Below are 194,687 nucleotides of genomic sequence, written 5' to 3'. Positions count from 1 at the left end.
AAAGGCGTAGTCGATGGAAAACCGGTTAATATTCCGGTACCGGCTGCAACTGCGATGGGGTGACGGAGAAGGCTAGGTCAGCCGGGTGTTGGACGTCCCGGTTTAAGCGTGTAGGAAGGTCCCTTAGGCAAATCCGGGGGATCAATTCTGAGGCGTGATGACGGTGCTGAAGGCGACTTCAGCCGAAGTGATTGATGCCAAGCTTCCAAGAAAAACCTCTAAGCTTCAGGTTGCAGGCGGCCGTACCAAAACCGACACAGGTGGGCAGGATGAAAATTCTCAGGCGCTTGAGAGAACTCGGGTGAAGGAACTAGGCAAAATGGTACCGTAACTTCGGGAGAAGGTACGCCCCTGGTAGGTGAAGTGACTTGCTCACGGAGCCGAAGGGGGTTGCAGTGAAACGGTGGCTGCGACTGTTTATTAAAAACACAGCACTCTGCAAAGACGAAAGTCGACGTATAGGGTGTGACGCCTGCCCGGTGCCGGAAGGTTAATTGATGGGGTCAGCGCAAGCGAAGCTCTTGATCGAAGCCCCGGTAAACGGCGGCCGTAACTATAACGGTCCTAAGGTAGCGAAATTCCTTGTCGGGTAAGTTCCGACCTGCACGAATGGCGTAACGATGGCCACACTGTCTCCACCCGAGACTCAGTGAAATTGAACTTGCTGTGAAGATGCAGTGTACCCGCGGCTAGACGGAAAGACCCCGTGAACCTTTACTATAGCTTTGCACTGGACTTTGAATTGACTTGTGTAGGATAGGTGGGAGGCTGAGAAACTCGGACGCCAGTTCGGGTGGAGCCGACCTTGAAATACCACCCTGGTGAATTTGGAGTTCTAACCCAGGTCCGTAATCCGGATCGGGGACCGTGCATGGTGGGTAGTTTGACTGGGGCGGTCTCCTCCCAAAGCGTAACGGAGGAGCACGAAGGTGCGCTCAGCGTGGTCGGAAATCACGCACAGAGTGTAAGGGCAAAAGCGCGCTTGACTGCGAGACGAACAAGTCGAGCAGGTACGAAAGTAGGTCCTAGTGATCCGGTGGTTCTGTATGGAAGGGCCATCGCTCAACGGATAAAAGGTACTCCGGGGATAACAGGCTGATACCGCCCAAGAGTTCATATCGACGGCGGTGTTTGGCACCTCGATGTCGGCTCATCACATCCTGGGGCTGTAGCCGGTCCCAAGGGTATGGCTGTTCGCCATTTAAAGTGGTACGCGAGCTGGGTTTAGAACGTCGTGAGACAGTTCGGTCCCTATCTGCCGTGGGCGTTGGAGATTTGAGGGAAGTTGCTCCTAGTACGAGAGGACCGGAGTGAACGAACCGCTGGTGTTCCGGTTGTTTCGCCAGAAGCATTGCCGGGTAGCTATGTTCGGACAGGATAACCGCTGAAAGCATCTAAGCGGGAAGCCCCTCCCAAGATGAGATCTCCCTGGGACCGCGAGTCCCCTGAAGGGCCCTGGAAGACCACCAGGTTGATAGGTCGGGTGTGGAAGTGCAGTAATGCATGAAGCTAACCGATACTAATTGCCCGTGAGGCTTGACCATATAACACCCAAGACGTTTGGGTGTGTGCCAGACAGACCGCGAACACCGTGTACGTTGACCAAATTCCTCAAGAGCTCGAGCTCGATCACCAGTTTTGCCTGGCGGCCAGAGCGAGCGGGAACCACCCGATCCCATCCCGACCTCGGAAGTGAAACCGCTTAGCGCCGATGATAGTGCAGATACCTGTGCGAAAGTAGGGAACTGCCAGGCTCTTAATTCAACAACAGCAATCAACCCCGATCTCCTCGACCGAGACTCGGGGTTTTTTGTTGCCTGAGATAACTCGGTCTCATCGAAGCCGGATCATCTTTACAAGCCGCCAGTATCCAGCACCGGTACCACCCAGTAATGGATGCCGCTGCCCCGAAAGTCCGCGCGCAAGGCCTTCAGGGTTTCCCCCAACCCGTCCCCGGAAAGTTGAGCTTCGAAACGGACGCGCCGGGTACGTCCGGCGACCTGCTCGTTCAGGCTCATTTCTTCCGTACGGCTCGAGTGGCCGGATGCGGCTTGGCTGCTGAACCCCCGTATGGCGGGAGCGCTCAGCAGCCAGTCAACCAGAGTGTCCTCAAGCTGCGGGGGCACCAGGAGGGTCAACAACACGAGATCGGACATGCGTCATTTTCCCTCGCCGTAGCGGCGGTAGAGGATGGGCAGGAGTATGAGCGTCAGAAGGGTCGAGGTGACCAGCCCACCGACGCCGACGATGGCCAGCGGTCGCTGGATTTCGGAGCCGGGACCGGTGGCGAACAGGAGGGGAATGAGCCCGAACGCAGCGATGCTTGCGGTCATGAGCACCGGACGCAGCCGCCGCGATGCCCCCAAACGGACGACTTCATCCAGGGGAAGGCCGATGGCCCGAAGCTGATTGAAATAAGTCACCATCACCACACCGTTGAGCACGGCGATACCCAGCAGGGAAATGAACCCCACGGAGGCGGAGACGGACAGGTATTCGCCGGAAAGCCAGAGGCTGGTGACTCCGCCGACCAGCGAAAAGGGGACGTTCGTAAGTACCAGTATCGCCTGCCGCACCGACCCAAAAGTGGTGAACAGCAATAGAAAGATCAAACCGATCGATATCGGGATGACGATGGACAGGCGTTGCGCCGCGCGCTGCTGGTTTTCGAACTGCCCCCCCCATGTCAGGTAATAGCCGCTGGGGAGCGCGACGCGCTCGCCGACCGCTTTGCGCGCTTCTTCCACGAAACCGACCAGATCACGGCCCTGGACGTTGGTTCGGACGACCGCGAACCGCTGACCGCGCTCCCGATTGATGGCCACCAGGCCTTCGGTGCGCTCGACGTGGGCGACGGCGGAGAGCGGCACGCGGCGGCCGTCGGGCAGGGTCACCTGCAGCAACGCAAGCCGTCCGGGGTCGGCAGCCGCCCGGAGCAGCAAGGGCGTCCGCTTGACGCCTTCCTGCACGATGCCCAGCTTGAGTCCCTCGATCTGTGCGCGCAGCATCCGTTCCAGCGTGTCGCCGTCGAGTCCCAGGCGTCCCGTCGCGAGCCGGTCGATTCGGACCTGGAGATATTGCATGCCGGCGTTGCGCATCGTGAACACGTCGGAAGCGCCGTTCACCGAGCGGATCACCCCGGCGATGGCTTCCGCCTTTTCATTGAGCACGGCGATATCCGGACCGTAGAGCTTGACGGCCACGTCGCCGCGCACCCCGGTGAGCATCTCCGTGACCCGCATCTGGATCGGCTGGGTGAAGCCGAAGGCGATGCCCGGCATGGTTTCCAGGACTCTGCGGATGTCTTCGATCAGCTCGTCGCGGGTCTTGCCGTTCCACTGATCGGCTGGTTTCAGAACGACGAAGTTGTCCGTTTCATTCAGTCCCATCGGGTCGAGCCCGATTTCGTCCGAGCCCACGCGCGACACCACCCGCTCTACTTCGGGAACGTGGTCGAGCAGCGCTTTCTGGAGCTGTTCGTCGAGCCGAACCGACTGTTCCAGATTGATCGAAGGCAGTTTTTCCACCTGAACGATGATGCTGCCCTCATCCAGCGTGGGCATGAAGGTCTTGCCGATCTGGGCGTAGATCACGGCCGTCAGGGCGAGCAGGATTCCGGCGGCGGCGACTACCCAGCGGCCGTGGCCGAGTGCCCACCGTAACACCGGTTCATAGCATTCATGGAGCTTCCGGGCGAGCCACGGCTCCTCGTGCTTGACCTTGCGCATCAGCCAGGAGGCCAGGACCGGGATGACCAGCAGCGACATGAACAGAGAGCCGGCCATGGCGAACACGTTGGTGAAGGCGACCGGCCGGAACAGCTTCCCTTCGAGCCCCTGCAGCGACAAGAGCGGCACGAAGACGATGGCGATGATGAGGGCGCCCGACACCACCGGCGCCGTGACTTCGCGCATGGCCCGGTAGATGAGGTGCAGGCGCGGCAGTTTGCCTTGCATTCTGGGATCGGCCAGATGCGTCGTGATGTTTTCCACGACCACGACGGCCGGATCGACCAACTTGCCGATGGCGATAGCCAGGCCGCCGAGGCTCATGAGGTTGGCCGAAAGTCCGAACTGGTGCATCAGAAGGAAGGTGAAAAGCGCTGAAAGCGGCAGGATGCAGGCCACGGTCACCGCGGCGCGCAGGTCGCCCAGGAACAGCAGGAGCAGGATGACGACGAGGACGATGGCTTCCAGCAGGGCGCGGACGACGGTATGGGTGGCCCGGTTCACCAACTCGCTGCGGTCGTAGAACACGTCGAGCGTGATGCCTTCCGGGAGGGCGGGCTGGATTTCCTCGATTTTCCGTTTGACGCCTTCGACCACCTCCCGCGCATTGGCACCGCGAAGGCCCAGGACCAGGCCCTCCACGGCCTCGTCCCGGCCATCCCGGCTGACCGCGCCATAGCGCGTCAGGGCGCCGATGCGTACCTCGGCCACGTCCCCGATCGTGATGGCGACGCCGTTCTGGTTGGCAATGACGATGGCGCGGACATCGTCCAGGTCGCGGATCTGGCCTTCGGCGCGGACGAGCAACGCTTCTTCGCCTTCGGACAGGCGTCCGGCGCCGTCGTTGCGGTTGTTGGACTTGAGCGCTTGGATCAAGGCCTCCATGGTGATGCCGCGCGAGGACATGCCCGCGTTGTTCGGGATCACCTCGAAGCTTCGCACCGTACCGCCCAAGGTGTTGACGTCGGCCACGCCGGGCACCGTGCGGAGGGCGGGACGAATGACCCAGTCCAGCAGGTTCCGCCGCTCCATGAGGGTGAGGTCGCCGCCTTCGATGGTGAACATGAACATTTCGCCCAGCGGCGTCGTCATCGGCGCCATCCCGCCCTCGATCCCCTCCGGCAGGTTGCCCCAAACGCCGTTCAGCCTTTCCGCGATCTGCTGCCGTGCCCAGTAGATGTCGGTGCCTTCCTCGAAATCGATGGTGATGTCGGTCAGCGCGTACTTGGCGATGGAGCGCAGCATGGTCTGCTTCGGGATGCCGAGCAGCTCCAGTTCGATGGGCGCGGTGATGCGGGTTTCGACCTCCTCCGGGGTCATGCCGGGGGCTTTGACGATGACCTTGACCTGGGTGGGGGAGACATCGGGAAAAGCGTCGATGGGGATCTGCATGGTGGCGACATAACCGGCGCCCGCCAGCAGCGCGGTGAGAAGGACGATCAGCAGGCGCTGGGTCAGTGCGAACTGGATCAGCCGGCTCATTCGCCGCCCCCGCCGAGACCGGTCCAGGCGGCCTTCAGGGCTGCGACGCCCTGGACGGCGACCCGGTCGTCGGCGGTCAAGCCTTCATGAATGATGGCCTTGCGCCCGTCCACGGCGGCGATCTTCACCGCCCGCACCGCGAAGCCATCGGAGGTCCGTACGAAGACGTATTGCTGTCCTCCCTCGCTGAAGACCGCGGCGAGCGGCACCCGGCAGATGAAGTCGGTGCTGGCGTGCATGACCTGGACGTTGACGTTCTGTCCGGCGCGGACGCTGTCGTCGTGCTCGTCGATGACTGCGCGCACCAGCGCGGTCTGGCTGTCCGGCCGCACATTCTGGCTGACCTCGATGATCGTCGCCCGGATCCGCGGGGAATCCAGTTCGACCCGGTCTTTCAGCCGGATTTCGCTGAGGCGCTCCTGCGGCATGTCGATTTCCAGCCACAACCGGTCGACATTGCCGATGCGGAACAGCGGCGCCAGCATGCTGACCCGCTGGCCCACGGTGGCCAGGCGGTCCAGCAGTATGCCCTGGATCGGCGTGCGCAAGGAGAGGGTATTGCTTATTCTGCGGGACCGCTTGAGTTCCCCGATGTCCTTCGCGGACATGCCGCTGGCCTCGAGCACCTGCTCCGCCTGGCGAAGGTTGGCCTGGGCCTTGTCGAAGGCGGCGCGGGTCTCCTGCCAGCGCAGCCTCGAGATGACGCCTTCGTCGAGCAGCTTCTGGTCCCGACTCAGCTTGGAGCCGGCGAGTTCGTATTCGGTGGAGGCGTTGAGGAGGTCGCGCTGCAGGGTGAGCAGGTCGGGGCTTTGCATTTCCGCGACGACTTGGCCCGGTGTCACCGACGATCCCAGCGCCACGTCGATCCGGGTGATCACGCCGGCCTGCGGCGCGCTGACGATGAACTCCCGGTCCGGCGGAATGACGACGCGCGCCGGCGCCCAGGCCAGGGGCAAGGCATCGACGATTTCGGGTTTGGCGACGCGGATGTCGAGGTGCTCGATCTGCTGCGCATCCAGTTTGATGATCGGGTCCGCGCCGGCCGGCGTTCCCAGCAACAGGGGGGCCAGAACGGCCAGGACCCGCGGCTTCATGGCGTCACCCCCACGACCTGGTTGTAAGCGGCGATGTCCCGTTTCAACTGGATTTCCTTCTGCATGGCGTCCCAGATCGCCGCCTGCGCGGTGGTCTGCACCTTTAGAAAGTCGATCAGCTGGATTTCGCCGGTTTCAAGCGCGATCCGGTTCATCCGGATCAGGGTCTCGGCCATGTCGCGCCGGTTCCTGGCTATGTCGAGGGCCTTGCGGTCCGCCTCCAGAGTCTGCTGGGCCTGCTTGAGCGCCCGCTGGAGCATGCGGATCAGGTTGTCGCGTTCGGTGATTTTCTGGGTCAGCGCCAGATTCGCCTGGGCGACGAAGGGCTCGTTGTAGGCGTCGCCTCCGATCGGCACCTGCAGGACTACGTTGGTGTCGTTCTGTAAGTTTTTGTCGTTGAAGGCGCGATGCTGGGCGCCGATCAGCACGGTGGGCTGGGTACCCTGCTTCCACTGCCGGACGAATTCCACGTCGGCCTGGGCACGCTCGATCATGGCACTCAGGGCGGCCAGCTGGGGGTGCTCCTCGTTGATGGCCGTCAGCCCGGACAGGTCCTCGTCGAACTTTTCCGGTGCCGCCTGCATTCGGCTCAGGTTCGCGAAAGCCTGGTGGGCATGCTGCAGGTCGACGGCGGCCTGGGTGAGGGCGGTCTTCTTTTCCAGGGAATCGCTCTGTGCCAGAAGCAGGTCGGCCTGGGCGAGATCGCCGAGCTCGACGCGCCTGTTGACCGTCTCGACCAGCTTCAGCGACACTTCGTACACCGTCCTGGCGAACTCATGGCGGTTCTGCGTCATCTTGAGATTCCACAGGCTCTCCCGGACCAGGCCGGCGACCTCGTGCTTGAGGCCCCGGCCGAATTGTTCGGTGCTTTCGGCCGCCCTGTCGGTGACCGCTCGGCTCGCGTCCCGCTGCCCCCAGCGCCAGATGGGGAACTGGTAGCCCCATTGCGTCATGCCTTCGCCGTCGCCCGCGACGTTCTGGTTGTTCTGGACGTAGACCATGGGGTAGCCCGGAATCCAACTGTCGCTGCGCTGCTGCAGGGCGCTGGTTTCCTGGCGCATGGCGTCGACCATCGCCGTTTGCGGATAGTTCTCGAAAGTGGTTTGCACCACGTTGTGGAGACTGAGCCGTGCATCGAAAGGCAGCAGGCCGGCCGGTTCGGCCATGGCATCCTCCTCGCCGCGAGCCGAAGCGGAGGCGATTGCGAGGAGAACTCCGAGGAGTCCCTGTAGGAAGATCATCGGTAATACCAGCATCGTAGGGGTCAGCATACCAAACGCCGCAGCGGGGTTGGGGGCCTTGGCGGGCGCCGTTGCGCGTGCGGTCGAGCCGCAGCACGGGAAAATGAGGATCAGCGGGGCGGGCCGCGGGCGGAGGACGTTTGGCAGGCCGGCGTCCTATAGGCTGGGGAAGTGAACGGATGGGCTGGAGCTGCCTTCGCCAGCTCCAATGGGTGCCATTCGGCTTCGATCCGGCCTGCGACGGTGGCCGCTGCGGGGGTATCTGGACGGCACGGCGGCGAGACGCGCGACTGCTCCAAAATCCCGTTCTCGACGGCGATGACGATCGAGGATTCCTCTTCGGTAGCCGGCGCGTGCCATCTTTCCTCCCCTCGCTGGCGTTCGAGATATTCGAGGCCGGGAATGTGGAACTGGCCTCCGGGCTCGCCGGCGACCGTATGCGCGTGGACCAGCGGCGCCCAGAGCTGGATCGCCACGGACAGGCACAGCGTGAGAAGGCGGGCGTATCGAATCAAAGGGGGACCGTATTCCGTACGCGTTTTGCTGGCGATGAGGATATCCGAAAAAGCGGGTTTGCGCGTCGCCCGGGTAGTGTATCCGAATTGCCCAGCCGGCGCATGCCAGCCCCGATGCCATCCCGGAGCCAGCCGGCGTCGCCTCGCCTACCGGATTGCAGGGCAGTCGGGTATCATCTAGCGGCTTGGCACGCCATCGCGAACAAAGCCGATCGCGCCGGAGCATGCGCCTGCCGCCTGCGTTCCATCCCCCTGCAAGCCCATCCACACGAGTAACAAGACGCCGAACGAGGACGATATGGGAAACTGGAAACGACTGCTGATGTCCGCAGCCGTGGTCATAGCGGTTTTGGCGGGACTGTTACTGGCGCTCATACTCGCGGCGACGCATTTCCTGGTCGACTGGTGGTGGTTCCGGTCGCTGGACCTCGGCGCCTACTTCTGGCTGCGCTTCCTCTACCGCTACATCCTGTCCGGCGGTGTGACCCTTTTCTTCTTCCTGATCTTTTTCCTGAATTTCTGGGCCGCTTCGCAGTATCTGGGGGTCGATCAGGCGATTTATGCCGCAGGCTCGGAGGAATCGCGCTACCGGCGCTGGCTGCGGATGTTCCAGACCGGCGCATTGCCGGTCTATCTGCCCCTGTCGGTGTTTCTGGCGGTGCTGGTCGCACTGCCGTTCTACCACGAGTGGGAAGCCGGGCTCCTGTTCTTTTTCGCCCCCGATGCCGGCGTCACCGAGCCGGTGTTCGGGAAAGACGCCGGTTTTCACATGTTCCGGATTCCGATCCTGGTCCTGATCCAGTCGGAATTGCTGGTGTGCGTCGGCGTTCTGGCCGTCATGGTGGCGGCGCTCTACTGGGTGGAGCACAAATTCTCGCCGGCCCACCGCCGGCCATGGCCGCGGGGCGCCCGCATCCATTTGAATCTGCTGGTCGTGCTGGTCGCCGTGGTCGCGGCCTGGGGATACGTGCTGCAGCGGGAGGAGCTGCTTTATGTGGATGTTCACGAGCCCGTGTTTTTTGGTCCCGGCCTGATCGAGCTCCGCTACCATCTGCCCCTGATCTGGGTCCAGATCGTCTCTTTGCTCGTCGGCGTGGCTGCCGCGCTGTGGTTCGCGCAGCGCCACCGCGGTCTCAAGCTGGCGCTGGCCTGCGCGCTGGTCTGGGTCTCCGCCGCGGGGCTGCGCAAGATCGACGTGGTTCCGGGGCTGATCGACCGTTTCGTGGTCAAGCCGAATCCGGTGAAGATGGAGCGCGAGTTCATCAAGTACAACATCGAGGCGACGCTGGCGGCTTTCGATCTCGACGAAATCCAGACCATCGACATCACCGCGGTGCCAGAGGGTTCCGAAACCATCGATCCGCACGTCCGCGAGCATCTGCACAATATCCCGGTGTGGGATCCGGAATACCTGGACGACGTGTACCAGCAGCTTCAGGGCATCCGGCCGTACTACAGCTTCACCGAGGTGGACATCGCGCGCTATTTCGTCAACGGCCAGATCGAACAGGTGAACTTGGCGGCCCGCGAAATCAATCTCGCCAAGCTGCCCGAAGAAGCCCGGAATTGGGAGAACATCCACCTGCGCTACACCCATGGTTACGGCGCCGTGATCACACCGGCGGCGCAGTCGGGCGACCAGCCGATGCAATGGTGGCTCAGGGACCTGAGCATGCATTCGGACGTCGGGTTGACCACCGAGAAGCCCGATATCTATTTCGGGCTGGAAAACCTGGATTACGCGATCGTGCCCAACCGGCTCAACATCGTCGACATCGCCAGTTTCGATCAGGGGTCCAGCCAGAACTATTCGGGCAGCGGCGGCGTTCCGATCTCCTCCCTGCTCAGGCGCCTTCTTCTCTCCATCTATTTCCGCGACGAGCGGCTGTTTTTCTCGGTCAACATCACCAAAAGCAGCCAAGCGCTGTTCCGCCGCAACATCATCGAGCGGATCAACACGGTCACGCCGTTCCTGGCGCTGGACCGCGATCCGTACATCGTGGTGACCCCGCAGCGGATTTTCTGGGTCGTCGACGCCTATACGACGCTGAATTCCTATCCGGTTTCCAAGCGCACGCGCTACAAATTCCGCGGCGACGAGAAGGAGCGCGAGTTCAATTACATCCGCAACTCGGTCAAGATCGTGGTCGACGCGTTCGACGGTTCGCTGGACTATTACGTCGTGGATCACGACGACCCGGTCCTTAAAGGCTACATCAAGGCCTATCCCGGTCTTTTCCAGGACGCCAGCGCCATGTCGCCGTTGATTCGGGAGCAGCTACGCTTTCCCCAAGACTTTTTCGTGATCCAGATGCGGATGTACGCGAAATACCACCAGACTCAGCCGGAGCTGTTCTACCAGCAGGCGGAAACCTGGGATTTCGCGAAGGTTGGAGTGCGGCTGCGCGATGGCCGGACCGTGACGCGGACGGTGGCGCCTTACTATTTCACGACGCAGCTCGACGGCTGCGAAAACATGCAGAACTTCGTGCTGATCAATCCGATGACGCCGATCGGGCGCAACAACATAAGCGTGCTCGGGATCGGCGGGGCATTGCGGCCCGAGGCTTGCGGCATGCCGTACTCCAAGTCGATCGTTCTCTACAAGTACAGCAAGGATGTCCAGGTCGACGGCCCGGCGCAGGTGAGCGCGATGATCGACCAGGACGCCGAAATCGCCAAGGAATTCGCCCTGTGGGACCAGAAGGGCTCCCATCTCACCCGCGGCCGCATCATCATCCTGCCCATCGGGCGCTCCCTGCTGTACGTGCAGCCGGTCTATATCGAGTCCACCAGCAGCGTCAAGATTCCGGAACTCGCCCGGGTGATCCTGTCGATGGGGGACATCGTGGTGATGGAGACCTCGCTGGAGGCGGCGCTGAACAAGCTGGAGCAGCGGCTCATCGCCTTGCAGAAGGCGCGTGGAATCGCGCCGGTGCCGTCCAGGCGGGAGGAGCCCGGCATGCATCCCATGTGAGCGGGATGGCTTCGTCATTCGTTTCTCGATGGGAAGGGTTGGGGACGTGACCGATGTAATCGTCGTCGGAGGCGGAATCAGCGGCCTGCTGGCGGCGCGCGAACTGGCCGGGGCCGGCTTGTCGGTCACGATTCTGGACCAGGGGCCTGCCGGACGGGAGTCCTCCTGGGCGGGGGGCGGCATTCTGTCGCCGCTGTATCCCTGGCGTGCGCCGGAAGCGGTCACCGCGCTCTGCGCCTGGAGCCAAAGGCGGTATCCCGGCCTGGCCGAGGAGTTGCTGGATTCAACCGGTCTGGATCCCGAATGGCGGCAAAGCGGGCTGCTGGTGCTGGACCCGGAAGAGCCCGCGGTTGCCGATGCGTGGTGCGCGGCGCACGGGGTTCGCCGCGAGTGGATCGAACCCGGTGCCCTGGCCTTGACGGAGCCCCGCCTTGCGCCGTCCCCGCTGCCGGCGATATGCCTGCCCGAGGTGGCGCAGGTGCGCAATCCCCGTCTATTGCGCGCCGTGCTGGCCGATGTCCGCCGGCTCGGCATCGCCATCGAGGAGGGCGTTGCCGTGACCGCCCTGGAAGCCCGGCACGGAAAGATCGTGCGGGCGCTGACCGGGAAGGGGGCGTTCGAGGCGGAAACCTATCTCGTCACGGCCGGCGCCTGGTCCGCGGAAGTGCTGGGGGCATTGATTCCGGATCTGCCCGTCGCGCCGGTCAAGGGGCAGATGCTGGCGTTCCAGGCGCCCGTTGGGGTTGTCGACCATATCGTGCTGGCGGAAGATCGTTACCTCATTCCGAGGCGGGACGGCGTATTGCTGTGCGGCAGCACCGTGGAACACCGCCGGTTCGACAAGGTTCCGGACGCCGAGGGAAGGCGGAGCCTGCTGGAATTCGCCCGCCGGCGGGTGCCGGCGCTGGCGGATGCGGAGATCGTCGGCCATTGGGCCGGGTTGCGGCCGGGATCGCCGGAAGGCATACCGTTCATCGGCGCAGTGCCTTCGTTCGGAAATCTGTATTTGAGCTGCGGCCATTTCCGCAACGGCCTGACCATGGCTCCCGCATCGGCCCGGCTCGTGGCCGACCTGATTCTCGGCCGCCCGCCGATCGTGCCGGCCCAGCCTTATGGCGTGCCGCACGGCGGATAAACCCGCATAACGACAAGGCATCAGGAGAGAGGTAGAGCGTATGAGCAGAATATTCGAGTTCGATGGCGCCGACTGGGATGCATCTTTTTCCGCGAAGGAGCGTGCCGACGCATTGAACGAAATCGAGCAGGGCAAGGTTCTGTACTTCCCCAAACTCGGGTTCGGGATCGAGGCGAATGAAAAGGCCTTCCTGTCGCCGCAGGCGGTGGGCAAGAGCAAGAACGTCAGCTTCGACGCCGCGAGCGGCGACCTGCACGGGACCGGCCCGGCGGTGGCCGACGTGGAAGCGCTGCGGGCCATGATGGCGCGGTTCGCCGGCCGGGCGGCCGGCCTGGTGGCGAGGCTGCTGCCGGAATACAGTCATGCCCTGGTGCAAGGCCGTACCAGCTTCCGGCCGGTGGAGGCCGCCGGACGCGCGAGTTCCTGGCGCAAGGACGACACCCGGCTGCATGTCGATGCTTTTCCTTCATCCCCCGTGCAAGGGCGGAGGCTGCTGCGGGTATTCGCCAACGTGAATCCGGAAGGCCGTCCCCGCCGCTGGCGTCTCGGCGAGGCGTTCGAGCCCATGGCCAAGCGCTTCCTGCCTTCCATCCCGGCGCCGTTTCCGGGCAGTGCTCCCCTCCTGCAGTGGCTGGGGCTGACCAAGAGCCGGCGCAGCGCCTACGATCATTACATGCTGCAATTGCACGACAAGATGAAAGCCGACATGGCTTATCAGGCCGAAGTGGATCAGGCGCCTTTCGACTTCCCCCCATCCACCACCTGGATGGTGTTCACCGATCAGGCCTCGCATGCGGTCATGGCCGGCCAGTACCTGCTGGAGCAGACCTTCTATCTCCCGGTCGAGGCCATGCGCGATCCCGCCACGTCGCCGCTCAAGATCCTCGAGCGGCTGACGGGACGGGTGCTGGTTTGAGGGCCTAGGCCCGGTTCAGGATGCCGTCGATTGCGGCGAGGGTCTTCTCGACCGTGAGCCGCGCCATGCAGGTGAAGGCGCCGTCGCAGGTGGGGCGGCGCTCGCAGGGCGAGCACGGCAGGGCCTCGTAGAGCACGACGGCGTCGCTGCGGCCGGTTTCCAGATACGGGGCGGTGGAGCCGAACAGGGCGAGGGTGGGGCGCCCGAGGGCGATGCTCATGTGGGTCAGTCCGGTATCCACGCCGATGCCGAGGGCCGAGCGCCGGATCAATGCGCCGCTGACGGCCAAGCCGGTTTTTCCGGCGAGGTTCTTCAGGTCCGATCGGCAGCGGTTTCGTATTCCTTCGGCCCGTTCGGTATCGCCCGGCCCGCCCAGCATGACGACGGGCCACCCGTAACGGGCGCTGATCTCATCGGCCAAAGCCGACCAGTTCCCGTCGATCCAGTGCTTCTGTGGGCGGGTGGTGAAGGGGAAGATCGCCGCGTAAGGTCGGCGGATGCCGAGCGCCTCCAGGATCGTTCCGGCTTCCGTTTCGGCCTCGTCCCCCGGCACGAAATCCATGGCGAAAGCCTCGGTGTCGAGTCCGAGTTCGACGGCCAGCTTGAGGTATTCACTGCCGATGGTGTTCGACTCGGTGCGGCGGTCGATGCGCTTCGTCATCAGGAATTGGCTGCCTTCGCGCGAGCCGAGGCCGATGCGGGTCTTGCCGCCGGCCAGCGCCGCCCACACGCCGCTTTTCATGAGTCCCTGCAGGTCCAGCACCCAATCGAAGCGCTCTTCCCTGAGGCTCCGTACCAGTGCGCGGAGCTCCTTCAGCAGGATGCCGTAATGTCCCTCCTTCCGCAGCCTGGCCCAGCGTGCGCGCGGCCAGGTCGCGACCCGGTCCAGCCGTGGATTGTGGATCAGCAGATCCTTGTTGGCTTCATCGGCCAGCCAGACCAGCCGTGCATCGGGAAAGGCCTGCCGCAGCACCGGGATCAGCGCGGAGGCGAACACGATGTCGCCGATGGCGCCGAGCCGGACGATCAGGATGGAGCCGGGGAGGTCCATCACAGGAAAGGCTTGCCCTGAGCGGAGTCGAAGGGGTCGTCGAAGCGGTAGCCGAAGCGTTCGACGTCCGGGCGGTAGTGCGCTTCGATCAGTTCGGCGGTGGTGTCGTTGTAGTAGCGCCGGTAGTCCTTGCTGCGGTCGGTGGCCTTGCGGCTGTGCAGCAGCTTGGGGCAGGCGATGCCGATGCGGCGGCAGGCTTCCTCGAAGTCCTCGGCGAGCCGTTCGTAGCGGCCGACGAAGTCGACGATCAGATTGCCGCGCAGGTCGATGAGGTAGTCGGTCTGGAGTTCGATCGACATGTCGGCGTGGTACTGTGGCGGGCGCTCGGGGTCGAGCTTCCAGCGCAGGAAGTCCTCGAAGCCGTCGATGCCCTCCAGCAGGTCCGGGCGCTCGCGCCGGATGTGGTGGTAGGAACTGACCTGCAGATCCCAGGGATTGCGCACGAAGGCGAACTTGAACAGCTTCTGGTACAGCTCGCGCGGCAGCATCTCCATGGCGGCGATGGCCTTGGCGTGGCGGGGAAACTTGGCGCCGATCTCGTGGCCGGTGAGCCCGCTGAGCTTGCTGCACAGGAATTGCGGAATCCGCGCCGGATCGGTCCATTTGTAGCGCCACAGCGAGTCGCGCACGCTGGTGCCGCCGGTCTTGGCGATATGGACGAACAGGAAGTTGTAGCGGAGCGAGAGCAGCATCTTGCTAGCGATTAAGACTGGAAGAAAACTTTTTTGACACCCTCACCCTAACCCTCTCCCAAAGGCGAGAGGGAGCAATCCCGCGTAGCGGGATCGCGCTGAGGCAGGATCTTGATCGCCCGGGTCGGGCAGAATTTTTCCGCGGCCTGGGCTTTCCCGGCCAGGGCGGGATCGGGCGTTTCGCTGAGCAGGGTCAGCCGTCCGTCTTCGTCGACCCGGAAAATCTCCGGCGCTTCCGCCATGCAATTGCCGTGACCCTTGCACAGATCCCAGTCGACGGCCACCCGGAAAGCGCCGCGGATGATTTCGGCAGGAGCCTCACCGGCACCAGCCTTCGCAGCCACGGCAGCCGGCGCGTTGCGCCTGCGGTAGCGGATCATGCAGGGCGAGGCGGGTTCGACGACCATTTTCTTGTAGTCGTCCTGGTAGGATTCGGGCGCCGCGGCCAGCTCGAACTCGTAGTTCCGCAACAGGACGCAGACGATGGCCTTGATCTGGAACATCGCGAAGGCGTTGCCCGAACATTTGTGGCGGCCGCCGCCGAAGGCCTGCCAGCCGTACAGGTCCTTGTCCTCGGCCCGTTCCGGGGTGTAGCGGTCGGGATCGAACAGTTCCGGGTTGGGGAACAGCTCCGGAATCCGGTGGGTGACGGAGGGCGCGGCGCAGACGAATTTACCCGCCTCGATGAGCTTACCTTGGACCTCGAAATCCTTCATCACCTTGCGCATCAGCAGGATCAGCGGCGGGTGCAGCCGCAGCACTTCCTTGATGACGTTCTCCAGCTGCGGCATCTGCCGGAGCGATTCGAAAGTCACCCGGCCGTGGGCCTCGAACAGGGCGTCGATCTCCGCCCGCACCCGCCGCAGGTATTCCGGGCGCCGCAGCAGCTCGATCAGCACCCAGGCGGTGGTGCCCGAACTGGTGTGATGGCCGGCGAAGATGGTGGCGATCAGCATCCCCGTGATTTCGTGGGGCGTCAGCTTGCTGCCGTCGTCGTAGCTGGCGTCGATCAGCATCTGGAACACGTTGGTGCTGCGTTCCTGCGATTGGGCGCGGCGCTCCATGATCTGGGTCACCAGTTCCTGCAGCCGTACCCGCGCCTTGTCGCGCCGCTTGAACACCGGCAGCGGCAGGTTGGGGAAGACGTAGGCGATCGGCTGGATGCCCATTTCCAGGTCGCGGTAGATCTCGGCGAATTCGGCATTCAACTCGTGGCGGAACTCCGAGCCCAGAAGGCAATGGCTGGAGGTGTAGATCGTGAGTTCCTTGGTGAGCTCCAGCAGGTCGATGGTGCCGGCCTCGCTCCAGTCCCGGATCATGGCCTCGACTTCGGCGACGATGATCTCGGAGTAGGTACGCATCGGCTTGTCGCGCAGCGCCGGCATCAGCATCTGCAACTGCTGGTTCTTGCGCTCGATGCGGGCGTCGAACACCACGCCGCGGCCGAAGATCGGGGTCATGATCTTGTAGGCCGGGCCCTGGTCGAGCACCTCGTCCGGCGCCCGGTAGAAGGCCTCGCTAGCCCCGCTGCCGGTGAGCAGCACCATGCGCTGGTGGAACATCCGGAACTCGGCCACGTCCCCGAACTCGCGCCGCAAGGCCATCATGAAGGCATGGGGGTTTCGGCCGAACTTCAGGATGTGGCCGAGGACGGGCAGGCCGCCGGGCTTGACCGGCGGTGTGTTCGAATGGGGAGAGTTCATCGTCGCGATCAGGTGCGGTGGTAGACCTCGGCCCCGGTCTTGACGAATTCGTCCGACTTTTCTTCCATGCCCTTGGCCAAAGCTTCGGTTTCGTCCAGGCCGTGCTCGCGGGCGTAGTCACGGACGTCCTGGGTGATCTTCATCGAGCAGAAGTGCGGGCCGCACATGGAGCAGAAATGCGCCTGCTTGGCGCCTTCCTGCGGCAGGGTCTCGTCGTGGAATTCCAGCGCTTTCTCCGGGTCCAGCGACAGGTTGAACTGGTCCTGCCAGCGGAACTCGAAGCGGGCCTTGGACAAGGCATTGTCGCGCGCCTGGGCGCCGGGGTGGCCTTTCCCCAAGTCCGCGGCGTGGGCAGCGATCTTGTAGGCGATGATGCCGTCGCGCACGTCCTGCTTGTTGGGTAGCCCCAGGTGTTCCTTGGGTGTCACGTAGCACAGCATCGCCGTGCCGTACCAGCCGATCATGGCGGCGCCGATGGCGGAGGTGATGTGGTCGTAGCCGGGGGCGATGTCGGTGGTCAAGGGCCCCAGGGTGTAGAAGGGCGCCTCGTGGCAGTGCTTCAACTGCTCCTCCATGTTGGCCTTGATCATGTGCATGGGCACGTGGCCGGGGCCTTCGATCATCACCTGCACGTCGTGCTTCCAGGCGATCTGCGTCAGCTCGCCCAGGGTGCGAAGCTCGGCGAACTGGGCCTCGTCGTTGGCATCGGCGATGGAGCCGGGTCTGAGGCCGTCGCCCAGGGAGAAGGCCACGTCATACGCCTTCATGATTTCGCAGATGTCCTCGAAATGGGTGTAAAGGAAGCTTTCCTTGTGGTGGGCCAGGCACCATTTCGCCATGATCGAGCCGCCGCGCGAGACGATGCCGGTGGTGCGCCTGGCGGTCAGGGGGATGAAGGCTAAGCGGATGCCGGCATGGATGGTGAAGTAGTCCACGCCCTGCTCGGCCTGTTCTACAAGCGTGTCGCGGAAGATTTCCCAGGTCAGCTCCTCGGCCCTGCCGTCGACTTTTTCCAGCGCCTGGTAGATCGGCACGGTGCCGATGGGTACGGGCGAATTACGGATGATCCACTCGCGGGTCTCGTGGATGTTCTTGCCGGTGGAGAGGTCCATCACCGTGTCGCCGCCCCAGCGGATCGCCCACAGCATCTTTTCCACTTCTTCTTCTATCGAGGAGCTGACGGCGGAATTGCCCAGGTTGCAGTTGATCTTCACCAGGAAATTGCGGCCGATGATCATCGGCTCCGATTCCGGATGGTTGATGTTGTTGGGGATGATGGCGCGGCCGCGGGCGACCTCGTCGCGCACGAATTCGGGCGTGATGACCTGGGGGATGGCCGCGCCGAAGGCTTCGCCCGGATGCTGGAACTGGTACATCTCCGCCAGGGCGTCCAGTTTCTGGTTCTCGCGGATGGCGATGAATTCCATCTCCGGCGTGATGATACCCCGCCTGGCGTAATGCATCTGGGTGACGTTGGCGCCGGCCTTGGCCCGGCGGGGGCTGCGGATGTGCTCGAAGCGCAGGGAAGCCAAGGCCGGATCGTGCTGGCGCTGCTGGCCGTAAAAGGAGCTCGGACCCGCCAGTTGCTCGGTGTCGCCGCGCTCCTCGATCCAGCGCTTGCGCAAGGGCGGCAGGCCCTGCCGCAGGTCGACCGAAACGGCGGGGTCGGTATAGGAGCCGGAGGTATCGTAGACGTAGACCGGCGGGTTCTTTTCCCGCCCCGAGCTGGTGGGCGTGTCCGACTGGCTGATCTTGCGCAGGGGGACGCGCAGGTCCGGGCGGCTGCCCTGGACGTAGACCTTTTCCGAGGCCGCGAACGGCCGGATCGAAGCTTTCTTGGCGGTGACCGCCTCGTGCAGGAATTCTTGGGGGATCGCGCTCATCGCTTGCTCCTGGTTGGACACGGATAAGGCGCGCGGGGGAGGATGTCGATCGGGTTCTTCGAACAGCTCGAAAGCTCAGCTTCCCTACGCCGGTATCAGCCGGATCAGGTTCGAAGGGTATGTCTCAGCCCGGCCATCGCCAGGCACCCCCAGCCTTACGGACCGCTCACGGTAATGCATCGAAGGGGGGATTTCAAGCTTTCCGTCATGGCCAAATTTGCAGATGTCGAGCCGCAACGGAGATACGGATAGTTGGTTGATAGCACGAATGAGATCGATTATCATTAGCCAAATTGTTATATGTACTTTGATTGGGAAAGGGGGGTAAAGATCATGAGCTTTCCGTGGCAACCGGCAATTTCCTGCTTCGCTTTGGTAGTCCTGGTGTTGCCAGGTCCAGTAACGGCCTTTTCAAAAGGTGACACGGTCCCTGGTTACGTCATGCAAGTTCCTTACGGTTCACGTGCAGACGTTCGGACCACAGCGCGCTACGAGGAGGGGAGGGGCTGGAGCGTCACCTTTCGACGCAAGCTCGATACGGGCGATCCCGCCCACGACGTCGTATTCGCCAAAGGCGGGACCTATGCATTTCAAGTGACGACGTTCGACAATGGGGGAGGCAAGGAGGACTTGTCGCACACGACGCAGGACAGCGGCAAGGTGTTCACGATGGGTATCCCCATGGAGGCCGGCGATCTGGTTTTCAGCGAGAAACCCGCACGTCTGTCGGAGTTGAGGGGAAAGCTATTGGCGAGTGATGAAATCGAGATCACCGCGAGTTGGACCGATCCGACCCGCAACGATAGGCGGGGCGAGTGGACCTATGGAAGCGGCGGCTGGGTCAAGAGCACGGAGAACGAGGACAGGATCGCCTTTCTCTGGGACATGCAGAACGACGATTTCGTTTCGGCAGGTACCTGCGCCAGCATGTGCCACGGAAACCTGCACGCAACCGCTCCCGGTACCAAGGTAGACAACTGGCACTGGAAGGCGTCCCGTTCCCACCCCATCGGTTACGCCGACGAGCAGTGGTGGTACGACGGCGTCGCGCACAACGGCAACGGGCGCCGCGATGATCCGGGAGTCGGAACCGCCGTTGAAAACGTCCTCGAAAACGGCCATCCCAAATATATGGCGGTCGGGGGCCAGAACAGTTCGGCCCGGTTCCTGTATCTGGATGCGCCGCAAGCGAATGGTTGGAGCCGTGCGGTGGCGTTCGGCACCGGTTCGCCGGGCATTCTCATTCGGTCGATCACGAAATCGAAACTGAAAGTGAAGAAGCCAGGCAAGGGCGCACTGGATGTCTCCGGCACGTACAACGATGGCGGTAATGGACTCGATCTGCAGAATGTCGAACTCCGGATCGAGCTTGGTGGTAAGAACCTCGTACTGGTACCGGCTGGGAGCTTTAAATCGGTCGCCAAGGGCAAGCGATTCACTTATACGAGTCAGGCGTCAAGAGTCAAGGTGGTCTTCAATACCGTAACAAAGTCATTCGTCATTTCTGCTCGGAAACAGGATTTCATCGGCTGGCTTACGCCGGTGGATTTGAGAATGGAGCTAGGCAGCCTCTGGGGAACGGCATCTATCAACTGACCGAGCGGGAAGGTTTCGATCCGCAAAAAGGCGTGACGCCCCCTTTCCTCGTCCGTATCCACTCACTATGACACGTCCAGGGCAAGGGGAAAAAGCATAGAGGCGCTATCTGTTGCCATGCCGTGAGCGAACCGCCTCACTGCGCCAGTTCCGCCACCACGCGGGCGAGCCCCGCCGTCACCCGGGCCAGGCTGTCGTAGTCGAGCCGGTCGGGTGTGTCGTCGGCCGTATGGTAGTGCGGGTAACGATAAAGAGCCGTGTCCGTGACCATCAGGGCGGGGTAGCCTTCGCGCCAGAAGGACCAGTGATCCGACCAGTGAACCCCGCCCCACCAGCCCGGGGCGGCGATGCCCTCCGAAGGGAAGGCCGTGTGGCGGCGGAACGAGGCGACCGCAGTCCGCACCAGGGAGCGCGAGGCGAGGTTGCCGACGAAGGCGAGGAAATCGCCGCGGTCGGGATAGAAGAGGCCATACAGCGGGTTGGGATAGCGCTGACTGCCGGGAGCGGAAGTGTAAAAACCGAGGGTCTCCAGGGACAGCATGGCGACGATGCGCTCGCCCCGTTCGAAGGACCTGCGGGCATAAACCCGGCTGCCCATGTCGGGGCCATAGAACAGCGGCGGTTCCTCATTGACGAAGGCCACGAAACGCACGGCGCGGCGTGCCTCGGACCCGGCCAGAAGCCGCGCGATCTCGATCATCGCCGCCACGCCGGAGGCGTTGTCGTTGGCCCCGGGGGAACCGGCGACGGTGTCGTAGTGGGCACCGACCAGGACGATCTCGGGCGGCTCCCCGCTCCCCGGCAACTCCGCCTCCAGGTTGCGCACCGGCTTGCCATGCGCCACATAAAGCTGGGAGGCAACCGCATAACCCAGGCCGGCCAAGGACGCCTCGATGTCACGGGCGGCGGACTCCAGGGCGCCGTGGCGCCACAGATGGCGCTCACCGATGTTTCCCGCCAGCGCCTTGACGTGCAGTTTGAGCCTCTCCCGCAATGCCGTTTCCTCCGGGGTCAGGGGAGGCAGCGGCCCGCTATGGGAGCCGCCGGGCATGCCGGTCATGAAGGGAATGCCGACGCCCGCCAGTACCGCCGCCAGCAGCCCGAGCAGGGTCCGCCGTATCATGAGCGCATGGGGTTTTCGGCCGGGTCGGCCCGTCAATACACCGGGTTTCTGCCGCGTATCCGATGGCGGAGTCATCGGTCTCGCCGGGCCGGCGCCGTCCTCGATAGCGGCCATCCTCATCCTGGTCGTCCTGTACGGCTTGGCCCTGGGGAGCGCCATGCTTTAAGGCGCGGCCGGCTGACGGGCGAACCGCCCGCGAGATCGTTTCTTGGATGGAACGGAGTGGCGTACCCGAGCACCCTGCCGGGTCGCTTGCCGCAATAACTCGATGCGATTGCGCACGGGGCGGGCTCATTGGGCCAGGTGGTAGTACCTGCGGTTCAGGTAATAGACGACATCGTCGACTTCGCTCTCTCCCCAGTCGTCCCCGGCGTGCGCGGCCCAACCCTCGACCCGCTTTCGGAGTTCGCTCAAAGTCTTTACCTTTCGCTTCTTGTTGAGGTGAACCCTCTTGGTATGACAAGCCTGACAGTGGTTGCCATAAAGCTCATGGCCGCGTTGGTAGTTTTCCGCCAGCGCGGGTGCCGACGCCAGCGCCAGCACAGCCATGGACAAGCAGCCACCCAGCAGTCCCGTGGAATAATTGACCGACATATTACCTCGAAAAAGCAGCCGGATTGGCCAGAGCCCGCGGTTGTTCCCGCGCGATGATACCATCACGCCGATCGGCGGCGAACCGTACCGTGGGTAGAAACGCGCATTGCCGCGTTGACGATCTTCCAGCGCTGCATCTGACCGGGCTTCATGGTCGCCGCGGGATTGAGCTTGCCGTTCATGAAATCCGAGGAAAGGTGCTCGAACCTTTCTTTCTCGCCGTGGTGTGGGCGAATACCCTGAGGATGGAAAGCCCAACCCGCCTTGGTATTGAAAACACGTCGACGCAGAGGCGCAACATGAGCACCCCAGGAGAATGCCCACACTTCGATTACTGCCAGCTCAAGCGGGAAGCGAACCCACGCTTCGTCAGCACCCTGACCCGTAACACCTACGCCGTGGTGCTCGCCGGCGGGCGCGGCAGCCGCCTCAAACAGCTCACGGACTGGCGCGCCAAACCCGCGGTGCCGTTCGGCGGGAAACTCAGGATCATCGATTTTCCGCTTTCCAACTGCGTCAATTCAGGCGTCCGGCGCATCGGCGTCGTCACCCAATACAAGGCGCACAGCCTGATTCGCCATGTCCAGCACGGATGGAGTTTTCTGTCCGCCAATCTGAATGAATTCATCGACGTGATCCCCGCGCAACAGCGGCTCACCGAGGATTGGTATCAAGGCACCGCCGATGCCGTCTACCAGAACTTGGACATCCTGCGTGCCAACCATCCCGATCACGTGCTGATCCTGGGCGGCGATCACGTCTACAAGATGGACTACGGCAGGCTTTTGGCGGACCACGTGGCCAAGGCCGCGGACCTGACCGTCGCCTGCATCGAGGTGCCGCTCGCCGAGGCCAGGACGTTCGGCGTGATGAGCGTGAACGACGAGGGGCGGATCGTCGACTTTCAGGAAAAGTTCGACCAGCCCGCACCCATGCCAGGGCACCCCGAAAAAGCGCTGGCGAGCATGGGCATCTATGTTTTCGACGCACGGTTTCTGTATCAGGAGTTGCGACGGGACGCACAAGACCCTGCGTCCAGCCACGATTTCGGTAAGGACCTGATTCCCTATCTGGTGCCGCGCGCCCGCGTTTTCGCCCATCGTTTCGCCGACAGCTGCGTGAACATGGTGGGCGATGTGCCGTACTGGCGAGATGTCGGCACCGTGGATGCCTATTGGGAAGCGAACCTGAATCTTACCCAAGTGGTTCCCGACCTCGATCTGTACGACGACGACTGGCCGATCTGGAGTGCCATTCAGCATTTTCCACCGGCCAAGTTCGTCTTCGACGACGACGGCCACCGCGGCCAAGCGTCGGATTCACTGGTTTCGGGCGGCTGTATCATCAGCGGCGCCACGGTGCGGCGTTCGCTGCTGTTCACCAAAGTGCGGGTCGAGAGTTGGAGCCACATCGAAGACTCGGTTCTTCTGCCCGAGGTGGTCGTCGGCCGCCGGGTTACGCTGAAACGCGTCGTGGTGGACAAGTACTGCCGGATTCCGGACGGGATGACGGTGGGCGTGGACCCGATCGAGGACGGTAAACGATTTCATGTGACAGAAAAGGGCGTTACCCTGATCACACCGGAAATGCTGGGCCAGCAGAGGCCATGAATTTGAGGAATGCGCGTGGGTCTTGACACTGCGCATTGATGGCGACGCTGCCGGCGGCTCCGCCGTGCACAAACCCGTCGGGAGAGACCGCCCGGTCCCCAAGGCCCGCGAATTGTGCCCTGGAACCGGGCGTTCGCGGGGATCGACAGCCATTCAGGGCGGTCGATCCGACCCCGCTCACCTCTCCCTCGTCCGGTCCTTCGGGCCACCTTTGTTTTCGGGCAGCCCTGCCCGAAACCCTTCGGGCGTGCGTATTCCGGCCCAACGTGACCGCCGATTCCGTTTGATCGTGACCGCCCATGCCGGGTGAACGTGACCGGCGATTCCGTTTGATCGTGACCGATTTTGGCCTTCCGGCCGGAATCGGTGGTCACGATGCCGGAAATCGCGGTCACGTTCCCGGAATCACCTCAGCCGCGCTGGAATTTCTCAACCCCAACAGGCATAGAGCCGCCCTTTTACTTTCGAAGGGGGCGACATGCCGGCAAAGAGGAGTTCCATGCGACACATCACCGAGATTCTGCGCCTCAAGCACGAGGCGAAGCTCAGCCACGAGAAGATCGCCCGGGCGCTGGGCGTCTCCAAGGGCGTGGTCAGCAAGTACGTGAGCCTCGCCCAGGCGAAGGGCGTTGCTTGGCCGCTGCCCGGGGCGATGGACGAGGCGGCCCTGGAGCGGTTGCTGTTCCCCGCCCCCACGGCCCCGGCGCGCTTCGTGGAGCCGGACCTGCCGCGCCTTCACCACGAGCTCAAGCGCAAGGGGGTGACCCTGCAGCTGCTGTGGGCCGAGTACGTGGCGACCCACGGCGAGGCCGCTTACCGTTACAGCCAGTTCTGCCACCGTTACCGGCTCTGGCAGGGCCAGCAGCGGCGCAGCATGCGCCAGGTTCACCACGCCGGCGAGAAGCTCTTTCTCGACTACTGCGGCCCCACCGTTCCGGTGATCGACCCCGCCACCGGCGAGCTGCGCCAGGCGCAGGTGTTCGTCGCCGTGCTCGGCGCCTCCAGCTACACCTACGCCGAGGCCACCTGGACCCAGGCGCTGCCGGACTGGATCGCCTCCCATCAGCGCGCCCTGCGCTACTTCGGCGGCACCCCCGCGCTGTGGGTGCCGGACAACCTGCGCGCGGCGGTGAGCCAGCCCTGCCGCTACGCCCCCGAGCCCAACGCCACCTACGCCGAGCTGGCCCGCCACTACGGCGCCGCCATCCTGCCGGCGCGCCCTTACCAGCCGAAGGACAAGGCCAAGGTGGAGGTGGCCGTGCAAGTCGTGGAACGGTGGATTCTGGCCCGGCTGCGCCATCGCACCTTCCACTCCCTGGCGGCCCTCAACCAGGCCATACACGAGCTGCTGGAGTCACTCAACGGCCGCCCCTTCCAGCGCCAGCCCGACAGCCGCCGCGACCTGTTCGAGTCCCTCGACCGGCCGGCCCTCAAACCCCTGCCGCTGGTGCCTTACGAGTACGCCGAGTGGAAACAGGTCAAGCCCGGCATCGACTACCACGTCGAGTTCGGCGGTCGCCTCTACAGCGTGCCCCATGCGCTGGTCGGCCAGGTGCTGGAGCTGCGCGCCACCGCCACCAGCATCGAGGTGCTGCACCGGGGACACCGCGTCGCCGCGCACCCGCGCCAGGGCGCCGGCCGCTTCTCCACCCTCCCCGAGCACATGCCCAAGTCCCACCGCGAGCACCGCCAGTGGTCACCGGGGCGCTTCATGAACTGGGCCAAAGACATCGGCGTAGCGACGCTGCACGTGGTCGAACACCAGCTCAACAACCGGCCCCATCCCGAGCACGGCTACCGCGCCTGCCTGGGCCTGCTCAATCTCGCTCGGCGCTACAGCCGAGCGCGGCTGGAGGCGGCCTGTGCGCGGGCCTTGGCCATCCAATCACCGTCCTATCGCTCCGTCAGCTCCATCCTCGACAAGGGGCTCGACCGCCAGCCGCATGAGGCCCATGACGAGACCGCCGCGGCGCTGCCGGCCCACGGCAACGTGCGCGGTCCCGACTACTACAACTGAAACCCGTTACAACAGGAGACAAAACCATGCTCACCCAGCAAACCCTGGACAAGCTCCACACCCTGCGCCTCACCGGCATGCGCGAGGCCTTCGAACAACAGCTCGAACAGCCCGCCACCCACGATCTCTCCTTCGACGAGCGCTTCGCGCTGCTCGTCGACCGGGAGCTGCTCTACCGCGACAACCGCCGCCTCAGCCGTTTGCTCAAGGACGCCAAGCTGCGCCTTGCCGCCTGCATCGAGGATATCGACTATCGCCACCCCCGCGGCCTGCATCGTCCCCCAATGGCCGCGCTCGCCGAAGGCTCTTGGCTGCGCGCCCATCACAATCTCTGCCTCACCGGCCCCACCGGCACCGGCAAGACCTATCTCGCCTGCGCCCTCGGCAATCAGGCCTGCCGCCAGGGACTAGCCGTCCGTTACCTGCGCCTGCCTCGGCTGCTCGAACAGCTCGCCGTCGCCCGCGGCGACGGCTCCTATTCCCGGCTCATGAACCAGCTCGCCCGCACCGACCTGCTCATCCTCGACGACTGGGGCATCCAGCCGCTCACCGCCTCTCAGCGCAACGACCTCATGGAGTTGATCGAAGACCGCCACGGCCTGCGCTCCACCCTCATCGCCAGCCAGCTGCCGGTCGAGCACTGGCACGACTACCTCGGCGAGCCCACCCTCGCCGATGCCATCCTCGACCGCCTCCTGCACAACGCCCACCGGCTACCCCTGACCGGCGAGTCGATGCGCAAAACCACCGCCGGCTTGACCCAACGTGACCGGTCCAAGTAAAAAACCAACCTCCAGCGCGGCATGAGATCCCCGGCGGTCACGATCACCGGAATCAACGGTCACGTTCGCCGGAATGCGCAGATGCGGGGCTGGTGAGGTTTTGCTTGTGCGCCGTGCCCTCGGTTTCCCTTCCCTCATGGGGGTGTGCTCTGAAAAAATGGCTGAACGAGGCGCTGTGGCATCGTGTATTCCCGCCCGAACTATGGGGGCCATACGGGCCGTGGGGAAAACTCCGGGCAGTGGCAGGCGCCTTCTTGGTTCCGATCGTTGCGCCCATCGTACGGGCCTTCCGCAATCGCTGAGGGGGCGCCGCGACCCAAAGCTAGACGGCTCTCCGGATGGCTGCGGGGTCGCCTCGCATAACTCATTGACGGCAGGTCGGTGGAACTGAGTGGACGTGTCTGCGGTCCAATTTCAATGTAAGTGCCTCACCTGCGTATGTCGCGGTCAGGGGTTTCGTCCTTTCCCGCATCGCATTACCAAGGGCCCCTGACTTCGAATTAGGCGAGCGGGGGCGGAAGCCGGGCAACTGGCTGGCAGATCTGAGAGGTCATCCGCTGTGTTCGAAAATTTCTTCGCTGAATTCAACGCTTATCTCCTCGGCCATCCCGCATTCCTGGCCAAACTGAAGTTCCTGTTTTGGTTGAAGTATTGGATTCTGATTGGGCTGATGGCGGTTTTCATCTATCTCCTTTACAAGGAGCGGGGTGCCGACGCCGGCTCGCCGAGCCGGAAGCCCGGTGCTTTGCATGGCTACGGTTCCTTCGAAGCCTGACAGCAAAGTCGGCCGGAATCGGGGGCAGCGGCCCGACCCTGGCGGCGCCCAATCCGCTGCTGGGCAAGTTCGTGAGGATTGACGTAATATCCAGCTTGCAAGGCGAGCCTCCGCTTCGTCCGGCAAACGCTCCCGAAGCGGGTTCCGTTTTTGGTGTAGAAAACGAGGAGGACCGACCATGTTTGCAAAATTTTCTCTGATGCTGATTGCCCTGCTGGGCGTATCTCAAGCTGCACTGGCCACCCCTAACATGTACTGGGATCATATGCAGTCGGCTCTGAGCGAAGCCGACTGCGTGAGCCGGGGCGAGTCGCTCATGTCCGCGCAGACGACGGGTAGGATCAGTAAGGATGCCGACTCCGTCCGTTCCTGGACCGACAAGACCCTGGCAGTGATCGAATGCATTCGGATGGGCGATCACATGATGGTGATGGTGCTGGTGGGCAGCGACGATGCGGCCGCCGGCAGCAAATTGCTCGATGCGTTGAAGAAAGGCATGCAATAGCCCGTCTCATTGCCGGGGTGGTAACTTCCGCCCCGGCCTGCAATGGAATTGGGGGCGGGTGCCGGAAGGAGGTTCCGCCCCCTTCAGCGCAAGAACTTGCCAGCCGGTCGTCGGCACCAGTGCGATCACTGCGCTACCCCTCCCGGCTGTATGCCACGGATCATTCCCGCTCCGTCCCCGCGGCTCGAGCCGTTTCGGCGGGATGCCGCCGCTTGACGCGGCGCTTTCGACCTCATAGCTTCTCTGCCGCGATGCCGGCAAAGGTCCTTGCCGGGATCGAAAACAGAGGATATGGGGCGGCGTCTCAGGCATATCTGAGCCGCATTCATAAGAACGAGAACGCTTTGGCTGAGGCTCAAAATGAAAAAGTGCGAAACTTGTGGTCCGTCGGGGGTGGACGGGAGCCGTGTCGTAATCGGGAAAAATCATAATGATATCTCGTATGCGACGCGCATTTTGGGAGTGTTTCTGATTTATTTGCCCATCCTGACGCTGCCTTTTGTGATAATCAGCGCCTATATCAGTTATTTCCATCTGAAGCTGATGGGCGCTGAAAATGTAAAGTCTTTGAAAGAGTTTCTCCCGGATCGGGCCAGCTTCCGATATAAGCTGTCAAACCAGATCGTCATGCAGCCTGGCTACAGGCTTAGCCCAACCCAGTCCAAGTTATTTTGGATACTTAATTGTACCTGGTATTGTCCTTTCAGCGTGGGGTTGTTCGAATGGCACGCCTATCTCGTCAAGCTGGTGGAGAACTGGTGGTGCCCCTTCCACCACGGACGGAAAGATGCCCATTATCAGGAGGGTGCGATCGACCGTTCGTTCTGGCATATTTTCCCTGAGGACGTGGTCAAACTCGATCCGCAGGACCGGGATAATCCGATCTGGAACGAAGACGCAAGGGACGTGCGGGAGCATTGACGGCCGGTGGCGGAAGCGCCGGGCGGGAGGAACTAAGCGGCGGCGGCCCGCGGTGGAAGGGGACCGCCGGTCGCCGCCAACTGGTTTCCATGACATGAAACTTGGGATTTCATATGGCCGGGGAACCACCGTCGGTCACGGTAAGAAACATAGCGCGTTTTGTTTGTCAGGCATGTCCATTACGTAAGTGGCTTGGCACATGGCTGGCGTCTAGCGACCAGCTGCATGGTATTAGATGGAGTTTACATTATGCGTCGATTGGGGGCGGTTCCTTGGTTGCCCGGTTCCGGCGCTAATCCGTTGGCTGTGGTGCCGAGGGGTTTGTAATCGGGGGATGTCGCGGAAGGGCGGTCGGCCCCGCCGCGGCCGGCCCGCCGTCGGGCTGCATCGTCCAGTCGCAGGCACAGCAGGATCGCCAGGATCACGGCGTAGAGCGCCGGCCCCGATGTGTCCCGTTTTACCAGCCAAAAATAATGGAATACGCCCGCGGCAGCGGCGACATATACCCACCGGTGCAGCAGTCGCCAGTTTCTGCGGCCGAGACGGCGGGCCATGGCCTGGCTGGATGTGACGGCCAACGGAACCATTATCAGAAAGCTCGTCATGCCGGCAACGATAGAGGGTCGCCTGGCAATGTCCCGCCAGATTTCGCGGGCGTCGAAAAACTGATCGAATATCAGGTAGCTCGAGACATGAAGGCAGGCGTAGAAGAAAGCCAGCAGGGCGGCTGTGCGGCGCAGGCTAACGAGCCAGTGTCCGCCGGGAAATTTGGCCAAGGGCGTGATGGCCAGGGCGCCCAGCAACAGCCTCAATGTCCAAAGGCCGCTGCTGTGGGAAATGGTCTCCACGGGATTGGCGCCCAGGCCGTGGGTGAAGCTGCCCAGCGCAAGCGAGAGAAAAGGAGATATCCCGGCGACGAAGAGTCCTCGGTTCAGCAACCGGATAGCGGATTCGGACGGGTTCTTCATGTGGGCGAAAATGTACGGGGAGGGGGCACCTTGTGCGTTTGGCAAGTCGCGGCGGCAGCGGAAGATGGCTTCGCATGGTTGAGTGTGCCGCTCGGTTATTTTCCGTCCACCTCCTCCATTTTGCAAAACGGCGGTCTCTTACCGTTCGGACGATGGTCGTGCCTCAAGCCGGATAGGTTTTCCCGGGGCGTCTGGCTACAATGCCGGGCGCGCGCCGCCAACGGAAGGGCCGGCTCGGGTCGGAACTTGCGGGCAAGAGGGTGCGCGATTCCTCACATCACCCATCAATAATAAGGAACATCTCATGTACAGTGCACGATATCTGTTCGCCGGCCTGCTGCTGGCGGCGTTCATGACGCAGCCCGCTTGTGCGGCGAAGAAGGCCCAGACCAAGGCTCCAGCGCCCGCCGAGCAGGCCCAGGCCGACGACCCGGTCTCGACGTTCAAGACCGGCTGCAAGGCCGAACTGGACAAGTTCTGCAAGGACGTGATGCCGGGCGACGGACGCCAACTGGCTTGCCTCTACGCTTACCAGGACAAGCTTTCCACGCGTTGCGAATACGCCATTTACGATGCGGCGGCCCAGCTTCAGCGTGAAGTCAATGCCTTGAGCTATGTGGCCGCGGAATGCGACGACGATCTGGACAAGTACTGCGCCAACGTCGAACCCGGCGAAGGGCGGCTGTTGGCCTGCCTGGAAAAGAACGAAGCCAAGGTCAGTTCGCGTTGCGAGCAGGCGATCGAGGATACTGGCTTGAACAAAATCAAATAACGGTTCGATTCCGCCCGTATCGGCGCCGCAGTGTCCGCCTCGCCGATACGGGCTCACCCGGAAGCCCGCGCAGGCGGTGTCTCGATTTTGTCAGGTTCGGCGGGGCCTTTTCGAATCAACGTGTTGCGCGGACAGTCTGCAGGGGGCTCACAGAATTATCCACAGAATCTGTGGATAAGCCGGCGGGGGCGTTTCTGGTACGATAGCGCGCCTCGAACCAGGCCCGGAACATGAGGATCGCCTTAGGCATAGAATATGACGGCAGCCGCTTCGCCGGTTGGCAACGGCAGAACGGCAAGCGCACCATTCAGGCCGTGGTCGAGCAGGCCCTGAGCCGGATCGCAAACGCTCCGGTCCGGGTCGTGTGCGCGGGGCGCACCGATGCGGGGGTGCATGCCATCGAGCAGGTAGTGCATTTCGATACCGAAAGCCGGCGCAGCGAGCGCTCCTGGCTGCTGGGTGCCAATACCGCGCTGCCGGAGGATGTGCGGATTTTATGGGTGCGGGAGACCGAACCCCATTTCCATGCCCGGTTGAGCGCGATCGCCCGCTATTACCGCTATGAGATACTGAACCGCCCCATGCGTTCCGCTTTGCGGCCCCGCCAGCTCACCTGGTGCCACGCCCCGCTGGACGTCGAGCGGATGCGGGAAGGTGCGGCCCATCTGATCGGCGAACATGATTTCTCATCCTTTCGAGCCCAGCAGTGCCAGTCCCTCAGCCCTTTCCGCCGCGTTCATTTCCTGCGCGTGCGCCGGGAAGGTGAAAGGGTGGTCATGGAAATCGCCGCCAACGCCTTCGTGCACCACATGGTGCGCAACATCGCCGGGGTGCTGATGGCGGTGGGTGCGGGCAAGCACGATCCGGCCTGGGTCGGCGAACTGCTGGCCATGCGTGACCGCGCCCAGGGTGGCGTCACGGCGCCGCCGGACGGGCTTTACCTGGGAGGCGTGTGCTATCCAGAAGAATTCGGGCTGGCGCGGGACCCCGTTTTCGGAAATCTGCCGGCGGACGCCCGCCGCTACCAACCGGCCGACGAATCATGATGCCGGCATATCCCTCAGGGCGAACTCGGGTTAAAATTTGCGGTTTCACGCAGGCCGAGGACGCGGCTCGCGCGGTGGCTCTCGGCGCCGATGCGCTGGGCCTGGTGTTCCACGGTCCCAGCCCGCGCAACGTGAGCGTCGGCCAGGCGCGGGCCATCGCCTCGGCCGTCCCGGCATTCGTCACGGTGGTGGGCCTGTTCGTGGATGCCGGGCCGGAGCGGGTTCGGGAGATCTGCGGTGCCGTGCGGATCGACCTGCTGCAATTCCATGGCGAAGAATCCCCGGAGTATTGCGCGGCTTTCGGCCGGCCCTATCTCAAGGCCCTCCGGATGAAGCCCGGCATCGACGTCGGGGCCGAGGCTCGCCGGTATGCCGGTGCTTCTGGCCTGCTGCTCGACGCCTACCACCCGGGAGAGCAGGGCGGAACCGGCATGACGTTCGACTGGCGCAGGGCCGAAGCCGGGTGCGCGCTGCCGCTGATCCTGGCGGGCGGGCTCACCCCGGCCAATGTGAAAGAGGCCCTGGCAACGGCGAGGCCCTATGCCGTCGACGTTTCGAGCGGCGTGGAAGGTGAGCGGAAGGGAATCAAGGACCACGACAAGATGGCGGCGTTTTTACGCGAGGTATACGACTTTGACTATGCGAGACGAGATTCAGCCCTATAACCTGCCGGATGACCGCGGTCATTTCGGACCCTACGGCGGCATTTTCGTCGCCGAGACCCTGATGGAGCCGCTGGAAGAGCTGAGAGCCGCCTACCATCGCTACCTGAAGGACCCGGAATTTCTCGCCGAGCTGGATCACGATCTGAACCATTACGTCGGCCGTCCCTCGCCGATCTACCACGCCGAACGCTTGAGCCGGGAGCTCGGCGGTGCGCAGATCTACTTCAAGCGCGAAGACCTCAATCATACCGGCGCGCACAAGGTCAACAACACCGTCGGCCAGGCCCTCTTGGCCAAGCGCATGGGCAAGCGGCGGGTGATCGCCGAGACCGGCGCCGGCCAGCACGGCGTGGCCACCGCCACCGTGGCCGCCCGGCTGGGGATGGAATGCGTGGTCTACATGGGCGCGGTCGACGTCCAGCGCCAGGCCCTCAACGTGTTCCGCATGAAGCTGCTCGGCGCCACCGTGGTGGCGGTCGAGTCGGGCTCCAGGACGCTCAAGGACGCCCTGAACGAGGCCATGCGCGACTGGGTCACCAACGTCGACGATACCTTCTACATCATCGGCACGGTGGCGGGCCCCCATCCCTATCCCGCCATGGTGCGCGACTTCCAGGCCGTGATCGGACGCGAGGCACGCAGCCAGATGCTGGACCTGGCCGGGCGCCTTCCCGACGCTTTGGTCGCCTGCGTGGGTGGAGGGTCCAACGCGATCGGCCTGTTCTACCCCTTGGTCGACGACCGCGAGGTTGCCATGTACGGGGTGGAGGCCGCCGGCGACGGCATCGAAACCGGCCGCCATTCGGCGCCGCTGAGCGCTGGCCGTCCCGGCGTATTGCACGGCAACCGGACCTATCTGATGGAAGACGACGACGGCGAGATCATCGAGACCCACTCCATCTCCGCCGGCCTGGACTATCCCGGCGTCGGCCCGGAACACGCCTGGCTCAAGGATTCCGGCCGCGCGACCTATGTCAGCGCCACCGACGACGAGGCGCTGGAAGCCTTCCACACCCTGACCCGGCTGGAGGGCATCATCCCGGCGCTGGAGTCCAGCCATGCCGTCGCCTATGCCCTCAAGCTGGCGCCGACCCTGAGTCCCGACAAGATCGTCCTGGTCAACCTGTCCGGCCGTGGCGACAAGGACATCAACACCATCGCCACCCGGGAGGGCATCGTCCTGTGAGCCGTCTGACCTCGACTTTCCAAGCGCTGCGCCAGGACGGGCGCAAGGCCCTGATCCCCTTCATCACCGCCGGCGACCCGGAGCCCGGATTCACCTTGCCGGCGATGCACGCCATGGTCGAAGCCGGGGCCGACATCATCGAGCTGGGCGTGCCGTTTTCCGATCCCATGGCCGACGGCCCGGTGATCCAGAAAGCCAGCGAGCGGGCTCTTGTCCATCACATGAGCCTGCGCAAGACGCTGGACATGGTGGCCGAGTTCCGCCGCACCGACCAGACGACGCCCATCGTACTGATGGGCTACCTCAATCCCATCGAATGCATGGGTTACCAGACCTTCGCCGACCGTGCCAAGGACGCTGGCGTCGATGGCGTGCTGACCGTCGACATGCCGCCGGAAGAGGCGGGTGAATTCGTGCCGATGCTGCACCAGGCGGGAATCGACCCGATCTTCCTGCTGGCGCCCAACAGTTCCGACGCGCGGGTTCAGCGGATGGCCTCGCTGGGCCGCGGCTATCTGTACTACGTATCCCTCAAGGGGGTGACCGGGGCATCGCACCTCGACCTCGGCGAAGTCGAAAGCAGGATCGCCCACATCAAGTCGCTGACCGATCTGCCCGTCGGGGTCGGTTTCGGCGTGAAGAACGCCGAAACCGCGGCGGCCATAGGGCGGTTCGCCGACGCCGTGGTGGTGGGCAGCGCCCTGGTGGAAAAGATCGCGGCGGCGCAGGACCGGCCCGACCAGGCGCGCAAGGACATCGTCGACCTGCTCGCCGCCATGCGGCGGGCGCTGGATGCCTGAATCCGGGAGAGATCATGACCTTGAGCTGGTTCCATAAACTCATTCCTTCCACGATCCGCACCGAGGCCTCGACCAAGAGCACCGTGCCCGAAGGGCTGTGGTGCAAGTGCCCGAGCTGTAATGCGATCCTGTACAGGTCGGAAGTCGAGCGCAATCTCGAGGTGTGCCCGAAGTGCTCGCATCACATGCGCATTTCGGCCCGGAAGCGCCTGCACCTGTTTCTCGATCCGGGCAACCGGCTGGAAATCGGCGAGGGTCTGGCGCCGCAGGACCCGCTGAAATTCAAGGACAACAAGAAGTACAAGGACCGTCTGCTGCAAGCGCAGAAAGCCACCGGCGAAAAGGATGCGCTGATCGTGGTGGCCGGCCAGTTGCTGGGTCTGCCGATCGTGGCGGGAGCCTTCAATTTCGAGTTCATGGGCGGCTCCATGGGCTCGGTGGTCGGCGAGCGCTTCGTGCGCGGCGTCAACCACAGCCTGGAGCATGGCGCGCCGTTCGTGGTTTTCAGCGCCAGCGGCGGTGCCCGCATGCAGGAATCGCTGTTGTCGCTGTTCCAGATGGCCAAGACCAGCGCCGCCCTGGGGCGTCTGTCCAAGGCGAGGATTCCCTTCGTTTCCGTCCTGACCGATCCGACCATGGGCGGGGTCTCGGCCAGCTTCGCCATGCTCGGCGACATCAACATCGCCGAACCGGGCGCCCTGATCGGTTTCGCCGGCCCCCGCGTGATCGAGCAGACGGTGCGGGAGAAGCTTCCGGAAGGGTTCCAGCGCAGCGAATTCCTGCTCGAACACGGCGCCATCGACATGATCGTCGACCGCCGCGACCTGCGCGAGCGCATCGCCGCGCTGCTGGGTCTCATGACCCGCGACGGCCGGGCAATCGTTCCCGCCGTGCCGAAGGCGCCGCCGCCGGCGATCGGGGAGGCCGGCGGCGAGGCCGATCTGGCCCGTTATCTTTCCGCGTTGCCGGTGGACGATCCGGAAGCCGAATAGCCGATGCGCTTCTCGACTCTCGGGGAGTGGCTGTCTTGGCAGGAGACCCTACACCCCCAGGCCATCGATCTCGGCCTGGAGCGGGTGCGCAGGGTCTACCGCGCACTCAATCCGGCCCAGGACCGGCCTTTCACCATCACGGTCGGAGGCACCAACGGCAAGGGTTCCTGCGTCGCGGCGTTGGACACCATCCTGCGCCGGGCCGGCTACCGCGTCGGCGCCTACACCTCGCCCCACATCCTGCGCTACAACGAACGCATCTGCATCGGCGGGATGCCGGTCGACGACGCGGCCATCTGTGCCTCGTTCGAACGGATCGAAGCGGTGCGCGGCGATACCACGCTGAGTTTCTTCGAGTTCGGCACGCTGGCGGCACTGGACATCTTCCGCCGCGCCGGACTCGACGTGCAGATCCTCGAGGTCGGCCTCGGGGGGCGGCTCGATGCCGTGAACATCGTCGACGCCGATGCCGCGCTGGTCGCCAGCATCGGCATCGACCACGAGGAATGGCTGGGGCTGACCCGCGAGGCCATCGGCCAGGAGAAGGCCGGCATCTTCCGACCGGGGCGGCCATGCGTCCTGGGCGATCCCGATGCCCCGGCCACGGTATTGCGGCATGCGGAGGAGATCGGTGCGGATTTGCTGATGCAGGGGCGCGATTTTTCCTTCCGGCGTGAAGACGGTGGCTGGATCTGGTACGGACGCGGTGAAACCCACACGGCGCTGCCCAAGCCCTGTCTGCTGGGCGACCATCAGTATTTCAACATGTCCGCGGTGTTGCAGGTGATCGAAGCGGTCAGGCCCCATCTCCCGGTGCCGGAAGCGGCTGTCCGGGCGGGGCTGGCGAGCGTCCATCTGCCGGGCCGGTTCCAGATACAGGAGGGCGAGCCCACGGTGCTGCTCGACGTCGCGCACAATCCCCATGCGGTGCGCGTGCTCGCCGAGTTCCTGCGGCAGTTCAAGCGGGGGCGTCCGGTGCACGCGGTATTCGCCATGATGCGCGACAAGGACATCCGCGGCGTGGTCGAATGCATCCGTGATCTGGTGGACGACTGGTATCTCGCGCCGTTGCAACTGCCGCGGGCCGCGACGCCGGATATCCTGATGCCGGTGTTCGCGGGGCTCGGCGTAAGCAGTGTGCAGCAGGGTTTTGCGGATGCCGCCGAGGCGTTTGCAAGGGTCCGTCGAAATGCCGAGAATGAATCCATCATTCTGGTGTTCGGTTCATTTTTTCTGGTCGCCGAGTATCTGGCCCGAATCGAAGCCAATCCATCCAAAGCTTGAGGAAACGTATGGATGAACAGTTGAAACAGCGGCTGATCGGCGCAACGGTCATCGTCGCCTTCGCCGTGATTTTCGTGCCCATGCTGTTCGACGAGAAGCCGGACGAGCCGTCCCGTGCGGAAGTGGCCGAAATTCCGCCGATGCCCAAGGACATGGAGGAACAGCCGATCGAGCTGCCCCGCTCGGTGGACGAGGTCGCGACGGCCGAGCCGGTGGAGGCCGAAGGAGCGGACCGCATCATTCCGATTACGGGCGGCGAAAACGGCGCCGCGGGAGAGGGCGCGGTCCCGTCTGCGCCGGCAGCGAAACGCGGAGCGGCCCCGCAGAAGGAGAGACCCGGCCAGCCGGCCGAACCGGAGGAGGTGCCGGCCGAGGGGTTCGTCGAGGAAGACGTGCCGCCCGCAGAGGCGGCGCCGCGGGTGAAACCCACGGCGAAACCGTCCGCACCGAAGAAAATCCCCGCCGCGCCTGCCGAGGTGAGGCCGCCGGCAGACAAGGCGAGCAAGTCCCAGGCGAAGGTGGTGCCGGCCGAGCCGCCGGTCCGCAAGCCGGAAAACACACCGCCCGCGACGCCGGCCGCCGGTTCTTCGGTCTGGCTGGTTCAGGCCGGAAGCTTCGTCGAGGAGGCCAATGCGAAGGCGTTGGTCGAGAAGCTGCGCCAGAACAAGCTGTCCGCCTACGCCGAAACCGTCCACGGCAGCACCGGCAAGGTGACCTACCGTGTCCGGATCGGGCCCGAACCCGACAAGGCCAAGGCCGAGCAGGCACTCCGCCAGCTCGAGGCGGTCGCCGGCATCCGCGGCTATCTGGTGCCGTCCCGCGCCCGCTAGGCGATGTTGCCGCAGGTCGTGCCGGCCACGGCGGTCGCGGGTGGTTTGACCTGGGCCGACTATCTCATCCTATCGTTGATGGGCTTGTCCGCCCTGGTCGGGTTGATCCGCGGCCTGGTGCGCGAAGTGTTCTCGCTGGCGGCCTGGGCCGCGTCGATCTGGTTGGGGCTACGGTTCAGCCAGGATCTGGCGGTCCATCTCGAAACCCTGATTTCGGTGCCGTCGCTGCGGCTCGGCGTCGCTTTCGTCGCGATCTTCCTGGTCAGCCTGGTGGCGGGCGGTCTCACGGGTTTCCTGCTCGGGCGGCTGGTGACGGGCACCGGCCTGGGGGGTACCGACCGGCTGGCCGGGCTGGTGTTCGGGCTGGCGCGCGGCGTGCTGCTCGTGTCGGTGCTGGTGCTCCTGGCCGGGTTCACCCCGCTGCCCCGGGACCCGTGGTGGCGGGAGTCGCGCCTCATTCCACCGTTTCAGTCCATGGCGCTATGGATCAAGGCCCTGCTGCCGGCTGAAATCGCAGGTCAGGTCGCCTATCCTTAACACCCCCTTCGTTCAATCGCTTTACAGGTTCAGGCTATGTGCGGAATTGCCGGTATCGTTTCCAATGATGAGGTCAACCAGGAGCTGTACGAGGCGCTTACCGTGCTTCAGCATCGCGGCCAGGATGCCGCCGGCATCGTGACCTGCGAGAGGGAGCGGCTGCATCTGCGCAAGGAAAGCGGCCTGGTGCGGGACGTGTTCCACACCCGCCACATGGTGGAGCTGAAGGGCTCGATGGGCATCGGCCACGTGCGCTATCCCACCGCCGGCTGTTCCAGTACCGCCGAAGCCCAGCCGTTCTACGTCAATTCCCCTTACGGCATCTCGCTCGCCCACAACGGCAATCTGACCAATGCGGCCATGCTCAAGCGCGAGCTGTTCCGGCAGGACCAGCGCCACATCAACACCGATTCGGATTCGGAAGTCCTGCTCAACGTCTTCGCCCATGAAATGCAGGGCATCGGCAAGCTGCGGGTGTCGCCGGACGACGTGTTCCGCGCTGTCTCGGCGGTGCACCGGCGCTGCCGCGGCGCTTACGCCGTGGTGGCGATGGTCACGGGTTTCGGCGTCGTCGGCTTCCGCGATCCGCACGGCATCCGCCCCCTGGTTTTCGGCGAGCGCGAGGGGCGGCTCGGCAAGGAATACATGATCGCTTCCGAGAGCGTGGCCCTGGACGTGCTCGGCTTCGAGCTGATCCGTGACGTGGCACCCGGCGAGGCGGTCCTGATCGAGAAGGACGGCACCCTGCATACCCGGCAGTGCGCCGAACACGTCGTATATTCCCCCTGCATCTTCGAATTCGTCTATTTCGCCCGGCCGGACTCCATCATCGACGACATCTCCGTCTACAAGGCCCGGCTGCGCATGGGCGACAAGCTGGCCGACAAGATTCTGAGGGAGCGCCCCGGGCACGACATCGACGTGGTCATCCCCATCCCGGACACCAGCCGCACCTCGGCGCTGCAGCTCGCCAACCGGCTGGGAGTGAAATACAGCGAGGGCTTCATCAAGAACCGCTATATCGGGCGCACCTTCATCATGCCGGGGCAGACTCTGCGCAAGAAGTCGGTGCGGCAGAAGCTCAACGCCATCGACCTGGAGTTCAAGGGCAAGAACGTGCTGCTGGTGGACGATTCCATCGTGCGCGGCACCACCTCGACCCAGATCATCCAGATGGCCCGCGACGCCGGCGCCCGCAAGGTCTATTTCGCCTCGGCCTCGCCGCCGGTCCGCTACCCCAACGTCTACGGCATCGACATGCCGGCGGTCGAGGAGCTGATCGCCCACGGCCGGACCGACGAGGAGGTGCGGGAAGAGCTGGGCGCGGACTGGCTGGTCTACCAGGACTTGGCCGACTTGGTCGAGTCGGTGCAGAAGGGCAATCCGTCGATTCCCCGTTTCGACACTTCGTGCTTCGACAAGGACTATGTCACCGGCGACATCGACCAGGCCTACCTGGACAGCCTGGGAGAGCACCGTTCGGACGACGCCAAAGCCAAACGTGACGCGGTTGCGACCGCCATCGATCTTTACAACACCGTCTAAGGGAGCAGGAGCCGTGGACGATCTGGACTGGAACGAATTCGCCATGGAAACCCGGGCCGTGCGCGCCGGGCAGCGCAGGACGATGGAGCAGGAGCACGCGGAGCCGATCTTCGCCACTTCCAGCTACGTATTCCGGAGTGCCGCCGAGGCGGCCGAACGCTTCGCCGGCAAGACGCCGGGCAACATCTACTCGCGTTTCACCAACCCCACGGTGCGCACCTTCGAGGAGCGGCTGGCGGCGCTCGAGGGCGGGGAGCGCTGCGTCGCCGTCGGCTCCGGCATGGCGGCCATCGCCAGCACCGCGTTCGGGTTGCTGAAGGCCGGCGATCACGTGGTGTGCTCGCGCAGCGTGTTCGGCAACACCACCCTGCTGTTCCAGAACTACCTGGCCAAGTTCGGGGTGCCGACGACTTTCATCGGTCTCACCGACTACGCGGGCTGGGAAGCGGCCATCCGGCCCGAGACCCGTTTCCTGTTTCTGGAGACGCCCTCCAATCCGCTGACCGAAATCGCCGACATCCCCCGTCTCGCGGACATCGCCCACGCCCGCGGCTGCCTGCTGGTGGTGGATAACTGCTTCTGCACCCCGGCTCTGCAGCGGCCGCTGGCTTTGGGCGCGGACATCGTGATCCACTCGGCCACCAAGTACCTCGATGGCCAGGGCCGCTGCGTGGGCGGCGCGATCGTCGGCGCGCGCGACTTGCTCGACGCGGAGATCTTCCCCTTCCTGCGCACCGGCGGCCCCAGCATGAGTCCGTTCAACGCCTGGGTGTTCCTCAAAGGCCTGGAAACGCTGAATCTCAGGATGAAAGCCCATTGCGAGAACGCGCTCGGCCTGACCCGCTGGCTGGAGGCGCAGCCCTGGGTCGAGCGGGTGCATTACCCGGGGCTCGCCAGCCATCCCCAGCACGAACTCGCCGCCCGCCAGCAGTCCGGCTTCGGCGGCATCGTCAGTTTCGAGGTCAAGGGCGGACAGGAAGCCGCCTGGCGTCTGATCGACAGCACCCGGCTGCTGTCGATCACCGGCAACCTGGGCGATGCCAAGACCACCATCACCCATCCGGCGACCACCACCCACGGCCGTTTGAGCCCGGAAGCCAGGGCCGCGGCGGGCATCGCCGACGGGTTGGTCCGCATCGCCGTCGGCCTCGAGAACCTCGCCGACATTCAGGCCGATCTGGCCCGCTTCGCCTAAAGTCCTTTTTTTCTTATTTCCAAGGAAACCGCATGAAAGTCACAATCTTTGGTTCCGGCTATGTCGGCCTGGTCACCGGCGCCTGTCTGGCCGAGGTCGGCAACGACGTGGTCTGCATCGACATCGACGCGGGCAAGATCGAGCGCCTCAACCGGGGCGAAGTGCCGATCTACGAGCCCGGCCTCGATACCATCATCAAGCGCAACATGGCCGCCGGCCGCCTGCAGTTCACCACCGACATCGACCTCGGCGTGAGCCATGGCCTGTTCCAGTTCGTCGCCGTCGGCACGCCGCCCGACGAGGACGGCTCGGCCGACCTGCAATACGTGCTGGCCGTGGCGCGCAGCATCGGCGAGCGGATGCGGGACTACCGGATCATCGTCAACAAGTCCACCGTCCCGGTCGGTACGGCGGACAAGGTGCGCGGCGCCGTGAACGAAGTGCTGGCCCGTCGCGGTGCCGCCATGGAGTTCGACGTGGTGTCGAACCCGGAATTCCTCAAGGAGGGCGCGGCCATCGAGGACTTCATGAAGCCGGACCGGATCGTGGTCGGCACCGACAACCCGCGCACCACCGAGCTGCTGCGCGCCCTTTACGCGCCTTTCAACCGCAGCCACGACCGCATGGTGTGCATGGACATCCGCTCGGCGGAGCTGACCAAGTACGCCGCCAACGCCATGCTGGCCACCAAGATCAGCTTCATGAACGAACTGGCCAACCTCGCCGAGCGGCTCGGCGCCGACATCGAGAAGGTCCGCGTCGGCATCGGCTCGGACCCGCGCATCGGCTACCACTTCATCTATCCCGGCTGCGGCTACGGCGGCTCCTGCTTCCCCAAGGACGTCAAAGCCTTAGAGCGTACCGCCCGCGACGCCGGCTATCCCGCCCAGTTGCTGCAGGCGGTGGAAGCCGTGAACGACCGCCAGAAGGAAAAGCTGTTCGAGAAGATCAACGCCTATTTCCACGGCGATCTGGCCGGCAAGACCGTCGCTGTCTGGGGCTTGGCCTTCAAGCCGAACACGGACGACATGCGCGAAGCGCCCAGCCGCACCCTGATGGATGCGCTGTGGCAGGCGGGGGCGAAAGTGCGCGCGTTCGATCCCGTGGCGCAGGAGGAGGCCCATCGCATCTACGGCGACCGGGCGGACCTGATCCTGTGCGATTCGCCGGAATCGGCCCTGCAGGGCGCCGATGCGCTGGCGGTGGTCACCGAATGGAACGTGTTCCGCAGCCCCGACTTCGACGAAATCAAGCAGACCCTCACACGCCCCGCGGTCTTCGACGGCCGCAACATCTACGATCCCGCGCATATGAAGGCGCAGGGCTTCGATTATTTCGCCATCGGGCGAGGCACGGCCTAGGCTGCCGCCGCGGGGAGGGCGCCAGGGTTGGGGAGGAGTAGCGCCCGAACATGGGCCGCCACGCTGCGGCCCAGCGCCTGCAGGGCGTAACCGCCTTCGAGTGCCGACACGACGCGCCCGCACGCATGGCGGTCCGCCAGCGTCACGAGTTCCGCCGTGATCCAGCCGTAGTCGTCCTCGGTGAGCGCGAGGTCGGCCAGCGGGTCGTCGCGGTGGGCGTCGAAGCCGGCCGACACCAGGATCAATTCGGGCCGGAAGCGGTCGATGGCGGGCAGCGCGGTGTCCGTGACGGCCTTGCGGTAGGCCGCGGAGCCCGTGCCCGCGGGCAGGGGGATGTTGACCAGGTTGCCGACGCCGGTTTCCTTCGCGCTGCCCGTGCCCGGATACCAGGGATACTGGTGGGTCGAGGCGTACAGGACCGCCGGGTTGCGCCTGAACGCGGCCTGGGTGCCGTTGCCGTGATGCACGTCGAAATCCACGATGGCGACGCGCTGCAGCCCGCGGTTGGCGAGGGCATGGGCGGCGGCGATGGCGACGTTGTTGAACAGGCAGAAGCCCATGGCCGCGTCCGGTTCCGCGTGATGTCCGGGCGGGCGTACCGCGCAGAAGGCGTTGCGCGCGGTGCCGGCCACCACCTCGTCCACCGCCAGGCAAACCGCGCCGACCGCGTGCAGGGCGGCTTCACCGGATTCGGGCGAGACTACGGTGTCGGCATCGACGAAGTGATGGCCGGTCTGCGGAATCGCGGCGAACACCCGTTCGATGTGCCCCTTGGAATGGACCAGTTCGAGCCGGGAGATTTCGGCGCGCGGGGCTTGCAGACGCCGCAGATCCTGGAATTCCGGTGCGGCCAGGGCGCTTTCGATGGCGGCAAGGCGCACCGAACCTTCCGGATGGCCGGGGCCGGTGTCATGGCGGAGAAAGACCGGGTGGGTGATGTAGAGCGTCGTCATGGTTTGAGCATGCCGTTTCGGGGCGGGTTATTCCATATAATAGCCCTAATATTTCCCGCCCAGCTCCGGTCGCGTAGTTTGGCGGAACCATCTTTTCGGGTTCCGCCAAACGGGGTTTCCTGGCGTCGGAACCCGATGAAGCCGGTTCCGACCTACGTGACTACACAGGGAACGCCAAGCTCGTGTCGTCCATGACTTCTGGGCTCCGGCATTCCCTGTCGGAGCGACGTCGCTTTACCGCAGTTGGTTGTCTTAAGAGGGCGGGGCGGGTTTCTTTACTTATCTGGGGTTGAACATGTTGACCGAATACCGAGAGCACGTGGCCGAACGTGCCGCACAGGGCGTCGTACCCAAGCCGCTGACCGCCGAACAGACCGCGGCGCTGGTGGAACTGCTGAAGGCGCCGCCCGCCGGCGAAGAGGCGTTTCTGCTCGATCTCCTGAGCAACCGCGTCCCGGCCGGGGTGGACGAGGCGGCCTACGTGAAGGCGGGTTTCCTGGCCGCGGTCGCCAAGGGGGGGGCGGTTTCGCCGATCGTGTCTCCCAGGCAGGCCGCCGAGCTGCTCGGCACCATGCTGGGCGGCTACAACGTCGCGCCGCTGATCGAGTTGCTGGACCATCCGTCGCTGGCCCCGGTTGCGGCTCACGGCCTGTCCCGCACCCTGCTCGTGTTCGACGCCTTCCACGATGTCGAGGCCAAGGCGCAGGGCGGCAATGTCCACGCTCAGGCCGTGCTGCGCTCCTGGGCGGAGGCCGAATGGTTCACCTCCCGCCCGGAAGTGCCCGGGAAGTTGACCGTGACCGTGTTCAAGGTGGCCGGCGAGACCAATACCGACGACCTGTCGCCGGCCCAGGATGCCTGGTCGCGCCCGGACATCCCGCTGCACGCCAAGGCCATCCTGAAGGTGCCGCGCGAGGGTATCCACGACGCCGAAGCGCAGATCGCCGAACTCAAGACCAAGGGTTTCCCGGTGGCCTACGTGGGTGACGTGGTCGGCACCGGCTCGTCGCGCAAGTCCGCCACCAACTCCGTGCTGTGGTTCACCGGCGAGGACATCCCCCACGTCCCCAACAAGCGCCAGGGCGGGGTCTGCATCGGCGGCAAGATCGCGCCGATTTTCCTCAACACCATGGAAGACTCGGGCGCCTTGCCGATCGAATGCGACGTCACCGCCATGCGGATGGGCGATGTGATCGACATCTACCCCTACCAAGGCATGATCCGCCGCCACGAAACGGGCGAGGAAATCTGCCGGTTCGCGCTCAAGACCGACATCCTGCTGGACGAGGTGCGGGCCGGCGGGCGCATCAACCTGATCATCGGCCGCGGCCTCACCGACCGGGCGCGCAAGGCCTTGGGTCTGCCGCCTTCCGAAGTCTTCCGCCGCCCCAAGGCGCCGGCCGAGAGTGGAAAAGGCTACACCCTGGCGCAGAAGATCGTGGGCAAGGCCTGTGGGGTGGCGGGCATCCGTCCCGGCACCTACTGCGAGCCGGCGATGACCACGGTGGGTTCGCAGGACACGACCGGCCCGATGACGCGGGACGAGCTGAAGGATCTGGCCTGCTTGGGCTTCTCGGCCGACCTGGTGATGCAGTCGTTCTGCCATACCGCGGCCTATCCCAAGCCGGTCGACGTCGAGACCCACCACACCCTGCCGGACTTCATCATGAACCGGGGCGGCGTGTCGCTGCGGCCGGGCGATGGCATCATCCATTCCTGGCTCAACCGCATGCTGCTGCCGGATACGGTCGGTACCGGCGGCGATTCGCACACCCGCTTCCCGATCGGCATTTCCTTTCCGGCGGGTTCGGGCCTGGTGGCCTTCGCCGCCGCCACCGGCGTGATGCCGCTGGACATGCCGGAATCGGTGCTGGTGCGCTTCAAGGGCGAGATGCAGCCGGGGATCACCCTGCGCGACCTGGTCCACGCGATTCCCTACGCGGCGCTGCAGCGGGGCCTGTTGACGGTCGAGAAGCAAGGCAAGAAGAACGTCTTCTCCGGCCGCATCCTGGAGATCGAGGGCTTGCCGGACCTCAAGGTCGAGCAGGCCTTCGAGCTGGCCGACGCCTCCGCCGAGCGTTCGGCGGCGGCCTGCACCATCAAGCTGAACCAAGCGCCGATCGAGGAATACCTGCATTCCAACATCACCCTGCTGCGCTGGATGATCGCCGAGGGCTACGGCGACGCGCGCACCCTGCGGCGGCGCATCGCGGCGATGGAGACCTGGCTGGCCGATCCGCAGTTGCTGGAGGCGGACCCGGACGCCGAATACGCCGAAGTCATCGAGATCGACCTGAACCAGATCACCGAGCCTTTGCTTTGTTGTCCCAACGATCCGGACGACGTCGAACCGCTGTCCCAGGTCGCCGGCACCCATATCGACGAGGTATTCCTCGGCTCCTGCATGACCAACATCGGCCATTTCCGTGCCGCCGGCAGGCTGCTGGAAGCCTTCGGCAAGCCCACGCCGACCCGGCTGTGGATCGCCCCGCCGACCCGCATGGACCAGGCCCAGCTCAGCGAGGAAGGCTATTACGCCACCTACGGCAAGGCCGGCGCCCGCACCGAGATGCCCGGCTGCTCCTTGTGCATGGGCAACCAGGCGCGGGTGGCCGACAACGCCACGGTGGTGTCGACCTCCACCCGCAACTTCCCCAACCGCCTCGGCGCCGGTGCCCAGGTGTTTCTGGCTTCGGCCGAGCTGGCGGCGGTCTGCTCCATCCTGGGCCGGATTCCCAGCCTGGAGGAATACATGGCTTATGCCGGCAAGATCGAGGAGAAGGCGGCCGACACCTACCGCTATCTGAATTTCGACCAGACGCCGGCTTATGCCGAGCGGGCGGCGGACGTGAAGGCCGTGGAAGCGGCTTGAGGGCGGTCGGCGGGGATTCGTTGCGACCTTGGGGATGACCGGGAACGTATACACGTACGCCGAGCGCTGTCTCGGCTCGCCCGACGTCGAAACCAAGCTGGCATTGTCCCACGAGGCCTGGCAGGCCTGTCTGGCCGACGAACTCGATTTCGGCGCGGAAGGCGAGCCGCTGCCGACCGGCTTCGCCCGTTTCCCCGAGCGCCCGCCGCGGGTCGATCCGCGCGATCTGCCGCGTCGCGGCATCAACACCCTCGAGGGGCGGGTGGCGCTCTTGCACGCAGTGGCCCACATCGAGTTCAGCGCGATCCAATTGGCGTGGGATCATCTCTACCGCTTCCGCGGCCTGCCGGAAGGCTACTACCGCGACTGGCTGAGGGTGGCGGCCGAGGAGGCGGAGCACTTCGCGCTGGTGCGGCAGCGGCTGCGCGAACTCGGCGCCGATTACGGGGAGCTCCCGGCCCATGGCGGGTTGTGGAGCATCGCGGAGGAAACGGCTTACGACGTCGCCGCCCGCATGGCGTTGGTGCCGCGCTTCATGGAGGCGCGCGGGCTGGACGTGACGCCGGGCATGATCGAGCGGCTGCGACAGGCGGGGGATGCGCGCAGCGTCGAAGCGCTCGAACGCATCCTGCATGACGAGGTCGGGCACGTGGCCTTGGGCTCCCGCTGGTTCCAGTGGGTCTGCGATCAGCGCGGGATCGATCCGGAAACCGAGTATTTCGCTCTCGTGGAGCGCCATCTGCGCGGCCAGGCGCGCGGGCCGTTCAATCTCGAACTGCGCCGGCGCGCGGGATTCAGCGACAGGGAACTCGAACGTCTGGCGGCGGCCGGTTCCCCGCAATGAGGCGCGGCGCCTAGGCTTCGGCCCGGGTGCCGTAATGGGTCTCGATGTAGCGCTCGACCAGTTCCTGGAATTCCTCGGCGATGCGGTCGCCCTTCAGGGTCACCGTCTTGACGCCGTCCTCGAACACCGGGGCGACCGGCTGTTCTCCCGTGCCCGGCAGGCTGATGCCGATGTTGGCGTTCTTGCTCTCGCCCGGGCCGTTCACCACGCAGCCCATGACGGCCACGTGCATGTCTTCCACGCCATGGTAGCGCTTGCGCCATTCCGGCATCTTGTGCCGCAGGTGCGACTGGATCTGCTGGGCCAGCTTCTGGAAATAGTCGCTGGTGGTGCGGCCGCAGCCGGGGCAGGAGATGACCATCGGGGTGAACGAGCGCAGGCCCATGGTCTGCAGGATTTCCTGGGCGACGATGACCTCCAGGCTGCGGTCGGCGCCGGGCTCGGGGGTCAGCGATATCCGGATGGTGTCGCCGATGCCCTGCTGCAGCAGCACCGACAGCGCGGCGGTGGAGGCGACGATGCCCTTGGAACCCATGCCGGCCTCGGTCAGCCCCAGGTGCAGGGCATAGTCGCAGCGGCTCGACAAGGATTCGTAGACCGAAATCAGCTCCTGCACCCCGCTCATCTTGCACGACAGCACGATGCGGTCCTTCGGCAGCCCTAAGCCCTGTGCCTTTTCCGCGCTTTCCAGCGCCGAGGTGATGACGGCTTCGCGCATGACTTCCGGCAGGGGCCGGGGCTCGGCGAGCTGCGCGTTCTCATCGAGCAAACGGGCCAGCACCGACTGGTCCAGGCTGCCCCAGTTGACGCCGATGCGGACCGGTTTGCCGTAGCGGCAGGCGAACTCGATCATCTGGGCGAACTGCGGGTCGCGCTTGGAGCCGCGGCCGACGTTGCCCGGATTGATGCGGAACTTGCCCAGGGCCTCGGCACAGGCGGGGTATTTTTCCAGCAGCTTGTGGCCGTTGAAGTGGAAGTCGCCCACCAGCGGCACGTTGCAGCCCTGCCGGTCCAATTCTTCCCGGATGCGGGGCACGGCTTCGGCGGCTTCTTCGTTGTTGACGGTGACGCGCACCAGTTCCGAACCGGCGCGGGCGAGGTCGACGACCTGGCGGACGGTTCCCGCCACGTCGGCGGTGTCGGTGTTGGTCATGGACTGGACCACGATGGGCGCGCCGCCCCCGATCTGTACCGAACCGACGCGCACGCCGACAGTCTGTTTGCGATTCATCATGCGTTACCTGAAAAGATTGGGAGTCAACCGGCCGATTTTACCAGCTGACGCGCTCCCGGCTAATTTCCTAGTTCCTTACTCGGGTGTCAATCCCCGATTCCCGTTGCCTCGGAGCGTCGAAAATTCCGTTCCCCTGGCCCGTTGAGCCGCTGCAGCGCCCGGATTGCAAGGGCTCCGGCGGCTTGGCACCGGCTTTGTCCTGTCGGCATCGTCAGCCGGTGGGGGCCGGATGACATCTCGTTCCTACGCAGGTCATACGGATGAATCGGATAAGAGGGCTTTCCGTCCGCAGCCTGGACGAGCGGAGCGGCCCGTTTCGAATTCTGCGCCGAGCGTTGAACCCCGGCGTCACGGGCGGCGAGTGGCGCGGATTCATCGAATCCGGTTTAATCGCGCTTTTCCCCGTTTACTCGTTTCGAGGACGAGCGCATGGATCTGGCTACCAAAGTGATGATTTTAAGAATTCTGGTGGCGTTCGCCGCCGCCTTTTTCGTGATCGGCATAATCATCAGCCTGATCAAGCCCAAGTGGGTGCTGTTCTGGGCCAAAAGTCCGGATCGGCTGATGGCGGCGGTGACGGTGTCGACGATCGCGATGCTGATGTTCATGGCCAGTTGGACCGGCATCGCGAAGCTGACGCTCAAGCCGAAGGAGCCGCAGCAGCGTCACGAGGAACAGCGCGGTTCGAGGGACGACCAGAACATGCTTCAACTCAACCGTTAGCGCGAAAAACTCCTTCCGCCAATCCCGAATGTGCGCCGTGGGGGAGGGGCCGCCGCGCCGCGGTTCGACTTTCCCGCCGGAGCGCTTTATCATTCCGGCGTTTTGTCGCTAACCTGAAATTTCCCGCATGGAATCGTCGATCCCAGAGCTCTTGCTGGCCGGGAGCAGGCTCATGCTCATCGGCATGACCATCGTGTTCCTGTTTCTGGCTCTGCTGGTGGGGGTCATCCACACGTCTTCGCGGCTGATCGGCCGTTATTCGCCGGAGGAGCCGGTCACCCTGAAGCCCGTGAGCGCCGTGCCCGTCAGGAGCGCCGGGGGTGAGGACGAGGCGGAGATCGTCGCCGCCATCACGGCTGCGATCCACCGCTACCAGAACAAGTAAGGCACATTCTAAGGAGTTTTTGCATGGCAACCCCCTTGGGCATCACTGACGTCGTCCTGCGCGATGCACATCAGTCCCTCCTGGCCACCCGCGTTCGTCTTGAGGACATGCTGCCGATCTGTCCCAAGCTGGACAAGGTCGGATTCTGGTCCCTGGAGGCTTGGGGCGGTGCGACCTTCGATGCCTGCATCCGCTATCTGGGCGAAGACCCTTGGGTGCGCCTGCGGACGCTGAAGAAGGCTTTGCCGAACACCCGTCTGCAGATGTTGCTGCGGGGCCAGAACCTGCTGGGCTATCGCCACTATGCGGACGACGTGGTGGAGAAATTCGTGGAGCGCTCGGCCGAAAACGGCGTCGACGTGTTCCGCATCTTCGATGCGCTCAACGACCTCCGCAACTTCGAAAAGGCTATCCGCGCGACCATCGCCGTGGGCAAGCACGCCCAGGGCACGATTTCGTATACCGTGAGCCCCGTGCACACGGTCGACATGTGGGTCGATCTGTCCAAGCGCCTGGAGGACATGGGCGCCCATTCGATCTGCATCAAGGACATGGCGGGCCTCCTCAAGCCTTATGTCGCCGAGGAACTGGTCGGACGCCTCAAGCAGGAGGTCGGCGTGCCGATCCACATGCAATGTCATGCGACCACGGGCTTGAGCACGGCCGCCATCGTGAAGGCGGTCGAGGCCGGCATCGACAACGTCGACACGGCGATTTCGTCCATGAGCATGACCTACGGCCACAGCCCCACCGAGGCGGTCGTGGCGATCTTCCAGGGACGCGAGCGCGATACCGGCCTCGACATCCATCTGCTGGAGGAGATCGCGGCCTATTTCCGCGAGGTCCGGAAAAAGTACGCCAAGTTCGAGGGCAGCCTGAAAGGTGTCGACAGCCGCATTCTGGTGGCCCAGGTGCCGGGGGGGATGCTCACCAACATGGAAAGCCAGCTCAAGGAGCAGGGGGCGCTGGAGCGCTTCGACGAGGTGATGCGGGAGATTCCCAAGGTCCGCGAGGATCTGGGCTTCATCCCGCTGGTCACGCCGACCTCGCAGATCGTCGGCACCCAGGCCGTCCTCAACGTGCTCGCCGGCGAGCGCTACAAGACCGTCACCAAGGAGACCGCGGGCGTCCTGCGGGGCGAATACGGCGCCACCCCGGCGCCCGTCAACGCCGAATTGCAGGCCCGGGTGCTGAAGGGTGACGAGCCCATCACCTGCCGTCCCGCCGATCTGCTCGAGCCTGAACTGAAGAGGCTGACCGACGAATTGAAGCGCCTGGCCAAGGAGCACGGGGTGAAGCTGTCCTCCCCGCAGGTCGAGGATGTGCTGACCTACGCCCTGTTCCCCCAGGTCGGCTGGCGTTTCCTGCAGAACCGGGGCAATCCGGCGGCCTTCGAGCCTGCCCCCGGCGCAGAGCCCGCAGCACCCGTGGCCGAGGTCACCGGCGAGGCGGTGGCGCCCGATGGCGCCAGGCTCTACACCGTCACGGTCAATGGCCGCAGTTATCAGGTCGAGGTGGCGCCGGGCGGCGCCATCGGGGCGATCAATCCGGCGGCCGGCGCCGCTTCGCCGTCCGCGGCGGCGCAGATCCTCGCCGCGCGGGCCGTCAGCGAGTCGGTCAGCGCGCCGATGGCGGGACACGTGCTGCGGATCAACGTCACGGAAGGGCAGAAAGTGGCCGAGGGCCAGGTCGTCGTCGTCATGGAGGCCATGAAAATGGAGACCGAAGTGAGGGCGCGCAGCGGCGGCGTCGTGGTTGGTATCGCCGTCAAGCCGGGCGATACCGTCAATACCGGCGACGTGCTGGTCACGCTGGGCTGAGGCAGGCCGATCCATGAACGGATTCGTCGAATTGTGGGGCAGCACCGGCCTGTCCAACTTCCAGTGGGGACAAGTCGTCATGATGACGGTGGGGTTCCTGCTCATCTACCTCGCCATCCGCAAAGGCTTCGAGCCTTTGCTGCTGCTTCCCATCGGCTTCGGCGCGGTGCTCAGCAACATTCCGGTGGCCGGTATCGCTGAAGAGGGCGGGCTGCTCTCGTATCTGTATTTCGGCATCAAGTCCGGGATATTCCCGCTGCTGATCTTCATGGGTGTGGGGGCCATGACCGATTTCGGTCCCATGCTGGCCAACCCTAAGACCCTGCTGCTGGGGGCGGCCGCACAGTTCGGCATCTTCGGCACCCTGTTCGGCGCGCTGGCGCTGAACCTGGTGCCCGGCCTGCAGTTCAGCTTCAGGGATGCGGCCGCCATCGCCATCATCGGCGGCGCCGACGGCCCGACCGCCATCTACGTGGCCTCCAGGCTCGCACCGGACCTGCTCGGCGCCATCGCCGTCGCGGCCTATTCCTATATGGCCCTCGTGCCGTTGATCCAGCCCCCCATCATGCGCGCCCTGACCACGCCGGAGGAGCGCCTGATCGAAATGTCGCAACTGCGCGTGGTCGGCAAGACGGAGAAAATCATTTTCCCGGTGGTGCTGCTGATCCTGACCGCTTTGCTGCTGCCATCGGCAGCGCCTTTGATCGGCATGTTCTGCCTGGGCAACCTGATGCGCGAATGCGGTGTGGTCGAACGGCTGAGCAAAACGTCCCAGAATGAACTGATCAACATCGTTACCATCTTCCTGGGGCTATCGGTCGGTTCCAAGCTGAGCGCCAATGCCTTCCTCCGCCCGGAGACCTTGGGAATCCTCGTGCTCGGCGCGATCGCCTTCGGTTTCGGCACGGCCTCCGGGGTGCTGATGGCGAAGCTCATGAACCGCTTTACTCACCACAAGATCAATCCCCTGATCGGCGCGGCCGGCGTTTCCGCCGTCCCGATGTCGGCGCGGGTGGCCAACAAGGTGGGCCAGGAGGGCAATCCCCACAACTTCCTCCTGATGCACGCCATGGGCCCGAACGTGGCCGGCGTCATCGGCTCCGCCGTGGCGGCGGGCGTGTTGCTGGCGCTGGTGCAATAATCCCAAGTCGGACTAGCCGGCTTAGGATAATCCGTCCGAACCGTTCTCTGCTGGAAACCCCCAAAATCGCGCGCCGCTCCGGGGCTGTGATGGCGATCGCCTTTGCCGGCACCTTTCGGCGCCAAGGCTTTGCAGGAGATCGTCCGGTTCGATCTGCCGCGCCTCGCCGAGGGTCGGAAACAGACCTTTGAATCCCAGCGGGATACTCGGAAATGCGGGGGAACTGGTACACTGGGCCGTATCCCCCTTCCGAGAAGCCGCCCGAGCATGCTCGACCCACAGCGTTCCAACCGCCTGGCAGGCGAGACCAGTCCCTACCTGCTGCAGCATGCGCACAATCCGGTGGACTGGTATCCCTGGGGGCCGGAGGCGTTGGAAGAAGCCCGCCGTTCCGACCGGCCGATCCTGCTTTCCATCGGCTATTCCGCCTGCCACTGGTGCCACGTCATGGCGCATGAATCGTTCGAGGACGAGGCGACGGCGGAAGTCATGAACCGGCTGTTCGTCAACGTCAAGGTGGACCGGGAGGAGCGGCCCGATCTCGACCGCATCTACCAGACCGTCCACCAGATGCTCTCGCGCCGCGGCGGGGGCTGGCCGCTCACGGTGTGCCTGAACCCGCACGATCTGGTGCCTTTCTTCACCGGCACCTATTTTCCCAAGGAACCGCGCTACGACATGCCGGCTTTCGTGTCCGTGCTGCACCAGTTGGCCGCCTTCTATGCGGAGCACCGGGGTGACCTGGCCCGGAACGGCCAGGTGTTGCGCGAGGCCCTGGAGGCCATGGGTCGCGAAGACCGCGGCACCATGCCGCCGGATGCCGAACTGTTGGCGCGTGCGAAGCAGGCGCTTCGGACCAATTTCGATCCCGTTCACGGCGGGTTCGGCGGCGCGCCCAAGTTTCCCCACACGGGCGACCTCGAATTCCTGCTGTGCTCGGACGGCGAGGGTTTCGAGATGCTTCGCACGACGCTCGACGGCATGGCCCGGGGCGGCATCTACGATCATCTCGGCGGCGGCTTCGCCCGCTATTCGGTGGACGAACGCTGGGAGATTCCCCATTTCGAGAAGATGCTCTACGACAACGGACCGTTGCTCGAGCTGTATGCCAGGATGGCGGCGCACACCGGCGATCCGGCCTATGCCGCCGCCGTCGCGATCGGAACCGCCGAGTGGGTGATCCGCGAGATGCAGTCCCCGGAGGGCGGCTATTACGCGGCTCTCGACGCGGATTCGGAGGGCGGGGAGGGCAGGTTCTACGTCTGGGATCGCCGGGAGGTTCAGGCGCTGCTCACCGCGGACGAGTACGCGGTGTTTTCCCGCCGTTATGGCCTGGACGAGCCCCCGAACTTCGAAAGCCGTTGGCATTTGCGCATTGTCCGGTCCCTGGAAGCCGTTGCGGCGGATTCCGGGAAGACCGGCGACGAGGTGGCCGGGCTCCTCGAATCGGCCAGGGCTTGCCTGCGTCAGGCGAGGGGGCTGCGGGTCCGGCCGGCCAGGGACGACAAGGTCATCGCTGCATGGAACGGCCTCATGATCCGGGGCATGACCGTGGCCGGGCGTTTGCTGGGACGGGAGGATTTCAAGGACTCCGCGGACCGGGCCTTCGGGTTCCTGCGCCGGACCATGGACGTCGATGGCCGGCTGATGTCGGTCTACAAGGACGGACGGGCGCGGTTCGACGCCTATCTCGACGATCACGCCTTCCTGCTGGACGCCACGCTGGAGCTCCTGCAGACGCGCTGGTGCACGGATGACCTGGCCTGGGCGGCCGACCTGGCGGACCGGCTGCTGGAGCGTTTCGAGGATGCCGAACACGGCGGGTTCTTCTTCACCTCTGCCGACCACGAAGCGCTCATCCAGCGCCCCAAGCCCTGGATGGACGAGTCCATGCCGTCCGGCAACGGCGTCGCGATCCGCGCGCTGATCCGGCTCGCCGGCCTGATCGGGGACCTGCGCTATGCCGATGCGGCCGAACGGGGCTTGCGGGCGGCGCGCGGCGCGATGGCGAGGTACCCCAATGCCCACGGCGCTTTGATGAACGCGGCGCGGGAATGGCTCACCCCGCCGCCGCTGATCATCCTGCGGGGCGAAGGCGAGGCGCTGGAGCAATGGCGCGCAAGGGCTCGCGAAGCCGCCCCCGAAGCCCTGGTCTATGCCATTCCCGCCGACGCGGCCGGGCTGCCGCCGGCGCTGGCGGCACGGGTTCCGGGTCCGCGCGGGCCGCTGGCCTATGTCTGCCGCGGGCGGGTCTGCGCAGCGCCGGCAGATTCCCTCGCCACCCTGAATGAAATCCTCTCGGCACGCTGACCCCGTGCTCCGCCCTTGGCATGCATTGCCAAACTTGTGTATAAGCGTAGATTTTCACCTTGAGCGAGCTTCCCCGAGCTTCGGTTCCGGGGCCGTTCAGCCGCACTCTCTCGGAATTCACCGCCTGCATGAAAACCCGGACTTCCCCCGTCGTTCACGAGCTCGTCAGCACCCGCCTTCCCAACCGCTTCGGCGATTTCGTCATCCATTGCTACGGCGGGGCCCAGGACGATAAGCAGCATCTGGCTTTGGTGAAGGGCGAGGTCCGGGGGCGGGAGGGAGTGCTGGCCCGTGTCCATTCCGAATGCCTGACCGGCGACGTGTTCGGTTCGCGCCGCTGCGACTGCGGCGAGCAGCTCGAGCTGGCGCTCAGCGCGATCGGCGAGGCGGAATGCGGGGTGCTGCTGTATCTGCGCCAGGAAGGCCGCGGCATCGGCCTGGTGCAGAAGCTACGGGCCTACAATCTGCAGGATGAGGGGCTGGACACCGTGGAGGCCAATCTGCGCCTGGGCCATCAGGCCGATGAGCGCGACTATTACGTCGCGGCCCGCATGCTGGAAGACCTCGGCGTGAAGAGCGTGCGGCTGATGACTAACAATCCCAAGAAGCTCGACGAACTGCGCCGTTACGGTATCCCCATCGGCGCGCGGGTGCCGATCGAGGCGCCCAGCCATCCGGAGAACGTCCGTTATCTCCGGGCCAAGGTCGAAAAAATGTCGCATATGCTGTCGTTCGAGCGGAAACGTCCGCGTTTTGCGTTTCTCGATGCCCTGTTCGAACGACTGGTCGAAGGCCCGGTTTCGCCAGGCCGGCCGTTCGTGACGCTGAGCCGCGTCCAGAGTCTGGATGGGGGGGAAGCGCAGGCGGCAGGGCCTGAGGCGTGCGAGCTGTCCGGCGCCCTGCGGGCCGCTCACGAGGGGGTGCTGACGGCGGCCGGTCCGGAGCTGCGGCTCGCTTTGCGCGGCGCTTCGAAAGCCCCCGTCAGGTTCACCGTGGCCGGCACGCCGACGGCTGCCGGCGATGCCGTCACGGTACCCGCCGATGCCCGGGGCGAAGCCGACCTTGCTGCAGTGCTGGCGGCCGTCCTTGGCCTCGGGGTGCGTTCTCTCCTGGTCGAGGGGGATGCCGGCTTGACCGGCCGTTTCCTCGATGGGGCGCTGGCGGACTACTGTGTGATCACCGTGGTGCCGCGGTTCCGGGGCGGCAGCGGGAATGGCGGCACCGGACCGGAATCCGCCAGGATCGCCGATTGCGGCTGCCAGCCGCTGGGGCGCGATCTGGTCGTGTACGGCCCCTTGCGCGCCGAGGCATCAGAAGCGCTGGCAGTAACCCCCGCGGGCTGACTCCGGCCGGTCATAGGGTGCCAGGGCCTGGACCTTCAGCAGGCGCAGGGCGGCCCGGTCGCCGTACCAGGCGCCGGATGCGGGATCCTGCCATTCGATGCGGTACGAGGTCGCTGAGGGGAGTTTGCGGCGTTTCCAGCCGCTGCCCCATAGCATCAGGAAGGTCTTGGCCTTGTGCAGGCGGCTCGCGATGGGCGTGGTCATCGGCATGTCCTCCGGTCGTCGGTGAGGTCGAAGCCGTTCCGTAGCGCGGTGGTCCTTGTCCTGTGTCCAGCATATCCCGTGCCGTCGCGGCCGGGCCTTGAAAATCAAAGATAGCAAGCACCAGGGCTGGCCCCCGCATGTCCTGCGCACCCGAATCGTGCGGCCATTTGTCGGGAATCCGACAAGGCCGCGGGCGGATCAGGCGGTTTCCTTGAGACCGTACTTGCGGATGCGGTAGCGCAGCGTCTCGCGGGTGGCACCCAACGCCCGGGCCGCGGCGGTGACGTTGCCGCCATAGCGTTCGAGCGTGGTGCGGATGATGTAGCAGTCCATGTCGTCCAGCGCCATGCTGCCGTCCAGGGGCAGCACGATGCACTCGGTTCCCGGCGGCACCGCTGAAGGAGGCGGCGGAGCGTTGACGTGTCCCGGCAGTTGCAGCCACTGCGCCGGGAATACGGGGCCGTCGGCGAACAGCACGCAGCGTTCGATGACGTTGCGCAGTTCACGGACGTTGCCGGGCCAGTCGTAGGCCCGGAGCAGGCTCCAGGCGTCGTCGGGAACGACTTTCACCTGCTTTCCGGCCTTGGCGTTGAATTCCGCGATCAGCAACGGCACCAGTTCGTCCAGGTCCTGCTTGACCTGGCGCAGCGGCGGCAGTTGCAGCCGGAAGACGCTCAGCCGGTGAAAAAGGTCGCCGCGGAAGCTGCCGTTGCGCACCATGTCTTCCAGGTCGCGGTTGCTGGCCGCCAGGATCTGGACGTCGACGCTGATTTCCTTTTCCGAGCCCAACCGGCGGATCTTGCGGTCTTCGATGGCCTTGAGCAGTTTGGCCTGCAGGTCGAGGTGCATTTCCCCGATCTCGTCCAGGAACAGGGTGCCGCCGTCGGCCTGCTCGATGAGACCCCGGTGGCGGCCGATGGCGCCGGTGAAGGCGCCGGCCTCGTGGCCGAAAAGCTCGGATTCGAGCAGGTCGTGGGGCAGGGCGGCGCAGTTGAGTTCGATCAGCGGGTGTTGGGCGCGCTTGCCCGAATAGTGCAGGATGCGGGCGACCAGTCCCTTCCCGGTGCCGCTCTCGCCGCCGATGATCAGGGCGCTGAAGGGCACCCGGGTGAGGCGCTCCAGCATGTCGCGCACCCGCTGCGCGGCTTCGCTGCGGCCGACGTAGGCCTCGGGCGAATAGCGGCGGTGCCGTTCCTGCGCCTGTTCGAGCAGGCGGCGCTGCGCCTGGGCGGAACGCGTGGCGCTGGCGACCACCAGGTCGAGGCGCTCGAGTTCACAGGGCTTCTCCAGGAAATCGTAAGCGCCCAGACGCAGCGCTCGGACCGAATCCGGCACGCTGCCGTAGCCGGTCAGCAGCAGCCATTCCGAAGTGTTGCCCTGGCCGCGCATCTCTTCCATCAGGTCCAGCGCATTGCCGTCCGGGAGGCTGCGGTCGGACAGCACCAGCAGGGGATCCACCGCCTTCCTGGTGAACAGGTCGCGCGCCTCGGCCAGCGTCTTGGCCCAATAGACGTCCCAGCCGGCCCGTTCGTAGTGCCGGACCAGTTCCGAGCCGAGCAGTTTCTCGTCTTCGATGATCAACAAGCTATAGGCCATGGGCGGGCTTTTCTCCGGCGGAAACGATGTGGCGCGGGATGATGAGCGTGCAGCAGGCGCCTCCCTGGGATCGGTTGGCCAGACGTATCCGGCCGTTCACCTCGCGGATGAAGCGCTGCACCATGGCGAGGCCCAGGCCGGTGCCGCCGGGGCGGCCGGTCCCGAATGGCCGCACGCCGTGTTTCAGGATTTCGTCCGAAAACCCGGGGCCATTGTCGCAGACCTGGATGATCAATTGCTCCCCCTCGGTATGCACTTCGATGCCGATCTCGCCGGGCGCCGGGCCGATGGCCGCGGCGGCGTTCAGGATCAGATTCAGCAAAGCCTGCCGCAAGCTGCTGTCCGGCAGATGGCAGGCGAGCCCCTCGGGCACTTCGTATTTCAGTGCGATGTGGGGGGGAACCTGGTAGCGCGTCAACGCCGCCAGGTCGTGAAGCATCGAGGCCAGGTTGAAATCCCGCGCCGGAGCCGGCGTGTGCTTGCCCTGAGCGAGCAGGTCGTTGAGCAGCCGGCCCATCCGCTTGAGTTCGTCGATGATGAGCTCCAGCCGTTCGACGTGTTCCGGGTTGCCCACCTCATTCTTGAGGTTGCTGCAGCTCATCTGGATGCCCGCCAGCGGATTGCGCAGTTCGTGCGCGATGCCGGCGGCGAGTTCGCCCAGCGCGGCGAAGCGTTCCGCCCTCGCGAGGCTGTATTGCTGTTCGAGCAGGGCCTGGGTGGCTGCGCGCACGTCCGCTTCCAGAGATTCCGCATAGCGCCGCTTGGTTTCCTGAAGTTCGGCGAGCTGGCTCACCATTTCGTTGTAGCTGGTGAAAACCGGCAGCAGCACCGGGTCCAGGTTGCGGGTGGCGATCGGCGAGAAGTCCTCGAGGGCGATCCGCGACAGCAGTTCCCGCAAGTTCCGCAAGGGGGTCAGGATGCGCTGGGTGAGGAACAGCATGGTCACCAGCAGGATGGCGGCCAGCGTCAGGCTGGCCAGGGTGATCTCGCGGCGGGTATTCGCGCTGATGTCCTCCAGCAGCTCCTCCCGGCGGGCGGTTTCCGCATCCAGCATCTCGCTCATCACATGCAGCGCGAGCAGCAGGCGGGTCCGCCGGGGGCGAGGGCCCAACTGGCCGAGCAGGGGATCGGTGAGATAGGTTTCGACGGTTTGAAGTTTGCGCGGCGTGTCGGGATCGAAATGCTGATCGGACTGGCGGAGCTGGTTGAGGTCGCGGGCGAGGGTGTCGAAGCGTCCGGGCCGGATCGCCTTTTCGTTGTCCTGCAGGGAATCCGTCAGCGCCTTTTGGAGGTCCAGGCCGGTCTGCATGATGCGGTGGGCGTAACTGACGTGGGCGCGGATGGTCTCGAACCGGTCGAGGTTGCGCCAGATCATGCCCACTAGCACGGCAAGGATCAGCACGAGCAGGCCGAGGAGAGCCCAGCCGCGAAGCTGGGCCGCACGGTAGACCAGAGGTTTCACGACGGACATGGGGAATGGGGGCTGCGGGCATTATAGCCCAGTCCATTCATCGCTCCAGCGCCCGTGGCCGATACCCGCCGGCGGCTTCGGGAAGCGGCGTCAGCCGGCCTGCCTGCCCAATCTGACCTTGCCGGGGCCGTTCGCTTGCGATCTGCGTTTTCTCGCCGCCAGGGGATGGTTCGAATACGGCACGTGGGATTCGAGGCCCCGTATCTCGCAGCGGCCGCCCCGCTGTGCATAGTCGTGGCGGAAATGGTCGATGAATTCCATGACGGTGTGATCGATGAAGTCGGCATCTGACAGGTCGAAGATCACCGTCTTGCCGACGGGCAAATCCGCAACCTCGCTTTTCAGCGCGATGAAATTGGAGAAGATCGCAGAGCCGTCGATGTGGATCACGAAGGTGCCGGCCGGGCGCTCTTCGACGCGGTAGGAAATCTTGAGGAGATGCTTCGGGTGAACGCCGCGCAGCATGTGGATGACCAGCTTGGCGAGAATGCCGATGGCGACGCCGATCAGGAGGTCCGTGGCAAGCACGCCGAAGATGGTGATCACGAACAGCGTCAACTGCTCCCAGCCGATGTCCATGGTCTTCGCGAATTCCTTGGGGGAGGCCAGGCGGAAGCCGGTGTACACCAACAGCGCCGCCAGTGAAGCCAGCGGTATCTCGTGGATGACATGCGGGAACAGCGCGACGAACAGTAGCAGGAAGGTGCCGTGGAAGAAGTTGGACCAGCCGGTCTTGGCCTCGTTGGTGATGTTGGCCGAACTGCGGACGATTTCCGCGATCATCGGCAGCCCGCCGATCATGCCGCAGACCAGATTGCCGGCGCCGACGGCGGTGAGATCGCGATTCAGGTCGGAATAGCGCTTATAGGGGTCGAGTTTGTCCACCGCCACCGCGCTGAGCAGCGTTTCCAGGCTGCCGACCAGGCAGATGCTGATCACGGCGCCCCAGAATTCCGCCGTCCGGACCTTGGAAAAATCCGGGAAATAGAACCCCGCAGTGAAGTCTTCCGGAATGGTCACCAGGAACTTGGGGCCGATGGTGTATTCGTGGTGGGGCAGGATCGGATTGTCGGGATGGAACATATAAATATGTTCATGATCCAGGTCGAAATACTTGCCGAGGGCCATCCCGGCGATCACGACCAGCAGCGGCGCCGGGACCATCTTGAGATGGCGGCTTCGCATCAGCGACCAGGCGATGAGGATCAAAAGGCCCACGGCGCCGATCAGTGCGATTTCCGGGTTGGGGTCGAGCAGGCTGCGGGGAATCTCGGCAATCGTCGCAAGGAGGTCGTCGCTGGCGGCTTCCGGCTTGACGCCAACCATGACGTGGATCTGCTTGGCCAGGATGATGATGCCGATCGCGGCGAGCATGCCGTGGACCACCGAGGCGGGGAAATAGGCGTTGAGGCGTCCCGCCTTGAACAGTCCCAGCGCTATCTGCAGCACCGAAGCCACCACGATGGCGGCCAGCGTGCAGCGATAGCCCTGCATCGCGTCGCCCTGGCCCAGCGTCTGCGTCGCGGCGAGGATCACCACGATGAGCCCGGCGGCGGGGCCGTTGATGGTCACATGAGAGCCGTTGATCCGGGATACCAGCAGGCCGCCGACGACTGCGGTAATGATCCCGGCCATCGGGGGGAAGCCCGAAGCCATGGCGATGCCGAGGCAAAGGGGCAAAGCGATCAGGAAGACCAGGAAGCCCGAGACCAGGTCGTTCTTCCAGTGTGCTCTCAGGCCGGCAATACCGCCCGGCGGCGTGCTGTCGGCAATCGTCGATGTGTTCATGGCGGTCTCGCGTCGGATACGGGGTTCGTGATCTTCCGACAAGCGAAGACCGTGCCATTCTCCGGCCGATTGAAAATGGCCTGATGGCGGCCGGTTGCGGGCGCCGACCGATAACGGTGGTTTGCACCACCCACAATGAGGGGTGGTTATCCACCAGCGGCCGCCGTATCCGCCGATTTTTCGCGTAAACTTGCCTGAACGTTAGAGAGGCCTGACCGGAAAATGTTTCCCGAAATCGCAGCCCTGGAGGCATTGCTGAAAGATATCGCGCGCGACGAACTGCTCCCCCGTTTCGCCCGGTCCCAGCGGTCGGTCAAGCCCGACGGCAGCATCGTGACGGAGGCCGATCTGGCCGTGCAGGAGCGGTTGGTCGGAGAGCTCCGCAGGCTGACACCCGGCATCGACGTGCTCGGAGAAGAAATGAGCCGGGGCGAGCAAGAGAGACTCATGGCGCGTGCCGGAGCCAGCCTGTGGTGCCTGGATCCCCTGGACGGGACCAGCAATTTCGCCGCCGGGATTCCTTTCTTTTCGATATCGCTGGCCTTGATCCGGGAGGGGCGTTCGGTGCTCGGCCTGGTATACGATCCGGTGCGCGGCGAATGCTTCTCCGCCAGGGCCGGCGAGGGGGCATGGGTGAACGGCGAGCGCCTGCTGCCGCGGCGTGTCGGCCTGCCCCTGCCGCGCTGCATCGCCGTGGTCGATTTCAAGCGTCTCGATCGAGCCTTGAGGCGCCGGCTGGTGGACGAGCCGCCGTTCAGCTCGCAACGCAACTTCGGTTCCACGGCCCTCGAGTGGTGCTGGCTGGCGGCGGGCCGTTACCATCTTTACCTGCACGGCGGCCAGAAGCTGTGGGACTATGCCGCTGGAATGCTGATCCTGGACGAGGCCGGCGGCCGGGCGACCCGCCTTGCCCGGGAAGTGGCTGTCGCGGGGGACATGGGCGTGCGTTCCGCCGTGGCCGCGCTGGATCCCGATCTGTTCGCCCAATGGGTGTCGTGGCTGGGCGCAATGCCATTGGAGGGATGAGCCCCGGTTTTGGGAAAAGGGGGCGCGCATGTAAAATGCGTGCCCACGATGCGGGACCGGACTTGGCCGCTCCCGAGATGACAACGCTTCACTCAAGCGAATGACCTTCGACCTTTAGGATTGCTCAGATGACCTTTGTTGTGACTGAAAACTGCATCAAATGCAAATACACCGATTGCGTTGATGTCTGCCCGGTGGATTGTTTTCACGAGGGCCCCAATTTTCTCGTCATCGATCCCGACGAATGCATCGATTGCACGCTGTGCGAACCCGAATGTCCCGCTCATGCGATCTATTCCGAGGACGAGCTGCCGGAAGGGCAGGAGCAGTTCATCCAGTTGAACGCCGAGCTTTCCAAGACCTGGCCCAGCATTTCCGAGGTGAAGGACGCCCTGCCGGACGCCGACGAGTGGAATGGCAAGCCGGACAAGCTGCAGTATCTTGAGCGCTGACCGGGGGAGCGGCTCCGCCGCGATCAAGGGTGCGTCGGCTTCCCGTTACCGGCGCGCGTCTACGCTCAATCGGTGCGAGGCGCCTGCCGGCTCGATTCCCGGAGTTCAGCGGTGAAGCTGCAGCAGTTGCGTTACGTCTGGGAGGTCTCCCAGCACGATCTCAACGTCTCCACCACCGCGGACGCCTTGTTTACCTCCCAGCCCGGCATCAGCAAGCAGATCAAGCTGCTGGAAGAGGAGCTGGGAATCCCCATCTTCGCCCGTAACGGCAAGCATCTGACCGAAATCACGCCGGCCGGCAAGCATGTCGTGGAACTTGCCGGGCAGATTCTCAGCAAGGTTCAGGACATCCGCAGCGTCGCCCAGGAATTCCGCGACAACCGCGTCGGTTCGCTGTCCATCGCCACCACCCATACCCAGGCCCGCTATGCCTTGCCGCCGGTGGTGCGCGAATTCATGCGGCGCTATCCCGGCATCAAGCTCAACATGCATCAGGGTACGCCGGTCCAGATAGCCGAGGAGGCCTCGCGCGGTTTGGTGGACATCGCCATCGCGACCGAGGCGATCGAGCTTTTCGGCAACTTGGTGATGCTGCCCTGCTACAAATGGAACCGGATCGCTCTGGTGCCAAAGGGCCATCCCCTGACTGAAAAGCCCGGCCTCACCCTGCAGGATCTCGGCGAATACCCCTTGGTCACTTATGTCTTCGGGTTCACCGGCCGGTCGCACCTGGATCAGGCCTTCAACAGGGCGGGCATCAAGCCGCGGCTGGCCCTGACCGCCGTCGATGCCGACGTCATCAAGACTTATGTGCGGCTGGGTTTGGGCGTCGGCATCATCGCCAAGATGGCCTACAACCCCGAAACCGATGCGGATCTGGTCGCGCTCGACGCCTCCCATTTGTTCGAAAGCAGCGTGACCAACATCGGCCTGCGGCGCGACATCTTCGTCCGCGGCTTCCTCTACGATTTCATCGAGCTGTTCGCGCCGCACCTGACCCGCGCGGTGGTGGATCGGGCGCTGGCCTTGCGCGAACCCAAGGAACTCGAAGCCCTGTTTGCGGGGTTGACGCTGCCTGTCCGGTAGTTTCGGATCGTCAGGCCGTGGAGGCGTCGCCGATGTGCAGGCCGCATTCCTTCTTGAGCGCGTCCTCCCACCACCAGCGGCCCTCGCGTTCGTGCTGGCCCGGGCGGATCGGGCGGGTGCAGGGTTCGCAGCCGATGCTGACGTACCCCTTGAGGTGCAGAGCGTTGAACGGGAGCTCGCAAGCCGCGATGTAATCCCACACCTGGGCGGAAGTCCAGCCGGCCAGCGGATTGAACTTCACGAGGGGGCGGCTTTCGCTCGTAAAGGCCGGATCGGCCTCCACTTCAGGTACCGCCAGCCGGGTCGGGTTCTGGTCCCGGCGCTGGCCGGTGATCCACGCGTCGAGCGTCGCCAGCTTGCGGCGCAGCGGTCCGACCTTGCGGATTCCGCAGCATTCTTGATGGCCGTCCCGGTAGAAGCTGAACAGCCCTTTTTCCCGCACCATCGCTTCCAGTGCCGTGGCGTCCGGCGACAGCACCTCGAGGCTGACGGGAAAGCGTTCGCGCACTTCCTCGATGAAGCGGTAGGTTTCCGGGTGCAGGCGTCCCGTGTCCAGGGTGAACACTTCGATGCCCGGACGGAGGCGTGAGGCCATTTCGACCAGCACGACGTCTTCCGCCCCGCTGAAAGATACCGCGATCCGCTGGAAGCGGCTCAACGCCGCTTCCAGAACGGCGCGGGGGGAACGGCCGGCCAGTTCGGCCCGGAGTGTGTCGATGTCGGTGTGCGTCATGGGGATCGCGGAATCGGTTGCATGCTTTCAGGTTTGGGCGAAGTAGTGCTCCAGATAGTCGGCGAAGGCTAGCGAATCGCTCGCCTCGACGGCTTCCTGTTCCGTCAGGGACGCTTCGGCCATGCGCCGCATGGCCTCGGCCTTGACGGGTTCGAGAGGATGGCTGCGCAAGGTCTCGGCGTGCTGCAGCGACAGCCGCTGCGCGAATTCGGCGAAGGATTCGCGGTTGCCGCGCATTTCCTGCAGCATGCGGGCCGAAGGCAGATGCTGTTCGGGATCGGCGATCGCCACATACTGCTGCTCCAGGGCGGCGGAAAACGCCCGGCCATTCGAGTCGCCGTCCAGCGCGGCGGCGATCGGCGCCATGGATTCGCACAGCTCCTTGGCCCAGGCTCGAAGATCCGCGGCGGCATCACTCCGGATCAGCGCCATGCCCGGCGTGCGTCCGCAACAGGCGGTAGCCAGCATGTTGTTGGCCGCGGCTTTCTTCTCCTCGATACTCATCGGCGGGCTGTCGGCGAGCAAAGACAGCAGCATGAAGGTCTCCAGGAACCTCAACTGCTCGAGACCGATTCCGGCCGGGTGATAGCAGTTCAGGTCCACCGAGCGCAGTTCGAGGTAACTGACGCCGCGCTTTTTCAGCGCCAAGGTGGGCATTTCGCCGGAGCGGGTGACCTGCTTCGGGCGCACCGTGCTGTAGTACTCGTTTTCGATCTGCAGGATGTTGGCGTTGAGCTGGCGGTATTCGCCCTCCACTTCCACGCCGATGGCCTGGTAGGGCGCATAGGGCGTCGATATGGCATGGCTCAGATCGCGGACGTAGTCGTCGAGCCGGTTGAAGGAGATGTCCAGGCTGGCCTGGTTGTCGTTACGGTAGCCGATATCGCTCATGCGCAGCGAAGTGGCATAGGGACGGTGCCAGGTGGCGGGGTCGAATTCGGTGAAACTCGAAGCCAGCGGCGTCTCCCGCCCCGTGAGGAAGGATTTGGACATCGCGGGCGATGAGCCGAACAGGTACAGGATCAGCCAGCCGAAGCGCTGGATGTTGCGCACCATGCCGAAATAGCGGTCGGCGATGAATTCGGCCAGGGGGCGGCGGTCGCCGGCCAGCGTCTGCAGGGCCGGCCAGAGTTCCTCACTCACCGAGTAATTGAAGTGGACGCCGGCGATGGCCTGCATGGCCCGGCCATAGCGGTAGCCCAGGCCGCGCCGGTAGATGTGCTTCATCCGGCCGATGTTGGAGCTGCCGTACACCGCGATGGGGATGCTCTCGTCGCCCTCGATCCGGCAGGGCATCGAGGTCGCCAGCAGCAGTTCGCCGTCGATGTTGGCGTGAACGAAGCGATGGATGTCCTCCATCGCCGCCAGGGTGTCGGCGCTGTCCTCGAAAGGCGGGGTGATCAGCTCGATCAGCGCCTCGGAATAGTCGGTGGTGATGGCGGGATGGGTCAGCGCCGAGCCCAGGGCCTTCGGATGCGGCGTGCGTGCGATTTCTCCGGCGGCGGTGATCCGCAGGCTCTCCTTTTCCAGCCCCTTCAATCCTTTTCGCAGCAAATGCGCCTGCCCGGCGCGGGCGAGCTGCTCGAGCCGCGAGTCGATGAGTTTTCTCAAGCGCGGAAATCCTAAAAAAGACGCGTTGCCGTGATCGCTAGGGGCGGCTTACCAGCTGAACAGGACCCATTGCGGGATGTCCATGCTGCGGGCCATGTCGGTCGTCCGGACATCCATGTTACCGTCGCCGTCCTTGTCCATCATGATATAGGGCAGGCCGATCTTGGGTTTGACCTTGATCATGTAGAGCCTGCCGTTGATCCGGTACTCTTCGTAGATGTCCTCGCCCTTGCGCATGATGGTCACGTCCGGCTCCAGTTCCTCCCCGCTCTGGACCGGCCCCGGGATGTCGGGCGGATCGGGTACCGGCTGGAGCTTCCCTTCCTCGGGCGAATCGATGCCCCAGGCAAGCGGCGCGAGCAGCAGGAGCAGTAAGGGCAGTCGTCGGGTCGGGAATGGCATGGATGATTGAGAGGTCTGAGGTCTACAGGGTGTTAATCATATTATCCTAAAAACGGCGGTTGGACGTGCCCGAGTGTGCGGCTGGCGGGCCGGCTGGCAAGGCGCGACGACGCCGTGGGGCCGTCCCCCACAAGAAGGAGCAACGCAGCCAGGCGGTCTGCCCGCCGTGCAATCGGGTACGTAGCGGCCTCACCCAAAAGGTGAACACACGGTTGGCGAAAACATCGTTTTCTCATAACCGCTTGTCAATTCATCGAAGCGGTCAACCGCCGTTTTTAGGATTATAGATTCGGTCCCGCCGCCGCTTTGCCATGGGGTCGTCAGCCGTCCGCCGCCTTTGGGGGGAGCCGGACGGCTATCCTGATGATGCAGCCGAGTACGATGGCGCCCATGGCCAGCAGCACCATGACGGGGTCTGCGCCTTGCGCGGCAGCGGCGGTGTAAAGGCCGACGGCGACGAGCATGGCGGCGTTCAGGAAGAAGTTCTGGATGGCGACGGCGATGCCGGCGCCGACGCTGCGGTGGCCGATGTCCTGGATGGCGGCGTTGAGCGGCACTACGAAGAAGCCGCCGGCGATGCCGATGCCGAGCAAGGCGCCGCGGGCCGGCCAGAATTCGGACGAGGCCGCGAGCAGGCCGAGCATGAGCGCCATGGCGTAGCCTGCATAGCGGGTGCGGCGGATTTCCGCCAATGGAATCCAGCGCGGCGCGAGGGCGGCGCCAATGATGATGCCGATGGCCGTGAACAGGGTCAGTTCGGCGATGTCGGTGGCGGTCCGGGTGTGCAGCACGGCGGGCGCCCAGGCGACCAGTACGACACGCAAAGTCGCGGCGGCGGCCCAGAACATGGCCAGCCCCAACAGCACCAGCCGTGCGCGCTGGGATTTCAGCAAAGCCCTGCTCTGGACGACCAGTTGGCGGACGGCGGAGACTTCGGCGGTGTGGCGCGCCGGCAGCCTGGGCAGCAGCAGACCTACCAGGACCGAGAGCAGGAAGCAGCCGCAAATGACCGCCAGGGCCGCCGGGATCGACTGGTCGGCGATCTTGGCGCCGCCGACGGTTCCGAGCAGGATGGCGGCGATGGTGGCCCCCTCCACCCAGCCGTTGGCCTTGACCAGATGATCCTTGTCGGCGATTTCCGGCAGGATGCCGTACTTGGCGGGGCTGTACAGGGCCGCGCCGGCGCCGACCAGCGAGTAGGCGATCAGAGGCTCGACGCCGACCAGCAGCAGAAATCCCCCCCCTGTCTTGATCAGATTGGCGATGATCAGGACCTGCGGTTTAGGCAGCCGATCGGCCCAGATGCCGACCCAGGGCGCGAGCGTCACGTAGGCGACCAGGAAGACGCTTTGCAGGGCCGGGACGTACCAGTCTCCGCGTCCGCCGCCCTGCAGCACGATGGCGATGACGGTGAACAGGATGGCGTTGTCGGCGAAGGCGGAGAGAAACTGGGCGACGACCAGCGGAGCGAGACCCTTGATCATTCCCCGGTCTCCGCCGCCAGCAGGGCCGTGAGCGCCGGGTAATCGATCTTGCCGGAGCCGAGCAGAGGCAGGGCCGGCAGAATCCGGATCCGCTTGGGCAGGTAGAGTTCGCTCAGTCCTTCGGCGCGCGCCCGTTCGAAAAGCGGGGTCCGGTCGGCCCGCGGCTGGCTGGTTGCCAGCACGATCTGTTCGCCCTTGCGCGGGTCCGGGAGGTTCACCACGGCATGCCGGGCGTCCGGCCACACCCGCCCGGCCAGTTCCTCGATGACCGCCAGCGAGATCATTTCCCCGCCGATCTTGGCGAAGCGCTTGGCCCGGCCCTTGATGGTGACATAGCCGTGCCCATCCACGCTGACGATGTCGCCGGTGTCGTACCAGCCGGGGCCGAAGCACGAAGCCGGCGGTTCGATCCGGCCCGGCGCATGGGCATGGAGATAGCCGAGCATGACGTTCGGGCCTTTCACGTGCAGCCGCCCGCCGTCGGCGATGCCTTCCACCGGTTCCAGCGCATAGTCGATGCCCGGCATGAGGCGGCCGACCGTGCCTTCCCGGTAATGCATCGCCGTGTTGGCCGCCAGCACCGGACTGGTTTCGGTGACGCCGTAGCCTTCCATGATGCGGATGCCGAATTTGTCGGCCCAGAGCCTGCGGGTTTCGGGCTGCACCTTTTCGGCGCCGGCGAACACGTAGCGGATGCTGTAGAAATCGTAGGGGTGCGCGTGCTTGCCGTAGCCGTTCAGGAAGGTATTGGTCCCGAACAGGATGGTGGCGTTGATGTCGTAGGCCACCTCGGGAATGATCCGGTAATGCAGCGGTGAGGGGTAGAGGAATACCCGCGTGCCCGACAGCAGCGGCAGCAGGGTGCCGGTGGTGAGGCCGAAGGAGTGGAAAAGGGGCAGGGCGTTGAGGATCACGTCCTGCGGACCGAAGTCCACGCGGGCGGCGAACTGCTCGCGGTTGGACAGCAGGTTGGCGTGCGAGAGCGCGACGCCCTTGGGCACGCCTTCCGAACCCGAGGTGAACAGGATCACCGCCGGCGAGTCCGCCGATACGCGGCCGCGACAGCCGTAATCGGCCACGCGTCCTTTCAGCAGCGCCCCCAGCCTGTCCAGCGCCGAAACGTTCCGGAAGAGTTCGTCCAGATAGATCACCTTGACCTTGGTCTCGAGCCGGGCGAGGGTGTCTTCCAGTTTGGCCGCCTCGACGAAGCGCCGGGAGGTCAGGACCGTCCGGATGGCGGCCGTCTCGCAGGCCGCCAGCAGGATGGAGACGCCGGTGCTGAAGTTGAGCATGGCGGGTACGCGGCCGGCATGCTGCAGCCCCAGGAGCGTGGCCACCGTGCCGATGGCGGTGGGCAGCAGGATGCCGACCGTTTCGCCCGCTTCGGTCAGGCCTTCGAGTTTTTCGCCGGCGAACAATGCGCGGGCGATCAGATGGTCGTAGCTGACGGGCTTCCGCTCGGTGTCTTCGAGCACGGGGGTCTTGCCGCCGTGCACCTTGCGGGCATCGAGCAGGGCCGAGAACAGGGTGCCGTGGTGATTGCCGGTGGCGAAAATCATCTCGCTCATGATGTCCGACAGTGCGAGGCCGGCATGGCGTCGGCGCTCCTCGCCCTGAGCGTCCGGCGGCGGGGTGATCTTCCGCGGCGGCAGGATGTTGATGCTGATCCGGGGCAGCCAGCGCAGCCGGACCACGCCTTTGAGGCGGGAGAACGGCGTGTACTGGGCGCCGTCGATACGTATGGGCAGCACCGTGGCGTCGGCCTTGTCCGCCACCATGCCGGAGCCGTCGTAGATCTTCATCAGCGAGCCGGTCACGGTGATACGGCCTTCGGGGAACACCACCGCTTTCCGGTCGCGGCGCAGGTGATGGGTCAGGGCCTTGACCGACATGGGATTGATGGGGTCCATCGGGAAGGTCCGGACCCAGCGCAGGGCCGGTTTGACCCACCAGGTCTCGGCGATGTGGGTATTGATCGCGAAGGTGATTTCATCCGGCAGAAAGGCCCAGAGCAGGATGGGGTCGAGGAACGATGTGTGGTTCGAGACGATGAGCACCCGCTTCCCGGCGCTGTGGAAATGCTCGATGCCCTTGACCTGGACCTGGTAAAGGGTTTTGAGTATGAATCGGATTATCGGCTTGATCATTGTGGGCTGGGTTTTCGCCGGCTGGGATTGGACTTGCTCGGATTCGGGAAATAATGGAAGTTTCGCTGTTCGCCTATGGCACCCTGCAGTTGCCGGAAGTGATGGCCGCCGTGGCGGGACGGGCTTTCGACGCCGTGTCGGCGTGGCTCCCGGGCCATGCGCGCTATCGCCTGCGCCGCCGCGTCTATCCGGGCTTGCGGCGCGAAGCCGGGGCGATCACCCCGGGTACCCTGTTTCTCGGGCTCGGCCCCCGCGATCTCGCTCGCCTGGACCGTTTCGAGGATGCCTTCTATACAAGGACCGAGGTTACGGTTTCAACCGCCGCGCTGGGTTGTCAAGCGGCCCAAGTCTATCTGATCCCGCCTCGCAGCGAACATCTGCTGGTTTACCGCGGCTGGAGCCTGGACGATTTCATCAGGGCGCACGGTCCGGCCTATGTCCGGCGCTGCCGGCGGCAGTTCCGGTAAATGCGGTTCACAGCTTCGAGTAGGGCGAGGCTGCCGGAGCCGGCTTCGGGTCCTTGAAGGTTCCGGAGGTGAACGCCGGGCCATAGCTGGTCTCGTCGGAAAACTTCTGCCAGACGAATTCCGGGTGGGCGATCGGCTCGGTCGGCACCGGGAAGGTGAGGAAGTCCACGGCGCCGGTGAGCGTACGTCCGACCGTGTGCAGCAGTCCCTTGAACAGTCCTCCGGAGATGCCGAACAGGACGTTGGTCTGGTTGCTGGTGTTGATCATGTTCTTGGGGATTTCCAGCCAGCCCAGGGTCAGGTTCGACAGACCGCTGCCCAGCTTGAGCGTCGTGGTGGTGCCATAGTCGTCGGCTTGCGCCGCCGGCATGGCGGCGCCGATGCCCGCCAGCAGGAGCAGGGCCGGGACGGAAAGCGGTTTGTTCGGCATGATGGCGTCCTTGAGGTCGAAGACCGGTTACCACGGCAATTCTCTGCCGTCGAAATTCATGAAGCGGCCGGACAGTGCCGGCGTGTACTCGTCGATGATCCGCCGCATGCCGCCGATGCTCTTGTCCGCGGTCGTCGTCGCCCTCGGGCCGCCCATGTCGGTCAGCACCCAGCCGGGGTTGAGGATCAGCACGCCTACACCGAGCGGCTCGAGGTCCAGGGACAGGCTTTTGAACGCGGCGTTCAGCGCCGCCTTGCTGGAGCGGTAACAGATCGCGTTGCCGCTGGTGTTGTCGCCCATGCTGCCCATCAGGCTGGTGATGCCCACGATCAGCTTGCGGTTCCCGAGTTTCAGATGCGGAAGGAAGCTTTCAGCCATTTTCACGGGCGCCATGGCGTTGGTCTTGAAGACGTCCTGCCACAGGTCGTAATCGATGGTCCCGAAACCGTTGCCGGGCCCGTCGCCATAGATGCCGGCGTTGTTGATGAGGACGTCGATCGGTTGACCGGCAAGGGCCGAGGCCAGTTGATCGATCGCAACGAAGTTCCGCACGTCGACCGCATGGATGGCCAGATGCTCGTAGCGCTTGGCCAGTTCGCGCAGTTCGGTGGCGTCATGGGGATGGCGGCAGGTGGCGATCACCCGCCAGCCGGCGCCGAGGTACTGGCGGGTGAATTCGAGACCGAGTCCGCGGTTGGCGCCGGTCACCAGGACGGAAAGCACGGTTGAACCCTCGAGCGGTGGATGTCGTGGATGCGAATTCTATTACACCGGCGAGCACAAAAAAGCCCTCGTCCGTCAGGACAAGGGCTCTCTTTCGCGCAAAGGAAGGCTTCAGCCGGCGAAATTGGCCGCGGCGAATTCCCAGTTCACCAGGTTCCAGAAGGCTTCCACGTATTTCGGGCGGGCGTTCCGGTAATCGATGTAATAGGCGTGTTCCCACACGTCGCAGGTCAGCAGAGGGGTCTGGCCCGACGTCAGCGGGCAGCCGGCGTTTCCGGTGCTGACCAGCGCCAGGCTGCCGTCGGCGTTCTTCACCAGCCAGGCCCAGCCCGAGCCGAAGGTGGTTACCGCGCATTTGGTGAATTCTTCCTTGAACTTCTCGAACGAGCCGAAGCTCTTGACGATGGCTTCGGCCAGCGCGCCGGTGGGCTCGCCGCCGCCGTTCGGGGAAAGGCTGTTCCAATAGAAGGTGTGGTTCCAGATCTGGGCCGCGTTGTTGAAGACGCCGCCGGCCGGCGCCTTGCGGACGATCTCTTCCAGGGACAGGTTTTCGTATTCCGTGCCCGGGATCAGGTTGTTCAGGTTGGTGACGTAGGTCTGGTGATGCTTGCCGTAGTGGAACTCCAGAGTTTCGGCCGAAATATGCGGTTCCAGGGCGTTTTTTGCATAGGGCAGAGCGGGCAGTTCATGGGTCATGGCGTGTCTCCTTGTTGGTTGGGTGGTGGTAAATCGCCCGAACGGCGGGGCGCCTTCGGGGAGATAAATCCCAGGTATTTTACTAGGAAAAGCCGGCCTTGGGAGCGGCCCTCAGGGATCGGAATCGGGGAGGCGGACCGCCTGGCCCGGGGGAAGCAAGAACGAGCTTCAGCGGAAGCTCGTTCTTGGGAAGAGAGGAGAGCCCGGGCATGTGCCGGGAGCGGCAGCCGGCGTTCCCGGTTTCAGCCACGGGATCGTTCCGACCACTGCTGGACCTGGGCTTTCCAACTGCCGTCGCTCTGGCGTTTGAGTACGCTGTACAGCACGCCGTCGTAGTGGTACCGGAGCGTCTGGTGCGAATCCTGCAACGTCTTTAGGTCGGACAAGGTGGTGGTCGTGACGATGGTGTCGTCTTTTTCGCCTTTAACATCTACGATATCGATTTTGAACGCGCCCTGGTCGATCAAGGTCCGCCAGAAGTTGCGGATTTCGCCCGGATCGCGGGAGACTTTTCCGTTCGGCTGCACCAAAATGGCATCCGCCGTGTACAGCGAAACGATTTCATCGACCTTGCCGTCCGCGAACGCCTGGTTCCATTCGGCAGCGTTGTTCGCAGCGATGGTCCGGATGTCGTCCTGTGCCCATCCAGGGGTGGTCAAGAGGCCGAAGGCGGCCGTCAGCAAGAGGATTTGAGTACGCACGGGGGTTCTCCATTGTCGGTAGGGTTTGAACTGACTATAGGAAACCACGCCATGGTTTACAATATCCAATAAAATTTACGAATTGTTTCAATAAATAGCACTTTAGTCGGGACAGGACATGGACAAACTCACGAGCATGGTCGTATTCACCAAGGTCGCGAAAGCGGGAAGCTTCGCGTCTGCCGCCAAGGAAATGGGGCTGTCGCGGGCCATGGCGACCAAGCACGTGATGCAGCTCGAAAACAGTTTGGGGGTCCGGCTCTTGAACCGGACCACGCGCCATTTGAGCCTGACCGAGGTCGGCATGGTCTACCTGGAGCGCTGCCTGCAGATCCTGGACGACCTGGAAGAGACCGAACTGGCCGTGACGCGTTTGCAGACGGAACCCCGAGGGACGCTCAAGCTCAACGCCGCGCCCTTTTTCGGCGCCTACCATCTGGCCCCGGCGATCGCGGCTTACCTGGAAATCTATCCAGACGTCAACGTGGAGCTGGTGCTGCAGGCGGGCTACGTCGACCTGGTGGAAGAAGGTTTCGATCTCGCCATTCACCTCGACGAGCTGCGCGACTCCAGCCTGATCGCGCGCAAACTCGGCACATCCCAGCGCATCGTCTGCGGCGCGCCGGGCTATTTCGAGAAACGCGGCGTGCCCAAGACGCCGGAAGACCTCAAGAAGCACAACTGCCTGAGCAATTCGAGCCTGCCGCCGCGCGACCAGTGGCAGTTCGTGTCGCAGGACGGCAAGTCGACGGTCATCAAGGTCTCCGGCACCCTGGAGGCGAACTCGGCGGATGCCCTGCGCATGGCGGCCATCAGCGGCCTGGGCCTGGTCCTGCTGCCGACTTACATGGTCGGCCAGGACATCCGCAAAGGCAGGCTCCAGGCGGTATTGACCGATTACGTGCCGGCGGCGGCGGACATCCACGCCGTTTACCCGCACCGCAAGCATTTGTCGGCCAAGGTGCGCACCTTCGTGGACTTCCTCCACGAGCGGTTTCATCCCACGCCCTACTGGGAGGATTGGATGCATCCCGAGGGCGGGGAGTGGGCGGCGCGTGAATCCTGAAGGCGGCAGCGGGCCGGATGTCTTTGCCCGGCAGGGGCCGAAGGGGGTGGGTTATGGACGAGCATGACCGTCTGGTGGCGGCACTGAAAGACATCATCGTCCTGTTTTCCCTCATGGCGGCGGTGGGCTCCTTCTACCACGGCGCGTGGCTTGCGGGTTGCGGCTATTCAGGGCTGGCGCTGCTGTTCTTCAACGAGAAACAACTGCGCCGGTGGTGGCGCGGCAGGCGTGGACGGCGGTGAAGCATGGGGCTTGAAATCGAAAGGAAGTTCCTGGTGCGCGGCGAGGGCTGGCGCAAGGCGGTGAGCGATTCCATGCGCATCTGCCAGGGCTATCTGAACGACGAGCAGCGCTGTTCGGTGCGGGTCCGGATCAGTGGCGAGCGGGCCTGGCTCAACATCAAGAGTGCAACGATCGGAGCCCAGCGCCATGAATACGAATACGAGATACCGGTCGCCGACGGCGAATCCATGCTCAAGGAACTGAGCTGCAAACCGTTGATCGAGAAGGTGCGCTATTTCGTCCCGGTGGCGGGCAGGCTGTGGGAGGTCGATGTGTTCGAAGGAGAGAACGCCGGCCTGGTGGTGGCCGAACTCGAACTCGATCATCCCGAGGAACCCTTCGAGCTGCCGGAATGGGCGGGCGAGGAAGTCACCCACGACGCGCGCTACTACAACACCTGCTTGTCGACGATGCCCTTCGGCCGCTGGTCTCAACGGGACCGGAACCCGGCTGCCGGCGAATGACCGCGCTCCTGTTCCTCGTCGGTTTCCTGCTGCTGGCGGTGGGTCTCCTGGTCCTGCTCGGCACGCGTTTGCCGAAAACCCATCAAGCCGCGAGCCGGATCAGGCTACCGGCGACTCCAGAGCGGGTCTGGGAGATCATCACCGATTTCGGGAGCTTCCCGCTGTGGCGGCCGGGTCTCGCCGCCGTGGAGCGGGCCCCGGACGTCGACGGGCTTCCCAGTTGGGACGAAGTGTGCGCGGCGGGGGCGAAGGTGCGGTTCCGGGTGCTGGAGGCCGTGCCGCCGAGGCGTCTGGTCACTTGTCTGGCAGGCGAACATCTGCCGCTGCGGGGTGTCTGGGTGTACGAACTCGAGGCGGACGGCGATGAAGGGACGGTGCTGACGATCACCGAACGCGACAGCATTTTTCATCCGGCGTTCCGGTTCTTCGTGCGTTACGTGCTGTCCTACCACGGTGTCATGGACGTATTCCTGCTCGCGCTGGCGCGGGGCCTGGACAGTCCGGCAAAGCCCGAGCATCTGAGCCTTCGGGTGGAAGACGGCGACGCCGGCGGGGAGGATGTGTGAGGACGCGTCGCGGCGGCTTTCTCAAGTTCGCGGCCGTGTTCGAAGGCGGCTTGCTGCTGCTGGCGTTCGGCTTCGGCGGTCTGGCGGGAATAGACCCGATCGCCGCGCTGCGTTTCGACCTGGAGGGTCTGGCCTACGGGCTGGTTGGAACCTTGCCGCTGTGCCTGGCGTTCCAGTGGTCCTACAGCACCCGCGCCGCCGGCCTGAGAGAAATCAGACGGGTATTGGTGGACCGCCTGGGGCCTTTTCTCGCGGCCTGCGGAATGGCCGACCTGCTTTTCCTCGGATTCCTCGCCGGCATCACCGAAGAAATCCTGTTCCGCGGATTTTTCCAGCCCTGGTTCGAAGCCAACTGGGGCTGGCTGGGAGGATTGGTCTTCAGCAACCTGGTGTTCGCCCTGGTGCATTGGGTTTCTCCCTTGTACGCCCTGCTGGCCGGCCTGACCGGTGTCTATCTGGGGCTGGCCCTGGATGTCGGGGGCGAGCGCAATCTGCTGGTTCCCATCCTGATCCACTCGCTTTACGACGTCGTCGCGTTCCTGGCGGTGGCCGCGAGCTACCGTGCCGGCGTTTCCCGCTGACTGAGTTTCAGGCGCCGCTCCGGGCGGCCAGCTTGCGCTCCCAGTCGAGCGAGGTCCGCACGATCAGTTCGATGTCGTCGTAGCGCGGCGTCCATCCCAGGGTTTCGCGGATGCGCCCCACGCCGGCGATCAGGCGCGGAGGGTCTCCGGCCCGGCGTGGTTGCTCCTCGACCGCGATGGGGGTGCCGTTGACGCGGTTCATGGTGTCGACGATCTCCCGCACGCTGTATCCGTGGCCGTAGCCGCAGTTCAACGTCCTGGATTCGCCGCCGGCGCGCAGGTAGGCGAGGGCGGCGACATGGGCTTCGGCCAGGTCCGACACGTGGATGTAGTCGCGGATGCCGGTGCCGTCCGGTGTCGGATAATCGGTGCCGAAGATGCACAAGCGGTCGCGCCTGCCGGTGGCGACTTCGGCCGCGACCTTGATCAGCAGCGTGGCTTTGTGGGTGCTTTGGCCGATCCGCCCTTCCGGGTCGGAGCCCGCGACGTTGAAATAGCGCAGCACCACGTGGCGCAAGGGGCTGGCGGCCGACAGGTCGCGCAGCATCATCTCGCTCATCAGCTTCGAGCTGCCGTAAGGATTGATCGGCGCGAGCGGCGAGGTTTCCAGCGCGTATTCGCCCTCCGGGATGCCGTACACAGCGGCGGTCGAGGAGAAGATGAAATGGCTGACCCCGGCCCTCTGACAGGCCTCCAGCAGGGTGCGGGTCTTGCAGGTGTTGTTGCCGTAATACTTCAGCGGGTTTTCGACCGATTCGGGCACGATGGTGTGGGCGGCGAAGTGCATGACCGCCTCGACTTCGTAGTCCCGCAGGAGCCTGTCCAGCAGGGCGCCGTCGCCGGTGTCGCCCTCGACGAAGTCGCCGTACAGGACGGCATCGCGGAAGCCGGTCGACAGGTTGTCCAGCACGACCAGGCGTTCGCCCGCCTCGCCCAGGGTTTTGACGACATGGCTGCCGATGTAGCCGGCGCCGCCGGTGACGAGTATGCCTTTGCGTTTCATGGGATACAGGGTCTCAGGGGTTGATTCGAACCGCCGCGCGTGGGCAGCCAGTCCAGGATGAAATCGGCGATCTGGCGGGGATCGTTGAGATCGAGCCGCGGAATGGGAAGGGGATCGCAGGTCTCCGGACCGTCCGTCGCGAGGGCGATGATGGAGTCGTCTTCCGGAAACAGCAGCGGTTTGCCCAAGGCCGGACGATGCAGCTCGATCTTGGGGTAGCGTTCGTGTTTGAAGCCCTCCACCAGGATGAGGTCCAGCCCGGAGCCATCGAGATGCGCGAGCTCCTCGGCGAGGCTGGGTTCCCGTGGAGTCTCGTGTTCTGTGATGACGGCCCGGCGCTTCGACGAGGTGACCATCACCGGCGTGGCGCCGGCGGCGCGCAGTTCGAAACTGTCCTTGCCGGGGTGGTCCACGTCGAAGCTGTGGTGGCTGTGTTTGATCGCAGCGACCTTCAGGCCTGCCCGCTTCAGCAGCGGAATCAGGATTTTCAGCAAAGTGGTTTTCCCGGTACCGCTGGAGGCGGCGAAACCCAGAACCGGCGTATCCATCGGGTTCAGCGGACGCCGTAATAATCCCGGTACCACTCGACGAAGCGCGCGATCCCGGTCTCGATCGGGGTTCCCGGCCGGTAGCCGGTATCGCGCATCAGGTCGTCGACGTCGGCATAGGTATCGGGCACGTCGCCGTCCTGCATCGGCAGCAGGTTCATTTCGGCCTTGCGTCCCAGGCATTGCTCGAGCACCTCGATGAAGCGCAGCAGCTCGACCGGTTCGTTGTTGCCGATGTTGTAGAGCCGGTAGGGTGCCCGGCTGGTGCCGGGGTCGGGCCGGTCGCCGCACCACTCCGGGTCGGGCGCGGCGACTTTGTCCAAGGTCTGCACCACGCCTTCCACGATGTCGTCGATATAGGTGAAATCCCGCCGGTGGTGGCCGTAGTTGTAGACGTCGATCGGCTGCCCCGCCAGGATGCTGCGGGTGAACTTGAACAGCGCCATGTCCGGCCGCCCCCACGGGCCGTAGACCGTGAAGAACCGCAAGCCGGTGGTGGGAAGCCCGAACAAATGGCTGTAGGTATGGGCCATCAGTTCGTTGGCTTTCTTGGTCGCGGCGTAGAGGCTGACCGGATGGTCGACGTTGTGGTGCACGGAGAACGGCATCGCGGTGTTCGCGCCGTAAACCGAACTGGACGAGGCGTAGACCAGGTGCTCCACCTCATGGTGGCGGCAGGCTTCCAGGACGTTGCAGAAGCCGACCAGATTGGCGTCGACGTAGGCGTGCGGGTTTTCCAGCGAATACCGCACGCCGGCCTGGGCCGCCAGGTTCACCACCCGCTCGGGACGGTGCCGGGCAACTACGGCGAACAGTTTCTCGCGCTCCTCCAAGGCGATCCGTACCTCGGTGAAGCCGGGGCGGGCGCGAAGCCGGGCGAGGCGCGCTTCTTTGAGGCCGACGTCGTAGTAATCGTTGACGTTGTCGATGCCGATGATTTCATCGCCCCGGTCCAGCAGCTTGTGGGCCAGGTGCGATCCGATGAAGCCGGCGGTGCCGGTGACCAGTATTTTCATATATTCCGCCAGGAGCGGCCCAGTCGGCGCCGCTTTAATGAAAACGTCATCTTTCCGAAGTCTCCAGGTTTTGCAGATATTGTGGACGGGCGATGCCGGGTTGAAGGTGGGAATGGGGCATGGATTTTATTGGATGGGCTGGATTCTATAGGATAGCCGTGAATTTCCGGAAGATTGGGAAACGCTCCACGCCTCGTCGTCTTTTACCGCGCCAGCCGAGTTGGTAGAATCGTTGCCCATTCGTCCGCAGCTTCGCCATCCGAGACAGCCGCCAGCCAAGCCATGCCGTCCTTCCTCGACCCCGAGCACCAGCATCAGCATACGTCCAAGCAGTTCGACCACGAGTTGCTGGATATTCGCAGCCGGGTTCTGACCTTGGGGGGACTGGTGGAGGAGCAGGTGGCTTCGGCGGTGAAGTCGCTGCTGGAAGGCAACGCCGAACTTGCCGAACGCGTCATCGCGGACGATTATAAAGTCAATACGATGGAAGTCTCCATCGACGACGAATGCACCCAGATCCTGGCCCGGCGCCAGCCGACCGCTCGGGACCTGAGGCTCGTCGTGGTCGTCATCAAGACCATCACCGATCTGGAGCGGATCGGCGACGAGGCGAAACGGATCGCGCGCCATACCCTGGACATGGTTGGCCATTTTCCCCGCAGGAACCAGCTTTCGGAGATCGAGGAATTGGCCAGGTACGTGCGCAACCTTCTGCGCGGCGCCCTGGACTCCTTTGCGCGCATCGACGTGGACGCCGCCCTCCGCGTGGTGCAGGACGACCGTCTCGCGGACCGCGAGTACGAGACCATCCTGCGCCAGCAGATTACCTACATGATGGAAGATCCCCGCACCATTCCCGTGTCCCTCAACATCATGTGGTCCGCGCGGGCGCTCGAGCGCGTCGGCGACCGTGCCTGCAACATCGGCGAATACGTCATCTACTACGCCAAGGGGAAGATAATTCGGCATATCAGCCTCGAACAGCTCGAGGAAGATCTGCGAAGCGAATGACCGACCGGTTCCGAAGTTCCGCATGCCGTATCCCACCGCTTCCGGCCAAGCCCTTGAACGATAGTTTTGCTGCATTTTCCGGCGCGGCGAAATCCGTGCGCACCCTGTGCGCATGGCTGCTGATCCTGACCTGGCCATCCCTGCTGCTCGCCTTCGAGCCGTTCGTCATCCGGGATATCCGGATCGAAGGGCTGCAGCGGATTTCCGAGGGCACGGTGTTCAACTACCTCCCGGTTCGGGAAGGCGACACCCTCGACGAAAAACAGTCGGCGGAGGTGATCAAGGCGCTGTTCAAGACGGGTTTTTTCAAGGATGTCCGGCTGGACGAGGATGACGGCAGGTTGATCATCTACGTCGAAGAGCGTCCTTCCATTTCCAGCGTGAAGATCGACGGCAACCACGACATCGGGAGCGAGGATCTGCTGAAGGCGCTCAAGGGAATCGGTCTGGCGGAGGGCAAGGTGTTCGACCGGCAGATTCTCGACAAGGTCGAACAGGAACTGCGGCGTCAGTATTACAGCCGGGGCAAATACAGTCTGAAAATCGATTCCCAGGTGACCGAGCTTCCCCGGAACCGCGTGGCGGTCAATATCAATATCGCCGAGGGCCGCGTCGCCCGCATAAAACAGATCAATATCATCGGCAATAACGCCTTCAGCGACGAAGAGCTGACCCAGGATTTCGAGCTGAGCACGTCCAATCTCCTGTCTTTCTATACCAAGGACGACCAGTATTCCAAGCAGAAGCTGTCGGCGGACCTGGAGCGGCTGCGCTCCTACTATCTCGATCGCGGCTACATCAATTTCGAAATCGAGTCCACCCAGGTTTCGATCACGCCCAACAAGAAGGAAATATATATCACCATCAACGTCAAGGAGGGCGAGGTTTTCCAGGTGGAGCAGGTCAGGCTGACCGGCAAAACCATCGTGCCGCCGGAACAGCTGGTCCCCTTGGTGCGTATCGGACCGGAGGACACTTTTTCCAGGAAACTGGCTACGGAAACCCAGAAGGGCATTTCCGACCGGCTGGGCGAGGAGGGCTACATCTTCGCCAACGTCAACATGGTGCCGGACATCAATCAGGAGAAGAAAACCGTAAACATCACCTTCTTCGTCGATCCAGGCAAGCAGGTTTACGTCAGGCGGATCAATTTCCAGGGCAATACCAAGACGCGGGACGAGGTGCTGCGCAGGGAAATGCGGCAGATGGAGGCGGCCTGGGCGTCGACCACGAAGATCGAGCGGTCCAAGACGAGGCTAGAGCGTCTCGGCTATTTTCAGGACGTCAACGTGGAAACGCCCGCCGTCCCAGGGACTACGGACCAGATCGACGTCAACTACAGTGTGACCGAAAAGTCCTCCGGCAACCTGACGGCGGGCGTGGGATATTCCCAGTTCCAGGGTATCATCTTCAATGCCGCCGTAACCCAGGACAATATTTTCGGCAGCGGCAAGCGCGTCAGTTTCAATTTCAACAACAGCCAGATCAACACGATCTACGCTTTGGGGTATTTCAACCCTTACGCCACGCTGGATGGTATCAGCAGCGGGTTCGACATCAGCTATCGCGATACCAATACGAGCTCTTCGAATTTTGTGGCCAACTACATCACCAACGTGTTCCAGGTGGGCGGCAACTGGGGCCTGCCCATCGGCGAGTTCGACAGCATTCGGACCAACCTCGATTACAGCAATACCAAACTCAAGACTACTTCTCAGTCTTCGGCACAGATCAGGGAGTTCATCGTCGAACACGGCAGCGAATATTCGACCTATTCGTCCTCCCTCGGCTGGACTCACGACACCCTGAATCGCGCGATATTCGCTACCAGCGGTGGCGCGCAGCGGCTGACGGGACTGTTCGCGCTGCCATTCAGTACCCTGCAATATTACAAGGCCAACGTGCGGCTGGAGCAGTATTTTCCTCTGACCCAGGATCTGACGCTGTGGCTGAACGGCGATATCGGCTACGGCGGCGGCTATGGCGGCGGCGGCAACAGCGTCCTTCCTTTCTGGGAGCATTTTTACGCCGGCGGCCCGAATTCCGTGCGCGGGTACCAGCCGAACTCGCTGGGCCCCAGGGACAGCCGGGGCTTTGCTTTTGGCGGCAACAGCAAACTGACCGGCTCGGTGGAGTTGCTGTTCCCGGTGCCGTTCGCCGGTGAGAAACTGAAGAGCGTCCGTTTGGGAACCTTTGTCGACGGAGGGAATGTGTTCACCAATTCGCCCGAGCTTTCGGACCTGCGTTTCTCGACGGGAATTTCGGCCAAATGGCTGTCCCCCTTCGGCGCCCTGATGTTCTCGATCGCCCAGCCGCTAAACTCCCAGAGCGGGGATCGGATTCAGCATTTTCAGTTCAATTTCGGCTCCGGATTCCAGGGCATGTGACCCCGCGTGTCGGGCAGGGGCGAGTATTTTTGTATAATGCGGCGGGTTTCCCGGCGTCTGTGAAAGCCCGGCCGAGCCCCTCGCGGCTTAGGGGTAAGGACAGGTTCCCGAATCAGCGGCATTTCTGCCGCGGTCAACATTCATCATCGGAGAGGAATATGGTACGGAAAGTTCTATTGCCTTTGCTCATGTCGGCGGCGGTCTTTGCCGAACCCTGCGCGGCTGACATCAAGATCGGCTTCGTCAACGTGGGGCGGTTGTTGGAAAAAGCGCCGCAGGCTGAAGCCGCCAAGAAGGAACTGGAGAAGGAATTCTCCGGCAGGGACAAGAAACTGGTCGCGGAACAGAAGGAGATCAAGTCCCTGGAAGAGCGTCTGGCGAAAGGCGGGGAGATCACCAAGGAGCAGGAGCGCGATCTCATGAACCGCAAGCGCGAAGCCAAGAGGGCGCAGGATGAATTCCGCGAGGACTTCAACTTGCGGAGAAACGAGGAGCTGGCCCAGCTTCAGAAGGAAATCTTCGAGGCGATCCAGTCGCTCGCAAAGGAGGAAAGCTTCGATCTGCTGCTGACCGACGGCGTGGTCTATGCGGCGGAAAGCATCGACGTGACCGATAAAGTCGAGAAGAGGCTGGTTGCGAGCTACCGTCCCTCGGGCAAGAAGAAATAGACCGGATTCGGGTTGATGGCCTGACGACGAAACCCGAGAAGGAAAAAGTATTGGATATTCAAGCGATCAAGGACTTTTTGCCTCATCGTTACCCGTTTCTTCTGGTAGATAGAGTGCTGGAGTGCGAGCCCGGAAACCGGCTGCTCGCCATTAAAAACGTCACTTATAACGAACCTTTCTTTCAGGGGCATTTCCCGCATGTGCCGATCATGCCGGGGGTGCTGATCATCGAGGCGCTGGCGCAGACGACCGGCCTGCTCGCCTCGGAGACGGCGCCCGACGTGCTCGGCAAGGGGGCGACCTACTACCTGGTCGGGCTCGACAAGGTGCGTTTCAAGCGCCCCGTCGTGCCGGGCGACCAGCTTCGGCTCGAGGCGACGTATTTGCGCCACAAGCGGAACATCTGGGCGTTCGCCTGCCGTGCCGACGTCGAAGGCGAGTTCGTGGCCAGCGCCGAGATCATGTGTGCAGCTGCGGAGCAGGGCTCTTGATCCACCCGACGGCGATCGTCGATCCGGCGGCGGATATCGGAGAAGGCGTCGAGATCGGTGCCTATTCCATCGTCGGTAGCGGCGTCAGTATCGGAGCGGGAACGGTCATCGGCCCTCACGTCGTTATCCGGGGCGCTACCCGGATCGGCGGCGACAACCGCATTTTCCAGTTCGCCTCGGTCGGCGAGGACCCGCAGGACAAGAAGTACCGCGGTGAACCGACCGTGCTGGAAATCGGCGACCGGAACGTGGTACGCGAGTTCGTCACTCTCCATCGCGGCACGGTTCAGGACAAGGGGGTTACCCGCATCGGCGACGACAACCTCTTCATGGCCTATACCCACGTGGCCCACGACTGTGTGATCGGAAACCGGGTCATCATGGCCAACGCGGCCTCCCTGGCGGGCCATGTGAGGGTCGATGATGACGCCATCCTCGGCGGCTTCTCCCTGGTCCATCAATTCTGCCGGATAGGGCAGCACAGCTTCTCCGCCATGGGCAGCGTGATTTCCCGCGACGTGCCGCCCTATGTGATGGTGGGGGGGCGGCCGACCAAGCCGCATGGAATCAATGCCGTTGGACTGGAGCGGAACGGATTCGATTCGGTGGCGATCAGGCAGATCAAGAAAGCCTACAAAATCGTCTACAAGACCGGTTTCAAGCTCGAGGAAGCGATCCGCCTGCTGGAGGAAATGAGCGAGGACGGACCGGAGGTCGCCTGCATGGTGGATTTTCTGAGGGCGAAGGGCCGCAGCATCATCCGCTGAACGTTGTAAGAGGGGGCTTTGGGTGGCGCGTCTGGTTGCAGGCATCGACGAGGTGGGGCGCGGTTGCATCGCCGGTCCGGTGATCGCCGCGGCGGTCATTTTCGCTCCCGGCCAGGATACCGGCGGCTTCGACGATTCGAAACGGCTGAGTCCGGAGCGCAGATTGGCGCTGGCCGGCCGCATCAGGTCGGAGTCCCTGGCCTGGGCGGTGGGGCGGGCGGAAGTGGCTGAAATTGACCGGCTCAATATCCTGCAAGCCACTCATTTGGCCATGTGCCGGGCGGTCGCCGCGCTGCCCGTTCCGCCGGACTGGATCAAGGTGGACGGCAACCGTTACCCCCCCTTGGATTGCCCCGGCGAGGCCATCGTCGGCGGGGACGCTTCGGTGGCCGAGATCGCGGCCGCATCGATTCTCGCCAAGGTCTTCAGGGATCGGGAGATGCAGGTGCTGGATCGGCTTTGTCCAGGCTACGCGCTGGGGGTGCACAAGGGTTACCCGACGCGAATGCACGTCGATCGCTTATCCAGCCTGGGCGTGAGTGTTTGCCACCGGCGCAGCTTTGCGCCGGTGCGGGACGCCATCGACCGGGGTTCGGCTTCATGAAAATCGTAGGGATCAGCATCGGCAGCGAACGCCTGATCGAACATGCCGGCCGCCGCATCGGCACGGGCATCTACAAGACGCCGGTCGATCACCCCGTCAGAGTCGGAGCGGCCGGCATCGAGGGTGACGTTCAAGTCGACCGGGAAAACCACGGCGGACCCGACAAGGCGGTTTATGCCTACAGCGCCGACAACTACGGCTACTGGCGGGAGGACCTCGGTATCGAAACCCTGCCCTGCGGTTATTTCGGGGAGAATTTGACCCTCGCCGGCGGTGGCGATGACGAGGTGCACATAGGCGACAAGTTCCGGGCGGGGCCGGTACTGTTCCAGGTGACGCAGCCCAGGGTTCCCTGCTTCAAGCTCGGCGTCAAGGTGGGCGACAACACCTTTCCCAAACGCTTTCTCGTCTCCGGCCGCGTGGGGTTCTACCTGAGGGTGCTGGAAGAAGGAGAGCTCCGGGTCGGCGACAGGCTGGAGCGCATTGCGGAGGACCCGGGACGCGTCAGCGTGCGCGAGGCCATGCTGGCCCTGGTCAAAGGACCCAGGCAGCAAGAGGTCATTGCCAGGCTGCTGAATCTGGATGCGCTGTCCGGGGCCTGGCGCGAGAGCCTGCTCGAAAAACGGAAATGACGCCCTAGGGCAGGGCGACCGGGGCCGCCGGTTCCCAGCCCTGCGCGCGCCGTTCCGCCACCACGGTCGTGTAAATACCGCCGCGTACGTTGAATCTCGCGGTCACACGCATGAATCGAGGAGATGAGGCGCGGGCCAGGTCGTCCAGAATGGCGTTGGTCACGGCTTCGTGAAAGGCCCCTTCGTTCCGGAAGGACCAGACGTACATTTTCAGCGATTTGAGTTCGATGCACTGCCGGTCGGGGACGTATTCCAGCAGGATCGTCGCGAAGTCGGGCTGCCCGGTCTTGGGGCACAGGCAGGTGAATTCGGGAATTTCGATGCGGATCGTGTAGTCGTGTTCCGGACGGGGATTGTCGAAGGTTTCCAGGGTCTTGCTAGGTTGGGAAGGCATCAGGCGTCGTTCGTGTATTGCTGTGGTGCATCCGGCGCCCGACATTCGGGCAGGTGCCGGCTTTGACCTGTATAATAGCGTGTTACGCCAGCCCCGAACAATCGCCGTCCCGACGCCCCTTCCGGTGTCATCGTCCTGAATCCCCATGCGACTGGAAAAGCTCAAGATCGCCGGTTTCAAGTCCTTCGTGGATCCGACGACCATACCCTTGCCGGGCAACCTGGTGGGGGTGGTGGGGCCGAACGGCTGCGGCAAGTCGAATGTCATAGACGCGGTGCGCTGGGTCATGGGGGAAAGCTCGGCGCGCCATTTGCGCGGCGAAACCATGGCGGACGTCATCTTCAACGGCTCCAGCACCCGGAAGCCGGCGAGCCTGGCTTCCGTCGAGCTGGTTTTCGACAACTCTTCCGGACGGGCCGGGGGCGAATACGGGAAGTATCAGCAGATCGCCATCCGGCGCCAGGTTGCCCGCGACGGCCAGTCGAGCTATTTCCTGAACGGCACGCGCTGCCGCCGCAAGGACATCACCGATCTGTTCCTGGGTACGGGGCTGGGCGCGCGCAGCTATGCGATCATCGAGCAGGGCACGATTTCCCGGTTGATCGAGGCGAAGCCGGACGAAATGCGCGAAGTCATCGAAGAGGCGGCCGGCATTTCCAAGTACAAGGAGCGCCGGCACGAGACCGAGCAACGGATGCGCCATACCCGCGAGAACCTCGAGCGCCTGGCCGATTTGCGCGAGGAAGTCGGACGGCAGCTGGGGCATCTGCAGCGCCAGGCCAGGAAGGCCGAGAAATTCATAGCCTTGCGCGACGAAGAGCGCCGGCTCAAGCTCGAACTGCTCGGGCTGCGCTGGCGTACGCTGGAGCGGCAACTCGATCGGCTCCGAGGCGAACTGAAGGACTCGGAGGAGCGGTTCCGGCGACTCACCGGCGAGGAGCATGCCTGCGAGGGGCGGCTGGAGGAGCTGGCCCGGCTCCGCGGCGGCGCCCAGGAAAAACTCGATGCCCAGCAGGGACGGTTCTACGAACTGGGCGCGGAAATCAGCCGCCTGGATCAGTTCATACGCCACACCCGGAAGTCGAGGGAGGAACTGGTTCAGGAGCGGGAGCGGGTCGAGGCCGAATTGCGGAAAGCCGAATCCGACCGCGACGAAGACCGGTTTCGGCTCGAGGAGGTACGTGCGGAGGCGGCCGAACTCGTCGGAACGCTGGCCTCTCTGGAGCGGGAGGAGGCGGAAGCGGTTTCGGTTCGGCAAACCGCGGAAGCGAAGCTGAAGGAGTGCCGCGAAGGCTTGGAAGCGCTGACTGGCGATCGGCACAAGCTCGAAGGGCAGGCGGCTCTGCAGCGTTCGCGGCTGCAGCAGCTGCGGGAGCAGGAGCAGCAGCTCGGCGGGCGGCGCCAGCGCCTGTCGCAACAGCAGTCGGAACTGGAGCGCGTGCTTGCCGGCCTGGACGTGGAAGCGCTCCGCGCGGACGCGGCCGGCCTCGAGGCGGAGCGGGAAGAGATGCTCGGCGCGGCCGAAGCATTGGCAGGGGAAGCGGAGCGGCAGCGTGAACGGCTGCGCTCCGCGCGTGAACGCCTGAACCGGATTCGGGCCGGCCTGCACGCCTTGCAGGGGAAGGTCGCTTCGCTCGAGACCCTGCAACGCCATGCGATGGGGCGCGACCGCGGTGCCCTGGAGACGTTGCTCGACGCATGGCAACTCTCGGGCGCCGACCGTTTGGGCGAGAAGATCGAGGTGTCGCCCGGTTGGGAGAATGCCGTGGAGACGGTCCTGGGGATGCACCTCGAAGCGGTATGCGTCGACAGTCTGGCGCCTTACGCCGCGAACCTCCAGACCCAGGAGCCGGCGGAGTCTTTGGCACTTTGCGAGTATCGGCAAGGGGAGGCCCCCGAATGGTCCGCCGGGCAGCGTCTGCTGGACCGTGTCCGCGCTCCCCTGGCCATCGAAGGCTTGCTGGGAGGGATTTACTGCGCGTCCGATCCGGCGGAGGCGGCGGACCGGGCGCGATCGCTGCAGCCGCACGAGTCCGTGGTGACGCCCGGCGGAATCCGTATCGGGAAGGGCTGGATGCTGGTGCAGAAGCCGGATGCAGGACATGCCGGCGCGCTTGCCCGCGAGCGGGAGCTGCGCGAATGCCGGCGGCAGGCCGACGAGCTGAGGGAGCAGTCCGAAGTTCTGGAAGCGGAGGCAGCGGAAGCCGAGACGGAACTGGAGCGCCTGGAGGCGACGTGGCGCGAGGCAAGGAAGAAGGGTGACGACCTTTCCGCGCAGCTTTCCCGCGCGCGGTCGGAGTTGGCCGCGGCCGAAGCCAGGAGCGAACAATTGGGGCATCGCCTGACCCAGCTCGGCCATGAGCTCGACGAGCTGGTCGACCAGGGCGTGGAACTCGCCGAGAAGCGTGCCGAAGCCGAGGAGGCCTTGCGGGCGGCCGAGAGCGATTCGCTCCGGCTGCAGGATGCGGCGGCGCAGCGGATGGCGGAGCGGCGGGTGCTGGAGGATGCGTTCGCCGGTGCCGAGGCCGCGGAGAAGTCGCTGCATGAGGAAGTTCGCGCGCTCCGCAGCCGGGCAGCCACGCTCGAATCGAACGAATCGCTGACCCGCTCCCATCTGCGGCGGTTGGAGCAGCAGCACGGCCAGACTTCCGACCGGCTCGCCGCCATCGTCCGGAAGCTGGAGGAGTCGGAGACGCCTCTGGAGGACGAACGGCTGCGCCTCGAGGCGCTGACGGAGGAACGCGGCGTCCTGGAGGCCGAAATGACGCGCCAGCGCCGCCGGCTCAGCGAACTCGAATCGGACATCCGGCGCGTTTCGGGAGATCGCCAGCGCGCGGAGCACGAGCTGGCGGTCTTGCGGGAAAATATCGGCCAGATCAAGCTGGCCTGGCAGACCGCCGAAGTCCGCCGCCAAGGCATCGAGGAGCAGTTTGCGGAACTCGGGGCGGCGCCCGCGGCGATCGTGGCGGAGTTGCCGGAAGAAGCCGAGGAAAGCGCCTGGCAGGCGTCGGTCACCCGCCTGGGGGAGGAGATCGACCGGCTCGGGCCGGTCAATCTGACGGCGATGCAGGAATATCAGGAGCAGGAGGCGCGTCAGCGCTATCTGGAGGAACAGGACCGGGATCTCACCGAGTCCCTGGCGACGCTCGAGCAGGCCATCGAAAAGATCGACCGGGAGTGCCGGGCGCGGTTCAAGGAGACCTTCGAAAAGATCGATGCCGGCTTTCAGCGCATGTTCCCCAAGCTTTTCGGCGGCGGGAGAGCCGCCCTGGAGCTCACGGAAAACAACCCGCTGAGCGCCGGGGTGAGCGTCATGGCCCAGCCGCCCGGCAAGCGCAACAGCTCGATCCACCTTCTCTCCGGCGGCGAAAAGGCGCTGACGGCGGCGGCCCTGGTATTCTCCATCTTCGAGCTGAACCCCGCGCCCTTCTGCCTGCTGGACGAGGTGGACGCGCCGCTGGACGACGCCAACGTCGGGCGGTTCAGCCAATTGGTAAAAGAAATGTCCGAGAAAGTACAATTTCTCTTCATTACCCATAACAAGGCCACGATGGAAATTGCTCAATACCTGGCGGGAGTCACCATGCGGGAGCCCGGGGTGTCGCGCATCGTGGCGGTGGACATCGACGCGGCGGTCGATCTGGCTTCGGTTTGAGGGGCGAAATGGATAGAGACACAGTCCGGATCATCATCCTGGTCGTAGGCGCGCTGGTGATTGCCGGCATCTATGTCTGGGGACGTTACAAACAAAAGATCCTCGATACGCTGGAGCGGTCCAGCGAATTCGACGTCTTCGAGAAGGAGGACGAAATCGGGGAGCCACGCTGGCCGGCCAGGGAGGCGGACATGGGTTTCGCCGACGAGGACGGGGAGCCGGCGCCGGCCGAGGGGGATGCAGCCGCGAGTGGGGAGGTGGACGCGCCCTCGCGGGAGGCGGTTGAGGAGCCGCCGGCGAGCACTTCGGGAGCGTTGGGCGCCCCGTTTCTCATCCAGTTCAGCGTCGTCAAGGGCGGCGGTGGCCGGTTTCCGGGCGAGCGCTTGCGTGACGCCCTGATCGACCTGGATCTGGTATACGGCGAAATGGGGATTTTCCACCGCTACGACAGCGCATATCGCGAGCCTCTGTTCAGCGTGGCCAGTCTGGTCGAGCCCGGCACTTTCCCCGTGAACGACATGGAGAATTTCCGCACCCCCGGCGTCGTCTTCTTTTTCCAGCCAGCCAAGGTACCGGACCCCTTGGAGGTTTTCGATGACCTCGTGGATACCTGTCGCGGACTGGCGGGCGCGCTGGAGGGCAGGGTGTTGGACGAACACCGGGCAGAGCTCACCGAGGCACGGGTGATCGAAATGCGCGAAATTCTGGCGGAGGCGTGCGAACAGCCGTGAGCGCTCCTGCCGAGGTGATCGAAAAAGTACGCAAGCTGCGCGAAGAAATCGAGTTTCATAACGTCCGCTACTACCGGCTCGACGATCCCCTGATCACCGACGCGGAATACGACCGCCTGATGGCTGAACTGCTCGCCATCGAGGCTCGGTATCCCGAGCTCGTCACTCCCGATTCGCCGACCCAGCGGGTAGGCGCTCCCCCGGTCGAAGCCTTCGCCGAGGTCCGCCACGAAGTGCCCATGCTGTCGCTGGAGAACGCTTTCAGCGAGGAGGATCTCGCCGCGTTCGACCGGCGGGTGCGCAAGGAGCTGTCCCGGGACGAGGTCGAATATCTCGCGGAGCCGAAGCTCGACGGCCTCGCAGTCAATCTGCTCTACCAGGACGGCGTTCTGGTCAGGGCCGCCACCCGCGGCGACGGGGAAGTCGGAGAGGATGTGACGCACAACGTCCGGGCGATCCGGGCGATTCCTTTGCGGCTGAAGGGCGGGGACTTTCCGGCCCGTTTCGAGGCGCGGGGCGAAGTCTTCATGCCCAAACGGGGATTTCTCGCCTTCAACGAGCGCGCCCGCCGCAGCGGCGAGAAGGTGTTCGTGAACCCGCGCAACGCCGCGGCGGGCAGCCTGCGCCAGCTCGATGCCCGGGTCACGGCTTCGCGTCCCCTGTCCTTTTATGCCTATGGGATCGGTGCGTTTCCCGACGACAGGCTGCCCGCCACCCAGCACGAACTCCTCGAATCGTTGCAACGTTGGGGCCTGCCGGTTTCTCCGGAACTTCGCGTCGTCCAGGGAGCGGCCGGCTGCCTCGAATACTACCGGTCACTGGGAGAGCGCCGCCATGGCCTGCCGTACGATATCGACGGCGTCGTGTACAAGGTCGACGGCTTGCAGCTTCAGGCCGCGCTGGGGTTCGTTTCGCGCGCCCCGAGGTGGGCCATCGCCCACAAATTTCCCGCGGAGGAGGCGAGGACGCGGGTCTTGGGGATCGACGTGCAGGTGGGGCGTACCGGCGTGCTGACCCCGGTGGCGAGGCTGGAGCCGGTGTTCGTCGGCGGGGTCACGATCACCAACGCGACTCTGCACAACGCCGACGAGATCCGCAGGAAAGACGTCAGGCCGGGAGACTCGGTGATCGTGAGGCGGGCCGGCGACGTCATTCCGGAAGTCGTCCGGGTCATTCCCGAACTGCGGGAGCCGGGGACCGAGCCGTTTCATATGCCGGAAGTCTGTCCCGAATGCGGTTCCGCCGTGGAAACGGAGCCGGGCGAGGCGCTGGCCCGCTGCAGCGGCGGTCTGTACTGTCCCGCCCAGCACAAGGAGTCGATCAAGCATTTCGCTTCCCGGCGGGCGATGGATATCGAAGGGCTGGGCGACAAACTGGTGGACCAGCTGGTGGACAGAAAGCTGATCGCAACGGTGGCGGACCTTTACCGCCTCAACCTGGACCAGCTTGCGGGGCTGGACCGGATGGGAGCGAAATCCGCGGCCAATCTGCTGGAGGCGCTGGAGCGCAGCAAGCACACCACCCTGGCGCGTTTCCTCTACGCGCTCGGCATCCGCGATGTCGGCGAGGTGACGGCCAAGGCGCTTTCGGACCATTTCGGTTCCCTCGAAGCGTTGATGGATGCCTCGGAAGAGGAGCTTCTGGCCGTCGCCGATGTCGGCCCGGTGGTGAGCGGCCATGTCCGGCTGTTTTTCGCACAGCCTCACAACCGGGAAGTGATCGCGCAACTGATGGCGTGCGGCGTGGGCTGGGAAAAGCCGACGCAGCCCCCGGGAGAGAAGGGGCTGCCGCTGCAAGGCCTGGTTTTCGTGCTCACGGGGACGTTGGCCTCGATGAGCCGGGACGAAGCGCGTGCCCGGCTCGAAGCGCTCGGGGCGAAATGCACCGGCAGCGTCTCCAGGAATACGAGCTTCGTCGTTGCCGGATCGGAACCGGGCTCGAAGCTGGACAAGGCGTCCGAACTCGGCGTTCCGGTGCTCGACGAGGACGGCTTTCTGGCAATGCTCGAGCGCGGACGGGGGTAGCTTCCCCCGGTTTTGGCGTGCCAGCGTCCCCCGGCCGAAAGCGGTCTTCCCTGTCATTGCCCTTCGTTCTTCATCGCCGGCTCGTTCCGCCGTCAGCCTGAAAACTTCCCGTGCCTTCGATAGCGATCCGTTCCAGGTTTTCCGACGGACTTGCCCTGCCGTTTTTTTCAAACCGGGCCGTGGCTGCAGAAGGCGTTGCCGGAACCTCTCCCGGCCCGGTCAAACGAGCAAAAAATCTCCGCCAAACAAGGCGGTGAGTTTTTTTTGCAACTCATCTTGACTTGCCTTCGGCGCGTTTCTATAGTGGTCCGCAGGTGGTGGAAAGTGGTGTTTTCTGGGGGAATGTGGAGCTTGGGGGCGGCTTGTTCAGAGGCGTTAATTCCATCAGCCTGGACGAAAAGGGGCGCATGGCGGTGCCTACCCGTTACAGGTCCGAACTCCGGGAGTCCTGCGAGGGACAACTGGTGGTCACCGTTGGAACCGATACCTGTCTGCTGCTTTTCCCTTTGCCTGAGTTCGAGGAGCTGGAGCGAAAGCTGGTGAAACTTCCGGCCTTGAACAAACAGGTGAAGCGGCTTCAACGTCTGCTGATCGGCCATGCCACCGAATGTGAGCTGGACGGCCAGGGACGCTTCCTCATACCCGAGCCGTTACGCCGGTTCGCCAGCCTGGACAAGCAGGTCGTCCTGATCGGCCAGGGCAACAAGTTCGAAATCTGGGATGAAGGCCTTTGGGAACGCTGCCGCCAGGAATGGCTGGAAGAGGCGAGCCTCGAAGGCCTCGAGGACATGGGGCCGGAGCTCGGGGCGCTGGCGTTTTGATGGCGGCGGCGGAAGGCGGACACCTCCCCGTCATGCTGTCCGAGGTGCTGGATGCGCTGGCAATTCGGCCGGAGGGTATTTACGTCGATTGCACCTTCGGGCGCGGCGGGCACAGCCGGGCGATCCTGGAGCGCCTGGGCGCGGAGGGTCGCCTTCTGGCGATCGACCGGGACTTGGAGGCAGTGGCGGCGGCCGGCGCTTCCGGATTGCCCGGCGATGCCCGGTTTGCCATCGAGCACGGCCGTTTTTCGGAGATCGGCCGGATCGTCGGCGAAAGAGGATGGACGGGCCGGGTCGACGGCATCCTGATGGATCTGGGCGTGTCATCGCCGCAGCTCGACGACGCCCGGCGCGGATTCAGTTTTCTGCGGGCCGGACCGCTCGACATGCGGATGGACCCGAGCCAGAAGACCAGCGCCGCGGAGTGGCTCGCCGAGGTTTCCGAACGGGAGCTGACCCGGGTGTTGCGGGAGTATGGCGAGGAGCGTTTTGCCGGACGCATCGCCCGCGCCGTGGCCGAAGAGCGGCAGCGGCGTCCGATCGCCACGACGACCGACCTGGTTCGGCTGATAGAGGCCGCGATCCCGTTTGCGGATAAGTTCAAGCATCCGGCGACGCGCACCTTTCAGGCGATCCGGATCGCCGTCAATGACGAGTTGGGCGAGTTGCAACAGGGATTGAACGAGGCGGTGGAGGCGCTTGCCGCCGGAGGACGCTTGGTGGTGATCTCATTTCATTCGCTCGAAGACCGGATCGTCAAGCGGTTCATGCGGGACGAGGCCCGCGGCAAGGAAATGTCGGGCGGGATCTTCGCATCCCGTTCGACACCGCGCCTTGCCGTTCGGGGAAAACCGCTGAAGGCGAATGAGGACGAAGTCCGGGGCAATCCCCGGGCGCGGAGCGCCATGTTGCGCGTCGCCGAAAAGCGGGCGCCATGACGCGGATACTCCTGCTGTCGCTCGTGGCCGTTTGTTCGGCGCTCGGCGTCGTTTACGCGAAGTACCGCACGCGCATGCTGTTCGCCGAGGTTCAGCGTCTGGAACTGGCCCTGAATCAATACGACGTGGAGCTGGGCCAGCTTCAGCTGGAGCAGAACACCTGGGCCGAGCATGGCCGTGTCGAACGTCTGGCTCGCAGCAGGCTGGGGATGACCCTGCCGGCGCGCGAGTCGATCATTTACATCAAACCCTGAGCTCATGTGGGGATGAGGGGGTGTCTGCGATGATGTACATAACGAATCCGCGAAGAGAAAGCGATTTCGGAGCGCGCTGGTCGCTGCTGCTGATCGGTATGATGGCGGCCATGCTCGTCCTGGTCGGGCGGGCCGTCAATCTGCAAGTGGTGGACCGGCAGTTTCTCAAGCACCAGGGCGATTTGCGGCACATGGGCGTAGTGCCTTTGCCGGCGCATCGCGGCCGTATCCTGGACCGGAACGGCGATTTGCTCGCGACCAGTTGCCCGGTGAAATCGATCTGGGTCAATCCAAAGGAGTTCGAGGCGAGCGAAGCGCAATACCAGGCTTTGGCCGGCCTGATCGGGGATGCGCCGGAGAACCTGAAGCGCCGTCTCGGCGATGCCGGCACCAATCGAGCCTTCGTGTACCTCAAGCGTCGTGTCAGTCCGGAGCTTGCCGATCAGGTGACGGCGCTCGGTTTGCCCGGTGTCTATGCCGAAGAGGAGTATCGGCGCTACTACCCGACCGGCGAGGTTGCCGCCCATGTCCTCGGTTTCACCGACATCGACGACAAGGGTCAGGAAGGGATGGAGTTGGCCTTCGACGGGCACTTGAAGGGCATCGAGGGTGCCAGGCGCATCATCCGCGATGGAAAGCGTCGGGTCATCGAGGATGTCGACAGCGTCCGCCAGCCGGTGGCGGGCAAGGATCTGAGCATCAGCATCGACCAGCGGCTGCAGTACCTGGCCTACCGGGAACTGAAGAAGACGGTGCAGCAGCATCGGGCCAAGGCGGGCGCACTGGTCATGCTCGACGCCAAGACCGGCGAAGTGCTGGCGATGGTCAATCAGCCGACTTTCAATCCCAACGGCCGCAATGGCACCGTGCCCGGGTCCACCCGCAACCGCGCGGTCACCGATCTGTTCGAGCCGGGTTCGACGATGAAACCCTTCGCGGTCGCCTGCGCCCTGGAAATGGGGGCGTTCCGCGCCAATGCGGTGATCAATACTTCGCCGGGCGTCATGCGCGTCGGCTCCAACGTGGTCAAGGACGTGCACAACTACGGCGTGCTCGACGTCGCCGGGGTGCTGCGCAAGTCGAGCAACGTGGGCGTCACCAAGATGGCCCTGGCATTGCCGCCGGACAAGTTCTGGAGCTTCTACCGCGACCTCGGCTTCGGCCAGGTACTGGGTACCGGTTTTCCCGGCGAGGCCCAAGGGCGCATGCCGGACCGCAAGGGGCTGCGGCCGTTCGCGCAGGCTACGCTGTCCTTCGGCTATGGCGTGTCGGCCTCGCCGTTGCATCTGGCGCGGGCTTATCTGGCCTTGGCCAGCGATGGTGCGATGCCGCCGGTCAGCCTGCTGAAGCTGGACCGCCCGCCGGAACCGGTCCCGGTGATGTCGAAAAAGACCGCCACGGCGGTGCGCAACATGCTGGAAGGCGTGGTTTCGGCCGATGGCACGGCGATCAAGGCCAGCATTCCCGGCTTCCGGGTCGCCGGAAAAACCGGGACGGTCAAGAAAAGCGCCGGACGCGGCGGTTATCAGTCCTCGCGCTACATCGCCGTGTTTGCAGGCATGGCGCCGGCGAGCGACCCGCGGCTGGTCACCGTCGTGATGATCGATGAGCCTTCGGCCGGGGAGTATTACGGCGGCGCGGTGGCGGCGCCGGCATTTGCCGCCGTCATGGAGCCGGGATTGAGGTTGCTCAACGTCCTGCCGGACCAGGACATGGGCCAGTCGATTCTTTCGGCCCAGAAGGAAGAAGTCTTTTGAGCCGCGAAGGTGGGGGGGCTTCCCTGCGGAGACTGCTGGATGGCTGGACCGATGCGCGGGCCGTGCCGGACATTCCGGTCTACGGTCTGAGTCTCGACAGCCGGTCGGTGCGCACCGGCGATGCCTTTTTCGCATTGTGGGGGGGCCGGGAACACGGGCTCCGGTATGCGGAAGATGCGGCCAGGCGGGGGGCGGTCGCTGTCGTCTATGACTCTTCGGGGGGTGGCGGCGCCTGTCTGCCGGAACCTGAACTCGGCTTCGCCGTACCGGTTCCCGATCTGGGGCGCCATTTGGGCAGCATAGCTGCCCGTTTTTTCGACCATCCTTCGGAGACCCTGGGCGTCATCGCGGTCACGGGGACCAACGGCAAGACCTCCTGCACCCATTTCATCGCCGAAGCATTGCAGCCAGACCATGCGGCGGCGGTCATCGGTACCCTGGGCTGGGGAAAGCCCGAAAAGCTGCGGTGGATCGCTCATACGACGCCCGATGCGATCGAGATTCATGCCATACTTGCAACCCTCAAGGCCCAGGGGTTCGAACTGGCGGCCTTGGAGGCTTCCTCGCACGGGCAGGCGCAGGGCCGTATCAACGGTGTACGCTGCCGCGGTGCGCTATACACCCGCGTTACCCGCGATCATCTCGATTATCACGGAACTTTCGAATCCTACCTGTCAGCCAAGCTGGGGCTTCTGGCCAATCCCGCATTGGAGTTCGTCGCGGTCACGCTCGACGATCCGTCCGTGGATACCATCCTGGCGAGCGTTCCCGCGGGGGTGAAGGTGATCGGCTACGGTCTGGAAGGCGGGAGATCGGCGGATTTTCCGGTGATTCGCGCCGAGACGCTGGAGCAGACGCCGGAGGGGCTGCATCTGAAGGTCGATTGCGGGGGCCGGGCCGTCGCGGTCGATGCGCCGGTGTATGGCGATTTCAATGCCGAGAACCTCCTTGGGACCATGGCGGTCCTGGTCGGCCTCGGCTATCCGGCCGAAGCCGCCGCTTCGCGGGTCGGCCGGGTCCGCCCGGTCGCCGGGCGCATGGAGCGGTTTCACGAAAATGGACTGACCGCGATCGTCGATTACGCGCATACCCCGGACGCGTTGCGAAACGTGCTGACGAGCCTGCGCCGCCATTGCCGTGGCCGGTTGTGGGTGGTCTTCGGCTGCGGCGGCGACCGGGACAAGGGCAAGCGCCCGGAAATGGGAGCCATCGCCGCGCGCCTCGCGGACCGCATCATCGTCACCGACGACAATCCGCGCTTCGAGTCGGGGGATGCCATCGTCCAGGACATTCTCAAGGGTTGCGAGGGTGCCGCCGTCACGGTCGTGCGCGACCGCCGTACGGCCATCGGCCAGGCGATCGCCCAGGCTGGCGACGGCGACATCGTGCTGGTGGCCGGAAAGGGGCATGAAGCTTTTCAGGACGTCGGCGGCGTGTCCTACGAATTCTCCGACCGGGACGAGGTCGGGAGAGCGCTGTCGGCCCGGCACCGCAGCGCCGGATAAGGTTGCAGAGGCGATATGCCCTGCGTTGAAGCAGTTTAAGGAAATGCGATGCTACTGATTCTAACGAACTGGCTCGAGCACTATTTCGACGTCTTCAGAGTCTTTCACTATCTCACTCTCCGCGGGATCCTGGGTATCCTCACCGCGCTCGTGATTTCTTTCATCGTCGGTCCGGCGATGATCCGGCGCCTGGGAAGCTACAAGATCGGGCAGACGATCCGCGACGACGGCCCGCAAAGCCATTTGTCGAAGGCCGGCACGCCCACGATGGGCGGTGCGCTGATCCTGGTGACGATCACCGTCAGCACCTTGCTGTGGGCGGACCTCGGCAACCGCTACGTCTGGGCGGTGCTGCTGGTGACGCTGGCTTACGGCCTCATCGGCTTCATCGACGACTACAAGAAGCTGGTTCTGAAAAACAGCAAGGGGCTGGCGGCGCGCCACAAGTACCTGTGGCAATCGGTATTCGGCCTCGGGGTGGCCCTGTTTCTCTACCACACCGCGAGTTCGCCGCAGGAAACCCAGTTCATCGTGCCGTTCTTCAAGAACGTGGTATTGAACCTGGGATGGCTCTACGTCCCCATGGTCTACTTCGTGGTGGTGGGGTCGAGCAATGCGGTGAACCTGACCGACGGCCTGGACGGGCTGGCGATTCTCCCTACGGTGCTGGTCGCGGGGGGGCTGGCGATTTTCGCCTATGCTTCCGGCCACAGCGAGTTTTCGGAGTACCTGGGAATTCCCTATCTGCCGAAGGCGGGGGAACTGGTGGTGTTTTGCGGCGCCCTGGTCGGGGCCGGTCTGGGGTTCCTCTGGTTCAACACCTACCCGGCGCAGGTTTTCATGGGCGACATCGGGGCCCTGGCGCTCGGGGCCGCCCTGGGGATGGTGGCCGTGCTGGTCCGGCAGGAAATCGTGCTCATGATCATGGGCGGGATTTTCGTCGTGGAGACGGTCTCGGTGATGCTGCAGGTGCTGTCTTTCAAATTGACCGGCCGGCGCATCTTCCGGATGGCACCGATCCACCATCATTTCGAATTGAAAGGATGGCCGGAGCCCCGGGTGATCGTGAGATTCTGGATCATCTCCGTCATTCTGGTGCTCATCGGCCTTGCGACCTTGAAGCTGCGCTGATGAACATGCACGACCGCGCCATCGCCGAAAAGCCGCCCTGCGGGTTCGCCCGCCTTGGGCTCGACGCCCGTTCGCGGGTGCTCGTGCTGGGCCTGGGCGCGACCGGCTTGTCGACCGTCCGTTTCCTGCGCCGGCACGGATTCGAATGCGCGGTCATGGACAGCCGGATCGCCCCGCCGGGCCTGCCGGACCTGCGCGAGGCATTTCCCGACGTTCCGCTGTTTCTCGGCGACTCCAGCGGAAATGCCCTGGCCGCCGCGACGCACCTCGTCGTCAGCCCGGGACTTTCCCTGGAGCTGGACGAAATCCGCGAAAGCCGCCGCCGCGGGGTGCGTGTGTTCGGCGATCTGGACCTGTTCGCCTGCTGCGCACGGGCGCCGGTGGCGGCCATCACCGGCGCGAACGGCAAGAGTACGGTCACGACCCTGGTGGGCCTGATGGCGAAAGCATCCGGCCTCCGTGCGGCGGTGGGCGGCAACCTGGGCACGCCGATGCTGGACCTCCTGGATGAGGGCGCGGAGCGGTACGTCCTCGAATTGTCGAGCTTCCAGCTCGAACGCTCGGAGTTGTTCGAAGCGGACGTCGCGACCGTCCTCAACATCAGTCCGGATCACATGGACCGCTATCCCGACCTGGCGGCCTATGCCGAGGCGAAGCGGCGGGTGTTTCGCGGCGACGGCCTGATGGTGCTCAACGAGGACGATCCGCTCGTCGCCGCCATGTACCGGCCCGGCAGGCGGGCCGTGCGGTTCGGATTGGGTATCGGCGCCGGCCTGGACTACTCGCTCGCCCTGCGCGAGGGCAGGGTGTGGATTCTGGCGGAAGGGGTTCCGCTGCTCCCCGCCGACGAGGTGCGCGTCAAGGGCCGGCACAATCTGGCCAACGCCCTCGCCGCCGTGGCGATCGCCGACGCCTGCAAGTTCGACCGCGAGTCCGTCGCACAGGTGCTGCGCACGTTTCCGGGGCTGGATCACCGCATGCAATGGGTGGCCGATGTCGACGGTGTCGCCTACGTCAACGATTCCAAGGCGACCAACGTCGGCGCCTGCATCGCGGCCCTTTCCGGGCTGGAAGGCAAGGCCGTGCTCATCGCCGGGGGGGACGGAAAGGGCGCGGATTTTTCGTCCCTGGCCCCGGTCGCGGCGGACAAGCTGCGGGCCGCCGTCCTCATGGGGCGCGACGGGCCTCTGATCGAGCAGGTGCTCAAGGATGTCGTACCCACGATCCGGGTCAAGACGATGTTCGAGGCGGTCCGAGCGGCGCGCGGGGTGGCGCAGGGCGGGGACACCGTGCTGCTGGCGCCGGCCTGCGCCAGCCTCGACCAGTACAAGGACTATCAAGAGCGCGGAAGGGATTTCGCCGCAACGGTGAGGAGCATGTCATGACTACGCAAGCGATTCGCGGCAGCCGGGGGCTGGTGTTGAAATGGGGGGCCGGCCGTTTTTACCTGGACACCATCCTGCTTTCGGTATCCCTGGCACTGATGCTGTTCGGTTTCGTCATGGTTTCCTCGGCCTCGTTGCATCTCGGCGAAAAGATGGCGAGTGACAGCTTCTATTTTCCCAAACATCAGCTCGCGCACATCGTGTTGGGGTTGGCGGCCGGGTGGGCGGCGGCGAAAGTGCGCCTGGACACCCTGGAGCGGCATTCCAGGTCGCTGTTCTGGGTGGGGATCGCCCTGCTGGTCCTGGTTCTGATTCCGGGTGTCGGCAAGTCGGTGAACGGCAGCGTGCGCTGGATCAACCTGTTCGGGCTCCGTGTCCAGGTGTCCGAGGTTTTCAAGCTGGTGGCGGCGATCTACGTGGCCGGCTATATCAGCCGGCACCTGGAAACCGTCAGGACCTCGGTAAAGGGGATGCTTTTTCCCTTGAGTCTGCTCTCCATCGGCGCGGTCCTCCTGCTGAAGGAGCCCGACTTCGGCGCCACCGCGGTGGTCATGGCGACGGCCTTGGGGATGCTGTTTCTCGCGGGCGCCCGCCTGTGGGTGTTCGCCTCTCTGTTGGGCCTGGTCGCCGTCGCCGGGACCTTATTGATCTTCACCGCCGAGTACCGCCTGAAACGGGTGCTCAGCTTTCTCGATCCCTGGGCCGATCCGCTCAACTCGGGGTTCCAGTTGACCCAGGCCCTGATCGCCTTCGGACGGGGCGAGTGGCAAGGGGTCGGGTTGGGTTCCAGCGTCCAGAAGCTGTTCTATCTGCCCGAAGCCCATACCGACTTCTTGTTTTCGGTGATCGGCGAAGAGCTGGGGCTGTGGGGGGCGACTACGGTCATCCTGCTGTTCGCCGTCGTGGTCTGGCGGGCGCTGGCGATCGGCCGGCTCGCCGAGCGCAGCGGCAAGCTGTTCGCCGCTTTCCTCGCCTACGGCATCGGCCTCTGGCTGGGCCTGCAGTCCTTCATCAACATGGGGGTGAATATGGGCATGCTGCCGACGAAGGGCCTGACCCTGCCGCTGATGAGCTACGGCGGCGGCAGCATGATGGTGGTCTGCGCCGCGATCGGACTGCTGTTCCGCATCCGCAGCGAGGTGGTGGCCAGCTTTCTGGGCAACGGCCGGAAGGGCGTATGGCCAAGCGCGTAGTGATTCTTGCCGGGGGGACCGGAGGCCACGTGTTCCCGGCACTCGCGGTGGCGGACAAACTGCGCCGGGCGGGAGCCGAAGTTTCCTGGATGGGGACCCGGGCCGGACTGGAAGCCAGAGTAGTGCCGGCAGCCGGCTATCCGATCGACTGGCTCAGCGTCAGCGGCATACGCGGCAAGGGCCTGGCCTCCAAGGTGAAGGCCCCGGCCATGTTGGGCTTGGCCTGTCTGCAGGCACTGCGTATACTTCGCCGCAGAAGGCCGGACGCCGTGCTGGGCATGGGCGGCTTCGTCGCCGGTCCCGGCGGACTCATGGCCCGGGTGCTCGGCATTCCGCTGGTGATCCACGAACAGAACCGGATTCCCGGCACCACCAATCGATTTTTGTCCCGTATTGCCAACCAGGTGCTGGAAGCCTTTCCCGGCGCCTTCCAACCATCTTCCGGCGCGGTCTGCACCGGCAATCCCTTGCGGCAGAACATAGAATCCTTTCAAAACCATCATACGGCCCGTGAAGGCCGGCGCGTGCTCGTCCTGGGCGGGAGTCTGGGGGCGCAGGCCTTGAACCGCGTCGTCCCGCGGGCCCTGGCTGCCCTGGGCGGGGAGCCGGTCGAGATTCGCCATCAAACCGGGCAGGCGATGCTCCAGGAAACCGAAGACTTGTACCGGCAGTTCGGACTGCCGGCGAAGGTGGACGCATTCATCGAGGACATGGAGGAGGCCTACGGCTGGGCCGACCTCGCGGTATGCCGCGCCGGTGCCATGACCGTGAGCGAACTGGCCGCGGCGGGGTTGCCCGCCATACTCGTGCCTTTCCCCTATGCCATCGACGATCACCAGACCGCGAACGGCGGCTATCTGGCGGAGGCGGGCGCGGCGGTGCTGATGCCCCAGTCCACGCTCGACGAGGAATCGCTGGCGGCCGAGATCCGCGCCCTGCTGGACGAGCGCGGACGGCTCAAGGCGATGAGCGCGGCGGCCCGGAACCTGGCCCGCTACGATGCGGCCGACCGCGTCGCGAAGGTCTGTCTGGAGGAGGCCGGCGCATGACGCCTCGAACCGAAGGCATGAAGAAAATCACCCGCATCCATTTCGTCGGTGTAGGCGGCGCGGGCATGAGCGGCATCGCGGAGGTCCTGCTGAATCTCGGTTACCGGGTATCGGGCTCCGATCTGCAGCGGAACGCCAATACCCGCCGCCTCGAGGAGCGGGGCGCCGTGATCTCGATCGGGCACGAGGCCCGGCACGTCGAGGCGGTGGACGTGGTAGTGGTTTCCAGCGCGGTGGAGCAGTCCAACGTGGAGATCGATGCCGCCCGGTCCGCCCGGATTCCGGTCATCTCGCGGGCCGAAATGCTGGCGGAGCTGATGCGCTTCCGTTACGGCGTTGCGGTGGCAGGCACCCACGGCAAGACCACGACCACCAGCCTGACCGCCAGCATCCTGGCCGAAGGGGGCCTGGATCCGACCTTCGTGATCGGCGGCCGGCTGAACAGCGTGGGCGCCAACGCCCAGTTGGGGCAAGGCGAGTATCTGGTCGCCGAAGCCGATGAGAGCGACGCCTCGTTCCTGCACCTCCAGCCCATGATCGCCGTGGTGACCAACATCGACCAGGATCACATGGGCACCTACGGCAACGATTTCGGCCGGCTCAAGGACGCGTTCGTCGAATTCCTCCACCACGTGCCGTTCTACGGGGCGGCGGTGCTGTGCGCCGAAGACCCCGGCGTCCGCGACGTCCTCCCGCGGCTGAGCAAGCCATACCGCACCTACGGGGAGCGGGAGGGCGTCGACATCCGCGCGGTCGGCATCCAGCGCCTGGGCCTGCAGAGCCGGTTCAGCGTGCTGCGGCAGGGGGTGGAGCCGCTGGAGATCACGCTCAACCTGCCGGGCTACCACAATATTCTCAATGCGCTGGCGGCGATCGGCGTGGCCACCGAGCTGGGCGTCGCCGACACCGTGATCCAGCGGGCGCTGGCGGGATTCCGCGGCATCGGCCGGCGGTTCCAGATCAACGCCAGCCTGAGCTTCGGCGGCGGCGAAATCACGTTCGTCGACGACTACGGCCATCACCCGAGCGAATTGGCGGCGACCCTGGATTCCGCCCGCAACGCCTGGCCCGACCGGCGCCTGGTCGTGGTGTTCCAGCCCCACCGCTATACCCGCACCCGCGACTTGTTCGAGGATTTCGTGCAGGTCCTGTCCCGGGTCGACGTGCTGGTGCTGCTGGACGTTTACTCCGCCGGCGAAGCGCCCATTGCCAGCGCCGACGGGCGCGCCTTGAGCCGGGCCATCCGCGTGCGGGGGCAGATCGATCCGATCTTCGCGGAAACCCCGGAGGAAGTGTTCGACATCCTGCCGAACGTATTGAAGCCGGGGGACGTCGTGATGACGCTGGGCGCAGGCAGCGTCGGCGCGCTCGCCCAGCAGTTGCCCGAGCGCCTGGGCTCGGAGGCGGTTCCGTGACCGCCCGCGGGTTTGCTGCCGGCACCCCAACGGTGCCTCTGCGCGGGACCTGGCTCGAACACGAGCCGCTGGCCGAGCATACCAGCTGGCGGGTGGGCGGTCCGGCGGAACGCCTCTATCAGCCCGCCGACCTCGACGACCTGGTCGAATTCCTGCGCGCTCTGCCGGTTCAGGAACCGCTGTTCTGGCTGGGCCTGGGCAGTAACGTGCTGGTCAGGGACGGCGGTATCCGCGGCACGGTGGTCTGCACCAAGAACCGCCTGCGCGTCATCGAGGCCCGTGGTCCCACCTGCGTCTACGCCGAAGCCGGCATTCCCTGCTCCCATGTCGCCCGCTTCTGCACCGACCGGGACTGGGTCGGCGCCGAATTCCTGGCCGGTATCCCCGGCACCTTGGGCGGCGCCCTGGCCATGAATGCGGGCGCCTTCGGCGGCGAGATCTGGAGCCTGGTGCGGCGCGCGCTCACGGTGAACCGCAGCGGACGGAGGATCTGGCGGGCACCCGAGGAATTCGAGGTGGGCTACCGCCACGTGCACGGGCCGGAAGGCGAGTGGTTCCTGGCGGCCGAACTCGAACTTTCGCCCGGTGACGGGCGGGCCGGACGGGAGCGCATCAAAGCCCTGCTGGCGCGGCGCTCGGCGACCCAGCCGACTCATCAGCCGAGCTGCGGGTCGGTGTTCCGGAATCCGCCCGGCGATTTCGCGGCGCGGCTGATAGAAGCCTGCGGGCTCAAGGGACACGCCGTCGGCGGTGCTCAAGTGTCCGCCAAGCATGCCAATTTCATCGTCAACTCCGGGAACGCGACGGCGGCCGACATCGAGACGTTGATCTCGGAGGTGCGGAACCGGGTGGCCCTGCTCTGCGGCATATGGCTCGAACCCGAAGTCCGGATCGTGGGCGAACCCCTGGTGTAGAAACTTTTCAAAGAGGAACCGAGTGGAAAAACGGATTCAGCAGGCATCGGAGTTCGGCAAGGTCGCAGTCCTGATGGGTGGGGCCGCGGCCGAACGGGAGATTTCGCTGAAGAGCGGCAAGGCCGTCCTGGAAGCGTTGCAGGGCTGCGGGATCGACGCCGAAGGTTTCGACGTCGGGCACGACATGATCGCCCCGCTGCTGGAGCGCCGCTTCGATCGCGTGTTCAACGTCATTCACGGACGCGGCGGCGAGGACGGCGTGTTGCAGGGCGCGCTGGCCTGCCTGGGCGTCCCCTGCACGGGCAGCGGCGTGCTGGCCTCCGCGCTGAGCATGGACAAGCTGCGCACCAAGCTGTGCTGGACGGGAGCCGGTCTGCCGACCCCCCCGTGGCTGCGGCTGGATTCGCCCGCCGATCTCGATCGCTGCCGGCAAGCCCTGGGCTTTCCGGTGATCGTCAAGCCTGCGGAGGAGGGGTCGAGCATAGGCATGAGCCGTGCGGCCGATGCCCAAGAACTGGCACAGGCCTGGGAGCGCGCCTCCGGTTACGGCTGTGCCGTTTTCGCCGAGCGCTGGATCGACGGTGTCGAATACACCGGCGGCATGCTCAAGGGCGTGCCGCTGCCGCTGATCCGGCTGGAAACCCCGCGCGCCTTCTACGATTTCGACGCCAAATACCGGGCGGAAACCACCCGTTACCTCTGCCCCTGCGGGCTGGACGCCGAGCGTGAGGCCGAACTTCAGGCGCTGGTGCTGCGGGCCTGCCAGATCGTCGGCGTCGGCGGCTGGGGCCGGGTCGACCTGCTGGTGGATCGCAGCGGCCAGCCCTGGCTGATCGAGGTCAACACCGTGCCCGGTATGACGGATCACAGTCTCGTTCCGATGGCCGCGAAGGCCGCGGGCATCGATTTTCAGGAACTGGTGTGGCACATCCTGGAAACCAGCGCCGCCTGAAACCGGAAGGGCGGAATCGCGCCGGGAACGCGGCCGTCCCAAGCGGCCGCCGCTTGCGCGCCTCTTTCACGGCGCTGTTCGCTCTTTGCCTGATATGGGGAGGAATAGGCTGGGGGGTGTCGTGGATCGCCGAACGGCGGGTGCAGACCGTCCGAGTGAAGGGCGCTTTCCGCTATATCGATCCGGCGGTGGTGGAAGACCTCGTCAGGGACAGACTGGCCAGCGGCAACACTTATTTCGGAATCCCCATGGCCGAAATCCGGCAAGCGGTGGCCTCCATCCCCTGGGTGGCGGAGGCTTCGGTGGAACGCCGGTGGCCGGACCGCATCGAGGTGGAGGTGCGGGAGCATCGCCCCGTGGCACGCTGGGGGGATGCGGAATTCATCGACGACCGCATGAACCGTTTTCATGTCGGGAGTACCCAAGGGTTCGAGCATCTGCCGTTGCTGACGGGGCCGGATGGCCAGGAACGCCGGCTGGTCAAGGTGCTGATCGATCTCGACGAACGGTTCGGAACCTGGGGAACGCGGGTCGCCGAACTCCGATTGACCGACCGCTGGTCATGGTCGCTGCGGCTGGAATCGGACGTCCGGATCGAGTTCGGGCGCCAGGAGCCGGCCGAGGCCATCCCCAGTCTGCTGAGCCTTCTGCCGCTGTTGGGAAAAGAACGCATGACCCTGCTCCAAAGTATCGATTTGAGGTATCCTTATGGCTTTGCGGTGGTTTGGAAAATATACCCGCCCGACGCGGAGGTTCCCCCGGAGCAGCCTGGGGCGGTTCCTCCCGCATGAGGAGGCGCACGCATCGACGATAGGGAATCTTTTTCCGCTCAACACGCCCGGTCGGGCGGGGAACGGCAGGGTCGGCTATTGAACGCAATAGGCTGGGCACGCGTCTGACACATCCTTCGAATATCACTTCATGGGCAAAAAGTCTGACAAGAACGTAATCGTAGGGCTGGACATCGGCACTTCCAAAGTGGCCTGTCTCGTGGGTGAGGTCAACGAGGATGGCCAGATCGAGGTGGTCGGACTGGGCACCCACCCATCGCGAGGGCTCAAGAAAGGCGTCGTCGTCAATCTCGAAACCACCGTTAATTCCATTCAGCGCGCGGTCGAGGAAGCCGAGCTGATGGCCGGTTTCCGGATCCACTCGGTCTACGCGGGCATCGCCGGCAGCCACATCAGCAGCATGAATTCGCACGGCATCGTCGCGATCCGGGACAAGGAGGTCACCCAGGGGGATGTCGACCGTGTCATCGACTCCGCAAGGGCGGTCGCCATTCCCGCCGATCAGAAAATCCTGCACATCCTGCCCCAGGAATTCGTCATCGACCGGCAGGAGGGCGTCAAGGAACCCATCGGCATGTCGGGCATCCGCCTCGAAGCCCGGGTGCACATCGTCACCGGCGCGGTGAGCGCGGCCCAGAACATCCAGAAATGCATCCAGCGCTGCGGCCTGGAGGTCGACGACATCGTGCTCGAACAGCTTGCATCGAGCCAGGCCGTCCTGACGGATGACGAGAAGGAGCTCGGCGTGTGCCTGGTGGACATCGGCGGCGGCACGACGGACATCGCGGTGTTCACCGACGGCGCCATCCGCCACACCGCGGTGATCCCCATCGCCGGCGACCAGGTGACCAACGACATCGCCGTGGCACTGCGCACGCCCACGCCCCATGCCGAGACGCTGAAACTCAAGCACGCCTGCGCGCTGACCCAGCTCGCCGACATCGAGGACACGATCGAAGTGCCCAGCATCGGCGACCGGCCGTCCCGGCAGATTTCCCGGCTCAATCTCGCCGAGATCGTGGAGCCGCGCTACGAAGAATTGTTGCTGCTGGTGCAGTCGGAACTGCGCCGGGCGGGTTTCGACGATCTGATCGCGGCAGGCATCGTGCTGAGCGGCGGCAGTTCGCGGGTCGAGGGGCTGGTGGAGCTGGCGGAAGAAATTTTCCACATGCCGGTGCGGCTGGGCGTGCCTTATACGGTCTCCGGCCTCAACGACGTGATTCGCAATCCAGCCTATGCCACGGGAGTGGGGTTGTTGTTGCATGGGCGGCAGCATTTGTTTTCCGGGGAGCGCCCCATGCTGGGAGGCGGCGGTTTCAGGAGCATCTGGCTGCGCATGAAGAATTGGTTTCAGGGAAATTTCTGAGATTTTCGGTTTTTCCGGATAGCCCGTATTCAGAGGGGATGGGAACATGAAATTTGAACTTGTAGATTCGTTTAGCCCGAACGCGGTCATCAAGGTGATCGGCGTCGGCGGTGGCGGTGGCAATGCCGTCAATCACATGGTGAGCAGCCAGATCGAAGGCGTCGATTTCATCTGCGCCAATACCGATGCCCAGGCGTTGCGGAACCTCGGTGCGCGCACCGTCATCCAACTGGGCAACAATCTGACGAAAGGCCTGGGCGCCGGGGCCAACCCGGACATCGGCCGGCAGGCCGCGCTCGACGATCGCGAGCGCATTCTCGAAGTGCTGGATGGCGCCGACATGGTGTTCATCACCGCAGGCATGGGCGGCGGCACCGGCACCGGCGCGGCGCCCGTCATCGCGGAAATCGCCAAGGAGGCCGGCATCCTCACCGTCGCGGTGGTGACCAAGCCGTTCCCGTTCGAAGGCCGCAAGCGTCGTCTGGTCGCCGACAAAGGCATCGCGGAGCTGAGCCAGTTCGTGGACTCCCTCATCACCATTCCGAACGAGAAGCTCCTGCCCGTGCTGGGCAAGGACGTGAGCCTGATGGCCGCGTTCGCGGCGGCGAACGACGTGCTGCTCGGCGCGGTGCAGGGCATCGCCGAGCTGATCACCCGTCCCGGCCTCATCAACGTGGACTTCGCCGACGTACGCACCGTCATGTCGGAAATGGGCGTCGCCATGATGGGCACGGGCGTCGGCAGCGGTCCGACCCGGGCGCGCGACGCCGCCGAACGGGCCATCGCCAGCCCCTTGCTGGAAGACATCAGCCTGTCCGGCGCGAAGGGCATCCTGGTCAACATCACCGGCGGGCTCGATCTCGCCATCGGCGAATTCGACGAAGTGGGCAACGCGGTCAAGGACTACGCTTCCGACGAAGCGATGGTCGTCATCGGCACCGTGATCGACCCGGAGATGCAGGACGAAGTCCGCGTCACCGTGGTGGCGACCGGACTCTCGGGCCAGTCCCAGATGGTCTCCGAAGCGCCGCTGAAGCTGGTGCACAAACAGACCGGCGAAATCGACTACGAACAGATGCAGCGCCCCACGGTACTGCGCAAGCAGCCCAAACACGAGCCGCGCGGCGAACCCAGCAAGGAAATGGATCTCGAGTATCTCGATATCCCCGCATTCCTGCGCCGCCAGGCCGATTGAGTTTCCGATTCCTGCTCTTTCTCCACGCCTTGAAAAGCTCATCCGGGAAACACGCGGACCGTGGCCCGGATGACGCATCGAACGACCTACCGGATTGGCCGCCGCACGGCGGCCCCACAGAAGGGGGACACCTGTATGATCAAACAAAGAACCTTGAAAAACGTAATCCGCGCCACCGGCGTGGGCCTTCACACCGGTGAAAAGGTTTATCTTACGCTCAGGCCGGCGGCACCCAATTCAGGCATCAAGTTCAGACGGGTCGATCTCGCCGAGCCGGTGGTGATCGATGCCCGGCCCGACAACGTCGGCGATACCACCCTCTCGACGACGCTGGTGAAGGGCGACGTGCGCATCTCCACGGTGGAACATCTGCTTTCCGCTTTCGCGGGCCTGGGGATCGACAATGCCTACGTCGACGTCAGCGCGCCGGAAGTGCCGATCATGGACGGCAGCGCCGGCCCCTTCGTTTTCCTGATCCAGTCCGCCGGCGTGCAGGAACAGGAAGCGTCGAAGCGGTTCATCCGCATCAAGCGGCCGCTCCAGGTCGAGGACGGCGACAAATGGGCCCGGTTCGAGCCCCATGACGGCTTCAAGGTGACGTTCACCATCGATTTCGACCATCCGGTTTTCGACAAGGACTCGCAGACCGCCAGCATCGAGTTTTCCTCGACCAGTTTCGTCAAGGAGATCGCCCGCGCCCGCACCTTCGGCTTCATGCGCGACATCGAAATGCTGCGCAAGAACCGCCTGGCCCTGGGCGGTTCCATGGACAACGCCATCGTCGTGGACAAATTCCGGGTGCTCAACGAGGACGGCCTGCGCAGCGGCGACGAGTTCGTCAAGCACAAGATCCTCGACGCCATCGGCGATCTCTATCTCCTGGGTCACAGCCTGATCGGCTCGTTCACCGGCTACAAGTCCGGCCACGGGCTCAACAATCACCTGCTGCGCGAACTCCTGAAGGCGCGCGACGCCTGGGAAATGGTGAGCTTCGAGGACGAGGGGTACGCCCCGATCTCCTATATGCGGACGGCGCCGGCGGCGCGTTGAGGTTCAACGCGGCAACCGGCGCAGGGTGCCGCACAGGCGGGCGAGGGCGGCTCCGATTTCGCCTTCGCTGGCCCGCGCCGCCGCCTCGAGCGCGGCGATCGTCGCCGGGAGGGGGCGGTGCGGAGCCGGCCGGGGCGGGGCGGCGTGCGGTGCCTCCATGGCCATCGCGAGGGTCCTGACCTTGCCCTGGCGGAACCGGCCATGGCCTTCCTTCGCCAGCTCTTCGATGATCCGGGGCAGGTAGAAGCGCAGCTGCGAAGCCCAGGCCGCGGACTCGGCGTAAAGCACCAGGGTGCCGTCTGTCGCCACGCAGTCCCGGCAATGGGCGGCCAAAGGGGGCGGCAGTAGACGCCGTATCGTTTCCAGCAGTCTCCGGTGGTTTTCGATGCGTGCCAGGCAGGCTTCCAGGGCTTTCCTGGGGATGAGTTCGGAAACCCGGTGAGGATGCGGCCGTTCCTCGGCCGGCTGCGCAGGGTGATTCGGCGTCACAGGTTTCGGAACACTTGCACGATCGAGGCATCATCGGCCGCGGGGGCCGCCGAGAACCCCAGCGCTTCCATGAAGTGCAGCATCTTGCCGTTGCCCGCCAGCACCTCGCCCTGCAGCTTTTGTATGCCTTTTTCGCGCGCCGCGTCGGCCAGCATGGCCATGAGGCGCGCGCCGATGCCGCGGCGCTGCCAGGCGTCGGCGACGACGATGGCGAACTCGGCGGTTTCTCCCCCCGGATTGCTGAAAAAGCGTGCGACCGCCACCTCCGTCTCCCTTTCGTCGGTCTCGACGGTCGCGATCAGGGCGAGTTCCCGGTGGTAATCGAGCTGGGTCAGGCGCACCAGCATTTCGGCGCTCAATTCCTGGACCGATTGCATGAAGCGGAAATACTTGGCCTCCTCCGACAGGCCGCGGACGAATTCCTGCTCCATCGCCGCGTCCTCGGGCCGTATCGGGCGGATGGTGACGGGGGTACCGTCGTTGAGCTGAAACCGGCTGACCCACTGCGCGGGATAGGGATGGATCGCCATGTGATCGTAGCGTCTGCGTCCGGGCGGCGGGTGGCGCACCACGATCCGGGCATCGAGCGCATAAACCCCGGTTTCGTCGGCCATCAGCGGATTGATGTCCATCTCGCGGATCTGCGGCAGTTCGCACACCATTTCCGACACCCGCTGCAGGGTTTGGACCAGCGCCTCCATGCGGATCGGCGGCAGGTTGCGGAAAGCTCCGAGGGCGGCGGAGACGCGGGTCTGGCCGATCAGGGTGCGGGCGATATGGGCGTTGACCGGCGGCAAACCGATCGCCCGGTCGCGGCTGATCTCCACCGCCGTGCCGCCGGCGCCGAAACCGATCACGGGGCCGAACACCGGATCGTCGATCACGCCCACCAGCAGTTCGCGGCCGTTCCGCCCCGTATACATTTTTTCCACCGAGGCCCCTTCGATGCGGGCATCCGGTTTGCGCCGGCCGACCCGTGCCAGCAGCTCGTTGTAGGCCTGCCGCACCGATTCGGCATGTGTCACGTTGAGCATCACCCCGTCCACGTCGGACTTGTGGGTGATGTCCGGCGACAGCACTTTCAGGACGACCGGAAATCCCAGGCACTCCGCCGCCGCCAGGGCCTCGTTGGGGGAATGGGCGGGGAGAGCCGGCAGCATGGGGATGCGGAAAGCCCCGAGGATGGCCCGCGTTTCCAGCGGGGAAAGCAGGCTGCGCTTATCTCCCAGCGCGCCTTCCACGATCAGGTGGGCGCCGGCGACGTCGGGCGCTTCGAGTTCGGCCAGGGGGCCGGGCACCTGCAGCAGCATCTGCTGGTTGCGATGGTGCTCGGCGAGGAAGCCGAAGGCTTCGGTGGCGCTCTCCGGATTGGGGAAGGAGGGGATGCCATGCTCCGTGAACAGCGCCCGGCCCTCCCGGACCTGGGTTTCGCCGAGCCAGCAGGCCAGGACCGGCTTTTTCGAATCTCCGATGGCCTCGAGCGTCCGCTTCGCCGCGCCGGTGGGATCGGTCATGGCCTGCGGCGTGAGCATCACCAGCAGGCCGTCCACGCCGGGATCGCCCAGGCAGGCTCCGACCGCCGCGGCATAGCGCTCCGGCGTGGCGTCGCCGAGAATGTCGATCGGATTGCCATGCGACCAGAACGCCGGCAGGGCTTGATCGAGGCGCTGCAGCGTGCTCTGGGACAGCTCGGCCAGGCGCAGCCGCCGTTCGACCGCGGCGTCGGTCGCCATCACGCCGGGGCCCCCCGCATTGGTGACGATGGCGAGACGCTCTCCCTGGACCGGGTGAGCGCCGGCCAGCAACTGGGCCGCGGCGAACAGTTGCTCGATCGTCTTGGCGCGGACCACGCCGGCCCGTTTCAAAGCGGCGTCGAACACGTCGTCGGCGCCCACCAGGGCGCCGGTATGGGACACCGCGGCGCGGGAGCCTTCGGCGTAGCGGCCGGCCTTGATGACGATGACCGGCTTGAGCCGGGCCGCCGCCCGCAAGCCGCTCATGAAGCGGCGGGCGTCGCGGATGCCTTCCACATACAACAGGATGCTGCGGGTTTCCTGGTCCAGCGCCAGGTAATCCAGGATGTCGCCGAAATCGAGGTCGTAAGCCGAGCCGATGGAAGCGACCACGGAAAACCCGATGCGGTGGGCGCTGGCCCAGTCGACGATCGCCGTGCAGAGGGCGCCGGATTGGGACACCAGGGCGAGTCCGCCTGGCAGGGCGACGTTGTTGCTGAAGGTGGCGTTGAGATTCAGGCTGGGCCGCATCAAACCGAGGCAGTTCGGCCCGAGCAGCCTTATGCCTTGATTTCTGGCTTCCGCGAGAAGCGACTGGGACAGGCGGCGGCCCTGGCTGTCGCCGTCCCCGAAACCGGCGGAGAATACGATCGCGGCCCGGACGTTCTGTTCGCCGCATTCCCTCAGGATGGCAGGAACGGTCGGTGCCGGGGTGGCGATCAGGGCGAGGTCGACGGCGCCGTCGACTTCGCTCAGCGACTTGTAGCAGCGCTGGCCCCGGACCTGTTCGTGCTTGGGATTGACGGGATGGACCGGGCCGCGGAAGCCGCCTTCGAGCAGGTTGCCGAAGAGGCGGAATCCCACCGAATCGGGCCGCTCGCTGGCTCCGAACACGGCGACGGCGCGGGGCCGGAAGAGGGTATCGAGGTAAGGGCCGGCCATGCCGTCACACCGTGCCGGCCAGGAGCGGAACGAACACGGCCGGTTCCATGGACCGGGCGTCATAGCCCGAGTCGGTACGCACGATGCGTTCGAGCGTCTGTTCCCGGTCCGCTCCGACCGGGGCGACCAGCACCCCGCCGGGATTGAGCTGGTCCAGCAGCGCGTCCGGCAGCCGCGTCGGGGCGGCGGTCACGATGATGCCGTCGAAGGGGCCGGATTCGCGCCAGCCCTGTTGGCCGTCGCCGTGTTTCAGCCGCACGTTCCGGAGGTTCAGGTCGGCGAGGCTGCGGATGGCCCGTTCCTGCAAGGCCTGGATGCGTTCTACCGAATAGACGGTGCCGACCAGTTGCGCCAGGACGGCGGTCTGGTACCCGGAGCCGGTACCCACTTCCAGCACGCGGCGCAGCGGGCCGGCCTCGACCAGCAGTTCGGTCATGCGGGCGACCGTGTAAGGCCGCGAGATGGTCTGGCCGAAGCCGATCGGCAGGGCCATGTCCTCGTAGGCCCGGCTGGCGAAGGCTTCTTCGACGAAGATGTGGCGCGGGACGCTCCCCATGGCGGCCAGCACTTTCGCGTGGCGGATCCCGAGCTCCCGCAGCCGGTTGACCATGCGCTCGCGGGTACGCGGCGATGTCATGCCGATGCCCCGCAGGCGGACATTCATGCGGCGACTCCGCCGGGCAGCCAGGTCCCCAGTTGGCTGAGCCGCTCGTAGCGGGTGAGGTCGATCTGGAGGGGGGTGACCGACACGCAGTTCTCGCGGATGGCGTGGAAATCGGTGCCGGGGCCGGCATCGGCCTCGGGGCCGGCGCAGCCCACCCAGAAAATCTCACGCCCGCGCGGGTCACGGGTGCGGATGACCGCTTCGGCCTTGTGGCGGGCGCCCAGCCGCGTGGCCTGGTAGCCCCGAAGTTCGTCCAGGGGGATGTCGGGGACGTTGACGTTCAGTATGGTGTCCGCCGGCAGCGGATTTTCGCGGATGCGCCCCAGGAGCTCGACGGCGACCTGGGCGGCGGTCTCGAAGTGCGCCGGGTTGTGGGCGGCCAACGAGATCGCCACGGCCGGCAGGCCGAGGAAACGGCCCTCGGTGGCCGCGGCGACGGTGCCGGAATAGATGACGTCGTCGCCCAGGTTGGCGCCGTGGTTGATGCCGGCGAACACCATGTCCGGCTCGCTGTCCAGCAGCCCGGTGATGGCCAGGTGCACGCAGTCCGTCGGCGTGCCGTCGACGCGGATGAAGCCGTTTTCGGCGCGGGATGCGCGCAAGGGCCGCTCCAGGGTCAGGGAGTTGCTGGCGCCGCTGCGGTTGCGTTCGGGCGCGACGACCGTGATCTTGGCGAGCGGGGAAAGGGCGGCCGCCAGGGCGCGGAGACCGGGGGCGGCGTAGCCGTCGTCGTTGCTGAGGAGTATGTGCATGGAGGGCGGAAGGATCGAACCAGTGATCCTCATTCTAACCAGAAAACGCCCATACCGGTTGAGCGTCCTGGCATAAAGGTATAATCCAGAGAGTACCGGGGCAGGGCCATCGCGGCCGTGTTTCGGCGTCAACCATTTTTTTCGGCATCGGGCGGGGGGGAACATGGCGGCGACTGTCTTCAAGCAACTGGGCGAACGTATCGGCACCTCGCCCCTGGCGCAGCGGTACCGCGCCCTGCCGCCGCTGATGCAGCGGCTGGTTGCGGTCGCTTCGGCGGTCATGTCGCTCACCCTCGTCCTGGCCCTGGTCTACATCTATGCCAGCCCGGTGATCGCCGCCGGGATTCTCGCCAGCATCCTGGCGGGACTCGCGACCGGGGCGGGGGCCTTGCCCGCGCTGTTCGTCCGCGACTTTTCCCACCGCACCCTCTGCATCATGCTGGGCGGGGCGGCCGGCGTGATGCTGGCGGCGACGGCGTTTTCCCTGATCGTCCCCGGCATCCAGTACGGCAACCAGGTCTGGCCGGGCAAGGGCATCTTCGCGGTGGCGCTCGGCATGATGACCGGCGCCCTGTTCCTGGAGGCGGCGGACCGCCTGCTGCCCTACGAGCGGTTTCTGGCGGAGAAGGGCGAATTGATCGGTTCGCTCCGGAAGATCTGGCTCTTCATCGTGGCGATCACGCTGCACAATTTTCCCGAAGGCATGGCGGTGGGCGTCAGCTTTGGGGGCGGCGACTGGCACAATGGCGCCACCCTGGCGATCGCCGTGAGCTTGCAGAACATCCCCGAAGGGCTGGCGGTCGCCATGCCCCTGGTGGGGATGGGATACGACCGCCGGCAGGCGGTGCTGATCGCGACGCTGACCGGATTGGTGGAACCACTCGGCGGTGTACTGGGCCTGGGCATGGTCTCGGCCTTCTTCCCGCTGCTGCCGTTGGGGATGGCGTTCGCCGCCGGGGCGATGCTGTTCGTGATCAGCGACGACATCATTCCCGAGACCCAGTCCCGCGGCAAGATGCGCGCGGCGACCTTCGCCGTCATGATCGGCTTCATCGTCATGATGATCCTGGATAACCTGTTCAGTTGACATGTCCTGTTTCTGGTCTTGGAGCTTGCCCGAATGGGCGGGCTCACCGTCGCTGTCGTCCGGCGCCCGGGAGTGGGGTACGGCGGCGGCCACGACTTTCGCCCTGATCGCCGCCGCCGAGATCGGCGACAAGAGCCAGTTGGTCTGCATGACGCTGGCGGCTCGCCACCGCGGCCTGCCAGTGCTGCTGGGCGCAACGGCCGCCTTTGGGCTGCTCAACCTGGCGGCGGTTTTGTTCGGCGCGGCCTTGGTCCACTGGGTTCCGCGGCCCGTCGTGGCCGGGGTGGTTGCCCTCCTGTTCCTGGGATTCGGCCTGAAATCGGTGCTGGCGCGGGAGCAAGCGGAGGATGAATCGGTCGAGGAAAAGCCCGGACACGGCGTCTTCGTCACGACCTTCCTGATGATCGTGTTCGCCGAGTTCGGCGACAAGACCCAGCTGGCGGTGGCCGGGCTGGGCACCTCGGTCTCGCCTTCCGCGGTGTGGGCCGGAGCTTCGCTCGCACTGGTCCTGACCTCCGTGCTGGGCATCTGGGCCGGGCGCACCGTCCTGCAGAAAATCCCGCTGCTCTGGCTGCACCGGCTCAGTGGCGTGTTGTTTCTGGTGCTGGCCGTTTATGCGAGCATGGAGGCCATGCCGGCTGCATTGCAGTTCGTCCGCGCCTTCGGCTAAAGGCGCGCGGATTTTCATCATGCAGACGCTTGCCGACGAGTCCCGCCACATCGTCCTGTTCGGCCCGAGCTTCGGCGAAGGGGGCGTCGCGCGCGACATCGTCAATCTCGCCAATGGTTTCGTCCGGGCCGGCATGGAAGTCAGCGTCCTGGTGAACCGTCCGAACGAGCTTTTTATGGAACAGTTGTATCCGCGGGTGCGCCAGGTGGTGCTGCCGAGCCGGAGCGACCGGGGCTTGGCGCGCGAGCTGCTGGCCTTCATTCGGGCGCATTGGCCGGATGTCGTCCTGACGACCGAAGAACGCGACGATGGCATCGCCGTGGCTGTGCGCGAAGAACTCAAGGATGCGCGGGTGCGTTTCTTCCTGCGTATGGTCACGACGCTGTCGGTGCGGCTGGCGAACCAGTACCGGTTCCGGCTGAACCGGGCGCTATACCGCCGCAAACTCCGGCAGATCTATACCCATTGCGACGGCGTGATCTGCAATTCGGGAGGGGTGGCGGACGATCTGGTAGCGTTTCTGGACCTTCCCCGCGACGAGATCGCGGTGCTGCCGAATCCCACCATCACCCCCGAATTGCTGGCAGCAGCCCGTGAGCCCTTTGTCCATCCGTGGTTCGCGCCCGGCGAGCCGCCGGTGATTCTCGGCGCCGGCCGTTTGGGGCGGGCCAAGGATTTCGGGACGCTGCTCAAGGCCTTCGCCTTGCTGCGGCGCAACCGCCCTTGCCGGCTGATGATCCTCGGCCAGGGACGCCAGAAGGAGCGCCTGGAGGCGCAGGCCGTGGAGCTCGGGGTGGAGGCGGATTTCGAGCTGCCGGGTTTCGTGTCCAACCCTTACGCCTACATGGCACGGGCCGGGCTGTTCGTGCTGTCCTCGCTATGGGAGGGCTGCCCGAACGTGCTCATCGAGGCAATGGCGGTCGGTACGCCGGTGGTCGCCACCGACTGCCGCAGCGGACCGCGGGAGATCCTGCAGGGCGGCCGGTTCGGCCCGCTGGTGCCGCTGCGCGACGCGGAGGCGATGGCCGGGGCGATGGCGGCGACGCTCGATCGTCCTTTGCCCCCCGCCGTACTCCGCGAAGCGGTGCAGGGCTATACCGTCGAAAACAGTATCCGGATGCATCTGGAAACGTTCTTTCCCTGACGGACCGTCACAGCCAGCCGCAGGCCCGAGCGATGTTTTCTTCCCGTTTCTCCCAGGAAAAATCGCCGGCGCGCTCCGTGGCGGCGTGGGCGAGCCGGACGGCCAGTTCGCGGTCGGACTGAAGCCGCCGGACCGCGGCGATCCAGGCTTCCACGTCTTCCGGGTCGACCAGGAGGGCGGTCTTCTCGTGTTCCAGCAGTTCCCGCAGCACCGGCAGGTCGCTGGCGATGATGGGCCGGCCGGCGGCCAGGGCCTCGAACAGCTTCATCGGGCTCATGGAGTCGGCGGTGGCGAGCTGCGGCGGATAGGGCAGCAGGGTGACGTCGGTGCGGCCGTACCAGCCGGGCACCTCGTGGTGCGGCACGAACGGGCGGGATTCCACGCTGTCCGGTGTCCGGTAATCTGAGCCCGGTTCGGGTTCGCCGATCAGCACGGCTTGGCCGATGCCGCGCCGGGCCAGGGCGTCGAAGACATGCAGTCCGCGGTCCGCGGCCAGCGTTCCGAGATAGACGAAAGTCGGGTGATCGAGCCGGGTCGGCTCGAATTTCGGCAGCGCGGCATAGGCTTTCAGGTCGACGGCGTTGGGGGCGACCAGCACGCGTTCCGGATCGGCGCCGGATTCTATCAATACCTTGGCGGCGGCGCGGCTGACCGGCACCAGCCAGTCGACGATCCGGCGCCGATGGCAGCCGACGACATGCGCCATCCAGCCGCCCTGGATCAGATCGCGGTCGGCGTCGTGGATTTCCAGCACGTGCTTGAGCCCGAACCGCGCCAGCCAGCGGCTGAGCATCAGGTTGTGGGTGAAGATGCCGCGTGCTCTGCGCAGCTCGCCCAGACGGCGGACGAAGAACGGCCACAGGCCGAAGCGGGTGTGCAGCCAAGGGTCGAGCCGCAGGTCCAGGGTTTCGTCGATGCCGAAATCGCGCAGGCGTTCCGCTACCGTCACGCCTTTGGCCGGCGGCAGGTAAAGCCGGGTCGGCACGCCGATCCGGTCGAAGCTTTCGACCACATGCAGCGCCTGGATCAGGTTGGCGCCGTTGCGGTGCAAACGGCAGCGGGCGGGGTAGATCAGGGGGGCTTGGTTCATCGCATATCCCACAGTTTGGGCGTTTGTCCCAATCTCTTTTCCCAGAGGCGATGTCGTTAAGGTAGGGTTGTCTCGTCACCCCGGCAGGGAATGCCGGGGTCTAGGAACCAGGGATGGTTTCGGCCTTACACATCCTTGTGCGCTGGATTCCGGCAATCCATGCCGGAATGACGGCTTAACGTAACGTCATTGCTCGCAGAGAGAGAAGGAAGTTGAGGTTATCGTTCGGCTTTCTTTGCCCGGCGGCGGGTACGTAGTCTATAGATGGGCTGAGTCAGGAGCGGCCGGCGGGTGAGCCAGTACACCGCCGCGCGCCAGTAAAGGTCCAGCCGCTTGCCCAGACGCCAATACCAGGGCCGCTCCGGCAGCACCAGGGCGCCGCTGTCGTCGGGCGCCACGCCTTCCAGCTCGGCCAGCCAGCTCTTGTCCTGCTCGTAGCCGAGTTCGATCAGAAGCTCGGACAGATCGCCGTATTTCGTCATCTGCGCCGCCAGATGCGGCTTGTGCTGGCGCCAGTTGCCGATGCTGCCGGGATCGATCGGCCGCAGACTCCCCAAGGCGTCGAGCGAATCCCGGGAAGGCCGGGCATGGCGGTGGAATTCGCTGAAGGGATGGCGCAGGCGCAGGAACGGCATGCGTTCCATCAGGTTCCGCTGCACCGCGTCCGGATCGGACACCAGATCCTCGTAGCGCACGGTGAGGAAGCGAGGATGGCGCATGAGCCGGGTTGCCGCGCCGTGCAGTTCGCGCCAGAGGCCGAGGTTGCTCCAGTAGCGCCGGGTGTCCTTGCGGTGGCTGCGGCTGGAGACGGCGTCGCGCGGATCGCGCAGCAGGTAGATCACCCACAGGTGGGGGTCGACCGCCAGGAACGGCGCGACCACGGTGGTTTGCAGCGGATATTTGGTCAGCAGTATGTCGTCGCTGTAATCGTAGGGTTTGTAGATGCTCTGCTCGTGCTCGGCGTAGCCGCCGATCTCGAAGCAGGTCACCATGAGTTCGTTCAGCAGGGTCGTGCCGCTGCGGGGCGAGCAGCCGACGATGTGGATGCGATGGGTCATTCGATGTCTCGGATCGGAAAAGCCGCCGGCGCGCCGTCCTTGAACACGATCAATTCGCCCGGCGCCATGGCGGTCCAGGTTTCGTTGTCGGTCAGCGGCTGGGTGGCGATGACCGCAACCCGGTCGTCCGGCGTGGTGAGGTCGGCGAAGTCCACCGTCAGGTCCTCGTCGACCAGATGGGCATGGCTGAACGGCGCCTGCCTGACGATGTAGTGCAGGTGGGTGGCGCAGTGCGCCAGCATCAGCTCGCCGTCGGACAGGATGTAGTTGAAAGTGCCGTGTCTCGCGATTTCAAGTGTGACTTCAGCGATTGTCCGGACCAGATCGGCGCTGCCGGGCGACTCGGGATAACGTTCGCGCAGGGTCTCCAGGATCAGGCAGAAGGCGTGCTCGCTGTCGGTGGTGCCGACCGGGCGGTAGTAGCGCTGGCGCAATGCGGGCAGGTTTTCCAGGTTGCCGTTGTGCGCGAACAGCCAGTTCCGTCCCCACAGCTCGCGATGGAAAGGGTGGCAGTTGGCGAGTGTGGTCTCGCCGACCGTGGCCTTGCGGATGTGGGCGATGACGTTGGTCGATTTGATCGGATAGTTCCGGATCAGCTCGGCGATCGGCGATCCGGCGGAGGGCTCGTAGTCCAGGAACACCCGGCAGCCCCGATCCTCGAAGAAGGCGATGCCGAAGCCGTCGGTGTGGTGGCCGGTGCGCCCGCCCCTCAGCGTGAAGCCGCGGAAGGAGAAGCAGATATCCGTCGGCACGTTGCAGTTCATGCCCAGCAGTTCGCACATTGGGAGGGGGAGGGTCTGCCGTTTCAGAAGACGCGTATTCTACAACGGCCTTGCGTTCAGCCGCTTAACCGGGACCGGCCTCGTGCCGGCCGACGCGTCCCTCTCCATCCATCCAAAGGGCCGGAACCCCCAGACGCCGCAGCCATTCCGGTCCGTCGGACGCTTTCGGCATGGATGCGGCCCTGGTGCCTCGTCCACCCATGCGGTGTCGGACGCGTAGCCGGAACCGGCGGCGAGGGGCGTCGCCTTCCGGTTGAGGTTCCACCGCGCGTCCAGGTTGAAGAAGTTGGAGATGTAGTCCCACTCCGTGGAGTTGCCGCCGCCGATGCCCAGGGTCAGGTCGTCCAGCGCCCAGGGCGCCGGCGATGGCCAGGCGTTGGTCGTGGATGCCGCGCTGTGGCCCCTGGGCAGCCTGCGACAGTTCCAGCTCGCTGCATTTTGTCGGAGTCGTTGTTCGCGCCCCCAGCCGTGCCGTCGAACCCGGGGAAGGCTTCGTTGTCGTATCCTTGGAGAGCGGTCACGGCTCATCGAGCAGCGCCTCGATCTGGGCGCGGATTTCCGCCTTGTCCTTTTCCCGGAACCCCAGGTGGACATGGCGGATGTTGCCCTTCCGGTCGATGAGGAACGAGGACGGCATCGCCTGGACGTCGTACTGTCTGGGACAATCGCCCGCCGGGTCGGAGGCGATGGTGAAGTCGGCGGGCTGTTTCGCCAGGAAAGCGTCGGCGCCCTCCCGCTCCTCGTCGAGGTTGACCGCGATCAGCTCGAAGCCTTTCGGCTTGAAGTCCTTGTAGGTTTCGGCCATGAACGGGAACGATTGCAGACAGGGGCCGCACCAGGAGGCCCAGAAGTCGACATAGGCCACTTTGCCCTTGAAACCGGCGATATTCAGGGGAGCTCCGTCCTGATACCGGCTCAATCGGCAGTCCGGGGCGGGATTGGCGGAGACCGCGGCGGCGAAAAATGCCGAGAGAAGTCCGGAAGCGAGGAGTCTGGTCATGGCATTCGATACGCGATAAAAGCGGGGCGCTGAACTCGAGGGTAAGTAGCCTGAACCATTTTGCAACGGGGCGCAATTGCCCCGGGACGAGGTCCGACACTGTGGGAAACGCAATGAAAATGAACGGAACGAAGGGCTGGCTCGTGACGACGGGTATCGCCGGTTTCACAGGCGTTGCCATGGGCGCTTTCGGCGCTCACGGCCTCAAGAACGTCATCGCGCCGGAGATGCTGGCGGTCTATCAGACCGGTGTGCAGTACCATTTCTGGCATGCACTGGGGTTGGGCCTGGTCACCCTCCTGAGGGCACAGGCTTCCCCGTCCCGGCCGCTGGCCTGGGCGGCATGGCTGATGCTCACGGGTATCATCCTGTTCTCCGGCAGCCTGTACCTGCTGGCCGTTTCCGGCATCCGCTGGCTGGGCATGATCACGCCCTTCGGCGGCATGGCCTTTCTCGCGGCCTGGGCCTGTGTAGCGGTTCATGGCTGGCGGCAACCGTCTTGACTCTTAGTAACCTAGCAGAAATAACTTGAACAATAGCCTTTTAGCCGCCGAGATCGCGAGGCTTGAGCCGATAGTTCCACTCGCCATGGAACTCGTCGCGTTCAATGGCCAGTTCCGCGAGTTCCTGGTCGGAGACTTTAACTCCTGCCGGATAATCCCGGTCGTCGAGTTGTGCCTGGATGCGCAGCCCTTCGGTGGTCGTCGTGTTGCCAATCAGGTTCACGACAACCTCCCGACTGACCAAAGGACGACCACGCCAGTTCTGGGTGATGTGACAGAACATCCGGTGCTCGATTTTGTTCCACTTGCTAGTGCCGGGCGGAAAGTGACAGACCTGGATCACCATCCCCAGTTCGTCGGCCAGTTGCTGCAGCTCAACCTTCCAGAGCCGCACACGATAGCCGTTACTGCCGCCGCAGTCGGCGGTGATCAGCAGGCGACGCGCGGCCGGATAGAGTGGCTGGCCCATCTCGCGCCACCACCGGCGGATACTCTCAACCGCAAATGCCGCCGTGTCGTGGGTGATCCCAACACTGACCCAGCCCTGGTTGGCGCCCACGTCATACACGCCATAGGGCGCGACTTTACCCAGTTGCGGATCGATGAAGTCGTAGACGCGTACGCCCTCCGGACGACCTTTCGGCTGCCATTCGCGCCCGCCATTCTTGAAGTCCCCGACCAGTTCTTTCTTTTTGGTATCAACCGAGACCACCGGATCGCCCGCCGCCTGATACTGCGCCGCCGTCGCGGCAATGTGGCTGAACTGCGCATCACGATCGGCCTGCTGACCCCCTTCGTGAATCTTCCGGGTCGCTTGCAGACTGTAGTCCAACTGCGCCAGCAAATCACACACGGTGCGCTGGCTCACCTGATGACCTTGGGCCACCAATTCCTTGGCCAAACGCGGCGTACTCTTGCAGGTCCAACGCAACGGCGACTGCGGGTCCCCACGCGTCGTCGGTTCGACCAACGCATCCAGGTCGCGCAACAGCGTTGGGTCTTTGGCCGTCAGCTTCTTGCGCCCACCACCCTTGGCCCGAACACGGCCCATCCTCGCCGTGACTGGCTCGCCACCGGATGGCGCCATAGCGAGCTCGCGCAGACCGGCATAGATCGTCGTGCGCGACAAACCCACCGCGCTCGCTACGGTACTGACGCCCCCATGGCCGAGGGTAAGCGCCTCAACCGCTGCCCACAACCGCAGCGTTGCTTCGTCCAGACGGCCGGAAAGCGCCAGAAATTTTTCCTCAATCACCTTGGTGGCGTCCATGCACAAAGCGTAGGCACAGACCGCTCACTGTTCAAGTTATTTCTGCTAGGCTCCTTAGTAATTTGCATAAAACCACGAGGAAGAAATAATTCGATGTCACGATCAATGCGGAGCAGGCGTTTGTGGATACCGTTGAGCGGCTCGGCCGCGCTGTTGGCCGCGGTAAGCACATTGCATGCGGACTTCCTGGCTTACGACGCCGTCGCCAGTGCCACGACTCCCGTGGCGACGCCGACGCCCCAGCCGCAAGCCCAGCCCCTGGTGACCCTGGCCAAACAGAAGCAGGACGGGGTCGTGCTGACGGTGAAGCGAACCAGGTGGTCCGCCAAGAAGGATCAGATCGAGGCTTCCCTCACCGTGAAAATACCGAACGATGCTTTGAGCCTCGCGACAGCCGATGACGCAAGGAACCGGCATGATCTCCTGCTGGAATTCCGGCACTCCGACGGAATGGCGTTTGCCGAATGCGACCTCGACGTCAAGCAGGCCAAAAAGAAACAGGCCGTTTTTGTAGCCAAGGAAATCTATCGGCGCGGAATACTGCAAATCAAGTCCGGCGTATGCGATCCCGATATCTCGACCGAAGTCGCCGAGCAGACGATACCCGACGCGAGGCCCGGCGACGTCGTGATATTGAAAGATGCCACCGGCAGCGAATTGCTCAGCGCAACGTTCGTCAAGACCAAATGATTTGATTTGGGTTATTGAGACTGAAGATACCCTCATTCATGGTGGTGGCTATTCCGTGTTGCCGGTTTCTATCCGCTCCCGGATATTAAGCCGGGAAATACCCCTGCTGTGGGAGCGGCTGCGCCGCGATCCGGAGTCTCAATCCACTCCCGGCTATTGAGCCGGGAGATACGCGCGTCGTTGGCGGCCTGCCTTGCCTTGTCGATGTTTCAATCCACTCCCGGCTATTGAGCCGGGAGATACCCAGCGCGGGGGTATTGGTGAGCGCAACGCTCAAAATGCACAGCGGAACGGCAGTTTTGGCGTCGTAGCTGAACACCGGGGACAGGTAGCGGTATTGGTCGGCCGCGATGGCGGCACGGGCCTCGGCGGTCCATTTCACCGTCGCGGCGATCCCGGCGCCCTCACGCCAGACCAGCGTGACCGGATCGATCCAGCCGGCCGCCGGCGCTTCCCCGCCGCTCCCGGCGGCGATCAGGGTCTGGTGGTTGTAGTCGACCACCGCCGCCTGGCTGCCGAAATAGCGCCGGGTGGTCGCGATCAGCGCCTCCGCGGACCGGGCATCGAGCCGCCATGGCCCTTGCCCCATCAGCGCGCCACGACTGCCACCGAAATCTCCGGCCGGGAAGATCAGGATTTCATCGGCGGAGTCGCCCAGCGCAAACGCGCAAGCGGCGATCGACCCGGGCAGCCAGGGCATGCCGGATCCGGCGGGAGCGGCTCCGCCGCGAAAACCACGCTGTGAGGGAAGTTCTTTTGCCATGGTCCGCAGCTTACGGACCGGCGGCGCGGGGATCGGGATGACCAGCGTCATCCAGGGGATTGGGGATCGTGGGAGCGGCTCCGCCGCGAAAACGGGCGTCATCGAGCGGCTCCGCCGCGAAAACCGGCGTTTGCTCCGCCGCCCACCGGCGAACATGCCCGTGAGGCGCGTTAAACCCCCGTTAATCGCCGAGTTCCGCCCTTCCATCTCCCCATGGCCGCGCCAGGGCGGTTTGCGCGGCGTGGCGGGTCTTGGAGTCGGTCGCTTTGGAAATCCGAGGGACGACCGCATCGCGGCGGAGCCGCTCCCACCACAAGGGTAGCCGGAGCGGCTACGCCGCGAACTCAGGCCCCCCCCAGCGCCTCGGCGACGATTTCGAGGATATGCCGCTTGTCCGCCTCCGACAACCCCAGAAACGGCCGGGCCGGAATGTCGCCCCAGGGGATCGGGCCGCCGCGGCGGGTGGTGCCGAACTCGCCTTGCTCGGCGCCGAACTGCTGGGTGGCCGCGTATTCCATCGGGCTGCCGACCAACAGCGCATCGCCCTGGAGCACCGCGTTGATTTGACTGGACAGGCGCCTGGTTTCGCCGATCAACGGCTTCTTACCGGCCAACCGGGCCGCGCCGGCCTTGCTGAGCTTGCCTTTCTTGGTCAAATGCCAGGTGGCCAATCGATCGTACGTCACCGGGCTGTTCGGCGCCCAGGGCGTGCCGTCCGGCGCCGTACCGGTGGCGAACCGCCGCTTGGTCGATTTGATCAGCACCTCGCCGATACCCCGCAATACCGGCTTCAGATAGCCGACGCGGGCCTGCAAGCGCCGCAGGGCTTCAAGCACGCCCTGGTCGTTTATTTCGATGGTGATCATGCCTATAATTCGCTAAAGGCGGCCTCGTTTCGGACGTATAGGTCAGGGGGCGCGCAAGCGTTGCATTGACTCCCGCCTACCTCCCGGCTTTTACCACCATCGAAATCAAGGTCAGGGAACGATTGCGTTTCCCATCCCTCACCTCGAATACGCATCGATAGGTTTCCCCACCTATTCTTTTCGTCACCACCAATCGTTGAGCCCCTCTGGAGCTCGGATCGCCGACTCGAACCGTGTCGAATGCAGACAGCACGTCCTGCACATGGCCGAAGTCGCCGGGCTCCGTGGGGCGCTGATTGCCACCATCCCGGCCATGGCTGTACTCGACGTGGCGCACGGAGTCCGCGGGCAGCAGTACCAGATAGCCTTTAACATCAATGTCGGTGGCTGCTTGTATCTCCTGGAACGATTCAACGAATCCCAGCCATAAAGGTTCATTGACGCTAGGAGTCTGTCGGACTTTCCGGTTCTGGTTCGAACCGGATTGGAGGGGCGGAAGTCCGCTGTTTCCGTTAACATAGCGGCCTATTCCGGATAGATCGCGACAAGGTGAGACCCGATGAGCCGCTTCATCCCCGTCAATCGCCACCAGCAGTATCTGCTACCGCCCTCGGTTGACGAATGGCTGCCAGCCAACCACCTGGCACGGTTCCTCGTCGAGGTCATCGATCAGCTGGATTTAAGTCGACTGACGAGCCGCTACTCGGGGCGCGGGTCGGCGGCGCACCATCCGTCGGTACTACTGGCCCTGCTGGTTTATGGTTATGCCACCGGGGTGTTCTCCAGCCGCAAGATTGAGCGGGCCACCTACGATTCGGTGGCCTTCCGCTTTCTGTCGGCGGAAACCCATCCCGATCATGACACCCTGGCCCACTTTCGCAAGACCTTTCTGGGGGAGCTGGAGGACCTGTTCGTTCAGGTCTTGAGCCTGGCGCAGGCGATGAAGCTGGTGAGGCTCGGGCAGATTTCCCTGGACGGGACCAAGATTAAGGCCAACGCCTCCAAGCACAAGGCCTTGTCTCATGGCCACATCGAGAAGTTGGAAGCGCAGTTGCGGGAGGAGGTGCAGGCCTTGTTGCAGAAGGCGGCGGAGGCCGACGGGGCGGAGGAGCCGGACGGCATCGACCTGCCAGAGGAGTTGGCGCGGCGGCAGGATCGGCTGAAGGCCCTGGCGGAGGCGAAGGCCAAGATCGTGGAGCGGGTCGCGGAGCGCGATGCCCGGGCGCAGCAGGACTATGAAGCCAAGGTAGCCCGTCGCGAAGGCCAGCGGCAGGCGGGCAAGAAGCCACGTGGGCAGGAGCCGAAGCCGCCGGAAACCGGGCCGAAGGCCAGCGACCAGATCAATCTGACCGACGAGGAATCCCGCATCATGCCGAGCCACGCGGGTTTCCTCCAGGGCTATAACAGCCAGGCTGCGGTGGATGTGGAGACGATGTTGATCGTCGCCACCACCGTCAGTCAGCAGACCAACGACAAGCAGCAGGTCGAACCGATGCTGGCCGAGATCGAGAAGCTGCCGGAAGCCTGGGGGAAGCCCGAAGCCCTGCTGGCCGACACGGGCTACTTCAGCGCCGGCAACGTGCACGCCTGCTGCGAACAGCAGATCGAACCGCTGATCGCGATGGGACGGGACAGCCATCACGTGCCGCTGGCGGAACGCCTGGCTCCGGATGCCCCGGAACCGGAAACCACCGATCCCGTGGAGAAGATGGCCTGGAAACTCAAAACGAAGGCAGGGAAGGCCCGCTACGCCAAGCGCAAATCCACGGTGGAGCCGGTGTTCGGCATCATCAAACAGGTCTTGGGATTCCGCCAGTTCTCTCTGCGCGGCTTGGAGGCAGTGGCCGGAGAATGGAAGCTGGTGGCGATGGCGTTCAATCTGAGGCGGATGCACGTGTTGGCGGCAGCGTGACAGGCTTCACGTAAAAACCAAGCGTTACACACCAATAGCGCCGCCATGGGGGAGGCGGGGCACATCTTGGTCTAGTTATCGACGCGAAACGTTGGTGACTACCCCGCCAATGCCCCCGAAAAATTCTCGATTCCAAGAATCCCGACCCGAGTAAATCCATAGTCCGACAGACTCCTAGTGTCCGCCAGCACGCGCCTGGCGAATTCAGCAGGCCGGTCGTTAGCATTGATATAGCGGGCCACATCCCGCGACAGCGCGGTCGTGATCGCCGGCCGATAGGTAATCAGCTTGTCCTGCACCACCTGGCGCAAAGAGGCATCCACGCCGGCGCCCGGCGCGTAATTCCATCCCTTGTCGATGCCCACCGGCGCGCCGGTTTTGGGATCGGTCTCGGACCAGTCCGGATCGACTCGCTTGTCCGGATCGCCGCCCAGCCGCCGGGCGCCAGATTCGCTGCGGGCGCCGACCACGTAGCAATGACAGCCCCAGCCGTTGGGCGGGTAATGGGTTTTCCAAAACGGATGGTCCGGCGGCAGCGCCAGGCCGTTCCAGGCGAGGTGCAGGGGCCGGGGGTGCAGCACCGAATCCGAATGCCGGTACACCCACAGACCGAACCCGGCCTCGGTGAGCTGGGCGAAACGTCCGGCGGCGTAGGAGGCGGACAGGTTGGTGTTATAGATGACGCGGGTGCGCCAGGCCACGCCGGCCTTCGTACCCTCGCCGGTCCAGCCGGTCCAGCCGTGTTTAGCCACGATGGCCTCGAAGTTCTGGCGGAACCACTGGATCGACTTGCCCTCGCGGATCGCCTGCTCCACGGCGTTGTGCAGATCCGTGAGCAGGTCCGCCTTCTGCGCCCCGGCGACGATGAAGCCGCGGTCGTGCGCGGCACGCTCGATGCTGTCCCAACGCTCGGATGGCAGCTTCAGCTTCTGCCGGAAAAATGCGATCTGCTCCGGAAACGGCAGCCGGAAGGTGTCGCGACGCCCCCTCTCCGGCCCGCTCGGGGCGGCGGACGCTTCTGGGGCAGTAGGAGCGGCTCCGCCGCGATCCGGGGCGGGATCGAAGCCGACGCGGCCAGGGGAGACGGTCAGCAGCATGCTTAGGCCTCGATGCCTGCCGCCTGGACGAACAGCGCATCGAGCTGTTCGTCGGACAGCCCCAGCGCCCCCGCCAGGGAGAGGACCGAGAATAGGGCTCCCAAGAATCCTCCCACCGTGCTGAGTTCTCCCATAGCAAAACCTGGGGTGTATTTATTGATCATGTGACACTCCTTCAAAAGCCTTGTGCCCATTGGGGCGATCACAACCCCAGCGCTGATCGAAGCGGGGTCAAGTCCTCGTTCGTCCACCAGTTTTTCGCGAGCATTATCCTTAGATGCTCGCGGTTCCGTTCCAGACAGTCAGCCCATTCATCACCGTCCATATAGTCAGGCTGCCCACCATTGATGAGGTTCACACTATCCATCGCCGCAGCGTAATGATGGGCAATTTGATCCGGCGTTACATCGTTCATACTTGCGTTCTCCTAATCAGCCTGCCACCCAGTTGGTGCCGTTGTGGAAGTTTCAATCCACTCCCGGCTATTGAGCCGGGAGATACCCGCGACGCCGTCGCCGTCCCTGTCGGCCAGTTGCAGTTTCAATCCACTCCCGGCTATTGAGCCGGGAGATACTCGGCCGCTTCGCAGATGGGCTTGAGCGCTTGCCGGTTTCAATCCACTCCCGGCTATTGAGCCGGGAGATACTCGACACCCCGGCCGGAGCGGTGCGCTGCTACCTGTTTCAATCCACTCCCGGCTATTGAGCCGGGAGATACGATGACTGGGCGAGAGAGATTGATGAATATCTTGAGTTTCAATCCACTCCCGGCTATTGAGCCGGGAGATACATCGAACGCAAGGATGCCGGTGCGCGCACCGTCAAGTTTCAATCCACTCCCGGCTATTGAGCCGGGAGATACCTCTTAGGCGTAGTCGCGGGCGTCGCGCACCGCGAGGTTTCAATCCACTCCCGGCTATTGAGCCGGGAGATACGACATCGGCGACGCCGGGGCGCTGGTGCAGATAGAGTTTCAATCCACTCCCGGCTATTGAGCCGGGAGATACCTGCAGCGGCCCGAAAATGGTTTTCAGGGCCTGATTGTTTCAATCCACTCCCGGCTATTGAGCCGGGAGATACCGCTGCGCGTTCCGCCCTACCTGTGGCGGCCGAATGTTTCAATCCACTCCCGGCTATTGAGCCGGGAGATACGCGGCCCCGGCATGACGACCGTACGGGCCGTTCAGTTTCAATCCACTCCCGGCTATTGAGCCGGGAGATACTTCATCGCCCGCAATGCTCACCGGAAGGGTTCGCGGTTTCAATCCACTCCCGGCTATTGAGCCGGGAGATACGCACGACGTCCAGCCAGCGCTTGAGCTGCTTGCCGTTTCAATCCACTCCCGGCTATTGAGCCGGGAGATACCCGGCATTCCAGTTCATCGGCCGGATCCACGATGAGTTTCAATCCACTCCCGGCTATTGAGCCGGGAGATACGACCATTGCGCATCAAAATATGACCGTGGCGCATGGTTTCAATCCACTCCCGGCTATTGAGCCGGGAGATACGAAAACCACGCCTGCTATCCCTCCATCGCCCGCCTGGTTTCAATCCACTCCCGGCTATTGAGCCGGGAGATACCCGAGCGGCACGCAATCCAGGAGGCTGCGTAATGGGTTTCAATCCACTCCCGGCTATTGAGCCGGGAGATACATGAAGGTCCGGCATCATGCCCAAATCGCCGGCAGTTTCAATCCACTCCCGGCTATTGAGCCGGGAGATACGGCCGAGGTTCAGCTGGAGCGAGCGCAACTCATTGTTTCAATCCACTCCCGGCTATTGAGCCGGGAGATACTACCAACCCGACCAACGGTCGTCGAGCTGGAAGGGTTTCAATCCACTCCCGGCTATTGAGCCGGGAGATACCAATCGAGCGTCACCAGCCAGGTATCGGCCTCGGTTTTCAATCCACTCCCGGCTATTGAGCCGGGAGATACCGCCATCCACCACCGTCAGTTTTGGCGGCAAACGGCTTTCAATCCACTCCCGGCTATTGAGCCGGGAGATACCGGATAGTGCCGGCGCCATAATGTCCTGCAGGCAAGCTTTCAATCCACTCCCGGCTATTGAGCCGGGAGATACCGATCGGTATGGGACTACGTTCTCAAGCTCAGATTCTTTCAATCCACTCCCGGCTATTGAGCCGGGAGATACCCGCCTTTCGGCAACCCAATGATACATGGTCATTTTTCTGGCAGGAAGCGCGAGGTCCGGGAGAGCGCGCTCGTCTACGTGGCCGTGTTGGGCGGAAGCGGGGATGGAGGTCTGAAGGAACAGAGAGTTGGCATGCGCGCGAACCTGTCGGGTGTTTCGCATCGCTCGAGGTTCGCGCGGTTCGGCGGTCATACGATGAGGGTGTCGTCGAAGTCCGTGGCGCGGAAGCGGCCGAATTCCATCACGTGCTTGTCCAGCGGTTCGGGAATCCGGTAAATCCGCAGGTTGTCTTCGGCCTCGTTGATTTCGTCGAGCAACTGGAATTTGAGGGTTTCGAGCTGGGCCTGATCGACCCGGCATTCGAAAACCGATTTCTGTACGCGTTGTCCATGGTTCAGGCAGATTTTCGCAACCCGTCGCAGCCGGCGCCGGCCTGCCGAAGTTTCGGTCGATACGTCATAGGACACGAGTACCAGCATGGGTTTCCTTCACCGCTGAAGATAAGGGACGTAGGCCGGAACGTCCTGCCGCAGGAAGCGCGCCAGTAACCGGGCCTGGAGGTGCGGCAGCAGGCCGATCGGTGTGTCCTGCTGGAGCAGGGGATGCGTCAGGGTTTCCTGCTTGCGTCCCTGATAGGCGGTGATCACGGTTTTCCGTCCCTTGTCGTTCAGCAGGACGGCGCCGCCTTCGCGGCAGTCGAAATCGCCGGGCTGGATCTGGCCCCGGTTGATGAGTGTGAGGGCAAGGCGGTCCGCCAGCGGGGCGCGGAACTCTTCGAGGAGGTCGAGGGCCAGCGCCGGACGGCCCGGCCGCACGGCGTGGAGAAAGCCGAGCTGGGGATCGAGCCCGACGGTTTCCAGCGCGGAGCGGCAGTCCGCCAGCACCAGGGCATACAAAAAGGAAATCAACGCATTGAACGCATCGCGGGGTGGCCGCCGGCTGCGGGCTTCGAAGGGAAACTGCCCCCGAACGGGCTCGCGCATCACAGCGGGCAGCGATTCGAAATACAGCCGCGCCGCGTCCCCTTCGAAGCCGCGCAGGGTGTCTAGCGTTTCCGCCTGTGGCAGCTTGCGAATCTGGGTGGCCAGAATGCGGGCAGCTTTCACCAGGGTGTCGCGGTCGACGTCGGATTTGGCTTCCCGGGCGCCGCGCATCAGCACCTGCCGGCTGTTGCGCAATTTTCCCGCGACCATGGCGCGGGCAAGGCCGAGCGCGCCGTTGGCGTTCTCGGCGGCGCGGAATTGCGCTTGCCGCAGCAGAATGTTGCCGTTCACCGGCCCTTCAAGCCGGGCTTGGAAGCGGCCCGAGCGGTTCAGCCAGACCACGGATCGGCCGTCCTCGGCGCAGCGCCCGAGCAGGGCAGGGCTGAGCATGACGTGATCGAACAGGACGAGCGCGCCCAGATGATGCAGCGGCACTTGCAGGCGTTTCTGCTGTTCGACCATGACGCACACCGTTTCGCCTTCGAGGCGAAGATAGGCGTCGGGTGTGGTGACGTAGAGGGTGTTCTGGAAAACACTCATGACGATTTTCCTGTCTTATGGCAGTATTTCACGTACGTGTCATTTCTGTCGTCATCAGACAATGGGTTGGAAAGATGGATCGGCAAATCGTAAAAATCGGCCCAGGGGGACGGATCGTCATTCCGGCGGAAATTCGTTCGCGCCTGAACATCAAGACAGGCGACACCCTGGTTCTCACCGAATCGGCCGGTGAAATTCGGCTTTCCACCATTGAAGCCGGGACTCGTCACGCTCAGGTGTTGATCGGCCGTTATGTTTCGGCGGACGTCAATCTTGCCGACGAATTGATCGCGGAACGCCGAATCGAGGCCAAGCGTGAATAGTCTGGTGCTGGATGCCTCGGCGTTGCTGGCGCTGTTGCATTCGGAGGACGGAAGCGAGGAAGTCCGCCGTGCTCTCAAGACGTTGCGCTGCTTGATTTCCAGCGTCAATCTGGCGGAAACCGCTGCGAGACTCGCGGATCGAGGCGTGCCGGCGGAAATCGTGAGGGAGGCCTTGGCGGCGATCGATATGGAAGTCGTCGAATTTCGCTTCGTCCACGCCCTGCTTTCAGGAGAGCTGCGGCCTCTGACGCGCGGTTCGGGGCTGTCGCTTGGGGATCGAGCCTGTCTTGCGACTGCGAAAATTGCGGGGGCGGCTATCCTGACCACGGATCGCGCCTGGGCTTCCTTGGATCTGGGTCTGGACATCCGCGTCATTCGGTAGGCCATTCCATTCGCCCGGTCCAAGTATGTCCTGGTGGGCGCGGCATTCAGGCCGCGATTTTCGCGGGCTAAAGCCCGCTCCCACAGATCACTTGCCAGGGGTGTTTCGGGCCGCATCAATAATTCTCCGGCTCGAACAGGCTCTCCGCGGCCTCTTCGATCGCCGCATCGGCGCCGACCATTTCCGGCTGGCAAGCGTCTTTCAGCGAGCAGCCCCGACACAGCGCGGCATCCGTCGCAGGTGGCGGCAGCCGTCCACATTCCAGCATGCCCCGCACTTCCTCGGCCAGACGCTCGACCTTCGCCCTCAACTCGGGCGTGATGGGCACCAGCCGCCGGCGCCGGGACGAATGGTGGAACACCACGCCTTCAGGCACCTGCCGGCCGAACATTTCCTCCAGGCATAAAATCTGGGCCGCGACCTGAATGTCATCGTGTTCCTTCTTCCGTCTCGGCCCATGCTTGTATTCCACCGGCCGCGGCGTGCCGTCGGGCGAGAACTCGACGATGTCAGCCTTGCCGCTCAAGCCAAGCCGATCGCAGAACAACGGCAGAGCCTGCTCGATCCGGACGCCTTTTTCGCAACGGGTATCCGGTTCGTCCACGCGCTCGTGCACTCTCTGACCGCGCAGGGTGAAAATGTTCTCGGCAAAGGTCTGCTCCTGATGAATCAGCGCGCATTGCCGGGGGCAGTAGCTGTAGTGCTGGAGGGCGGAGAGGGGGATGGTTTCGTCCATGTCAGCCGGTGTTGGAGGGACGGTGCCGTTTCAGGAGGGATTCCGTAAAGAATTCCAATCGACGATTTTGATTTGCCCATTGGCAGCGTTCAACAAACCCCGATCGTTACTCCAGAATTCATTGCAACTGGCCTGTAAGGCAGTGGCGAGGTGCAAGGCATCCGGCGTCTTGATGCGATGGCGCACCCGCAAGTCTGTGGCACGCTCGAAGACAGCACGATCCAGCGCAACCATCTCGCAATGGTGGAAAAAAATTGTGTACCGATTGAGAAAGTCTCTCCGATCGTCCTTTAGCGCCTTGATACGGGCTTCCATACGCACCAGCTCGCTTCCGACGACCCACTTTCCCTTGAGTGCGTGGCGGAGCAAGCTTTGGTCTTCGGGCTCGCCTTCGATCAAATCGATAACCAGACAGGTATCCAGGTAAACGCGGCTCACGGCGCGTTTCCCCAGTTCTCACGCTCTTCCTGCACTTGCTCAGCGATGTCGGAGCGACTACGGCCCGCGGTGTTGAGAGGCAGAGTCGCGAGGAATTCGTCCAGATTGCCACAGACCGGCTCACCAGCCCGTTCGTCGTAAAGCACGATGACTCGCGCCCGCCCCTCGCGCGCATCGATCGGCAGTTTCAAATGAATTTCGTGGTCGTGGCCAATGATGGTTTCAAATTCTAAAGCTTGCATGGCTGTTCTCTCATTTTGTTCGGACCGAATGATCGGACAGTGGGGGCGTTATATCCTGACTGCCGTGCCTGGTTGCTCAGTCCACCCGCCGAATCAATCTCACTCCTGCCGGCAATTCGGCTTCCCTAACGTCAACTACGTAATCGATGAAACTCCGAGGCACGGCGACGTCTTCCTTCAGTTTCGGCACGATGCGGTCGAACAGGCTATGCGCGTGAGCGTTGCCCAGCTCGGACTCGTGCTCGAACACGTAAAGTCCGCGTGTGGCCATCTCCCCTCGGGCGGCGGAACGGTCGTGCTCGAACATGTTTTCCAGCGCTTGCCACAGCAGTTCCAGATCGTTTTCATCGAAGCCGGTCTGTTTGGCCAGAAACGCTGAAACGAAACCGTGGGCCATGTACAGACCATAAGGCACGGTGTGCTTGCGGCCCATGGTGCGGTTGTCGCCGTCCTGCTTCTCGGCCTCCGCCTCGGTCGCGACGGCCATGCGGGTGATCGAGTGCTCCTGGGCGATGATCGGATCGAGCGAACGGGCGAAGGTCAGTTGCACCGGGCCGCGCACCTGCCCGCAATTGATGCCGGTGGACATGACCGCGCCGAAAGTCCGGACGTCATAGAAATTCTGGCACATCCAGGTGCGGGCCTTGTCTACGCTGTCGCCACCGCCCTTGCGCTTTTTTTCCTTGCCGGATTTTTTTTGCGTCGCCTCCTCGGCTGCCGCTTCGGTTTCTGCCTCTGGTTCGGCGTCGAGCTTCAGGGCGGAATAAGCCCTTTGATGCTGGAGGTTGAGGATGGCCTTTTCGCGCACGTAGATTTCAAAACGCTTCTCGCCGGGTTCGGGGTCGCGTTCAAGCTGGTCGTGCTTCATGGCGACGAAGTTCCGGATTTTTCGCTTGATCGAGACATCGGTCACCAGGCCGTGGCCGGTCTCCGCGTCGATTCGTGGCAAATTGCCGGCGTCGGGATCGCCGTTGGGGTTGCCGTCTTTGACGTCGAACAGCAGGACGAAGTCGTAGCGGTGGTTCAAGCTCATGGCGTGTTCTCCTGATGGTCCTTGAAAGAGATGGGATAGTTTGTGGGAGGGGGCTTCAGCCCGCGATCGGGGCAGTGGGTCGCGGGCTGAAGCCCCCTCCCACAAGCAGCCGCTCCCACAGGGAAAGTCATTTGGCAAAGAAGGCTTGGCGCTGGTGGTAATAACCGAGCGCAAACCGGCCTTGCTCAGGCAGGCGTAGTTGGCGCGGGATTTCGTCGACTTGATTGAGTACTTGGCCGATGTAGTTGTCGGGTGTGTTGTCGCTGAATGCCCGGTAGAGCATTTTGCGTCCCTTTTCGTCCAGCTTGCCGATGTGGTGCGTGGCGAGTTTCAGCAGCAGGGGAAACACCGTGGCCGGAGCGCTGGATGCCGCACCGTAGTAACGGTCGCGAATTGTGGCATTGATGCCGGGATTGGCTTCCTCCTGGATTTTCTCCAGCACGGCGAATAACCGTCCCATGCGGTAGGCCGCGTCGGTATTTTGGGGATCGAGCATGACGTCAAACTCCTTCTCGGGCGTGGATGAGTTTCTGTTGTCGCGGCGGATGCTCCGGTTCAGCCAGGCCTTCAGCGCCGCCGCGCGGGGATAGGTCACTTTCTGTTCCGCCCGGCAGCGCTGCACGGCGGCGTTGAGCAGGGTAGTGGGATAAGGCAGGTCTTCCAGGATGGCGCGGACGATATCTCCGCCGAGATTGGGCGGGATGTTGTCGGCCTTGCCTTGCACGGCGACCGAGGTCAGCAACCGGAATAGCGACAAATGCTCCGCCTCGTAGTCCGCCTTGGCGATGCGGATGTCGTCGAAATGGCGTTTCAGCCTTCGGGCGAGTTCGTAAGCCGGTGCGGTTTCCCAAAAGCGGATGCTGATTCGGGCGGCATTGGGGGCCAGTCCCAGCACGTGGAAGCGGGTATCTGCCTCACCGATGGCGAAGTTGCCGGATTCGACGGACTGGTACAGTGCCTTTAGAGCGTCGGTACCGCGGTCCGGCTGGTCCTTGGGCGGCTCGCCGAACAAATCCGCCGCCATCGTTTCCAGGTCGTGAGGCTGTTCCGCCCAGAAAACGGTGGAAGCGTCACCGATCTGGATGCGTTGGCGGGAACCTTTCGAGAGCAAATGGTTCAGTGCGGTGGTATAGGCGAAAACAGCGGGTTTGCCGACTGGAGCATTTGCCCCCTGCTGCTCGGTTTTGCCGTAGGATTCAAAAGCGCGGCAATTGAACGAAACGATGTTCTTCTGAGCGGGTGAGCCTGGTTTGTCCTTAACGCCTTTAATCGCCGGATGCAGGCGTTCTATTGGTGCAATGGCGCCAGTAACCAGACAGATTCCGGAAGGCGATTCCCCGTCCGCGTTTTTCGTACCCACCGCCACCATCGCCACGGCAGAACGCTGGCAGATCAATTCCACATCGCCGTGCAAGCGGAAACTCAGGGTGGGGTTGGTCGCAAGGACGTCGTTCCAGGCGGGATGATTCTCCAATGGCGCGATATCCCGCCGGTCGAGAAAATTCCGGACGGCGACGATACCGGGGTCGGATTGCGCAGATTCCGGCAGTTCGTCGAGCCGGCTCCGGAAAGCCGAGTGCTGCTGCACGATTCGGTCCGGATTGCCGCGAGTATCCACGCCGAGGACATATTCCGCCGTATCCCAGAGGAGATTCGCAGCTACGCCCGAGGTTTTCTTGACGCCCTGGGGTACGAGAAAGCGCTGAGCGGTCTTCTTCTTGCCGTCTCCGGTACGGGTGTCGGCCAGGTTGACGAAACGGCCTTCGCCGTCGATTTCGATGATGAATGGAATTTCCTTCTCTTCCAACCCATAGGCGGGCAAGCGATCCTTGGGATCGTCCGAGCGCTGCTTGCGTTGGTAATAGTCATGCAGGGCTTGCAGAATCATCCTCGCACCTCTTCGCTGTCGAGGCCTGGGATTTCCACCGAGCCATCTTTGATCTCCGCACGGAAGAACAGCGGCCGGGGATCGGCGGGGTCGGCGAAATCGAGGTCGTAAAGCATGTATCCGAGGTCGCGGGGCCGGCCGAGTCCCAGATCGGCCCGGCTGCGTTCATCGAGAGGCGGACGGTCTGGAGGTTCGGATTCGGGGGCGGCTATGAAACGGAACTGGGCTGAAAACTCCCGGCAGCCGAGATAGGGCTGGTTGACGCATTGGCCTTTCCTGGCCCGCCGTTCGAACATTTCCTGGTACTTGACCGGTGGGTTGCCCGGTCCCGCTTCCGGCTTGACTTCCAGATCGGCATGGATGCGGTATGCCACATCGCGCAGGAACAGCCCGGCGCGCTGTTGGCGTTCGTCTTCGATGAATTGCGCCAGGCTGCCGCCGCCGTTGCGCATGGCGGTTTCAACGTTGCGGCTGGATATCCCCCCGGAAACTTCGTTGCGCCGGAGGTTCATCCAGCGGATGGGCTTCAATACCTCGATGCGTCGCACATGCCACCGAATGGCTGGTTTCCACAGGATGGCTTCGAATACCGCACGGGCAGCGGAGGGTGTCATCACGTCATAGCTCACCCGCTCCACCTTCATTTCCGGTCGTGTGAAGCAGGCGAAATCGCCTGAGACTTCAAGGCAGTAGGTCATTCACGACTCCTTAAATCGTGTTCCAGATCGTTTGGCATTCCTGTGGGAGGGGGCTGGAGCCCGCGACTGGGGGTTCGGGAGATTCGTCGCGGGCTGAAGCTCGCTCCCACAAGATAATATATTCGGTCATGCCAGCCACACCTGCGAACAAAGGCTTTGTGCATCTCCCAGTACCAATCCCAGTTCCTCGGAGTAACCCAGGTCACACGTTTGCACAAACCAGCCAGGTTGCCATTCCTCCACGTCGCCGGTGCGTTGCCGCTCCTGCACTTCCCGCTTGTGTACGGTAACGGTATAGCGCTGAAGCTTTCGCATCAACCAGCGTTCCGGGCCGTCTTTGCGCAGCTTGCCAAGCAGTGTGTCCAGCGTATCGTCGTTGCCAGCGGGGCCGCGATAGCGCACGACGACCGAAGCGGTGTCCTCATCGCGGATCAGACGAAACTTCTCGGCCGCGCTACGGAAATTCACGGCAAGGGATTGCCCATCGACCTCGAGTAGCTTGCCGATGCCGTGCTCGTCGAGGTCGCAGGCGTAGTAGAACTGTTCGAAGTACCTGGCGAACGACGCCCGGTCCAGCGGATCGTCGATGGTGTCATGAAGCACGCTGCGGCTGGTGTCTTCAGCCTTGCGCAAATGGCCGGGCGGGGCGGGGTTGGGGGGGACGAACACGATGACTTCGCCTCGTTTCAGCAGACCTTCCCGGTTACAGCGTCCCGCTGCCTGAGCGATGGAGTCCAGCCCGGCCAGCGCCCGATAGACCACCGGAAAATCCAGGTCGACGCCGGCTTCCACCAACTGGGTGCTGATGACCCGCACAGGTTCTCCGGACTCGAGGCGCTGTTTGACGCGGCGTATGACGTCCGAACGGTGCGCGCCGCACATCAGGGCGGAGAGATGGATCGTGCCCTCGGGCATGAGCTTAAACAGCTCCCGAGCGTCCTTCCGCCGGTTGACGATGCACAACACGCGGTGCTGCGTTTGCAGTTCCGAGGCCAATTCTTCCCAAGTCACCGGGGTACGACGGTCCACCGGAAGTTTCACGTCCACCCGTTTCAGCGCCCGGTAAAGCTGGTCCGGCTCCTCGACATGAGGACCGCCCGCCATCAGTTCGCGAACGTGTTCCAGCCCTCGCAGATTCTGACGGGGATCGAAATATTCGCGCGTGGACAAGGCCGGCTGAGTGGCGGTGGACAGCACGATGCTCACCCCGTAGTGCCGGCTCAACAGATTGATGACGTCGAGGATGGGCTGCAGGAATTCCGGCGGCAGCATCTGGGCTTCGTCCAGCACGACCACGCTGTCGACGATGTTGTGCAGCTTGCGGCAACGGGAAGTGCGGGCGGCGAACAGGGATTCGAAGAACTGGACGTTGGTGGTGACCACGATGGGCGCATCCCAGTTCTCGCAGGCCAGCCGGCTCCTGAGCGTTTCCTCGTTCGGGTCGGATTCGGCGTTGCTGTGATGTTCCACCACCGGATCGGGCTCCAGTCCTCTGAATACTGAGCGGTACACGTCCGCGGTCTGTTCGATGATGCTGGTGTAGGGGATGACATAGATGATACGGCGCTTGCCATGGCGTCGGGCATGTTCCAGGGCGAACGCCAGGCTGGACAGGGTCTTGCCGCCGCCGGTAGGCACGGTGAGCGAGAACAGGCCGGGTGTTTCGGCTCCTTTGGCGCGGCATTGCCGCAAGATATCTGCCCGCAGCCGGTTGACCGGCGTCAACGGCCCTTGCTCCGCCAGCCGCTGTGCCAGCGCGTCCATGTGAGCGTCGAAGCATTCCAGCAGGGCGGGAATTGCCGGATACCCGCCCCGCCGCGCGCTCCTGCTTTCGTCCATGAACGCCTCGGTGTCGAGAAAATCGGCGTCCACCAGGCAGGAGAACAGCATTCGCAGCCAGAGGGCGAAACCGGCCGTGAGGCCGGGAACATGGCGCAGGTCGGCATTGAAGGCATCGGCGGCGGCGAGCAGCTCGGCGCGCGGCACGGCCGCCAATGCTTCATCCAGTTCGCTTCGGGCATTCTCTCCGTCCAGCCGGATTTGCAGACCGCCGTGCCAATCGTGGAGTCCGGCGTGATGGCCGGCGATCAGATAAGCCAGGACCCGTCCGGGCTTGCCCAGTTTGTCGCAGGCCAGCAGGGCGCCTGCCGTGGAATGGGGCGCCTTGCCGGCTTCGCCGGTGATGTGGGCCGCCGGGTCGTAGCCGCTTTGCTTGCGGATATAGTTCTGGAAGGGGGGGCGGAATTTCCCGAGGTCATGCCACAGGCCGGCCAGCCGGCCCCATTCTTCCGCGCCGAACGCCGCGGCGAAGTCGCCTGCCAGGCGGCCGACATCCCGCAAGTGCTCGTCGAGCGGGTGGAGATGCCAGTCGCCGTTTTCCTCCTGCCGGCAATGGGCGATCGGCGGTTGTGTCACGGTATCGCCCTCCTCCTCATCCCTCCCACCTCACGCCACGCCGGCCTGACCCCGCGCCGGATGAACGTCGGGATGTCGTAGTCGTTCCAGCGATCGGTGAAGGTCGAGCCTCGGGGGCTGGAAGCTGCGCTGGCCTGGGCGCAACAGGGAAGGGAGGCCTGACGGTACGGCGGGACATGCGTTTCACGGCCGCAAGATATTGCTTTCATCGATCTGCTCCTGGTTGAGGAAAGAGGCAGGGTGGAAGATGCGGCGCCTACTGCCTCATGGCGTGAGGCAGTGAAAAATTTTTTTCAATCCCGGTAGAGCGCTGCCATGTCGGCAATGGCGGCTCGTACCCGCCGGCGCAGCGTTTGCGGTTCGAGCACTTCCACTTCGGCGCCGTGCTTGAGAATGTCCATGACCAGCTCGCGGTCGTCGGCATAAGGAACCGTCAGCAGATAGCGTCCGGCCTCGTCCCATTCGCCGTGCTGCCGGGGATGCCAGATTTCGCGGCTGACCCATTGGGCCCGTTGGGGGGTGAAGCGCAGTCGGGCGTATTGTCCGGCCGGACCGGAAAAAATGCCGTAGCCGCTATCGAGATGGGCGTCGAGGCTGGCCGGGTCGATGTCCACGGCTGGCTCGGGGAGCGCCTCGACGGTGGTCATGGCATCGACGGCGAAGCGGCGGAGGGCGTCGCGCAGGTGGCACCAGGCATCGAGGTACCAGGCGCCGCGGTGATGGGTGAGGCGCTGGGGCGAGACGATCCGGCTCAGGGTGGCGCCGGTTTCCCGGTTGAAATGGCCGATGTGCAGCCGGCGCCGTTCGAACGACGAGCGCCTGCAAGCCGCCAAGGCGTTGATCGGTTGAAATGGCCGATGTGCAGCCGGCGCCGTTCGAACAGGGCGGTCGCAACCGGCTGGAAGTGGCGCTGTTCGGCGGTGCGCTGGGCGGTCTGGAGGATGCGCACCCGCTTTTCGATGTCGCCCACGCTGCGGTCGCCATGTTCCAGCAGGCCGTTGAGGCGGTCGAGCAGGGGGCGCACGTGCGGTTCGAGCAGGCCGGGCTGGAGTTCGGCCAGCAGCCGGCGCATGGTGAGCAGGGCGTGGATTTCCGAGGCGTTGAACCACAGGCCGGGCAGCTCGTGGCCGGTCCGTCCGTCGGGTTCGCCGAGCCGGTAGCCGCGCAGTTCGCGGTCCCATTCGATGGGAGCCTTGAGCCGCTCGCGGAGGTATTCGAGATCGCGGACGAAGGTGGCACGCGAGACGCCGAGGACGTCGAGGAATTCGCGGAGCGGCACGGTGCGCCGCTCGCGCAGCATCTGTTCGATCCGGTAGAAGCGCTCGGTGCGGTCCATGCGGCCGGAGCCCGGGTCCGCGAAGGGTGCTTCGGCTCAGCCGAAGGTGTAGTGCTTTCTCACCGGTACGTGCACGTCCCAGGTGCAGGACAAGCCGGTCGGGAAGGTGACCAGGTCGCCCTTGCCGAAGCGGACAGGCTCGCCGCCTTCAGGGGTGACGGTGACCTCGCCTTCGAGAATGTAGCAGGTTTCGCTTTCGTCGTAGGTCCAGGGGAAGGAGGAGACGCCGCAGCTCCAGGTCGGCCAGCGCCTGACGCCCAGTTCGCCGAGACGGGTTTCCGGGGGATTGTTTTCGACTTTGATCGTGGACATGGGGTTAACTCCTGTCATCGAGTGGGAGGGCGCTGAAAATCTAGCCCAAATGTTGCGCCTGCGTCGAGATTTCAGCGGGTGTTGCAGGGACAGATGGGGGTAGCTCTAGCCTGCGTCCGATCGAGGGCTGAAGCCCTCTCCCACGAACGGGTTGGAGCGCCGCTCCTCGCCGAAGGTCGAGGTCGGGCCGTGGCCGGGGATGAAGGTTACGTCGTCGCCCAGCGGGAACAGCCGCTCGCGGATGGAGCGGATGAGGGTATCGTAGTCGCCGCGGGGGAAGTCGGTGCGGCCGATCGAGCCTTTGAACAGGACGTCGCCGACCAGGGCCAGCCGCTGGCCGCGATGGAAGAACACCACGTGGCCGGGCGTGTGGCCGGGGCAGTGCAGCACCTCCAGGGTCTCCGCGCCGAAGCTCACGGTGTCGCCGTGCTCCAGCCAGCGGTCGGGGGTGAAGACCGTCGCCCGCGGCAGGCCGAACATCAGGCATTGCTGGGGCAGGGTTTCGATCCAGAACTCATCGTCCCGGTGCGGGCCTTCGATCGGGATGCCGAGGCGCGCGGCGAGAGCGGCGGCGCCGGCGGCGTGGTCGGCATGGGCGTGGGTCAGCAGGATCTTACTCAGGGTGAAGCCGGCGTCCTCGGCGGCGGCCATGATCCGGTCCAGCTCGCCGCCGGGATCGACCACGGCGCCCAGGCCGGTGGCCTCGCAGCCGAGGATCGTGCAGTTCTGCTGGAACGGGGTGACGGGGATGACGACGGCTTTCATGCGGCTGTTTTCGGGCGGGTCCGGAGCGGCCATGGTAATCGAAAACGCGGCCGACATGGTTTCGATCCGGCGGTGCACGCATAATGCACTGTTTACTGGTCCTGGGAGCCTACGCATGATCCTGAAACGCCTGACGTTCATCGCCGGCTTGCTCGGCGCATCGTTCTCCTTCGCGGCCGAGCAGGCAACCGTCCGCATCGGCACCTTGGCGACCGGCACCGTCAACTGGGAGGTGGCGGCGATGCGCCACGGCGGGTTGGATAAAGCCAATGGCGTGGTGCTGGACGTGACGGTGCTGGCGGGGCCTGATGCCGGCAAGATCGCCCTGCAGGGCGGCAGCGTCGACGTGATCGCGACCGACTGGATATGGGTGGCGCGGCAGCGGGAGAAGGGAATGGATTACAGCTTCGTGCCCTATTCCAGTCATCAGGGCGTGGTGATGGTGAAGGCCGATTCCGCCCTCCGGACCCTGGCCGACCTCCAGGGCAAGCGGCTGGGCGTGGTCGGCGGCGGCCTGGACAAGAACTGGCTGCTGCTCAAAGGCGCGGCCCAGCAGAAACACGGCATCGATCTGGCGACCCAGGCCGAGCCGGTGTTCGGCGCCCCGCCGCTGCTGGCGCAGCAGCTCAAGCAAGGGCGGCTCGATGCGCTGCTCACTTACTGGCATTTTGCGGCCAGGCTGGAAAACGAGGGTTTCCGCCGCCTCATCGACGGGAAGGACGTCTTGCGCGAACTCGGCGTCGATCCCGGGATGGCCAGCCTCGGCCTGGTGTTCCGCGAAAGCTGGGCGCGCGCTAACGGGGCGGCGCTGGAGGGGCTGCTCGAGGGCATGGATGGCGCGCGGGACGCATTGTGCACCTCGGATGCAGCCTGGGCGAAGGTCGCGCCTTTGAGCGGCGAATCCCGGCCGGAGGTATTGGCGGCCTTGCGCAAGGGCTACTGCGAGGGCCGGATCACCGAGACCGGCGCGGCCCAGGCCGCCAGCGCGGAAAAGGTCTATGCCCTGTTGCGGCGATTCGGCGGAGCCGAGTTCGCGCAAGGCGGGGCAGGGCTGCCACCCGGCGTGTTCTGGTCCGCGCCGGTCCGGTAGTTCAGCGCTTCCACAGCCAGGCCGCTCCCCGCACTCCGCTGGAATCGCCGTAGCGGGGCGGCACCAGCTTGGTGTCGACTCGGTCGGAGAACACGTATCGCCCCCATAGGCGGGGCACGTTCGCATACAGCCGCGTGCAGTTGGACAGTCCGCCGCCCAGCACGATGACGTGCGGGTCCACGATGTTGATGACGTGGGCCAGCGCGCGGGCCAGCCGGTCCTCGTAGAGCGCCATGCTGCCGCGGCAGGTCGAATAGCCCAGCTCTGCGCGTTCGGCGATGGTCCTGGCGTCCAGGGACTCGCCGGTCCGGCGCTCGTGGTCGCGGGCGAGGCCGGGACCGGACAGGAAGGTCTCGATGCAGCCGCTCCTGCCGCAGTAGCAGGGCGGGCCGGGGCGCTCGACGCCCTGAGGCCAGGGCAGCGGATTGTGGCCCCATTCTCCCGCGATGGCGTTGGCGCCGTTGAGCAGCCTCCCCCGCACCACGATGCCGCCGCCGACGCCCGTGCCCAGGATCACCCCGAACACGATTTCCGCACGCGCCGCGGCACCGTCCACGGCTTCCGACAGAGCGAAGCAGTCGGCGTCGTTCGCCAGCCGTACCGGCCGGCCCAGCGCCCGCGCGAGGTCTTCCCGCAGGGGCATGCCGTTCAGGCACACCGAGTTGGAGTTTTTCAGCCGCCCCGTCGCCGCCGACACCGCGCCCGGCGTTCCTATCCCTACCGTGCCCCTCTCGGCCAGCTCGTCCTCGGCTTCCTCGACCAGCTTCACGATGGTCCGGATCGTTTCCGGGTAATTGCCCTGAGGCGTATCGGTGCGGCGGCGGCGGAGCAGCTCCCGGCCGTGGGAGGTCAGGGCGATCAGTTCGACCTTCGTTCCCCCGAGGTCGACACCCAGCAGTAAGCTCATGAAGTCAACGTGTCAATCAAAAAAACCGTGAGGGTAGCCAGTACGGGCGTTCATGCGCAAGCGGCGGAGAGGGAAGACCCGGCGGGCGTGTAGTACCATGCGGGCCAAAAGCCCGGCAGGGCGTCCAATAATTAAAATAAAGTAAGGGAGGGGGTATGCAGCACTTGCGCGAATGGCTCAGCGACTGGTTCAGGCGGATTCTTCCCAACGCCCAGGCCGTCTCGTTTGCGATTCTGCTAGTGGTCGGCTTCATCGTCGTGGTCAGCCTGGCCAAGATGCTGATACCGGTGTTCGCCGCCGGGATCATCGCCTACCTGCTGGACGGCCTGGTGGAATTCGGCGAGCGCAAGAAACTGCCGCGGCTGGCTTCGGTGTTCCTCGTCTATCTCCTGTTCCTCGCGCTGCTGCTGGTCGTCTTCGTCGGCCTGCTGCCGCTCTTGTACCAGCAGACCCTGCAACTGATCGAGCAGGCGCCGAGTTGGGTGAACCGCGGGCAGGTGCTGATCATGGAACTGCCGGAGCGCTATCCGGACTACATCACCCAGGAGCAGGTGAACGACCTGATCGGCGCGATCCGGGCGGAACTGATCTCCTACGGCCAGTCTATGCTGACCTATTCCTACGCCTCCCTGGTCAGCCTCATCACCGTGGTGGTCTATTTCATCCTGGTGCCGCTCCTGGTGTTCTTCTTCCTGAAGGACCGGGACCGCATCCTGGGTTGGTTCACCCAGTACCTTCCGCGCGACCGCAACCTGTCCAACCGCGTATGGAAGGAGGTCGACATGCAGATCGGCAATTACGTGCGCGGCAAGTTCGTCGAGATCGTCATCCTGTTCGCGGCCAGCTTCGTGACCTTTTCCGTGATGGGGCTGAACTATGCCCTGCTGCTCGCCGTGTTGATGGGGCTTTCGGTCATCATCCCCTATGTCGGCGCGACCCTGGTGACCTTCCCGGTCATGATCGTCGCGTTCTTCCAGTGGGGCGTCTCCGACGATTTCTGGTACCTGATGCTGGCCTACGCCATCATCCAGGCATTGGACGGCGTCATGCTGGTGCCGCTGCTGTTTTCCGAGGTCGTCAATCTCCACCCCGTGGCCATCATCGTGGCGATCCTGTTCTTCGGCGGCTGGTGGGGATTCTGGGGCGTGTTCTTTGCCATCCCCCTGGCCACGCTGGTGAAGGCGGTGCTCAGTGCCTGGCCCAGGCTGGGGGAAGGCGAGATGCCCGCCGCCGGCGGACAGTAGTCGCGCGGCTCAGAGCGTATCCGAGGCGAAATCCGCCAGCCGCGAGCGCTCGCCCCGGCGCAGGGTGATGTGGGCCGCGTGCGGCCATTGCTTGAAGCGGTCGACGACGTAGGTGAGGCCCGAGGTGGTGCCGGTGAGGTAGGGGGTGTCGATCTGGCCGATGTTGCCGAGGCAGACGATCTTGGTGCCGGGGCCGGCGCGGGTGATCAGGGTTTTCATCTGCTTCGAGGTCAGGTTCTGGGCCTCGTCGAGGATGATGTAGCGGTTCAGGAAGGTGCGGCCGCGCATGAAATTGAGCGATCTGACCTTGACCCGGTTGAGCAGCAGGGTGTTGGTCGCCGCCCGTTCCCAGGCGCCGGCGTTCTCGTGGCTGCTGAGCAGTTCCAGGTTGTCGAGCAGCGCGCCCATCCAGGGCGTCATCTTTTCTTCCTCCGTGCCGGGCAGGAAGCCGATGTCCTCGCCCAGCGGGATCGTCTCCCGGCTCATGATGATTTCGCGGTACAGCTTCTGGTCCAGGGTCATGACCAGGCCGGCGGCCAGGGCCAGCAGGGTCTTGCCGGTGCCGGCGCTGCCGAGCAGGGTGACGAAATCGATGTCCGGATCGAGCAGGACGTTGAGGGCGAAATTCTGTTCGCGGTTCCTGGCCTGGATGCCCCAGACGGCATGCTGCGACGTGCGGAAGTCTCGGGCCAGCTCGATGACGGCGCTGCCGTTCTCGCGCCGGCGCACGATGGCTTCGAACTGCGATTCGTCGGCCAGATAGAGGTACTGGTTGGGGAAGAAGTCCTTCACCAGCGGGCCGTGGACCCGGTAGAAGGTCCGGCCGCGCTCCTGCCAGGATTCCATCTTGCCGCCGTGGCTGTCCCAGAAGTCGGACGGCAGCTCGATGGCGCCGCTGTAGAGCAGGTTGACGTCGTCCAGCACCTGGTCGTTGTGGTAGTCCTCGGCCCGAAGGCCAAGCACCGTGGCCTTGATGCGCATGTTGATGTCTTTCGACACCAGCACCACCTGCCGGTTGGGGCATTCTTCGGACAGCGCCAGGAGGGTCGCCAGGATCGAGTTGTCTGGAATGTCGCCGGGCAGATTGACCGGCAGCGAGGCGGCGAGGCGGCGCGTCTGGAAGAACAGGCGGCCCTGGCAACGTTCGTCGATGCGGCCGGCGTAATCCGTCCGCGTCAGCGGGATGCCCTGGTCGATGTCGTCCAGGGCGGTCAGGTGGACCAGTTCGTCGAAGAAGCGGCTGGCCTGGCGGGCGTTCCGCGCCACGTCGGACAGGCCCTTCTTGCCGTGATCGAGCTCTTCCAGCACGATCATCGGGATGAAGATGTCGTGCTCCTGGAAACGGAACAGCGAGGCGGGATCGTGCATCAGCACATTGGTGTCGAGCACGAACAGCTTGCGATCGGCGGCGGGCGTCATGAGGCGGATTTCCCTTGAGAAGCGATCAAGCGGAGGTGTTCGCGGCGAGCCCTGCGACGGCTCGGAGCACCTCCTCGGCATGCCCTTTGACGCTGACCTTGCGCCATTCGGCGGCGAGCCGTCCTTCGGCGTCGATCAGGAAAGTGCTGCGCTCGATGCCTCGCACCTGTTTACCGTACATGTTTTTCAGGCGGATGACGTCGAACATCTGGCACAGCGCCTCGTCGCCGTCGGAGAGCAGCTCGAACGGAAATTCGTACTTGCAGCGGAAGCGTTCGTGCGATTTCAGGCTGTCGCGTGAAACCCCCGCGATGTCCGCGCCGAGTTTCTGGAACTCGGGGTAATGATCGCGGAAATCCTGGCCTTCCTGGGTGCACCCCGGCGTGCTGTCCTTGGGATAGAAGTAGAGGACCAGGTGGCGTCCGCGCCGTGCGGACAACTGGAACGGCTCTCCGGCGGTCGATTCGGCATGGAAGTCCGGCACGGGTTGTCCGATCGTCGGTGTGCTCATGGGAAAGCTCCTGTGAAAGAACGGCTTTTAGCGCTTGACCGGCTCCAGGATGGCATCGAGGTTTTGCCGGTCGCAGAATTCGACGAATTCGTCCCGCAACGGGATGATTTTCATGGTCGGCGGGATCATCACGGTCAGGTGCGCGATGAACATCGGCGTTCCGCTGTAGGGCGCGGGCGGGCGGCTGGTGCTGACGTCCAGAATCTTGATGTGGCGGGCGACGAAGAAATCCGCCAGTTCGAACAGGTGGCTGCCGCTCTCGCCGGCCACCACGTCCACGGCGTAAGGAATCGCATCCTCTTCCCGGGTCTTGTCCTCGGGCACCCGCAGCATGTGGATCTTGAGTGCGTAGCGCGCGGCCAGATTTTCCAGCGCGCTTTCGAACCGGGCGATGTGGTTCCAGTTGCCTTCCACCATCAGATGGCCGGCGAATTCGGTGCCGAGTTCGGTCATGCGGCTTTCGAGCAGGGTGCATCGGCATTCGCTCACCACCTGGCTGATTTCGGCGATCAGGTTCAGGCGGTCGGCGCCCAGTATGGTTGCGACGATTTGCATTCGGTGAGGGTTGGGTTCGTTGTGCGGGAGTTTGGCGGGAAGTTTACCACGTCATGCCGGGCGCTCAGGCGGTCCAGGCGACCAGCCCGTAACGGGCCGTGGCCAGCACGACCAGACCGAAGGCGATCCGGTACCAGGCGAAGATGGTGAAGTCGTGTCCGCCGATGTAGCGCAGCAGCCCGCGCACGGCGAGGAAGGCGCTGACGAAGGCCGCCGCGAAGCCGATCCCGAAGGAAGACAGGTCTTCCGCGTGGAGGATTCCCCCGGTCTTGTAGAGGTCGTAGGCCGTGGCGATGAACAGCGTCGGGATGGCCAGGAAGAACGAGAATTCGGTGGCGGCCCGGCGCGAAAGCCCCAGCAGCAGGCCGCCGATGATGGTGGCGCCGGAGCGCGAGGTGCCGGGGATCATCGCCAGGGTCTGGAACAGACCCAGCTTGAGCGCCAGGCGCCAGTCGATGTCGTCGAGGGATTCCACCCGCGGGGGGCGTTTGCGCCGTTCCACCCAAAGGATGATCAGACCGCCCAGGATGAAAGTGGTCGTCACCGTGGTGGAGTTGAAAAGGTGGGCCTTGATGGCCTTGCCGGCCAGGAGTCCCACGACGCCGGCGGGGATGAAAGCGATGACGAGGTTCATGACGAAGCGGCGGGCCTGCCGGCTGTGGCCGAGGCCGAACAGCAGCTCGATGAGCTTGCGCCGGTATTCCCAGCACACGGCGAGGATCGCCCCGGACTGGATGACGACCTCGAAGAGCTTGCCGCGGTCGTCGTTGAACTTGAGCAACTCGCCCACGAGAATGAGATGGCCGGTGCTGGACACCGGCAGGAATTCGGTCAGGCCTTCGACGAGGCCGAGGATCAGGGCGTTGAGCCAGTCGGGAAGCAGCATGGCGGAACCGGATGGGTAGGGAAGAATTTGGAATTGGCCGGGATCAGTCTTTCGGCGCGGGTGCGGCTGGGGCCGGGCGCTCGCGCAGATAACCGATCACCAGGGGCAGCACCGAGACGGCGATGATCGACAGTACCACGATGCTGAAATTGTCCTTGACCCAGGGAATGTTGCCGAAGCCGTAACCCGCTCCGACCAGGAGCCCCACCCAGAGCAGGCCGCCGATGACGTTGAAACTGGCGAATTCCACGTACCGCATGCTGCCGACGCCGGCCAGGAAGGGCGCGAAGGTCCGCACGATCGGCACGAAGCGGGCGATGATGATGGTCATTTTGCCGTAGTGCTCGAAATAGCTGTGCGTGCGCTCGATGTGTTTCCGGTCGATGAAGCGCAGGAAATCGCGGTCGTGGAGCTTGTATCCGAAGAAATTGCCTGCGAGATAGTTGACGGCATCGCCCACGATCGCCGCCGTGGCGAGGACGAGGCCCAGGGTCGAGACGTCCATGGCGCCGGTTGCCGCCACCGCGCCGGCGGCGAACAGCAGCGAATCGCCGGGCAGGAAGGGGAGGACGATGAGGCCGGTTTCGCAGAACACGACCAGGAACAGGCTCAGGTAGATCTGGCTGCCGTGGGCCGCTGCCAGCTCCGGCAGATGCCGGTTGAGATGGAGGATGTAGTCCAGATAACTGGTCAATTCAGGCATGATGGTCCGAGTAGGGGTAAGGTCTTGGAAATAGGCTCGAAACGGCGGATTCGGGGCGGGAGTCGCGACTAGGAATCGATATCGGAGACCCTGTATGATAGTTCATCTCGTGTGGTTCCGATCGTTCCCTTGTCCGCTCTCAGCCCCTTGCCCCCAACGACCGAATCCTTCTATCGACCGGGCGCGGTGATCCTGCTGCTGGTTTCCGCGGCGCATCTCGGTCTGTGGCTGGCCTGGCGGGAGATGAAGCGGCTGGAACCGGCGCGCGTGCCGCAGCAGGCCATCGAGGTTTCCCTGCAGATGCTGGCGCCGAAGGCGCAGGAACCGGCGGCATCTCCCGCGCCGGCGCCGACCGCGCCGCCGAAGCCGGTGACTCCGCCCAAACCGAAACCCGTCGCCAAGCCCAAGCCGGTGGCCAGGACTTTGCCCAAGCCGCTGCCGGTCAAGCCCGCCGAGGAGGCGTCCGCCAAGAGCGAGTCCGCCAGCGCGCCGCCGCCCGAAAGCGCGCCGGCTGCCCGGGCCGACGGCGGCGGCGCGGGGCCGGCGGCCGTCCCGCCTTCGACGCCCGCGAACTTCAGCGCCAATTACTTGCACAACCCCGTGCCGGAATACCCGGCGTTCGCCAAGAAGCAGCGCTGGCAGGGCAAAGTCATGCTCAAGGTCCACGTTTTGCCGACAGGGCTTCCGGCCGAAGTCGAGCTGCAAGGTAGCAGCGGCCACGACATTCTCGACGAGTCCGCGATGGAAACCGTCCGCCGCTGGCGCTTCGTCCCGGCCACCAAGGGCGGCAAGGCGGTCGCGAGTTGGGTCGTGGTGCCGCTGGAATTTTCACTCTCTCATTAACCCTAGCCGGTCGCAATCATGGTTACCGATTCCTCCACCCTCATCATCAATGCCACCCTCTGGGTCCTGATTGCCTTTTCCATCCTCACCTGGACGCTGATCGTTCTCAAGGTCTGGCAGTACTGGCGGCAGAGCCTCGCCAACCGGAGTTTCGAAGAACGGTTCTGGGGCGCCTCCAGCCTCGACGAGGCCCGCGGGGAAATCGGCGCCGGCAAGACCGCTCCCGTCGTCCGGCTCGCCGGCGCCGGTTTCGACGTGCTCGACAGCGCCGGCCAGAGCTGCCCGCCGGCCCTCAAATACCGAGGCGACCTGCTCGCCACCCTGGAACGCAAGCTCAAGCGCCAGCTCGAGCGCGAATCCCGGCTGTCGGACATCGGGCTCACGGTCCTCGCCAGCATCGGCTCCACCGCCCCCTTCGTCGGCCTGTTCGGCACCGTGTGGGGCATCATGCGCGCCCTGCAGGACATCAGCAAAAGCGGCAAGGCCAGCCTGGACGTGGTGGCCGGCCCGATCGGCGAAGCGCTGATCGCCACCGCCATCGGCATCGCCGTCGCAGTGCCCGCGGTGCTGGCCTACAACTTCCTGATGCGGCAATCGCGCCGCCGACAGCAGGCGCTGGAAATCTTCGCCGAAGACTTCCTGCACCTGGTCGCCGCCGAAACCGCCGGCCGCCCCTTCGGCTACGCTCAGGGCGAGTGAAGGAGAGACGCCATGGCCATGAAAACCGGGGGCGACAACGACGAAGTGATGAGCGAGATCAACGTCACCCCGCTGGTCGACGTCATGCTGGTGCTGGTGATCGTGTTCCTGGTGACGGCGCCGCTGCTGACCCAGAGCATGAACGTCAACCTGCCCAAGACCGGCGCGGTGGCCGCCTCGGACGACAACCAATCGACCCCGATCGGCATCGACGCCCAGGGGCGCATCGTGCTGGACAAGAGCGAGATCGCCGACCTGGCGCAGTTGGAAGCCAAGCTCCGGGATCAGGTGCAGCAGAATCCGGAAGGCCTGTACATCGTCCACGCCGACCAGGCGGTGTCCTATGCCGTCGTCGCCAAGGTGCTCGCCACCGCCCACAAGGCCGGGGTCAACCGGCTTTCCCTGGCGACGGTGCAGGAGTAGCGTCCGGTGAGGTCGTCCGTGCCATGTCGCAGGCTCTTCCGGAACGCTTTTCCCCGTGTTGTCAGCGATATGGGCGACACGCTACCATCGACACTTTTTAGCGGACGCATCGAATGATTCAAGGCAGTATCGTTGCCCTGGCAACGCCCATGGAACCCGACGGGAGGCTGGATGTCGCCGGCCTCAGGCGGCTGGTCGAGTTCCACATCGACCAGGGAACGGATGCCATCGTGGCGGTGGGGACGACCGGCGAATCGGCGACGCTGGACGAAGCAGAGCACACCGAAGTCATCCGTCTGGTGGTGGAACAGGTCGCCGGCAGGATCCCGGTCATTGCCGGTACCGGCGCGAACGCGACCACCGAAGCCATCAGCCTGACCGCCAAGGCCAAGGCCGTCGGAGCGGACGCCTGTCTTCTCGTCACGCCGTATTACAACAAGCCGACCCAGGAAGGCCTCTACCGGCACCACCGGGCGGTCGCCGAGGCGGTGGACATCCCGCAGATCCTTTACAACGTACCCGGCCGCACCGGCTGCGACATGCTGCCGGCCACGGTGGGGCGGCTGGCGCAGGTCCCCGGCATCGTCGGGATCAAGGAAGCGACGGGCAAGCTCGAACGGCTGGCCGAAATCCGGGCGCTGTGCCCCGAGGGATTCGCCCTGTATTCCGGCGACGATGCGACGGCGTGCGAATTCTGCCTGATGGGCGGCAACGGCGTGATTTCCGTCACGGCCAACGTGGCGCCGCGGCTCATGCACGACATGTGTCGGGCGGCCATCGCCGGGGACCGGGCGAGCGCCGAGGCGTTCAACCGCCGGCTCGAAGCCCTGCATCGCGATCTGTTCATCGAGTCCAATCCCATACCCGCGAAATGGGCGTTGCACGAAATGGGATTGATCCAGGAGGGTATCCGCCTGCCGCTGACCTGGCTGGACGAGTCGTGCCGGGAGGCGGTACGCCAGGCCATGCGCCAGGCCGGCGTGATCTGAGGGCCATTCCATGGGCAATGCATTCAGGTGGGCGGCTCTCGGCGGGGCGCTCTGGCTGCTGGGCGGCTGCACCTATATCGCCAGTCTGTTTCCGGACAAGCAGAAGCAGTACCGCTATCATTCGGAAATACCGCCGCTGGAAATTCCGCCGGATTTGAGCTCGTCGACCATCGAAGGAGCGGTGGTTTCCGCGGCCCAGGCGGAAGCCCTCCAGCCGAAGGAGGATCCGACGCCGCGGGTCTCGTCCGAAGCGGAGGCCGAGGAGCCGGATCCGAAGACGACGCTGGCGCAGGACATGAGCGACGTTCCCCTCATCGAGGTCGAGGCGCCGTTCGAGGAGGCCTGGCGCTCGGTCAACCGCGCCCTCGGCCGGGCCAAGCTCGAGGTGGTCGGGGAGGATCAGGCGAAAGGCATATTCGAGGTCTATTACAACGGCACCGGCCAGCGCGCCCCGGAAGACGTGGGATTGTTCTCCGGCTTGTTCGGCGGCGGCGACAGCACGGCGTCGGCCTTCCGGGTCCATGTCGAGCAGAAGGGCAAGATCACCCAGGTTTTCGTGACCGACGGACGTGACGACCCGCAGCAATCGGGACTGGGGCTCGAGCTGCTGAAAACGATACACGCACAGTTCCAGAAATCCGCGAGCGCTCCGCCGGCATCCGGCAGCGAGGGCGATGCCGGGACGGCGGAAGAGTCTCCCAAGCCCGCCGAATAAGGCGGATCTCGATTTTTGTCCACAGTCTGCGAGCCATTGCCATGGTTGTCTGTATTCCGGGGCCATCGGCCTTGTCCGTTTTCCGCGCCAGCCGACTGCTGGCATCCCTGCGGGGAGTCGCGCCGGCCGTTCGCAAGGTCGAGGCCCGGTTCGTCCATTTCGCGGAGCTGGCGCGTGAGCTGGACGAGGCGGAGAACCGGCTGCTGCGGCAAGTCCTGCACTATGGTCCGGTGGAGAGCGCGGCGGAAGCGGGGGAAGCCTTCCTGGTGACGCCGCGGATCGGGACGATTTCGCCATGGTCCAGCAAGGCGACCGAGATCGTCCGCCGCTGCGGTCTGGAGGCGGTCTGCCGGGTCGAGCGTGGCATCGTCTACACGCTGCAGCTCGACGGCGAGCTGTCCGCGACGCAGCGCGAAGCCGTCAGGGCGCTTGTGCACGATCGCATGACGCAGACCGTCCTCAGCCGCGGGCAGGAAGAGGTGCTGTTCCGCCACCGCGAGCCGGAGCCGCTGCAATACGTTCCACTCATGCAGGAAGGCCGGTGGGCGCTGGTCAAGGCCAACGCCGCTCTGGGGCTGGCGCTGTCGGAAGACGAGCTGGATTACCTGGAGGAGAGCTATCGGGCGATGTCGCGCAATCCCAGCGACATCGAGCTGATGATGTTCGCCCAGGCGAATTCGGAGCATTGCCGTCACAAGATATTCAATGCGCAATGGCGGATCGACGGCGAGGCGCAGGATCAGACCCTGTTCGGCATGATCCGCAATACCAGCAAGGCGAGTCCCGAGGGCATCGTCTCCGCCTACAGCGACAACGCCGCGGTGGTCCGGGGCGCGCGGGCCGAGGTGCTGCTGCGGGAGCCCGGCGGCTTCGCCTATGGCTACCGGGAAGAGCCGGCCCATCTGGTGATGAAGGTGGAGACCCACAATCACCCGACCGCGATTTCGCCCTTCCCGGGCGCCGCCACCGGCGTCGGCGGCGAGATCCGCGACGAGGGCGCCACCGGGCGCGGTTCTCACAGCAAGGCGGGGTTGTGCGGCTTCTCGGTCTCGCATCTGCGCATCCCGGATTTCATCCAGCCCTGGGAGACCGACAGCGGCAAGCCCGGCCGTATCGCCTCTCCCCTCCAGATCATGCTGGAGGGGCCGATCGGCGGTGCGGCGTTCAACAACGAATTCGGCCGCCCCAACCTGTGCGGCTATTTCCGAACCTTCCAGCAGTTGTCGCCGGATGGCGCGAGCCTGTACGGCTACCACAAGCCGATCATGCTGGCCGGCGGCATGGGCAACATCCGCGAAGTCAATCTGGGCAAATCGGAAATCCCGCCGGGCGCTCCCATCGTGGTGCTGGGCGGTCCGGCCATGCTGATCGGCCTGGGCGGCGGCGCCGCCTCCTCGGTCGCCTCCGGCGAAAGCGCCGAAGACCTCGACTTCGCCTCGGTGCAGCGCGACAACCCGGAGATGGAGCGGCGCTGCCAGGAGGTCATCAATCATTGCGTCGCCCTCGGCGAGGACAACCCGATCCTGTCGATCCACGACGTCGGCGCCGGCGGGCTGTCCAACGCGGTTCCGGAAATCATCCACGACAGCGGGCGGGGCGGGCGTTTCGAGCTGCGCAACATTCCGAGCGCGGAGCCGGGCCTCTCGCCGATGCAGCTCTGGTGCAACGAATCCCAAGAGCGCTACGTGCTCGCCCTGCGCCCGGAACGGCTGGAGCGCTTCCAAGCCCTGTGCGAACGCGAGCGCTGTCCGTTCGCGGTGATCGGCCAGGCGACGGCGGACGAAGACTTGGTGGTCAACGACCTGCAATTCGCCAACCATCCGGTGGCGATCCCGATGTCCCTGCTGTTCGGCAAGCCTCCCCGGATGTTGCGTGACGTCGGCCGGCTCCGTCCGGCGACGAAGCCGCTGGATTTCGCCGGCTTCGACTGGCGCGACGCCGTCAAGCGGGTACTGAGTCTGCCGGCGGTGGCCGACAAGAGTTTCCTGATCCACATCGGTGACCGCTCCGTGGGCGGGCTGGTGGCGCGGGACCAACTGGTCGGCCCGTGGCAGGTGCCGGTGGCGGACGTGGCGGTGACGGCATCGGGTTTCCGCGCCGTCACCGGGGAGGCCATGGCCATGGGCGAACGTTCCCCCATGGCCGTGATCGACGCTCCGGCGTCCGGACGCATGGCGGTGGGTGAGGCGTTGACCAACATCCTGGCGGCCCCGATCGCCTCGCTGGGCGACGTCAAGCTGTCGGCGAACTGGATGGCCGCGGCCGGTGTGCCCGGCGAAGACGCCCGCCTGTTCGATACCGTGCGCGCGGTGGGCCTGGACCTGTGCCCGGCGCTGGGTGTCGCCATCCCGGTCGGCAAGGATTCGCTGTCGATGCGCACCGTATGGCGCGAGGGCGGCAAGGACGTGACCATGGCTTCGCCGCTGTCGCTGATCGTTTCGGCATTCGCGCCGGTGACCGACGTGCGGCGGACGCTGACGCCGGAATTGCGGCTCGACGGCGGCGGCTCGGTGCTGGTCCTGATCGATCTCGGCCACGGGCGCAATCGCCTCGGCGGTTCGGCATTGGCCCAAGTGTACGGCCAGATGGGCGAGACCTGCCCGGATCTCGACGACCCGACCCTGTTCCGGGCATTCTTCGGCGCCGTGCAGTCGCTCAACTCGGACGGGCTGATCCTCGCCTATCACGACCGTTCCGACGGCGGCCTGTTCGTCACGGCCGTGGAAATGGCCTTCGCCGCGAGGACCGGCATCGACCTGCACCTCGATCACCTCGGCGATCCGGTGGCGGCGGCATTCGCCGAAGAGCTGGGCGCGGTCATCCAGGTAGCCAGCGACGATCTGCCCGCGGTGATGGTGAGGCTCGAGGATGCCGGCCTGGGTGCCTGCAGCCGGGTGGTCGGTGCGCCGCGTTCCGACAGCCGGATCGTGGTGCATCACGGCGGCGTGCCGGTATTCAGCGCCGGCCGCGCCGAACTGCAAGGGATCTGGTCCGAGACCAGCTATCGCATGCAGGCGTTGCGGGACAATCCGGATTGCGCGCGGCAGCAGTTCGAAGCCCTGTTCGATGACGGTGACCCCGGCTTGCACGCCAAGCTGAGCTTCGACCCGAACGCCGATGTGGCGGCTCCCTATCTCAATCTGTCGCGACCGCGGATGGCGATACTGCGCGAACAGGGCGTCAACGGCCACATGGAAATGGCGGCGGCGTTCGATGCCGCAGGCTTCGCCTGCGTCGACGTGCACATGAGCGATCTGGCGGAAGGCCGGATCGGCCTGGCGGACTTCCGTGGACTGGCGGCCTGTGGCGGGTTTTCCTACGGCGACGTGCTCGGCGCGGGCGGCGGCTGGGCCAAGTCGATCCTCTACAGCGCACGGCTGAGGGATGAATTCTCGGCCTTCTTCCGGCGGGAGGACACCTTCGGGCTCGGGGTCTGCAACGGCTGCCAGATGCTTTCGCAGTTGCACGAACTGATCCCGGGGGCCGAGAGCTGGCCGCGCTTCGTCCGCAACCGTTCCGAGCAGTACGAGGCACGGGTCGCCATGGTGGAAATCCAGCCGTCCCGCTCGATCTTCTTCGATGGCATGGCGGGGTCGCGGCTGCCGGTCGTGGTTTCGCACGGCGAGGGCCGGGTCGAGTACCGTGCCGGAGCGGGCAATGGGGGCCAGCTCGTGGCGGTGGCCTTCGTCGACAACTACGACCGGATTACCGAAGCGTTCCCATTCAATCCCAACGGCTCGCCCCGCGGTGTCACCGGTCTGACCACGCCGGACGGGCGTTTCACCATCATGATGCCGCATCCGGAGCGCTGTTTCCGCAGCGTGCAGAATTCCTGGCGGGCCAGGGGCTGGGGCGAATACGGTCCGTGGATGCGAATGTTCCGCAACGCCAGGCGGTGGGTCGGATAACGCGGCTTGGGTTTGGCGGTCCGGCATTGAAAAGGTCTCGGCCGAAGGTATAATCGATCGATTTTTCCGAGGAGCCCGGATCGATGCGTCGTCCTCTGGTGATTGGAAACTGGAAGATGAACGGCAGGAGCGCAAGCGTGGCTCGCCTGCTGAACGACATTCTGGCCGGCATCGGAGACTGCAAGGCGGAAGTCGGGGTGTGCGTGCCGTTCGTTTACATCCCCCAGGCATCCGAGATACTCAAGGGCACCAAGGTGATGCTCGGCGCGCAGAACGTCGCGGACCACAACTCCGGAGCGTTCACCGGCGAAATCTCGGCAGGCATGCTGCGCGAGTTCGGGTGTGAACTGGCCATCGTCGGGCACTCGGAACGGCGTCTGCTCTACGGCGAGTCCAACGAACTGGTGGCGTCCCGTTACGAACAGGCCATCCAGGGACATCTGAAGCCGATCCTCTGCGTCGGCGAAACGCTGGAGCAGAGGGAGCAGGGCAGGACCCTCGCGGTCATCGGGGCGCAGATCGACACCGTGTTCGAATTCGCCGGCGTCCAGTCCCTGGAGCACGCGGTGATTGCATACGAGCCGGTATGGGCTGTCGGGACCGGGCGCAGCGCGACCACCGGCCAGGCTCAGGAAGTGCACTATCACATCCGGAGCTTGATCGCCCGGTGGAATCCGGAGGTGGCTCAGGCGGTACAGATTATCTATGGCGGAAGCGTGAAGCCGGAGAATTCCGCCGAATTGTTTGCGATGCCCGATATCGATGGCGGCCTGATCGGCGGCGCCTCGCTCGATGCGCGGGCATTTTTGTCGATCTGTCATTCAGTTTCAGTTTAGGTGCTGTTTATGATTCAAGCGTTGACTGTCTTTCATGTTCTGCTCGCCTTGAGCATCGTCGGGCTGGTGCTGCTGCAGCAGGGGCGCGGAGCGGATGCTGGCGCCGGTTTCGGCGGCGGCTCCTCCGGCAGCCTGTTCGGTGCGCGCGGCGCGGCGTCCTTCCTGTCGCGGACCACGGCCATTCTGGCCACCCTGTTTTTCGGAACGAGCCTGACCCTTGCTTATCTGTCCGGGCACGTGGATAATAAGCGGCTCGACATTATGGACGTTCCCGCCGCCCAGCAGTCCCAGCCGGACATGCCCGTGGTAGCGCCGGAACCCGCCAAGAATGAGTCCGACGTGCCGGGACAACCCGCGCAATGACGTCCGTTCCCGAACAGCCTGCCGATGTGGTGGAATTGGTAGACACGCCATCTTGAGGGGGTGGTGACGCAAGTCGTGTCGGTTCAAGTCCGACCATCGGCACCAATTGAGCTTTTAAGGACATCCAAGGAAGTCCACAAACCCGCAAGTTTCAAGGCTTTGCGGGTTTTTTATTGCCCAAGGAAGACCAGGTGAATCCATTGACAGCTACACACAGGGGTGTGTAACTTCGGGTGTAAGTGAGTTACACCCACCGGAGGTTACACACATGGCCTTGACCGACACCGCTGTAAGGCTTGCCAAGCCTGGCGAAAAGCCCATTCGCAAGACCGACGAGAAAGGGCTGGTGTTACACATCATGCCCAACGGCTCGAAGTGGTGGCGGTTCCGCTATCGTTTCGGCGGCAAGCCCAAAATGCTGAGCCTTGGCACCTATCCCGAGGTAACCCTGAAGGAAGCCCGCGAGAAGCGCGACGAAGCCCGCAAGCTGTTGTCCACCGGCATCGACCCCAGCGATCACAAGAAGGCCGCCAAGCGGACCGAGGCAGGCGATGACAGCTTCGAGCACATCGCCCGCGAATGGCACGCCCGCCATATGGCGAACAAGTCGGAAAGCCACGCCACGAAGACCCTGGAGCGTCTGCAAAAGGACGTGTTCCCCTGGATCGGCAACCGGCCCGCCCGCGAGATCACCGCGCCGGAGCTGCTGGCCGTGCTCCGGCGGATCGAGTCCCGTGGCGCCATCGAGCTGTGTCACGTCACGAAGCGGATATGCGGGCAGGTGTTCCGCTACGCCATCGCTACCGGACGGGCAGAGCGCGACCCTGCCGGCGATCTGAAAGGCGCATTGCAGCCGGTCAAGTCGGAGCACTTCGCCGCCGTCACCGATCCCAAGGCTATCGGACAACTGCTGCGGGACATTGACGGATACACCGGTCACTTCGCCACCCAGTGCGCCATGAAGCTATCACCGCTTGTCATGCTACGCCCTGGCGAGGTCAGGCAGGCCGAGTGGACGGAGATCGACATCGAGGCGGCAGAGTGGCGCATACCGGCCAGCAAGATGAAGATGCGGGACGAACACATCGTTCCGCTGAGCAAGCAGGCTATCGAGATTTTTGAGTCCATCCGCCCGCTGACAGGCCGAGGCCGCTACGTGTTCCCAAGCGCTCGTACAGCGCCAGGATCGAAGGACGAGCGCCCTATGTCGGAAAACGCCATCACGGCGGCGCTGCGGCGAATGGGATACACCGGCAAGGACATGACCGCCCACGGGTTTCGCAGCATGGCGTCAACCCGGCTGAACGAATCCCATCTGTTCCACCCTGACGCGATCGAGCGACAGCTGGCCCACGGCGAACGGGACAGCGTGCGTGCCGCCTACAACCGGGCCGAGCACCTGCCGGAGCGGCGCAAGATGATGCAGTGGTGGGCGGACTACCTGGACGGCTTACGCACCGGGGCCGAGGTTATCCCGATCCGGTGCTCCCAGTCCTGAGATACAAGGAACGCGTTCATGCCGAATCTAACCCCTGTTCGAGCCTATTTCACCATTGAAGAGCTTGCCGATCATTGGAAATGTCGAGTAAGCGACGTCAATCATATGATCGAGGCGTTTGGGCTTACGACAACCTATAGGTGCGTGGCGAAGAGCTTCAAATATTACAAATGGGAAAAAATCGAATGGAAGAGAGCGGTTCCGTCATTTGTTAAATTTGTCACACCGCAAGAATGGCTTTCCCGCCTTAATGGTACTTGGCTTCAGGATAGATTTGATGAACTTAACGACCTATATACGGAATTCGTTCCAATACATTCTTGCCCGCCTGATACCGATGACTTCTACGCTGAAGCGGAGCGATTACTGAAAAAAATGGAGGAAGATGGCGACCTTGATCCGGTAATAATGACTTTCGAGGTTTGGGGATTTGAGGACGAGAACCAAGACATAATTCATTCCGACGAAAGTCAACGCGGCAACCACGTGAAAACCACTAAAGGAGGACGTGAAAACATACCTATACAGGAGCTTAGGAGAGAAATAGACGAATTTCTCTACAGCAAGTGGCTCGAACATGGTATGCCTACGGCTGCCATTTTTTTGAAAAATTTGAATCAGTACGTTAACAAGCCAGGCTCACCCATTACGGCGGTCTACACGCTAGGCTTGGATCGAGGTCTTGAGTGGAGGTCGAGTTCTGGGAATAAGGGGGCGATATTTTACAAGAGGTTGTCCAACATCATTTCAGAGAAGTTCAAAAAGCTGTCAACCCCTTCAGAAGGCTAAAACTTCCCGACAGCGTTTCCCGTCCTTTCCCGACAGTGTTTCCCGATTTCCCGCGGGAAAAGATCGGGAAAAATCCCATGATAGCGTGGCGTCATACTCAAGCAGGCCAAAGGAGGCCCAGGTATGACAAACGACGCATCGGCAGCACTGACAAGCCAGAAATACACGTCAAATCCAGTTCGCGGCTTTGAGCTGTGGAGGATGAAGCAGGTCCGGGAGGTCGTCGGCCTGTCGGACTCGATGATCTACATCCTCATCCAGCGCGGCGAGTTCCCGAAACAAGTGACACTCACCGGCCGCACGAGGGCATGGAGAGCTGCCGACATCATTGACTGGTGCGAGGCGAGGGCCAAGGCAGGGGATGCAGCATGATCGCCCACGCCGTTCCTCGACACCAGGCCGGCGCGGCGATGATCTGCCGGGTTGACATCGCCGACCACAGTGGTAGTCTTCGGGCTACGGAGCGTCAGAAACTCCCTAGAAGCGTCACCCGCACACGAAAGCCTTGCGGATTTTTTATGCCTGTCACGCAGGCAATCCCTGCCCGAGTTCCAAGTCGGGAGGGGGTGGAAATAGCCCTTCGGGGTAATACCGCCCGCCGTCTTCTAGCGGTTCTGAACCTCCCGGCACCTATCGCCCGATCGGTGTCAATTCAGAAACTAGAAGGAGGCCATCATGGCCGGTAATACCGCACACAGCCCGACTCAGGGCAACGAAAGCCCCACAACCGAAAAACTGGCTCGATTGCTGATCGCCGTCGATGGCGTATCCGCCATGCTGTATTGCGCTGCAAACAAAATCGGCGAAGGCAGCGATTCGCCAGATCGCATTGGCGGCATCGCGCAGATGTTGGCCGACATCGCCATCCAGCTGGACGAAATAGCCAATACCTTGGCCGCCGCCACGGAGGGCCGCAGCAATGGTTGAAATAACCTCTGATCTTTTCCACCTGGCCGCAGACCAGGCCTATGCGTGTGCGTCGGAAATACTAGGGATTGCAGACAGTCAAGATACGAGCACCGACCAGGCCAAGACAGTATTGCGCCCGAAGATACTTGAGCTTGGAAGGCTGCTGGGCGATATGAAGCGTTTTGTCGGACTGCCGGTAGCCTCGCCAGATACCACGCCACTGCCAATTACCCGCGCCGACCTCGACAAGCTGGAAACCTGTATGAAGGATTGCCGGCTGCTGTATTCGGCGTTGTCGGCGATTATTGCGGTCGATTGCACCAATGAAAGCAAAATCGATGAGGCGATTATCACGGACGTGGCGGAGTTACTGCGGGACCAGACCAATAGAATTTGGCAAGCCGTGGATGAGGTATCGGTCAGTATCCGCGGCAAGCTGGTCGATGCAGGGCAGTTGGAGGGGCTGGTATGAACGCGAGTGAATCCTTATTGCTGATTTTCGCCGCTCTTGGCGCTGATCGGCTTGTTCAGGCCATTGCTGATTTATTGGCCGAGGTGGCGCGATGAGCGAGAACACACGATCCATATTCGTCCGGCTCGACAAGGCCGAGACTGAACAGGTTCGAGCGTTGTCTCGTGAATACCATCTGCCGATGGAGGAGGTTATCAGGCGCATGGTGGTCAACTCGCTTGAGCAATTGGAAGCTGAGGCGAAGCCAGTTGAAGAAATGACCGCTGAGGAGCGGCAGCAACGCGCTTATGCCGAAGCCGTGAAGCTGGTTGAAAAATGGGAGCCTGAGTTTTGAGCAGACCAGATGATCCGATGCAAAAACCGTCAAGGCAGAATCGCAAGCCGAAACGGAAGTGGCGACGCAAGAAAGAACGATAAGACACATTGACCGGAGCGCCTGGCGGGGAGGACGGGCGCTCCATTGCAGATGGAGTTTTGAATGATTGAACAAGCGAAAGCCGCGCAGGGCGGGCACCCGAACGCGGCTCTGAAGATTCACAAAACTGGCGGAACAAATTATCCACAGGCCACCCACGGCACGCAACCCCGATTGCCGCCATTTGCCCGCCAGCTCAGGCCGAGGGCGGACCGCAGTCTGGTTGTGGTCGTCGGCCGCCGAGGCTGGGAACTGTTCCAGCATCCGGGCCGGGCCGGAATCGACTACAGCATTTTGCTGCCCGATCCGAACCCGACGCTGTACCGCTGGCCCAGCTTGGCCGGCTGGGCAGACGCGATGATCGTTGACACCGACGGTACGCTGACCCGCGACGATGAGCGCGAAATCGCCCGCGCCCTACTGGTGTCCGGGTGTCCGTACATCGTCGGGCGCTGGACCTCTTACGCGAGGAGGGCGCAGGCATGAGTGCCGCAGCACCGAAAGTTGAATATCTCGACCTTGGCGACACCTCGCCGCCGCTGAAGCAGTACCGCGCCGTTGATCTGTCCGAACTGCTGGCGCACCAGTTCCCTGAGCGAGAGCACGTTCTGTCTCCCGTGCTTACGCTCGGGAGTCTAAACATGCTCTACGGCTGGCGCGGCCTCGGAAAAACCCACATGAGCCTGGGTATCGCCTACGCGGCAGCGACCGGCTCAAGCTTTCTGGGGTGGAACGCCACGAGACCCTTCAAGACGCTGCTGATCGACGGTGAAATGCCCGGCGAATCGCTCCAGCTCCGGCTGGCGACCATCGCCGCATCCGCCGACAGCGAACCCGAGCCCGGTTTCTTCCGAGTCATGACCATCGACCTCTGCGGCGGCTGGATGCCGGACCTTGCCACACGGGAAGGCCAGGCCGCTGTGGGCGAGGAGTGCGACCAGGCCGAAATCATCATCGTGGACAACCTGTCATGTCTCTGCCGAGGGAAGGCCAGGGAGAACGACGCCGAGAGCTGGTTGCAAGTCGCGGAGTGGGCGATGAGCTTGCGCAGTCGCGGGAAGTGCGTGGTGTTCGTCCACCACGCCGGCAAGGATGGTAATCAGCGGGGCACATCAAAACGCGAGGACATCCTGGACGTTGTAATCGGGCTGAAGCGGCCGGCGGATTACAGCGCCGACCAAGGGGCGAGGTTCATAGTCAACTTCGATAAGGCCAGACATCTGACCGGCAAGGACACCACGCCCTTCGAGGCATGGCTACAGGCTGATGAGCGCGGACGCAACGTCTGGACAATCCGGGAGACCGCCGAATGCACCTTCGACCAGGTTGTTGAGCTGGCGAACCTGGGCATGTCACAGCGAGACATCGCCGAGGAGTTGGGCATCAACAAGTCCAACGTCTGCCGTCACTACGCCAAAGCCGTCGCCGAAGGACTGATCGAGCAATCGCGCGCCAAGGGCGGGCCGAAACCGATCGTCGTTAAGCCGAGGAAGGACACCGATGATTGACCATCCTAACGCCAGCAACCAAAAAAGTTGCGTGGTTGCGGTCCCTAGGCAGCGCAACTGCGCAACTTCAGCTCAACACGGCGCAACGCATGTCGCAACTAATGCGCAACCGCATACAACAAATACCGGAACCGATGTGGCGCAATTCCATGAAGATGAGCCGAATGATAAGGGTTGCAGCGACATTAAAGCCCTCGCTAGCGCCGTTCTTGAGCGCAACAAGTCGCGCAACCATAGCGCAACTTATGCTGAAAAGCAGCGCAACTTTCCACCCCCAAAAAGCACCGCAAAAGTTGCGCGAGTTGCGGAGCCATATGACGAAGTTGCGCGGCTCGATCCACCAGCCAATGGTCCCGACCAGCTCGCCGACCTGACCGACGCCGAACGCGGCCTGCTGGTGGCGATGGGTTTGCGATGGGGCTACACGCCCGAGGACTGGTCACGCCTTTGGGCGGACTGCCAAGACCCTGCAAAACGGGCAGCGTGGCTTGCGACCGCCAGGCTCGAAGCGCCCAGCCAGGACCAGGACGGGGCCGAAGACCTGGAGCCGAGCATCGTCATCCGCATCGAGGCCAACATCGGCACCGGGCGCAAGGTGTTCGATCTGGGGATGCCAGCGCACCGATGGGACGAAGCCGCCTTCGCCGAGCAGATTGCCGCGATGCCGGGCGCGCGATGGTGGCGACTCGGCCAGCCACGGACATGCGCATCGTGCAGACACCAGGAGCGCACCACACACCCCTCGCTGGTCACATGCGCCAACCCCGAAGGCGACCACCACTACCCCGCGGCCGGAGCCCATTGGGACACCGACGAACGCATGTGCCGAGCATGGGCGCCGACCAGCAGCACCGACATCAACGGCCAGACGGCCGACACCGAACAGGAGTAGCACCATGACCAAATACACCAACACCCGCCGCGGGCGGTTCTGGGACACAAATAAGCCGGGGCCGTGGCTAAGGCGTAAAACCAACACCAAGAACAGTAGTCTGTTCTGGGGCGCGTACTCTATCGGAATGTTCGCCGAGGCCAAGCTGTCCGAGCACATGCGAGATGTTCCTAAGCTGATGCATGAGCTTTTCAACAAGCATCGAAAATCCCTGCCGCGAAACAGCTCTATGGCTACCGGTCCGGTCTATGGAACATGGCTTCACTGCCCTAACGCGCTGGCCGATGAAGTCGAGGCAACCATCAAGCGTCGCCATGCCGAGTTCCTTGCGCAAGGGTATGACGACATGGAGCTGATGCGCGAATGCGTCGGCCCCATCGTCGGATCAAAACTGATGAGGGCCGCGCCATGAGCATCCATTGCTTGATTTCCGGCACCTTGTACAAAGACCCCCAGTCCCGGACATCTGCCAGCGGCAAGCCCTTCTGCACCGCACAGCTCCGGACCGAGCAGGATGGGCAGAGCGTCTGGTGTTCTGTCATCTGCTTCGACACCGCAGCATGCGAGGAGCTGATGCGCTGCCATGCCGGCGATGCGGTCGCGGCTCAGGGCCGGCTGAAGATTTCGACGTACGAGAAAAACGGCGAGGTTCGGCCTAGCCTGGACATCACCGCGAGCAGCATCTTGCCGCTGAAGCCGAAGCCCCGAGAGCGGAAACCGCGGCAGGCCCGGACGGGCGGCAGGGAGTTCGACCCGCGCGACCTATACGGGGCCAGCGGACAGCACCAGGCCGACGAAGACTTCTTCAACGATCCCTGCCCGATTTGAGGACCACCCATGACGACCCACACCAGACCCCCACGCCCTAGCTGCCCACACTGCGGCTACCCCTTATCGGTCGCTCTCAGGCCGAACTTGCGATGCTGCCTGTGGTGCGGATGCGAACACGCGGCCGACCAGCCGGATGTGGCGCCGGAGCACCACGAGAGGCCGGAGGGTGCTGCGGGTCCTTCCCAATCACCTTGCGCGCCACGGGTGATCAAACGCGCGGTTTCTGGCTAATTTTCCGGCCCCTATAGGCTTCTTCTTCATGTCGACCAACGATCCAATCCGCCTCACCACCGAAATTCTGGAAGGCCGCCCCAGCGACGACGCTATCCGATGGCTCCAGGGAGCCTTCAGGTTTTGGCTTTCCGGCGCTGACCTAGTAGACGCGCTCGGCCTGGCCCGCTCTCACAGCAGAGGGCCGCGGTACGCCATTCGACGCCGGCTCCAGCTCGATGCGCTCAGGCAGGCAGCGGCGACGATTCCGGCCGAGTCGACATGGGCGAGGTCGAAGTTGCTGGCCTCAGAAATTAGAGCCTTCCCGCGGAAGCGGCACCGTCCACCGCGAAACGACTTGGAACGGGCACTTGCCCGCGCCTTCGAGTTCGGCGACCCACCGACCACCACGAGCGGCGTTCACGCTGTCCTGAGCGCTTTCAATGGTCCCCATCCATCCGATTGAATCTTTCCGGCAAACTGGTTGCACTCACAAACCCAAGGAGCTGCCCGTGCAAATCGACCTAGCCAAACTTCACCGCCTGGAGGCGGCCGCCGAAGATGCCCGAACTCTGCTACTCAGCGTCGAAAGCCGCCTCAGAGATAAGCGAACCCAAATATCCCAGAAAAAAATGATCTTGCTGCACGAATGGCGCAACTCGCCAGGGCATTCCATCTTCGCCCGCCTGGTCGAAGACCTTGGCTGGTCCGAGGCCCGCCTGACCAAGAATGAGGATTTCAGCAGACTTGAGCACGGAGAAGGCGCCCTCCGCGCCCTCCGCGCAATCGAATCCCTTCAAACCGAGGCTGACCGGCTAGACGCCGACCGCCAGCTCAAGCAATCCCACTGGCAGAAACTTGCCGCCCCGTTGCCCAGCCTTCGCGACTTCGCCGAAAAATATGGCGTCCGCCAAGACAGCCCTCGCGCCTTCCTTCGCGGAGCCGACCGTCCGTCCACCTCAATCTTCGGAGGTGCAGCATGAAGCGCTCCATCAAATCCACCACGAACACCGACCTGCCCGCCGAACTCGAGCGCGTTCGCGGCGACATTCTGCGGACCAAGGACGACCTGGAAGACCTGGCACACGCGCCGCTTACGGCCGATATGGCAAAGCGGAACGCGTCCGCAGCGGTCGCGCATATGGCCCAGTCCTTCGACCTGCCGAGGCTGGCTAGAACCTTTGCAAACCCTGACCGCAGATCCCACGGCATTGACGCGATTTCCCGCCACGTTGACGGCCATCCATCCCGCAATGAGCACGCGGTCATGGCGTTGTTGGCCGCGGTACTCCCGGACGCACTGGAGAAAGCGCTGCATCACTCAATCGACGAGCAAATCGGCGACACCGGCATTTCGTCCGACAACCGAGCACAGCGCGTTGAGGCGCTGGAGCAACGACTGTTCGAGCTTGGCTGCCAGGAGGAGCGGCTTGTCTGCGCAGCCGAGAGCGCCGGTCTGGCGGTCTTCCGCCGCGCCGACGTTGACCCCGCTTGCGTCCTCGCCCTCTGCACCAGTGACGAAGCAGCATGAGTTGATCCGGGCCGGGCACAGTACCTCTGCCGCGGATGCGGTCCGGACCAGGGCAAAGCCATGCCGTGCGCTGGCCCGGCGCACTCACACAACGGCCTGGCACCTACCGGAGAACACAGACCCATGAGCGCTACCCGACCAAACCAACCGTACTCCACCGAAGTCCAACGAGCCAACGGCCTTGCGGCCATGCGGGTCGTCGGACGACTGGCGGACGCCGGCATCGACCTCGAAGGCTTCCCATCTGAGAGCTTGGACCGCCTGATCGCGGTCGAGGCAGAACACGTCCTTGCCGGCACGCCATCGCCCACCGCAGCCACCGCCAGCCCTAAGCCCAGACAGCCAGCTCCGCCCCCTGCACCCGCTGTTCCCCCGCCCGCCACCGCTGCACCAGGCTTGCCACCGGGAGTGCTCAAACCACCGGCAGGAAGCAAAATACATCCGGACGGCTTGATTAGGGCGCTGGGCGGGCAGACGTTCACGCCGTGCTCAGCATCTGGCGTGCGCCTCCACATGGGCAAGAGCGAGCCGTACCCCGCCCCGGACTGGGTTTGCTGCCGGGCATGAGTAACGAAACACTGTCCCGAGTCGCAGACTGCATGATCTTCGCGGTTATCCTCCTTGTGTTCTACTGCCTCATGTTGGAGGCCATCACATGACCGACACCAGCCCCTTCGACAACCTGCAACACCAGCTACTCGGCCTGCTGGTCGGCCACCCGGCGCTTCACCACCAGGCCGAGCGGATATTCTAGTCGTTCAGGGCGACCCACCAGGGCAAGCGCGTGCTGATACCACGGCGCATCACCGAGCAGGAGTCCGCCAGGCTCAAGGAGCTGGTCGACGCCGGCTACAGCGTGTCCTATGCCTGCCGGCTGCTGAACCTGCCCCAGAACGGCATCGTCCGGCAACGAGCTGGCTTCCTGCCTTGACGGGTCCTTCCCCGCGTCCTATGTCAGACGGGTGATCAAACTCGCGAGGTTTGGCTAGTCGCAGAGTTCCCATGGATTTCCTACCTAACCGCCCAAACCCGCGCCATTACTGGATTTCAGCCATTTTCAAGCCTGATGGCTATTTCCTATGCTCCAGCCGCAAGACGACCCACCACCAGAACACCTTACCGCCGCTGAGCTGGGCGCCATCATCGGCGTATCTGCCCGCCGGGTGAGGCAGATGCTCCACGAAGATGATCCGCCGCCGCAAGACCCCGTGACCCGCAAGTTCCCGCCCGGAGCGGTCGGCGAGTGGCTCCGGGCACGGATCGCCGCCGAGTACGGCCGGGAGCACAACCTCGAGCACGAACGCGCTCGCCTAGCCCACCACCAGGCCAACATTGCAGCCATGGCCGAAGCCGACAAACGCCAGAACCTGATCCCGGCCGACGTTGTGACAGCGGAGTGGTGCAATCAGGCCGCGAATATCCGGGCCAAGTTGCTGAACCTGCCTGGCCGAGGTGCGGTAGCCGTGGCTGGCATGGACACCGTCCAGGAAATCGAGCGAGAGTTGAGGAAGTTGGTCTACGAATGCCTGCGCGAACTGTCGCAGCCCGACGACGAACCCGCCAAGCCCGGTAGCAATGCCTGAGCTGCTGGACTCCCTCGAAGCCGAGCGGAACTACCTACCGCCTGGCGCATCTGATAGCATTGCGTTGCATACCGTGTCATACGATTCGAGGATTAGCGTGCGCAGTCATGGGAGATTTCCAAGGGAGCAAGTTCCAAGGGGACAGATTCCACCCAAGCCACCACCGCCGCCACCTCCTCCGACGCCCAAACAGATTGGGGAATGACCATGTCCAAGACAATGTATGAGATCACCTTTGAATTGCGCTATGCCGTCCGTGTATTGGAGCGGAGCGCGTGTTACTGGCGCACCGTCGATACTATGACTCGCATGGCGGGGCTTCTTTCAGGAACCGCAGCGTTTGCGGCGATCATAGGAACCAACAAGGAGATGACGCTGGCGTTCGGTATCTGCTTCGCCATACTTCAGGCTATCGAGTACATTCTGTCACCGGCGGCAAAAGCTGCGGCGGCACATGAGACGTCGAAAATCTACGATGCCATCATGGCGGAAAGGCTGCGCAAATCACCTGAAGAACTGGAGCAGGCGCTTCTTGATGCACGCACGAAGGACATGGTTATAGTGTCCAACTCGCTCAAGCGGCTGGCCTACAATGACGTCGCCGAGGAGATCGGCCGGAGTGATTACGGATTCAGGCTTGGCGCGTGGAATCGCATTGTTGGACTGCTGGCGTAGATCATCCTTTCCGCATCACACCAGCCCGGCCCCGTCCGGGCTTTTTCATGCCTACCCGCGTCCATCGCCTCGACCAACTCCTCCGCGCCGTGGTCGACGACTTGCTTGGCCTTACGGTAGGTCCATTCGCTTCCGAAGCCCGCCGCCTTAGCTGCTATCACGTCAGACCTTCCGCTAGAACTTTCGCGAGAATTCTCGCGAATGTCCGGCTTCAGGTCCGTCCGCCGCCCTTGCCGCTCCTTGGCATTTTTTTTTTCGTCCTCCTCAATCGCCCGAGCGATGGCGACCTTCTCGGTAGGCTTAGCTTGTGGACAATTGTCCACAAGCTCCAAATCCGTCCGCTGTCCCTGCCGGTTCCCCATCTCCTCCTCCAGCGCCCGAGCGATGGCGACCTTATTTGAGCTCACCGATTTTGGCGAGCGCAGGCAGAGTGCGCGATTTCCGAAATTGGAATCCGTCATGTGACCTTTTCGGGAAGGCTCCCAAAAACCCGCCGTCACCCACATGCGCGTGGGCGACTCTCACACTTCTAGCCCGGATGTTTCATAAAAATGCCCCCTGCGCCCGATAGCTTGGCCAGCTGCCTATTTTTTCAGTCCACCGAACTGACCTACGCCCCCCATGAGGCATGGGCAGCCCCTCGACCTGCCTCTTTTCGCGGGGGTGGTGGCCGGAATCCAGACACTGGACGCAATCAACCCTCCGAGTCCTGCCGGATCCTCCTCGGTTGAGGGTGACGGCGCGCTTCAGGCCATGGCCGGTGGTCGGACGAGATAGAGTATCTCGGTGACCCGGTGCAACAGCGCCTTCACCGGACAGGCGCTCGGCAAGTGCAACTTGATCCGGTCCTTGTACTGCACCACCCGCACCGCCAGCTTGAACAGCTTCAGGATGAGGGTCATGGGCTGCGCCTTGGCCAGTTCGGTGTGGCACAGGGTGTGCTCCCGCAGGCTGTGGATCAGGCTGTAGGCGGCACAGGCATAGAACAGGCGCAGGTGGTTGGCGAGGAAGGCATGGTCGGCGGTGCGATCACTGGCCAGATCGTTCTTCACCGCCTTGATGAAGTTCTCGTCCTGGCCGCGTGCGCAGTACAGATCCCGGTACAGCGCCTCCGGCGTCGGGTCGGCGAGCGAGGTCACGACGAAGCGCGGGTTGTCCCCCAGGCCCATGACCTCGGCCTTGAGCACCACCCGATAGGCCTTGGGCCAGGAACCGGCCTGGTAGGCCACCTCGTCATACAAACGGGTCGCCGCCGGCTCGGGCTGTTCGGCGCGGCGAGCGAAATCACAGCGTTGCGCATGCAAGGCGCGCGTCTTGGCAAGCAGCGGCTCGGCCTTGGGCGTCAGCACCTGGTTGCCGGCCAGGCCGAAGAGGAAATCCATCCGTGCATCGGCTTCGCACAGGGCCATCAACTCCGGGTTGGCGAAATGGCCATCCCCGCGCAGGACGAGGTGGGTATCCGGCCAGGCCTGGCGCAGGCGGCGCACGACCCGCTGGAGGATGGCGGCGTTCTCGCGCCCGGTGGGGCGTTTGCCGGGCCGCAGCACGGCGGTGATGAACTTGCCGGAGAGGCCCTCGAACAAGAACAGCGGCAGATAGCAGTGGCTGCCGTAGTGGTGATTGTAGAAGGCCAGTTCCTGCTGCCCGTGGGTGCGGTCTTCGGAGTGGTCCATGTCCAAGACGATGACCGCGGGCGGGGTGGTGTAGCTGGCGATGAAGGCATCGACGAAGGCGCGGGCCAGGCGGTAGATGTCCTTGCGGGAGACTCCGTTCTCCAAGCGCGAGAAGGTGGGGCCGGAAGCCAGGGCGTTGTCGGCATCCAACGGCGCCCGCTCGGCCGCCAGCTTGAACACGGGATCGTGGCGCAGGCTGTTGGCGTCGTTGCCGTCGGCATAGCCGCAGGCGGTCTGGAAGATGCGCTGACGCAGGAGGTCGGCCAAGCTGTGGGCGATGTAGGAAGGGTGCCGGCGATCCTGAATGGCCGAGGCCAGACGGGCGATCAATCCGGTCTGCCGATCCACGCCCTGCAGGAGGAGGGCGCCGAAGTCGCTGGACACCGCGCCGCCTTCGAAGTCGGCACGGACGGTGAAGCCGGCGACGGTGGGAAAACGGAGCTGGGTCGGGATAGAATCACTCATTGGGCGGTCTCGTTTAGGCTTCGTACGAAGCGTTATTGGCGCAACTCCAATTATATCAATTGGTTAAGCGAGATTCGCCCACTTTCTTGAAATATCCGGGCTAGGACATTCCCGAGAATTCTCGGGAATGTCCGGATTCAGGTCCGTCCGCCGCCCTTATCCACGACACGCTTGGCGTCAAGGTATGACCTTTTCCCGCCAAAGCCGGCTCTTTTGGCTGCTATCTCATCCGAGCGGCCCGTCAATTCGTCCCCGTCGGGACGAATTTCGTTCGATGGCCTTCCGCGCCGCTCCGTGGACTTCAATTCCTCCTCCAGCGCCCGCGCGATGGCGACCTTTTCGGCGGCTATCTCGCGGGATTCCTTGCCTAGCTCACATTCCGGAGAATTCTCCGGAATGTCCGGATTCAGGTCCGCACTGCAACGAAGGATGAACAAGTCGCCGATCACCCGATTCTGGGGCCAGACCAGGACGGCGGCCGGCGATACGATACAGGCGATACGATACGTTCAGCAGTTCGTACAGCACCACCCGCGCATGGGCACCATGACTACGTGGTTTTTGCCGAAACGGGAAATAACCGATCACCGCCGGCGAGCGCATGCAGATGTGCGAGGGGCTGCCGTTTTCGGAGCGGACGGCGCAGCGATTGATGAGCATTGCCAGCGACCCTAGGCTTTCGAATCCGACACACGTGTCGGTTTTACCCAACTCCTGGGGCACCCTCTACGAACTCACGAAGGTGGTGGTGGTGGAGGAGGCGTCCGTGACTTTTCCGCATGGATGGATCAAAATGCGCGCCCTTGAATAGGCGGCTGCGATGGTCGTGCGCGTGCCCAGCTTCTACCGGCTGAGTTGGGTAGCAAGCCAAGTCTGTGTGTAACTTTGGGTGTAACCTAAAAAATGACGAGGCAATAAGGCATTGTGAATCACCGTCTTGTGATTCCGATGTGATTGAGACCATCGCACCAATTTGAAGATCTCTAAAGCCGGCCTTGACGTGTTTACGTTCAGGCCGGCTTTTTGTCATTCTGGCCTTAGAACCCATGGAATTCGCTGTCAAATGCTGCGACGGTCCGGCTCGCCGGGGCGAGCTTTCGTTTCCGCGCGGCCGCGTGCAGACGCCGGCCTTCATGCCGGTGGGCACCTACGGCACGGTCAAGGCCATGACGCCGGAAGAACTGCGCGACAGCGGCGCGGAGATCATCCTCGGCAACACTTTCCATCTGATGCTGCGCCCGGGCGTCGACGTCGTCCGTCTACACGGCGACCTGCACGGATTCATGCACTGGGACGGGCCGATCCTGACCGACTCCGGCGGCTTCCAGGTGTTCAGCCTGGGTGCGATGCGCAAGATCAGCGAGCAGGGCGTGCAGTTTCGCTCGCCCATCGACGGCAGCCCGGTGTTCATGGGGCCGGAAGAGTCCATGGCGGTTCAACGCGCGCTGGGTTCGGACATCGTGATGATCTTCGACGAATGTACGCCATACCCGGCGGAATATGGCGAAGCGCGCGCCTCGATGGAACTGTCCCTGCGGTGGGCCGAGCGCAGCAGGACGGCGCATGCGGACAATCCATCCGCGTTGTTCGGCATCGTCCAGGGCGGCATGTACGAAGACCTGCGGGCCCGTTCGATCGCCGGTCTGCGGGAGATCGGCTTCGACGGCTACGCGATCGGCGGCCTTTCGGTGGGGGAGCCCAAGGAGGACCGGCACAGGGTGCTGGAGGCGCTGATGCCGTTGATGCCCGCCATTCGCCCCCGCTATCTGATGGGAGTGGGCACGCCGGAAGACATCGTCGACGCGGTGACGCGCGGCATCGACATGTTCGACTGCGTGCTGCCGACCCGCAACGCCCGCAACGGCCATCTGTTCACCCGCTTCGGGGCGGTCCGTATCCGCAACGCCCAGTACCGGGACGATCTGCGGCCGATCGACGAGGAGTGCGGCTGCTACACCTGCCGTCACTATTCCCGTGCCTATCTGCGCCATCTCGACCGTTGCGGCGAGATTCTCGGGGCGCGCCTGAACACCATCCACAACCTGTTCTATTACCAGGAGCTGATGGCAGGTCTGCGGGCCGCCATCGAGGAAGGAACCCTCGAGCGGTTCGTCGAGCGATTCCATGCCCTCCGCTCCACGGGTAACGCATTTGTGTGATAATGCGCAACTTTGAATTCGTCAAATAAGAACTAGAGGTTGACCATGAGTTTCTTTATTGCCGACGCCTTGGCGGAGGCCGCTCCAGCGGCGCAGGAACCCGGCGCCGCGGGCTTGATCCTGCCCATGGCCGTTCTCGCCGTGTTCTTCCTGCTGTTCGTGTTGCCGCAGAACCGCCGCCAGAGGGAACACAAGAAGCTGCTGCAGTTGCTCGTCAAGGGAGTCGAGGTAGTCACGACGGGCGGAGTGCTGGGCCGGGTGGTCGAGGTCGACGACAACTTCGTGACGCTGGAAGTGGCCGAAAACGTCCAGATCTGCGTACAGCGCAACGCCGTGGCCTCGCTGATGCCCAAGGGTACTTACAAGGCGGCCAGGCGCAAACCCGAATCCAAGTAAACCCGCCTCTCCGGCGGGTGTGCCAATCCGCCGGATACTCCCGTTTCCAAATAGGTTCCGAGCATGCGAAACCGTTTTCCCTTATGGAAAAACCTGATGGTCGCAGCCGTGTTGATCCTCGGGATCATTTACGCGCTGCCCAATTTCTTCGGTGAAGACCCATCCGTCCAATTGTCGGCGGTTCGTGCGGCGAAGGTCGACGACGGCCTCAAGGTCCAGGTGCAGGGCCTGCTGGATGCAGCCGGCCTCAAGGCCAAGACCGTGGAGATGGCCGACAAGCGGATGCTGATCCGGTTCAGCGATACCGATTCGCAGCTCAAGGCATCCGACGTGCTGAACGAGAAACTGGGGGAGGCCTACACCGTGGCTTTGAACCTGGCGCCGTCGACGCCGTCCTGGCTGCGCGCGTTCGGCGCCAAGCCCATGTATCTGGGCCTCGACCTGCGGGGTGGCGTGCATTTCCTGCTGCAGGTCGACATGGACGCCGCGGTCAAGCAGGCGGAAGACCGCTACGCGGAGGATGCCCGCAGCCTGCTGCGTGAAAACAAGATCCGCTACCGATCGGTGGAAAAACAGAACGGCGTGATCCAGGTCCGCCTGCCGGATTCCGACACCCTGTCGCAGGCGCAGGTGCTGCTGAGGCGCGAGCTGCGGGGCCTCCAGATCGATGTGAAGGACAGCGAAAACCTGCTCGAAGGGCGCTTGTCCGAAGTCGAACGGCGCGAAATCAAGCGCTTCGCCGTGGCTCAGAACACCACGACGCTGCGCAACCGCGTCAACGAACTCGGTGTGGCGGAGCCCGTGATCCAGCAGCAGGGCGAGGATCGCATCGTGGTCCAGTTGCCCGGCGTCCAGGACACCGCGCGGGCCAAGGAAATCCTCGGCGCCACCGCGACCCTGGAGTTCCGCCTCGTCGACAACGAACATCCGGTGCCGGCCGAGGGCGAGAAAGCGCCTCTGGGCTCGCACCTCTACCGCGACCGCCAGAACCGTCCGGTCCTGCTGGAGCGCAAGATCATCGTCACCGGCGACCAGGTCGTCGACGCGGCTTCCGGCATCGACCAGCAGGGCGGCCAGCCGGCGGTGTATGTCACGCTCAACAGCGTGGGCGCCAAGAAGATGGGCGACACTACCCGCGAAAACGTCGGCCGCGCCATGGCGGTGGTATACATCGAAAACAAGTCCGAGACCAAGGAGGTCAATGGCCAGAAGGTGACGACCAAGAAAAAGGTCGAGGAAGTCATCAACATCGCCACCATCCGCGACCGCTTCAGCAAGCGTTTCCAGATCACCGGCCTGGACAGCACCGAGGAGGCGCGGAACCTGGCCCTGCTGCTGCGGGCGGGGGCCCTGGCCGCGCCGGTGGACATCGTCGAGGAGCGCACCGTCGGCCCCAGCATGGGCAAGGAAAACATCGACCGCGGCGTCAAGTCCAACGGCTACGGGTTCATCGCCATCGCGGCATTCATGATCCTTTATTACCGGGTATTCGGCCTGTTCTCCATCCTGGCGCTGGGTACCAACGTCCTTCTGCTGGTCGCCGTGCTGTCCTTGCTGCAGGCGACCCTGACCTTGCCGGGTTTGGCCGGTATCGCTCTGACCGTGGGCATGGCCATCGACGCCAACGTGCTCATCAACGAACGCATCCGCGAGGAACTGCGGGCGGGAAGCACGCCGCATGCCGCCATCCATGCCGGCTATGAGCGCGCTTTCGCCACGATTCTGGACTCCAACGTCACCACCTTCGTCGCCGGCGTCGCCCTGTTCCTGCTGGGCGCAGGTCCCGTACGCGGCTTCGCGCTGGTGCTGTGCATCGGCATCCTGACCTCCATGTTCAGCGCCGTTCTGGTGTCCAGGGCGCTGGTCAACTTCACCTATGGCCGGCGGCGCAAGCTGGTCAAGATCGCAGTCTGAGGATCGCACCCATGGAATTCTTCAAGATCAAGCGTGACATCCCGTTCATGCGCTACGGGAGGCTCACGACGACCATTTCCCTGGTGACCTTCATCCTCGCCGTCCTGGCTTTGGGGTTCAAAGGCCTCAATCTGGGCATCGACTTCACCGGCGGCATCCTGATGGAGGTCCGCTATGCCCAAGCCGCCGACCTCGAAGCGATACGCAAGACGCTGGAGGAGCAGCGGATCGCCGAATCCGCCGTGCAGAATTTCGGCACTTCCCGCGACGTGCTGATTCGCCTGCCGCTGCGGGAGGATACCGGCGCCAAGCAGAGCGATCAGATATTCTCGGCGCTCAAGGCCCAGGACGGGACGGCCGAACTCAAGCGCGTCGAGTTCGTCGGCCCCCAGGTCGGCAAGGAAATGTATGAAAGCGGTGGACTGGCCCTCATGCTGGTGGCCGCCGGCATCATGGCCTATCTGGCGATGCGTTTCGCCTGGCGGTTCGCCGTCGCGGCGATGATCGCCAATATGCACGACATCGTCATCATCCTCGGGATGTTCGCCTTCTTCGAGTGGGAGTTCACGCTCAGCGTGCTGGCCGGCGTGCTGGCGATCCTGGGCTACTCGGTGAATGAGTCCGTGGTCGTGTTCGACCGGGTGCGCGAGAACTTCCGCAAGATGCGCAAGGCGGCGGTGACGGAGGTCATCGACAATGCCATCACCGCGACCATGTCCCGCACCATCATCACCCACTCCATGACCCAGCTGATGGTACTGGCGATGTTCTTCTTCGGCGGCGACGCCCTGCACAACTTCGCCTTGGCGTTGACCATCGGCATCGTGTTCGGCATCTATTCCTCGGTACTGGTCGCCTGCCCCGTCGTGCTGGCGCTGGGTGTGAGCCGGGCCGATCTGCTGCTGCCCGAGAAGGAAGGGTTGGTCGACAACCGCCCCTGAGTCGGAGCCGTGTCCCGTTCCCGGAGGCCGCCTTGCGCGGCCTCTTTGTTTTCAGAAGAGGTCGAGATAGTTTGCCGGCGGCTCGGGCGTGTCCCTCTCGTCGGGTCCGGTCGGTCGCCCGGCGCCGGCGGGTTTTGTGGGTTCCTCGGACTGGCTGGATTCGGAGATTTCGCCGGCTCGTGAAAAACGGGCGGTCGGCGCGACGATGATGAGCGTCCGGTAACCGCTGATCTTCTTCCGCGCCTTTCCCACCAGAACAGGGCGGCCGGTCTTGCGGTCGATCTGGTCGATCAAGCCGTAGCCGCTCCGGCCGATCAGGTGGTACAGCTCCTCGGCGCGATGGTCCTCCACATGAACGCAGCCGTGCGAGTCCGCGGCCCGCCCCAACTTGTCCAGCGCATCGCGGTCCAGCGAGGAATGGAGGGAAATACCGCCATTGAAGAACACCGACCAGAGCATCGGCGCATCGTAAGGGCCCGACCAATGCCGGTACGAAAAGCCCTGGGGGATGAAATAACCGGAAGGCGTTTCGAAGCCGGGGACGCCGGTGGATATCAGCCAGTAATAGAGGAGCCCTTCTCCCCGCCGGTAGACCCGTAAGGTCTGGCCTCTGCCCCAGAACGCGTCGTCGACTTTGTTGACGATGACGATCAGCCGGTAGCTGCTGAAGGAGGGATCGAGCAGGGGATCGGGCAGCGACTCCGCCTCGCTCCTGTCCGGGTCGCGGTAGGGCGTGAAGGCCTCGCGCACGCCGAATCTATACTGGAAATTCGCTCCTTCGTCCTGTTCATAGCGGGGCTTGGGCACGCTACGGCCATAGCCTTCCCAGGCATCGGACCGGGCTTCCGGCGGCGTGGCCAATCCCGCCCAAGCTAGCAGGACCAGAGCCCCGGCACGGAGGATGCCTGGAACGAACGGCCTCATTCTCATGATTTGCTCCCTGGCAAGGGGAACTTCCTGGGGGCTATGTTAGCCCATGCGGGGGAGCGTTGCTCAAGGCATCTGGCGGGATCAGTCCTCGCAGGCCGGCAGAGTGGCCCGCTCGAGCCATGCCAGCGAAGCCATGGCATACAAGCGGTCGTCTCCGCACATTTCGGCGGAAGGCCGGAGCCCGGAACAACAGTCGGGACGCTCCGGTCTTCCGAAGATGGAGCATTCCATGTTGTCGCGGAGCTGGATGCAGGGAGTCCCGGCGGGTTTGCCCTGGGGCATACCCGGTATCGGACTGGAAATCGAGATGGCGATGCAGCAGGCGCCGCAGCCCGGCCGGCAGTTCACGGAAGCGGATTCGCCTCGAACCGGGGCAGCCGCCCCAGCAGCTCCCGCAGTCTGCCATCGAAGGGATCGGCGTAGGGCACCGGATCGAAACGGCCCCATACGACGCCGGGCCAGGCGCGGTCGTCCCGATATCGCACGATGTGGTGAATGTGCAACTGTGGCACTAGGTTGCCGATCGCCGCGACGTTGAGCTTGTCCGGCCGGTAGATGTCGGCCAGCAGGGTGGACAGTTCGGCCGATTCTTCCCAGAGACGGACGCGGTCCGGCTCGGCGAGCTGGTGGACCTCGCGGATGCCGGCGCGCTCCGGCACCAGGATGAACCAAGGATAACTGCTGTCATTCATCAGCAGCAGCCGGCAGAGAGGGAACCGGCCGAGCGGAAGGCAATCCTGCGCAAGACGTTCGTGCAGAACGAAATTCGGGGCGAATTCTGTCGTCATCGGCCGGCCCCGGGCTCTTTCGGGCTTATGAACATCGCGTCGCCGTAGCTGAAAAAGCGGTAGGCCTGACTGACCGCATGGCGGTAGGCGGCGAGCGTTTCACGATAGCCCGCGAAGGCACAGACCAGGACGAGCAAGGTCGACTCCGGGAGGTGAAAGTTGGTGACGAGCGCGTCGACACAGTTGAAACGGAATCCTGGCCTGATGAACAGGCGGGTGTCGCCGGCAAAGGGCCGCAGCTCGCCGCCGCTGGCCGCCGTCTCCAGGCTGCGCATCGAGGTGGTACCGACCGCGATCACCCGTCCGCCCCGGCTGCGGGCGCGCCTTACGGCTTCGACCACGTCGGGCCCCACTTCGCAATACTCGGCGTGCATGCGGTGATCCTCGAGATTCTCGGCGCGCACGGGCTGAAAGGTGCCGGCTCCGACATGGAGAGTCACCCGAGCCGTGTCCACGCCGGCCTCGCCGAGCCGTTCCAGCAGGTCCGCATCGAAATGCAGGCCTGCCGTCGGAGCGGCCACCGCTCCCGGCTTCGCCGCATACACCGTCTGGTAGCGTTCGAGGTCGGCGGAGGTATCGGGGCGGGTGATATAGGGTGGTAGCGGCATATGGCCGATTCGCTCGAGCACGGTTTGGAGCGGTTCATTGCCGGCCAGCTCGAGACGGAACAGATCGCCGTCGCGTCCGAGCACCATCGCCCGGTGGCCTGCTTCCAGGAAAATCCAAGTGCCGGGCTTCGGCGACTTACTGGCTCGCACATGTGCGAGCACGAGCCGCTCGCCGAGGAGCCGTTCCAGCAATATCTCCACGGCACCGCCGGTTTCTTTGCGGCCGAAAAGGCGTGCGGGAAGCACGCGGGTGTCGTTGAATACGAGAAGGTCTCCGGGGCGTAGGAGCCTCTCGAAGTCGCGGAAGACCTTGTCTTCCAGAGTGCCGGTCGCGCCGTCGAGGCAGAGCAGGCGGCTGCCGGAACGTTCCGGCAGCGGCGACTGGGCGATCAGTGTTTCAGGCAGATCGTAATGGAACTCGCTTTTCAACATCGCTTCATGTTAACAGAATTCGAGGGGAGCCAAACGGTGGGGCTGGCGCTGACCCGGGAAGTTCCTTATACTTATCGGCCCTGATTGCCGGGATGGCGAAACTGGTAGACGCGCCAGACTCAAAATCTGGTAGTGGAAACACTGTGTCGGTTCGATTCCGACTCCCGGCACCACCGATTCGTTCGCAGAAGTCCGCTAAAGTCCACGAAGCCCGCGCCACGCGGGCTTTTTCATGCCTAGCGTCGTCCGCTAACGTGCGCAGAAATCCGCTAGAAGCCGGTAACTTCTGGCAGTAGAATCGACGGTAACTAGGCCCTCTAGGGGAGTTACCGTCATGGCACTTACCGACGCAGCCGTCCGCAACGCAAAACCCAACGGCGACAAGGCTTACAAGCTTTCCGACGAAAAGGGGCTGTACCTCATTGTTACCGCCAATGGCGGTAAGTGGTGGCGGCTCGATTACCGTCACGATGGCAAGCGCAAGACCCTATCCCTAGGCACCTATCCCGAGACCACCCTGAAGGAAGCCCGCGAGAAGCGAGACGAAGCCCGTAAGGCGGTAAGCCAAGGCATCGACCCCAGCCGGCAGCGGCGGGTGAGCAAGCTGAAGGAACGGATCGCCAGGGAGAACTCGTTCGAGAACATCGCCAAGGAGTGGGCAGGCAGGCAGGCGAACCGCTGGACGCCGGACCATCACGACCGCGTTGTTACCTCATTGGCCGCCGACATCTTCCCGGAGCTGGGCGAGTTCCCAGTCAACGAGATCACCGCGCAAGACTTGCTGAAGGCGTTGCGCAAGATCGAGGCCCGCGGCGCCCACGAGACGGCAGGGCGAGTGCTCCAACGATGCGGCGCCGTGTTCAAGTACGCCATCGTCACCGGCCGCTGCACCTACAACCCCGCCGCCGATCTTCGCGGATCGCTCACCCCGGTCAAAGTCACCCATCGCGCGGCGCTGAAGGCATCGGAAATGCCCGAGTTCCTTGACCGCCTGGCGAACTATGACGGGCACGTGCAGACCCGGCTTGCCATCCAACTCTTGATGCTCACGTTTGTGCGGCCGGGCGAGCTTCGCGGCGCGGCCTGGCAGGAATTTGACTTCGACCTGTCCGAGTGGCGCATTCCCGCCGAGCGGATGAAGATGCGAGACGAGCATATCGTTCCTTTGAGCCGCCAGGCGGTAGATGTACTCCACCAGCTTCACGTCATCAACGGAGCGTATCCGCTGGTGTTCCCTGGCGCCAACAAGCCCCACCAGCCCATGAGCGAGAACACCGTTCTGTTCGCCCTGTACCGCATGGGATACCACGGCAGGGCAACCGGGCACGGTTTCCGGGCGACCGCTTCAACGATCCTGAACGAGCTGGGATACAACCACGACGCCATCGAGCGCCAGCTTGCCCATGCACCACGCGACAAGATTCGAGCCGCCTATAACCGGGCTCAGTATCTCCCGGAGCGGCGGAAGCTGATGCAGGATTGGGCGGACATTATCGACGGATTCAAGAATGGCGCGAAGGTTATACCGATACGGCGTAATGGGTGAATCATGGAATTCAAGAAAATAAATCAGTTATGGAATCTCGCCGATACGCTGACGGTAGAGCAGGCGGCTGCACTTATTGCCGGCTTCGACCCTGGATCGGTTTGTTTTAATACTGACGGAAGTGCGCACTTCCGCGACATCGAAACAGGATTAACCGATAGTACCGGCATTTCGGATGCAATAACCGCGTTTGCTGCCGTGGTGAATGCGATCAATTCAGGGATGCTAAAAGCGACAATCCGCAGGAACGCCCATAGTCAAGGATGGGACGAATGGCCAGACGATGGGGAGGGAGTTAGGGCTGAACTGGATGAAAAAGGAGAGCCAATTCAATTCTCAGGGGTAATATTCACGATTGAACCGGCATGGGATAAAACCACAGTAAGCCGTGACGATTTGGTTTCATGGCTGAGGAGAAGGGGATTTATGAGCGGGTTTTTCTTCCCAGAGGCTCAGGATGCAGAATCTCCCGGCTATCTCGACCCGCAGAATCCGCGCTACGCCCCCAAGCTGGCCGCCGCCGTCAAAGCCTGGCAGGCTGTGACCGATACCGGGGGGAAGACTCCCAAGAGAGCGTTGGAGAAGTGGCTGAGGGAGCATGCTGCTGATTTTGGCATGACCGATGAAGACGGAAATCCGGTCAATACGGCCATCGAGGAGGTCGCCAAGGTCGCGAACTGGGCACCAGGCGGCGGCGCACCGAAGACCCCTGGCGGATAACCTACCCACCCCCTGAGCCCGCGCCAGTGCTGGATTTCACGGCGTAGGTGTAGGGAACCTACCCACCCGTTACTGGGGAACCTACCCACCCCTTACCCCCTTTCCGGGGGGTAGGTTTATTGAACCTACCCACCTATTCGGGCAGCAGACCGCTCCGCATCATAGCGCCATGTCCCGGACTTCCCCGGGGCTCCTCGACCCTTGGAGTAAGCATGGCGATCACACAGACATCTGAACGACTCCTGCGCAAGCCCGCGGTCCTTGACATGACCGGGATGGGGGCAACGCTGCTGCACGAGATGGTCCGCGAGGGCCGGTTCCCTCGGCCGATCAAATTGAGCGCAAGGGCAGTGGCCTGGCCGGAATCAGCGGTACAGGCCTGGATTGCTGATCGGGTTAAGGAGGGGCGGAGATGATCGCCTTCCACGACCACCTGCTTGACATCGAGCACGATGCTGCTATCGTTTGCAGCACGGAGCCTAAGAACCTCCCACATAGCGGCACCCGCCCCGATAGAAGCGGTTTTCTTTTGCCTGTCATACAGGCGCACTCCGCCCGATTTCAACGTCGGGAGGGGGCGGAAATAGTCCTTCGGGATAATACCGCCCGCCGTCTATGTGCGGTTCTTAGCCTCCCGACACCCTTCATTCGATGGGTGCCAACTAAGAAACATGTAGGAGGCCATCATGGCCCGTAACGCCCTCATCCGCCCGACTCAGGGCAACGAAAACCCCACAACCGAAAAACTGGCTCGATTGCTGATCGCCGTCGATGGCGTATCCGCCATGCTGTATTGCGCGGCAAACAAAATCGGCGAAGGCAGCGATTCGCCAGAGCGCATTGGCGACATCGCGAATATGTTGGCCGACATCGCCATCCAGCTGGACGAAATAGCCAATACCCTGGCTGCTGGCGTGGAGGGCAGGTAATGAGCGCCGATACCTTCCACGAAATCGCCGACCGAGCAGTTACATCGGCAACTGAAATACTTGCGATTGCGGAAACTTCCGATACCGAGGCCGACCCGGTAAAGGCCGGTTTGCGCCATAAGGTTGTCGCTCTGGGTCATATCGTCAACGACATGAGGCTCCACATCGGCGAGCCGCTATCCTCGCCAGATACCCCGCCTCTGCCAATTACCCGTGCCGACCTGGATAAGCTGGAAACCTGCATGCGGGATTGCCGGCTGCTGTATTCGGCGCTGAGTGCGATTATTGCGGTCGATTGCGCCAATGAAAGCAAAATCGACGAGGCAATTATAAATGACATCGCTGAGCTGCTGCGGGACCAAGCCAGCAGAATTTGGGATAACCTCGAGGAGTTATCAATCGGTATCCGCGGCAGGCTGATTGATAACGGTCAACTGGAGACGTTGGAATGAACGCATCCGAATACCTACTGTTAATATTTGCCGCCCTTGGAGCCGACCGGCTGGTCCAGGCCGTGGCCGAGCTGATCGCGGGGGCGCTATGAGCAAGCCAATCGACCCGCACCAGAAACCGTCACGTCAAAACCGGCGACCCAAGAAGCGGTGGAGCAAGCGGCAGAGCTGACAACGAGTTAGGCCGCGCCTAGGCCGACGGGCCGAAAACGGGACACCTTTCACCCGCTGGCGTGGCTCCTACTATGAAAGGCTGCCCGAGAAAGGGGGCTATATGGACGACGAAGACGGTTTCTATGTCCTAACCGCAAGCGGTCAAAAGGCATGGTATAGCACGTTCGATCTGTATTATCGAGCTTACAGGGAAAGCGGATTATTCGTGCTATTGGCCGGCGCATACGTGGTTTGCCGGAACAAGGGATATTCACCGCCGCCGTATCTGCTCGATGATTTGCACAAGCATTTCGTCCAACTTCTGGAAGCCGACACGAAAGCCGAGGGCCTGGCGGCACTGAGCTTTGACAACAACGCGAAAGGCGGGCCGTGGCAGGGCGCGGTAGCAAAGAGCGAGCTGGCGCACCAGCAGCGCATTCGGCTGGCTCAGAGCATGGGAATGTTTGTCGCCGGGCTGAGAAAAACCGACCCTAAGTCAGACGATGACGAATCGAATTTCTTTGTGGCGTTTGCCAAGGTGTTGCCGGCATGGGCGAAGGCTACGCCTAAGTATCTCAGGAAGGCTTTGCGAGGAAAGCGCTAGGGTACCTGAACTCTGGGAGATTCCGTACCCTTTTATTCATCTGATTTAATCATGGCCACCGCTTAAGAATCGGGGAAAAACATGAGCACAGAAGACATCGGATCACTCCCAAATGACGCGCTCCTTTTAGATCACGAGGCCGCGGCAATACTTCGGATGAGCCGGTCTACATTGAATTCTTGGCGCGTGGCCCGAAAAGGCCCGCCGTTTATGAAAATAGGCGGCGCCGTGAGGTATCGCGCCGCAGATTTAAGAGATTGGATATACAACCAGTACAATGCTGGAGTCGCCAATAAATGACCACACAGCAAAAAGCCGCCCCCGGCTGGCACCGGGAAGCGGCTCAGAAAAGCAATTCCGCCGCCAGTATTTCACAAGGCCCGGCCTTTTCGCAAGCCCTTCGGCTGCCTCCGTTCGCCCGGCAGCTCAGGCCCCGACCGGACCGTACGCTGCTGGTGATCACCGGCAAGAGCGGATGGTCTCTGTTCGATCGCGGCGGCACCACGAATGCGATTTTGCTGCCAGATCCCGATCCGAGCTTGTACCGCTGGCCAGACCTTTCTGGCTGGGCTGATGGCTTGCTGATCGACGTCGATGGCACGCTGACCAGTGACGAAACCAAGGCGCTGGCCGTGGCGCTGCTGGCTGCTGGGCTGCCGCGCGTCGTCACGGACCTGGCAACCTTTGCAAGGAGGGTAAGCTGATGGTCGACGCGACATTCACCCCTGACCCGGAAAACCCCTCAACCATCCACGTCGATCTGGGCGATACACCAAAGACTTCAAGCCCAAAGACCGACGACCGCACCAAGAAGTCGCAGGCCACAACCCTGATCGAGCTGTCGTCGATTCTTGATTATGTGCACGACCAGGATGGTGCCGTTTACGCGCTGATCGACCGCGACGAGCACCGCGAGGTGTGGCCGGTGCGGAGCAAAAACTTCAAAGAGTGGCTGTCCGACACCTTTTATAAATCGGAAGGCAAGGGCTGCAACAACAACTCCATTTCCGACGCGCTGAACACGATCGAGGCCCGCGCCAAGCACATCGGAAAGCCGGTCCAGGTCTATATTCGTGTCGCCCACCTGGCGGATCGCGTCATCATCGATCTGTGTGACGACCAATGGCGCGTGATCGAGGTGACGGAGGAAGGCTGGGAAGTGTTGGACAAGTCGCCCGTCTACTTCATCCGCCGCAACGGCATGGCCGCACTGCCCGCCCCCACCGACAAGGGCGGCGTGGAACATCTCAGCGAATTTATCAACATCGATCCCAAGGAGTTCCCGCTGGTCGTCGCCTGGCTGGTAGCGGCACTGAGCGGCGCTAAGCCATATCCAGTGCTTGTTTTGCAGGGCGAGCAGGGCACCGGTAAGTCCACCACCAGCCGTGTCATCCGCAGCCTATGCGATCCGTCCACGGTTCCGCTCCGGAGCCCGCCGCGGGAAGTCCGTGACTTGCTGGTGTCGGCCGCAAATAACCATTGCGTAGTGCTCGATAACCTGTCCGGGCTCAACCCGGAGCTTTCCGACTGCCTGTGTCGTCTGAGTACCGGAGGCGGTATTGATTGTAGGCAGCTCTACAGCAATTTGGAGCAAGTGCTGGTAGAGATTCAGCGCCCGATCATCGCAAACGGCATCGACGACATAGCCACCCGGCCCGACCTGGCCGAGCGATCCATCATCCTAAACCTGCCGATCATCCAGGCAACCGACCGCCAGGACGAAAAACGCTTTTGGCACGACTTCGAGCTGGCACGTCCTAGCATCTTCGGGGCGCTGCTGAACGGCGTATCCGCCGCGATCCGTGGTCACTACAGGATTCACATTTCCGAAAAACCGCGCATGGCCGACTTTGCCCTGTGGTCAGTAGCTGCGGGGGTGGCTTTTGGCTGGGATGGAGAGTTCATGTCCGCGTACACCCAAAACCAGGACGAGGCCGTCGAGGCCGGCATCGAGGCCAGCCCAGTGGGTTCTGCGCTGATCCTTTTGCTAAACGCCAGCAGCGGCCGATGGGCTGGAAATTCCACAGCGCTGCACCGCGACCTGTCCGAGTACGCTGGCAACCAGGCCAAGTCCAAAGCATGGCCCATAACGCCGAAGGGGGCCACCAATGCTATCAAGCGGCTAGTGTTTAATTGCGTAAATTAGCGATAGTATTGCGCAGCTGGGAGCCTTTGACTTCCCGCTTGCGCCAGACGAATGGGGCGGCCTTGTCGTTGTAGGCGGCGATGAAATCGTTGATCGCCTGCGCCAGTTGGTCGATGCTGTTGAAACTGGCCCCACGTAAGGCCTTGCGGGTCATGATGCCAAACCAGATTTCCACTTGGTTCAACCAACTGGCTGAAGTGGGCGTGAAGTGAAAGTGCACGTTGGGATGGGCGGCCAACCAGTCATCGTTCTTCTTGTGAGTGCAATAGTTGTCGAGAATCACATGAATTTCCCGATCAGCCGGAACATCGGCGACCACCTCATCGAGAAAGGCCTGAAAGTCAGGACGCTTCTTGGTCGTGGTGGTTTTGGACTGAATGGTACCGGTCGCCACATTCAAGGCCGCAAAAAGATTGATCGTGCCATGGCGCTTATAGGTGCTTTTCAATCCACGAACCAGCTTGCCGCTGCTGGTAAAGACGAAACCGCTGGCCCTTTCCAGCGCCTGAATGGAAGGCTTTTCATCAACGGAAATGACCAACGCATTTTGCGGCGGATTCAGGTACAGCCCGATAATGTCGGCCGACTTGATGGCAAACTGAGGGTCCGTGCTGACGCACCACGAGCGATGCCGCTGGAGTTGGATGCCTTCTTTGCGCAACAGACGCCAGACGGCATCATCGGAAACCCCCAAGGCTTTCGACAACGACCCGCCATCCCACGTCGCCTGTCCGGCCGGCGGCGGCTGTTCAATCTGCGCAAGCAATCGATTGCGCAACTCGGACGGCGGGTACCGCGGAGGCTTGCCCGGTCTTTTTCGATCACGCAGTCCTTTCAACCCTTCAGCCGCAAAGCGCCTGCGCCAGACACCGACCGTGCCGGGCCGGATACCGAGTTCAGCAGCAATTTCGTCATTGCGCTTGCCCGCCAGACAGCCCATGACAATCTTGGCGCGTTCGACCAGACGAGCCTCCTCGGTGCGGCTATTGCTCAAACGCTCCAACTCACGCCGGTCTTGGTCCGTACAACTCACCGATATGGCAACTCGCGCCATCCTTCCCTCCGTTCCTGTGGGTAACGGAGACATGATATTACAGTCGCTTAATAATGCAATTAGACACTAGCTCCGAGCCTACGGCGCATAGGCATCACCGTAACGCTGTCCAAGGACGGAAACGGAAACCGCATCTACACAATTACGCAAGCTCCGAAACAAGCGCCGTATCCGCCGTATCCGCCGGAAGCCCCGGAAACTAAGGGTTTCGGTACGGCAGATGCGACGGCACATAGCGAAGGTACGGCAGATAAGTGCCGTGGTACGGCAGATAGCAATTCGGATGTGCCGTACCAAAAACCCAGCAATGACGCTGGTTCCGGCACTTCCGGCGGATACGGCGCTTCTAGCGGACCTTGTGTAAATGAGGATGATCCCACCAGCGACGTGAGGGCGACCCTGTGAAGACCCTATCCGACCTCGCCGCGTTTATCTCCGAGCTGCTGGACCGCGGCGTGACGCTTGAAGCTGACGGCGATTTCTTGCACATCGCGGGACCGCTGAAGCAATCAGAGATTCAAAGGCTGAAGGAGAACAAATCCGAGATTATGCGCATCCTCGCCGCGACCGATGAGGGCGTTTCCCGCGCATCCTTCGACGCCGCATCGGTCGTCGGCCCGCCGGTCTTGGTCCGCATCGAGGCCACGTTCGCGAAATCAGGCTGCGTCCGGCTCGATCTTGAAATTCCTGAGCAGCGCTTCGACGAGGAACGCTTCGACGAGCAGGTATCCCGGCTGACGGATGCGTCGTGGTGGAGGCTCGACACGCCGAAGACGTGCTCCGATTGCCGGCATGCCCAACCCACGCAGCACACCGCCCTTGTGACTTGCGGCGCAGGGCGCGAGGACTACCCGGCTTGCGGCGCATTCTGGGATTCGGACCCGAAGCCATGCAACCAGTGGGCACCAGCCGCGAACACCAGCACCAACGGCCAGACGGCCATCACCAAATAGGAACCAACATGAACGACATCATCACAACTAACCTTACAACCCTGGCGTCAGAAATCCGCGTCCACCACATCGCCGCAGTGACCGCCGCGATTGATGCCGTAGGCCACGCCCGCGAGGCTGGAAAGCTACTGGTCCAAGCCAAGGAGCAACTCCCTCATGGCGCGTGGCTCCCGTGGCTGACCGAGAACTTCGAGATGAGCGAGCGAACAGCCAGAGGCTACATGCAGCTAGCCAAAGCCGACCCGTCAAAATGGCAACGCGTTGCCGATTTGCCTCTACGCCGAGCACTCAAAGAGTTGTCCCAACCCAAGCCCGAGGTAACCTCCGCGCCGACACCAAGGCCGATATTGTCACAGCCCGCCGAGGATATCCGAGACCTGGCTAAATGGCCCGACATCGAGGCGGCGTTGGTCTGGCTGCTGTTCGCGTACGGCAAGACGAATGACGAAATCGAGCGGACCACCGGCTTCGACCACTACGAAATCGACTTGATCGTAAGCCCGCGTCCGCCCGTGAGGTCCACCACATGGAGTGAGATGGACGAAATCGACGCCACCGACCCCATCGCGTTCGTGGCGACGTATCGCGGCTATGTTGATTCGCTTGTGGCTGCCGTCACTGCGAACTCAATCGATAGCGCAATTAGGCTTGCCGACCGCGAAGGCATGAGTCACGCCGTGCCGGCGCTCAATGGCTTGGCGCGAATGTGGCGAAGCCGCGAGACCGTTGACATGGGTGCCATAAGAGCTAGCGGCTGCGATTTCGTTAAATGGATAGCCCGAGCCTTCAACGACGCAAGAGTTGCTATCGGCCTTGACCGCGACCGGGCCGAGGTGGACATGGACACCGCCGACATCATCTTTAACGCCATCGTTCTCGAAGAAGACCGCAAGATGAGGGCGATGCAATGACCATTTACGTACTCGCTCAAGGCGAGCTGCACCGCGACCCAATCCAGCGCACCAGCCAGACGGGCAGGGTCTTCACCACCGCGAACCTCAAAGTTCAGAGCGACGGCGAGACCGTGTGGGCCAGCATCATCTGCTTTACAGACGAAGGCCAGCAAGAGCTGCTGCGGCTCCGGGCCGGCGATGCCGTCTCAGTCCAGGGCAAGTGCAAGCTGACCGTCTACCAAAAGGGCGACGAATACCGCGCATCGTTGGACGTTGTGGCGAACAGCGTCATCGCGCTGAAGCCGAAGCCCCGGCCCAGGCAGCCGAGGCAGGCCCGGACGGACGGGAGGGAGTTCGATGCCAGACAGGCATACGGCCGAGCTGCGCCAGCGCACCAGGCAGACGACATGCCGTTCGATGACGAAATTCCTTTTGCCTGAGGACCACCCATGACGGCCCAAACAACATCATCGCTTGATGTAGTCCTTGAAGTCATCGAATCCCGAGGCCGGCGGCCACTGAAACCGGCCACCATCGCATGGTTATCGGATGCTTTCGCACGGGCGCTGGCCGGAGAAGCTGACCTCGCCCATGCCTTCGGAGTTTCGCTATCTGTCCGCAAAGCCATCAAAGCCAGGCAACTCCGCGAAGCCGCCCGTCTGACCGGCGAACGCTCGACCTGGAAACAGGCATCGGCACTTTCTCTTTTGCTCGAGCAACTCGATTGGTCTGACTGGCCACCGTTATCTGGAGACGCGGCTCCGGCTGTCCGAGCGCTTTATGAGGCCAAGCGATTCGGAGGTGTTCCACGGTCGGAGCGGCAGATTTACCGGCTTATATCGGGGAATTCTGACTGACATAACATACTGTTATCTGGCAGTGATTTAACTTTGCGCATCAAATATTATGTGAGCCTGATATTTCCGCCACCAACTCAGGAGCACAACATGGCAAAAAGCCCAACGATTGCCGAAATGGCAATACAGCTTCGACAAAACCTCGAAGCAATCGCCAAGCGAATCGAGCAAAAACAGATTGAGCGGCACCAAGTCGAAATGGCACCAAGGCCAAAGGATGAGGTTATGGCCGAAATCCTGGCGGACCTTGACCGGCAGGCCAGAGAGTACGCTGGTTCGATACTGAATCAATTCCAGTCTGCCAAGTCCCCGCGAAGCACCGGCGTCGGAAGATTGCTTCACCCAGCCGGGCCGCGCCTAGAGGCCGATTCTCGAGCAGTCATCTGGCTTTTACGCCCACTCCTCGAGGAGCGCTTGCACGATGTTTTGAAGGATGACCCGATTTACTCAGGCGAGGAAACCGGCCTGAATCACGCCGATCGCCAGGAAAAGCTGGCCCAGATCGACGCAGAAATCACCGAGCTAAAAGACCAGCAACAGACCATCGTCAACGAGCTGTCATCCGCCGGCATCCAGGTATTTCTCTGAAGGAAAACCCATGAACGAAATCCAAGTATTCGAAGACGCGATCCTCGCAACCAGCCGCGCACAGGCTGTTGCCGAGGTATCACGAAAAGACAATCCGCACCGCCATAAACACCAGGGCATAACCTGGAGCGAAGGCAGCGAGAACATCAAGCTGCTGTTTGCCGACATGACCGACGATGAGTTGGAAACTCTCGGCATCGAGCGCGACAAACTGCTGAACCACGTTTTGGAGAGACGGACATGAGCGGGCTTAACTCCCCGGAAGTCGGTAACTACTTCGTCGCAGAAGATCGGCCGATGAGCCGGATTGATGCAATTAGGTCTCTAGGTGAAAGGCTGCGAGATCGCGGCTGCGAAGTCGGAATTTTGTACACGGACTTGAGCGGCGCAAAGGTCCGGGTTTTGTTCAGACACATGAGCCACGCGGAGCGGCAAATCGTAGGCGGCGCATTCATTACCATCGATTAACCATTCGGGCAAGCCTTGGCCGTGCGCTGGCCCAGCGCTGTACCTCGCGGTCAAGGCACCTTTTCAGGAGAAAACCCATGTCAAATCTAAGCGAGTATGAAAAATCCAGCTTGCGCAGTCGCATTTCCACCGAAGTCGTAGCCGAGCATTTGGCCCGCGGCACGCTGATGCAAACGCCACAATCGGCGATTGACGCCGAGGTTGAAACCATACTGGCTCGCCAAATCGAGGCCGCAACAAGGCCGGCGTACGAGACTCCCGCCGTTCCCAGCCCCATGAACGCCACTGCCCTTGCCGGAGCAGTAGCCATTATGGATAGCGCCATGCGCCCGCCAGCGCCACCAACGCCCGCGGCCACGTATCAGCCACCCGCACCCCGCGCTGAATCACCGCGACTTCCTGCCGGCATCTTCCAGGCCCCGCCAGGATCACGCATCCACCCGGACGGCAAAATCCGAACGCTGGACGGCAAGACGTTCACGCCGTGCTCAGCATCTGGCGTGCGCCTCCACATGGGCAAGAGCGAGCCGTACCCCTGCCCGGACTGGGTTTGCTGCCGGGCATGAGTAACGAAACACTGTCCCGAGTCGCAGACTGCATGATCTTCGCGGTTATCCTCCTTGTGTTCTACTGCCTCATGTTGGAGGCCATCACATGACCGACACCAGCCCCTTCGACAACCTGCAACACCAGCTACTCGGCCTGCTGGTCGGCCACCCGGCGCTTCACCACCAGGCCGAGCGGATATTCGAGTCGTTCAGGGCGACCCACCAGGGCAAGCGCGTGCTGATACCACGGCGCATCACCGAGCAGGAGTCCGCCAGGCTCAAGGAGCTGGTCGACGCCGGCTACAGCGTGTCCTATGCCTGCCGGCTGCTGAACCTGCCCCAGAACGGCATCGTCCGGCAACGAGCTGGCTTCCTGCCTTGACGGGTCCTTCCCCGCGTCCTATGTCAGACGGGTGGGCAAACTCGCCCGGTTTGCCTAGTCGCTAGTTGCTACTAGATTTCCTACCTAACCGCCCAAACCCGCGCCATTACTGGATTTCAGCCATTTTCAAGCCTGATGGCTATTTCCTATGCTCCAGCCGCAAGACGACCCACCACCAGAACACCTTACCGCCGCTGAGCTGGGCGCCATCATCGGCGTATCTGCCCGCCGGGTGAGGCAGATGCTCCGCGAAGATGATCCGCCGCCGCAAGACCCCGTGACCCGCAAGTTCCCGCCCGGAGCGGTCGGCGAGTGGCTCCGGGCACGGATCGCCGCCGAGTACGGCCGGGAGCACAACCTCGAGCACGAACGCGCTCGCCTAGCCCACCACCAGGCCAACATCGCTGCGATGGAAGAAGATGTGAAACGCAAGAGCCTGATTCCGGTTGACGTTGTGAAATCGGAGTGGTGCAATCAGGCCGCGAATATCCGCGCGAAGCTGCTGAACCTCCCCGGTCGCGGAGCCGTGGCCGTAGCTGGGCTGTCCACCGTCCAGGAGATTGAGAAGGAACTGCGGGCGCTGGTGTACGAGGCGCTGTCAGAGCTGGCCGCCGGCAAGTGAGCGCCTGCCCGACCTGCTGAACGCCATCGAAGCCGGCCGGAACTATCGCATCGCCTTCGCGGTCTGCTACTATCCATAGAAGTCCGTAAGCGTCCGCGAACGTCCGTATAGGCACCCATGAAACCGCAGGCACCGAAATGAATAAGCAGCACACCAAGCGCTTTTGGGGAGCTGTATTTGATGGGTTGACCGGGGCTGGTCTGTTCTACCAGCCTAAGAGGCCGAGCCATCGCCCCAACTGTGACATGGAGGCTTTGCGATCCGACTGGATCAAGGTAGGACGGGACATCTATGCCTCGACCAGCTCCTCCGCTCCGTGGTCGACGACACGCTTGGCGCGTCGGTAGGTCATGTCACTTCCGAAGCCCGCTTTCTCGGCGGCTATCTCGCGGGATTTCTGACTAGGAGTCTGTCGGACTTTCCGGTTCTGGTTCGAACCGGATTGGAGGGGCGGAAGTCCGCTGTTTCCGTTAACATAGCGGCCTATTCCGGATAGATCGCGACAAGGTGAGACCCGATGAGCCGCTTCATCCCCGTCAATCGCCACCAGCAGTATCTGCTACCGCCCTCGGTTGACGAATGGCTGCCAGCCAACCACCTGGCACGGTTCCTCGTCGAGGTCATCGATCAGCTGGATTTAAGTCGACTGACGAGCCGCTACTCGGGGCGCGGGTCGGCGGCGCACCATCCGTCGGTACTACTGGCCCTGCTGGTTTATGGTTATGCCACCGGGGTGTTCTCCAGCCGCAAGATTGAGCGGGCCACCTACGATTCGGTGGCCTTCCGCTTTCTGTCGGCGGAAACCCATCCCGATCATGACACCCTGGCCCACTTTCGCAAGACCTTTCTGGGGGAGCTGGAGGACCTGTTCGTTCAGGTCTTGAGCCTGGCGCAGGCGATGAAGCTGGTGAGGCTCGGGCAGATTTCCCTGGACGGGACCAAGATTAAGGCCAACGCCTCCAAGCACAAGGCCTTGTCTCATGGCCACATCGAGAAGTTGGAAGCGCAGTTGCGGGAGGAGGTGCAGGCCTTGTTGCAGAAGGCGGCGGAGGCCGACGGGGCGGAGGAGCCGGACGGCATCGACCTGCCAGAGGAGTTGGCGCGGCGGCAGGATCGGCTGAAGGCCCTGGCGGAGGCGAAGGCCAAGATCGTGGAGCGGGTCGCGGAGCGCGATGCCCGGGCGCAGCAGGACTATGAAGCCAAGGTAGCCCGTCGCGAAGGCCAGCGGCAGGCGGGCAAGAAGCCACGTGGGCAGGAGCCGAAGCCGCCGGAAACCGGGCCGAAGGCCAGCGACCAGATCAATCTGACCGACGAGGAATCCCGCATCATGCCGAGCCACGCGGGTTTCCTCCAGGGCTATAACAGCCAGGCTGCGGTGGATGTGGAGACGATGTTGATCGTCGCCACCACCGTCAGTCAGCAGACCAACGACAAGCAGCAGGTCGAACCGATGCTGGCCGAGATCGAGAAGCTGCCGGAAGCCTGGGGAAGCCCGAAGCCCTGCTGGCCGACACGGGCTACTTCAGCGCCGGCAACGTGCACGCCTGCTGCGAACAGCAGATCGAACCGCTGATCGCGATGGGACGGGACAGCCATCACGTGCCGCTGGCGGAACGCCTGGCTCCGGATGCCCCGGAACCGGAAACCACCGATCCCGTGGAGAAGATGGCCTGGAAACTCAAAACGAAGGCAGGGAAGGCCCGCTACGCCAAGCGCAAATCCACGGTGGAGCCGGTGTTCGGCATCATCAAACAGGTCTTGGGATTCCGCCAGTTCTCTCTGCGCGGCTTGGAGGCAGTGGCCGGAGAATGGAAGCTGGTGGCGATGGCGTTCAATCTGAGGCGGATGCACGTGTTGGCGGCAGCGTGACAGGCTTCACGTAAAAACCAAGCGTTACACACCAATAGCGCCGCCATGGGGGAGGCGGGGCACATCTTGGTCTAGTTATCGACGCGAAACGCTGGTGACTACCCCGCCAATGCCCCCGAAAAATTCTCGATTCCAAGAATCCCGACCCGAGTAAATCCATAGTCCGACAGACTCCTAGGCTTAACTTGTGGACAATTGTCCACAAGTTCCAAATCCGTCCGCTGTCCCTGCCGGTTCCCCATCTCCTCCTCAAGCGCCCGAGCGATGGCGACCTTTTCGGAGGGCGGCATCTGTCGGAATCCGTCACTCAAAATTTGAGCTCACCAAAACCGGCGAGCTCAAAGTCGATGACCGCTCCCCAAATCTGGGGACCGACCAGGACGGCGGCCGGCGATACGATACAGGCGATACGATACGTTCAGCACTTCGTACGGTTCGTAGCGCGTACGAAGCTCTGGAAGCCTTGCCGGGCGCCTGAGTTCGTGCAATTCGTTCGGTTCGTAGCGTATGCAGATGTGCGGGCGGCGCTGCGGGCCATCAACCTCGCCGTGCAGAAGATGCTCACGACACCCAGAAGATGCCCACGTTTTTTGTTGGGCACCTTCTGCATTTCTTGAGCACCTTCTGACGAGGACATGCCCATGCAGACGGCCGCGGCTGCCGATC

The 194,687-nt window shown here is 63.7% G+C and carries 196 protein-coding genes, 2 tRNA genes, 2 rRNA genes, 1 pseudogene, 1 CRISPR repeat array and 1 riboswitch (1 of these 203 cut by a window edge); of the genes and pseudogenes, 128 read left to right on the top strand and 73 right to left on the bottom strand.

The annotated features are described in order from the left end of the window. Positions 1–1,544: ribosomal RNA gene (locus ABZN20_RS11085) — 23S ribosomal RNA — on the top strand; it begins 1,351 nt to the left of the window's first position. A 97-nt stretch (positions 1,545–1,641) separates the two neighbouring features. Beyond that, positions 1,642–1,754, top strand: a 5S ribosomal RNA gene (gene rrf, locus ABZN20_RS11080). Positions 1,755–1,853: 99 nt separating this feature from the next. On the opposite strand, the gene ABZN20_RS11075 is transcribed toward rrf, so the two are convergent. The 5 genes from ABZN20_RS11075 to ABZN20_RS11055 form a co-directional block, all read right to left on the bottom strand. Then, a complete protein-coding gene (locus ABZN20_RS11075) occupies positions 1,854–2,156 on the bottom strand; it encodes a DUF3240 family protein (RefSeq protein WP_218808664.1) in 303 nt (100 codons plus the stop codon). Between the two features lie 3 nt (positions 2,157–2,159). Further along, positions 2,160–5,210: an efflux RND transporter permease subunit gene (locus ABZN20_RS11070; protein ID WP_218808665.1), complete on the bottom strand. Its 3,051-nt coding sequence runs from the start codon at positions 5,208–5,210 to the stop codon at positions 2,160–2,162. Next, a complete protein-coding gene (locus tag ABZN20_RS11065; RefSeq protein WP_367025290.1) occupies positions 5,207–6,304 on the bottom strand; it encodes an efflux RND transporter periplasmic adaptor subunit in 1,098 nt (365 codons plus the stop codon). The genes ABZN20_RS11070 and ABZN20_RS11065 overlap by 4 nt, the downstream gene beginning before the upstream one ends. After that, positions 6,301–7,470, bottom strand: coding sequence for a TolC family protein (locus ABZN20_RS11060; RefSeq protein WP_367025289.1), 1,170 nt, complete (start codon positions 7,468–7,470; stop codon positions 6,301–6,303). The genes ABZN20_RS11065 and ABZN20_RS11060 overlap by 4 nt, the downstream gene beginning before the upstream one ends. A gap of 185 nt (positions 7,471–7,655) precedes the next feature. Continuing rightward, positions 7,656–8,060: a hypothetical protein gene (locus tag ABZN20_RS11055; protein ID WP_367025288.1), complete on the bottom strand. Its 405-nt coding sequence runs from the start codon at positions 8,058–8,060 to the stop codon at positions 7,656–7,658. Positions 8,061–8,358: 298 nt separating this feature from the next. Between ABZN20_RS11055 and ABZN20_RS11050 the strand changes: the two genes are divergently transcribed. Genes ABZN20_RS11050 through ABZN20_RS11040 form a run of 3 tightly spaced genes read left to right on the top strand, consistent with a single transcriptional unit; the run spans position 8,359 to position 13,088 of the window. Further along, entirely contained in the window at positions 8,359–11,037 is a 2,679-nt protein-coding gene (locus ABZN20_RS11050; RefSeq protein ID WP_367025287.1) for a UPF0182 family protein, read from the top strand. Between the two features lie 46 nt (positions 11,038–11,083). Continuing rightward, positions 11,084–12,172: a glycine oxidase ThiO gene (gene thiO / locus ABZN20_RS11045; protein WP_367025286.1), complete on the top strand. Its 1,089-nt coding sequence runs from the start codon at positions 11,084–11,086 to the stop codon at positions 12,170–12,172. A 40-nt stretch (positions 12,173–12,212) separates the two neighbouring features. Next, on the top strand, positions 12,213–13,088 hold the full coding sequence (locus ABZN20_RS11040; RefSeq protein ID WP_367025285.1) for a Kdo hydroxylase family protein: 876 nt from the start codon (positions 12,213–12,215) through the stop codon (positions 13,086–13,088). A gap of 4 nt (positions 13,089–13,092) precedes the next feature. Here ABZN20_RS11040 and ABZN20_RS11035 read toward each other — a convergent pair whose 3' ends face one another. Genes ABZN20_RS11035 through thiC form a run of 4 tightly spaced genes read right to left on the bottom strand, consistent with a single transcriptional unit; the run spans position 13,093 to position 18,417 of the window. Further along, positions 13,093–14,139 (bottom strand): glycosyltransferase family 9 protein, encoded by a 1,047-nt coding sequence (locus ABZN20_RS11035; RefSeq protein WP_367027557.1) that lies wholly within the window; start codon positions 14,137–14,139, stop codon positions 13,093–13,095. Next, the gene (locus ABZN20_RS11030; RefSeq protein ID WP_367025284.1) at positions 14,139–14,831 is read right to left on the bottom strand and encodes a sulfotransferase family 2 domain-containing protein; all 693 of its coding nucleotides are present in this window, start codon (positions 14,829–14,831) and stop codon (positions 14,139–14,141) included. Before ABZN20_RS11030 ends, ABZN20_RS11035 begins: the two co-directional genes overlap by 1 nt. 47 nt (positions 14,832–14,878) lie before the next feature. Further along, positions 14,879–16,534, bottom strand: coding sequence for a cytochrome P450 (locus ABZN20_RS11025; protein ID WP_367025283.1), 1,656 nt, complete (start codon positions 16,532–16,534; stop codon positions 14,879–14,881). An 8-nt stretch (positions 16,535–16,542) separates the two neighbouring features. Next, complete coding sequence (gene thiC, locus ABZN20_RS11020) at positions 16,543–18,417, bottom strand: phosphomethylpyrimidine synthase ThiC (protein WP_367025282.1); 1,875 nt, start codon at positions 18,415–18,417, stop codon at positions 16,543–16,545. Positions 18,418–18,481: 64 nt separating this feature from the next. Then, positions 18,482–18,578, bottom strand: a riboswitch (TPP riboswitch). A 280-nt stretch (positions 18,579–18,858) separates the two neighbouring features. On the opposite strand from thiC, the gene ABZN20_RS11015 reads away from it, so the two are divergent. Then, positions 18,859–20,013: an ethylbenzene dehydrogenase-related protein gene (locus ABZN20_RS11015; protein ID WP_367025281.1), complete on the top strand. Its 1,155-nt coding sequence runs from the start codon at positions 18,859–18,861 to the stop codon at positions 20,011–20,013. Positions 20,014–20,149: 136 nt separating this feature from the next. On the opposite strand, the gene ABZN20_RS11010 is transcribed toward ABZN20_RS11015, so the two are convergent. After that, positions 20,150–21,211: a M28 family peptidase gene (locus tag ABZN20_RS11010; protein WP_367025280.1), complete on the bottom strand. Its 1,062-nt coding sequence runs from the start codon at positions 21,209–21,211 to the stop codon at positions 20,150–20,152. A gap of 216 nt (positions 21,212–21,427) precedes the next feature. Next, positions 21,428–21,550, bottom strand: coding sequence for a hypothetical protein (locus ABZN20_RS11005; RefSeq protein WP_367025279.1), 123 nt, complete (start codon positions 21,548–21,550; stop codon positions 21,428–21,430). A gap of 479 nt (positions 21,551–22,029) precedes the next feature. On the opposite strand from ABZN20_RS11005, the gene glgC reads away from it, so the two are divergent. The 6 genes from glgC to ABZN20_RS10975 all read left to right on the top strand — a co-directional run bounded on the left by glgC (position 22,030) and on the right by ABZN20_RS10975 (position 28,340). Further along, the gene (gene glgC, locus ABZN20_RS11000; protein WP_367025278.1) at positions 22,030–23,340 is read left to right on the top strand and encodes a glucose-1-phosphate adenylyltransferase; all 1,311 of its coding nucleotides are present in this window, start codon (positions 22,030–22,032) and stop codon (positions 23,338–23,340) included. 478 nt (positions 23,341–23,818) lie between these two features. Continuing rightward, positions 23,819–25,357 (top strand): IS21 family transposase, encoded by a 1,539-nt coding sequence (gene istA / locus ABZN20_RS10995; RefSeq protein ID WP_367025277.1) that lies wholly within the window; start codon positions 23,819–23,821, stop codon positions 25,355–25,357. A gap of 26 nt (positions 25,358–25,383) precedes the next feature. Continuing rightward, entirely contained in the window at positions 25,384–26,139 is a 756-nt protein-coding gene (gene istB / locus ABZN20_RS10990) for an IS21-like element helper ATPase IstB (protein ID WP_367025276.1), read from the top strand. A 559-nt stretch (positions 26,140–26,698) separates the two neighbouring features. Then, entirely contained in the window at positions 26,699–26,914 is a 216-nt protein-coding gene (locus tag ABZN20_RS10985; RefSeq protein WP_218807861.1) for a hypothetical protein, read from the top strand. Positions 26,915–27,092: 178 nt separating this feature from the next. After that, a complete protein-coding gene (locus tag ABZN20_RS10980) occupies positions 27,093–27,419 on the top strand; it encodes a hypothetical protein (protein WP_255556589.1) in 327 nt (108 codons plus the stop codon). Between the two features lie 360 nt (positions 27,420–27,779). After that, complete coding sequence (locus tag ABZN20_RS10975) at positions 27,780–28,340, top strand: hypothetical protein (RefSeq protein WP_218807860.1); 561 nt, start codon at positions 27,780–27,782, stop codon at positions 28,338–28,340. Positions 28,341–28,582: 242 nt separating this feature from the next. On the opposite strand, the gene ABZN20_RS10970 is transcribed toward ABZN20_RS10975, so the two are convergent. Further along, positions 28,583–29,308 carry a protein-methionine-sulfoxide reductase heme-binding subunit MsrQ gene (locus ABZN20_RS10970; protein WP_367025275.1) on the bottom strand — a complete coding sequence of 242 codons (726 nt, stop codon included), beginning with the start codon at positions 29,306–29,308 and terminating at the stop codon, positions 28,583–28,585. Between the two features lie 304 nt (positions 29,309–29,612). On the opposite strand from ABZN20_RS10970, the gene ABZN20_RS10965 reads away from it, so the two are divergent. The 12 genes from ABZN20_RS10965 (at position 29,613) to ABZN20_RS10910 (ending at position 41,521) form a co-directional block, all read left to right on the top strand. Next, on the top strand, positions 29,613–30,080 hold the full coding sequence (locus tag ABZN20_RS10965; protein WP_218807859.1) for a cysteine rich repeat-containing protein: 468 nt from the start codon (positions 29,613–29,615) through the stop codon (positions 30,078–30,080). 230 nt (positions 30,081–30,310) lie between these two features. Then, positions 30,311–31,126 carry a tRNA pseudouridine(38-40) synthase TruA gene (truA, locus tag ABZN20_RS10960; RefSeq protein WP_367025274.1) on the top strand — a complete coding sequence of 272 codons (816 nt, stop codon included), beginning with the start codon at positions 30,311–30,313 and terminating at the stop codon, positions 31,124–31,126. After that, complete coding sequence (locus tag ABZN20_RS10955; protein WP_218807857.1) at positions 31,123–31,791, top strand: phosphoribosylanthranilate isomerase; 669 nt, start codon at positions 31,123–31,125, stop codon at positions 31,789–31,791. Before truA ends, ABZN20_RS10955 begins: the two co-directional genes overlap by 4 nt. Further along, the gene (gene trpB, locus ABZN20_RS10950; protein WP_367025273.1) at positions 31,766–32,977 is read left to right on the top strand and encodes a tryptophan synthase subunit beta; all 1,212 of its coding nucleotides are present in this window, start codon (positions 31,766–31,768) and stop codon (positions 32,975–32,977) included. Before ABZN20_RS10955 ends, trpB begins: the two co-directional genes overlap by 26 nt. Then, on the top strand, positions 32,974–33,777 hold the full coding sequence (trpA, locus tag ABZN20_RS10945; protein WP_218807855.1) for a tryptophan synthase subunit alpha: 804 nt from the start codon (positions 32,974–32,976) through the stop codon (positions 33,775–33,777). The genes trpB and trpA overlap by 4 nt, the downstream gene beginning before the upstream one ends. A gap of 14 nt (positions 33,778–33,791) precedes the next feature. Then, positions 33,792–34,769 carry an acetyl-CoA carboxylase, carboxyltransferase subunit beta gene (gene accD / locus ABZN20_RS10940; protein WP_218807854.1) on the top strand — a complete coding sequence of 326 codons (978 nt, stop codon included), beginning with the start codon at positions 33,792–33,794 and terminating at the stop codon, positions 34,767–34,769. 3 nt (positions 34,770–34,772) lie between these two features. Next, positions 34,773–36,053: a bifunctional tetrahydrofolate synthase/dihydrofolate synthase gene (gene folC, locus ABZN20_RS10935; protein ID WP_218807853.1), complete on the top strand. Its 1,281-nt coding sequence runs from the start codon at positions 34,773–34,775 to the stop codon at positions 36,051–36,053. An 8-nt stretch (positions 36,054–36,061) separates the two neighbouring features. Beyond that, positions 36,062–36,883 carry an SPOR domain-containing protein gene (locus tag ABZN20_RS10930; RefSeq protein WP_218807852.1) on the top strand — a complete coding sequence of 274 codons (822 nt, stop codon included), beginning with the start codon at positions 36,062–36,064 and terminating at the stop codon, positions 36,881–36,883. A gap of 3 nt (positions 36,884–36,886) precedes the next feature. Next, a complete protein-coding gene (locus ABZN20_RS10925; protein WP_218807851.1) occupies positions 36,887–37,420 on the top strand; it encodes a CvpA family protein in 534 nt (177 codons plus the stop codon). A 36-nt stretch (positions 37,421–37,456) separates the two neighbouring features. Beyond that, on the top strand, positions 37,457–38,965 hold the full coding sequence (gene purF, locus ABZN20_RS10920; RefSeq protein WP_218807850.1) for an amidophosphoribosyltransferase: 1,509 nt from the start codon (positions 37,457–37,459) through the stop codon (positions 38,963–38,965). Between the two features lie 13 nt (positions 38,966–38,978). After that, positions 38,979–40,160 (top strand): O-succinylhomoserine sulfhydrylase, encoded by a 1,182-nt coding sequence (locus ABZN20_RS10915; RefSeq protein WP_423246404.1) that lies wholly within the window; start codon positions 38,979–38,981, stop codon positions 40,158–40,160. 32 nt (positions 40,161–40,192) lie between these two features. Next, positions 40,193–41,521 carry a UDP-glucose dehydrogenase family protein gene (locus tag ABZN20_RS10910; RefSeq protein ID WP_367025272.1) on the top strand — a complete coding sequence of 443 codons (1,329 nt, stop codon included), beginning with the start codon at positions 40,193–40,195 and terminating at the stop codon, positions 41,519–41,521. Here the strand turns inward: ABZN20_RS10910 and ABZN20_RS10905 are convergent. After that, on the bottom strand, positions 41,518–42,474 hold the full coding sequence (locus tag ABZN20_RS10905) for a histone deacetylase family protein (protein ID WP_367025271.1): 957 nt from the start codon (positions 42,472–42,474) through the stop codon (positions 41,518–41,520). The two genes, ABZN20_RS10910 and ABZN20_RS10905, sit on opposite strands and share 4 nt — an antisense overlap. A gap of 295 nt (positions 42,475–42,769) precedes the next feature. On the opposite strand from ABZN20_RS10905, the gene acnB reads away from it, so the two are divergent. Both acnB and ABZN20_RS10895 read left to right on the top strand, forming a co-directional pair. Continuing rightward, entirely contained in the window at positions 42,770–45,346 is a 2,577-nt protein-coding gene (gene acnB, locus ABZN20_RS10900; RefSeq protein ID WP_367025270.1) for a bifunctional aconitate hydratase 2/2-methylisocitrate dehydratase, read from the top strand. Between the two features lie 34 nt (positions 45,347–45,380). Then, positions 45,381–46,190 carry a ferritin-like domain-containing protein gene (locus ABZN20_RS10895; RefSeq protein WP_367025269.1) on the top strand — a complete coding sequence of 270 codons (810 nt, stop codon included), beginning with the start codon at positions 45,381–45,383 and terminating at the stop codon, positions 46,188–46,190. Positions 46,191–46,200: 10 nt separating this feature from the next. Here ABZN20_RS10895 and ispG read toward each other — a convergent pair whose 3' ends face one another. Beyond that, positions 46,201–47,424, bottom strand: a complete 1,224-nt coding sequence (gene ispG / locus ABZN20_RS10890) for a flavodoxin-dependent (E)-4-hydroxy-3-methylbut-2-enyl-diphosphate synthase (RefSeq protein ID WP_218807844.1) — start codon at positions 47,422–47,424, stop codon at positions 46,201–46,203. Between the two features lie 429 nt (positions 47,425–47,853). Here ispG and ABZN20_RS10885 point away from each other — a divergent pair, with 429 nt between their 5' ends. The 6 genes from ABZN20_RS10885 (at position 47,854) to ribA (ending at position 55,146) form a co-directional block, all read left to right on the top strand. After that, the gene (locus ABZN20_RS10885) at positions 47,854–48,147 is read left to right on the top strand and encodes a hypothetical protein (RefSeq protein ID WP_218807843.1); all 294 of its coding nucleotides are present in this window, start codon (positions 47,854–47,856) and stop codon (positions 48,145–48,147) included. 127 nt (positions 48,148–48,274) lie between these two features. Next, a complete protein-coding gene (locus ABZN20_RS10880) occupies positions 48,275–48,532 on the top strand; it encodes an OadG family protein (protein WP_367025268.1) in 258 nt (85 codons plus the stop codon). 23 nt (positions 48,533–48,555) lie between these two features. Beyond that, the gene (gene oadA / locus ABZN20_RS10875; protein WP_218807841.1) at positions 48,556–50,352 is read left to right on the top strand and encodes a sodium-extruding oxaloacetate decarboxylase subunit alpha; all 1,797 of its coding nucleotides are present in this window, start codon (positions 48,556–48,558) and stop codon (positions 50,350–50,352) included. A 13-nt stretch (positions 50,353–50,365) separates the two neighbouring features. After that, positions 50,366–51,493, top strand: a complete 1,128-nt coding sequence (locus tag ABZN20_RS10870) for a sodium ion-translocating decarboxylase subunit beta (RefSeq protein WP_218807840.1) — start codon at positions 50,366–50,368, stop codon at positions 51,491–51,493. Between the two features lie 267 nt (positions 51,494–51,760). Then, entirely contained in the window at positions 51,761–53,803 is a 2,043-nt protein-coding gene (locus ABZN20_RS10865; protein ID WP_367025267.1) for a thioredoxin domain-containing protein, read from the top strand. A 128-nt stretch (positions 53,804–53,931) separates the two neighbouring features. After that, positions 53,932–55,146, top strand: coding sequence for a GTP cyclohydrolase II (gene ribA / locus ABZN20_RS10860; protein ID WP_367025266.1), 1,215 nt, complete (start codon positions 53,932–53,934; stop codon positions 55,144–55,146). On the opposite strand, the gene ABZN20_RS10855 is transcribed toward ribA, so the two are convergent. From ABZN20_RS10855 to ABZN20_RS10840, 4 genes are all read right to left on the bottom strand, one after another. Continuing rightward, positions 55,114–55,350, bottom strand: coding sequence for a hypothetical protein (locus ABZN20_RS10855; protein WP_367025265.1), 237 nt, complete (start codon positions 55,348–55,350; stop codon positions 55,114–55,116). The genes ribA and ABZN20_RS10855 overlap by 33 nt on opposite strands. A gap of 198 nt (positions 55,351–55,548) precedes the next feature. Further along, a complete protein-coding gene (locus ABZN20_RS10850) occupies positions 55,549–56,946 on the bottom strand; it encodes a sigma-54-dependent transcriptional regulator (RefSeq protein WP_367025264.1) in 1,398 nt (465 codons plus the stop codon). Then, entirely contained in the window at positions 56,936–58,417 is a 1,482-nt protein-coding gene (locus ABZN20_RS10845) for a sensor histidine kinase (RefSeq protein WP_367025263.1), read from the bottom strand. Before ABZN20_RS10845 ends, ABZN20_RS10850 begins: the two co-directional genes overlap by 11 nt. A gap of 90 nt (positions 58,418–58,507) precedes the next feature. Further along, entirely contained in the window at positions 58,508–60,205 is a 1,698-nt protein-coding gene (locus ABZN20_RS10840) for a SulP family inorganic anion transporter (protein WP_367025262.1), read from the bottom strand. Between the two features lie 222 nt (positions 60,206–60,427). Between ABZN20_RS10840 and ABZN20_RS10835 the strand changes: the two genes are divergently transcribed. The 3 genes from ABZN20_RS10835 (at position 60,428) to cysB (ending at position 62,769) form a co-directional block, all read left to right on the top strand. Then, positions 60,428–61,231: an inositol monophosphatase family protein gene (locus tag ABZN20_RS10835; RefSeq protein ID WP_367025261.1), complete on the top strand. Its 804-nt coding sequence runs from the start codon at positions 60,428–60,430 to the stop codon at positions 61,229–61,231. A 128-nt stretch (positions 61,232–61,359) separates the two neighbouring features. Continuing rightward, positions 61,360–61,683 (top strand): ferredoxin FdxA, encoded by a 324-nt coding sequence (gene fdxA / locus ABZN20_RS10830; RefSeq protein ID WP_367025260.1) that lies wholly within the window; start codon positions 61,360–61,362, stop codon positions 61,681–61,683. Between the two features lie 111 nt (positions 61,684–61,794). Beyond that, positions 61,795–62,769 (top strand): HTH-type transcriptional regulator CysB, encoded by a 975-nt coding sequence (gene cysB / locus ABZN20_RS10825; protein WP_367025259.1) that lies wholly within the window; start codon positions 61,795–61,797, stop codon positions 62,767–62,769. A 10-nt stretch (positions 62,770–62,779) separates the two neighbouring features. Here the strand turns inward: cysB and ABZN20_RS10820 are convergent, their stop codons facing one another. The 5 genes from ABZN20_RS10820 to ABZN20_RS10800 form a co-directional block, all read right to left on the bottom strand. Next, positions 62,780–63,502, bottom strand: coding sequence for a phosphoadenylyl-sulfate reductase (locus ABZN20_RS10820; protein WP_367025258.1), 723 nt, complete (start codon positions 63,500–63,502; stop codon positions 62,780–62,782). Positions 63,503–63,529: 27 nt separating this feature from the next. Next, entirely contained in the window at positions 63,530–65,113 is a 1,584-nt protein-coding gene (gene gshA / locus ABZN20_RS10815; RefSeq protein ID WP_367025257.1) for a glutamate--cysteine ligase, read from the bottom strand. A 48-nt stretch (positions 65,114–65,161) separates the two neighbouring features. Next, positions 65,162–65,515, bottom strand: coding sequence for a DUF2782 domain-containing protein (locus ABZN20_RS10810; RefSeq protein ID WP_367025256.1), 354 nt, complete (start codon positions 65,513–65,515; stop codon positions 65,162–65,164). Positions 65,516–65,835: 320 nt separating this feature from the next. Continuing rightward, a complete protein-coding gene (gene lplT, locus ABZN20_RS10805) occupies positions 65,836–66,999 on the bottom strand; it encodes a lysophospholipid transporter LplT (protein WP_367025255.1) in 1,164 nt (387 codons plus the stop codon). Next, positions 66,996–69,146 carry an AMP-binding protein gene (locus ABZN20_RS10800; RefSeq protein ID WP_367025254.1) on the bottom strand — a complete coding sequence of 717 codons (2,151 nt, stop codon included), beginning with the start codon at positions 69,144–69,146 and terminating at the stop codon, positions 66,996–66,998. The genes lplT and ABZN20_RS10800 overlap by 4 nt, the downstream gene beginning before the upstream one ends. A gap of 53 nt (positions 69,147–69,199) precedes the next feature. On the opposite strand from ABZN20_RS10800, the gene ABZN20_RS10795 reads away from it, so the two are divergent. Then, positions 69,200–69,613: a gamma-glutamylcyclotransferase family protein gene (locus ABZN20_RS10795; protein ID WP_367025253.1), complete on the top strand. Its 414-nt coding sequence runs from the start codon at positions 69,200–69,202 to the stop codon at positions 69,611–69,613. Between the two features lie 7 nt (positions 69,614–69,620). Here the strand turns inward: ABZN20_RS10795 and ABZN20_RS10790 are convergent, their stop codons facing one another. The 4 genes from ABZN20_RS10790 to ABZN20_RS10775 all read right to left on the bottom strand — a co-directional run bounded on the left by ABZN20_RS10790 (position 69,621) and on the right by ABZN20_RS10775 (position 72,163). After that, positions 69,621–70,043, bottom strand: a complete 423-nt coding sequence (locus ABZN20_RS10790) for an exosortase system-associated protein, TIGR04073 family (protein ID WP_367025252.1) — start codon at positions 70,041–70,043, stop codon at positions 69,621–69,623. Positions 70,044–70,070: 27 nt separating this feature from the next. Then, positions 70,071–70,766 (bottom strand): SDR family oxidoreductase, encoded by a 696-nt coding sequence (locus ABZN20_RS10785; protein ID WP_218807823.1) that lies wholly within the window; start codon positions 70,764–70,766, stop codon positions 70,071–70,073. 111 nt (positions 70,767–70,877) lie between these two features. Beyond that, positions 70,878–71,462, bottom strand: coding sequence for a superoxide dismutase [Fe] (sodB, locus tag ABZN20_RS10780; RefSeq protein ID WP_367025251.1), 585 nt, complete (start codon positions 71,460–71,462; stop codon positions 70,878–70,880). 242 nt (positions 71,463–71,704) lie between these two features. Beyond that, positions 71,705–72,163, bottom strand: coding sequence for a YybH family protein (locus tag ABZN20_RS10775; RefSeq protein ID WP_218807821.1), 459 nt, complete (start codon positions 72,161–72,163; stop codon positions 71,705–71,707). A gap of 118 nt (positions 72,164–72,281) precedes the next feature. Here ABZN20_RS10775 and ABZN20_RS10770 point away from each other — a divergent pair, with 118 nt between their 5' ends. From ABZN20_RS10770 to ABZN20_RS10750, 5 genes are read left to right on the top strand one after another with little or no spacing between them, the layout of a single operon-like run. After that, positions 72,282–73,229 carry a LysR family transcriptional regulator gene (locus ABZN20_RS10770; RefSeq protein WP_218807820.1) on the top strand — a complete coding sequence of 316 codons (948 nt, stop codon included), beginning with the start codon at positions 72,282–72,284 and terminating at the stop codon, positions 73,227–73,229. A 53-nt stretch (positions 73,230–73,282) separates the two neighbouring features. Further along, positions 73,283–73,471, top strand: coding sequence for a hypothetical protein (locus tag ABZN20_RS10765; protein ID WP_218807819.1), 189 nt, complete (start codon positions 73,283–73,285; stop codon positions 73,469–73,471). 3 nt (positions 73,472–73,474) lie between these two features. After that, on the top strand, positions 73,475–73,975 hold the full coding sequence (locus ABZN20_RS10760) for a CYTH domain-containing protein (protein WP_367025250.1): 501 nt from the start codon (positions 73,475–73,477) through the stop codon (positions 73,973–73,975). After that, entirely contained in the window at positions 73,972–74,541 is a 570-nt protein-coding gene (locus tag ABZN20_RS10755; RefSeq protein ID WP_367025249.1) for an SRPBCC family protein, read from the top strand. Before ABZN20_RS10760 ends, ABZN20_RS10755 begins: the two co-directional genes overlap by 4 nt. Further along, positions 74,538–75,122 (top strand): CPBP family intramembrane glutamic endopeptidase, encoded by a 585-nt coding sequence (locus ABZN20_RS10750; RefSeq protein ID WP_367025248.1) that lies wholly within the window; start codon positions 74,538–74,540, stop codon positions 75,120–75,122. Before ABZN20_RS10755 ends, ABZN20_RS10750 begins: the two co-directional genes overlap by 4 nt. 7 nt (positions 75,123–75,129) lie before the next feature. On the opposite strand, the gene galE is transcribed toward ABZN20_RS10750, so the two are convergent. The 3 genes from galE to ABZN20_RS10735 are packed head-to-tail and all read right to left on the bottom strand — an operon-like array spanning position 75,130 to position 77,689. Continuing rightward, positions 75,130–76,125, bottom strand: a complete 996-nt coding sequence (gene galE / locus ABZN20_RS10745) for a UDP-glucose 4-epimerase GalE (protein ID WP_367025247.1) — start codon at positions 76,123–76,125, stop codon at positions 75,130–75,132. Further along, entirely contained in the window at positions 76,122–76,673 is a 552-nt protein-coding gene (gene mobB, locus ABZN20_RS10740) for a molybdopterin-guanine dinucleotide biosynthesis protein B (protein WP_367025246.1), read from the bottom strand. Before mobB ends, galE begins: the two co-directional genes overlap by 4 nt. A gap of 5 nt (positions 76,674–76,678) precedes the next feature. After that, positions 76,679–77,689, bottom strand: a complete 1,011-nt coding sequence (locus tag ABZN20_RS10735) for an NAD-dependent epimerase (protein ID WP_367025245.1) — start codon at positions 77,687–77,689, stop codon at positions 76,679–76,681. Between the two features lie 282 nt (positions 77,690–77,971). Here ABZN20_RS10735 and phoU point away from each other — a divergent pair, with 282 nt between their 5' ends. The 7 genes from phoU to ABZN20_RS10700 all read left to right on the top strand — a co-directional run bounded on the left by phoU (position 77,972) and on the right by ABZN20_RS10700 (position 84,249). Next, the gene (gene phoU / locus ABZN20_RS10730; protein ID WP_218807813.1) at positions 77,972–78,700 is read left to right on the top strand and encodes a phosphate signaling complex protein PhoU; all 729 of its coding nucleotides are present in this window, start codon (positions 77,972–77,974) and stop codon (positions 78,698–78,700) included. Beyond that, the gene (gene bamA, locus ABZN20_RS10725; protein ID WP_367025244.1) at positions 78,697–81,087 is read left to right on the top strand and encodes an outer membrane protein assembly factor BamA; all 2,391 of its coding nucleotides are present in this window, start codon (positions 78,697–78,699) and stop codon (positions 81,085–81,087) included. The genes phoU and bamA overlap by 4 nt, the downstream gene beginning before the upstream one ends. Positions 81,088–81,245: 158 nt before the next feature. Continuing rightward, positions 81,246–81,755, top strand: a complete 510-nt coding sequence (locus tag ABZN20_RS10720; RefSeq protein WP_367025243.1) for an OmpH family outer membrane protein — start codon at positions 81,246–81,248, stop codon at positions 81,753–81,755. A 50-nt stretch (positions 81,756–81,805) separates the two neighbouring features. After that, the gene (gene fabZ / locus ABZN20_RS10715; protein ID WP_266024309.1) at positions 81,806–82,246 is read left to right on the top strand and encodes a 3-hydroxyacyl-ACP dehydratase FabZ; all 441 of its coding nucleotides are present in this window, start codon (positions 81,806–81,808) and stop codon (positions 82,244–82,246) included. After that, the gene (gene lpxA / locus ABZN20_RS10710) at positions 82,243–83,013 is read left to right on the top strand and encodes an acyl-ACP--UDP-N-acetylglucosamine O-acyltransferase (RefSeq protein ID WP_367025242.1); all 771 of its coding nucleotides are present in this window, start codon (positions 82,243–82,245) and stop codon (positions 83,011–83,013) included. Before fabZ ends, lpxA begins: the two co-directional genes overlap by 4 nt. A 22-nt stretch (positions 83,014–83,035) precedes the next feature. Next, complete coding sequence (locus tag ABZN20_RS10705) at positions 83,036–83,617, top strand: ribonuclease HII (RefSeq protein ID WP_218807808.1); 582 nt, start codon at positions 83,036–83,038, stop codon at positions 83,615–83,617. Continuing rightward, on the top strand, positions 83,614–84,249 hold the full coding sequence (locus ABZN20_RS10700; protein WP_367025241.1) for an MOSC domain-containing protein: 636 nt from the start codon (positions 83,614–83,616) through the stop codon (positions 84,247–84,249). Before ABZN20_RS10705 ends, ABZN20_RS10700 begins: the two co-directional genes overlap by 4 nt. 4 nt (positions 84,250–84,253) lie before the next feature. On the opposite strand, the gene queF is transcribed toward ABZN20_RS10700, so the two are convergent. Continuing rightward, entirely contained in the window at positions 84,254–84,643 is a 390-nt protein-coding gene (gene queF, locus ABZN20_RS10695; RefSeq protein ID WP_218807806.1) for a preQ(1) synthase, read from the bottom strand. Between the two features lie 145 nt (positions 84,644–84,788). On the opposite strand from queF, the gene smc reads away from it, so the two are divergent. The 19 genes from smc to lpxC all read left to right on the top strand — a co-directional run bounded on the left by smc (position 84,789) and on the right by lpxC (position 108,769). Next, a complete protein-coding gene (gene smc, locus ABZN20_RS10690; protein WP_367025240.1) occupies positions 84,789–88,298 on the top strand; it encodes a chromosome segregation protein SMC in 3,510 nt (1,169 codons plus the stop codon). 8 nt (positions 88,299–88,306) lie between these two features. Continuing rightward, entirely contained in the window at positions 88,307–89,029 is a 723-nt protein-coding gene (locus ABZN20_RS10685) for a cell division protein ZipA C-terminal FtsZ-binding domain-containing protein (RefSeq protein WP_367025239.1), read from the top strand. After that, on the top strand, positions 89,026–91,053 hold the full coding sequence (gene ligA / locus ABZN20_RS10680; RefSeq protein ID WP_367025238.1) for an NAD-dependent DNA ligase LigA: 2,028 nt from the start codon (positions 89,026–89,028) through the stop codon (positions 91,051–91,053). Before ABZN20_RS10685 ends, ligA begins: the two co-directional genes overlap by 4 nt. Positions 91,054–91,415: 362 nt before the next feature. Continuing rightward, positions 91,416–91,874 carry a division/cell wall cluster transcriptional repressor MraZ gene (gene mraZ / locus ABZN20_RS10675; RefSeq protein ID WP_169602797.1) on the top strand — a complete coding sequence of 153 codons (459 nt, stop codon included), beginning with the start codon at positions 91,416–91,418 and terminating at the stop codon, positions 91,872–91,874. Next, complete coding sequence (rsmH, locus tag ABZN20_RS10670; RefSeq protein ID WP_423246403.1) at positions 91,874–92,812, top strand: 16S rRNA (cytosine(1402)-N(4))-methyltransferase RsmH; 939 nt, start codon at positions 91,874–91,876, stop codon at positions 92,810–92,812. The genes mraZ and rsmH overlap by 1 nt, the downstream gene beginning before the upstream one ends. Beyond that, complete coding sequence (gene ftsL, locus ABZN20_RS10665; RefSeq protein ID WP_218807802.1) at positions 92,809–93,066, top strand: cell division protein FtsL; 258 nt, start codon at positions 92,809–92,811, stop codon at positions 93,064–93,066. The genes rsmH and ftsL overlap by 4 nt, the downstream gene beginning before the upstream one ends. Positions 93,067–93,095: 29 nt before the next feature. Beyond that, the gene (locus tag ABZN20_RS10660; RefSeq protein ID WP_367025237.1) at positions 93,096–94,823 is read left to right on the top strand and encodes a peptidoglycan D,D-transpeptidase FtsI family protein; all 1,728 of its coding nucleotides are present in this window, start codon (positions 93,096–93,098) and stop codon (positions 94,821–94,823) included. Next, positions 94,820–96,328: a UDP-N-acetylmuramoyl-L-alanyl-D-glutamate--2,6-diaminopimelate ligase gene (locus tag ABZN20_RS10655; protein ID WP_367025236.1), complete on the top strand. Its 1,509-nt coding sequence runs from the start codon at positions 94,820–94,822 to the stop codon at positions 96,326–96,328. The genes ABZN20_RS10660 and ABZN20_RS10655 overlap by 4 nt, the downstream gene beginning before the upstream one ends. Before the next feature lie 48 nt (positions 96,329–96,376). Next, positions 96,377–97,459, top strand: a complete 1,083-nt coding sequence (gene mraY, locus ABZN20_RS10650; protein ID WP_367025235.1) for a phospho-N-acetylmuramoyl-pentapeptide-transferase — start codon at positions 96,377–96,379, stop codon at positions 97,457–97,459. A gap of 5 nt (positions 97,460–97,464) precedes the next feature. Next, complete coding sequence (gene murD / locus ABZN20_RS10645) at positions 97,465–98,844, top strand: UDP-N-acetylmuramoyl-L-alanine--D-glutamate ligase (protein WP_367027554.1); 1,380 nt, start codon at positions 97,465–97,467, stop codon at positions 98,842–98,844. Then, on the top strand, positions 98,841–100,037 hold the full coding sequence (ftsW, locus tag ABZN20_RS10640) for a putative lipid II flippase FtsW (RefSeq protein WP_367025234.1): 1,197 nt from the start codon (positions 98,841–98,843) through the stop codon (positions 100,035–100,037). Before murD ends, ftsW begins: the two co-directional genes overlap by 4 nt. Beyond that, positions 100,022–101,086, top strand: coding sequence for an undecaprenyldiphospho-muramoylpentapeptide beta-N-acetylglucosaminyltransferase (murG, locus tag ABZN20_RS10635; protein ID WP_367025233.1), 1,065 nt, complete (start codon positions 100,022–100,024; stop codon positions 101,084–101,086). Before ftsW ends, murG begins: the two co-directional genes overlap by 16 nt. After that, positions 101,083–102,501: a UDP-N-acetylmuramate--L-alanine ligase gene (gene murC / locus ABZN20_RS10630; protein WP_218807795.1), complete on the top strand. Its 1,419-nt coding sequence runs from the start codon at positions 101,083–101,085 to the stop codon at positions 102,499–102,501. The genes murG and murC overlap by 4 nt, the downstream gene beginning before the upstream one ends. Next, the gene (murB, locus tag ABZN20_RS10625; RefSeq protein WP_370630377.1) at positions 102,498–103,415 is read left to right on the top strand and encodes a UDP-N-acetylmuramate dehydrogenase; all 918 of its coding nucleotides are present in this window, start codon (positions 102,498–102,500) and stop codon (positions 103,413–103,415) included. Before murC ends, murB begins: the two co-directional genes overlap by 4 nt. 22 nt (positions 103,416–103,437) lie before the next feature. Continuing rightward, complete coding sequence (locus tag ABZN20_RS10620; protein WP_218807794.1) at positions 103,438–104,367, top strand: D-alanine--D-alanine ligase; 930 nt, start codon at positions 103,438–103,440, stop codon at positions 104,365–104,367. 53 nt (positions 104,368–104,420) lie between these two features. Continuing rightward, the gene (locus tag ABZN20_RS10615) at positions 104,421–105,158 is read left to right on the top strand and encodes a cell division protein FtsQ/DivIB (protein WP_367025232.1); all 738 of its coding nucleotides are present in this window, start codon (positions 104,421–104,423) and stop codon (positions 105,156–105,158) included. Between the two features lie 130 nt (positions 105,159–105,288). Further along, entirely contained in the window at positions 105,289–106,524 is a 1,236-nt protein-coding gene (gene ftsA / locus ABZN20_RS10610) for a cell division protein FtsA (protein ID WP_218807792.1), read from the top strand. Positions 106,525–106,570: 46 nt separating this feature from the next. Further along, positions 106,571–107,719 carry a cell division protein FtsZ gene (ftsZ, locus tag ABZN20_RS10605; RefSeq protein ID WP_010961648.1) on the top strand — a complete coding sequence of 383 codons (1,149 nt, stop codon included), beginning with the start codon at positions 106,571–106,573 and terminating at the stop codon, positions 107,717–107,719. Positions 107,720–107,854: 135 nt separating this feature from the next. Further along, positions 107,855–108,769, top strand: a complete 915-nt coding sequence (gene lpxC, locus ABZN20_RS10600; protein ID WP_218807791.1) for a UDP-3-O-acyl-N-acetylglucosamine deacetylase — start codon at positions 107,855–107,857, stop codon at positions 108,767–108,769. A gap of 3 nt (positions 108,770–108,772) precedes the next feature. Here lpxC and ABZN20_RS10595 read toward each other — a convergent pair whose 3' ends face one another. Genes ABZN20_RS10595 through surE form a run of 4 tightly spaced genes read right to left on the bottom strand, consistent with a single transcriptional unit; the run spans position 108,773 to position 113,349 of the window. Then, complete coding sequence (locus ABZN20_RS10595) at positions 108,773–109,258, bottom strand: DUF721 domain-containing protein (protein ID WP_367025231.1); 486 nt, start codon at positions 109,256–109,258, stop codon at positions 108,773–108,775. Then, positions 109,255–111,933 carry a GNAT family N-acetyltransferase gene (locus ABZN20_RS10590; protein WP_367025230.1) on the bottom strand — a complete coding sequence of 893 codons (2,679 nt, stop codon included), beginning with the start codon at positions 111,931–111,933 and terminating at the stop codon, positions 109,255–109,257. Before ABZN20_RS10590 ends, ABZN20_RS10595 begins: the two co-directional genes overlap by 4 nt. A gap of 4 nt (positions 111,934–111,937) precedes the next feature. Beyond that, positions 111,938–112,597: a protein-L-isoaspartate(D-aspartate) O-methyltransferase gene (locus tag ABZN20_RS10585; protein ID WP_367025229.1), complete on the bottom strand. Its 660-nt coding sequence runs from the start codon at positions 112,595–112,597 to the stop codon at positions 111,938–111,940. Then, positions 112,594–113,349: a 5'/3'-nucleotidase SurE gene (surE, locus tag ABZN20_RS10580; protein WP_367025228.1), complete on the bottom strand. Its 756-nt coding sequence runs from the start codon at positions 113,347–113,349 to the stop codon at positions 112,594–112,596. The genes ABZN20_RS10585 and surE overlap by 4 nt, the downstream gene beginning before the upstream one ends. Positions 113,350–113,512: 163 nt before the next feature. Here surE and ABZN20_RS10575 point away from each other — a divergent pair, with 163 nt between their 5' ends. The 3 genes from ABZN20_RS10575 to ABZN20_RS10565 are packed head-to-tail and all read left to right on the top strand — an operon-like array spanning position 113,513 to position 116,250. Further along, positions 113,513–114,436 carry a ZIP family metal transporter gene (locus tag ABZN20_RS10575; RefSeq protein WP_367025227.1) on the top strand — a complete coding sequence of 308 codons (924 nt, stop codon included), beginning with the start codon at positions 113,513–113,515 and terminating at the stop codon, positions 114,434–114,436. Between the two features lies 1 nt (position 114,437). Beyond that, the gene (locus ABZN20_RS10570) at positions 114,438–115,106 is read left to right on the top strand and encodes a TMEM165/GDT1 family protein (protein WP_367025226.1); all 669 of its coding nucleotides are present in this window, start codon (positions 114,438–114,440) and stop codon (positions 115,104–115,106) included. A 19-nt stretch (positions 115,107–115,125) separates the two neighbouring features. Next, entirely contained in the window at positions 115,126–116,250 is a 1,125-nt protein-coding gene (locus ABZN20_RS10565; RefSeq protein ID WP_367025225.1) for a glycosyltransferase, read from the top strand. 7 nt (positions 116,251–116,257) lie between these two features. On the opposite strand, the gene ABZN20_RS10560 is transcribed toward ABZN20_RS10565, so the two are convergent. From ABZN20_RS10560 to ABZN20_RS10540, 5 genes are all read right to left on the bottom strand, one after another. After that, on the bottom strand, positions 116,258–117,340 hold the full coding sequence (locus ABZN20_RS10560) for a glycosyltransferase (RefSeq protein WP_367025224.1): 1,083 nt from the start codon (positions 117,338–117,340) through the stop codon (positions 116,258–116,260). A 218-nt stretch (positions 117,341–117,558) separates the two neighbouring features. Next, on the bottom strand, positions 117,559–118,398 hold the full coding sequence (locus tag ABZN20_RS10555; RefSeq protein ID WP_367025223.1) for a sulfotransferase family protein: 840 nt from the start codon (positions 118,396–118,398) through the stop codon (positions 117,559–117,561). Next, the gene (locus ABZN20_RS10550) at positions 118,395–119,180 is read right to left on the bottom strand and encodes a class II glutamine amidotransferase (RefSeq protein ID WP_218807781.1); all 786 of its coding nucleotides are present in this window, start codon (positions 119,178–119,180) and stop codon (positions 118,395–118,397) included. Before ABZN20_RS10550 ends, ABZN20_RS10555 begins: the two co-directional genes overlap by 4 nt. Before the next feature lie 39 nt (positions 119,181–119,219). After that, a complete protein-coding gene (locus ABZN20_RS10545) occupies positions 119,220–119,708 on the bottom strand; it encodes a DUF3570 domain-containing protein (protein WP_367025222.1) in 489 nt (162 codons plus the stop codon). Further along, the gene (locus tag ABZN20_RS10540) at positions 119,698–120,180 is read right to left on the bottom strand and encodes a TlpA family protein disulfide reductase (RefSeq protein WP_218807780.1); all 483 of its coding nucleotides are present in this window, start codon (positions 120,178–120,180) and stop codon (positions 119,698–119,700) included. Before ABZN20_RS10540 ends, ABZN20_RS10545 begins: the two co-directional genes overlap by 11 nt. A 119-nt stretch (positions 120,181–120,299) precedes the next feature. Between ABZN20_RS10540 and ABZN20_RS10535 the strand changes: the two genes are divergently transcribed. Continuing rightward, the gene (locus tag ABZN20_RS10535; RefSeq protein ID WP_423246402.1) at positions 120,300–120,683 is read left to right on the top strand and encodes a DUF423 domain-containing protein; all 384 of its coding nucleotides are present in this window, start codon (positions 120,300–120,302) and stop codon (positions 120,681–120,683) included. 40 nt (positions 120,684–120,723) lie between these two features. On the opposite strand, the gene ABZN20_RS10530 is transcribed toward ABZN20_RS10535, so the two are convergent. After that, positions 120,724–121,953 carry an ISAzo13 family transposase gene (locus tag ABZN20_RS10530; RefSeq protein WP_367025221.1) on the bottom strand — a complete coding sequence of 410 codons (1,230 nt, stop codon included), beginning with the start codon at positions 121,951–121,953 and terminating at the stop codon, positions 120,724–120,726. 120 nt (positions 121,954–122,073) lie between these two features. Here ABZN20_RS10530 and ABZN20_RS10525 point away from each other — a divergent pair, with 120 nt between their 5' ends. After that, positions 122,074–122,643 (top strand): hypothetical protein, encoded by a 570-nt coding sequence (locus tag ABZN20_RS10525; protein WP_367025220.1) that lies wholly within the window; start codon positions 122,074–122,076, stop codon positions 122,641–122,643. Between the two features lie 85 nt (positions 122,644–122,728). Here the strand turns inward: ABZN20_RS10525 and ABZN20_RS10520 are convergent, their stop codons facing one another. Next, entirely contained in the window at positions 122,729–123,457 is a 729-nt protein-coding gene (locus ABZN20_RS10520) for a phage protease (protein WP_367025219.1), read from the bottom strand. 293 nt (positions 123,458–123,750) lie between these two features. Continuing rightward, positions 123,751–124,272, bottom strand: coding sequence for a phage virion morphogenesis protein (locus ABZN20_RS10515; protein ID WP_367025218.1), 522 nt, complete (start codon positions 124,270–124,272; stop codon positions 123,751–123,753). Positions 124,273–124,534: 262 nt separating this feature from the next. Here ABZN20_RS10515 and ABZN20_RS10510 point away from each other — a divergent pair, with 262 nt between their 5' ends. Together ABZN20_RS10510 and ABZN20_RS10505 are read left to right on the top strand one after the other, a co-directional pair. Next, positions 124,535–124,702, top strand: a complete 168-nt coding sequence (locus tag ABZN20_RS10510) for a hypothetical protein (RefSeq protein ID WP_367025217.1) — start codon at positions 124,535–124,537, stop codon at positions 124,700–124,702. Between the two features lie 129 nt (positions 124,703–124,831). Beyond that, complete coding sequence (locus tag ABZN20_RS10505) at positions 124,832–126,184, top strand: IS1182 family transposase (RefSeq protein ID WP_218806980.1); 1,353 nt, start codon at positions 124,832–124,834, stop codon at positions 126,182–126,184. A gap of 98 nt (positions 126,185–126,282) precedes the next feature. On the opposite strand, the gene ABZN20_RS10500 is transcribed toward ABZN20_RS10505, so the two are convergent. The 5 genes from ABZN20_RS10500 to cas1c all read right to left on the bottom strand — a co-directional run bounded on the left by ABZN20_RS10500 (position 126,283) and on the right by cas1c (position 130,959). Beyond that, positions 126,283–127,281, bottom strand: a complete 999-nt coding sequence (locus tag ABZN20_RS10500) for a phage minor head protein (RefSeq protein ID WP_367025216.1) — start codon at positions 127,279–127,281, stop codon at positions 126,283–126,285. 2 nt (positions 127,282–127,283) lie between these two features. Next, the gene (locus tag ABZN20_RS10495) at positions 127,284–127,445 is read right to left on the bottom strand and encodes a hypothetical protein (protein ID WP_367025215.1); all 162 of its coding nucleotides are present in this window, start codon (positions 127,443–127,445) and stop codon (positions 127,284–127,286) included. A gap of 38 nt (positions 127,446–127,483) precedes the next feature. Further along, positions 127,484–127,696: a hypothetical protein gene (locus ABZN20_RS10490; protein WP_367025214.1), complete on the bottom strand. Its 213-nt coding sequence runs from the start codon at positions 127,694–127,696 to the stop codon at positions 127,484–127,486. A 49-nt stretch (positions 127,697–127,745) separates the two neighbouring features. Then, a CRISPR array of direct repeats spans positions 127,746–129,436; the repeat unit is 37 nt; unit sequence GTTTCAATCCACTCCCGGCTATTGAGCCGGGAGATAC. Positions 129,437–129,624: 188 nt separating this feature from the next. Further along, positions 129,625–129,915 (bottom strand): CRISPR-associated endonuclease Cas2, encoded by a 291-nt coding sequence (gene cas2, locus ABZN20_RS10485; RefSeq protein WP_218807778.1) that lies wholly within the window; start codon positions 129,913–129,915, stop codon positions 129,625–129,627. 9 nt (positions 129,916–129,924) lie between these two features. Next, positions 129,925–130,959 (bottom strand): type I-C CRISPR-associated endonuclease Cas1c, encoded by a 1,035-nt coding sequence (gene cas1c, locus ABZN20_RS10480; protein WP_367025213.1) that lies wholly within the window; start codon positions 130,957–130,959, stop codon positions 129,925–129,927. A gap of 17 nt (positions 130,960–130,976) precedes the next feature. On the opposite strand from cas1c, the gene ABZN20_RS10475 reads away from it, so the two are divergent. Beyond that, on the top strand, positions 130,977–131,282 hold the full coding sequence (locus tag ABZN20_RS10475; protein ID WP_367025212.1) for an AbrB/MazE/SpoVT family DNA-binding domain-containing protein: 306 nt from the start codon (positions 130,977–130,979) through the stop codon (positions 131,280–131,282). Further along, complete coding sequence (locus tag ABZN20_RS10470) at positions 131,275–131,664, top strand: type II toxin-antitoxin system VapC family toxin (RefSeq protein WP_367025211.1); 390 nt, start codon at positions 131,275–131,277, stop codon at positions 131,662–131,664. The genes ABZN20_RS10475 and ABZN20_RS10470 overlap by 8 nt, the downstream gene beginning before the upstream one ends. A 115-nt stretch (positions 131,665–131,779) precedes the next feature. On the opposite strand, the gene cas4 is transcribed toward ABZN20_RS10470, so the two are convergent. The 11 genes from cas4 to ABZN20_RS10415 all read right to left on the bottom strand — a co-directional run bounded on the left by cas4 (position 131,780) and on the right by ABZN20_RS10415 (position 141,584). Further along, complete coding sequence (gene cas4 / locus ABZN20_RS10465) at positions 131,780–132,400, bottom strand: CRISPR-associated protein Cas4 (RefSeq protein ID WP_367025210.1); 621 nt, start codon at positions 132,398–132,400, stop codon at positions 131,780–131,782. A 30-nt stretch (positions 132,401–132,430) separates the two neighbouring features. After that, on the bottom strand, positions 132,431–132,838 hold the full coding sequence (locus ABZN20_RS10460) for a type II toxin-antitoxin system VapC family toxin (RefSeq protein ID WP_367025209.1): 408 nt from the start codon (positions 132,836–132,838) through the stop codon (positions 132,431–132,433). Next, complete coding sequence (locus tag ABZN20_RS10455) at positions 132,835–133,080, bottom strand: hypothetical protein (protein WP_367025208.1); 246 nt, start codon at positions 133,078–133,080, stop codon at positions 132,835–132,837. Before ABZN20_RS10455 ends, ABZN20_RS10460 begins: the two co-directional genes overlap by 4 nt. Positions 133,081–133,156: 76 nt before the next feature. After that, positions 133,157–134,113: a type I-C CRISPR-associated protein Cas7/Csd2 gene (cas7c, locus tag ABZN20_RS10450; protein WP_367025207.1), complete on the bottom strand. Its 957-nt coding sequence runs from the start codon at positions 134,111–134,113 to the stop codon at positions 133,157–133,159. A gap of 127 nt (positions 134,114–134,240) precedes the next feature. Next, positions 134,241–136,001: a type I-C CRISPR-associated protein Cas8c/Csd1 gene (cas8c, locus tag ABZN20_RS10445; RefSeq protein WP_367025206.1), complete on the bottom strand. Its 1,761-nt coding sequence runs from the start codon at positions 135,999–136,001 to the stop codon at positions 134,241–134,243. Further along, on the bottom strand, positions 135,998–136,699 hold the full coding sequence (cas5c, locus tag ABZN20_RS10440; RefSeq protein ID WP_367025205.1) for a type I-C CRISPR-associated protein Cas5c: 702 nt from the start codon (positions 136,697–136,699) through the stop codon (positions 135,998–136,000). The genes cas8c and cas5c overlap by 4 nt, the downstream gene beginning before the upstream one ends. A 126-nt stretch (positions 136,700–136,825) precedes the next feature. Beyond that, positions 136,826–139,114, bottom strand: coding sequence for a CRISPR-associated endonuclease Cas3'' (locus tag ABZN20_RS10435; RefSeq protein ID WP_367025204.1), 2,289 nt, complete (start codon positions 139,112–139,114; stop codon positions 136,826–136,828). 293 nt (positions 139,115–139,407) lie between these two features. Next, on the bottom strand, positions 139,408–139,947 hold the full coding sequence (locus ABZN20_RS10430; RefSeq protein WP_367025203.1) for a helix-turn-helix transcriptional regulator: 540 nt from the start codon (positions 139,945–139,947) through the stop codon (positions 139,408–139,410). Further along, positions 139,866–140,450, bottom strand: a complete 585-nt coding sequence (locus ABZN20_RS10425; RefSeq protein ID WP_367025202.1) for a helix-turn-helix transcriptional regulator — start codon at positions 140,448–140,450, stop codon at positions 139,866–139,868. Before ABZN20_RS10425 ends, ABZN20_RS10430 begins: the two co-directional genes overlap by 82 nt. A 36-nt stretch (positions 140,451–140,486) precedes the next feature. Further along, a complete protein-coding gene (locus ABZN20_RS10420; protein WP_218807767.1) occupies positions 140,487–140,762 on the bottom strand; it encodes a cupin domain-containing protein in 276 nt (91 codons plus the stop codon). Between the two features lie 105 nt (positions 140,763–140,867). Then, complete coding sequence (locus tag ABZN20_RS10415) at positions 140,868–141,584, bottom strand: MBL fold metallo-hydrolase (RefSeq protein ID WP_367025201.1); 717 nt, start codon at positions 141,582–141,584, stop codon at positions 140,868–140,870. 58 nt (positions 141,585–141,642) lie between these two features. Here ABZN20_RS10415 and ABZN20_RS10410 point away from each other — a divergent pair, with 58 nt between their 5' ends. Then, positions 141,643–142,617, top strand: coding sequence for an ABC transporter substrate-binding protein (locus tag ABZN20_RS10410; protein ID WP_218807765.1), 975 nt, complete (start codon positions 141,643–141,645; stop codon positions 142,615–142,617). 1 nt (position 142,618) lies between these two features. On the opposite strand, the gene ABZN20_RS10405 is transcribed toward ABZN20_RS10410, so the two are convergent. Next, entirely contained in the window at positions 142,619–143,524 is a 906-nt protein-coding gene (locus ABZN20_RS10405; RefSeq protein WP_367025200.1) for an ROK family protein, read from the bottom strand. Between the two features lie 155 nt (positions 143,525–143,679). On the opposite strand from ABZN20_RS10405, the gene ABZN20_RS10400 reads away from it, so the two are divergent. Next, on the top strand, positions 143,680–144,768 hold the full coding sequence (locus tag ABZN20_RS10400; RefSeq protein ID WP_218807763.1) for an AI-2E family transporter: 1,089 nt from the start codon (positions 143,680–143,682) through the stop codon (positions 144,766–144,768). A 9-nt stretch (positions 144,769–144,777) separates the two neighbouring features. Here ABZN20_RS10400 and ABZN20_RS10395 read toward each other — a convergent pair whose 3' ends face one another. The 5 genes from ABZN20_RS10395 to ABZN20_RS10375 form a co-directional block, all read right to left on the bottom strand. Beyond that, a complete protein-coding gene (locus ABZN20_RS10395; protein ID WP_218807762.1) occupies positions 144,778–146,187 on the bottom strand; it encodes a PhoH family protein in 1,410 nt (469 codons plus the stop codon). A 25-nt stretch (positions 146,188–146,212) separates the two neighbouring features. Beyond that, positions 146,213–146,698: a peroxiredoxin gene (locus tag ABZN20_RS10390; protein WP_218807761.1), complete on the bottom strand. Its 486-nt coding sequence runs from the start codon at positions 146,696–146,698 to the stop codon at positions 146,213–146,215. Positions 146,699–146,725: 27 nt separating this feature from the next. Next, on the bottom strand, positions 146,726–147,253 hold the full coding sequence (locus ABZN20_RS10385; protein WP_218807760.1) for a glycine cleavage system protein R: 528 nt from the start codon (positions 147,251–147,253) through the stop codon (positions 146,726–146,728). A gap of 64 nt (positions 147,254–147,317) precedes the next feature. Beyond that, the gene (locus tag ABZN20_RS10380; protein WP_218807759.1) at positions 147,318–148,139 is read right to left on the bottom strand and encodes an undecaprenyl-diphosphate phosphatase; all 822 of its coding nucleotides are present in this window, start codon (positions 148,137–148,139) and stop codon (positions 147,318–147,320) included. A 43-nt stretch (positions 148,140–148,182) separates the two neighbouring features. Then, positions 148,183–148,842 carry a DedA family protein gene (locus ABZN20_RS10375; RefSeq protein WP_367025199.1) on the bottom strand — a complete coding sequence of 220 codons (660 nt, stop codon included), beginning with the start codon at positions 148,840–148,842 and terminating at the stop codon, positions 148,183–148,185. 129 nt (positions 148,843–148,971) lie between these two features. On the opposite strand from ABZN20_RS10375, the gene ABZN20_RS10370 reads away from it, so the two are divergent. From ABZN20_RS10370 to ABZN20_RS10250, 25 genes are all read left to right on the top strand, one after another. Further along, positions 148,972–149,685: an energy transducer TonB gene (locus tag ABZN20_RS10370; protein ID WP_255556582.1), complete on the top strand. Its 714-nt coding sequence runs from the start codon at positions 148,972–148,974 to the stop codon at positions 149,683–149,685. Positions 149,686–149,703: 18 nt separating this feature from the next. Then, entirely contained in the window at positions 149,704–150,384 is a 681-nt protein-coding gene (locus ABZN20_RS10365) for a MotA/TolQ/ExbB proton channel family protein (RefSeq protein ID WP_218807757.1), read from the top strand. A 12-nt stretch (positions 150,385–150,396) separates the two neighbouring features. After that, positions 150,397–150,807, top strand: a complete 411-nt coding sequence (locus ABZN20_RS10360; RefSeq protein ID WP_218807756.1) for an ExbD/TolR family protein — start codon at positions 150,397–150,399, stop codon at positions 150,805–150,807. Between the two features lie 113 nt (positions 150,808–150,920). Beyond that, positions 150,921–151,796 (top strand): 4-hydroxy-tetrahydrodipicolinate synthase, encoded by an 876-nt coding sequence (gene dapA, locus ABZN20_RS10355; RefSeq protein WP_218807755.1) that lies wholly within the window; start codon positions 150,921–150,923, stop codon positions 151,794–151,796. Positions 151,797–151,806: 10 nt separating this feature from the next. Next, entirely contained in the window at positions 151,807–152,511 is a 705-nt protein-coding gene (bamC, locus tag ABZN20_RS10350) for an outer membrane protein assembly factor BamC (protein WP_367025198.1), read from the top strand. A 41-nt stretch (positions 152,512–152,552) separates the two neighbouring features. Then, complete coding sequence (gene purL / locus ABZN20_RS10345; protein ID WP_367025197.1) at positions 152,553–156,419, top strand: phosphoribosylformylglycinamidine synthase; 3,867 nt, start codon at positions 152,553–152,555, stop codon at positions 156,417–156,419. Positions 156,420–156,502: 83 nt separating this feature from the next. Continuing rightward, positions 156,503–157,255, top strand: a complete 753-nt coding sequence (tpiA, locus tag ABZN20_RS10340) for a triose-phosphate isomerase (protein ID WP_367025196.1) — start codon at positions 156,503–156,505, stop codon at positions 157,253–157,255. Positions 157,256–157,264: 9 nt separating this feature from the next. Next, complete coding sequence (gene secG / locus ABZN20_RS10335) at positions 157,265–157,618, top strand: preprotein translocase subunit SecG (protein ID WP_218807751.1); 354 nt, start codon at positions 157,265–157,267, stop codon at positions 157,616–157,618. A 20-nt stretch (positions 157,619–157,638) separates the two neighbouring features. Then, positions 157,639–157,723: transfer RNA gene (locus ABZN20_RS10330), tRNA-Leu, on the top strand. 163 nt (positions 157,724–157,886) lie between these two features. After that, positions 157,887–159,116 (top strand): tyrosine-type recombinase/integrase, encoded by a 1,230-nt coding sequence (locus ABZN20_RS10325; protein ID WP_367025195.1) that lies wholly within the window; start codon positions 157,887–157,889, stop codon positions 159,114–159,116. Positions 159,117–159,134: 18 nt separating this feature from the next. Continuing rightward, complete coding sequence (locus ABZN20_RS10320; protein ID WP_367025194.1) at positions 159,135–159,905, top strand: hypothetical protein; 771 nt, start codon at positions 159,135–159,137, stop codon at positions 159,903–159,905. A 123-nt stretch (positions 159,906–160,028) separates the two neighbouring features. Beyond that, the gene (locus ABZN20_RS10315) at positions 160,029–160,277 is read left to right on the top strand and encodes a helix-turn-helix transcriptional regulator (RefSeq protein ID WP_367025193.1); all 249 of its coding nucleotides are present in this window, start codon (positions 160,029–160,031) and stop codon (positions 160,275–160,277) included. Between the two features lie 303 nt (positions 160,278–160,580). Continuing rightward, positions 160,581–160,832 carry a hypothetical protein gene (locus tag ABZN20_RS10310; RefSeq protein ID WP_367025192.1) on the top strand — a complete coding sequence of 84 codons (252 nt, stop codon included), beginning with the start codon at positions 160,581–160,583 and terminating at the stop codon, positions 160,830–160,832. Further along, on the top strand, positions 160,825–161,286 hold the full coding sequence (locus ABZN20_RS10305; protein WP_367025191.1) for a hypothetical protein: 462 nt from the start codon (positions 160,825–160,827) through the stop codon (positions 161,284–161,286). Before ABZN20_RS10310 ends, ABZN20_RS10305 begins: the two co-directional genes overlap by 8 nt. Before the next feature lie 91 nt (positions 161,287–161,377). Next, entirely contained in the window at positions 161,378–161,620 is a 243-nt protein-coding gene (locus tag ABZN20_RS10300) for a hypothetical protein (RefSeq protein WP_367025190.1), read from the top strand. A 144-nt stretch (positions 161,621–161,764) separates the two neighbouring features. Continuing rightward, positions 161,765–162,187, top strand: a complete 423-nt coding sequence (locus ABZN20_RS10295; RefSeq protein ID WP_367025189.1) for a hypothetical protein — start codon at positions 161,765–161,767, stop codon at positions 162,185–162,187. After that, positions 162,184–163,209 carry an AAA family ATPase gene (locus ABZN20_RS10290; protein ID WP_367025188.1) on the top strand — a complete coding sequence of 342 codons (1,026 nt, stop codon included), beginning with the start codon at positions 162,184–162,186 and terminating at the stop codon, positions 163,207–163,209. The genes ABZN20_RS10295 and ABZN20_RS10290 overlap by 4 nt, the downstream gene beginning before the upstream one ends. Further along, positions 163,202–164,101, top strand: coding sequence for a hypothetical protein (locus ABZN20_RS10285; RefSeq protein WP_367025187.1), 900 nt, complete (start codon positions 163,202–163,204; stop codon positions 164,099–164,101). The genes ABZN20_RS10290 and ABZN20_RS10285 overlap by 8 nt, the downstream gene beginning before the upstream one ends. A 4-nt stretch (positions 164,102–164,105) precedes the next feature. Next, complete coding sequence (locus tag ABZN20_RS10280; RefSeq protein WP_367025186.1) at positions 164,106–164,513, top strand: hypothetical protein; 408 nt, start codon at positions 164,106–164,108, stop codon at positions 164,511–164,513. Further along, positions 164,510–164,929, top strand: coding sequence for a single-stranded DNA-binding protein (locus ABZN20_RS10275; protein WP_367025185.1), 420 nt, complete (start codon positions 164,510–164,512; stop codon positions 164,927–164,929). Before ABZN20_RS10280 ends, ABZN20_RS10275 begins: the two co-directional genes overlap by 4 nt. Before the next feature lie 656 nt (positions 164,930–165,585). After that, on the top strand, positions 165,586–166,125 hold the full coding sequence (locus tag ABZN20_RS10270; protein WP_367025184.1) for a hypothetical protein: 540 nt from the start codon (positions 165,586–165,588) through the stop codon (positions 166,123–166,125). Then, positions 166,122–166,673 carry a hypothetical protein gene (locus tag ABZN20_RS10265; protein ID WP_367025183.1) on the top strand — a complete coding sequence of 184 codons (552 nt, stop codon included), beginning with the start codon at positions 166,122–166,124 and terminating at the stop codon, positions 166,671–166,673. Before ABZN20_RS10270 ends, ABZN20_RS10265 begins: the two co-directional genes overlap by 4 nt. Before the next feature lie 784 nt (positions 166,674–167,457). Further along, positions 167,458–167,604: a hypothetical protein gene (locus ABZN20_RS10260; protein ID WP_367025182.1), complete on the top strand. Its 147-nt coding sequence runs from the start codon at positions 167,458–167,460 to the stop codon at positions 167,602–167,604. A gap of 148 nt (positions 167,605–167,752) precedes the next feature. Then, a complete protein-coding gene (locus ABZN20_RS10255; protein ID WP_367025181.1) occupies positions 167,753–168,256 on the top strand; it encodes a hypothetical protein in 504 nt (167 codons plus the stop codon). Between the two features lie 201 nt (positions 168,257–168,457). Then, positions 168,458–168,931 carry a hypothetical protein gene (locus ABZN20_RS10250; RefSeq protein WP_367025180.1) on the top strand — a complete coding sequence of 158 codons (474 nt, stop codon included), beginning with the start codon at positions 168,458–168,460 and terminating at the stop codon, positions 168,929–168,931. On the opposite strand, the gene ABZN20_RS10245 is transcribed toward ABZN20_RS10250, so the two are convergent. From ABZN20_RS10245 to ABZN20_RS10235, 3 genes are all read right to left on the bottom strand, one after another. Beyond that, positions 168,880–169,392: a hypothetical protein gene (locus tag ABZN20_RS10245; RefSeq protein ID WP_367025179.1), complete on the bottom strand. Its 513-nt coding sequence runs from the start codon at positions 169,390–169,392 to the stop codon at positions 168,880–168,882. The genes ABZN20_RS10250 and ABZN20_RS10245 overlap by 52 nt on opposite strands. A 285-nt stretch (positions 169,393–169,677) precedes the next feature. Beyond that, positions 169,678–171,069, bottom strand: coding sequence for an IS1380 family transposase (locus tag ABZN20_RS10240; RefSeq protein ID WP_367025178.1), 1,392 nt, complete (start codon positions 171,067–171,069; stop codon positions 169,678–169,680). 372 nt (positions 171,070–171,441) lie between these two features. Further along, positions 171,442–171,729, bottom strand: a complete 288-nt coding sequence (locus ABZN20_RS10235; RefSeq protein WP_367025177.1) for a hypothetical protein — start codon at positions 171,727–171,729, stop codon at positions 171,442–171,444. Between the two features lie 386 nt (positions 171,730–172,115). Here ABZN20_RS10235 and tgt point away from each other — a divergent pair, with 386 nt between their 5' ends. The 4 genes from tgt to secF all read left to right on the top strand — a co-directional run bounded on the left by tgt (position 172,116) and on the right by secF (position 176,479). Then, entirely contained in the window at positions 172,116–173,228 is a 1,113-nt protein-coding gene (gene tgt / locus ABZN20_RS10230; protein WP_367025176.1) for a tRNA guanosine(34) transglycosylase Tgt, read from the top strand. A 45-nt stretch (positions 173,229–173,273) separates the two neighbouring features. After that, positions 173,274–173,624 carry a preprotein translocase subunit YajC gene (gene yajC / locus ABZN20_RS10225; protein WP_367025175.1) on the top strand — a complete coding sequence of 117 codons (351 nt, stop codon included), beginning with the start codon at positions 173,274–173,276 and terminating at the stop codon, positions 173,622–173,624. A gap of 63 nt (positions 173,625–173,687) precedes the next feature. Further along, positions 173,688–175,538: a protein translocase subunit SecD gene (gene secD, locus ABZN20_RS10220; RefSeq protein WP_218807748.1), complete on the top strand. Its 1,851-nt coding sequence runs from the start codon at positions 173,688–173,690 to the stop codon at positions 175,536–175,538. Positions 175,539–175,549: 11 nt separating this feature from the next. Then, positions 175,550–176,479 (top strand): protein translocase subunit SecF, encoded by a 930-nt coding sequence (secF, locus tag ABZN20_RS10215; protein ID WP_218807747.1) that lies wholly within the window; start codon positions 175,550–175,552, stop codon positions 176,477–176,479. A gap of 51 nt (positions 176,480–176,530) precedes the next feature. Here the strand turns inward: secF and ABZN20_RS10210 are convergent, their stop codons facing one another. The 4 genes from ABZN20_RS10210 to queA all read right to left on the bottom strand — a co-directional run bounded on the left by ABZN20_RS10210 (position 176,531) and on the right by queA (position 179,237). After that, positions 176,531–177,409 (bottom strand): L,D-transpeptidase, encoded by an 879-nt coding sequence (locus tag ABZN20_RS10210; protein WP_218807746.1) that lies wholly within the window; start codon positions 177,407–177,409, stop codon positions 176,531–176,533. Positions 177,410–177,490: 81 nt separating this feature from the next. Continuing rightward, entirely contained in the window at positions 177,491–177,757 is a 267-nt protein-coding gene (locus ABZN20_RS10205) for a YkgJ family cysteine cluster protein (protein ID WP_218807745.1), read from the bottom strand. Beyond that, complete coding sequence (locus ABZN20_RS10200; RefSeq protein ID WP_218807744.1) at positions 177,754–178,197, bottom strand: HIT domain-containing protein; 444 nt, start codon at positions 178,195–178,197, stop codon at positions 177,754–177,756. The genes ABZN20_RS10205 and ABZN20_RS10200 overlap by 4 nt, the downstream gene beginning before the upstream one ends. Then, positions 178,194–179,237, bottom strand: coding sequence for a tRNA preQ1(34) S-adenosylmethionine ribosyltransferase-isomerase QueA (queA, locus tag ABZN20_RS10195; protein WP_218807743.1), 1,044 nt, complete (start codon positions 179,235–179,237; stop codon positions 178,194–178,196). The genes ABZN20_RS10200 and queA overlap by 4 nt, the downstream gene beginning before the upstream one ends. A gap of 86 nt (positions 179,238–179,323) precedes the next feature. On the opposite strand from queA, the gene ABZN20_RS10190 reads away from it, so the two are divergent. The 10 genes from ABZN20_RS10190 (at position 179,324) to ABZN20_RS10145 (ending at position 185,787) form a co-directional block, all read left to right on the top strand. Beyond that, positions 179,324–179,410, top strand: a tRNA-Leu gene (locus tag ABZN20_RS10190). 161 nt (positions 179,411–179,571) lie between these two features. Next, a complete protein-coding gene (locus tag ABZN20_RS10185) occupies positions 179,572–180,783 on the top strand; it encodes a tyrosine-type recombinase/integrase (RefSeq protein ID WP_367025174.1) in 1,212 nt (403 codons plus the stop codon). 3 nt (positions 180,784–180,786) lie between these two features. Beyond that, positions 180,787–181,503, top strand: coding sequence for a hypothetical protein (locus tag ABZN20_RS10180; RefSeq protein WP_367025173.1), 717 nt, complete (start codon positions 180,787–180,789; stop codon positions 181,501–181,503). A gap of 212 nt (positions 181,504–181,715) precedes the next feature. Beyond that, positions 181,716–181,919: a helix-turn-helix transcriptional regulator gene (locus tag ABZN20_RS10175; RefSeq protein WP_367025172.1), complete on the top strand. Its 204-nt coding sequence runs from the start codon at positions 181,716–181,718 to the stop codon at positions 181,917–181,919. A 270-nt stretch (positions 181,920–182,189) separates the two neighbouring features. After that, on the top strand, positions 182,190–182,432 hold the full coding sequence (locus ABZN20_RS10170; RefSeq protein ID WP_367025171.1) for a hypothetical protein: 243 nt from the start codon (positions 182,190–182,192) through the stop codon (positions 182,430–182,432). Further along, complete coding sequence (locus ABZN20_RS10165; RefSeq protein WP_367025170.1) at positions 182,432–182,884, top strand: hypothetical protein; 453 nt, start codon at positions 182,432–182,434, stop codon at positions 182,882–182,884. The genes ABZN20_RS10170 and ABZN20_RS10165 overlap by 1 nt, the downstream gene beginning before the upstream one ends. Positions 182,885–183,158: 274 nt before the next feature. Then, positions 183,159–183,641 carry a hypothetical protein gene (locus tag ABZN20_RS10160; RefSeq protein WP_367025169.1) on the top strand — a complete coding sequence of 161 codons (483 nt, stop codon included), beginning with the start codon at positions 183,159–183,161 and terminating at the stop codon, positions 183,639–183,641. Between the two features lie 81 nt (positions 183,642–183,722). Continuing rightward, the gene (locus ABZN20_RS10155) at positions 183,723–183,941 is read left to right on the top strand and encodes a helix-turn-helix transcriptional regulator (RefSeq protein ID WP_367025168.1); all 219 of its coding nucleotides are present in this window, start codon (positions 183,723–183,725) and stop codon (positions 183,939–183,941) included. Next, entirely contained in the window at positions 183,938–184,345 is a 408-nt protein-coding gene (locus ABZN20_RS10150; RefSeq protein WP_367025167.1) for a hypothetical protein, read from the top strand. Before ABZN20_RS10155 ends, ABZN20_RS10150 begins: the two co-directional genes overlap by 4 nt. After that, positions 184,345–185,787, top strand: a complete 1,443-nt coding sequence (locus ABZN20_RS10145; protein WP_367025166.1) for a hypothetical protein — start codon at positions 184,345–184,347, stop codon at positions 185,785–185,787. Before ABZN20_RS10150 ends, ABZN20_RS10145 begins: the two co-directional genes overlap by 1 nt. Here ABZN20_RS10145 and ABZN20_RS10140 read toward each other — a convergent pair. After that, complete coding sequence (locus ABZN20_RS10140; RefSeq protein ID WP_218806107.1) at positions 185,771–186,841, bottom strand: IS630 family transposase; 1,071 nt, start codon at positions 186,839–186,841, stop codon at positions 185,771–185,773. The genes ABZN20_RS10145 and ABZN20_RS10140 overlap by 17 nt on opposite strands. A 401-nt stretch (positions 186,842–187,242) precedes the next feature. On the opposite strand from ABZN20_RS10140, the gene ABZN20_RS10135 reads away from it, so the two are divergent. The 11 genes and pseudogenes from ABZN20_RS10135 to ABZN20_RS10085 all read left to right on the top strand — a co-directional run. After that, complete coding sequence (locus tag ABZN20_RS10135; RefSeq protein WP_367025165.1) at positions 187,243–187,794, top strand: hypothetical protein; 552 nt, start codon at positions 187,243–187,245, stop codon at positions 187,792–187,794. Between the two features lie 8 nt (positions 187,795–187,802). After that, positions 187,803–188,705 (top strand): DUF3102 domain-containing protein, encoded by a 903-nt coding sequence (locus ABZN20_RS10130; RefSeq protein WP_367025164.1) that lies wholly within the window; start codon positions 187,803–187,805, stop codon positions 188,703–188,705. Next, positions 188,702–189,127, top strand: coding sequence for a single-stranded DNA-binding protein (locus ABZN20_RS10125; protein WP_367025163.1), 426 nt, complete (start codon positions 188,702–188,704; stop codon positions 189,125–189,127). The genes ABZN20_RS10130 and ABZN20_RS10125 overlap by 4 nt, the downstream gene beginning before the upstream one ends. 9 nt (positions 189,128–189,136) lie before the next feature. After that, complete coding sequence (locus tag ABZN20_RS10120) at positions 189,137–189,544, top strand: hypothetical protein (protein WP_367025162.1); 408 nt, start codon at positions 189,137–189,139, stop codon at positions 189,542–189,544. Between the two features lie 90 nt (positions 189,545–189,634). After that, positions 189,635–190,132, top strand: coding sequence for a hypothetical protein (locus ABZN20_RS10115; RefSeq protein WP_367025161.1), 498 nt, complete (start codon positions 189,635–189,637; stop codon positions 190,130–190,132). Between the two features lie 10 nt (positions 190,133–190,142). Beyond that, complete coding sequence (locus tag ABZN20_RS10110; RefSeq protein ID WP_367025160.1) at positions 190,143–190,376, top strand: hypothetical protein; 234 nt, start codon at positions 190,143–190,145, stop codon at positions 190,374–190,376. Between the two features lie 301 nt (positions 190,377–190,677). Beyond that, the gene (locus ABZN20_RS10105) at positions 190,678–191,166 is read left to right on the top strand and encodes a hypothetical protein (RefSeq protein ID WP_367025159.1); all 489 of its coding nucleotides are present in this window, start codon (positions 190,678–190,680) and stop codon (positions 191,164–191,166) included. 88 nt (positions 191,167–191,254) lie between these two features. Beyond that, positions 191,255–191,530, top strand: coding sequence for a hypothetical protein (locus ABZN20_RS10100; RefSeq protein ID WP_367025158.1), 276 nt, complete (start codon positions 191,255–191,257; stop codon positions 191,528–191,530). Between the two features lie 148 nt (positions 191,531–191,678). After that, positions 191,679–192,152, top strand: a complete 474-nt coding sequence (locus ABZN20_RS10095) for a hypothetical protein (protein WP_367025157.1) — start codon at positions 191,679–191,681, stop codon at positions 192,150–192,152. A 517-nt stretch (positions 192,153–192,669) separates the two neighbouring features. Further along, positions 192,670–193,725, top strand: a complete 1,056-nt coding sequence (locus tag ABZN20_RS10090; protein ID WP_367025156.1) for a transposase — start codon at positions 192,670–192,672, stop codon at positions 193,723–193,725. Further along, positions 193,626–194,021: pseudogene (locus tag ABZN20_RS10085) on the top strand (transposase); the annotation flags it as partial. The gene ABZN20_RS10090 and the pseudogene ABZN20_RS10085, both read left to right, overlap by 100 nt. Between the last annotated feature and the right edge of the window lie 666 nt (positions 194,022–194,687).

The sequence above is a fragment of the Methylococcus sp. ANG genome, assembly GCF_040730495.1.
In the GTDB taxonomy this organism is placed as follows: Bacteria; Pseudomonadota; Gammaproteobacteria; order Methylococcales; family Methylococcaceae; genus Methylococcus.
Note: the sequence above shows the minus strand (reverse complement) of the source record. Positions and strands in the feature narration are given on the sequence as shown.

Coding starts and splice junctions, on each gene's coding strand:
- ABZN20_RS11075 (WP_218808664.1), bottom strand. CDS start 2,156: ATGTCCGATCTCGTGTTGTTGACCCTCCTGGTGCCCCCGCAGCTTGAG.
- ABZN20_RS11070 (WP_218808665.1), bottom strand. CDS start 5,210: ATGAGCCGGCTGATCCAGTTCGCACTGACCCAGCGCCTGCTGATCGTC.
- ABZN20_RS11065 (WP_367025290.1), bottom strand. CDS start 6,304: ATGAAGCCGCGGGTCCTGGCCGTTCTGGCCCCCCTGTTGCTGGGAACG.
- ABZN20_RS11060 (WP_367025289.1), bottom strand. CDS start 7,470: ATGGCCGAACCGGCCGGCCTGCTGCCTTTCGATGCACGGCTCAGTCTC.
- ABZN20_RS11050 (WP_367025287.1), top strand. CDS start 8,359: ATGGGAAACTGGAAACGACTGCTGATGTCCGCAGCCGTGGTCATAGCG.
- ABZN20_RS11040 (WP_367025285.1), top strand. CDS start 12,213: ATGAGCAGAATATTCGAGTTCGATGGCGCCGACTGGGATGCATCTTTT.
- ABZN20_RS11035 (WP_367027557.1), bottom strand. CDS start 14,139: ATGGACCTCCCCGGCTCCATCCTGATCGTCCGGCTCGGCGCCATCGGC.
- ABZN20_RS11030 (WP_367025284.1), bottom strand. CDS start 14,831: ATGCTGCTCTCGCTCCGCTACAACTTCCTGTTCGTCCATATCGCCAAG.
- ABZN20_RS11025 (WP_367025283.1), bottom strand. CDS start 16,534: ATGAACTCTCCCCATTCGAACACACCGCCGGTCAAGCCCGGCGGCCTG.
- thiC (WP_367025282.1), bottom strand. CDS start 18,417: ATGAGCGCGATCCCCCAAGAATTCCTGCACGAGGCGGTCACCGCCAAG.
- ABZN20_RS11015 (WP_367025281.1), top strand. CDS start 18,859: ATGCAAGTTCCTTACGGTTCACGTGCAGACGTTCGGACCACAGCGCGC.
- ABZN20_RS11010 (WP_367025280.1), bottom strand. CDS start 21,211: ATGACTCCGCCATCGGATACGCGGCAGAAACCCGGTGTATTGACGGGC.
- glgC (WP_367025278.1), top strand. CDS start 22,030: ATGAGCACCCCAGGAGAATGCCCACACTTCGATTACTGCCAGCTCAAG.
- istA (WP_367025277.1), top strand. CDS start 23,819: ATGCCGGCAAAGAGGAGTTCCATGCGACACATCACCGAGATTCTGCGC.
- istB (WP_367025276.1), top strand. CDS start 25,384: ATGCTCACCCAGCAAACCCTGGACAAGCTCCACACCCTGCGCCTCACC.
- ABZN20_RS10980 (WP_255556589.1), top strand. CDS start 27,093: ATGTTTGCAAAATTTTCTCTGATGCTGATTGCCCTGCTGGGCGTATCT.
- ABZN20_RS10975 (WP_218807860.1), top strand. CDS start 27,780: ATGAAAAAGTGCGAAACTTGTGGTCCGTCGGGGGTGGACGGGAGCCGT.
- ABZN20_RS10970 (WP_367025275.1), bottom strand. CDS start 29,308: ATGAAGAACCCGTCCGAATCCGCTATCCGGTTGCTGAACCGAGGACTC.
- ABZN20_RS10965 (WP_218807859.1), top strand. CDS start 29,613: ATGTACAGTGCACGATATCTGTTCGCCGGCCTGCTGCTGGCGGCGTTC.
- truA (WP_367025274.1), top strand. CDS start 30,311: ATGAGGATCGCCTTAGGCATAGAATATGACGGCAGCCGCTTCGCCGGT.
- ABZN20_RS10955 (WP_218807857.1), top strand. CDS start 31,123: ATGATGCCGGCATATCCCTCAGGGCGAACTCGGGTTAAAATTTGCGGT.
- trpB (WP_367025273.1), top strand. CDS start 31,766: ATGCGAGACGAGATTCAGCCCTATAACCTGCCGGATGACCGCGGTCAT.
- accD (WP_218807854.1), top strand. CDS start 33,792: ATGACCTTGAGCTGGTTCCATAAACTCATTCCTTCCACGATCCGCACC.
- folC (WP_218807853.1), top strand. CDS start 34,773: ATGCGCTTCTCGACTCTCGGGGAGTGGCTGTCTTGGCAGGAGACCCTA.
- ABZN20_RS10930 (WP_218807852.1), top strand. CDS start 36,062: ATGGATGAACAGTTGAAACAGCGGCTGATCGGCGCAACGGTCATCGTC.
- ABZN20_RS10925 (WP_218807851.1), top strand. CDS start 36,887: ATGTTGCCGCAGGTCGTGCCGGCCACGGCGGTCGCGGGTGGTTTGACC.
- purF (WP_218807850.1), top strand. CDS start 37,457: ATGTGCGGAATTGCCGGTATCGTTTCCAATGATGAGGTCAACCAGGAG.
- ABZN20_RS10910 (WP_367025272.1), top strand. CDS start 40,193: ATGAAAGTCACAATCTTTGGTTCCGGCTATGTCGGCCTGGTCACCGGC.
- ABZN20_RS10905 (WP_367025271.1), bottom strand. CDS start 42,474: ATGACGACGCTCTACATCACCCACCCGGTCTTTCTCCGCCATGACACC.
- acnB (WP_367025270.1), top strand. CDS start 42,770: ATGTTGACCGAATACCGAGAGCACGTGGCCGAACGTGCCGCACAGGGC.
- ABZN20_RS10895 (WP_367025269.1), top strand. CDS start 45,381: ATGACCGGGAACGTATACACGTACGCCGAGCGCTGTCTCGGCTCGCCC.
- ispG (WP_218807844.1), bottom strand. CDS start 47,424: ATGATGAATCGCAAACAGACTGTCGGCGTGCGCGTCGGTTCGGTACAG.
- ABZN20_RS10885 (WP_218807843.1), top strand. CDS start 47,854: ATGGATCTGGCTACCAAAGTGATGATTTTAAGAATTCTGGTGGCGTTC.
- ABZN20_RS10880 (WP_367025268.1), top strand. CDS start 48,275: ATGGAATCGTCGATCCCAGAGCTCTTGCTGGCCGGGAGCAGGCTCATG.
- oadA (WP_218807841.1), top strand. CDS start 48,556: ATGGCAACCCCCTTGGGCATCACTGACGTCGTCCTGCGCGATGCACAT.
- ABZN20_RS10870 (WP_218807840.1), top strand. CDS start 50,366: ATGAACGGATTCGTCGAATTGTGGGGCAGCACCGGCCTGTCCAACTTC.
- ABZN20_RS10865 (WP_367025267.1), top strand. CDS start 51,761: ATGCTCGACCCACAGCGTTCCAACCGCCTGGCAGGCGAGACCAGTCCC.
- ribA (WP_367025266.1), top strand. CDS start 53,932: ATGAAAACCCGGACTTCCCCCGTCGTTCACGAGCTCGTCAGCACCCGC.
- ABZN20_RS10855 (WP_367025265.1), bottom strand. CDS start 55,350: ATGACCACGCCCATCGCGAGCCGCCTGCACAAGGCCAAGACCTTCCTG.
- ABZN20_RS10850 (WP_367025264.1), bottom strand. CDS start 56,946: ATGGCCTATAGCTTGTTGATCATCGAAGACGAGAAACTGCTCGGCTCG.
- ABZN20_RS10845 (WP_367025263.1), bottom strand. CDS start 58,417: ATGTCCGTCGTGAAACCTCTGGTCTACCGTGCGGCCCAGCTTCGCGGC.
- ABZN20_RS10840 (WP_367025262.1), bottom strand. CDS start 60,205: ATGAACACATCGACGATTGCCGACAGCACGCCGCCGGGCGGTATTGCC.
- ABZN20_RS10835 (WP_367025261.1), top strand. CDS start 60,428: ATGTTTCCCGAAATCGCAGCCCTGGAGGCATTGCTGAAAGATATCGCG.
- fdxA (WP_367025260.1), top strand. CDS start 61,360: ATGACCTTTGTTGTGACTGAAAACTGCATCAAATGCAAATACACCGAT.
- ABZN20_RS10820 (WP_367025258.1), bottom strand. CDS start 63,502: ATGACGCACACCGACATCGACACACTCCGGGCCGAACTGGCCGGCCGT.
- ABZN20_RS10810 (WP_367025256.1), bottom strand. CDS start 65,515: ATGCCATTCCCGACCCGACGACTGCCCTTACTGCTCCTGCTGCTCGCG.
- lplT (WP_367025255.1), bottom strand. CDS start 66,999: ATGATCAAGGGTCTCGCTCCGCTGGTCGTCGCCCAGTTTCTCTCCGCC.
- ABZN20_RS10800 (WP_367025254.1), bottom strand. CDS start 69,146: ATGATCAAGCCGATAATCCGATTCATACTCAAAACCCTTTACCAGGTC.
- ABZN20_RS10795 (WP_367025253.1), top strand. CDS start 69,200: ATGGAAGTTTCGCTGTTCGCCTATGGCACCCTGCAGTTGCCGGAAGTG.
- ABZN20_RS10790 (WP_367025252.1), bottom strand. CDS start 70,043: ATGCCGAACAAACCGCTTTCCGTCCCGGCCCTGCTCCTGCTGGCGGGC.
- sodB (WP_367025251.1), bottom strand. CDS start 71,462: ATGACCCATGAACTGCCCGCTCTGCCCTATGCAAAAAACGCCCTGGAA.
- ABZN20_RS10770 (WP_218807820.1), top strand. CDS start 72,282: ATGGACAAACTCACGAGCATGGTCGTATTCACCAAGGTCGCGAAAGCG.
- ABZN20_RS10765 (WP_218807819.1), top strand. CDS start 73,283: ATGGACGAGCATGACCGTCTGGTGGCGGCACTGAAAGACATCATCGTC.
- ABZN20_RS10760 (WP_367025250.1), top strand. CDS start 73,475: ATGGGGCTTGAAATCGAAAGGAAGTTCCTGGTGCGCGGCGAGGGCTGG.
- ABZN20_RS10755 (WP_367025249.1), top strand. CDS start 73,972: ATGACCGCGCTCCTGTTCCTCGTCGGTTTCCTGCTGCTGGCGGTGGGT.
- galE (WP_367025247.1), bottom strand. CDS start 76,125: ATGAAACGCAAAGGCATACTCGTCACCGGCGGCGCCGGCTACATCGGC.
- mobB (WP_367025246.1), bottom strand. CDS start 76,673: ATGGATACGCCGGTTCTGGGTTTCGCCGCCTCCAGCGGTACCGGGAAA.
- ABZN20_RS10735 (WP_367025245.1), bottom strand. CDS start 77,689: ATGAAAATACTGGTCACCGGCACCGCCGGCTTCATCGGATCGCACCTG.
- phoU (WP_218807813.1), top strand. CDS start 77,972: ATGCCGTCCTTCCTCGACCCCGAGCACCAGCATCAGCATACGTCCAAG.
- bamA (WP_367025244.1), top strand. CDS start 78,697: ATGACCGACCGGTTCCGAAGTTCCGCATGCCGTATCCCACCGCTTCCG.
- ABZN20_RS10720 (WP_367025243.1), top strand. CDS start 81,246: ATGGTACGGAAAGTTCTATTGCCTTTGCTCATGTCGGCGGCGGTCTTT.
- ABZN20_RS10700 (WP_367025241.1), top strand. CDS start 83,614: ATGAAAATCGTAGGGATCAGCATCGGCAGCGAACGCCTGATCGAACAT.
- queF (WP_218807806.1), bottom strand. CDS start 84,643: ATGCCTTCCCAACCTAGCAAGACCCTGGAAACCTTCGACAATCCCCGT.
- smc (WP_367025240.1), top strand. CDS start 84,789: ATGCGACTGGAAAAGCTCAAGATCGCCGGTTTCAAGTCCTTCGTGGAT.
- ABZN20_RS10685 (WP_367025239.1), top strand. CDS start 88,307: ATGGATAGAGACACAGTCCGGATCATCATCCTGGTCGTAGGCGCGCTG.
- rsmH (WP_423246403.1), top strand. CDS start 91,874: ATGGCGGCGGCGGAAGGCGGACACCTCCCCGTCATGCTGTCCGAGGTG.
- ftsL (WP_218807802.1), top strand. CDS start 92,809: ATGACGCGGATACTCCTGCTGTCGCTCGTGGCCGTTTGTTCGGCGCTC.
- ABZN20_RS10660 (WP_367025237.1), top strand. CDS start 93,096: ATGATGTACATAACGAATCCGCGAAGAGAAAGCGATTTCGGAGCGCGC.
- mraY (WP_367025235.1), top strand. CDS start 96,377: ATGCTACTGATTCTAACGAACTGGCTCGAGCACTATTTCGACGTCTTC.
- murD (WP_367027554.1), top strand. CDS start 97,465: ATGCACGACCGCGCCATCGCCGAAAAGCCGCCCTGCGGGTTCGCCCGC.
- ftsW (WP_367025234.1), top strand. CDS start 98,841: ATGACTACGCAAGCGATTCGCGGCAGCCGGGGGCTGGTGTTGAAATGG.
- murG (WP_367025233.1), top strand. CDS start 100,022: ATGGCCAAGCGCGTAGTGATTCTTGCCGGGGGGACCGGAGGCCACGTG.
- murC (WP_218807795.1), top strand. CDS start 101,083: ATGACGCCTCGAACCGAAGGCATGAAGAAAATCACCCGCATCCATTTC.
- ftsA (WP_218807792.1), top strand. CDS start 105,289: ATGGGCAAAAAGTCTGACAAGAACGTAATCGTAGGGCTGGACATCGGC.
- ftsZ (WP_010961648.1), top strand. CDS start 106,571: ATGAAATTTGAACTTGTAGATTCGTTTAGCCCGAACGCGGTCATCAAG.
- lpxC (WP_218807791.1), top strand. CDS start 107,855: ATGATCAAACAAAGAACCTTGAAAAACGTAATCCGCGCCACCGGCGTG.
- ABZN20_RS10590 (WP_367025230.1), bottom strand. CDS start 111,933: ATGGCCGGCCCTTACCTCGATACCCTCTTCCGGCCCCGCGCCGTCGCC.
- ABZN20_RS10585 (WP_367025229.1), bottom strand. CDS start 112,597: ATGAATGTCCGCCTGCGGGGCATCGGCATGACATCGCCGCGTACCCGC.
- surE (WP_367025228.1), bottom strand. CDS start 113,349: ATGCACATACTCCTCAGCAACGACGACGGCTACGCCGCCCCCGGTCTC.
- ABZN20_RS10575 (WP_367025227.1), top strand. CDS start 113,513: ATGGCGGCGACTGTCTTCAAGCAACTGGGCGAACGTATCGGCACCTCG.
- ABZN20_RS10570 (WP_367025226.1), top strand. CDS start 114,438: ATGTCCTGTTTCTGGTCTTGGAGCTTGCCCGAATGGGCGGGCTCACCG.
- ABZN20_RS10565 (WP_367025225.1), top strand. CDS start 115,126: ATGCAGACGCTTGCCGACGAGTCCCGCCACATCGTCCTGTTCGGCCCG.
- ABZN20_RS10560 (WP_367025224.1), bottom strand. CDS start 117,340: ATGAACCAAGCCCCCCTGATCTACCCCGCCCGCTGCCGTTTGCACCGC.
- ABZN20_RS10555 (WP_367025223.1), bottom strand. CDS start 118,398: ATGACCCATCGCATCCACATCGTCGGCTGCTCGCCCCGCAGCGGCACG.
- ABZN20_RS10550 (WP_218807781.1), bottom strand. CDS start 119,180: ATGTGCGAACTGCTGGGCATGAACTGCAACGTGCCGACGGATATCTGC.
- ABZN20_RS10545 (WP_367025222.1), bottom strand. CDS start 119,708: ATGAGCCGTGACCGCTCTCCAAGGATACGACAACGAAGCCTTCCCCGG.
- ABZN20_RS10540 (WP_218807780.1), bottom strand. CDS start 120,180: ATGACCAGACTCCTCGCTTCCGGACTTCTCTCGGCATTTTTCGCCGCC.
- ABZN20_RS10535 (WP_423246402.1), top strand. CDS start 120,300: ATGAACGGAACGAAGGGCTGGCTCGTGACGACGGGTATCGCCGGTTTC.
- ABZN20_RS10530 (WP_367025221.1), bottom strand. CDS start 121,953: ATGGACGCCACCAAGGTGATTGAGGAAAAATTTCTGGCGCTTTCCGGC.
- ABZN20_RS10520 (WP_367025219.1), bottom strand. CDS start 123,457: ATGACGCTGGTCATCCCGATCCCCGCGCCGCCGGTCCGTAAGCTGCGG.
- ABZN20_RS10515 (WP_367025218.1), bottom strand. CDS start 124,272: ATGATCACCATCGAAATAAACGACCAGGGCGTGCTTGAAGCCCTGCGG.
- ABZN20_RS10510 (WP_367025217.1), top strand. CDS start 124,535: ATGGCCGAAGTCGCCGGGCTCCGTGGGGCGCTGATTGCCACCATCCCG.
- ABZN20_RS10505 (WP_218806980.1), top strand. CDS start 124,832: ATGAGCCGCTTCATCCCCGTCAATCGCCACCAGCAGTATCTGCTACCG.
- ABZN20_RS10500 (WP_367025216.1), bottom strand. CDS start 127,281: ATGCTGCTGACCGTCTCCCCTGGCCGCGTCGGCTTCGATCCCGCCCCG.
- ABZN20_RS10495 (WP_367025215.1), bottom strand. CDS start 127,445: ATGATCAATAAATACACCCCAGGTTTTGCTATGGGAGAACTCAGCACG.
- ABZN20_RS10490 (WP_367025214.1), bottom strand. CDS start 127,696: ATGAACGATGTAACGCCGGATCAAATTGCCCATCATTACGCTGCGGCG.
- cas2 (WP_218807778.1), bottom strand. CDS start 129,915: ATGCTGGTACTCGTGTCCTATGACGTATCGACCGAAACTTCGGCAGGC.
- cas1c (WP_367025213.1), bottom strand. CDS start 130,959: ATGAGTGTTTTCCAGAACACCCTCTACGTCACCACACCCGACGCCTAT.
- ABZN20_RS10475 (WP_367025212.1), top strand. CDS start 130,977: ATGGCAGTATTTCACGTACGTGTCATTTCTGTCGTCATCAGACAATGG.
- cas4 (WP_367025210.1), bottom strand. CDS start 132,400: ATGGACGAAACCATCCCCCTCTCCGCCCTCCAGCACTACAGCTACTGC.
- ABZN20_RS10455 (WP_367025208.1), bottom strand. CDS start 133,080: ATGCAAGCTTTAGAATTTGAAACCATCATTGGCCACGACCACGAAATT.
- cas7c (WP_367025207.1), bottom strand. CDS start 134,113: ATGAGCTTGAACCACCGCTACGACTTCGTCCTGCTGTTCGACGTCAAA.
- cas8c (WP_367025206.1), bottom strand. CDS start 136,001: ATGATTCTGCAAGCCCTGCATGACTATTACCAACGCAAGCAGCGCTCG.
- cas5c (WP_367025205.1), bottom strand. CDS start 136,699: ATGACCTACTGCCTTGAAGTCTCAGGCGATTTCGCCTGCTTCACACGA.
- ABZN20_RS10425 (WP_367025202.1), bottom strand. CDS start 140,450: ATGGACCGCACCGAGCGCTTCTACCGGATCGAACAGATGCTGCGCGAG.
- ABZN20_RS10420 (WP_218807767.1), bottom strand. CDS start 140,762: ATGTCCACGATCAAAGTCGAAAACAATCCCCCGGAAACCCGTCTCGGC.
- ABZN20_RS10415 (WP_367025201.1), bottom strand. CDS start 141,584: ATGTCGGCCGCGTTTTCGATTACCATGGCCGCTCCGGACCCGCCCGAA.
- ABZN20_RS10410 (WP_218807765.1), top strand. CDS start 141,643: ATGATCCTGAAACGCCTGACGTTCATCGCCGGCTTGCTCGGCGCATCG.
- ABZN20_RS10405 (WP_367025200.1), bottom strand. CDS start 143,524: ATGAGCTTACTGCTGGGTGTCGACCTCGGGGGAACGAAGGTCGAACTG.
- ABZN20_RS10400 (WP_218807763.1), top strand. CDS start 143,680: ATGCAGCACTTGCGCGAATGGCTCAGCGACTGGTTCAGGCGGATTCTT.
- ABZN20_RS10395 (WP_218807762.1), bottom strand. CDS start 146,187: ATGACGCCCGCCGCCGATCGCAAGCTGTTCGTGCTCGACACCAATGTG.
- ABZN20_RS10390 (WP_218807761.1), bottom strand. CDS start 146,698: ATGAGCACACCGACGATCGGACAACCCGTGCCGGACTTCCATGCCGAA.
- ABZN20_RS10385 (WP_218807760.1), bottom strand. CDS start 147,253: ATGCAAATCGTCGCAACCATACTGGGCGCCGACCGCCTGAACCTGATC.
- ABZN20_RS10380 (WP_218807759.1), bottom strand. CDS start 148,139: ATGCTGCTTCCCGACTGGCTCAACGCCCTGATCCTCGGCCTCGTCGAA.
- ABZN20_RS10375 (WP_367025199.1), bottom strand. CDS start 148,842: ATGCCTGAATTGACCAGTTATCTGGACTACATCCTCCATCTCAACCGG.
- ABZN20_RS10365 (WP_218807757.1), top strand. CDS start 149,704: ATGGTTACCGATTCCTCCACCCTCATCATCAATGCCACCCTCTGGGTC.
- ABZN20_RS10360 (WP_218807756.1), top strand. CDS start 150,397: ATGGCCATGAAAACCGGGGGCGACAACGACGAAGTGATGAGCGAGATC.
- dapA (WP_218807755.1), top strand. CDS start 150,921: ATGATTCAAGGCAGTATCGTTGCCCTGGCAACGCCCATGGAACCCGAC.
- bamC (WP_367025198.1), top strand. CDS start 151,807: ATGGGCAATGCATTCAGGTGGGCGGCTCTCGGCGGGGCGCTCTGGCTG.
- purL (WP_367025197.1), top strand. CDS start 152,553: ATGGTTGTCTGTATTCCGGGGCCATCGGCCTTGTCCGTTTTCCGCGCC.
- tpiA (WP_367025196.1), top strand. CDS start 156,503: ATGCGTCGTCCTCTGGTGATTGGAAACTGGAAGATGAACGGCAGGAGC.
- secG (WP_218807751.1), top strand. CDS start 157,265: ATGATTCAAGCGTTGACTGTCTTTCATGTTCTGCTCGCCTTGAGCATC.
- ABZN20_RS10325 (WP_367025195.1), top strand. CDS start 157,887: ATGGCCTTGACCGACACCGCTGTAAGGCTTGCCAAGCCTGGCGAAAAG.
- ABZN20_RS10320 (WP_367025194.1), top strand. CDS start 159,135: ATGCCGAATCTAACCCCTGTTCGAGCCTATTTCACCATTGAAGAGCTT.
- ABZN20_RS10315 (WP_367025193.1), top strand. CDS start 160,029: ATGACAAACGACGCATCGGCAGCACTGACAAGCCAGAAATACACGTCA.
- ABZN20_RS10310 (WP_367025192.1), top strand. CDS start 160,581: ATGGCCGGTAATACCGCACACAGCCCGACTCAGGGCAACGAAAGCCCC.
- ABZN20_RS10305 (WP_367025191.1), top strand. CDS start 160,825: ATGGTTGAAATAACCTCTGATCTTTTCCACCTGGCCGCAGACCAGGCC.
- ABZN20_RS10300 (WP_367025190.1), top strand. CDS start 161,378: ATGAGCGAGAACACACGATCCATATTCGTCCGGCTCGACAAGGCCGAG.
- ABZN20_RS10295 (WP_367025189.1), top strand. CDS start 161,765: ATGATTGAACAAGCGAAAGCCGCGCAGGGCGGGCACCCGAACGCGGCT.
- ABZN20_RS10290 (WP_367025188.1), top strand. CDS start 162,184: ATGAGTGCCGCAGCACCGAAAGTTGAATATCTCGACCTTGGCGACACC.
- ABZN20_RS10285 (WP_367025187.1), top strand. CDS start 163,202: ATGATTGACCATCCTAACGCCAGCAACCAAAAAAGTTGCGTGGTTGCG.
- ABZN20_RS10280 (WP_367025186.1), top strand. CDS start 164,106: ATGACCAAATACACCAACACCCGCCGCGGGCGGTTCTGGGACACAAAT.
- ABZN20_RS10275 (WP_367025185.1), top strand. CDS start 164,510: ATGAGCATCCATTGCTTGATTTCCGGCACCTTGTACAAAGACCCCCAG.
- ABZN20_RS10270 (WP_367025184.1), top strand. CDS start 165,586: ATGGTCCCCATCCATCCGATTGAATCTTTCCGGCAAACTGGTTGCACT.
- ABZN20_RS10265 (WP_367025183.1), top strand. CDS start 166,122: ATGAAGCGCTCCATCAAATCCACCACGAACACCGACCTGCCCGCCGAA.
- ABZN20_RS10255 (WP_367025181.1), top strand. CDS start 167,753: ATGCTCCAGCCGCAAGACGACCCACCACCAGAACACCTTACCGCCGCT.
- ABZN20_RS10250 (WP_367025180.1), top strand. CDS start 168,458: ATGACCATGTCCAAGACAATGTATGAGATCACCTTTGAATTGCGCTAT.
- ABZN20_RS10245 (WP_367025179.1), bottom strand. CDS start 169,392: ATGACGGATTCCAATTTCGGAAATCGCGCACTCTGCCTGCGCTCGCCA.
- ABZN20_RS10240 (WP_367025178.1), bottom strand. CDS start 171,069: ATGAGTGATTCTATCCCGACCCAGCTCCGTTTTCCCACCGTCGCCGGC.
- ABZN20_RS10235 (WP_367025177.1), bottom strand. CDS start 171,729: ATGCTCATCAATCGCTGCGCCGTCCGCTCCGAAAACGGCAGCCCCTCG.
- tgt (WP_367025176.1), top strand. CDS start 172,116: ATGGAATTCGCTGTCAAATGCTGCGACGGTCCGGCTCGCCGGGGCGAG.
- yajC (WP_367025175.1), top strand. CDS start 173,274: ATGAGTTTCTTTATTGCCGACGCCTTGGCGGAGGCCGCTCCAGCGGCG.
- secD (WP_218807748.1), top strand. CDS start 173,688: ATGCGAAACCGTTTTCCCTTATGGAAAAACCTGATGGTCGCAGCCGTG.
- secF (WP_218807747.1), top strand. CDS start 175,550: ATGGAATTCTTCAAGATCAAGCGTGACATCCCGTTCATGCGCTACGGG.
- ABZN20_RS10210 (WP_218807746.1), bottom strand. CDS start 177,409: ATGAGAATGAGGCCGTTCGTTCCAGGCATCCTCCGTGCCGGGGCTCTG.
- ABZN20_RS10200 (WP_218807744.1), bottom strand. CDS start 178,197: ATGACGACAGAATTCGCCCCGAATTTCGTTCTGCACGAACGTCTTGCG.
- queA (WP_218807743.1), bottom strand. CDS start 179,237: ATGTTGAAAAGCGAGTTCCATTACGATCTGCCTGAAACACTGATCGCC.
- ABZN20_RS10185 (WP_367025174.1), top strand. CDS start 179,572: ATGGCACTTACCGACGCAGCCGTCCGCAACGCAAAACCCAACGGCGAC.
- ABZN20_RS10180 (WP_367025173.1), top strand. CDS start 180,787: ATGGAATTCAAGAAAATAAATCAGTTATGGAATCTCGCCGATACGCTG.
- ABZN20_RS10175 (WP_367025172.1), top strand. CDS start 181,716: ATGGCGATCACACAGACATCTGAACGACTCCTGCGCAAGCCCGCGGTC.
- ABZN20_RS10170 (WP_367025171.1), top strand. CDS start 182,190: ATGGCCCGTAACGCCCTCATCCGCCCGACTCAGGGCAACGAAAACCCC.
- ABZN20_RS10165 (WP_367025170.1), top strand. CDS start 182,432: ATGAGCGCCGATACCTTCCACGAAATCGCCGACCGAGCAGTTACATCG.
- ABZN20_RS10160 (WP_367025169.1), top strand. CDS start 183,159: ATGGACGACGAAGACGGTTTCTATGTCCTAACCGCAAGCGGTCAAAAG.
- ABZN20_RS10155 (WP_367025168.1), top strand. CDS start 183,723: ATGAGCACAGAAGACATCGGATCACTCCCAAATGACGCGCTCCTTTTA.
- ABZN20_RS10150 (WP_367025167.1), top strand. CDS start 183,938: ATGACCACACAGCAAAAAGCCGCCCCCGGCTGGCACCGGGAAGCGGCT.
- ABZN20_RS10145 (WP_367025166.1), top strand. CDS start 184,345: ATGGTCGACGCGACATTCACCCCTGACCCGGAAAACCCCTCAACCATC.
- ABZN20_RS10140 (WP_218806107.1), bottom strand. CDS start 186,841: ATGGCGCGAGTTGCCATATCGGTGAGTTGTACGGACCAAGACCGGCGT.
- ABZN20_RS10130 (WP_367025164.1), top strand. CDS start 187,803: ATGAACGACATCATCACAACTAACCTTACAACCCTGGCGTCAGAAATC.
- ABZN20_RS10125 (WP_367025163.1), top strand. CDS start 188,702: ATGACCATTTACGTACTCGCTCAAGGCGAGCTGCACCGCGACCCAATC.
- ABZN20_RS10120 (WP_367025162.1), top strand. CDS start 189,137: ATGACGGCCCAAACAACATCATCGCTTGATGTAGTCCTTGAAGTCATC.
- ABZN20_RS10115 (WP_367025161.1), top strand. CDS start 189,635: ATGGCAAAAAGCCCAACGATTGCCGAAATGGCAATACAGCTTCGACAA.
- ABZN20_RS10110 (WP_367025160.1), top strand. CDS start 190,143: ATGAACGAAATCCAAGTATTCGAAGACGCGATCCTCGCAACCAGCCGC.
- ABZN20_RS10105 (WP_367025159.1), top strand. CDS start 190,678: ATGTCAAATCTAAGCGAGTATGAAAAATCCAGCTTGCGCAGTCGCATT.
- ABZN20_RS10100 (WP_367025158.1), top strand. CDS start 191,255: ATGACCGACACCAGCCCCTTCGACAACCTGCAACACCAGCTACTCGGC.
- ABZN20_RS10095 (WP_367025157.1), top strand. CDS start 191,679: ATGCTCCAGCCGCAAGACGACCCACCACCAGAACACCTTACCGCCGCT.
- ABZN20_RS10090 (WP_367025156.1), top strand. CDS start 192,670: ATGAGCCGCTTCATCCCCGTCAATCGCCACCAGCAGTATCTGCTACCG.